This window comes from Rhizobium sp. ERR 942, assembly GCF_007828395.1.
GTDB lineage: Bacteria > Pseudomonadota > Alphaproteobacteria > Rhizobiales > Rhizobiaceae > Rhizobium > Rhizobium dioscoreae.
This window is the reverse complement of sequence record NZ_VIUA01000007.1, coordinates 1-230,686: the sequence shown is the minus strand read 5'-3', so window position 1 is coordinate 230,686 and position 230,686 is coordinate 1. Positions and strand designations below refer to the sequence as shown.

General features: G+C 59.1%; 204 protein-coding genes and 14 pseudogenes (1 of these 218 cut by a window edge). 111 read left to right on the top strand and 107 right to left on the bottom strand.

The window, feature by feature from the left end; all coding sequences use genetic code 11:
* The 3 genes from FBZ97_RS27155 to FBZ97_RS27145 all read right to left on the bottom strand — a co-directional run.
* Positions 1-714 carry part of the coding region annotated (locus FBZ97_RS27155; RefSeq protein WP_145651033.1) for a YDG domain-containing protein on the bottom strand (this coding region is incomplete at its 3' end). Its footprint begins 6,394 nt before the window's first position, so 714 of the 7,108 annotated nt are shown.
* Positions 715-724: 10 nt separating this feature from the next.
* Complete coding sequence (locus FBZ97_RS27150) at positions 725-2,476, bottom strand: ShlB/FhaC/HecB family hemolysin secretion/activation protein (RefSeq protein ID WP_246661872.1); 1,752 nt, start codon at positions 2,474-2,476, stop codon at positions 725-727.
* 254 nt (positions 2,477-2,730) lie between these two features.
* Positions 2,731-3,690, bottom strand: a complete 960-nt coding sequence (locus FBZ97_RS27145) for a hypothetical protein (protein WP_145322956.1) — start codon at positions 3,688-3,690, stop codon at positions 2,731-2,733.
* Positions 3,691-4,006: 316 nt separating this feature from the next.
* On the opposite strand from FBZ97_RS27145, the gene FBZ97_RS27140 reads away from it, so the two are divergent.
* The 3 genes and pseudogenes from FBZ97_RS27140 to FBZ97_RS34835 form a co-directional block, all read left to right on the top strand.
* Positions 4,007-5,314 carry an MFS transporter gene (locus tag FBZ97_RS27140; protein ID WP_246661859.1) on the top strand — a complete coding sequence of 436 codons (1,308 nt, stop codon included), beginning with the start codon at positions 4,007-4,009 and terminating at the stop codon, positions 5,312-5,314.
* A 202-nt stretch (positions 5,315-5,516) separates the two neighbouring features.
* Complete coding sequence (locus FBZ97_RS27135; RefSeq protein ID WP_145322953.1) at positions 5,517-6,113, top strand: TetR/AcrR family transcriptional regulator; 597 nt, start codon at positions 5,517-5,519, stop codon at positions 6,111-6,113.
* A 100-nt stretch (positions 6,114-6,213) separates the two neighbouring features.
* Positions 6,214-6,359 (top strand): annotated as a pseudogene (locus tag FBZ97_RS34835) (alpha/beta hydrolase); the annotation flags it as partial.
* A gap of 77 nt (positions 6,360-6,436) precedes the next feature.
* Here FBZ97_RS34835 and FBZ97_RS27125 read toward each other — a convergent pair.
* The 4 genes from FBZ97_RS27125 to FBZ97_RS27110 all read right to left on the bottom strand — a co-directional run bounded on the left by FBZ97_RS27125 (position 6,437) and on the right by FBZ97_RS27110 (position 10,138).
* A complete protein-coding gene (locus tag FBZ97_RS27125) occupies positions 6,437-6,832 on the bottom strand; it encodes a DUF1236 domain-containing protein (RefSeq protein ID WP_145322951.1) in 396 nt (131 codons plus the stop codon).
* A gap of 423 nt (positions 6,833-7,255) precedes the next feature.
* Positions 7,256-7,636 carry a response regulator gene (locus FBZ97_RS27120; protein ID WP_113420253.1) on the bottom strand — a complete coding sequence of 127 codons (381 nt, stop codon included), beginning with the start codon at positions 7,634-7,636 and terminating at the stop codon, positions 7,256-7,258.
* A gap of 21 nt (positions 7,637-7,657) precedes the next feature.
* A complete protein-coding gene (locus FBZ97_RS27115) occupies positions 7,658-8,692 on the bottom strand; it encodes a sensor histidine kinase (RefSeq protein ID WP_113395635.1) in 1,035 nt (344 codons plus the stop codon).
* 6 nt (positions 8,693-8,698) lie between these two features.
* The gene (locus tag FBZ97_RS27110) at positions 8,699-10,138 is read right to left on the bottom strand and encodes an ATPase domain-containing protein (protein WP_162748798.1); all 1,440 of its coding nucleotides are present in this window, start codon (positions 10,136-10,138) and stop codon (positions 8,699-8,701) included.
* Between the two features lie 393 nt (positions 10,139-10,531).
* Here FBZ97_RS27110 and FBZ97_RS27105 point away from each other — a divergent pair, with 393 nt between their 5' ends.
* Positions 10,532-10,828 carry a PRC-barrel domain-containing protein gene (locus tag FBZ97_RS27105; RefSeq protein ID WP_113420254.1) on the top strand — a complete coding sequence of 99 codons (297 nt, stop codon included), beginning with the start codon at positions 10,532-10,534 and terminating at the stop codon, positions 10,826-10,828.
* A gap of 177 nt (positions 10,829-11,005) precedes the next feature.
* Here FBZ97_RS27105 and FBZ97_RS27100 read toward each other — a convergent pair whose 3' ends face one another.
* The 9 genes from FBZ97_RS27100 to FBZ97_RS27060 all read right to left on the bottom strand — a co-directional run bounded on the left by FBZ97_RS27100 (position 11,006) and on the right by FBZ97_RS27060 (position 19,988).
* Positions 11,006-11,209, bottom strand: coding sequence for a hypothetical protein (locus tag FBZ97_RS27100; protein ID WP_113420328.1), 204 nt, complete (start codon positions 11,207-11,209; stop codon positions 11,006-11,008).
* 564 nt (positions 11,210-11,773) lie between these two features.
* Positions 11,774-12,715 carry a LysR substrate-binding domain-containing protein gene (locus FBZ97_RS27095; RefSeq protein ID WP_113352151.1) on the bottom strand — a complete coding sequence of 314 codons (942 nt, stop codon included), beginning with the start codon at positions 12,713-12,715 and terminating at the stop codon, positions 11,774-11,776.
* Positions 12,716-12,787: 72 nt separating this feature from the next.
* A complete protein-coding gene (gene argH / locus FBZ97_RS27090; protein WP_113420256.1) occupies positions 12,788-14,176 on the bottom strand; it encodes an argininosuccinate lyase in 1,389 nt (462 codons plus the stop codon).
* Positions 14,177-14,224: 48 nt separating this feature from the next.
* Entirely contained in the window at positions 14,225-15,586 is a 1,362-nt protein-coding gene (locus FBZ97_RS27085; protein WP_145322949.1) for an MmgE/PrpD family protein, read from the bottom strand.
* The gene (locus FBZ97_RS27080; RefSeq protein WP_145322947.1) at positions 15,576-16,475 is read right to left on the bottom strand and encodes a polysaccharide deacetylase family protein; all 900 of its coding nucleotides are present in this window, start codon (positions 16,473-16,475) and stop codon (positions 15,576-15,578) included. The genes FBZ97_RS27085 and FBZ97_RS27080 overlap by 11 nt, the downstream gene beginning before the upstream one ends.
* Positions 16,472-17,344: a polysaccharide deacetylase gene (locus FBZ97_RS27075; protein ID WP_233788532.1), complete on the bottom strand. Its 873-nt coding sequence runs from the start codon at positions 17,342-17,344 to the stop codon at positions 16,472-16,474. The genes FBZ97_RS27080 and FBZ97_RS27075 overlap by 4 nt, the downstream gene beginning before the upstream one ends.
* Before the next feature lie 128 nt (positions 17,345-17,472).
* A complete protein-coding gene (locus FBZ97_RS27070) occupies positions 17,473-18,303 on the bottom strand; it encodes an ABC transporter substrate-binding protein (RefSeq protein ID WP_113420260.1) in 831 nt (276 codons plus the stop codon).
* Between the two features lie 39 nt (positions 18,304-18,342).
* The gene (locus FBZ97_RS27065) at positions 18,343-19,104 is read right to left on the bottom strand and encodes an amino acid ABC transporter ATP-binding protein (RefSeq protein WP_145322945.1); all 762 of its coding nucleotides are present in this window, start codon (positions 19,102-19,104) and stop codon (positions 18,343-18,345) included.
* Positions 19,104-19,988 (bottom strand): amino acid ABC transporter permease, encoded by an 885-nt coding sequence (locus FBZ97_RS27060; protein ID WP_113420262.1) that lies wholly within the window; start codon positions 19,986-19,988, stop codon positions 19,104-19,106. Before FBZ97_RS27060 ends, FBZ97_RS27065 begins: the two co-directional genes overlap by 1 nt.
* A gap of 482 nt (positions 19,989-20,470) precedes the next feature.
* Here FBZ97_RS27060 and FBZ97_RS27055 point away from each other — a divergent pair, with 482 nt between their 5' ends.
* On the top strand, positions 20,471-21,262 hold the full coding sequence (locus FBZ97_RS27055; RefSeq protein ID WP_113352158.1) for an SDR family NAD(P)-dependent oxidoreductase: 792 nt from the start codon (positions 20,471-20,473) through the stop codon (positions 21,260-21,262).
* 1,785 nt (positions 21,263-23,047) lie between these two features.
* Positions 23,048-31,495, top strand: coding sequence for a glucoamylase family protein (locus FBZ97_RS27050; protein ID WP_246661871.1), 8,448 nt, complete (start codon positions 23,048-23,050; stop codon positions 31,493-31,495).
* Positions 31,496-32,171: 676 nt separating this feature from the next.
* Here FBZ97_RS27050 and FBZ97_RS27045 read toward each other — a convergent pair.
* Entirely contained in the window at positions 32,172-32,525 is a 354-nt protein-coding gene (locus FBZ97_RS27045; RefSeq protein ID WP_145322941.1) for a hypothetical protein, read from the bottom strand.
* A 7-nt stretch (positions 32,526-32,532) separates the two neighbouring features.
* Positions 32,533-32,724, bottom strand: coding sequence for a hypothetical protein (locus FBZ97_RS27040; protein ID WP_145322939.1), 192 nt, complete (start codon positions 32,722-32,724; stop codon positions 32,533-32,535).
* A 349-nt stretch (positions 32,725-33,073) separates the two neighbouring features.
* Between FBZ97_RS27040 and FBZ97_RS27035 the strand changes: the two genes are divergently transcribed.
* The 5 genes from FBZ97_RS27035 to FBZ97_RS27015 all read left to right on the top strand — a co-directional run bounded on the left by FBZ97_RS27035 (position 33,074) and on the right by FBZ97_RS27015 (position 37,828).
* A complete protein-coding gene (locus FBZ97_RS27035; RefSeq protein WP_233788550.1) occupies positions 33,074-33,853 on the top strand; it encodes a transporter substrate-binding domain-containing protein in 780 nt (259 codons plus the stop codon).
* A 64-nt stretch (positions 33,854-33,917) separates the two neighbouring features.
* Positions 33,918-35,198, top strand: coding sequence for an FAD-binding oxidoreductase (locus FBZ97_RS27030; RefSeq protein WP_145322937.1), 1,281 nt, complete (start codon positions 33,918-33,920; stop codon positions 35,196-35,198).
* 23 nt (positions 35,199-35,221) lie between these two features.
* Complete coding sequence (locus tag FBZ97_RS27025; RefSeq protein ID WP_145323061.1) at positions 35,222-36,193, top strand: amino acid ABC transporter permease; 972 nt, start codon at positions 35,222-35,224, stop codon at positions 36,191-36,193.
* Complete coding sequence (locus FBZ97_RS27020) at positions 36,183-37,076, top strand: DMT family transporter (protein ID WP_145322935.1); 894 nt, start codon at positions 36,183-36,185, stop codon at positions 37,074-37,076. Before FBZ97_RS27025 ends, FBZ97_RS27020 begins: the two co-directional genes overlap by 11 nt.
* Positions 37,076-37,828: an amino acid ABC transporter ATP-binding protein gene (locus FBZ97_RS27015; RefSeq protein ID WP_145322933.1), complete on the top strand. Its 753-nt coding sequence runs from the start codon at positions 37,076-37,078 to the stop codon at positions 37,826-37,828. The genes FBZ97_RS27020 and FBZ97_RS27015 overlap by 1 nt, the downstream gene beginning before the upstream one ends.
* 33 nt (positions 37,829-37,861) lie before the next feature.
* Here FBZ97_RS27015 and FBZ97_RS27010 read toward each other — a convergent pair whose 3' ends face one another.
* Positions 37,862-38,689, bottom strand: a complete 828-nt coding sequence (locus FBZ97_RS27010; protein ID WP_145322931.1) for a PfkB family carbohydrate kinase — start codon at positions 38,687-38,689, stop codon at positions 37,862-37,864.
* Between the two features lie 93 nt (positions 38,690-38,782).
* Positions 38,783-39,796 (bottom strand): SIS domain-containing protein, encoded by a 1,014-nt coding sequence (locus FBZ97_RS27005; protein ID WP_145322928.1) that lies wholly within the window; start codon positions 39,794-39,796, stop codon positions 38,783-38,785.
* Between the two features lie 245 nt (positions 39,797-40,041).
* Between FBZ97_RS27005 and FBZ97_RS27000 the strand changes: the two genes are divergently transcribed.
* Positions 40,042-40,773 (top strand): GntR family transcriptional regulator, encoded by a 732-nt coding sequence (locus FBZ97_RS27000; protein ID WP_113420271.1) that lies wholly within the window; start codon positions 40,042-40,044, stop codon positions 40,771-40,773.
* A 147-nt stretch (positions 40,774-40,920) separates the two neighbouring features.
* On the opposite strand, the gene FBZ97_RS26995 is transcribed toward FBZ97_RS27000, so the two are convergent.
* Together FBZ97_RS26995 and FBZ97_RS26990 are read right to left on the bottom strand one after the other, a co-directional pair.
* Complete coding sequence (locus tag FBZ97_RS26995) at positions 40,921-42,057, bottom strand: mandelate racemase/muconate lactonizing enzyme family protein (RefSeq protein WP_145322926.1); 1,137 nt, start codon at positions 42,055-42,057, stop codon at positions 40,921-40,923.
* Positions 42,054-43,364, bottom strand: coding sequence for an MFS transporter (locus FBZ97_RS26990; RefSeq protein WP_145322924.1), 1,311 nt, complete (start codon positions 43,362-43,364; stop codon positions 42,054-42,056). The genes FBZ97_RS26995 and FBZ97_RS26990 overlap by 4 nt, the downstream gene beginning before the upstream one ends.
* Positions 43,365-43,477: 113 nt before the next feature.
* On the opposite strand from FBZ97_RS26990, the gene FBZ97_RS26985 reads away from it, so the two are divergent.
* From FBZ97_RS26985 to FBZ97_RS26950, 8 genes are all read left to right on the top strand, one after another.
* Complete coding sequence (locus FBZ97_RS26985) at positions 43,478-44,374, top strand: LysR family transcriptional regulator (protein WP_145322922.1); 897 nt, start codon at positions 43,478-43,480, stop codon at positions 44,372-44,374.
* Between the two features lie 95 nt (positions 44,375-44,469).
* The gene (locus FBZ97_RS26980; protein ID WP_145322920.1) at positions 44,470-44,865 is read left to right on the top strand and encodes a hypothetical protein; all 396 of its coding nucleotides are present in this window, start codon (positions 44,470-44,472) and stop codon (positions 44,863-44,865) included.
* A 53-nt stretch (positions 44,866-44,918) separates the two neighbouring features.
* Positions 44,919-45,929: a substrate-binding domain-containing protein gene (locus FBZ97_RS26975; RefSeq protein ID WP_113352308.1), complete on the top strand. Its 1,011-nt coding sequence runs from the start codon at positions 44,919-44,921 to the stop codon at positions 45,927-45,929.
* 46 nt (positions 45,930-45,975) lie between these two features.
* Complete coding sequence (locus tag FBZ97_RS26970) at positions 45,976-47,250, top strand: extracellular solute-binding protein (protein ID WP_145322918.1); 1,275 nt, start codon at positions 45,976-45,978, stop codon at positions 47,248-47,250.
* A 71-nt stretch (positions 47,251-47,321) separates the two neighbouring features.
* Entirely contained in the window at positions 47,322-48,173 is an 852-nt protein-coding gene (locus FBZ97_RS26965) for a sugar ABC transporter permease (protein ID WP_145322916.1), read from the top strand.
* Positions 48,170-49,027 carry a carbohydrate ABC transporter permease gene (locus FBZ97_RS26960; protein WP_145322914.1) on the top strand — a complete coding sequence of 286 codons (858 nt, stop codon included), beginning with the start codon at positions 48,170-48,172 and terminating at the stop codon, positions 49,025-49,027. The genes FBZ97_RS26965 and FBZ97_RS26960 overlap by 4 nt, the downstream gene beginning before the upstream one ends.
* Positions 49,028-49,040: 13 nt before the next feature.
* A complete protein-coding gene (locus tag FBZ97_RS26955) occupies positions 49,041-50,099 on the top strand; it encodes an ABC transporter ATP-binding protein (RefSeq protein WP_145322912.1) in 1,059 nt (352 codons plus the stop codon).
* A gap of 31 nt (positions 50,100-50,130) precedes the next feature.
* A complete protein-coding gene (locus FBZ97_RS26950) occupies positions 50,131-51,381 on the top strand; it encodes a trehalase family glycosidase (RefSeq protein WP_113352182.1) in 1,251 nt (416 codons plus the stop codon).
* Between the two features lie 140 nt (positions 51,382-51,521).
* On the opposite strand, the pseudogene FBZ97_RS35120 reads toward FBZ97_RS26950, so the two are convergent.
* From FBZ97_RS35120 to FBZ97_RS26920, 6 genes and pseudogenes are all read right to left on the bottom strand, one after another.
* Positions 51,522-51,656, bottom strand: a pseudogene (locus FBZ97_RS35120) (Fic family protein); the annotation flags it as partial.
* Positions 51,657-51,803: 147 nt separating this feature from the next.
* Positions 51,804-52,571 carry an ABC transporter permease gene (locus FBZ97_RS26940; RefSeq protein ID WP_113352183.1) on the bottom strand — a complete coding sequence of 256 codons (768 nt, stop codon included), beginning with the start codon at positions 52,569-52,571 and terminating at the stop codon, positions 51,804-51,806.
* The gene (locus tag FBZ97_RS26935) at positions 52,568-53,332 is read right to left on the bottom strand and encodes an ABC transporter permease (RefSeq protein ID WP_113352184.1); all 765 of its coding nucleotides are present in this window, start codon (positions 53,330-53,332) and stop codon (positions 52,568-52,570) included. Before FBZ97_RS26935 ends, FBZ97_RS26940 begins: the two co-directional genes overlap by 4 nt.
* Positions 53,329-54,132, bottom strand: a complete 804-nt coding sequence (locus FBZ97_RS26930) for an ABC transporter ATP-binding protein (RefSeq protein ID WP_113352185.1) — start codon at positions 54,130-54,132, stop codon at positions 53,329-53,331. The genes FBZ97_RS26935 and FBZ97_RS26930 overlap by 4 nt, the downstream gene beginning before the upstream one ends.
* A 14-nt stretch (positions 54,133-54,146) precedes the next feature.
* The gene (locus FBZ97_RS26925) at positions 54,147-54,851 is read right to left on the bottom strand and encodes an FCD domain-containing protein (RefSeq protein ID WP_113352186.1); all 705 of its coding nucleotides are present in this window, start codon (positions 54,849-54,851) and stop codon (positions 54,147-54,149) included.
* Positions 54,848-55,783 (bottom strand): ABC transporter substrate-binding protein, encoded by a 936-nt coding sequence (locus FBZ97_RS26920; protein WP_113352187.1) that lies wholly within the window; start codon positions 55,781-55,783, stop codon positions 54,848-54,850. Before FBZ97_RS26920 ends, FBZ97_RS26925 begins: the two co-directional genes overlap by 4 nt.
* A gap of 94 nt (positions 55,784-55,877) precedes the next feature.
* On the opposite strand from FBZ97_RS26920, the gene FBZ97_RS26915 reads away from it, so the two are divergent.
* The 13 genes from FBZ97_RS26915 to FBZ97_RS34540 all read left to right on the top strand — a co-directional run bounded on the left by FBZ97_RS26915 (position 55,878) and on the right by FBZ97_RS34540 (position 67,179).
* Positions 55,878-56,864: a fumarylacetoacetate hydrolase family protein gene (locus tag FBZ97_RS26915; protein ID WP_113352188.1), complete on the top strand. Its 987-nt coding sequence runs from the start codon at positions 55,878-55,880 to the stop codon at positions 56,862-56,864.
* A 38-nt stretch (positions 56,865-56,902) separates the two neighbouring features.
* A complete protein-coding gene (locus FBZ97_RS26910; protein WP_113352189.1) occupies positions 56,903-57,679 on the top strand; it encodes a cyclase family protein in 777 nt (258 codons plus the stop codon).
* 256 nt (positions 57,680-57,935) lie between these two features.
* Positions 57,936-59,078, top strand: a complete 1,143-nt coding sequence (locus FBZ97_RS26905; protein WP_113352190.1) for a muconate/chloromuconate family cycloisomerase — start codon at positions 57,936-57,938, stop codon at positions 59,076-59,078.
* A gap of 12 nt (positions 59,079-59,090) precedes the next feature.
* Entirely contained in the window at positions 59,091-59,381 is a 291-nt protein-coding gene (catC, locus tag FBZ97_RS26900; protein WP_113352191.1) for a muconolactone Delta-isomerase, read from the top strand.
* Positions 59,382-59,465: 84 nt separating this feature from the next.
* Complete coding sequence (gene catA, locus FBZ97_RS26895) at positions 59,466-60,404, top strand: catechol 1,2-dioxygenase (RefSeq protein WP_113352192.1); 939 nt, start codon at positions 59,466-59,468, stop codon at positions 60,402-60,404.
* Positions 60,405-60,501: 97 nt separating this feature from the next.
* Positions 60,502-61,860: a Rieske 2Fe-2S domain-containing protein gene (locus FBZ97_RS26890; protein WP_113352193.1), complete on the top strand. Its 1,359-nt coding sequence runs from the start codon at positions 60,502-60,504 to the stop codon at positions 61,858-61,860.
* Positions 61,857-62,345 carry a benzoate 1,2-dioxygenase small subunit gene (benB, locus tag FBZ97_RS26885; protein WP_113352194.1) on the top strand — a complete coding sequence of 163 codons (489 nt, stop codon included), beginning with the start codon at positions 61,857-61,859 and terminating at the stop codon, positions 62,343-62,345. The genes FBZ97_RS26890 and benB overlap by 4 nt, the downstream gene beginning before the upstream one ends.
* Before the next feature lie 42 nt (positions 62,346-62,387).
* Positions 62,388-63,416, top strand: a complete 1,029-nt coding sequence (benC, locus tag FBZ97_RS26880; protein WP_113352195.1) for a benzoate 1,2-dioxygenase electron transfer component BenC — start codon at positions 62,388-62,390, stop codon at positions 63,414-63,416.
* Entirely contained in the window at positions 63,413-64,198 is a 786-nt protein-coding gene (gene benD / locus FBZ97_RS26875; protein WP_197044226.1) for a benzoate diol dehydrogenase BenD, read from the top strand. The genes benC and benD overlap by 4 nt, the downstream gene beginning before the upstream one ends.
* A 115-nt stretch (positions 64,199-64,313) precedes the next feature.
* Positions 64,314-65,105 carry a 3-oxoadipate enol-lactonase gene (gene pcaD / locus FBZ97_RS26870; protein ID WP_113352197.1) on the top strand — a complete coding sequence of 264 codons (792 nt, stop codon included), beginning with the start codon at positions 64,314-64,316 and terminating at the stop codon, positions 65,103-65,105.
* Between the two features lie 75 nt (positions 65,106-65,180).
* The gene (locus tag FBZ97_RS26865; protein ID WP_113352198.1) at positions 65,181-66,119 is read left to right on the top strand and encodes a LysR family transcriptional regulator; all 939 of its coding nucleotides are present in this window, start codon (positions 65,181-65,183) and stop codon (positions 66,117-66,119) included.
* Positions 66,120-66,568: 449 nt separating this feature from the next.
* Positions 66,569-66,814 (top strand): hypothetical protein, encoded by a 246-nt coding sequence (locus FBZ97_RS26860; protein WP_113352199.1) that lies wholly within the window; start codon positions 66,569-66,571, stop codon positions 66,812-66,814.
* Between the two features lie 224 nt (positions 66,815-67,038).
* Positions 67,039-67,179, top strand: a complete 141-nt coding sequence (locus FBZ97_RS34540; protein ID WP_156090770.1) for a hypothetical protein — start codon at positions 67,039-67,041, stop codon at positions 67,177-67,179.
* 44 nt (positions 67,180-67,223) lie between these two features.
* Here FBZ97_RS34540 and FBZ97_RS26855 read toward each other — a convergent pair whose 3' ends face one another.
* Positions 67,224-67,628 (bottom strand): MarR family winged helix-turn-helix transcriptional regulator, encoded by a 405-nt coding sequence (locus FBZ97_RS26855; RefSeq protein WP_233788533.1) that lies wholly within the window; start codon positions 67,626-67,628, stop codon positions 67,224-67,226.
* Between the two features lie 407 nt (positions 67,629-68,035).
* Here FBZ97_RS26855 and FBZ97_RS26850 point away from each other — a divergent pair, with 407 nt between their 5' ends.
* Both FBZ97_RS26850 and FBZ97_RS26845 read left to right on the top strand, forming a co-directional pair.
* Entirely contained in the window at positions 68,036-68,875 is an 840-nt protein-coding gene (locus tag FBZ97_RS26850) for a p-hydroxycinnamoyl CoA hydratase/lyase (protein ID WP_113395616.1), read from the top strand.
* A 12-nt stretch (positions 68,876-68,887) separates the two neighbouring features.
* Positions 68,888-71,044 (top strand): acetate--CoA ligase family protein, encoded by a 2,157-nt coding sequence (locus FBZ97_RS26845; RefSeq protein ID WP_113352202.1) that lies wholly within the window; start codon positions 68,888-68,890, stop codon positions 71,042-71,044.
* A 24-nt stretch (positions 71,045-71,068) separates the two neighbouring features.
* Here FBZ97_RS26845 and FBZ97_RS26840 read toward each other — a convergent pair whose 3' ends face one another.
* Positions 71,069-71,965: a helix-turn-helix transcriptional regulator gene (locus FBZ97_RS26840; RefSeq protein ID WP_113352203.1), complete on the bottom strand. Its 897-nt coding sequence runs from the start codon at positions 71,963-71,965 to the stop codon at positions 71,069-71,071.
* 244 nt (positions 71,966-72,209) lie between these two features.
* Between FBZ97_RS26840 and FBZ97_RS26835 the strand changes: the two genes are divergently transcribed.
* The 8 genes from FBZ97_RS26835 (at position 72,210) to FBZ97_RS26800 (ending at position 80,730) form a co-directional block, all read left to right on the top strand.
* Positions 72,210-73,661 (top strand): aldehyde dehydrogenase, encoded by a 1,452-nt coding sequence (locus FBZ97_RS26835; RefSeq protein ID WP_113352309.1) that lies wholly within the window; start codon positions 72,210-72,212, stop codon positions 73,659-73,661.
* A gap of 68 nt (positions 73,662-73,729) precedes the next feature.
* Entirely contained in the window at positions 73,730-75,040 is a 1,311-nt protein-coding gene (locus tag FBZ97_RS26830) for an ABC transporter substrate-binding protein (protein WP_113352204.1), read from the top strand.
* Between the two features lie 4 nt (positions 75,041-75,044).
* On the top strand, positions 75,045-75,800 hold the full coding sequence (locus tag FBZ97_RS26825; protein WP_246661870.1) for an ABC transporter ATP-binding protein: 756 nt from the start codon (positions 75,045-75,047) through the stop codon (positions 75,798-75,800).
* Complete coding sequence (locus FBZ97_RS26820; RefSeq protein WP_113352206.1) at positions 75,797-76,525, top strand: ABC transporter ATP-binding protein; 729 nt, start codon at positions 75,797-75,799, stop codon at positions 76,523-76,525. The genes FBZ97_RS26825 and FBZ97_RS26820 overlap by 4 nt, the downstream gene beginning before the upstream one ends.
* Positions 76,522-77,418, top strand: coding sequence for a branched-chain amino acid ABC transporter permease (locus FBZ97_RS26815; protein WP_113352207.1), 897 nt, complete (start codon positions 76,522-76,524; stop codon positions 77,416-77,418). Before FBZ97_RS26820 ends, FBZ97_RS26815 begins: the two co-directional genes overlap by 4 nt.
* The gene (locus tag FBZ97_RS26810; protein ID WP_113352208.1) at positions 77,415-78,434 is read left to right on the top strand and encodes a branched-chain amino acid ABC transporter permease; all 1,020 of its coding nucleotides are present in this window, start codon (positions 77,415-77,417) and stop codon (positions 78,432-78,434) included. The genes FBZ97_RS26815 and FBZ97_RS26810 overlap by 4 nt, the downstream gene beginning before the upstream one ends.
* Positions 78,435-78,471: 37 nt before the next feature.
* Positions 78,472-79,257 carry a coniferyl-alcohol dehydrogenase gene (locus FBZ97_RS26805; RefSeq protein WP_113352209.1) on the top strand — a complete coding sequence of 262 codons (786 nt, stop codon included), beginning with the start codon at positions 78,472-78,474 and terminating at the stop codon, positions 79,255-79,257.
* A 27-nt stretch (positions 79,258-79,284) separates the two neighbouring features.
* Positions 79,285-80,730, top strand: a complete 1,446-nt coding sequence (locus tag FBZ97_RS26800; protein WP_113352210.1) for an aldehyde dehydrogenase — start codon at positions 79,285-79,287, stop codon at positions 80,728-80,730.
* Between the two features lie 357 nt (positions 80,731-81,087).
* On the opposite strand, the pseudogene FBZ97_RS26795 reads toward FBZ97_RS26800, so the two are convergent.
* The 22 genes and pseudogenes from FBZ97_RS26795 to tssH form a co-directional block, all read right to left on the bottom strand.
* A pseudogene (locus FBZ97_RS26795) lies at positions 81,088-81,594 on the bottom strand (integrase core domain-containing protein); the annotation flags it as partial.
* On the bottom strand, positions 81,534-81,893 hold the full coding sequence (locus FBZ97_RS26790) for an SMI1/KNR4 family protein (protein ID WP_331275821.1): 360 nt from the start codon (positions 81,891-81,893) through the stop codon (positions 81,534-81,536). The gene FBZ97_RS26790 and the pseudogene FBZ97_RS26795, both read right to left, overlap by 61 nt.
* A gap of 474 nt (positions 81,894-82,367) precedes the next feature.
* Positions 82,368-82,895, bottom strand: coding sequence for a hypothetical protein (locus FBZ97_RS26785; protein WP_113352212.1), 528 nt, complete (start codon positions 82,893-82,895; stop codon positions 82,368-82,370).
* Between the two features lie 43 nt (positions 82,896-82,938).
* Positions 82,939-83,445: a hypothetical protein gene (locus FBZ97_RS26780; protein ID WP_145322908.1), complete on the bottom strand. Its 507-nt coding sequence runs from the start codon at positions 83,443-83,445 to the stop codon at positions 82,939-82,941.
* Between the two features lie 149 nt (positions 83,446-83,594).
* Positions 83,595-84,218 (bottom strand): GAD-like domain-containing protein, encoded by a 624-nt coding sequence (locus FBZ97_RS26775; protein WP_186449556.1) that lies wholly within the window; start codon positions 84,216-84,218, stop codon positions 83,595-83,597.
* 109 nt (positions 84,219-84,327) lie between these two features.
* Positions 84,328-85,398 carry a hypothetical protein gene (locus tag FBZ97_RS26770; RefSeq protein WP_113352215.1) on the bottom strand — a complete coding sequence of 357 codons (1,071 nt, stop codon included), beginning with the start codon at positions 85,396-85,398 and terminating at the stop codon, positions 84,328-84,330.
* 56 nt (positions 85,399-85,454) lie between these two features.
* Entirely contained in the window at positions 85,455-86,519 is a 1,065-nt protein-coding gene (locus tag FBZ97_RS26765) for a hypothetical protein (RefSeq protein WP_145322905.1), read from the bottom strand.
* Between the two features lie 39 nt (positions 86,520-86,558).
* Complete coding sequence (locus FBZ97_RS26760) at positions 86,559-87,725, bottom strand: hypothetical protein (RefSeq protein ID WP_246661858.1); 1,167 nt, start codon at positions 87,723-87,725, stop codon at positions 86,559-86,561.
* Positions 87,726-87,742: 17 nt separating this feature from the next.
* Complete coding sequence (locus tag FBZ97_RS34830; RefSeq protein WP_246661857.1) at positions 87,743-89,401, bottom strand: DUF4150 domain-containing protein; 1,659 nt, start codon at positions 89,399-89,401, stop codon at positions 87,743-87,745.
* Positions 89,398-90,510 (bottom strand): DUF2169 domain-containing protein, encoded by a 1,113-nt coding sequence (locus FBZ97_RS26750; RefSeq protein WP_145322903.1) that lies wholly within the window; start codon positions 90,508-90,510, stop codon positions 89,398-89,400. Before FBZ97_RS26750 ends, FBZ97_RS34830 begins: the two co-directional genes overlap by 4 nt.
* 8 nt (positions 90,511-90,518) lie before the next feature.
* A pseudogene (locus tag FBZ97_RS26745) lies at positions 90,519-91,415 on the bottom strand (type VI secretion system tip protein VgrG); the annotation flags it as partial.
* A gap of 101 nt (positions 91,416-91,516) precedes the next feature.
* Positions 91,517-91,816: a PAAR domain-containing protein gene (locus FBZ97_RS26740; protein WP_145322901.1), complete on the bottom strand. Its 300-nt coding sequence runs from the start codon at positions 91,814-91,816 to the stop codon at positions 91,517-91,519.
* A 107-nt stretch (positions 91,817-91,923) separates the two neighbouring features.
* Positions 91,924-92,523, bottom strand: a complete 600-nt coding sequence (locus tag FBZ97_RS26735) for a hypothetical protein (protein ID WP_145322899.1) — start codon at positions 92,521-92,523, stop codon at positions 91,924-91,926.
* A gap of 279 nt (positions 92,524-92,802) precedes the next feature.
* On the bottom strand, positions 92,803-93,072 hold the full coding sequence (locus tag FBZ97_RS26730) for a PAAR domain-containing protein (protein WP_197044225.1): 270 nt from the start codon (positions 93,070-93,072) through the stop codon (positions 92,803-92,805).
* Positions 93,073-93,163: 91 nt separating this feature from the next.
* Entirely contained in the window at positions 93,164-93,694 is a 531-nt protein-coding gene (locus FBZ97_RS26725; RefSeq protein ID WP_186449555.1) for a GNAT family N-acetyltransferase, read from the bottom strand.
* The gene (comJ, locus tag FBZ97_RS26720) at positions 93,675-94,163 is read right to left on the bottom strand and encodes a competence protein ComJ (RefSeq protein WP_145322893.1); all 489 of its coding nucleotides are present in this window, start codon (positions 94,161-94,163) and stop codon (positions 93,675-93,677) included. The genes FBZ97_RS26725 and comJ overlap by 20 nt, the downstream gene beginning before the upstream one ends.
* Positions 94,164-94,165: 2 nt before the next feature.
* On the bottom strand, positions 94,166-94,594 hold the full coding sequence (locus FBZ97_RS26715; protein ID WP_197044221.1) for a NucA/NucB deoxyribonuclease domain-containing protein: 429 nt from the start codon (positions 94,592-94,594) through the stop codon (positions 94,166-94,168).
* A 98-nt stretch (positions 94,595-94,692) separates the two neighbouring features.
* Complete coding sequence (locus FBZ97_RS26710) at positions 94,693-95,631, bottom strand: DUF4123 domain-containing protein (RefSeq protein WP_145322891.1); 939 nt, start codon at positions 95,629-95,631, stop codon at positions 94,693-94,695.
* Positions 95,632-95,635: 4 nt separating this feature from the next.
* A complete protein-coding gene (gene tssI / locus FBZ97_RS26705) occupies positions 95,636-98,038 on the bottom strand; it encodes a type VI secretion system tip protein TssI/VgrG (RefSeq protein ID WP_145322889.1) in 2,403 nt (800 codons plus the stop codon).
* Positions 98,039-98,044: 6 nt separating this feature from the next.
* On the bottom strand, positions 98,045-98,593 hold the full coding sequence (locus FBZ97_RS26700) for a hypothetical protein (protein WP_113352219.1): 549 nt from the start codon (positions 98,591-98,593) through the stop codon (positions 98,045-98,047).
* Between the two features lie 115 nt (positions 98,594-98,708).
* A complete protein-coding gene (locus FBZ97_RS26695; RefSeq protein WP_069613675.1) occupies positions 98,709-99,185 on the bottom strand; it encodes a type VI secretion system tube protein Hcp in 477 nt (158 codons plus the stop codon).
* Positions 99,186-99,250: 65 nt separating this feature from the next.
* Positions 99,251-101,998 (bottom strand): type VI secretion system ATPase TssH, encoded by a 2,748-nt coding sequence (gene tssH / locus FBZ97_RS26690; RefSeq protein WP_113352220.1) that lies wholly within the window; start codon positions 101,996-101,998, stop codon positions 99,251-99,253.
* A 230-nt stretch (positions 101,999-102,228) separates the two neighbouring features.
* Between tssH and tssA the strand changes: the two genes are divergently transcribed.
* From tssA to FBZ97_RS26620, 14 genes are all read left to right on the top strand, one after another.
* Positions 102,229-103,269, top strand: coding sequence for a type VI secretion system protein TssA (tssA, locus tag FBZ97_RS26685; protein WP_113352221.1), 1,041 nt, complete (start codon positions 102,229-102,231; stop codon positions 103,267-103,269).
* Between the two features lie 104 nt (positions 103,270-103,373).
* Positions 103,374-103,886: a type VI secretion system contractile sheath small subunit gene (gene tssB / locus FBZ97_RS26680; protein ID WP_069613678.1), complete on the top strand. Its 513-nt coding sequence runs from the start codon at positions 103,374-103,376 to the stop codon at positions 103,884-103,886.
* Between the two features lie 109 nt (positions 103,887-103,995).
* Positions 103,996-105,474 (top strand): type VI secretion system contractile sheath large subunit, encoded by a 1,479-nt coding sequence (gene tssC / locus FBZ97_RS26675; protein WP_095437909.1) that lies wholly within the window; start codon positions 103,996-103,998, stop codon positions 105,472-105,474.
* A gap of 47 nt (positions 105,475-105,521) precedes the next feature.
* Positions 105,522-106,922: a type VI secretion system contractile sheath large subunit gene (gene tssC, locus FBZ97_RS26670; RefSeq protein ID WP_145322886.1), complete on the top strand. Its 1,401-nt coding sequence runs from the start codon at positions 105,522-105,524 to the stop codon at positions 106,920-106,922.
* Positions 106,919-107,743: a type VI secretion system accessory protein TagJ gene (locus tag FBZ97_RS26665; RefSeq protein WP_113390698.1), complete on the top strand. Its 825-nt coding sequence runs from the start codon at positions 106,919-106,921 to the stop codon at positions 107,741-107,743. Before tssC (FBZ97_RS26670) ends, FBZ97_RS26665 begins: the two co-directional genes overlap by 4 nt.
* The gene (gene tssE, locus FBZ97_RS26660) at positions 107,736-108,245 is read left to right on the top strand and encodes a type VI secretion system baseplate subunit TssE (RefSeq protein ID WP_113390699.1); all 510 of its coding nucleotides are present in this window, start codon (positions 107,736-107,738) and stop codon (positions 108,243-108,245) included. The genes FBZ97_RS26665 and tssE overlap by 8 nt, the downstream gene beginning before the upstream one ends.
* Entirely contained in the window at positions 108,238-110,019 is a 1,782-nt protein-coding gene (gene tssF / locus FBZ97_RS26655; protein ID WP_145322884.1) for a type VI secretion system baseplate subunit TssF, read from the top strand. Before tssE ends, tssF begins: the two co-directional genes overlap by 8 nt.
* Positions 110,020-110,040: 21 nt before the next feature.
* A complete protein-coding gene (gene tssG, locus FBZ97_RS26650; protein ID WP_113352227.1) occupies positions 110,041-111,066 on the top strand; it encodes a type VI secretion system baseplate subunit TssG in 1,026 nt (341 codons plus the stop codon).
* Complete coding sequence (locus FBZ97_RS26645; protein ID WP_113390701.1) at positions 111,056-112,249, top strand: FHA domain-containing protein; 1,194 nt, start codon at positions 111,056-111,058, stop codon at positions 112,247-112,249. The genes tssG and FBZ97_RS26645 overlap by 11 nt, the downstream gene beginning before the upstream one ends.
* Positions 112,246-113,586 (top strand): type VI secretion system baseplate subunit TssK, encoded by a 1,341-nt coding sequence (tssK, locus tag FBZ97_RS26640; RefSeq protein WP_113352229.1) that lies wholly within the window; start codon positions 112,246-112,248, stop codon positions 113,584-113,586. The genes FBZ97_RS26645 and tssK overlap by 4 nt, the downstream gene beginning before the upstream one ends.
* Positions 113,583-115,106 (top strand): type VI secretion system protein TssL, long form, encoded by a 1,524-nt coding sequence (gene tssL, locus FBZ97_RS26635; protein WP_113390702.1) that lies wholly within the window; start codon positions 113,583-113,585, stop codon positions 115,104-115,106. The genes tssK and tssL overlap by 4 nt, the downstream gene beginning before the upstream one ends.
* Positions 115,103-118,585: a type VI secretion system membrane subunit TssM gene (gene tssM, locus FBZ97_RS26630; protein ID WP_113352231.1), complete on the top strand. Its 3,483-nt coding sequence runs from the start codon at positions 115,103-115,105 to the stop codon at positions 118,583-118,585. Before tssL ends, tssM begins: the two co-directional genes overlap by 4 nt.
* A gap of 10 nt (positions 118,586-118,595) precedes the next feature.
* Positions 118,596-119,975, top strand: coding sequence for a type VI secretion system-associated protein TagF (gene tagF, locus FBZ97_RS26625; protein ID WP_113352232.1), 1,380 nt, complete (start codon positions 118,596-118,598; stop codon positions 119,973-119,975).
* Positions 119,972-120,883 (top strand): protein kinase, encoded by a 912-nt coding sequence (locus tag FBZ97_RS26620; protein WP_113352233.1) that lies wholly within the window; start codon positions 119,972-119,974, stop codon positions 120,881-120,883. The genes tagF and FBZ97_RS26620 overlap by 4 nt, the downstream gene beginning before the upstream one ends.
* Positions 120,884-120,894: 11 nt before the next feature.
* On the opposite strand, the gene FBZ97_RS26615 is transcribed toward FBZ97_RS26620, so the two are convergent.
* The 3 genes from FBZ97_RS26615 to FBZ97_RS26605 form a co-directional block, all read right to left on the bottom strand.
* The gene (locus FBZ97_RS26615) at positions 120,895-122,037 is read right to left on the bottom strand and encodes a polysaccharide biosynthesis/export family protein (protein WP_113352234.1); all 1,143 of its coding nucleotides are present in this window, start codon (positions 122,035-122,037) and stop codon (positions 120,895-120,897) included.
* 956 nt (positions 122,038-122,993) lie between these two features.
* Entirely contained in the window at positions 122,994-123,227 is a 234-nt protein-coding gene (locus FBZ97_RS26610) for a hypothetical protein (RefSeq protein ID WP_113352235.1), read from the bottom strand.
* A 217-nt stretch (positions 123,228-123,444) separates the two neighbouring features.
* Positions 123,445-124,101 (bottom strand): TetR/AcrR family transcriptional regulator, encoded by a 657-nt coding sequence (locus FBZ97_RS26605; RefSeq protein ID WP_145322882.1) that lies wholly within the window; start codon positions 124,099-124,101, stop codon positions 123,445-123,447.
* 494 nt (positions 124,102-124,595) lie between these two features.
* Between FBZ97_RS26605 and FBZ97_RS34825 the strand changes: the two genes are divergently transcribed.
* The 5 genes and pseudogenes from FBZ97_RS34825 to FBZ97_RS26580 all read left to right on the top strand — a co-directional run bounded on the left by FBZ97_RS34825 (position 124,596) and on the right by FBZ97_RS26580 (position 129,318).
* Positions 124,596-124,820 (top strand): hypothetical protein, encoded by a 225-nt coding sequence (locus FBZ97_RS34825; protein ID WP_246661226.1) that lies wholly within the window; start codon positions 124,596-124,598, stop codon positions 124,818-124,820.
* A gap of 125 nt (positions 124,821-124,945) precedes the next feature.
* On the top strand, positions 124,946-126,415 hold the full coding sequence (locus FBZ97_RS26595) for a prolyl oligopeptidase family serine peptidase (RefSeq protein WP_113352238.1): 1,470 nt from the start codon (positions 124,946-124,948) through the stop codon (positions 126,413-126,415).
* Positions 126,416-126,497: 82 nt separating this feature from the next.
* Positions 126,498-127,464: pseudogene (locus FBZ97_RS26590) on the top strand (ATP-dependent DNA ligase).
* A 147-nt stretch (positions 127,465-127,611) separates the two neighbouring features.
* On the top strand, positions 127,612-127,806 hold the full coding sequence (locus FBZ97_RS26585) for a hypothetical protein (RefSeq protein WP_113352239.1): 195 nt from the start codon (positions 127,612-127,614) through the stop codon (positions 127,804-127,806).
* A 243-nt stretch (positions 127,807-128,049) separates the two neighbouring features.
* Positions 128,050-129,318: a DUF892 family protein gene (locus FBZ97_RS26580; protein WP_145322880.1), complete on the top strand. Its 1,269-nt coding sequence runs from the start codon at positions 128,050-128,052 to the stop codon at positions 129,316-129,318.
* Positions 129,319-129,391: 73 nt separating this feature from the next.
* On the opposite strand, the gene FBZ97_RS26575 is transcribed toward FBZ97_RS26580, so the two are convergent.
* The 8 genes from FBZ97_RS26575 to FBZ97_RS26535 all read right to left on the bottom strand — a co-directional run bounded on the left by FBZ97_RS26575 (position 129,392) and on the right by FBZ97_RS26535 (position 134,286).
* Entirely contained in the window at positions 129,392-129,802 is a 411-nt protein-coding gene (locus FBZ97_RS26575; RefSeq protein WP_113352241.1) for a low affinity iron permease family protein, read from the bottom strand.
* A gap of 325 nt (positions 129,803-130,127) precedes the next feature.
* Positions 130,128-130,382 (bottom strand): hypothetical protein, encoded by a 255-nt coding sequence (locus tag FBZ97_RS26570; RefSeq protein WP_145323055.1) that lies wholly within the window; start codon positions 130,380-130,382, stop codon positions 130,128-130,130.
* A gap of 524 nt (positions 130,383-130,906) precedes the next feature.
* The gene (locus FBZ97_RS34820; RefSeq protein WP_246661855.1) at positions 130,907-131,062 is read right to left on the bottom strand and encodes a hypothetical protein; all 156 of its coding nucleotides are present in this window, start codon (positions 131,060-131,062) and stop codon (positions 130,907-130,909) included.
* A gap of 384 nt (positions 131,063-131,446) precedes the next feature.
* Positions 131,447-131,653, bottom strand: a complete 207-nt coding sequence (locus FBZ97_RS26560) for a hypothetical protein (RefSeq protein ID WP_113396157.1) — start codon at positions 131,651-131,653, stop codon at positions 131,447-131,449.
* 33 nt (positions 131,654-131,686) lie between these two features.
* Positions 131,687-131,929 carry a 30S ribosomal protein S21 gene (rpsU, locus tag FBZ97_RS26555; RefSeq protein ID WP_113420298.1) on the bottom strand — a complete coding sequence of 81 codons (243 nt, stop codon included), beginning with the start codon at positions 131,927-131,929 and terminating at the stop codon, positions 131,687-131,689.
* Positions 131,930-131,943: 14 nt separating this feature from the next.
* On the bottom strand, positions 131,944-132,231 hold the full coding sequence (locus FBZ97_RS26550) for a cold-shock protein (RefSeq protein ID WP_113396159.1): 288 nt from the start codon (positions 132,229-132,231) through the stop codon (positions 131,944-131,946).
* 105 nt (positions 132,232-132,336) lie between these two features.
* Positions 132,337-132,546: a cold-shock protein gene (locus tag FBZ97_RS26545; protein WP_069614189.1), complete on the bottom strand. Its 210-nt coding sequence runs from the start codon at positions 132,544-132,546 to the stop codon at positions 132,337-132,339.
* A gap of 1,308 nt (positions 132,547-133,854) precedes the next feature.
* Entirely contained in the window at positions 133,855-134,286 is a 432-nt protein-coding gene (locus FBZ97_RS26535; RefSeq protein ID WP_186449553.1) for a response regulator, read from the bottom strand.
* Positions 134,287-134,591: 305 nt separating this feature from the next.
* Between FBZ97_RS26535 and FBZ97_RS26530 the strand changes: the two genes are divergently transcribed.
* Positions 134,592-135,605, top strand: coding sequence for a PAS domain S-box protein (locus FBZ97_RS26530; protein WP_113420301.1), 1,014 nt, complete (start codon positions 134,592-134,594; stop codon positions 135,603-135,605).
* A gap of 202 nt (positions 135,606-135,807) precedes the next feature.
* Here the strand turns inward: FBZ97_RS26530 and FBZ97_RS26525 are convergent, their stop codons facing one another.
* Positions 135,808-136,143, bottom strand: a complete 336-nt coding sequence (locus FBZ97_RS26525) for a hypothetical protein (protein WP_145322876.1) — start codon at positions 136,141-136,143, stop codon at positions 135,808-135,810.
* Positions 136,144-136,517: 374 nt separating this feature from the next.
* Positions 136,518-136,912 (bottom strand): annotated as a pseudogene (locus tag FBZ97_RS34815) (IS6 family transposase); the annotation flags it as partial.
* Between the two features lie 686 nt (positions 136,913-137,598).
* On the opposite strand from FBZ97_RS34815, the gene FBZ97_RS26510 reads away from it, so the two are divergent.
* Entirely contained in the window at positions 137,599-137,799 is a 201-nt protein-coding gene (locus FBZ97_RS26510; protein ID WP_145322874.1) for a hypothetical protein, read from the top strand.
* 300 nt (positions 137,800-138,099) lie between these two features.
* Here the strand turns inward: FBZ97_RS26510 and FBZ97_RS26505 are convergent, their stop codons facing one another.
* Both FBZ97_RS26505 and FBZ97_RS26500 read right to left on the bottom strand, forming a co-directional pair.
* On the bottom strand, positions 138,100-139,404 hold the full coding sequence (locus tag FBZ97_RS26505) for an MFS transporter (RefSeq protein WP_145322872.1): 1,305 nt from the start codon (positions 139,402-139,404) through the stop codon (positions 138,100-138,102).
* Positions 139,405-139,428: 24 nt separating this feature from the next.
* On the bottom strand, positions 139,429-140,580 hold the full coding sequence (locus FBZ97_RS26500) for a mandelate racemase/muconate lactonizing enzyme family protein (protein ID WP_113390721.1): 1,152 nt from the start codon (positions 140,578-140,580) through the stop codon (positions 139,429-139,431).
* Positions 140,581-140,937: 357 nt separating this feature from the next.
* On the opposite strand from FBZ97_RS26500, the gene FBZ97_RS26495 reads away from it, so the two are divergent.
* On the top strand, positions 140,938-141,687 hold the full coding sequence (locus tag FBZ97_RS26495) for a GntR family transcriptional regulator (RefSeq protein WP_113352262.1): 750 nt from the start codon (positions 140,938-140,940) through the stop codon (positions 141,685-141,687).
* 354 nt (positions 141,688-142,041) lie between these two features.
* Here the strand turns inward: FBZ97_RS26495 and FBZ97_RS26490 are convergent.
* From FBZ97_RS26490 to FBZ97_RS26445, 10 genes and pseudogenes are all read right to left on the bottom strand, one after another.
* Positions 142,042-142,813, bottom strand: a pseudogene (locus FBZ97_RS26490) (ABC transporter ATP-binding protein); the annotation flags it as partial.
* A 321-nt stretch (positions 142,814-143,134) separates the two neighbouring features.
* Complete coding sequence (locus FBZ97_RS26485; RefSeq protein ID WP_069614176.1) at positions 143,135-144,034, bottom strand: carbohydrate ABC transporter permease; 900 nt, start codon at positions 144,032-144,034, stop codon at positions 143,135-143,137.
* Between the two features lie 15 nt (positions 144,035-144,049).
* Positions 144,050-144,985: a sugar ABC transporter permease gene (locus FBZ97_RS26480; RefSeq protein ID WP_113396167.1), complete on the bottom strand. Its 936-nt coding sequence runs from the start codon at positions 144,983-144,985 to the stop codon at positions 144,050-144,052.
* Between the two features lie 66 nt (positions 144,986-145,051).
* Complete coding sequence (locus FBZ97_RS26475; RefSeq protein ID WP_145322870.1) at positions 145,052-146,365, bottom strand: ABC transporter substrate-binding protein; 1,314 nt, start codon at positions 146,363-146,365, stop codon at positions 145,052-145,054.
* Between the two features lie 153 nt (positions 146,366-146,518).
* A complete protein-coding gene (gene ugpC / locus FBZ97_RS26470; RefSeq protein WP_113352264.1) occupies positions 146,519-147,586 on the bottom strand; it encodes a sn-glycerol-3-phosphate ABC transporter ATP-binding protein UgpC in 1,068 nt (355 codons plus the stop codon).
* Positions 147,587-147,754: 168 nt separating this feature from the next.
* On the bottom strand, positions 147,755-148,498 hold the full coding sequence (locus FBZ97_RS26465; RefSeq protein WP_113352265.1) for a FadR/GntR family transcriptional regulator: 744 nt from the start codon (positions 148,496-148,498) through the stop codon (positions 147,755-147,757).
* Between the two features lie 459 nt (positions 148,499-148,957).
* The gene (locus tag FBZ97_RS26460; RefSeq protein WP_145322868.1) at positions 148,958-149,374 is read right to left on the bottom strand and encodes a gamma-glutamylcyclotransferase family protein; all 417 of its coding nucleotides are present in this window, start codon (positions 149,372-149,374) and stop codon (positions 148,958-148,960) included.
* Entirely contained in the window at positions 149,367-149,654 is a 288-nt protein-coding gene (locus FBZ97_RS26455) for a hypothetical protein (RefSeq protein ID WP_113352267.1), read from the bottom strand. Before FBZ97_RS26455 ends, FBZ97_RS26460 begins: the two co-directional genes overlap by 8 nt.
* Positions 149,655-150,245: 591 nt before the next feature.
* Positions 150,246-151,271 (bottom strand): questin oxidase family protein, encoded by a 1,026-nt coding sequence (locus FBZ97_RS26450; RefSeq protein WP_113352268.1) that lies wholly within the window; start codon positions 151,269-151,271, stop codon positions 150,246-150,248.
* The gene (locus FBZ97_RS26445) at positions 151,268-152,731 is read right to left on the bottom strand and encodes an NAD(P)/FAD-dependent oxidoreductase (protein ID WP_233790072.1); all 1,464 of its coding nucleotides are present in this window, start codon (positions 152,729-152,731) and stop codon (positions 151,268-151,270) included. Before FBZ97_RS26445 ends, FBZ97_RS26450 begins: the two co-directional genes overlap by 4 nt.
* A gap of 306 nt (positions 152,732-153,037) precedes the next feature.
* Between FBZ97_RS26445 and FBZ97_RS26440 the strand changes: the two genes are divergently transcribed.
* The 3 genes from FBZ97_RS26440 to FBZ97_RS26430 all read left to right on the top strand — a co-directional run bounded on the left by FBZ97_RS26440 (position 153,038) and on the right by FBZ97_RS26430 (position 156,189).
* Positions 153,038-154,255: a sugar ABC transporter substrate-binding protein gene (locus tag FBZ97_RS26440; protein ID WP_246661868.1), complete on the top strand. Its 1,218-nt coding sequence runs from the start codon at positions 153,038-153,040 to the stop codon at positions 154,253-154,255.
* A 171-nt stretch (positions 154,256-154,426) separates the two neighbouring features.
* A complete protein-coding gene (locus FBZ97_RS26435) occupies positions 154,427-155,371 on the top strand; it encodes a sugar ABC transporter permease (RefSeq protein ID WP_145322866.1) in 945 nt (314 codons plus the stop codon).
* Complete coding sequence (locus FBZ97_RS26430; RefSeq protein WP_186449552.1) at positions 155,368-156,189, top strand: carbohydrate ABC transporter permease; 822 nt, start codon at positions 155,368-155,370, stop codon at positions 156,187-156,189. Before FBZ97_RS26435 ends, FBZ97_RS26430 begins: the two co-directional genes overlap by 4 nt.
* Before the next feature lie 135 nt (positions 156,190-156,324).
* Here the strand turns inward: FBZ97_RS26430 and atzF are convergent, their stop codons facing one another.
* Genes atzF through FBZ97_RS26395 form a run of 7 tightly spaced genes read right to left on the bottom strand, consistent with a single transcriptional unit; the run spans position 156,325 to position 163,563 of the window.
* Entirely contained in the window at positions 156,325-158,163 is a 1,839-nt protein-coding gene (gene atzF, locus FBZ97_RS26425) for an allophanate hydrolase (protein WP_113390726.1), read from the bottom strand.
* Between the two features lie 11 nt (positions 158,164-158,174).
* A complete protein-coding gene (locus FBZ97_RS26420; protein WP_113390727.1) occupies positions 158,175-158,807 on the bottom strand; it encodes a cysteine hydrolase in 633 nt (210 codons plus the stop codon).
* On the bottom strand, positions 158,800-159,471 hold the full coding sequence (locus tag FBZ97_RS26415; RefSeq protein WP_113352274.1) for an isochorismatase family cysteine hydrolase: 672 nt from the start codon (positions 159,469-159,471) through the stop codon (positions 158,800-158,802). Before FBZ97_RS26415 ends, FBZ97_RS26420 begins: the two co-directional genes overlap by 8 nt.
* Entirely contained in the window at positions 159,468-160,079 is a 612-nt protein-coding gene (locus FBZ97_RS26410; RefSeq protein ID WP_113352275.1) for an HAD family phosphatase, read from the bottom strand. Before FBZ97_RS26410 ends, FBZ97_RS26415 begins: the two co-directional genes overlap by 4 nt.
* 2 nt (positions 160,080-160,081) lie before the next feature.
* Positions 160,082-161,563 carry an FGGY-family carbohydrate kinase gene (locus FBZ97_RS26405; RefSeq protein WP_113390728.1) on the bottom strand — a complete coding sequence of 494 codons (1,482 nt, stop codon included), beginning with the start codon at positions 161,561-161,563 and terminating at the stop codon, positions 160,082-160,084.
* A 14-nt stretch (positions 161,564-161,577) separates the two neighbouring features.
* Positions 161,578-162,741: an ABC transporter ATP-binding protein gene (locus FBZ97_RS26400; protein WP_145322864.1), complete on the bottom strand. Its 1,164-nt coding sequence runs from the start codon at positions 162,739-162,741 to the stop codon at positions 161,578-161,580.
* 42 nt (positions 162,742-162,783) lie between these two features.
* Entirely contained in the window at positions 162,784-163,563 is a 780-nt protein-coding gene (locus FBZ97_RS26395) for an SDR family NAD(P)-dependent oxidoreductase (protein WP_162748812.1), read from the bottom strand.
* 186 nt (positions 163,564-163,749) lie between these two features.
* Here FBZ97_RS26395 and FBZ97_RS26390 point away from each other — a divergent pair, with 186 nt between their 5' ends.
* The 20 genes and pseudogenes from FBZ97_RS26390 to FBZ97_RS26295 all read left to right on the top strand — a co-directional run bounded on the left by FBZ97_RS26390 (position 163,750) and on the right by FBZ97_RS26295 (position 185,499).
* On the top strand, positions 163,750-164,604 hold the full coding sequence (locus FBZ97_RS26390) for a DeoR/GlpR family DNA-binding transcription regulator (protein ID WP_113352279.1): 855 nt from the start codon (positions 163,750-163,752) through the stop codon (positions 164,602-164,604).
* 54 nt (positions 164,605-164,658) lie between these two features.
* The gene (locus tag FBZ97_RS26385; RefSeq protein ID WP_145322862.1) at positions 164,659-165,459 is read left to right on the top strand and encodes a BtpA/SgcQ family protein; all 801 of its coding nucleotides are present in this window, start codon (positions 164,659-164,661) and stop codon (positions 165,457-165,459) included.
* Positions 165,460-165,648: 189 nt separating this feature from the next.
* The gene (locus FBZ97_RS26380; RefSeq protein WP_246661867.1) at positions 165,649-166,515 is read left to right on the top strand and encodes an IS5 family transposase; all 867 of its coding nucleotides are present in this window, start codon (positions 165,649-165,651) and stop codon (positions 166,513-166,515) included.
* A 194-nt stretch (positions 166,516-166,709) separates the two neighbouring features.
* Positions 166,710-167,306, top strand: coding sequence for a TetR/AcrR family transcriptional regulator (locus FBZ97_RS26375; protein WP_113396172.1), 597 nt, complete (start codon positions 166,710-166,712; stop codon positions 167,304-167,306).
* On the top strand, positions 167,290-167,892 hold the full coding sequence (locus FBZ97_RS26370) for a DsbA family protein (protein ID WP_113396173.1): 603 nt from the start codon (positions 167,290-167,292) through the stop codon (positions 167,890-167,892). The genes FBZ97_RS26375 and FBZ97_RS26370 overlap by 17 nt, the downstream gene beginning before the upstream one ends.
* Before the next feature lie 309 nt (positions 167,893-168,201).
* On the top strand, positions 168,202-170,502 hold the full coding sequence (locus FBZ97_RS26365) for a molybdopterin guanine dinucleotide-containing S/N-oxide reductase (protein ID WP_113396174.1): 2,301 nt from the start codon (positions 168,202-168,204) through the stop codon (positions 170,500-170,502).
* A 187-nt stretch (positions 170,503-170,689) separates the two neighbouring features.
* A complete protein-coding gene (locus FBZ97_RS26360; protein ID WP_113396175.1) occupies positions 170,690-172,342 on the top strand; it encodes an ABC transporter substrate-binding protein in 1,653 nt (550 codons plus the stop codon).
* A gap of 33 nt (positions 172,343-172,375) precedes the next feature.
* On the top strand, positions 172,376-173,386 hold the full coding sequence (locus FBZ97_RS26355; protein ID WP_113331855.1) for an ABC transporter permease: 1,011 nt from the start codon (positions 172,376-172,378) through the stop codon (positions 173,384-173,386).
* The gene (locus FBZ97_RS26350; RefSeq protein WP_145322860.1) at positions 173,383-174,231 is read left to right on the top strand and encodes an ABC transporter permease; all 849 of its coding nucleotides are present in this window, start codon (positions 173,383-173,385) and stop codon (positions 174,229-174,231) included. Before FBZ97_RS26355 ends, FBZ97_RS26350 begins: the two co-directional genes overlap by 4 nt.
* Entirely contained in the window at positions 174,210-175,913 is a 1,704-nt protein-coding gene (locus FBZ97_RS26345; RefSeq protein WP_145322857.1) for an ABC transporter ATP-binding protein, read from the top strand. Before FBZ97_RS26350 ends, FBZ97_RS26345 begins: the two co-directional genes overlap by 22 nt.
* Positions 175,910-177,001, top strand: a complete 1,092-nt coding sequence (locus FBZ97_RS26340; protein ID WP_145322855.1) for an LLM class flavin-dependent oxidoreductase — start codon at positions 175,910-175,912, stop codon at positions 176,999-177,001. The genes FBZ97_RS26345 and FBZ97_RS26340 overlap by 4 nt, the downstream gene beginning before the upstream one ends.
* 140 nt (positions 177,002-177,141) lie before the next feature.
* Positions 177,142-178,245: an LLM class flavin-dependent oxidoreductase gene (locus tag FBZ97_RS26335; RefSeq protein ID WP_145322853.1), complete on the top strand. Its 1,104-nt coding sequence runs from the start codon at positions 177,142-177,144 to the stop codon at positions 178,243-178,245.
* Positions 178,245-179,441, top strand: a complete 1,197-nt coding sequence (locus FBZ97_RS26330) for an acyl-CoA dehydrogenase family protein (protein ID WP_145323051.1) — start codon at positions 178,245-178,247, stop codon at positions 179,439-179,441. The genes FBZ97_RS26335 and FBZ97_RS26330 overlap by 1 nt, the downstream gene beginning before the upstream one ends.
* A gap of 2 nt (positions 179,442-179,443) precedes the next feature.
* Positions 179,444-180,490: a 2-dehydropantoate 2-reductase N-terminal domain-containing protein gene (locus FBZ97_RS26325; protein ID WP_145322851.1), complete on the top strand. Its 1,047-nt coding sequence runs from the start codon at positions 179,444-179,446 to the stop codon at positions 180,488-180,490.
* A pseudogene (locus tag FBZ97_RS26320) lies at positions 180,477-180,882 on the top strand (NAD(P)H-dependent oxidoreductase); the annotation flags it as partial. The gene FBZ97_RS26325 and the pseudogene FBZ97_RS26320, both read left to right, overlap by 14 nt.
* A 451-nt stretch (positions 180,883-181,333) precedes the next feature.
* On the top strand, positions 181,334-182,077 hold the full coding sequence (gene glnH / locus FBZ97_RS26315; protein WP_113331661.1) for a glutamine ABC transporter substrate-binding protein GlnH: 744 nt from the start codon (positions 181,334-181,336) through the stop codon (positions 182,075-182,077).
* 59 nt (positions 182,078-182,136) lie between these two features.
* Positions 182,137-182,793, top strand: coding sequence for a glutamine ABC transporter permease GlnP (glnP, locus tag FBZ97_RS26310; RefSeq protein ID WP_113331660.1), 657 nt, complete (start codon positions 182,137-182,139; stop codon positions 182,791-182,793).
* Positions 182,790-183,518 carry a glutamine ABC transporter ATP-binding protein GlnQ gene (gene glnQ / locus FBZ97_RS26305; protein WP_113331659.1) on the top strand — a complete coding sequence of 243 codons (729 nt, stop codon included), beginning with the start codon at positions 182,790-182,792 and terminating at the stop codon, positions 183,516-183,518. Before glnP ends, glnQ begins: the two co-directional genes overlap by 4 nt.
* Positions 183,508-184,557: a C45 family peptidase gene (locus FBZ97_RS26300; protein WP_113331658.1), complete on the top strand. Its 1,050-nt coding sequence runs from the start codon at positions 183,508-183,510 to the stop codon at positions 184,555-184,557. The genes glnQ and FBZ97_RS26300 overlap by 11 nt, the downstream gene beginning before the upstream one ends.
* A 9-nt stretch (positions 184,558-184,566) precedes the next feature.
* Positions 184,567-185,499 carry a MurR/RpiR family transcriptional regulator gene (locus tag FBZ97_RS26295; RefSeq protein WP_145322849.1) on the top strand — a complete coding sequence of 311 codons (933 nt, stop codon included), beginning with the start codon at positions 184,567-184,569 and terminating at the stop codon, positions 185,497-185,499.
* Between the two features lie 12 nt (positions 185,500-185,511).
* On the opposite strand, the gene FBZ97_RS26290 is transcribed toward FBZ97_RS26295, so the two are convergent.
* Positions 185,512-186,411: a MurR/RpiR family transcriptional regulator gene (locus FBZ97_RS26290; protein WP_197044219.1), complete on the bottom strand. Its 900-nt coding sequence runs from the start codon at positions 186,409-186,411 to the stop codon at positions 185,512-185,514.
* Between the two features lie 221 nt (positions 186,412-186,632).
* Between FBZ97_RS26290 and FBZ97_RS26285 the strand changes: the two genes are divergently transcribed.
* Positions 186,633-187,958 carry an aspartate aminotransferase family protein gene (locus FBZ97_RS26285; RefSeq protein ID WP_113331656.1) on the top strand — a complete coding sequence of 442 codons (1,326 nt, stop codon included), beginning with the start codon at positions 186,633-186,635 and terminating at the stop codon, positions 187,956-187,958.
* 17 nt (positions 187,959-187,975) lie between these two features.
* Positions 187,976-188,515: a carboxymuconolactone decarboxylase family protein gene (locus tag FBZ97_RS26280; RefSeq protein ID WP_113352295.1), complete on the top strand. Its 540-nt coding sequence runs from the start codon at positions 187,976-187,978 to the stop codon at positions 188,513-188,515.
* A gap of 328 nt (positions 188,516-188,843) precedes the next feature.
* Here the strand turns inward: FBZ97_RS26280 and FBZ97_RS26275 are convergent, their stop codons facing one another.
* Complete coding sequence (locus tag FBZ97_RS26275; RefSeq protein ID WP_246661854.1) at positions 188,844-189,728, bottom strand: alpha/beta hydrolase; 885 nt, start codon at positions 189,726-189,728, stop codon at positions 188,844-188,846.
* 122 nt (positions 189,729-189,850) lie between these two features.
* Here FBZ97_RS26275 and FBZ97_RS26270 point away from each other — a divergent pair, with 122 nt between their 5' ends.
* From FBZ97_RS26270 to FBZ97_RS26260, 3 genes are all read left to right on the top strand, one after another.
* On the top strand, positions 189,851-190,435 hold the full coding sequence (locus FBZ97_RS26270; protein WP_145322845.1) for a TetR/AcrR family transcriptional regulator: 585 nt from the start codon (positions 189,851-189,853) through the stop codon (positions 190,433-190,435).
* Between the two features lie 455 nt (positions 190,436-190,890).
* Entirely contained in the window at positions 190,891-191,163 is a 273-nt protein-coding gene (locus FBZ97_RS26265; protein ID WP_069614883.1) for a CopG family ribbon-helix-helix protein, read from the top strand.
* Between the two features lie 26 nt (positions 191,164-191,189).
* Positions 191,190-191,444 carry a type II toxin-antitoxin system RelE/ParE family toxin gene (locus FBZ97_RS26260; RefSeq protein WP_285772592.1) on the top strand — a complete coding sequence of 85 codons (255 nt, stop codon included), beginning with the start codon at positions 191,190-191,192 and terminating at the stop codon, positions 191,442-191,444.
* A 38-nt stretch (positions 191,445-191,482) separates the two neighbouring features.
* On the opposite strand, the gene FBZ97_RS26255 is transcribed toward FBZ97_RS26260, so the two are convergent.
* From FBZ97_RS26255 to FBZ97_RS26235, 5 genes are all read right to left on the bottom strand, one after another.
* On the bottom strand, positions 191,483-191,716 hold the full coding sequence (locus FBZ97_RS26255; protein WP_267904835.1) for a DNA polymerase ligase N-terminal domain-containing protein: 234 nt from the start codon (positions 191,714-191,716) through the stop codon (positions 191,483-191,485).
* Between the two features lie 2 nt (positions 191,717-191,718).
* The gene (locus FBZ97_RS26250) at positions 191,719-192,027 is read right to left on the bottom strand and encodes a hypothetical protein (RefSeq protein WP_113396187.1); all 309 of its coding nucleotides are present in this window, start codon (positions 192,025-192,027) and stop codon (positions 191,719-191,721) included.
* A 524-nt stretch (positions 192,028-192,551) separates the two neighbouring features.
* Positions 192,552-193,799, bottom strand: a complete 1,248-nt coding sequence (locus FBZ97_RS26245) for a cytochrome c (RefSeq protein ID WP_113396188.1) — start codon at positions 193,797-193,799, stop codon at positions 192,552-192,554.
* On the bottom strand, positions 193,796-195,562 hold the full coding sequence (locus FBZ97_RS26240; protein WP_113396312.1) for a GMC family oxidoreductase: 1,767 nt from the start codon (positions 195,560-195,562) through the stop codon (positions 193,796-193,798). Before FBZ97_RS26240 ends, FBZ97_RS26245 begins: the two co-directional genes overlap by 4 nt.
* Before the next feature lie 2 nt (positions 195,563-195,564).
* On the bottom strand, positions 195,565-196,326 hold the full coding sequence (locus tag FBZ97_RS26235) for a gluconate 2-dehydrogenase subunit 3 family protein (protein WP_113396189.1): 762 nt from the start codon (positions 196,324-196,326) through the stop codon (positions 195,565-195,567).
* A gap of 182 nt (positions 196,327-196,508) precedes the next feature.
* Between FBZ97_RS26235 and FBZ97_RS26230 the strand changes: the two genes are divergently transcribed.
* Positions 196,509-196,805, top strand: a complete 297-nt coding sequence (locus FBZ97_RS26230; protein WP_145322841.1) for a hypothetical protein — start codon at positions 196,509-196,511, stop codon at positions 196,803-196,805.
* 194 nt (positions 196,806-196,999) lie between these two features.
* On the opposite strand, the pseudogene FBZ97_RS34810 reads toward FBZ97_RS26230, so the two are convergent.
* The 3 pseudogenes from FBZ97_RS34810 to FBZ97_RS26215 form a co-directional block, all read right to left on the bottom strand.
* Positions 197,000-197,297, bottom strand: a pseudogene (locus FBZ97_RS34810) (type II toxin-antitoxin system VapC family toxin); the annotation flags it as partial.
* Positions 197,297-197,549: pseudogene (locus tag FBZ97_RS26220) on the bottom strand (type II toxin-antitoxin system Phd/YefM family antitoxin). The pseudogenes FBZ97_RS26220 and FBZ97_RS34810, both read right to left, overlap by 1 nt.
* A gap of 98 nt (positions 197,550-197,647) precedes the next feature.
* Positions 197,648-197,827 (bottom strand): annotated as a pseudogene (locus FBZ97_RS26215) (ISKra4 family transposase); the annotation flags it as partial.
* A gap of 354 nt (positions 197,828-198,181) precedes the next feature.
* Between FBZ97_RS26215 and FBZ97_RS26210 the strand changes: the two are divergent.
* Entirely contained in the window at positions 198,182-200,974 is a 2,793-nt protein-coding gene (locus tag FBZ97_RS26210) for a S8 family serine peptidase (protein ID WP_145322837.1), read from the top strand.
* A gap of 189 nt (positions 200,975-201,163) precedes the next feature.
* On the opposite strand, the gene FBZ97_RS26205 is transcribed toward FBZ97_RS26210, so the two are convergent.
* The 8 genes from FBZ97_RS26205 to FBZ97_RS26170 all read right to left on the bottom strand — a co-directional run bounded on the left by FBZ97_RS26205 (position 201,164) and on the right by FBZ97_RS26170 (position 211,914).
* The gene (locus tag FBZ97_RS26205) at positions 201,164-201,946 is read right to left on the bottom strand and encodes an ABC transporter permease (RefSeq protein ID WP_145322835.1); all 783 of its coding nucleotides are present in this window, start codon (positions 201,944-201,946) and stop codon (positions 201,164-201,166) included.
* A complete protein-coding gene (locus tag FBZ97_RS26200) occupies positions 201,946-202,803 on the bottom strand; it encodes an ABC transporter permease (RefSeq protein ID WP_145322833.1) in 858 nt (285 codons plus the stop codon). The genes FBZ97_RS26205 and FBZ97_RS26200 overlap by 1 nt, the downstream gene beginning before the upstream one ends.
* Positions 202,800-203,864 carry an ABC transporter ATP-binding protein gene (locus tag FBZ97_RS26195; protein WP_145322831.1) on the bottom strand — a complete coding sequence of 355 codons (1,065 nt, stop codon included), beginning with the start codon at positions 203,862-203,864 and terminating at the stop codon, positions 202,800-202,802. The genes FBZ97_RS26200 and FBZ97_RS26195 overlap by 4 nt, the downstream gene beginning before the upstream one ends.
* 113 nt (positions 203,865-203,977) lie before the next feature.
* Complete coding sequence (locus tag FBZ97_RS26190; protein ID WP_145322829.1) at positions 203,978-205,015, bottom strand: extracellular solute-binding protein; 1,038 nt, start codon at positions 205,013-205,015, stop codon at positions 203,978-203,980.
* 69 nt (positions 205,016-205,084) lie between these two features.
* On the bottom strand, positions 205,085-206,050 hold the full coding sequence (locus tag FBZ97_RS26185) for a 2-oxoglutarate and iron-dependent oxygenase domain-containing protein (RefSeq protein WP_145322827.1): 966 nt from the start codon (positions 206,048-206,050) through the stop codon (positions 205,085-205,087).
* Positions 206,051-206,125: 75 nt separating this feature from the next.
* Positions 206,126-206,947 (bottom strand): enoyl-CoA hydratase/isomerase family protein, encoded by an 822-nt coding sequence (locus FBZ97_RS26180; RefSeq protein ID WP_145322825.1) that lies wholly within the window; start codon positions 206,945-206,947, stop codon positions 206,126-206,128.
* Positions 206,944-210,456 carry an indolepyruvate ferredoxin oxidoreductase family protein gene (locus FBZ97_RS26175; protein ID WP_145322823.1) on the bottom strand — a complete coding sequence of 1,171 codons (3,513 nt, stop codon included), beginning with the start codon at positions 210,454-210,456 and terminating at the stop codon, positions 206,944-206,946. Before FBZ97_RS26175 ends, FBZ97_RS26180 begins: the two co-directional genes overlap by 4 nt.
* A complete protein-coding gene (locus tag FBZ97_RS26170) occupies positions 210,457-211,914 on the bottom strand; it encodes an FAD-binding oxidoreductase (protein ID WP_145322821.1) in 1,458 nt (485 codons plus the stop codon).
* A gap of 134 nt (positions 211,915-212,048) precedes the next feature.
* Between FBZ97_RS26170 and FBZ97_RS26165 the strand changes: the two genes are divergently transcribed.
* The 3 genes from FBZ97_RS26165 (at position 212,049) to FBZ97_RS26155 (ending at position 214,440) form a co-directional block, all read left to right on the top strand.
* Entirely contained in the window at positions 212,049-212,801 is a 753-nt protein-coding gene (locus tag FBZ97_RS26165) for a FadR/GntR family transcriptional regulator (RefSeq protein WP_069614894.1), read from the top strand.
* Positions 212,802-212,841: 40 nt separating this feature from the next.
* Positions 212,842-213,837 (top strand): MDR family oxidoreductase, encoded by a 996-nt coding sequence (locus FBZ97_RS26160; RefSeq protein WP_145322819.1) that lies wholly within the window; start codon positions 212,842-212,844, stop codon positions 213,835-213,837.
* 177 nt (positions 213,838-214,014) lie between these two features.
* Entirely contained in the window at positions 214,015-214,440 is a 426-nt protein-coding gene (locus FBZ97_RS26155; RefSeq protein ID WP_145322817.1) for a hypothetical protein, read from the top strand.
* Positions 214,441-214,567: 127 nt separating this feature from the next.
* Here FBZ97_RS26155 and FBZ97_RS26150 read toward each other — a convergent pair whose 3' ends face one another.
* The 3 genes and pseudogenes from FBZ97_RS26150 to dnaE2 all read right to left on the bottom strand — a co-directional run.
* Positions 214,568-214,879: a DUF982 domain-containing protein gene (locus tag FBZ97_RS26150; RefSeq protein ID WP_145322815.1), complete on the bottom strand. Its 312-nt coding sequence runs from the start codon at positions 214,877-214,879 to the stop codon at positions 214,568-214,570.
* A 77-nt stretch (positions 214,880-214,956) separates the two neighbouring features.
* Positions 214,957-216,747: an ABC transporter ATP-binding protein gene (locus FBZ97_RS26145; RefSeq protein WP_145322812.1), complete on the bottom strand. Its 1,791-nt coding sequence runs from the start codon at positions 216,745-216,747 to the stop codon at positions 214,957-214,959.
* Positions 216,748-217,137: 390 nt separating this feature from the next.
* Positions 217,138-217,729 (bottom strand): annotated as a pseudogene (gene dnaE2, locus FBZ97_RS26140) (error-prone DNA polymerase); the annotation flags it as partial.
* Between the two features lie 65 nt (positions 217,730-217,794).
* Here dnaE2 and FBZ97_RS26135 point away from each other — a divergent pair.
* The 11 genes from FBZ97_RS26135 to FBZ97_RS26080 all read left to right on the top strand — a co-directional run bounded on the left by FBZ97_RS26135 (position 217,795) and on the right by FBZ97_RS26080 (position 226,956).
* The gene (locus FBZ97_RS26135; RefSeq protein WP_069614899.1) at positions 217,795-218,244 is read left to right on the top strand and encodes a MarR family transcriptional regulator; all 450 of its coding nucleotides are present in this window, start codon (positions 217,795-217,797) and stop codon (positions 218,242-218,244) included.
* Positions 218,245-218,279: 35 nt separating this feature from the next.
* Positions 218,280-218,846, top strand: a complete 567-nt coding sequence (locus FBZ97_RS26130) for an isochorismatase family cysteine hydrolase (RefSeq protein WP_113420312.1) — start codon at positions 218,280-218,282, stop codon at positions 218,844-218,846.
* A gap of 2 nt (positions 218,847-218,848) precedes the next feature.
* Positions 218,849-219,178, top strand: a complete 330-nt coding sequence (locus FBZ97_RS26125; RefSeq protein WP_113367599.1) for a hypothetical protein — start codon at positions 218,849-218,851, stop codon at positions 219,176-219,178.
* The gene (locus FBZ97_RS26120) at positions 219,178-220,383 is read left to right on the top strand and encodes an MFS transporter (protein WP_145323047.1); all 1,206 of its coding nucleotides are present in this window, start codon (positions 219,178-219,180) and stop codon (positions 220,381-220,383) included. The genes FBZ97_RS26125 and FBZ97_RS26120 overlap by 1 nt, the downstream gene beginning before the upstream one ends.
* Before the next feature lie 607 nt (positions 220,384-220,990).
* Entirely contained in the window at positions 220,991-221,959 is a 969-nt protein-coding gene (locus tag FBZ97_RS26110; RefSeq protein WP_113396202.1) for an AraC family transcriptional regulator, read from the top strand.
* A gap of 113 nt (positions 221,960-222,072) precedes the next feature.
* The gene (locus tag FBZ97_RS26105; protein ID WP_145322810.1) at positions 222,073-222,726 is read left to right on the top strand and encodes a nitroreductase family protein; all 654 of its coding nucleotides are present in this window, start codon (positions 222,073-222,075) and stop codon (positions 222,724-222,726) included.
* Between the two features lie 33 nt (positions 222,727-222,759).
* Positions 222,760-223,305: a carboxymuconolactone decarboxylase family protein gene (locus FBZ97_RS26100; protein WP_145322807.1), complete on the top strand. Its 546-nt coding sequence runs from the start codon at positions 222,760-222,762 to the stop codon at positions 223,303-223,305.
* Positions 223,306-223,347: 42 nt separating this feature from the next.
* Complete coding sequence (locus tag FBZ97_RS26095; protein ID WP_145322805.1) at positions 223,348-224,055, top strand: NAD(P)H-dependent oxidoreductase; 708 nt, start codon at positions 223,348-223,350, stop codon at positions 224,053-224,055.
* Positions 224,056-224,125: 70 nt separating this feature from the next.
* The gene (locus FBZ97_RS26090) at positions 224,126-224,590 is read left to right on the top strand and encodes a DUF3788 domain-containing protein (protein WP_113353626.1); all 465 of its coding nucleotides are present in this window, start codon (positions 224,126-224,128) and stop codon (positions 224,588-224,590) included.
* A gap of 140 nt (positions 224,591-224,730) precedes the next feature.
* Entirely contained in the window at positions 224,731-225,648 is a 918-nt protein-coding gene (locus FBZ97_RS26085) for an NADP-dependent oxidoreductase (protein WP_145322803.1), read from the top strand.
* A 327-nt stretch (positions 225,649-225,975) separates the two neighbouring features.
* On the top strand, positions 225,976-226,956 hold the full coding sequence (locus tag FBZ97_RS26080; RefSeq protein WP_145322802.1) for a L,D-transpeptidase: 981 nt from the start codon (positions 225,976-225,978) through the stop codon (positions 226,954-226,956).
* Positions 226,957-227,153: 197 nt separating this feature from the next.
* Here FBZ97_RS26080 and FBZ97_RS26075 read toward each other — a convergent pair.
* Positions 227,154-228,021: pseudogene (locus FBZ97_RS26075) on the bottom strand (nucleotidyl transferase AbiEii/AbiGii toxin family protein).
* Positions 228,014-228,631, bottom strand: coding sequence for a type IV toxin-antitoxin system AbiEi family antitoxin domain-containing protein (locus tag FBZ97_RS26070; RefSeq protein ID WP_145322800.1), 618 nt, complete (start codon positions 228,629-228,631; stop codon positions 228,014-228,016). Before FBZ97_RS26070 ends, FBZ97_RS26075 begins: the two are co-directional and overlap by 8 nt.
* A gap of 265 nt (positions 228,632-228,896) precedes the next feature.
* Between FBZ97_RS26070 and FBZ97_RS34805 the strand changes: the two are divergent.
* Positions 228,897-229,291, top strand: a pseudogene (locus FBZ97_RS34805) (tyrosine-type recombinase/integrase); the annotation flags it as partial.
* 76 nt (positions 229,292-229,367) lie between these two features.
* On the top strand, positions 229,368-230,534 hold the full coding sequence (locus tag FBZ97_RS26060; protein ID WP_113353621.1) for an ATP-binding protein: 1,167 nt from the start codon (positions 229,368-229,370) through the stop codon (positions 230,532-230,534).
* Positions 230,535-230,686 lie beyond the last annotated feature (152 nt).

The window sequence follows — 230,686 nt, the reverse complement described above, 5'->3', positions numbered from 1 at the left end:
CGCCCCACTGCCGCCAGCCTTGGTCGGCACCGCCACCTGCAGGAAACCGTCTCCCGACAGATCCAGCGTTGCCTGTTCGCCGGATCCCAAGGCCGCCTTGCCCATCGGCACGGTGATGACACCGGCATTGGCGACCGTGCCGCCGATCAGCGCCATGTAGCCGCCGCGGTTGATGGTGATCGCACCGGTATTCGTCACCGGGGCAGAGGCGCCATTACCGGTGAATGTCCGCTTGCCGCCCATGAAGTCGTCATCAGAAATGCCGAGCGTCGAGGCGACGAAGGCGCCCGCCTTGACCGTGCCTGAACTGGTGATCGCAATGCCGTTCGGATTGATCAGATAGACCTGGCCATTAGCGTTGATCTGGCCTGATATGGTCGAGCTTGTCTCACCGGTCACACGATTGAGGATGGCGGCATTGGCATCGGGTTGGACGAAGGTGACGCGATTGGCCTTGCCGACATTGAAGCTCTGCCAGTTGACGACGGCGCTGCCGCTCGTCTGGTTGATGGTCAAGGCGCCGGCCGATGGCGTCCCGATCGTGACACTACCCGCTGCCACCTGCCCGCCTGAAGGCAGGGACTGGGCCGGCGCCACCGTCGCGTGGGCAAGCGCCGTCGACGCCAGTAGCGCGACGAGCCGGACCTTGTGGGTCCGAGTTCTGTGCGAAAGCACTCCATTGCTGAACGTCCGACGGTTCGTTTGTGGGGTCATCGCTGCTATCCTAAAACTGAAACGCCGCCGAGACGGTGAAGCGGTTGTCGTTGGAGCCATCGCCGAAGTGCTCGACACGGCCGTATTCAAGATTGACGTTGGCGCTGTTGAAGCTTGCCTGCTCGGCCGCTGCCAGCCGCAGGCCGAGGCCATAGGCCGCGCCGCGCGAGAAGCCACTTTCCAGCGCCGTCGGCTGGTAGAGCTTGACGCCGCCATAGGCGCCGAACAGGTAAGGCGAAACCACGACGCCGCCGGCCGTTGTCTTTCCATCCGGCAGACTGGTTCCCTGCTGCGCCGGGAATTCCGGCCAGCCGAACGGCAAGGTGAAGCTCGCAATGAAGGGGAACTGCGCCTCGGCGCGCAGCACGAAGCCGGAATCGCCCTGCATCGAGCCGGTCGGGAAGCTCGACAGGCCCGAGGAGGAGACGAGGCCGATCTGCTCGGAATTGAGCAGCGGCTGGCCGAAGGAGGTCTGCGCCTTCGCGCGGAGATCGAAGACCAGATGCTCTACGATCGGCTGGCGATAGCCGAGATTGACCTCGACCTTCTGAAAATCGGCATCCGCACCTTGGCGTGACAAGGGCGTGCCGCTGCCATTGGCATCGGCTGCACTGCGTGCGCCAAGCCCGTTGATACCGAAAGACCCGGTCAGACCAGCACTGACGAGCGCATCGCCGGACACATACCAGGAAAGATCCGCGCCCGCGCGCAGGATGCGCAGCCGATCCTTCGACAGTGCGGCACCGCCGCCATTGAGAAGCTGCAGTTCTTCGTCCTGGGCATCGAAGCCGCCATTAAGGTTGAACGTGAGCTCGCGCGAGCGGATCAGCGGATAGGCAAGCCGGGCCGAATAGCGGGTGAAGTCCGACATGAACTGCAGCCCGGATGCGCTCGCCTCCGGCGTCGTGCGCGATGCGGTGGCTTCAAGGTTCAGCGTCAGCCCGTCGATGCCGATCGGCAGGGTTACACCGCCGGCCAAGGACCGGTTGCGCGGCGCGCCGGTGAAATAGCCTTCGTCACCGCCGAAACGCGGCGCGCCCGAGGCTCTCAGATAAAAAAGCTCGCCGAAGCCGAACACGGAGTTGAAGTCCAGACCGACGCCGGTGTTGTATTTGCCGAGCGCGTCGGTGGAATTGTTGTCGCCGGAGATGAAGCCCGTGACCGACTTGTAGCGCGCCTCGATCGTCAGCACGCTGCCGCCGGGCTTCGTGCCGCGCGACAGTGTCGAACGCAGCACCGTGCCCGGCAGGTCGCCCGCCAAAAGCAACCGACGCTCGATCTCGTCGTTGGACATCCCTTTCTCACCCACCAGCGGCGAGAGCATTTTCGCAATGCGTTCGCGGATATTGCCGGGGAGATGCGAGGTATCGATACTTTCAACGAAACCGTCGATGACAATGATGCGCAAGGTCGCTCCATCGACCAGGCGCTGCGCCGGCAGCACCACACGCACCAGGCCGTATCCCTTGGCGCCATAAGCCCGCTCGAGCTGACCCGCCGCCTCGAAGAGGGCGGCCGCCGTCACCGGACCGCCGGTCAGGCTCTTCTCCACGGACGCCTCGTCCTTAGCAAAGTCGGGAAACCCGCCCTCCACCTTGACGGCCTTCAGGTGGACGGTGAGCTTCTCGGCCCCCTTGGGCGCGACAGGGCCGGACGCTTCGGGAATGACGATGCCGCTGTTCTGCTTCTGCAACTGCGGCTCGAAGCTCTGCGGCGTCACTTGCGAGGCCGTCTGCGCAAAGGCAAGGCATGCCGGCGCCATCACGGCAACGCTCGCGGCCAGTCCCAAGGATCGGAAAAAACGGTATCCGAAAGTCAAATTGAACCTCAATCTCAGCATACGCAGTCGTGTTCGAACGAATTCCGCAAGGAATGGTCGAAAATTGCCAGCACAACCCCTTCCCGCAGCAGGACTAATAAAGTTGGCTACAGAGGTCAGCATCCATTTTTGACTTCGGAGATCTTGAGGAGTTTCCGCAGGCGAATGTCGGCAAACGCCAAGGAAGACAGACCGTCTTATTCGCAATTGCTGGCTCCTTGAGAAACCGGCGCACCACCGCTTAAAGCGTTGGCGAGCGCGCCATCGAGGATGATCAGCTTTTGCGCCTGAAACTGCGCATATTCCTCGTAGAAGCCGCGCGAAATCCACATCGGCGAATGCCCTGGCCGCCCAGCCCAGCCAAGTCCTCCGATCGCTTGGGCTTCCGAGATCTTGCGGCTTGTATGCGCACTCGAAAGGCCGGTCGCCCGGGCCAGATATGCAATAGAGCTGACATCCGTAAGATATCGCTCCGGCTGCGGGAAGCTTTGCCGATCGACACCTGCGATCAGCCGGTCCATCACCCAGCCACCCGAATCGATCCAGCTGAAGATCCTGTAGAGCGGTCCCGGCGTGCGCACCTCGGGAGTGAAGAACAGAGCATCCGCCACAAGCGGCTGGATCAACGGAAGCAAGCTCTCCCATTGCGTGGAGAACTGGACGTATCTTTGTCCATCATCGAGCAGATCGAGTGCCTGGAAATGCAGATTGTACCAGAGCGCCAGGAGAGACAGGGAATCAGGCGATGGTTTGGCCCATCCACGATGGCCAGCGACAGGACTGTCGATCGCCTGAATGACGCCATACTTCATCGATTCATCAAAGAAGGTATAGGCTGTATTGCGGCTCGCAAGACCAAGGAAGGTTGCCAGAAGGCCAAGGCTTCTACGGCTGAGACCCGGCTCTACATCGCCGATAGGCCGAAAAAAGTGGGCGACCGCGGCATGGCTTAGGAGCCAACGCTGCTGTGTCGCAAACAGCGCTGCGGATCGCGGCGATTGCTTATGAGCCTCGAACATTGCCGAAGCCAGGAAAAAAACCGCTGACGGGAAGGAAACGCGCGAAATCATGCCGCTCACGCCGCTCCATGGCCGATCGCTTGTTCCCTCGCCTGCAAGAGGTGGAAATGCCTCCGGAAATTCTACTATCTGCTCCAAGAATGCGATCTCCGGCTAGCGCATCCGCCAACGAAACCATCCAAAGTCCTCGTCAGATCGTTCCGGTCCACCTGCTGACTAGGAGCGCTGCGCCGACTCGCAATTCTTTGGCGACGATTTAAAAACTTCTCAGATTATAAAAATATGAGAAGTAAATGCCGGATCGTAGGTAACTTGTCAACGAGAATGTTTCTCATATTATTGCAATATGAGAAATCGACCGGTGTCGAATTGTACGCGCACGAGAAGGTGGGAAATTTAATGGACGCTTCATATCATCGGCAAAACCACTGGTTTGCCAAAAGGACCTGAGCGGATGCCCTTACCCAGACCGATCAACCCGTTCTACACCTTGGGCGTTCTGACCATCGCCTCCACCTTGTCCTATCTCGACCGGCAGATACTTGGTCTCCTGGCGGAGCCGCTGAGACAGGACCTTCATCTGACGGATCTGCAGATCGGCCTCCTGCAGGGTTTCACCTTCGCCATTGTTCTCGCAACCGCCGGATTGCCGCTGGGTCGCTGGGTTGATGCCGGAAACCGTGTGCGGATCGCCGCCGTTGGAATCGCGCTCTGGAGCATCATGACAGCCGCTTGCGGCTTTGCAGGCAGTTTTGGAGCTCTTTTGCTGTGCCGGACGGGTGTCGCATTGGGAGAAGCGGCCCTCACACCCGCGGCCTATTCCCTGATCAGCGATTTGTTCCCCACCCGCCGACGCGGACTTGCAATAAGCATTTACAGCACAGGCGCATTCATCGGAGCCGGTCTATCGCTCGTTTTGGCAGCAACGGTTCTTCATGAATTATCGAGCGCGGGACACGTCTTCCTTCTGTCCGGCATGCGGTACATATGGCAGATGGTATTCGTCTTCATCGGACTGCCTGGCATCGCTGTCGCCCTTTGGGCTGCAAGCCTCAAGGAACCCCGCAGGCATTCCGGAACCGTTCCAGCCGCTGTACCGGGCATGGTCGAGATCCGCGCCTATTTCTTGAATAATCGGGTGGAACTCGCGAGCCTTTATTTCTGCCTGGCCTTCGCAGCGACCCAAGCCTATAGCTACAGTGCATGGATCCCCACCATGTTGATCCGCACCTTTCATATGCCGCCAGTCGTCGTCGGCTTTAGCCTCGGACCGCTCTTGATCGCCTCGAGTGTATCGGGGTTGATCCTTGGCGCAGTACTCGGCGATAGCCTGGTTCGACGTGGTATTGCGGCCGCTCGCCCCATCCTTATGTGCGGCGCTGCCCTGGTTGCATCGCTGTTCACCGCGGCAGTACCTTTTGCTTCGACCCTCAACGTCGCGCTTGCCTTGATATCTACCGCAACATTTCTTTCCACAATCATCGTTGCGAACGGTCCTGCCGCACTTCAGGACATCACACCATCACGCATGCGTGGCATCTCAAGCGCAGTCGGCGTCCTGATTGTGACACTCATCGGCATGGGCGTCGGCCCCACGTTGGTCGGCATCGTCAGTCAGGACATTATCGGCGATCCAAGCAAGATTGGCCTCGCGCTGAGCTTCGTATCGACAATCGCTCTTATCGTCTCGTCGGCATTGGCGTTGGTGGCCATCGTCAACCACAAGTTCGAGCCGGACAACACAGCGGCACGCGCGGTATGAAAATCGAGCCTATGGAGACAAAGCCACGTTTGAAGATCAGGATTGTCAGACTGCTCTCCCGGTTCGCGCCACGAGAACTTTGCATGGCTATCAACAATCCTCAAAGGGACCGCCAGCCGCGTACCGAATGCTCGCTGTTCTTGCTCCATGGTCACACCGCATCTTATAGATTGACCTGAAAGATTCGTTGAAAGCGCGTTGCATGTCGGCCTATGAAGTCTTGGTTTCCAATATTACCCAGAGTTTTCTCGATCATGGCTATGAAGCCATGACGATGAGCAAACTGGCAAAATATTGCAATATCACGCGCCGAGGCCTCTATCATCACTTCAGCAGCAAGGAAGAAGCTTTCCAGGCAATGGTTCGCCAAAACAATGAGCGTACTCGGCAAGGCAGTCTTAGCGAAGGCAGCAGGCTGTTTTCGGCTGGCGCCGATGTCCTTGATATCGTCACAGCTGTGCTCGACGTTCGGTATGGCGATACGAGAAGAAAATTGGTGCTTTCACCTTTCGCGTTTGAAGTCAACGACTACGCGTTTCGCCTATGCCGCCCGGAGATGGTAGAAGCTGCAACAGTTTTCCAAGCCGATTTCGCCGCACTACTCGAGCAAATCATGGCAAACGGCCAACTGACTCTTCGGCCGACGATATCGGTCGAGACCTTGGTGCAGTTGCTCTGCGACGGTGCTCGTGGGACCAATCAGAGCTTTTTCGCACCGTCACCAGAGGAAATCACCGCACGCTACCGGCAGATGAGCCAAGCAATCCTGTTCGGCTGTGCCGAGCCGGCTGGGCTGTAACGGGCTCATGGAAATTCTCAGGGAATATGCTCCGAGCATGTTCGCTCTTGAGAGGAGCCGAACCAGCGACTTTTACCGAGAATGAGCGGAGTTCCGCAACAAGGCCGTCCTCGTCTCCGCTGTCCCTCCCTGATGCTGAAGACGGAAGCCAATCCCTAAGGTCTCACAAATGAGGTGTTCGACGGCTTCCACTCGGCGCTCGATGCCAACCGGGCGCAATTCTTCCATAAGCTTCCCGTCGGTCCAGGGTCGCAAGCTTGAGTCCGCCTCGCACCACCTTCCGAATGCAATGAAAAGGGCCTCTCTCGGAGGCCCTTTCGGCATTATTCAAGGATGCGAACGACCTTGCGCGTCTTCGGTTGAACGATGACGCGTTTGTGGTTGACGACGGCGTAGGCATAAGTCGGGTTATCCGGCACCGGCGTGACGACAACCGTCTCTGGAAGCGCGCGGCCCACAACGATCTGATCCTGCACGACGGCCTCGGATGGAGGCAGGGGCTGTTCCTGAACGTAGGTGACCACTTTCTCCGGCGGCGGATCGATCGCTGTACCGGCAATCGCACCGGCCACACCTCCCACGGCAGCCCCGACAGGGCCGCCGACAACCGCTCCCGTCACCGCGCCGCCCGCAGCGCCGGTTACCGTGGAAGATTGCGCGAACGCCGAACCGGCCAGAAGGCCAAGGGCAGTAACTGAAACTACAAGTCTCGTTTTCATGGCATTCTCCTTTCGATTTTCAGCTCCTATGAGCTGAAAGGAAAATTACTCAGTAAAGAGAATGTTCCTCTTCGGTTACCATCAAGAGCAATCACGAGTTAGCTGCTTGTGACAAGGTTCGTGATCAGTAACGGATTGCGAAACACCCGCCGGCTAAGCCCCCGAAAAGGCCTGTGAAAGTGCGCGTATGGGAAGAGTTCGTGGGTGGACACGGTCTGAAGCCTCGTGCCCGCGAACCATGCACCCCTCGGCGAACAGAGCCTTGCTTATGATCTTAGATGTGCCAAGGGAATACCAAGCAAAGCCGACAAGCCCGACGGTTGCTAGACACGGCGGATTTCAGCCGCCAGGGCATTGACGAGCCCGCTTTCGAACCGACCGAAGACCGCTCCTCTGTCGACGAGCGATCGTCAGCGTCTTGGGTCATGGTTGCGGTTTGGTGTGCCGAAACAGCTCCAGCCTTTCCGCGAGTTCGATCTCGGCCACCGGTTTCCCAATAATTGCAAGCACCGCTTGGGAATATTCCGCCGCGATCGCCTCCTGGCCTGTGACGAAGATACTTGGAATCCCCTGCTGGGAAAGCCAGATAGCCGCATTAGGGCCAGTGCGTCCATCGGCGAGATCGATATCCACTAGCACTCCGTCTATACTGCCAAGATCCTGTCTTTTGACGAGGTCGGTGAAGCTCATGGCGGACCCCGCAAAGATATGCCCCAAATCCTCAATCATGGCCTCAAGCTGAAAGATGATTAGCGGGTTGTCTTCAAGACAGAATATGCGCAGCGGATATGCCGAAGATGACATGGCTAAAAGGCCTCCTGGAGGTCAAAGGTCCTTCGGTGACACGCGTGCAAGGGGACCGACTTGAGTACAGCGTAGCCCCTGTGGATGAAATAGGATGGTGGGCGGCGTGCCAAAGAGGTTGTATAACGCCGAGCGGATGTAGCGTGTTCCATATCCACTCCTTTTCGGTTCCGATACTGGCGGACCTCCTCTCTCAAGCCATTCGAGATCCAGGTTCCCATCTTGTGAGACGGACCATTTCAGACTGATCCGGCCCTCTGGTTTCAAGAGGGCACCGTATTTAAGCGCATTTGTCGCGAGCTCATGGAAGCACAAGGCCAACGTCGTCGCGGCTTCGGCATTCAGCAAAATTTCCGGTCCCGCGAAACTAATGCGATCGGCGCCTTTCGCCCGATATGGGCTGAAGGTCAATTCGGCGATATGAGAGAACTCGGCTGCATCGCCATTCGCCTGGAATACCGCGGAATGTACGTTGGCAAGAGCGGCAAGCCGACCGGCGAAATCGTCGGCGAACTCATCCAGCGAAACCGCACGCCGACGCGTCATCTGGAAGATTGAGGAAATGCTGGAAAGAATGTTCTTTACCCGATGGTTGAGCTCACGCCGAAGCTCGCGCTCGCGCTCGATGTGATCCCGAACGTCTCGTTGGCGCAGGCGGGCCAAAAGGCTCGATTGAACGCCACTTAGCAATTCGAGCGCCGTTACGGGACGCTGATAGTAGAGCTGCCGCGAGCGGGGCCAAACGGTTGACAGCTCAGCCTGAACGCGGGTCGCAGGAACCATCCGATCCAATAGGATAAGGATAGGCATCTCGGACCATTCTGGCTGCTCGACAAGGTGGCGACCGATCGCCTTCTGCACCTCCGGATCGAGTGCTTCCTGGGTCGCAACCACGACACCGGGCGTTTGTGCCAACAGCGCCCTCAATTGTTCCAAGCCCTCCGCTCGCCGCGCAATGACGTCCTCCTGAGCTAAGAGTATCTCCAAATGTTCGGCGTCGCGCCGATAAGGCGCGATTACCAATACCCAGTCGAGATGGCTGTCATTCGCGGCCACGGGCGATTAGGTCTCCGGAATGGGGTTATAAGGGATCACCGCGACACCGGAGCTTTGAATGAACAATTCCCGTACGTCGAGATCGTGTGGACCGTGCCGTTTCTTCACGACGGTAATGCTCCGTCGCAGCCTACCCTCATGCTCGGTAATTCGCAGCAAAAGCACCGTGTCGCCCAGAAAGCTTACATCGACATCAATAGCGACCCCTTGTCCGAGCAGACCATGCTGCGCCACTATAAGGATGGTAAGCACGCCAGCTCGCGCCAGAAATTTCAGGAGCGATTGGATGTCTCGGACCGCCTTTTCGCGATGCGGCAATGAATTCAGATATCCCGTGAAGCTATCGATGACGACGACTTTTACCCTTTCACTGCTCACCGCTTGCTGCACGATCTGACCGAACTCACCTGGCGATATCTCATTCGGGTTGAAATCCCGGATGATCAACTGACCATCTTCGTGGAATTGGCGCAGATCCATTCCCAATCCCTCCGAACGCCGGAAGAAAGTCTCTATTCGTTCCTCAAACAGGAACAGGCCTACGCTCTCGCCTCGTTTGAGGGCCGCAGTTGCATAAAGCGAGGCCATGGTTGATTTACCAGTACCCGCCTGACCGATGACGAGCGTGGTTGTTCCCGCTTCCTGCCCACCGCCGAACATGTCATCGAGGGTATCCACACCTGACTTGATCAACTGAGGCTCGATCGCTCTCGCCACGGCGCCCGGTATGATCCGCGGGAACACGACCACGCCCTCGCCTTCTCGGATCGCCATGTCGTGATAGCCGTCCGCGACAGGCACGCCGCGCATCTTACTGACCTCGATGCGGCGGCGAACCGCGCCATATTCCTCAAGCGATTTGTCGAGACGAATGACGCCGTGAGCGATGCCATCGACCTCTTCGCCTGTTCGATCGGTCTCTGGTGTTTGGGTATCAAGCAGCAGAGCCACGATGTCGCGTTTGGCAAGAAACGCCTTGAAGGCGATCAACTCACGACGAAAGCGGGGTGAATCGCCGGTGATCAACCGAATTTCCAGCAGTGAGTCATAGACCAATCGGCTCGGTTTGTGTTCCTCAATCGCGGTTTCGATCATCTTCCGTGTCTCGTCGAGACGGAGTTCGGCCGTCTGAAAAATGGACTGGTCGGTCGCTCCCTTGATCGAATCGGAGGCCGCGAGCTCTTCCACCCGGATGCCCTCAAGCGTCCAGCCGTGGGACAGGGCGATCGCTTCCAGCTCCGCCCTCGTCTGAGACAGGCTGACATAAATGCAGCGCTCTCCGTTCGCGGCACCGGCGCGGAGGAATTGTAAAGCTGCGGTCGTCTTGCCCGACCCCGGCGCACCTTGAACGATATAGAGATTTGATGCGGGCAAACCGCCACGGAGAATTTCGTCCAGCCCGGGAATGCCGGAACTGACCACTGCCGGCTTCTTGCTCTCAACCACGTTCACCTCTCGCGTACACCAAATTGACGACGTACAACGCCCGATCACGAGATCGAGTTCCTGGATCGCGGAACAACTATGAGCAAACCACCCGCGTTTCGAAGTGTGGTTAAACGCAAATCAGTGTTTTTGAAGAGGCCAGACGCCCTGCTTTCTTTTTGAGGTGCGTGGAGGCCGCCACCTAAACGGTTTTGGCGCGCATGAAGGGCAGGCATTGCTTGCCAGAAGTCTCAATCCGGGAACAAAGCGATTACACGGTCGTTGGTCTTCATGTTGATCGAGGAGACGATGTCGCGGTTTGTGACGTCAGCTCCCAGCACACGGATAAACACGAACGCAACACCATCACGTCGCTGGTCAATAGGCGTTCGGAAGCAAAAGGAGGAAACGCTCATGGATCATAGCAACCACATACGACTGACCGAAGAAGAACTCACACAAGCTAATCTGGAAGGCGCATCCATTTATGGCGCCGATGATCATAAGATCGGTACGGTTGACCACGTGCATGGAGCCGGCAGCAGCAGCAGCGTCGTAATTGATGTCGGCGGCTTCCTTGGCATCGGTGCGAAGCCGGTATCCGTTCGAGTGACCGATCTCGATTTCATGCGTGACGAAAGCGGCGATGTCCATGGCGTGACATCTTGGACAAAGGACCAGCTGAAGGCAATGCCGGAGCATCGCGATTAAACGCTGGAGGGAGCTCCCGCATGCGGAGCCTCCCTTTCGAACCTACATCTTGGACACAGTCGCCGTCGCCGCACCCAGCGAAATTCAGATGGCGCCCGATTATATCAGGTCTCTTTTTTCATCACACGGCCACGTGATTTAAACGCCGACCGCGAGGGCCGCGCCCGAGCGCGCGCCTCAATCTCCGTTTTCCTCCGCCCGGAGCTGATCGATGGCATCCAACGCCTCGTCTGCCGACCATCCCGCACGTAGAGCCGCGGCGACGAGGCGGACGTCCACTTCTTGCTCCAGCTTGAGAAAAGAAACCTCAAGCGCTTCCTTTGCCGTGAGGACGTGATCGTCGGGTGAGATAACGTCAGGAATTCTTGCGGCCTTTGGCACGGCGTTCTCCGTCAAATCGAGGGACAGTTTTCAACAGTTTCAATTCCGCGCGGGGCGGAATTGTTCCGTTTCCGCGTTTGTCCGTGGGTTAAAGATGTCTGGCTTGAACAAACTACTCAGAAGCTCCCAAAATGTTCCACTCGATAGACAACTCGCCGGGGAATATGAGGTCGGCGATTGACGAAGTCCCTGGGCGGACGGCGAAATGGCCAACGGCGACCATGCGCTAAGCTGGCGAGGAAATAGAGGAACACACCTCTTTCAATGGTCATCAGGAACTTTCCGCATGGTGCCTCGTTCTGGCACTGGAAGGGCTCCCCGCCTTCCTTTCGGTTCTCCTGACCGACGCCGATAGCTGCTCGCTCGCGGCTATCGGCATTCCCTCAATACAAGGATGCGGCATCACAGATACCCTGAAGACCAATGATCCCCAGTTCGCCTGCGCTCCTCGGCCCTCCCCTGCCCTTGTCTTCGGAGAACTAGCGGCCGATGCGTTTTTTTGGGTGGCACGGCCGGGCATGAACCAGGCTTTGAGGTCGCTCCATCGCGCGCGGGAAACGGAACTTACGATGACGTCCCGGCTCGATCTCCGCCAAAGCCGTCCGAGCTCGCGCTGCAGGCGTGCCTCAGCCAATCCGAAAAGGCGCGCACTTTCTGGCGCGCTTCGGCGCGGGCCGGCCAGAGTGCGTAGTAGCCGTAGCCGCTGTCGATAATCCGCTCGAATGGAGCGACCAGCTCGCCGCTTTGGAGATCTTGGCGCGAAAAGGCAAGATCGCCCATCGTCACGCCATAGCCGCTCGCAGCAGCGGTCATCGCGAAATCCTGCGTGTCGAAGACTTGATGACGGGCCGCCTGGAACGAATAGACGCCTTCGGCCTGCAGCCAAAGGGTCCAGTCGCTATGGCGCGGATTGGAATGCAGCAGAACGCAGTTCTGCAGGTTTTTGACCGCGGGCGGATCGCCCAGTTTCGATAGAAACTGTGGCGAGCACATCGGCGTCAACTGCTCCCGCAATAGCGGCAGCACGTCCATTCCGGGCCAGTTACCATTGCCGTAGGTGATCAGCATGTCGATATCGCCGACCGAAAATGTCGGCCTCAGGAACCAGGCGGTATCGATATTGATGTTCAGGTCCTCGTGATGCCTGTGGAGATCCGGCAGGCGCGGCAGGAACCATTTGCGCGCGAAGGTCGGCGGCATGCGGATGGTCAGCGAGCGCACTGTCGTTCGCGTCGCCTCGAACGAGGTCTTCAGCGACGCCAGCAATCCGTCGACGATCGGAATCAGCGCCATGCCGCGCTCCGTCAGCGCCACCTTGCGGGTGTGGCGTTCGAACAGGCTGCAGCCGAAATAATGCTCGAGCTGCTGCACCTGCCGGCTGATCGCGCTCTGACTGAGGTTGAGCTCCGCCGCCGCCGCTGTGAAACTGCCCGTTTCCGCGACAACGGAAAAGGTCTGCAGGGTCTGCAGCGGCGGCAACCTGTTGTGATCGAACCTTGGCTCCATTCCCTACCCGGCTTCTTTGCTGTCTCGAACGGCAAGCATTAAAGCATGTGGATGGAATGGCAACCGATCCGCTCAGGCGATCGCCCGACGCACGGTCTCGATGGCTTGCCGGACCCTTCGCGGCGCCGTGCCGCCCCTGTGATCGCGGCTAGCAACCGATCCCTCGACCGTCAGCACCTCGAAGACATCCTCGCGAATACCAGGCGCAAAGGCCTGCATCTCGGCAAGGGAAAGCTCCGAGAGCGTCGGAAGGGCCTTGTCGCGGGCCGCACCGACGATCGCGGCGACCGCATGGTGCGCATCGCGGAACGGAACGCCGGCGCGGACGAGGTAATCGGCAAGGTCGGTTGCGGTCGAATAGCCTTGAGTAGCGGCCGCGAGCATCCTTGCGTGCTTGACCGTGATGGTCGGGATCATTTGCGCCGTGACGCTGACGGCGGCGCGGACGGTCTCAAGCGTATCGGTCAGCGGCGGCTTCGATTCCTGCTGGTCCTTGTTGAAGGCAAGCGGCTGGCTTTTCATGAGCGCGGCCGAAAAGGCGAGATTGCCCATGACGCGGGCGGCCTTGCCGCGCACCAGCTCGGCCAGATCCGGATTGCGCTTCTGGGGCATGATCGAGGAACCGGTGCAGAACTGATCGCCGACCTCGATGAAACCGAACATCGGCGTGCACCAGAGAATGACTTCCTCGCTGAAACGCGACAGGTGCCCCATGATGATCGAGCCGGCGCTGCAGACATCGACGACATAATCGCGATCGGAGACGGCGTCGAGCGAGTTGGCGAAGGAGGTAGAAAAGCCAAGCTTGGACGCGCTGTATTCAGGATCAATCGGATAACCGGTGCCCGCAAGCGCCGCCGCGCCAAGCGGCGAAATGTTGAGCCGTTCGCGTGCCGCGCCAACCCGGTCGAGATCGCGCAGGAACATTTCGACATAGGCCATCAGGTGATGGCCGAAGGTGACGGGCTGCGCCACCTGCAAATGCGTGAAGCCGGGCATGATCGCATCGGCATGTTTCTCAGCGAGATCGACAAAGGCGCCGATCAGCGTCTTGAGATCGCCGCCGAGAAGATCCAGTTGCTCGCGGGCATAGAGACGAATGTCGGTCGCCACCTGGTCGTTGCGCGATCTTGCCGTGTGCAGCTTCTTGCCCGCATCGCCGATAAGCGCGATCAGCCGATCCTCGACATTGGTGTGGACGTCTTCGAGTTCGGTCTTCCATTCGAAGGCACCTGAACGCATCTCTTCGGCCACCTTGTCGAGACCGGCCTGAATCTGCGCGTTGTCCTCCGCGGTCAGAATGCCCGCGCGCGCAAGCATCTCGGCGTGGACCTTCGATCCGGCGACGTCGTGCAAGGCGATGCGCTTGTCTTGATCAAGGCACTCATGAAAGCTCTCGAAATCCCTGGAGACGGCCTCCTTGAACAGCGGCGACCATGTGACTTCTTTCTGATTCCTCATCGCGGTCTTCCCTTTTGAACGAATGCCGCCCTCCTCCGGGCGCACTCCCTATTGAAGCAGCGCCAGCAGGCTGCTGGCGTCGGTCTGATTTTCGAGATCGAGAACGAAGTCGCTGAGGGCGTCGACCCTTGATGCCGGCAGCACCATGGCGGCAAGCGCGGCATATTTGCCGATCAGTCGCTCATCACTCAGCGGGTTCTGCGGGCCTCCAAGAGGAAATTCGACGACGAGCTGATGCCGTTCGCCGGATGTCGTGACGATGGTGATCGCCGGCTCGTCCTCGTCCTTCATGGAGGGATCAATTCGCACCGTGATGCGATCCATCAACAGGCCGATCTCCACGGCCGACCACGCGGCCTCTTCAAGCTCGGCCAGAAAGACCTTGCCGTAGCGCAGCCGGGCCGCCAGGGCATAGGGCAAGCTCATCTGGGCCTGTGCGCGCGACTCGATGATCTTGCCGCCGCACATGCCATACTGGAAGCCGCTGATATCGACCTCGATGGCGGCGATATCGTCGGGCTTGAGACCATGACGTTGTAGCATGATATCAAGCGCATCGATGCCCGCATGCGTGCCACGGCAGGTGGCATGCGGCTTGATCGAGCATCGGTTCAGGCGCCAGTTGTGTCCGAAGTCGCGGATCAGCGCCTGCGGATCGCCCTTGCCGGCGCCGAAAGTCGCAAAAAAGCTGCCCCAGCGCTCCACCTCGAAGACGCTATCAGGCCCCTCGAATCCCTGCCGTGCGAGATAGGCGGCCATAAGCCCGCCTTCGGCGGCGCGGCCGGCATGAAGCTTCTTGGTCGAGCTGCCATTGCGGATGAAGGCCCAGGTTCCACCAGCAAAGGAGCAAGCGGAGCCGAGAGCGGAGGCCATTGCATTGACATCGAGGTTCACGATGCTGCCGACGGCAGCGGCAGCGCCGAATGAACCGCAAGTGCCTGTCGAATGCCAGCCAAGACCGTTGTGCTCTTCATATCCGCCGACCGCCTCCAGCACGCGACGGCCGACTTCATAGCCGAGCAGGACGCTGCGCAGCAGCACGCTGCCGCTCACTGGCTGGCTTCGATCGCCAAGCGCGGCGACCACAGCTGGAAGGACGACGGCGCCGGAATGATCGCAACCGCCGCTGTCATCAAGCTCGTAGGCATGGGCCGATACGCCGTTGACGAAGGCGGCTGTCCTTGCGTCCGACGCGATCGGTCGTCCCCAGATCGCGGCATGACCGGTCTGGGCCTTGATATCAAGCATCGCCACGACCGCATTGGTTTCGCGAGAGGCCGAGCCGGCGATGGCCGCTCCCAGCGTATCGAGAATATGGAGCTTCGCCTTGTGAATGGTCTCGGGCGGAAAAGCTTCATAGCTCGTCGAGCACACAAGCTCCGCCAGTGCCTGTGTCAGATTATCGCTCACGGGGCCGTTCCTCATCGACATAGGCTTCGTAGACATTGATCGGGTGATCGCCCGGTGCGGCAAGGCCCTTATTGGCATGCCAGCGCGCGACATCCGCCGCCGTCGCCAGCCACACGTCACCGAAGCTTGTGATATGGGCGAGCAAGGCTTCGACGAGCGCGATCCGGCCCGGCGTGCCGGTCCATTCCGGGCGAAGCTGGATGACATAGCAAAGGCCGTATTTGCGATAGGCATCGAACTCGGCGATCCAGTTGCCAAGAACCGCCTCATAAGACGGAATGCGGCTTTGCCCTTTTGGAAAGGCCGGGGTGAAATTGAACTGGAAATAGGGCCGATCTTCCAGCTCGATGTGAACCGGGATCTCCACCAGCGACGAGGAATGGCTGTAGGGCACATCGTCTCCGTTCAGCGATGCCGACCAGGTATATCCCGCCTCAACCAGTAGCCGGTCGAAGTGATGCGGCCAGTTGCCGGCAGGCAACCGGAAGCCGGAAACCTCATTCGATGCGATCCCGCTCAACCTGTCACGGCTGCGCTTGAGTAGGTCCGCGGCGGCAGGCGCATCCATCGCGTCATAGCGCTCGAAATCCCAGCCGTGGCTCTCGATCTGATGGTGTGGCGCCACGATATCGCGCAGCAACCGTTCGTGTTTCTCCGCAACGATGCCGGGCACGAACCAGCTGGTGGATATGCCAGCATCGGCAAAGACGTTGCAGAGACGCTCGACGCCGCGCGCGGCGCCATATTGCCAGACCGAAAAGCTCTTGCTGCGCCCTTTGAGATCCGGCGCCTGCACGACGGCATCGAGCCCATCGTCGAAGATCACCGAGACGATCGCCGCGCATGTCTTGCCCCGTGGCCAGAAACCTTCAAATGCCGTGCTGCTCATGCGGCCTTCTCCGGATGTTGTGCGATCCACCACTTCGCGATTTCCGCGCAGTGTGTCGCCCAGACGCTGTCGCCATGGCTGGTGATCGCCTTGAACAGACCCTCGAGGATCGCAAGCCGACCAGGTTTGGCGCAGACTTTCGGATGCAGGATCGTCGTCCAGCAGAGCCCTTCGCGGTGATAGCCTTCGAATTCGGCGCACCAGTTCCTTTGAACATCGGCGTAACCGAAGATGCGGTCGAGGCCGATGGGAAAATCAGGCTCTTCGCTGTAGGCGAGCGCGGTATAATCATCGATATCCCAGCGGCCCGGAATCTCGACCAGCCCACGACCGAGCGATGCCGTGTGAAAATAAGGCCTGTCGTCGCCGCGCATAGAGCTCGAATAGATGACGCCGAACTCGTGCAGCAATTGCGCGGTCTCGTCACTCCAGTCGCCGGAGGGCGTGCGGAAGCCGACCGGCGTCACACCCATGCGGCTTTGAAAGATGTCGCGGGAGCGCCCCATGATGTCGAGCTGCTGCTGCCGGCTGCAGTCGATGAAAACCTCGTGATAGTGGCCGTGATAAGCGATCTCATGCGCATCCCGAAGGATCCGTTCGCATTGCGACGGCCAATGTTCGACCACCCAGGTCGGCACGAAGAAGGTCGCTTTGAGCCCATGAGCCGCGAGCAGATCGAGAAGCCGCGGCAATGCCCGCCACGGACCATAGGCGCCTTGCGTGAAATAGCGGGGATTGGAGAGCAGCGAGCCGTCAAGCATCGCATCGCCCGTCGGGCCATCGACATCGAAGGCAAGCGCCACAGCCGATTGCCGGCCTGCCGGCCACAGGCTTGGTCTTGCCGATTTGATTGCACTCTTCGCAGTCATGGGACTCTGCATGCGCTTCAAGGTGTTTGGGACGCAGCCATCCATCCGCGGGCGCTGAGACACCCCGGCCGATGACTGCCTACGATGGAAAGGGAAGCGCCGCTCTTATCGCGGCGCTTCTTCAAGCTTTACTTGACGCCGTTGATCACGGCTTTCGGAACGGCATTGTGGATGAGGCCCCACTTCTTGAGGATCTCGTCATAGGTGCCGTCCTTGATCAGCCCATCGAGAGCACCGGCAACCGCATCGCGAAGCGCGGTGTGGTCCTTCTTGAAACCAATGCCAAATGTGTCGTTGCTGAGCAGCGGCTCGCCGACGAGCGTGTAGGTGTTCGGCTCGATACGCATCTGGTAGGCGATCGTTTCGATGCCCTGCACGACCGCGTCATAACGGCCCTGCTTCATGCCGAGACGGGCGGCGTTCGAATCCGCTGTTCCCTCGAACTTGATGGCGGGCTTGCCCTTGCCTTCGCAATTCTGCGCGCTCCAGGCCTTGACGTTATCACCGAAGGAGGTGCTGCGGCTTCCGGCAACTGTCTTGCCGCAAAGGTCGGTCGCCTGCTTGTAGGTGGCGGCATTGGCATTGACGGTGAAGAGGATCGGGCCGCTGGTGATGTAATCGACGAAGTCCATACTGGCCTGGCGCTTCACGTTGTCGCTCATGCCGGAGATGATCATGTCGGCGCGGCCGGTCTGAAGGCCGCTCTGCAGCTCCTGGAAGGCGGAGGTCACGAACACGGTCGTCAAGTTGAGCTTCTTGGCGATCGCATTCGCCAGGTCGACGTCGAAGCCATCGATCGTGCCGGTATCCGGATTGACGAACTCCATGGGCGGATAGATCGGGTTGGTCATGATGCGTAACTCGCCGTCCTTGATGAGGTTCAGGCTCGAGTCCGCGGAGGCGGCAGTGGCCGCGAGCGAAAGCAGGGCCGCCGAAACGGCGAGACGAATGAGTTTCATGCGATTGTCCTCTGATGATCTTGCTTCGGATTTTTCTTGTTAAAGCACCGCAGAGATGAAGTTCTTCACTCTGGGATTCCTGGGGTTTTCCAATATGTCGTTGGGCGTCCCGGTCTCGACGATCATGCCGGCATCCATGAAGACGACACGGTCGGCAACCTCTCGGCAAAAGCCGATTTCATGGGTGACGACGATCATCGTCGTCCCGGAGGCGGCAAGCTCCTTCATGACGCCGAGGACTTCGCCGACAAGTTCGGGATCGAGTGCCGAGGTCGGCTCGTCGAAGAGCATGGCCCTCGGTTTCATGGCGAGCGCACGGGCAATGGCGATGCGCTGCTGCTGACCACCGGACAACTCGCCTGGATAGGCGCCCGCCTTGTCGGCGAGGCCGACACGCCGCAGAAGAACGCGCGCCTCGGCGAGGCACTCCTGCTTCGGCCGCTTCTGCACGCCGACCGGACCTTCGATGATGTTCTGGAGGACCGTGCGATGCGGGAAGAGATGAAACTTCTGGAAGACCATGCCGACGGCCTGCCGCTGGCGGGCGATCTCCCGATCCGGCAGCGGAAAGAGCCGATTGCCTTCGCGGCGATAGCCGGCGATTTCATCTTCGACCGTGACATAGCCGGCATCGATCTGTTCGAGCTGGTTGATGCAGCGCAGGAAGGTGCTTTTTCCCGAACCGGAAGGTCCGATAATGCAGACGACTTCGCCTTTCTTGATCTCGAAATCGATATCCTTCAGGACATGAAACGTGCCGAAGTACTTCTGCAGGCCGTGCGCCTTGATGATCGCGTCCATCAGCTTGCCTCTCCGGTGAGAGTCTGGTTGGCCGCCTGCTGGGCGCCCGCATCCCGCCTGCCCCAGCCCCTGGAGAAATGCCGCTCGATATAGATCTGTGCGATGCTGAGGATGGTGACGACGACCATGTACCAGATGGCGGCGACGATCAGCAGTTCGATGACCCGCGAGTTGACATAGTAGATGTCCTCGACGTTTTTGAGCACTTCCGAATATTGAATGACGCTGGCAAGCGAGGTGAGCTTCACCATGCCGATGGTTTCATTGCCGATCGGCGGGACGATGACACGCATGGCCTGCGGCAGAACGATTTTCAGTGTTGCCCGCAGTTTCGTCATGCCGATCGATTGGGCTGCTTCCATCTGCCCCTTGTCGATCGACAGAAGGCCGGCGCGCACGACTTCGGCGGTATAAGCACCCTGCTGAATGCCAAGGCCAAAGAGGGCGGCAACGAAGGGTGTCATGACATCGACGGTGCGGAGCGACCACAATCCGGGAATACCGATCGTCGGGAAGATCAAGGCAAGATTGAACCACAGGAGAAGCTGCAGCAACGCCGGCGTGCCGCGGAACAGCCAGATATAGCCGACCGAGATACCGCGCAGAACCGGATTGTCCGACATGCGCATGATTGCGGCAACGACACCGAGAACGATGCCGACGATCATGGCGCAGAAGGTCATGATGATCGTGTTGCCGACACCCGCCATGACGGCCCTGGTGAACAGGTTCTGTCCGACATATTCCCAGGCGATATCGCCCTTCCAGAAGGCTCTCGCCAGAAGAACAAGCAGGATGACGCAGATCGCCGCCATGATCTTCGTGCCTATTTTTCGCTGCGGCACGATCACAAGCGCATTCACGTCCAGTGGCGCTGAATTCATCAAATTTCGATCCCCTGAGCTCGTTGGTGAGCTTCCGTTTTCTAATGGGAAAAGCTTACGTTGCTTTTGAATTCGGCCACAAACGAGATTTGAACATGCAATTTATGCGCCTTCCGCATAAATCCCGGCATTCACCAGGACGTGACGCCGTCTCGCTGCCTTTAACAGAGACGCGAGGAACGACCGACGCGAATAATCTGATCAACCAATTGACGGCAATGCCATACCGGTGCTGTTGCTGACCGGAAGAAGAAGCCGAGGCTGAATGGCGGCACCATGGAATGAGGCAGAGGATCTCGCACGATCGCTTACGGATAATGCGTTGATCGTCATATCCCATCGGCGATCGCTACCAAGGAAGTGCGCTGGTCAATCAACCGGATCCGTCGTAGGGTGGCGGTTCTCAAAGCAAATAGCCTTCCCTTGCGAAACATGCTTATTCCGCGTGCTCTTCCTGTCATATCTCTCATTGGAGAACCCTCATGAACCTCGAGCTTAACGGTAAACTGGCTCTGGTCACCGGCAGCACCGCCGGCATCGGTCATGCCATCGCGGCAACTCTCCTTCGCGAAGGCGCCCATGTCATCGTCAACGGACGAACCCAAGATGCGGTCGATCGCACGGTCGCCGAACTTGCCGCGATCGGAAGTGGCCACGTTGACGGATTTGCCGGCGATCTCGGCACCGAGGCGGCGGCCGATGCGGTCACGAAGCGCTTCCCAAACGTCGAGATCCTGATCAACAACCTTGGCATATTCGAACCCAAGCCATTCGAAGAAATCCCCGATGCTGACTGGCGACGTTTCTTCGATGTCAACGTGCTTTCGGGCGTTCGTCTCGCGCGTCTTTATCTGTCGTCGATGCGCCGGCATAACTGGGGGCGCATCATCTTCATATCGAGCGAAAGCGGCGTGCATATTCCTGCCGAGATGGTGCATTATGGTGTGACCAAGGCGGCTCAGATCGCGGCAGCGCGCGGTATCGCCGAATCCGTTGCCGGCACCGCGATCACGGTCAACAGTGTGCTGCCTGGTCCAACGAAGTCGCGCGGGGTCGAGGATTTCGTCGCAGCGTTGCCCGGATCCGAAGGAAAGAGCTTCGCGCAGTTCGAGACCGAATTCTTCGAGAAAATCCGACCAACTTCACTGATCAAGCGCTTCACAACGCCCGAAGAAATAGCAACCATGGTCGCCTATATCGCGAGCCCGCTTTCCTCGGCCACCAATGGTGCGGCGCTCAGGGTTGATGGCGGCGTGGTGAAGAGCGCGTTCTGACCGTCACGGCGAGAATGCACTGTGCTCGTGAGCGGCCCATCGGCACTCCACCGACCTGAGCTTCAGCACTTGAATGGACTGCAATCATTGCTTTTCATGGTGCATGCCACCAAAAATGGCTTTCGTTATAAAAGCTAACACATCGAAGCTCGGCGCCAGCGGACGTGGTGCCCTGTTGTCGAGGCTCCACGTGTCGGCTCACGAGCCAATGAGGCCGTTGGATCAAGGCGTGCGGTCGAATGCCGGAGCTGATTGATCTATCGTTATCTCATACGCGTAGCGGTAGAATCATGGATAGGAGGACAGACATATTCGTCGGCCATTTGCAAAGAATGATTTCGCGGCATTGCAATAGTTGATAACGCACTGCAATATAGCTGTCACAAATCTGTGCAGTTAGGGTCCCGCGCAATGAGGATTTGTATTTATAAGTCGGAAAGAGCACCTGAGCTCACCCTCCTGCTGCGAGAGGGATTGCCTCTCCCGCACGACACGAAGATAGACAAATGGACCAAAATCAAGGTGGTCACCGATCGGGAAATGAGATCAGACCTTTTGATTGAGATTGGCGGTGCCGGATATGCGTTGGTGCGCCTTGGCGCGACTAGACGACATTAGCCAACAGGGGCCACCTTTCGGTCGTATTATCACCAAACGACCGTGGCGCGAATTAAGATAGCCGGCGCGTTCACGTCGGAACTTACATGCGTCCAATCCGGAATTTGTAGCCGTCCGTTTCGAAGCTTGATTGTGAACGCGTGCCGACTGTCGGGAAGGCACGCAGGTGTCCGGTTGGAGTCGCCTTCATCTTATTCATGCTTTTGATTGGAATTGCGCCCTCCTTCCTCTAACACATTGTAATATCGCCACATTCTAGGTGTCTCGACGACGTCTGCGTGGTAAGCCCGCGCAGTGGCATGAAGTTCGGCTGAAAACCGCAGGAAATGCGAGGATTCCCGCCTAGAGGGCGGCTCTCAGTCTGAGGCGCTCCTCAGGTGACAGGCGACTTGCCACGGCAATCAAGAGATTGGTCAAAACATGATCATCTGCCGATCGGTTGTTTTGGCTCTGGTAGAAATCGCTGGTTACGCTGATCCGACAGGCTGTGCTCGGCGATTTGCCGTAGCTGGCAAGAAAGGTCGTGAGCGCTTCCGTCAACTCCTGATGAAGATGATCGGCTTGGGGCACGGAGGTCAACCAGGATTGCAGCTGTTTCTCCACTCGACGCCCATCGCGTCTGGCGCGAAGAGCCACTTGCCATCTTCGGTTTGAAGAGCATACCAAGCGCGAGCATATGCCAGGCGACGCCGAAGGTCGGCGCTGCTGTCTAGCTCTGCCTTGAACCGCTCGATATTTTGAAGCACATGGGAAAGTGTCGGTGCGATTACGGACATTTAAGCTCCCCTTCTGGTAATTCATTCCTTTGTGAATTACGGGATCAAATACGCCGTCAGATTGTGTGCCAGTAGTTCAGGAATAAGATGATTTTGTTTTGCCTCTAAGGAGCTTTGCAGGAAAGCTCAGCGAGAATGGCCGATTGCTTCGAGACGGCAATTCCGACGGCCGCCAACGTCGCCGGCCCAGACAATTAATCCTGCGTTCAGGGTGGTGCGGCTAGTTAAGCGGCAATCATCGCCCCAGTTACCGTCAACTGGGGCGCTGCAATGAAGATCTCAGGCTCCGGGTTGTCGTTTCTGGAACTCTGCATTTGGGAAACGACGAGACAAAAGCGAAAGACACATGTCATCTAAAGATACTGTCAACGATTCTGCTCCAACTCCTCAGATGGCTCATCTGGATCGCGAATTCGGAATTCGCGCCACTCTCTTGTCCAACGATCAGCTGAGAACCATGGCAGCGAAGTTTGCAGAAACTCGCACGCTTGATCTCCTAAAATTCAGTGGCTTCGATTTCTATCTCCGACACAAGGAGAACGAAAACGAGATCCTGCGGGTCTATCGCGCCGCCGCCGCGGATGTCGATGCTGGCGAAAGCATCACGCCAGCTGCCGAATGGCTGCTCGACAACCACTACATTGTCGAAGAGGCAATCCAGGAAGTTCGCCGCGACTTTCCGAAAAAATTCTATCGCGAACTGCGCAAGATCAATCTCGACGGCACGGAGGTGCCGCGCACCCTCGCGCTCGCCTGGCTCTACATGGCGCATGCGCACAGCAATATCAGCAATGCTGGCATGACCGCAGTCACCGAAGGGTTCCAGGACCGCGAAACCTTACGGATCGGCGAACTCTGGGCGCTGCCTTCGCTGGTGCGCTATGTCTTGATCGACAATCTTCGCCGGGTGGCATCGCAGATCGATAAGAGCCGCGAAATGCGCGCGGCGGCCAATGCAGCGGCCACCGAGGCAATTTCGCTCGGTGACGCCGGCGCGGCGCAACATCTGGAAACGCTCGCTGCCAATCTCGACGACACGACCTTCGTCACGCAGCTCCACTATCGTCTTCGCAATGCACTCGAACCAACAGAAGCTGCGTTGAATTGGTTGGAGGCCAAACTTTCCGCCAAGGAAACGGATGCCGAAGCCGTCATGTCGGCTGAGCAGACCCGTCTCGGCGCGGCCAATGCGCTGATGGGCAGCATCATCAAGAGCCTGCGCGAGATCAACGACACCGACTGGTCGGAGTGGGTCGAAGAGGTCAGCACCATCGACAAGCTGCTCTGGCAGCAGACGGATTATGCAGAGCTCGATGCCGGATCTCGCAACAGCTACCGCCGCCAGATCGAAAAGCTCGCGAAGCGGTCCGACAAGACGGAGATGGATATCGCCGAGGCCGCCGTGCGGCTGACCGACCGTGCAAAGAATGAGAGCAGGGACGGATCTGCAAGCAACGTTGGCTACTATTTCGTCGGCGACGGGCGCCCGGCACTGGAGGCGGAAATCGGCTTCCGACCGACGCTCGGCCTGCGGTTCATGCGGATGGTCCGCAAGCTGAACTGGCTATCGATCGCCGTTCCCGTGCTTCTCCTGACTTTGCTGGCGCTCGTCTTGGTCGAATGGGCATTCGTCGACGCGGGAATGCCGCTGTTTGCGACGATCGTCCTGCTGCTGATGTTCGCGCTCCCAGCATCCGAGGGCGCGACCGGCCTCTTCAATTTCTTCGCCACGTTCTTCATCACACCGGATCGTCTCGTCGGCTATGAATTCAAGAAGGGCTTGCCGGCGGACGCCCGCACGCTTGTCACCATTCCTTCCCTGATCGGCAGGCGTGAGCACGTCGATGAACTCGTCCGCAATCTTGAGGTACATTACCTTGCCAATGCTCGCGGTGAGATCTATTACGGGCTCCTGACCGACTGGCCGGATGCCGAGGAAGAACAGACCGCCCGCGATCTCGACGTTCTCGATTATGCGCGCGGCAAGATCGCCGAATTGGAATCACGTTATTCGGAAGAAGGCAGGCAGCGCTTCTATCTGCTCCATCGCCGCAGGCAATATAACCCGGCCGAAGGCGTGTGGATGGGCTGGGAGCGCAAGCGGGGCAAGCTGCACGAGCTCAACATGCTGCTGCGCGGCAGTCAAGACACGAGCTTTATCGCGGGCTTCGATGTCGTGCCGGCCGACGTCAAGTACGTCATGACGCTGGACAGCGACACGCGCATTGTTCGTGATACCGTCACGAAGCTCGTCGGCAAGATGCACCATCCGATCAATCGCCCGGTTTTCGACGACAAGAAGCAGCGCGTCGTCGATGGCTATGGCGTGCTGCAGCCGCGCGTGACGCCGTCGCTGACGACGGGCAAGGACGCATCGACCTTCCAGCGTGTCTTTTCGGTCAATCGCGGTCTAGACCCTTATGTCTTCGCGGTTTCCGACGTTTATCAGGACATCACCGGTGAGGGTACCTTCACCGGCAAGGGCCTTTATCACGTCGACGCCTTCGAAGCCTCGCTGAAGGGTCGGATCAGTGAGAACTCGATATTGAGCCACGACCTGCTCGAAGGCTCGATGGCGCGATGCGGTCTGGTGACGGACTGCGAGCTCGTTGAAGATTTCCCCATTCGCTACGAGGTCGAAGTCTCGCGTCAGCATCGCTGGGCTCGCGGCGACTGGCAGCTTATTCCGTACATTTTCGACGAGCGCCGTGGCATTACCGCGCTCGGCTGCTGGAAGATGCTCGACAATTTGCGTCGCTCGCTGACGCCGATCGCCTGGTTCTTCGCTTCCGTGCTCGGTTGGTACTGGATGGATCCTTTCGGCGCGCTCATCTGGCAGATCCTGCTGATCTTCAGCCTGTTCGTTGCCCCGACATTGTCGCTGATCAATGGTATCATCCCGCGAACCAGCGACATCATCCTGCGGGCGCATCTTCATACCGTCTGGAAAGATATTGAGAATGCCAATGCCCAGGTGGCGCTGCGCATCATCTTCATCGCCGACATCGCCTGCGTCATGGCGGACGCGATTGTCCGCTCGCTCTACCGCATGTTCGTCAGCCGCAAGCTGATGTTGCAGTGGCGCACCGCCGCAAGTGCGCAGGCCATGGCGCAGACGACGATCCTCGGCCATTACAAGGTTATGTGGCGCGCCCCTCTGCTGGCCATTGTGGCGCTGGTCTTCGCCGCCTCTTCCGGCGACATAGCCTGGCTGGTCGGACTTCCCTTCGCGTTTCTCTGGGTGCTGTCGCCAGCCATCGCCTGGCTGGTCAGCCAGACGGCGGAAACCGAAGATCGGCTTGTTGTGCCCGACCACGTCCGCAACGAATTGCGCAAGATCGCGAGACGTACCTGGCGCTACTTCGACCACTTCGTCGTTCCCGATCAGCACTTCCTGCCGCCCGACAACGTTCAGCAGACGCCGCATGCGGTCGTCGCCATGCGTACATCGCCGACCAATATCGGCGTCTATCTGCTGTCGGTCATTTCGGCGCGTCGTTTCGGCTGGATTTCGTTCGAGGACGCGGTCAAGCGCATCGAACAGACGATCGAGACGGTCGAAAAGCTGGAAAAATATCGAGGTCATCTCTTCAACTGGTATCATACGGACACGTTGAAGCCGCTGGGCCGCAAATATGTATCCTCAGTCGATAGCGGAAATTTTGCCGGCCATCTGATCGCCGTTTCATCCGCATGCCGCATCTGGGCCCAGTCTCCTCTTGCCCATATCCACACCGATCTCGACGGCATCGGCGATGTCGCGGCAATTCTGCGCGAGGTGCTTTCGGAGCTTGATGACGATACGCGGTCGAACCGATCCCTTCATGACCGGCTGGACGGCCGTATCGCCGAGCTTGAAGCGGCGGTCGCGACCGGTAAACGCGAGAAGGAATTCTCCTCTGGCCTCATCGAACGATTTGCCGGGCAGGCTCGGGAAATCCGCGAACTTGCCGGAAGCCTTGACAGGGAAGTCAAGACCACGCGGAGCGAGGAAGTCGTCCATTGGGCGGAGAAGCTGGTCGAAACCTGCGAACTCCATCAGGTCGACAAGGCTTTCGATCCCGCCCAGGCACCTGATATCAGCGAAAGGCTGATCCGGATCGGCAATCGCGCCCGTGAAATCGCCTTCGATATGGATTTCAGCTTCCTCTATCGCCCGGAGCGCCGGTTGCTATCGATCGGCTTCCGCGTCGAGACGGAAGAAGTGGATGCCGCCTGCTACGATCTACTTGCTTCGGAAGCTCGTCTGACGAGCCTCTTCTCCGTAGCAAAAGGTGATCTCCCGACCGAGCACTGGTACAAGCTCGGCCGCCACGTCGTGCCCGTCGGCACGCGCGGTGCGCTGGTCTCGTGGTCCGGCTCGATGTTCGAATATCTGATGCCGCCTCTCGTCATGCAGGAGCGCAGCGGCGGGATTCTCAACCAGACCAACAATCTGATCGTTCTCGAGCAGATGAACTATGCGCGCAAGCTTGGCACGCCGTGGGGCATCTCGGAAGCGGCCTTCAACGCCCGCGATCATCAGATGAACTATCAGTACAGCAACTTCGGGGTGCCGACGCTCGGCCTGAAACGCGGTCTCGGACAGAACGCCGTCATCGCGCCTTACGCCTCGTTGCTCGCCAGCCAATATAATCCGGTCGCGGCCCTCGAAAACCTCGAGCGGTTGCGGGCCGTCGGCGCGCTCGGCATGTATGGTTTCCATGATGCCGTCGATTTCACGGCAAGCCGCGTGCCGGAAGGCAAGCAATGCGCGGTGGTTTACAACTACTATGCGCACCATCACGGCATGTCGATCGCCGCTGTCGCCAACGTGGCTTTCGACGGCCTGCTGCGCGAGCTGTTCCATGCGGATCCGGTAATCGAGGCAGCCGAATTGCTGCTGCAGGAAAAAGCGCCGCGCGATATTCCCGTCATGGCCTCGAAGCACGAAACCGACGCGCCCGCGACCATCCAAGGCGACCTGATGCGTCCGGAAGTGCGGCGCCTGGAAGATCCGGCCTCACGCGAGCGCGAATTGCTGCTGTTGTCGAACGGCCGTTACTCCACGATGCTGACGGCGACCGGCTCCGGCTACAGCCGCTGGAAAAATCTCTCCGTCAATCGCTGGCGTGCCGACCCGACCGAGGATCGATGGGGATCGTTCGTCTTTCTGCGCGACACCGCATCGAACGAATGGTGGTCCGCAACGGCGGAGCCGCGTTCGATCGCCAACGAGCATGTTCGGGTGAGCTTCAGTGACGACAAGGCGGAGTTCATCAAGACCGTCGGCGAGCTGACGAGCGAAATGGAAGTCTTCGTCGCAAGCAATTACGATGCCGAAGGCCGCCGTCTGACGATCAGCAACACCGGCACGGAAGATCGAGTGATCGAGGTGACCTCCTATATGGAGCCTGTCGCCACTCTCGATGCCGTCGATACTGGTCACCCCGTCTTTGCCCGCATGTTCCTGAAGACAGAAATCGCCCCGAAAGGTGACGCAATCTTCGTCGAGCGGCAGAAGCGTGGCGTGACGGATCCCGAGGTCGCCATCGCCCATCTCGTCGTCGATACGTCGGGCGAGAGCCTGCAGACACAGTATGAGACGGACCGCATGCGCTTCCTTGGGCGGGGGCGCACGCTAACGGAAGCTGCCGCGTTCGACGCAGGTGCGGAACTTTCCAACTCGAGCGGCTTCACGATGGATACCTGCCTGTCGCTGCGCCGGACGCTTCGCGTGCCGGCCGGTGAGAAGGTCAGCGTAACCTTCTGGACCATTGCCGCGGCCGAACGCACCGAGCTCGAGGCTGCGGTCGAGCACTATCGCCAGCCGGAAAGCTTTGCCCAAGGTCTTGTTCAGGCCTGGACGAGAACGCAGAGCCAGCTGCGCCAGATCGGCGTCAATTCGAAGGAGGCGGCCGCCTACCAACGCTTTGCCCGCTACATCATCTATCCGGACATGGCGCTGCGTGCCGACAATAAGACGGTCCGCGAAGGCCTCAAGTCGCAGTCCGTGCTCTGGGCCGCGACATTGTCCGGCGATGCACCACTGATGACCTTGCGCATCACCGACGAGCTCGGCACCGATCTCGTCAAGGAACTCCTGCGTGCGCAAGGCCTCTTGCAATCGCGCGGCGTCGAGGTCGATCTTGTCATCTTCAACGAGCGCACCGGCGAGGCGGCTGCCGAAATGCAGCGCACCATCGACCAGCTCTGTGACGCGGCGCGTCACGCCAGCGAGGTCGCCGGGATCCAGCGCAATATCTATGTCCTGCGGAGGGATCTGACGACTCCGGAAGCCTATGACGCCATCATCGCCGCCTCGCGCGTCGTGCTGCGTGGTCGCGATGGCAGCCTCATCGATCAGGTGCAGAAGGCCCGTTCCATTTCCGGTTCGCCTGCGCTGCTTGGTCAGTGGGGTGATTCTACCCTGGTGCCACGTATGGTTCGCGACACTGCCGGGACGCCCCCGGTCGATGGCAGCGATCTTGCCTTCTGGAACGGCTATGGCGGCTTTGCGGCCGATGGCAGCGAATATGTCGTGCGCCTGTCCGGCGGCGAACAGACGCCGCATCCGTGGGTTAACATCATAGCCAACGAGAGCTTCGGCTTCCATGTCTCGGCGGAAGGCGCTGCCTTCACCTGGAGCCAGAATTCCCGCGATCATCAGCTGACGCCTTGGACCAACGACATGGTCACAAACCGTCCAGGTGAGGCCTTCTATCTGAAGGATCTCGACCGCGGCTCCGTCATCGTGCCCTACGCGTCGCTCGCGCAGCGCGCAGACACGCGCTTCGAAGCCCGGCATGGCCTTGGCTACTCGATCTTTTCGACGGTTCAGGACGAGATTTCCCTGGAGGTCACCCAGACCCTCGACATGGAAAAGCCCGTCAAGCTGACGCAACTGCGTATCCGCAACCATGCAGGCGAAGCACGCAAGCTGCGGCTTTACGGCTATGCCGAATGGATTTTCGGCAACAACCCGACCAAGAGCAAGCCCTTCATCATCTCGAGCTTCGACAGCGCGAGCGGAGCGGTCTTTGCGAAAAATCCGTTCAGCGTAAGCTTCGGGACGCGAGTTGCGGCTTTTGCTGCAAGCGAAGCACCGTCGAGCGTCTCCACCAGCCGCCGCGAGTTCATCGGCCGGCACGGGACGATCCAGCAGCCGCGCACGGTTTCGGCCGGTTCGCGGCTCTCCAATGCCGTCGATCTCGATGGTGATCCCGCAGCCGCTATGGCATTCGACCTGACGATCGAGTCAGGTGAAGTGCGCGACATCTGCTTTTATATGGGTGATGCCGCCTCGCAGGAGGAAGCCGCCGCTCTCATCGCCGACATCCGCTCCATCGGTTTTGCGGAGGTTCTAGAGAAGACGCGTGAGTTCTGGAAGAGCTTCACCGGCAAGACGCACGTCTCGACACCGGACAAGCGGCTTGACTTCATGGTCAACAATTGGCTGCCCTATCAGACCTATGGCTGCCGCATCATGGCCCGTACCGCCTTTTACCAATCGAGCGGTGCGTGGAACCTGCGCGACCAGCTGCAGGATTCGCTGGCCTTCCTGCTGCATTCGCCTGAGATCGCCCGCAAGCAGATCCTCAATACCGGCCGCCGTCAGTTCCCAGAAGGCGATTTCCAGCACTGGTGGCTGGAAGATAGCGGTGCCGGCGTTCGCACGAACATCTCCGACGATCCGGTCTGGCTTGCCTATGCCCTCGACCAATATTGCACGGTGACCGGCGACGCCTCGATCATGGACGAGATGCTGCCCTTCGTCGAAGGCGCGCAGCTCAGCCCCGGCCAGTACGACGCCTTCCTGCAGCCACGTGTCTCCGACGAGACCGCATCGCTCTACGAACATGCCGCTCTAGGCCTCGATCTCGCGATCAAGCGCACGGGCGTCAACGGGTTGCCGCTGATGATGAGCGGTGACTGGTGCGACAAGATGGATCGTGTCGGCATCGCCGGCCGTGGTGAAAGCGTTTGGCTGGGCTGGTTCCTCGCGGGCGCCTTGCGTCGCTTCATCGCCTATGCGGAAAAGCGCGGCGACACGCAACGCGTCAGCCGTTGGGCGGATCATCTTGAAAAGCTCAAGGCCGCGATCGAAACGGCCGGATGGGATGGCGAATATTATCGCCGTGGTTACTACGACAACGGCGCGCCTCTCGGCTCCAGCCAATCGGCGGAAGACAAGATCGACTCGATCGCCCAATCCTGGAGCGTGCTCTCCGGCGAGGGAGATGCCGATCGCAGCAACATGGCCATGAACGCGGTCCTCGATAAGCTGGTTGATGAGGAGGGCAAGTTCATCCGCCTGCTGACGCCACCTTTCGTCAAGCCGGTCAATGATCCCGGTGTGATCAAGGCCTACCCGCCAGGTGTCCGCGAAAACGGCGGCCAATACACGCATGCCGCCATGTGGACGGCTCTTGCCCTTGCCCGGATGGGCCGCGGCGAGGACGCCTGGCGCGCGGTCGAAATGCTGAACCCCATCAACCACGCGCTCGACAAATCGTCCGCGGAGACCTATCGCGTCGAGCCCTATGTCATCGCCGGCGACGTTTATGGAGAAGGCGACCTCAGGGGCCGCGGTGGCTGGAGCTGGTACACCGGTTCGGCCGGGTGGTTCTATCGCGTCGCAATCGAAGGTATCCTCGGCATTCGCACCGACAGCGGGCGATTGCACATCAAGCCTGCGCTGCCGGCCGGATGGGACGGCTACTCGGCTGCGCTGGAACTGCCCAGCGGTCGATACGAAATTTCGGTTTCGAGAGTTGATCCGACAGGAGGATATGCGATCACGATCAATGGGACCGCAATTGATGATCCGCGGGAGGGATATTTACTCGCGGCATCGTAGGCGAAATCTCGCTGTAATCCAGCCATCCGCCGAATTATCGAGTATGTATGAATTGGAAATTGGAGGCAGAGCCAATCAGGCCACCTCCAATTCACCAGCTGCGCGCTCTTATCTCCTTCGGAGGGAGTTTATCGAATTGAGTCTGCAACTGAGGCCAGCGGCCGTTTGACAATAGAATACCTCCGCTATCGTGTTCGGACCGCGGCCTGCCAGCAGAATGAAGCGCCAGATGTATCGATGCGAAAACCTTGCTGATCGACGAGCACCACCATCCAACAGGAGGCCAGTCTCGGTAGCTGGGTATTCGACTAATTCGCGCGAGGCTTTCGCGGGGTGCGGCCTCTGCTCGGCGCGGCGTCAGCCACAGGGCGCCAATTAAATCGCGAAGCAGGTGGCCGAGACCGGGAGCGTAGTCACAGGGGCAAGGCGCCGCGCCTCGCCATTCGCAAAGCCAGGGTGCGCCTTCTCTTCCCGTCCAAGTACTCGTGCGGCCTCAGACCGATCTTATAAGCTCTTCGCCAAGCCCAAGCACTGGCGCAGAAAAGCTGGGGGCGCACGATCTCTTGCGGCGCTTTTTCTTCGCGTGCCAGTCCGGCAGAAGTCTAATCGACGACCGTGCCACTCCCGGTGACGTTAGGGATAGATGCTCGCAGGGAGCAATTACCCATCGGCGCTGTTAATCGCAGCGCCGAATGGTTTTAGTGATCTGGTCGCCGTTTTCATCGGTGCGTGTGACAGTCCTTGTCATGCAGCCGCCGCGATCATTATATCGATCGTAACGGTCACGATCGCGAACCGATCCAATGGCAACGCCCCGATCGGTTAAGGCAACATACGGATGGTGATGGCGATGATGGCGATAGCCCTGATCATAGGAAGGCCCATCAATGACGACCTCTTCCGCAACCGCAGCCACAGGTAAACCAGCACCGATGAAGATGGCCGCACAGGCAATAATTATCTTTCGCATTTGCGTATCCTCCTTAATTTCCCTTATGATCAACTGCCAAAGTGAAATAATGTTCCACACGGCTCGCCTAGTGGCCGAGTATCGTCGAAACCTCTTCACATCCGTATGCCAGCGCGTCGCGCATCTCATTTCCCAATATGTCTCGCTGACGGTGCTGGTCGGTAAACATGCGCTCCAGCGTCTGGCCCAACATTTCAGCTTCCGTCCAGCCCAGGATCGACGGTGCCACATGGTCCACGCGGCAGCGCTGCTTGGACATTATCCGGTTGGAATAGCCCGAGAGGTTATCTCCGGACCTGGCGCGCATAAGCAAATGCGCAAAGCACACAGTTTCGGTGCGCGGGCGAAACTCGTCTGACACCACTTCTCACGGATTCGATCCCTCCACACCCGCGCTATTGGTGTTCTCGGGAGTTGCTATGCGGGGATTTCATGAGTTATTGCCGAAGGGTCATAAAGTTTTTGGGACAGGAGCCTTGACACTCTAGGACCAATGCAATCTAGTCTAGTTGTCAGACATCTTACATAGAGTGGAACGAGTGCCTGGCAATGGAGGATCTATGAAACGTTTCGTGAAATGTACGGCAATCGCCGCGGCCGTCCTCGCAATGGCATCCCTCGCGCATGCGGGCGCAACGCTTGATCGCGTCATGTCAAAGAAAAGCATGGTGGTCGCGACGAACAGCGGCTGGCCACCACAAAGCTTCCTCAACGACAATAATGAGATGGTCGGCTTCGATATCGACGTCTCCCGAGAGATCGGCAAGCGCCTTGGCGTGGAGGTCAGCTTCCAGACCCCAGACTGGGCAACCCTCACGGGTGGGCACTGGCAGGGCCGCTACGATGTCGGTGTCGGCTCGGTTACACCCACCAAATCCCGCGCCCAGGTCATCGATTTCGCCGGCATCTACTATTACAGCCCTTATGTCTACGTGGTCCATAAAGACAGCCCGCTGAAGTCCGTTGGCGATCTCAACGGCAAGGTGATCGGGGTCGAAACGGCAACCACTTCGGAAGACTTCATTCGCCGCAATTTGCAGATCGACGCGCCAGGTATGCCGCCAATTCAATATAAGGTCGAGCCTGGCGAAGTGCGTACCTTCGCTGATTCCATGCTTCCCTTCGACGACCTGCGCCTCGGTCCGGGCGTACGCCTCGACGCCGTCATCGCGCCAGAACAGACCGCTTTGAATGCGATCAAGAACGGCTATCCGCTTCGCATCATCCAAGGCGAATATGCCTTTCGTGAACCACTTGTGGTCATTGCGGAAAAAGGTGATTCAGAATGGACCGCCAAGGTTGGCGAGATCATCAAATCCATGAAAGCCGACGGCACGCTCGGAACGCTTACCAAGAAGTGGTACGGCGCGGATTACAGCACCGACTGATCAAGCTCGGGTCAGGGCGGCAGCCCCGACCCTTTTTCTTCCCGATTGCCTTGAAAGATCGACCATGTCGTATCCCGACACCTATTATCGCCGAACGATGAGTGAGACTGCCGCACGGCCCGCGCTGAGTGGCCCGGTCGAATGCGATACGGTGATCATCGGCGGCGGCCTTGCCGGATTGACTACGGCCTTGCAACTCGCGCGCGCCAATCTCAACGTCGTCGTGCTGGAGGCCGAATCCGTCGGCTTTGGCGCTTCCGGCCGGAATGGCGGCTTCGTCAGCGCGGGGTTTGCCACCGACAGCGCGGCGATCGCCCGCGTCACCGGCACCGAAACCGCAAAGGCCATTCACCGCCTTTCCATCGAGGGCGTCGACTTCGTTCGCGATACCATCCGCGATCTCGATATTGCCGACGCTAAGCTGACGCCGGGCATCATCAGCGCGCTGCGATATGACGGCGGTGACGGCCTCAAGCGCTATGCCGAAGACATGAACCGCGATTTCGGCAGCGATCTCGAATTTATGGACCGCGATCAGCTTCGCGCCATTTTGAAATCCAATCGCTATTTTCAGGCCCTCCACAGCAAGAAGTCCTTCCACATCCATCCGCTGAATTATCTGCGAGCGATAGCCCGCGAATTCGAGCGCCTCGGCGGGCGCATATATGAAAGTTCGGCGGCGACCGGTTGCCAGCTCGCGGGCGCCCAGAAGATCGTGCAGACGGCGCGTGGCCATATGAAGGCGCGCCGGGTCGTGCTGACGACGGGCGGTTATACCGGCCAGTTGGTTGGCAAGCTCAAGCGCTCTTTCCTGCCGATCGCCACCTATGTGATGATCTCCGAGGAAAATCCCGATCTGATCGCCCAAGCGATCACGACACGCTGCGCGATCGGCGACAACCGCCGCGCCGGGGACTATTATCGCGTCGTGGAAGACGGCAGGCGTCTTCTCTGGGGCGGGCGCATCACCACGCGCGCCGCCTCGCCGGTAGCGCTCGCCCGCGAATTGCGTCGCGAAATGACTGGGACTTACCCGCAACTCTCCGAACTCAAGACCGAGCTCGCCTGGTCAGGGCTAATGTCCTACGCCCGTCACCTCATGCCACAAATTGGCGAGATGATGCCGGGTGTCTGGCATTGTACCGCGTTTGGTGGCCACGGTCTCAATACGACCGCGATTGGTGGCAAGATCGTGGCGGAGGGGATTCTGGGCCAATCCGATCGTTACCGCCTGTTTCAGCCCTTCGGTCTCGTCTGGGCCGGCGGGATTGCCGGACTCGCGGCGGCACAACTCACCTATTGGAAGCTGCAGGCACAGGACTGGTGGCGCGAAAGAGCCGCCTAGAAAGATCATCAAGGGGAACGATGATGCTTGGAAGATTGATCTTGAACTACCCGGACGCGGCACGACGAACCGGGCTGCTGCTCCTGCTGACGCTGATGACCACTGTTTTATACGCGCTTGGCATCAGTTCGGCCTGGATTGGCAAGCTGGTGCCGATGACGGTTGGCTGGCTGACGGACAGTCCCCAGGCAAGCCGGCTCGTCTCCGCCGTGCTGATCTCCCTTATCATCGCCGTCAACATCAAGCTTCTGAGATTGTTGCCGCGCGGTCAGCAGATCGTGGGTGTGTGGATCGAGCTCCTCACGCTCCTGCTGCTCTTCTTTTATACATTCGATCTTTCCTATACCTTCATTGCCAAAAAGATCGGGTTCCTCATCTCACAGGGTGTGGTGACGACACTCTACATATCCGCCATATCGATCATCATCGCCACCGTGATCGCGTTGGCGGGCGCCATCGCGAAATTGTCGCGAAACGGCGTCATCTACGGCCTTGCGACGTTCTACACTTCGCTCTTTCGCGGTCTGCCGCTCCTGATGCAGATCTATATCATCTATCTCGGCCTGCCTCAGGTCGGTTACGTCATCAGCGCCATACCGGCGGGCATCTTGGCGCTTTCCCTGTGCTACGGTGCCTACATGACGGAAATCTTTCGCGCCGGTATCCAGAGCATTCCGCGCGGTCAATCCGAAGGCGCGACAGCTCTGGGGCTCAGCCCGAACCAGACCATGTTCCTGGTAATCCTTCCGCAAGCGATGCGCGTCATCATCCCGCCAACGGGCAATCAGTTCATCGCCATGCTGAAGGATTCCTCGCTCGTCTCGGTCGTCGGCGTCTGGGAGATCATGTATCTTGCCCGCACCCAGGGTCAAACGGAGTTCCGCCACATCGAAATGCTTATCACCGCTTCGATGATCTACTGGATTCTCTCCATGGCGCTGGAATTCCTTCAGGCTCGCATCGAAGAGCGATTTGGCCGCTTCAATGCCCGATAGCCCTCATCCGCCGACCCTCAGGGCCAGCGCCAATCTGCCCGCTATCGGCGGCGTCCTGGCCGCCTTCGGCGTCTTTTCCGGCTGCGATGCGCTGGTGAAACTGATGAGTGCGGATGTGCGGGTGCCACAGGTGACATTCATGACCACCTGCGCGGCATTCGCGCTCGTCATTGGACGCGCGGCCTCGAACGGCACGCTCAGCGGACTGGTGCCGAAACGGCCGCGGCTTGCGCTTCTGCGCGCCTTGCTACTCGCCGGCGATACGCTCCTCATCCATTATGCTTTCGCGATGCTTCCGCTCGCGCAAGCCTATGTCCTAGCGTTCCTGACACCGGTTCTCGTTGCCGTTCTCGCCTATATCCTTTTGGGAGAGCGGCTGTCCTGGACCGGTCAGTTGGGTGTGCTGCTTGGTTTTGCCGGCGTGGCCGTCGCGCTCAGGCCCGCTGGCGTGATGCTGAACTTCGGCCACGCCGCGGCGATTGGCTCGGCGCTCCTGTTCGCCGCCTCGCTCATTCTGTTGCGCGTCATCGAGGCAGAAGAAAGCGACGATGCCTTGGTCGCCGCCCTTCTCTTCATGCTTGGCTGCGGCGCATTTGGCGTCACCATGGCGACGGGCGGCTTCGGCCGCGTCGCGTTGCCCACCTTGGCGTATGCCGGGCTGGCGGGCACACTGCTCTACGCCGGACATGCATTTCTCGTGCGCGCCTTTCGCAGTGGCGATGCCTCGGTTCTCGCCCCTTTTCAATACAGTCAGATCATCTGGGGCTGCCTTTATGGCGTGATGCTGTTCGGCAATCCGATTGAAACCTATACGATCGCCGGCGGGGTTATCATCATCCTGTCGGGCTGGCTCGTTCTCAAGTCATCCAGGGAGATAAATTGATGTCACAGCCCCGCATCGAACAGCCGGAAATCGAACTGTCAGGCGTACATAAATGGTATGGTCACTACCATGCGCTGGACGATATCAATCTTTCGATCCGCAAAGGCGAGCGCGTGGTCATATGCGGCCCGTCCGGTTCGGGAAAATCGACGCTTATCCGCTGCATCAACCGGCTCGAAGCGCACCAGGAGGGCCGGATCGCCGTGCGCGGTACCGAGCTTTCGGAAAACGAGAAGAACATAGACGAGATCCGTCGCGAGGTTGGAATGGTCTTCCAGCATTTCAATCTCTTCCCACATCTCACTGTTTTGCAAAACTGCATTCTTGCGCCCGTCTGGGTGCGTAAGATGGACAGGTACAAAGCAATCGAAATCGCGAGGCATTATCTCGAACGGGTTCGCATTCCCGAGCACGCCAACAAGTTTCCTGCCCAGCTTTCCGGCGGCCAGCAACAGCGCGTCGCGATCGCCCGCGCGCTCTGCATGCAGCCGAAGGTCATGCTTTTTGACGAGCCAACCTCGGCGCTCGATCCTGAAATGGTCAAGGAAGTTCTCGATACGATGGTATCGCTTGCCGATACCGGTATGACGATGATCTGCGTCACCCATGAAATGGGCTTCGCGCGCCAGGTCGCCGACCGCGTCATCTTCATGGATCGCGGCGCGATCGTCGAGGAAGCGACGCCGGCGGAGTTCTTCGACAATCCTCGGAACGAGCGCAGCAAACTCTTCCTAAGCCAGATCCTGCATTGAAGGCAGGGCCGGCCGCCACTTTCGCGGCGCGAGTTATCGCGCCGCGGAGCTGAGCGGCATCGGCGCCTGAGGAAAGCCGCCGACATGGGTGCAGGTGATCGCGGCCCTGTCGCGGCCGGCCGCCATGCAGGCCGACAGCGGCATCGAAGCAATGAAAGACGCGAGGAAGCCAGCAATGAAGCTGTCTCCTGCCCCTGTCGTATCGATGACTTGAACCTTGGAAATGCCGATCTCGGCCCTCTCCGATCCGCGCGAGGCAATCGCCCCGTCGGCGCCGCACGTGACGACGGCACAGATCGCGCCGCCCCTGATCATATGCCACAGCATGGCTTCGGCCTTGTCACCACGAGCGCCGGCGGAAGCAAAAGCGACTGTCAGTCCCGCGACGCCCAGATTTTCAGGACTTGCATTGACGGAAATGTCCTGGGACACGCTCACGCCATCAGCGGCGAGCCGGCGACGCAAGGCGCCGCCGTCATCCATCCAGCCGAGATGGACGTGATCGACATCCTTCAGAATAGCAACCTCGCTCTCGCTCGGTCGATAGCCCGCGCAGACGCCGAACTCTTCAAAGACCATGATCCGGTCACCAACAGCGGTCTGCTCGATGTCCGTATAGGCGGTCACGCCGGGACGGAGACGAACATGATCGGTTTTGACGCCATTCTCCTTGAGTATGTGTTTTGTCCGGACACCGTCCAGGTCATCGCCTACCGCCCCAAAATAGGTGGCCGACTGACCGAGCCGGGCGAGTTGAACCGCGACATTCACGGCGTTTCCGCCGACGAGCGACTGGGCCACCGGCGGCAGAAAGCGATCGATACAATTGTCACCGACGGTCGCAAATCGAAAAAGCGGCATTCGTCCCCCCGCGGAAAAACCAGCTGTTAATGACGCTTGCAGCCGCGAGCGCCTTCAGCGTCCGCGGCTAGGCTGCTTGTTTCGCCGGGTGGCTCAATAGGCAACCCGCTTATAGTACCGACGGGTGGTCAGCGGATGATTGCGCATGATCTCGAGATGCGCGCTGATGCGTTCCAGCATGGTTGCAAGCAGCACCGGCGAAATCAGCGCGCGGACCTCCTTTGATATCCCCGACAACGTGAATTCCGCCGTATCCAGCACGATGAGCCTTTCCGTGTAGTTCGGGGCGAAGTTCTGAACGCGCTCGGCCACTGGCCGGAAGGCGTCCTCGCCCTTAAACAAGATAACGCTGACGTCCTTGTCGACCAACTCCAGCGTGCCGTGGAAGAAATCGGACGCATGGACCGGGCGCGTGCGGATCCACTGCATTTCTTCAAGGATGCACATGCCGTAGTAGAAGGCCTCCGGCCAGACATTTCCGGCGCCTGTGATGATGTGATAATCAGACGATGCGAACGCCGTCGCATAGGCTTCGGCCTTGGCCTCGAAATCGCGCTTCACCTCCAGCAGAAGTTTGGGAAGTGTCGTCAGCTCCCTGACTATGCTGTCATAGTTGGAGATTTCACCTCGATGCTTCATGATCGACAGAGCGATAATAAGTGACTGCAGATAGAAGGATTCACAGGACGTATCATCCTCGGCGAAGTTGACGAAGACATGGTCGCCGCCTTTGCCGAGAGGCGTTTCCTCATGCCCGACCAGCGTCAGCACGGTGGCGCCGATCTCCTTGAGCTTGGAGAGCATGGCGACGCTCTCTTTTGTCGTCCCGGAAAGCGAAGGCATGACGACGATGGATCTTGCAGTCAGGTTGACAGAGGAGGAAATATAAAGCTCAGCCGTCAGATCGATGAAGGTTGGGAAGGACGAATTGCGCTGCAGCAATTGGGCCGCCGGCTGCATGAGAATGGCGGCGCCGCCAGTTCCGAGGAAAAATACATTCTGCGCACCCGCGGCGAGGCAGGTACCAATCACGTGGTCGAGGCGCTGGGCCAGCGCCAAGGCGCCGGACTGAATACGCAGGAACCGCTCTTCATCAAAATTCAGCATGAGTGTCTCTCGGTTGATGACGTCGCATGGACGCGCTTTGGGGTGTAGCTTCGCCGATCCAGCAAAGTTGTAAGACAACTGACATCATCGAGTCTAACTGTCAAGACGTTGATCATGCGATCATTGGTGCCTACGCGTGCACTGGCAGAGTTGGAGAAGCCTTCGACCTTGCATGAAAGCCTTGACCAAGCGATATTTGTCAGACAAGACGGTGGATGTGATGAAATTGTTGTGAGAGGGATGAATTGGACGAGTCTATTCGCGATACGCGCACCATCGTGATCCAGCTTCGCGACCGTATCGCTGACCTCATTCAAAGCGAGGGACTAAGGCCCGGCGAAAAATTGCCAACCGAAGCCCAGCTGACGCAGCGCTTCAACGTTTCCCGACCCGCCCTGCGCGAGGCATTGAAATTGCTCGAGCAGGAGGGCGATATCTATGTCGAGCATGGCCGCGGCCGTTTTGTCTCCGCAATGTCGGCCGTCCACGTCGATCGCCCGATCACGGTCTTCGAAAGCGTCACCGACATGGCGCTCGCCTACGGCTATAAGACCGTGAACAAGGTGCTTTCCATCTCCGAAGAAATTCCCGATGCGACGGTCGCCCAGCATTTGCGGCTGGACGATAAGGAGACGGTCATCCGTCTGGAGCGGGTACGCCTCGAGAACGATAATCCGATCATGTATTGCCTTGACTTCGTACCACGTCGTATCGTTCCCGCTCGGCTATACGATATCGACTGGAGCGGATCGCTACTGTCTCTGCTGGAGCAATACCGGCACCGCCCCCGAATGTCGTCCGCGTCCGTTAGCGCCGTCATGCTTCCCCAACAGGTGGCTGAGCGCCACGATCTCAAGGATTTCGGCCCTGCCCTCCTCATTACTGAAACCTGCTTTAATGATGTCGGAGTTCCCGTGATCTACGCCGTCGACTATCATCGCGGCAGCCACTTCACCTTCAGCTTGGTCCGGAAATAGCGCGCTATCTTAAGGCCGCTAATGCGCTCAATCAAAGGATAGTCAAACGGCACCCCAATGAAGCGGATCGAAACCTTCGGAGAGGTTGGCGACTTCGCTAAGCGTGAACTTGTAGGCGGCAAGCATAGCCGGCGTCGTGATGCCCGATCAGGCGATCCTCCTGAATTCGGCGGTATAGGGTTGCAAGTCTTCCGCCTTGAGATTCACGCCAAGGCCTGGCAGGTCCGGCACGCTGATCGTTCCATCGACATTCAGGACAGGTCTTTGCGCAAGATCGAGCAAGGGATTGGGACCGACGTCGAATTCCAGATAGGGAAAATGCGCTTGCCCACCGCCTCTATGTTCCGGCAATGTCGAAACAAAGTGCAGGGCGGCATGCAAATTGACGATACTTCCCCAGACATGCGGTATAAGCGGTCGATCGTAAAGGTCGGCGAGTAGGCCTACCTGTGAGACCCCGGTCAGCCCGCCGCAGATCGCTATATCGGGTTGCAGGATATCCAGGCATCCGCCCATTAGGAACGGGAGGAACGCCGATGCATTGGTGAATGTCTCTCCGCCAGCAAGCGCGGTTGCGGCATGAGCAGCGAAAGCATGATAACCGCCGATATCCGTCGGCTTAGTCGGCTCTTCGATCCACAGCAGTTCGGCATCTTTCATGAGATCGGCGGTTCGCATGGCGCGCCGGGCCGAGCAGGACTGATTGAAGTCGACCATCAGATCTCGATCAGGGCCGATTTGCCGTCGAGAGGCGAGGACCGTCTTGGCATCTTCTTCAACCGTGTATCCGCTTCTCAGCTTGATGGCCCGAAAGCCCGCCTCGAGATATCCATCGATCTCCCGCTCAAAGTCGCGGTAAGGATGTCCGCCAGGCTTGAAAAACGGCCCGCTTGCATAGGCCGTCACCCGTTGACGCCGGGCGCCGCCAATGAGCGTGGACACCGGAATCTTGTAGGCGCGCGCGGTCAGATCGTGCAGCGCCATATCCAGGGCGGCGATGGCAGGTGCGGCGGTTTCTCCCTCGACGGCCTGCCGCAAATTTCGCCACACCGACAATATGTGGGAGGGATCCTGCCCGAGTATCCGCCCCGCGAGCTGAAACTCGATGGCGGCAGCCGCGGTTCTGGGCGCGAGCCAAGCCTCCCCCCAGCCCGTCAGGTCACCGGCCGCGACTTCCACCAGCAATGTTTCCCGCTTCGCAAAGGAGACCAGCGCGTTGCCGATTGGCTCCGGCAACATGGCGACTAGATGATAGAGGCGTATTTCGTCGATTTTCATGATCATGCCTTTGTCGGAGTCTGGCCCCGACCGAGCGGGGAAAGGAGCTCTCGCATGCTTCTGCCGAGAATGAGGATGAGACTGGCGGTGATCGCCATGACGATCGCCAGGAATATGAGTGCTCCCTGAAAGCCGCCCGTCGCGTCGCGAACCCAACCGATAATCGAGGGCCCAAAGAAACCGCCGGTACTGCCGACCGAGTTGATGAGTGCGATTCCAGCAGCGGCGGCGGTGCCCGTCAACAGCGTCGATGGGAATGTCCAGATAGTCGGCGACGCGCCGCCAATTCCGGCCGCCCCCAGGGTCAGGCCCACCACCGAAACAACCGGATTGCCCGAGAAGGCAGCGATCAGAAATCCGAGAGCGCTCACCATAAATGGCCCGGCGGCATGCCAGACGCGCTCGTGCCTGCGATCCGAACTCCGGCCCACCACGATCATTGCAACTGCCATGAAAGCAGATGGAATAGCAGCCATAAAGCTGGTCTGCAGATTGGAGAGGCCGAATTGCTTGATGAACTGCGGCATCCAGATGGCAATGCCGGTCGTGCCCATGACCAGCCCGACGGCAATCAGACACATCAACAATACCTTGGGATCGAAGAGCGCCTGCACGGCGGAAAAACGTCCGGATGCTTCCTGCATCTGCCGATCGCTTCGCAGGGCGTCGACGAGCCAGCCCCGTTCATCGTGGGTGAGAAAGCGCGCCGTTTCAGGTAATTCCGGCAAGGCGAAGAGGACCACGAAGCCCATGATGAATGCGGGCAACCCCTCGATGAGGAACATCCACTGCCAGCCATGGAGGCCTGCCACGCCGTCGAACCCCTGCAAAATCAATCCGGATAGCGGCGCACCGATTACCGAGGCCAAAGGAACGGCGACATTGAAGAGCGCGAAGGTCGAGCCACGATATGCTCTCGGAAACCAAAGCGTAATGTAGAAGATGATGCCCGGAAAGAAACCGGCTTCCGCGGCACCGAGAAGTACCCGGATCACATAGAAGCTGGCGGGCGACCAGACGAATGCGGTGAGCGCCGAAAGAATGCCCCAAGTGATCAATATGCGCGCAATCCAAAGCCGCGCCCCCACCTTTGCAAGCATGAGGTTGCTCGGCAGCTCGCAAAGAACATACCCGAGGAAGAATATTCCCGCGCCAAAGCCGAAAGCGGATGCGCTGAAGCCAAGATCGGCGTTCATGGTCAGTGCCGCAAAGCCGATATTCACGCGGTCGAGAAAGGCCGCGAAATAGCAAAGCAGCAGGATCGGAATGACCCTCCTCCTTACCTTGAGAATGATATCCGAACGCTCAGTCATGATCTTGCTCCTCCCCAGCGGCCCTTCACATGCCGTCGAGATATTTTCATATAATCATTTATTTTCCTGAGCAAATTTGTTATTCTGAGCTCGTCATATAGGTTTTTTAAATAATGCGGATCACCTTTGCCCAGATTGAGGCCTTCTATTGGACAGCCCAGCTGGGCTCGGTCCAGAAGGCGGCGGACCAGCTTCACGTTGCCCAACCCACGGTATCCCTGAGAATCAAGGAGCTGAGCACGACGCTCGCGAGCGACTTGTTTCACAGGGGAAGCCGAGGGCTGGAAATCACGGCGCAGGGACGCGACCTGCTGCCACGCGCGGCAACCATCATGGCCGAGATGCGGGGCATCAAGGAGCGGGAGTTCGATCCGAAGGTTGTCGGTCCACTGCGCGTAGGTCTTGCGGAAGGTTTCGCCGTCACCTGCCTCGCACCATTACTTGCCGGATTGTCCGGCGATCATCCTGCCTTGGAGCCCGAGTGGACGGTCACGACCAGTACGCTCTTGGAGGGGATGCTGATCGACAACCGGCTGGACGTGGCGGTGCTGTTGAATCCGCTGGGCGACGAGAAGCTCGATCTGCGGCCGCTCGGACCTCAGCCGACACAATGGGTCGCTCCGAGGGCGTGGCACCTGCCGGGCGAGATCACACCCAAGGTGCTGGCCGACAGGCCGATCATTTCGAACCCGCCACCATCCGCGATGTACCGGCAGGTGACGCATTGGTTTGCACTTGAAGGCTTGAAACCGGAGCGCATTATTATTTGCAACAGCGTCGCGGTCATTGGCGAGCTGGTTGCCGCGGCTCTTGGCGTCGGCATTCTACCTACGTCCATTGCCAACCGCTATGTGGCGGCCGGAACGGTCCAATCCCTTTCCTGCACGCCGGATATCGAGAACGGAAGGCTCTTCATCGGGTTTCGAGCGGATATAATCGATGCCAAGATATTCGCTTTCGAAAGGACGACACAGCGCGTGCTGCGCGAGATAAGATATCTTTCCGTCTGAAATAGTGTCCGGGTCTCGCGCCTGTTATTCGATCGCTGCTCCTCCGTCGGGTCCAGTTTGCTTTCGGTCCTGCAGCAAAACGTCGGGACAGAAGCATGGCGGGTCCGAGATCCAAGAACTCACGCTGTCGGTTTCAATGCGGAACTGAGCCGAGTAACTTCTCGGGGCTCATCCTCGATTTCCGTGATTCATCGGCAGCATTCTCTCTCATCAGTCTGGGCCGCGCGGCCGTCCATGGCTCGCTTCGGCATCTCGAGGCGCTTGATCCGCCCTTCGGATTGACCATTGTTCCAAGGACGTTTCTTCAAAGCATCGACCTTCCCAGCATGACGATCTGTCAGCAGGCGGCGCGGCCTTATGCAAAAGCCGCGATCTCCATAGATGAGATCACATGGCTGGTGTCAGATCGCGAACGGGATCTGAAACATGCGCATCGGGAGGCGGCAGATGTTCACCTTAGCTTGCCCATCGATGGACCCAAAACGTTTTGACTTGACTCCCAAAACGTTTTGGAGAATCTTTCTTGCTGTTTTGGAGGATGATCTTGGCCAATCTCAAGCAGCTCGCGCAGTCGCTCGGACTGTCGATCACCACGGTTTCCCGTGCACTCGATGGTTATGACGATGTCTCTGCCGCGACCCGCAAGCGGGTCAGAGAGGCCGCGGACATAGCTGGTTACCGTCCCAACGCATCGGCGCGCAGGCTCAGAAAACAACGCGCGGAACTGGTTGCCGTCACGCTGCCGAGCGACCCCGGCCATATCGGTCCGCCGCATTTCCTCGACATGCTCTCCAACTGTGCTGAACATCTTGCAAGTGCTGGCCTCAATCTCGTCATCGCACCCGTGCCACGCGGTGAGAGCGAACTCGACATCTGCCGTCGGTTCGTTGATGGCCGCCGCGTCGATGCCATGCTTCTCGTCCGCACCAGGCGACGGGATGAACGCGTCGAATTTCTCCAGTCGCGTGGCATTCCCTTCGTCACCAACGGCCGCACCGAAAGCCTCGTGCCGCATCCCTATATCGACGGCGACGGCTTTGCCGGGTTCCACGCGGCAACGGTCCGCTTTCAGGCCGCCGGCCACCGCCGCATCGGCCATGTTGCCGGGCCTCAGGAATATTACTTCGCGCATGCGCGCCGCACGGGCTGGAAGGCCGCGATGGATGAGGCAGGTCTGAATGCCGATCTCTGCGCCGAAGGCGCGCCCACGGAACAGGGCGGTTATCTCGCCGCACTGGAATTGCTACGGCAGCCTTCGCGGCCCACTGCGCTCGTTTGCTCCACGGACGAAATGGCGATCGGAGCGCTGAGGGCGCTACGCGAGATCGACGGCGGCGACGCGATCAGCATTGTCGGTCACGACGACCTGCCGACGGGCGCTTTCACCAGCCCTTCCCTCTCGACCATGCGCATGACCGGCGAAAACCTCGGCGCGAGCTTCGCCTCGCTGCTGTTGCGGGCGATCGCCGGCGAGCCCGCGGAGGAACTGCAGGAGCTTCACGCGATCGAATTCATTGATCGCGACAGTCATCGCCGTCCAATGAAGGCGGCATGATCCGACACAGTGCATCACAGATAAAAACAATGAAGGAGGAGAGAACATGAAACGCATCACGTCATTCGGAATTCTGGCTTCCACTGTGCTGGCCTTTGCTTCGCCGGTGCTTGCCCAGACGGTTTTCGTATCCACCCAGCTTCGCCCGATCGAGGAGGCAACCGTCGTGCGGCAGGACCTGCTGAAGGATGCCGGCAAGGTGGATTATGTGGTCGAGGAACCGCCGCAGTTCGCCGTACGCATGGAAGCGGAGGCCAAGGCCGGCAAGCACACCGTCAGCCTGATCGGCGCGCTGCACGGTGAGCTTTCGCCACTTGCCGACAAGGATCAGCTCGAACCGCTTGATAATCTCGCTAAGACGCTCGCTGCCGGCGGCATGCCGCAATCGCTCCTCGACCTCGGCAAGCTCGGCAAATCCACCCAGCAATACATTCCGTGGATGCAGGCGACCTATGTCATGGCCGCCAAGAAGGAAGCCCTGCAATACCTGCCAAAGGGCGCCGATATCAACGCCATCACCTACGATCAGCTGATCGAGTGGGGCAAGAACATGCAGCAGGCGACTGGCCAGCCGCAGATCGGCTTCCCGGCCGGTCCCAAGGGCCTGATGGCACGTTACTTCCAGGGTTATTTCTATCCGTCCTTCACCGGCGGCGTAGTACGCACCTTCAAGAACGCCGATGCCGTGGCAGGTTGGGAGAAACTCAAGTCGCTCTGGGCCTATGTAAACCCCAACTCAACCAATTACGACTTCATGCAGGAGCCGCTGGCCGCCGGTGAAGTCATGGTCGCCTGGGACCATGTCGCCCGCCTGAAGAATGCCATTTCCGCCTCGCCAGACGACTATGTCGTATTCCCGCCTCCGGCCGGCCCCAAGGGGCGCGGATACATGCCCGTTCTCGCCGGCCTTTCGATCCCGAAGGGCGCCCCGGATGCGGCGGGCGCGATGAAGATCATCGAAACACTGACGAGCCCGAAGATCCAGCTGCTCACCGCGTCCAAGGTCGGCTTCTTCCCGACGCTGAACGTCCAGCTGCCGCCGGATCTCGATCAGGGCATCGCGCTTCTCGCCGGTGCCGTCACCAAGACCCAGGCCGCCAAGGACGCGGTGATCTCGCTTCTCCCAGTCGGCCTCGGCGACAAGGGCGGCGAGTTCAACAAGATCTATATGGACAGCTTCCAGCTGATCGTGCTGCAGAACCAGCCCGTTGGCGACGTGCTCGCCAAGCAGGGTGCCGTCATGGCCAAGCTGATGACCGACACCAAGGCTCCCTGCTGGGCACCGGACGCCAAGAGTGACGGCCCCTGCCCGGTTCAATAATCCTCCCTGGGTGCCTGGGCGCGAATGCCCGGTCATTCTTTCCGCAACCCTGCTTTTCGAGGCGGGAGCCCATGACCCAAAACCGACCCTGGATCCCCTATCTGCTGATCCTGCCATCCGTCGTTTTCCTCGGCCTGCTTTTCATCGTGCCGCTTGTGCAGACGATCTGGCTGGCGGTCTCGGATGACGGCGCGCCGTCGCTTGCAAACATGCAGCGCATGGTAACGGACATCAATTTCATCCAATCGGTGCGCAACACCTTCCTGCTGACGATCGTGGTCGTACCGGTCCAGATCGCCATCGCGCTCGCCATGGGTACGATGGTCGCCAAGATCGGCCGCGGGCGGGAGACGATCCTTTGGATTTGGACGATCCCGCTCGGCATTTCGGACCTCGCCGCCGGCCTCGTCTGGCTGTCGATCCTGCAGAATACCGGTTATTTCAACTCGCTGCTCTTCAGCCTCGGCGTGATCAGCCGCCAGGCGAGTTGGCTCTCTTACCAGACGCCGGTCGCGCTTTTCGTCGCCATCGCGGTGGCGGAGATCTGGCGCGGCACGGCGATCGTCATGGTCATCATCGTCGCCGGCCTCAACCAGGTGCCGAAGGAGTTCAAGGAGGCCGCCGAAATTTTCGGAGCTGGTCCATGGACGCGCTTCTGGAAAATAACCCTGCCGTTGATCCGCCCGGCGCTGCAATCGGCCCTCATCCTGCGCACCGTGCTCGCCTTCGAGGTCTTCGCGGTCGTATACGCACTGGGCGGCCGTAATTTTCCGGTCCTCGTGGGCGAAGCCTATAACTGGCAGAACCAGAACCAGAATTACAGCGTCGCGGCCGCCTATGCGGTTCTGATCATGGTCATCTCGCTTGCCGCAACCTTCGTCTATCTCAAGGCCTTCAAGGTCGATCCGGAACGCCTGCCATGAGTACACAAGCCATCAGCTCCGAAGCAGCAACAGCCAATCTCGCAAGCTTCGTTTCATCGCGCCGCTGGTTGCTCTGGAGCGGTATCGCCGCGCTTTGCGCCTGGGTTCTGGTGCCGATCTATCTCGTGGCGCTAGGCGCGCTCGGCGGACGACAGGGCGTCTACATTTGGCCGAAGACCGGCCTGCCGACCGGCATCTCGCTCGAACCCTTCATGCTCTTCCTGCAGACGGAAGGGGTCGTCCGCTCGTTCCTCAATTCGCTGGGCGCCGCGGGCATCACGGTAGCGCTCTCCATCCTGCTCGGGGCACCTGCCGGTTATGCGCTCGCCCGATACAATTTTCCGGGCAAGGACAGCTACCGGCTGCTGGTTCTGCTGACGCGCGCCTTCCCGCTGGCAATCCTGGCGCTGCCGCTCACCGTCTCCTTCATCCGGCTCGGCCTTTACGATACGATCGTCGGCGTCGGCCTGATCCATACGGTCCTGGCGCTCCCCTTCTCCGCTCTGGTGACCCAGGGCATTTTCCTCGGTGTCCCGAAGGAGCTGGAAGAAGCCGCATGGGTTTTCGGCTGCACCCGCATCCAGGCCTTTTTCAAGGTCGTGGCGCCGCTCGCCTTGCCGGGGATCGTCGCGACGGCGGTCTTCGCGTTCGTCATCTCGTGGAACGAAGTCTTCGCCGCCTCGGTGCTGACGGTGCGCAATCGCACGCTGACCGCCTATCTGCTGACGGTGCTTTCCGAAAGCCCGATGCATTACCGCTTCGCCGGCGGCCTGATGCTCATCCTTCCCTCTGTTGTCTTCATCTTCGCGGTCAGGCGCTACCTTTTCGCGATCTGGGGTATTTCCTCTAAATAACGGGACCAATTCCATGGCCAATATTGTCATCGACCGTGTCCGCAAAAGTTTCGGGGCATTCCAGGCCCTGAGAGAGGTCTCGCTGACGATCAACGACGGTGAATTCGTCTCGCTTCTCGGCCCGTCCGGCTGTGGCAAGACCACGCTCCTGCGCATCATTGCTGGTCTCGAAACCGCATCCGGCGGCGATGTCCGCATCGGCGACAAGTCGGTTCTCGGGCTCCCTCCCAAGGACCGCGGGCTCGCCATGGTCTTCCAAAACTACGCGGTCTTCCCGCATATGACGGTCTATGAAAACGTCGCCTTCGGGTTGCGCATGCAGAAGGCGGATGAGGCACGCGTCAAGGCGCAAGTCGAAAAGGCCGCCGGCCTGCTGCATATCGAGCAATATCTCGACCGTTACCCGAACAAGCTTTCGGGCGGCCAGCGCCAGCGCGTCGCCGTTGCCCGCGCGCTTGCCGTCGAGCCCAAGGTACTCCTCATGGACGAACCGCTCTCCAACCTCGATGCGCTGCTTCGCCTCGAAATGCGCACCGAACTCAAGACGGTGCTGCAGTCGGCCGGCACGACGACGATCTACGTCACGCACGACCAGACGGAGGCGATGGGCCTTTCCGATCGCATCGCCGTCATGCACGGAGGGATCGTAGAGCAGGTCGGCTCGCCGGTCGATGTTTACAATCATCCCGCAACGCGCTTCGTCGGCGGGTTCATCGGCAATCCGCCGATGAACTTCATCAAGGTCCCCGTCCTGAACGGCCAGGTCGCTGCCGGGATCGAGCAACTGAATACACCGCGGGAAGCCGGCAAGGAGATCATCCTCGGCCTGCGCGGCGAGGCGGTCGAGCTCGCGGGCCTGCCCGAGGGCCTTGAAATGAAAGTGCGGGTCGCCGAACCGATGGGCTCGCACCTGCTCCTGACCGGCTCGATCCACGATCAGCCCGTCCGCGTCATCCTGCCTGCCTCCGAAACCGTCAGGAGCGGCGATACGATCGGCCTGAAGCTCGATCGCAAGCGCATCACCTGGCTTTCCGCCGAAAGCGGCCAATCCTTTCCGCCCGTGACGGCCTAGGGGCGTCCCTCCCCAATACCGGAGTACCCACATGAACCTGCATATCGATCAAGCCAAGCGCATTCTCGTCGCCAATGACCGCGGCGGCTATACGGTGCCGACGGACCGGCTCTATCCCTTCCAATGGAACTGGGATTCCGCCTTCGTCGCCATGGGCTTCGCGCTCTACGATACGGACCGCGCCTATCGCGAACTGGAGCGGCTGGTCGAGGGCCAGTGGGCGGACGGCATGATCCCGCATATCGTCTTCCACCAGGCGAGCGATACCTATTTTCCAGGCCCGAACGTCTGGCGCACCCACCACACGATCCCCACCTCCGGCATCACCCAGCCGCCGGTTTTCGCCATCGCGCTGCGCAAGCTGCACCAAGCCACCGGTGACAAGACCCGCACCCTGCCGCTCTACGAGGCGGCCCTGAAATGGCAGCGCTGGTGGTATGCGGCCCGCGACCCGCAAGGAACAGGCCTCGTTGCCCTGCTCCATCCCTGGGAAAGTGGCAGCGACAATTCTCCCGCATGGGACGTCGCGCTCGCCCGCGTTCCCACCACCACCGACACGCCGGTCGTGCGCAAGGATACCGGCCACGTGAACGCTTTGATGCGTCCCCGCAACGAGGACTATCAGCGCTTCATCCACCTGGTTGATACCTATGCCGCCTGCGCCTGGGAGCCAGCTAGACAGTGGGCGAAGGCATCTTTCAAGGTCGCCGAGATCCAGACCACCGCGATCCTGCTCAAGGCCGGCGAAGACCTTGCTGCACTTGCCCACGAATTCGGCCGCATGGAAGACGCGTCCGAGATCGCCGCGCTCAATGAAAAAACTCGTAACGCGATCCTCGCCCAGTGGCGACCCGATCTGTCGCGTTTCGTATCCCGCGATCTCGTTTCTGGCCAGGATATCGTGGCGCCGACACAGGCGGGCTTCATCCCGCTTCTGTCGCTCGATCTCGACAAGGCAGTCGTCGGCGCTCTCGCCGATGAAATGAAGGCTTGGTCCAAGGGGATGAAAGTCGCCTTCCCGACAGTAAAGCCCGGCATCGACAGCTGGGAGCCGAAACGGTACTGGCGCGGCCCGGCCTGGGCGATCATCAACTGGCTGCTGATCGACGGCCTGAAGCGCAATGGCCGCGTAGATGATGCCGAGAAGCTGCGCAAGTCGACCATCTCGGCGATCGAGGCGGAGGGTTTTGCTGAATATTTCGACCCGGTCACTGGTGAAGGCTGCGGCGGCCTTGGCTTCTCCTGGACGGCGGCAGCGTATATGTGGCTTGTGGCGTCATAAATTTAGGTACCAGTCGCGCCCGCGCATCAATCTCAGGTCATGCATCAGCTTAATAGATTTGGGCCAGAAGCAATCGCAATCTCCGGTACTGTTTGCAGCTGAACGGATTCGACCCAGCGACCTATAAATATTCTGTTTTTTCACGCGGCCGGGGACGACGGATCGGTGCCCTCACTCAGAATTGCGAGGTACGGGCCATAGCTGAAGACTCTCCCGCGCTTGCGACCCGTTATTTCCTTGATGATGTCGAAGCGCTCCAAGTCTGCCAGCGCCGCTTTAGCTGCGGGTCCGAATAGGCCTGGCGTTGCGACACAGCGCCGTTGACCAACCTCCGAACCGTAGCGATAGGTTGCTCGCCGGAGGTTGCAAAAGCAGTGCCGTCGTGGCCGCGCGTGAGCAGATTCAACGTCTGTTGCTTGGAGTTATTTCGTGCGCCGTCGCCAGTCAAGCAATCGGGCCTCGACAAGTCCAATCGCAACCGCGGTCAGATATCCCAGCACACCGAGCAGGATCACGCCAGCATAGAGGTCCGGGGCACGAAACGAGCGTGCGGCGAGCAGAATCCAGTTACCGAGTCCATCCCGACCTGCAATCATCTCACATACGATTGACAGGATGAGAGCCACCGTGAGCCCGAGGCGCATACCAGCGAGAATATCCGGGCTCGCCGATGGCAATGCAATCTTGCCGATCACGGCCACTCGCGAAAGTTTTAGCGCTCGCCCGACCTCATAGAGGCGCGGTTCAACCCCCGAAAAACCATGCACGGTGGCAAGGAGCACCGGCCAAAGCGCGCCGAAGGCGATCACGGCAAGCACCATGCCGTCCGACAGGCCGAGTATCGCGATGGCCACGGGAATCGTCGCGGAGGCCGGCAGCGGGCGAAGGAACTCCAGCATCGGCGAAAGATAGGCGCGCAGGCGCGGAGAGGTGCCGATGGCGGCGCCTAGAATAATGCCGAGTAAGGAGGCGATCAGCCATCCCCAGAACATCCGCCCCACTGTCGAGAGCAGCTTTCTCCCGAGATCGCCGGTCATGAAGCCTTTCATCAAAGCGCCCCAGGCGCGATCCGGCCCGGGCAGGAAAACGGGGCTGACCAGTTTATATTCCGCCAGCATCTGCCATGCCCAGACGAGGAGAACGGCGATCAGAAAGCTCAATCCGAGCCAGAGCACGCGCCAGGCCTTCATGTAATGGTCTCCACTCGTCCGATGCGGCCAAAAAATTTGTTCTGCACCAGCGACAACAGACCGTTCAGCCCCCATCCCACGATACCGATCCAGACCAGATATGCGAGCATAATGGCTGGCTGCAGGGCCTGCTGCGCGATCAGGATGCCGTAGCCCAGTCCGATTGGATTGACGGCGATTTCGACTGTGACGGACACGACAAGCGCAATCGCCGCCGCCAAACGAAATGCGACCATGATGCGCGGTAGCGCTGCGGGCAGCACGATCTTTCGCAGCTGGCTCCAGGTCGACAGCCTGAGTGCTCGCGCGACTTCCATCAGTCGCGGCTCGATGCCACCCATTGCCGAGCGAGTCAGGATCATGATCGGCCAAAGGCAGGAGAAGGCGACAATGGCGATCTCCATGCGATAACCGAAACCAAATAGCAGCATGGCGATCGGCAGAACCGCGACCGACGGAATCGGGCGTACCGCTTCCACAGTCACCTCCATCAGACGATCCACCGTCTCGACCAGACCAAACAGCATGCCGAGTATCAAACCGATCACTCCGCCGAGAAACAGGCCGACACCTGCGGTCACCAGCGTATCACGCGTTGCAGCCAGCAGTGATCCGTCAACCAGGATCCGGACTAGAGCAGCAGCGATGTCGCTCGGTGCAGCAAGCGACAGAGAATCCGATTCACGGGTCCGCATGCCGATTTCCGCCGCAATCAGCAGCGCTCCCGGCACAACGAAACCTTTCCATCGGCTAGCGCTCATGGTTCAGCCTTCTCAATGAAATCGAACAGCGCGCGCCGAAGCCGCAGGAATTCGGGCATTTCGCGGGTCTCGAGTTGATTGCGCGGGCGGGGCAGATCTACCGGCTGGTCGATGCCGATGCGGCCGGGATTAGGCATGAGGCCAATGACCCGGTCGCCGAGATAGACCGCCTCCTCCAGGTCATGGGTCACGAAGAAGACGGTCGTCCCTGTTTCCGCCACCAGCGAGAGCATCTCGTCCTGCAGGCCCTGTCGGGTCATGGCGTCGAGAGCTCCGAACGGTTCGTCCATCAGCAACACGGCCGGCTCCTGGGCCAGACAGCGGGCAATCTGAATGCGCTGCTGCATGCCACCCGACATCTCCCCAGGATATTTATCTTCGTGTCCCGCAAGCCCAACCTTGGTGAGAAGTGGCCCGATGCGGGCCTGCCGCTCGCCACGCGGTACGCCGGCCGCCTCAAGCGCCAGCGAGATATTCGCGGCCGCCGTGCGCCAGGGGAGTAGCGCCTTGGCGTAGTCTTGAAAGACGATCGCCACGTCCTGCCGTGGGGCGGTCAGCGGGGCGCCGAGCAGCCTCACCGTGCCGGCGCTCGGACGCACGAGGCCCCCGGCCATGCGAAGCGCCGTGGTCTTGCCGCAGCCCGAAGGCCCGATGATGCAGACGATTTCGCCGCGGCGGACGTCGAGGCTCAATTCGGAGATGATGACCCGGCCGCCATAGGCAAGGCTCACCCCGTCGAAGCTTATCACCGACTGCGCGGCATCTCTGCTTATCGCCGTTGGATTGGCTGTCACGGCCATGTTCATGTTTCCCCTTATGTTTCTGTTCGGCCGTAGACGACATCGAGGGTTTGGGCGAGATGGCTGGCGAGCTCGGCCTCGGCCTTGTCGAACCGCCGCGCCAGAACGACATCGGCAAGCGCCTTGTGGGCTTCCAGGAAAGCATCGTGATGCGGCGCAAGGCGACTCATCATCACCCGTCGGTAGCGATAAGCCTGGTAATACAGATCATCGTGTATTCGCAGCAGGCGCTCCGAGCCGCAGGCTTCGAGCAACGCCCGATGGAAGGCTTTGTGCAGGCGGTCGAACTCCGGAGTTCCTTCCCGCATCGTCTCAGGATCGCGTTCGACGGACCGGACGAGACGGTGGAGAGCCGACAGGATGCCCGCCTCCCATTCATCGCCTCCCTGCTGCATTGAAAGCCGCAGGGCTTCCAGCTCAGTCAGGGTTCGCACGAGCGTGATGTCGGCAAGATCGGCTTTCGAAACACCGGCGACCCGGAAACCTTTTTGGCCGACGGCCGAAATCAATCCTCTCGAGACAAGACGAGACAGACCTTCCCTGAGCGGCGTGGCACCGATGCCGTAACGCTCGGAGAGGGCCTGAATACCGAGGCGTTCCCCGGGCGGCCAGATGCCCGACAGAATATCGTGCTCGACAACCGCCGCGGCGCGCTCGCTCAAGGTATCGGAGGCCGTCGCAGCCTCCCCGAACAGTGGATTGATTTTAGCTTCGATCATTTCTGGATAAGTGTCGCCGTATCCGGCTTTCCCTGCAGCATATTCTGCTCGCTCATGGTGCTGACCCACCAATCAAGTTGTTCCTGATCGATCCCTGGATCCGCAACAGAAAGCTTCATCTTCGAAAGCACGTCCATCGAAATCTTCGTGAAATTGGCGATGGCTTTCCGGCCCTTGTCGGGATACTCGTTGACGATCTTCGCGCCTTCCTGGATGGAGGCCCGGAACGCCTTCAAGGCATCCGGATTCGCATCCGCCCAGACACGAGTGGACGCATAAAGGATCTGCGGTCGGCGCTCCGGCAGCTTTTCGAGGAAATAGCCCGCGATCTTGCCTGTGCCGCTCGCCAGAATGCGCGACATGAACGGCTCGGCCCCGACCACGGCATCCACGGCTCCGGATTTCAGTGCATCGCTCATCGTCGGAAAGGTGACCTCGACGAAATTCACCTGTTTGGGATCGACGCCGTTATCGATCAGCCACTTGGAGAAAAGGACCTGGAGGAAGGCCCCTATACCGGGTGCGCCCACCTTCTTGCCAACGAAATCCTTCGGGCCCCTGATCCCGCTTGCCGGCGCGGCGATCACCCCTGCCGAGTCATAGGTACTGTTGGCGGTGGAACTGGCTCCCGCCACCGCGACGAGATCGAGCCCGCCATCGATGGCCTGCAAGAAGACGGACGGCGTCGGCCCCCCGATCTGGATCGAGTCCGAGAGCAGGGCCGCGGGAATGTTGGAATTCAGCCCTATCAGCGTCAGACTGACGTCCAGACCGTTCTTCTTGAAGATGCCCTCCTGCAGCGCCACCGCGGCGGATGCGCAATCCGTCGTCGCCGTGCAGCCGATATTGACCTTCGTCTGCGCCGTAGCATTGTCCGCCCACGCAGCAAGTACCAGTGCCGCTCCGAACGCGGCCCTCGCGAAAACCGTCATTTAAATTCCTCCCAAAATCCCGCTTCCCAATCGGGATGATATCAAATATCGATATAGTCACAAAATATATATGATCGCAAGTCGGAGGAGACTGATGAAACTGGCGACTTTTCGAAACGCGGACGGTTCCCCACGTGTCGGAATCGTGCATGAAGGCGATACGCGCCTATTCGACTTGACACACGCGGCCGAGCTTCACAGTGACAATGCGCGAAGCTTTTCTTCGATGCTGGCGCTGATCGACGGCGGCGATGGCGCGCTTGAGGAAGCCCGGCGCCTGTTTGCCGAACACGGCGACAACGCCGCGCTCGGGCTGCCGGTCGGTTCGGCCGAATTGCTGGCGCCGCTTCCCGAACCGCGTCAGATGCGCGACGGCATGAGCTACGAAACCCATATACGGCAGTCGGGCCGAGGCATGCGGCGGCTGATGGCCGCGGGCGACAGCGAGGCCATTGCGGCCATAGACGCCGAACCGCTTGCGCCGCTTGCGGATATCTATCGTCAATTGCCGATCTACTACATCACAAACCGGCTGATCGTGGGCGGCCCCGGCGCCACGGTGGCATGGCCCCGTTATTCCAGGGTGATGGACTACGAGCTCGAATACGGCATCGTCGTGGGCAAGACCGCCGCCAATATCAGCGTCGAAGACGCCCGAGACCACATCTTCGGTTACACGATCTTCAACGACTTTTCGGCGCGCGACCAGCAGGGCAAGGAAATGCCGGGATGGCTCGGCCCGGCCAAGGGCAAAAGCTTCGACGGCGCCAACGTTCTCGGTCCTTGGATCGTGACCCGGGACGAGATACCCGATCCCTATTCGCTGAAGGCTGCCGTCCGAGTGAACGGCGAGGTCCGTTGCGAAAGCACGACGGCTGGCATGCTCTTCAGCTTCGAGCAGATCCTGGCGCATATGTCGCAGGACGAAACCGTCCATGCTGGCGAATTTATCGGCTCGGGCACGATCGGCAACGGATGCGGCCTGGAAACCGGCCACTTCCTGGAGGACGGCGACATCGTCGAGTTGGAGATCGAGAAGATCGGCATCTTGAAGAACAAGGTCGTCCGGCAATTCGCCTGACGCCATATTGCGCGAACGCATCGCCTTGGGAGGAAACAATGGCGCACCGTATCATCGACCTTTCAGTCCCGATTGCCAACGACATCCCGGCCGACCCGCCGATCCAGATTCCGTCCGTGAGCTATATCGACCACGTCCAAAGCCTCGACCAGATCCTGTCCTTCTTTCCAGGGTTGAAGGCCGAGGACCTGCCCGAAGGAGCAGGCTGGGCGGTTGAAAAAGTGGTGCTTTCGACCCACAACGGCACGCATCTTGACGCGCCGTGGCATTACCATCCGACGATGAACCATGGCGAACCGGCCTGGCGTATCGACGAGGTGCCGCTCGAATGGTGCTACCAGCCGGCGGTGAAGCTCGACTTCCGCCATTTTCCCGACGGTTATGTCGCCACGGCGGCCGACGTCGAAGCCGAGCTGAAGCGTATCGGCCACGTGCTGAAGCCCCTGGAAATCGTCGTCGTCAACACATCCGCTGGCATCAAGTTCGGCCAGCCGGACTATGTCGCAAGCGGCTGCGGCATGGGCTATGAAGCGACCATGTACCTTCTGGACCGGGGCGTCCGCGTCACCGGCACGGACGGCTGGAGCTGGGATGCTCCGTTCGTGCATACCGCAAAAAAATATATCGAGACCGGGGATGCATCGCTGATCTGGGAAGGCCACAAGGCCGGCCGGCACACCGGCTATTGCCATATCGAAAAGCTGCACAATCTGGAGGAACTCCCCTCGGCCGGCTTCACGATCAGCTGCTTCCCCGTCAAGATCGAGCGAGCATCCGCCGGCTGGTGCCGCGCGGTAGCGATTATCGATAACTGATACCGGATCGCTTGGGTGCTCGTCGGCCGACGAGGAGCGGAGTTGACGAAGTCCCTTTCGACGCCTCCTACTCACCGCTTATTTTTAAACTCGTCTGGTGTTGTGTAGTGCGGAAAGCCTGCATTCCGGTCAGGTTGAAGCACATTATACCTACAGGGTATTATAATAAACCTATTCAGTGTTGGACGATCCTTCGGCCGCGGCGCACATTTGCGTCATGAACACGGTTTTCGCACCCATTGCTCAGAACGCACCCATGGCCCCGGTCATCGACGGGGTGGAAACCTTGCTGATCGACCTGCCGACCATCCGGCCGCACAGGCTCTCCGTCACGACGATGCATGGTCAGAGCCTGATGCTGGTCAAAATCCATTGCAGCGACGGCATCGTTGGCATTGGCGAGGGAACGACGATCGGCGGGCTCTCCTACGGCGGGGAAAGCCCGGAGGGTATGAAACTCGCGATCGATACCTATTTTCAGCCGGCTCTGATGGGCCAGGACGCCACCCGTATACAGCTCCTGATGGCGCGCGTCGGTAAAAGGATCAAGGAAAACCGCTTCGCCAAATGCGCCGTCGAAACGGCACTGCTGGATGCGCACGGCAAGCGTCTCGGCTTGCCGGTCAGCGAACTCCTGGGAGGACGCGTACGCGACCGGTTGCCAGTCGCATGGACACTCGCCTCCGGCGATACGGCCACCGACATAGCCGAGGCCGAGAAGATGCTCGACCTTCGCCGCCACAGGATTTTCAAGCTGAAGATCGGCGCCAGGACGCTCAGCGAAGACATCGCGCATGTCGCGGCGATCAAGCGCGCGCTTGGGGACCGCGGTGCGGTTCGCGTCGACGTCAACATGGCCTGGAGCGAAACCGAAGCGGCCTACGGCATGGCCGCGCTTGCTGATGCGGGCTGCCAGCTGGTCGAACAGCCAGTCGCTTCCGCGGCGGCATTGACGCGGCTCGTGCGCCGCTTTTCCATCGCCCTGATGGCCGATGAATCCCTACAGGGTCCAGAAACCGCTTTCGAGCTCGCGAAGACCAACGGCGTGGATGTCTTCGCCATCAAGATCGAGCAAAGCGGCGGCCTCTTCAATGCGCAGCGCGTCGCGTCCATCGCCGATGCAGCCGGCATCGAACTCTATGGTGGCACCATGCTCGAGGGCGTCGTTGGGACCGCCGCTTCCGCTCACGTCTTTTCCACTTTCGCCAATCTGCAATGGGGAACGGAACTCTTCGGGCCGCTGCTGCTGACCGAGGAAATTCTCGCGACGCCGCTAGACTATGGCGAATTCGAGCTCGCCGTTCCAAATGGGCCAGGCCTCGGCATCGCGCTCGACGATGAGCGCGTGAAATTCTTCCTGCGCGATGGGCCGCGCAAGACCGTCAGCGTCGCTATGTAAAGGATAGGGGTCATGCTTTTTCTCGTGCGAATGGACGTTAACATCCCCTGGGATCTCCCGCAGACCGACGCGGGTGAGATTATCGCTAGAGAGAAGGCCTATTCTCAGGAACTGCAGCGCAGCGGCAAATGGCGGCATATTTGGCGCATTGCCGGCGAATACGCGAACCACAGTATTTTCGATGTGAAGGACAATGAAGAGCTGCATGCGATCCTGAGTGGATTGCCGCTGTTCAAGTTCATGACCATCAAAGTCACGCCGCTTTTGCGGCATCCGTCGTCGATCCGCGACGACGACACCTGAGGCGACGACCCGCAAGAGGGCCTTGCCGCTCGCAGGGTCTTCGAAGCGGCTATCGCAACGATCGGAAAAGAGGAGGAGTACGACATGAGTGTGAGGATTTTTGACAGGCCTGACGTACAGGATTTCCTGAAGGTGCTCAGCGGCCTGACCAATGATGGCGGCAATCCGCGCGTCAAGCAGGTCATCCACCGGCTGGTGTCGGATCTGTTTAGGGCGATTGACGACCTCGACATCACACCCGACGAATACTGGACGGCGATCGCCTGGCTGAACGAACTCGGCGCGGCCGGCCAGGCCGGCCTCATCTCGCCCGGCCTCGGGCTGGACCATTTTCTCGACGAACGCCTCGATGCCATCGACGACGCGCTCGGCATCAAGAACGAGACGCCGCGCACGATCGAAGGGCCGCTCTATGTGGCCGGCGCGCCGGTCGCGCACGGCTTTGCCCGCCTTGACGACGGCACCGATGCCAACGGCCACGCGCTCATCATGCACGGCACCGTCCATGGCGCCGATGGCAAGCCGCTACCCGGCGCAAGCGTCGAGGTATGGCACTGTGATACCCGTGGCTTCTATTCGCATTTCGACCCCACGGGAAAGCAGGCCCCGTTCAACATGCGTCGCACGATCATCGCCGACGTCAACGGCTGTTACAAGTTCCAGAGCATCGTGCCGCATGGCTATGGCGTGCCGCCGGGCAGCCCCACCGAAAAGCTGCTGTCGGCACTCGGCCGCCACGGCCAGCGCCCAGCTCATATCCACTTCTTCATCAGCGCCGACGACCATCGCAAGCTGACGACCCAGATCAACATCGCCGGCGATCCGCTCGTCAATGACGACTTTGCCTATGCGACCAGGGACGGCCTCGTGCCCGAGGTCACCGAACGCACCGACGAGGCCGGTATCAAGGCCAATAATCTCAGTGGCCCCTATGCCGAAATCAAGTTCGACTTCCATCTGACAGCCCTCGTCAACGGCGTCGACAACCAGATCAACGAGCAGCGCAAGCGCGCGGCAGCCTAACCGCATGACGCGGTGGCCGGGACGGCCACCGCCCCTCTCTTCATCATCGACATTGTTGCTAGTGCCGCGCCGAGGCGCCGCGAGCGGGAGAAAAACCATGTCTGCGATCATCGATAAGGCCCGAGATCTCGATCATCTGCTTGCAACCGCGGTGCAGGATGACAAGGAGGCGGGAATATTCCGCTGCCGCCGCGACATCTTCACTAATGAAGACCTGTTCGAGCTGGAGATGAAGCATATCTTCGAGAGCAATTGGGTCTACCTGGCGCATGAAAGCCAGATTCCAGATAACAACGACTATTACACCACCTATATCGGCCGCCAGCCCGTGGTCATCACTCGCGACAAGACTGGAGAGCTGCATGCCGTCATCAATGCCTGTGCTCATCGCGGCGCCATGCTCTGCCGCCGCAAGCATGGCAACAAGGGCAGCTTCACCTGCCCCTTCCACGGCTGGACCTTCTCCAACACCGGCAAGCTGCTGAAGGTCAAGGACGAGAAGACGACGCAATATCCCGAGCAATTCGCAAAGGATGGCTCGCACGATCTCAAGCGGGTGCCGCGTTTCCAGAGCTATCGCGGCTTCCTCTTCGGCAGCTTGAACGGAGACGTTGCCTCACTGGAGCATTATCTCGGCGCAGCCAAGGTCATCATCGACCAGGTCGTGGATCAGGCGCCCGAGGGCCTGGAAGTCCTGCGTGGCAACTCGTCCTACATCTATGACGGAAACTGGAAGCTGCAGATGGAGAACGGTTGCGACGGCTATCACGTCAGCTCCGTCCACTGGAACTACGCCGCCACCATGGGACGGCGCAACGAGGAGGGCACGAAGGCCGTCGATGCCAATGGCTGGAGCAAGTCCATCGCCGGCGTCTACGGTTTCGAGAACGGCCATATCCTGTTGTGGACCCGGGCGATGAACCCGGAGGTCAGGCCGGTCTATAACCGTCGCGACGAGATCGAAACCCGCATGGGCGCCGACAAGGCGGATTTCATCATCAACCAGACCCGCAATCTCTGCCTTTATCCGAATATGTTCCTGATGGACCAGTTCAGCACCCAGATCCGCGTGACCCGCCCCATCAGCGTCGACAAGACAGAGATCAGCATCTTCTGCTTTGCGCCGAAGGGCGAAAGCGAGGCGGATCGCACGCTTCGTATCCGGCAATATGAAGACTTCTTCAATGTATCGGGCATGGGTACCGCAGATGACCTGGAGGAATTCCGAGCCTGCCAGGCCGGTTACGCCGGAACGACGGCACTATGGAATGATCTGTCGCGCGGGGCGCCCCTCTGGATCGACGGCCCGGACGAGAATGCCAGGCGGATGGGCCTGGAGCCGCTGCTGTCAGGGGAACGCAGCGAGGACGAGGGACTGTTCGTCCGCCAGCATGAATATTGGGCGAAGGTGATGCGCGAGGCGCTCGCGGCCGAGAAGGAAGGAGTCCTCTCATGAGCATTTCCTATGACGAGATCCGCGCCTTCCTCTATCGCGAGGCGCGACTGCTCGATGATCGCGAATGGGATGAATGGTTGACCTGCTATGCACCGGATGTCGAATACTGGATGCCGGCCTGGGATGATGACGATCAACTGACCGAGGACCCGGATAGCCAGATATCGCTGATTTTCTATCCAAGCCGGGACGGGCTGGAAGACCGGGTGTTCCGTATCAAGACCGAGCGCTCCGGTGCATCGACGCCTGAACCACGCACCAGCCACAACGTCACCAATGTCGAGGTATTGGCTCGCCGCGAAGCGGAGGTCGACATTCGCTGCAACTTCCACACGCTCAATCACCGCTACAAGGTGACGGACCAGTTCTTCGGAACCATGTTTGTCACCTTGCGCAGGAGCGGCGATCAACTGCTGATCTCAAACAAGAAGATCGTGCTGAAGAATGACTACATTCGCCAGGTCATCGACGTCTATCACATCTGACAGGCATCTCCTGACGGCATTGGAACGCATGAGGAGGCTTCCATGACCAGCTACAACATCGCTTTGAACTTCGAGGACGGCGTTACCCGTTTCATCGGATGCAATAGCGGCGAGAAGGTTCTCGACGCTGCCTATCGCGCCAAGATCAACCTCCCGATGGATTGCTCCGACGGCGTGTGCGGCACGTGCAAGTGCCGCGCTGAAAGCGGCAGCTACGACCTCGGTGATGATTTTATCGACGACGCCCTGACCGCGGACGAGGCGGAAAGCGGTCTGGTGCTCACCTGCCAGATGAGACCGACATCGGATTGCGTTCTTTCAGTGCCCGCGACCTCGCTTGCCTGCAAGACCGGCCATCAGAAGTTCGCGGCCACCGTTACCGCCGTGACGCCGCACCTAGATGCTGCGATTGTCCTTGAACTGCGAGTGGATGCGGCATCCTTACCGGCCTTCCTGCCCGGCCAATACGTCAATATCGACGTTCCCGGCTATGGTCAGAACCGCTCCTACTCCTTCTCCTCGGCTCCGGGTGATCAGCGCGTCGCCTTTCTCATCAAGCGGATTCCCAACGGTGCGATGAGCGGCTGGCTCGCCGGCGCGAAGCCTGGCGACAAGCTTGACCTGACGGGCCCGCTGGGAAGTTTCTATCTGCGTGAAGTGAAACGTCCCCTGTTGTTTCTTGCTGGCGGGACAGGGCTCGCGCCCTTCCTCTCGATGCTTGAAACGCTCGCTCGCGCCGGCTCTGACCAGTCGATCCATATGATCTATGGGGTGACGCGAGATCTCGATCTCGTTCTCGTCGACGTGATAGAGGCTTATGCCGATCGCCTGCCGAATTTCAGCTTCAGCACCGTCGTCGCCGAAAACACGTCCAGCCACCCGCGCAAAGGTTGGATAACGCAGCATATGCCCGCGGAAGTCCTGCACGGCGGTGATGTCGACGTCTACCTTTGCGGCCCGCCGCCCATGGTCGATGCGGTGCGCAAGCACTTTAATGACAATGGTGTCAGCCCTAGCAGCTTCTACTACGAGAAGTTCACGCCCAATGCGGTTGGGAAAGAGGCGGCATAGCGATGACCACCTATCGAGACCGCTTTGCTCGCAAGGTACTCGTTGTGACGGGCGCGGCGCAAGGCATTGGGCGTGCCGTGGCCATACGCGCCGCCGAAGAAGGTGCTCGCGTCGTGCTGGTGGATCGCGCCGATCTTGTCGGGGAAGTGGCGCGCGAGGCAGGCACGCACGCGGCGTCGTTCATGGCCGATCTGGAGACCTACGAAGGCGCATCGGCTGCGATGCGTTTTGCCGTAGAAACCTTCGGCGGCATCGATGTATTGATTAACAACGTCGGCGGAGCGATCCGAATGCGTCCCTACGAAGCATTCCAGCCGACGCAGATCGACGCGGAAATACGTCGATCCTTGATGCCGACGCTCTACGGATGCCACGCGGTGATCCCGCATCTGCTGGCGCGCGGCGGCGGCACTATTGTCAACGTATCATCGAATGCCACCCGGGGGATTCATCGCGTGCCCTACTCGGCGGCCAAGGGCGGCATCAATGCCATCACCCAGTCGCTAGCCATGGAGCTGGCTGAACGGAACATCCGTGTCGTGGCGACCGCGCCCGGCGGTACGGAAGCTCCCGCACGGGCTATCCCTCGGAACGCTGAAGGCGACACCGACGAGGAAAAGGCCTGGATGGGCGAGGTCGTCGCGCAGGTAAGGCAATCAAGCTTCATGAAGCGTTATGGCAGCATCGCCGAGCAGGCCGCGCCAATCCTATTTCTGGCTTCCGACGAGGCCTCATACATTACTGGAAGCATACTGCCGGTCGCGGGAGGCGACCTCGGCTGACCTCGTGTTCTTGAATGCGTAGCAACTCGGGAGGAGACAATGTGCGACTTTGGTGTGAATGACACAATAGACAACGCTCCGCTTAGTGCGTTTCAGTGGGCGTTACGTTGATCTAATGTCATTCCTAGACCTACCAACGCATCGCCTGCATTATCGAGTTGACGGTACTACTAGCGAGACCTCCGACAAGGCCTGGCTTATATTTTGCAACTCGCTTGGCACGGACCTGCGCATGTGGGATCGCCAAATTCGCGAACTCGCTGACAGTTTCAGGATTCTGCGCTATGACCGCCGGGGGCACGGGTTGTCATCCGCACCCCCTCGGCCCTATACGCTTGCCGACCTCGGCGGTGATGTGATCTCGCTAATGGACGCTCTCGGTATCCCGCGTGCCCACTTCTGTGGTCTCTCCATCGGTGGCCTGACGGGACAGTGGCTCGGGATCCATCATCGGGCTCGATTTGAGAAAATAATACTTTGCGCAACGGCGGCCAAGATCGGGAGTGCCGAAGGTTGGACAGCGAGGATCGATGACGTCAGGGCCAGCGGCTTGGAGGCTTTGGTGCCCGCCACGGCCGAGCGCTGGTTCACGCCGGAGTTTCGCGCCTCCCACCCCGACGCAACCGCGAGGGTACTTGATAGCTTTTCGAGGACCTCCAAGGAAGGCTATCTCGGCTGCTGCGAAGCGTTGCGGGATGCAGACCTCCGAGAGGATATTGGCTCGATCTCGAACCCGATCCTCGCTCTGTCCGGTGCCGATGATAGTGTATGTCCGCCGAACGATCTGGAAGCGATAGCAAAGGGGGTGTGCGACGGCCGTCATCTTTGCCTACCAGGCCGACATATTTTAAACGTGGAGAGTCCAGACGCTTTCAATGCGGCGGTTTGTGATTTTTTATGCCGGTAACGGCCGATGCAATCCGGCTGGACGGCCTGGCGATCGCCAGCGATAGTCCCAAAAGATGCATCGGGAGGCCAGCGGATGGATCTTCGCCAACTTAGATATTTCGTAACGGTGGCGCGTGAGCGGAACTTCTCACGAGCTGCCGATCTGCTCCATATAGCCCAACCGCCGCTTAGCCGACAAATTCAGCAGCTTGAGGAAGAACTGGGCGTACAACTGATCGATCGCAATCAACGTCCGATCGCGCTGACGGAGGCCGGGCGGTTTCTCTATGAGCAGGCTCGCCATATCCTCGTACGGACTGAGCATATTATTGATCAGACCCGCAAGATCGGCAGCTCGAAACGCGAGCGGTTTGTTATCGGATGCGTGGGCTCAACGCTTTACGGCGGCATTCCTGATCTGGTTCGGCGTATGAGGCAGGTCTGGCCCGATCTTGATATCGAAATTCGGGAGATGATGTCGACGGAGCAGGTCAGCGCTTTGAAGGAGCGACGTATTGATCTCGGCTTCGGTAGGGTCAGGTTCAACGATAGGGAGGTCGAACGTCTTACGCTTCGCGAAGAGCGCCTTGTCGCGGCGATACCCAAGTTTCACCCCTTGTCTGTTTCCGAAGAGCCAATTGACCTTGCCTCGCTCTCGCAGGAAACTGTCATTCTTTATCCTTCTGCGCCGCGGCCGAGTTTCGCCGACGAAGTTCTATCTCTGTTTACAGAGTTCGGAATTGGGATCTCGAAGGTCGAGGAGGTTCGCGACATCCAGGGTGCGCTAGGCATGGTCGCCGCCGGCGCCGGAGTCTGTCTCATCCCTGCTGCATCTCAACGGCAGCGGCCAGATGACGTGTGCTATCGGACAATCGCGGAGGAAAGAGCGACCTCCCCGGTGATCATGAGCTATCGGCACAATGAGCCCAACGCCCGGATCGAGCAAATCAAGCGTTTGATCCGCGAGATGTACGCCGACAATCCTCCTTGGCTCCAATTGTCCAATGTGAAACTTGACGGCAAAGGTGAGTAATTCGATAAAATGCTTGCGTTTATGCTCGATCTTGGGCGCAATTAAGCGTGCTTTGAGGCCGTGAATTCCGCCGCTCGAGCTACGCGCCGCAATATCTTCTCGAGGGTACCGCGAACGATAAGGACGGCGAGTCCCTGTCCTGCTAGAGTTCATGCGGGACTAAAAGCGCGAGCAATCGATACAATGAGCATGCCCAATCATGAGATCGACCACGGACGTGCGAGGCCAAAATTCCGCCGACTCTAGTCGAGCCTTAGCTCTTCCTTGGCCGCCTGGTCATCACCAGAGACGACAGGACGGTGCGCGGCTTTTGAGGCGAATAATCCTGGATCCAAGCCATCGGGTGACGACATAGAACTGACCGAACCCGAAAACCGCTTCGAGCTTTCCTGGCACGCCTCCCGCTACCCCTGATTGCCGGCGGTATCGGGATTACCCCGATCTACGGCATGGCAAAAGTACTCGCCTCACGGGCGAAGACGCTCCGGCTGGCCTATGCCGCGAAAATCCGCAACCAGATGGCTTTTCTCGACGAGTTTGCCGCACTGCTTGACGAGCGGCTGCAGGTTTTTGCTGAAGATGACGGCGAAATACCGGATCTCGATGCCGAATTCGCGGCCCTGCCACCAGATGACGAGGCCCATATCTGCGGCCCGCGCGGCCCTCCTGGAAGCGGCGCGCCAGGCTCAGCATAAAGGTGGCCGCTCCATGAGCCGGCTGCGCTGCGAGGTCTTCGGCGATAATGGTCGCTTTGCAGAGCACGCCTTCCATGTCGAAGTCGCGGAGCTCGGTGCTCCTGTTCGGGTTCGGGCCGATCAATCGATGTTAGACGTATGGCTGGAGGCGGGCGTCGGCATGGTTTTCGATTCCCGATGGAGAATATGGGCACTGTGCCGTCAAGATCGTGGAAACAGATGGCGTGATCGACCATAGAGATGTCTTCTTTTCCGAAGCCGAGCGGCAGGAAAATTCACGCATGTGCGCCTGCGTTTCGAGGGCCTCCGGCGGACGAATCGTCATCGATGTCGGCTATCGCCGTGAGCTTGCCGCGGCAGGATAATTGGTACAGCGCCCCGACGGCCAGCCGTCGCGGCTCGAGCCCCATCAAGCACCGGCCGGCGGTTCCCGATCATACTGGCGCGAGACCCCTTCGCCTTCTTGCCGGATGCCTCGCAGGACTTCCAACGCTGCCTCCCTAAGCTCGGGCGCGAAAAGACGCCGAAACCGCGCCTCGTGCGCCTCGATGATGGCGTGCACCGTCTCCAGTTTCGCCGAGCCGGTCCTTGTCAGGCGAAGAGCCCGCGATCGGCCGCCGACCGGAGCCCGGTCGACAAGCCCGGCCTTGGTCAGCCCGACCATCAGGGGAACCATGTTGGCACGCTGGATGCCGAGGCTACGTCCAAGATCGCTCTGGGTACAGCCGGGATTGGCATCGATCAGTGTCAGAATGGAAGCTTCGACCGGCCTGAGTTCAATGGCCTGAAGCCTTGAGCCCAGGTCGGCCATCATCACATTGGATGCCCTCCTCAGCTGATAGCCAAGCAAAGCGTCAAGCGGGTCGCTCAATCTTGATGCACGGGTGTCGATATCCATAATTCGCCTATAATGCTATTGCACATAACAATCAAACAATGCTATGAGACATAACATTATCGGCGAGGAGGTCATATGCCGGTATTGGAGGAATTTTCTTTTGAAGAATATCGGCAGCAGCGCCGCGATCCGTTGATCAGCGACGCTACAGCGCGCTCCACGTCTCGTTAACCGCATTGCCGCCGGCGGAGATGAGAGGAATTTCATTTCGATCGCGCTGCCGTCAAACGGCCCCGGTACAGCTTACCGCATTCGATGCGGGTCACCTCCTTGCGGCCCGCTCCCCTTGATGTGCAGGCCCTGGCGGCAAGAAGGACACCATCATGACAACAGAGCATCCCGAAAAAGATACCGTCGCCTTTACCGTTGAAGCCGGCATCGCCTGGGTCAGCTTCAATCGCCCGGAGAAACGCAACGCGATGAGCCCCACGCTCAATCGGCGCATGACGGAGGTTCTGGATGGGCTCGAGTTTCGGGCCGATGTCGGTGTTCTGGTTCTTTCCGGCGAGGGCACGGCCTGGTCAGCAGGTATGGATCTCAAGGAATATTTCCGCGAGACCGAGGCTTACGGTCTACAGGGTACGCGAAAGGCGCAGCGCGAAAGCTACGGCTGGTGGCGTCGGCTGCGCTGGTATCAGAAACCGACCATCGCCATGGTGAATGGCTGGTGCTTCGGCGGCGGTTACGGACCTCTTTTCGCCTGCGACCTCGCCTTTGCCGCCGATGAAGCCAGATTCGGACTGAGCGAAATCAACTGGGGCATCCTGCCCGGCGGTGGCGCCGCCAAGGTGGCGAGCGAACTTACATCCTTCCGCAACGCCATGTATCACGCGCTGACCGGCGAAAACATCGACGGCAGGAAGGCGGCCGAATGGGGCTTCGTCAACGAGTCCCTACCGCTTGCACAGTTGAAAGCGCGGGTAACCGATGTCGCCAACATCCTGCTGCAAAAGAACCCCGTCGCGCTCAAAGCCACCAAGGATGTCATTCGGCGCGTGCGGGAGATGACTTACGACAATGCGGAGGATTACCTCGTCCGCGCCCAGGAAGCGGCCAACAGTTATGATAACGAGGGACGCAAGGAAGGTATCAAGCAGTTCATCGACGACAAGACGTACAAGCCCGGTCTGGGTGCCTATGACAAATCCAAGCATCAGGCCTGAGGAGAGCCTTACATGACGGTCGAGATCACCAGCGCACACCCATCGGCTCTTCCTAGCGGCTCCATGGAACGGCTGCTGCGCCCGAGATCGGTGGCGATCGTCGGCGCCTCCGACAAGCCCGGCGCGCTTGGCGCTTCGGTACTTTCCAACCTCGATCGCAGCGGCTATGCCGGGGCCATTCATCTGATCAACCCCAAACGGACCGAAATCGGCAACCGGCCCTGCCTCGCCTCGATCAGTGACCTTCCGGACGGGGTGGATGCGGCGGTTCTTGCCGTTCCGCGCGCTGCCGTGCTTTCCTCGATCGAGGCGCTTGCCCGTCGCCGCGTTGGCGCGGCGGTGATCTTTTCGGCGGGCTTTGCCGAGGGCGGTGAGGAAGGGGTGGCCGAACAACGCGAGATCACCCGCATGGCGGCGGAAGTCGGAATGGTGATCGAGGGGCCGAACTGCCTCGGCATGGTCAACCATGTTGACCGCATCCCCCTGACCTTTATCGAAACCGCTTCAAAGGCACTGGGCGATCGGCCGGGTATCGCGATAGTCTCGCAGAGCGGCGCCATGGCCGCCGTCCTCGGCGTGACCTTCGCCAGCCGTGATCTGGGCCTCTCCTATTCCGTCTCCACCGGCAACGAAGCTGCAAGCGGCGTCGAGGACTATGTGGAATTTCTGGTGGAGGATGCCTCCACGCGGGTCATCGCGATGATCGTCGAACAATTCCGCAAGCCCGCCCGTTTCCTTGCCGCGGCGCGCGAAGCATATGCGAGGGGAAAGCGGATCGTCCTTCTTCATCCCGGCCGGAGCAGCGCGGCGCGTGAATCCGCCGCGACCCACACCGGTGCCATGGCCGGCGATTATCAGCTCATGCGCGCCAAGGTCGCCCATGCCGGCGTTATCCTGGCCGAAACGCTCGAGGAACTTGGTGACATCGCCGAGATCGCTCTGCGATGCCTGGCGCCTCCGGCTGGAGGCCTCGCGGTGCTTGGCGAATCCGGCGCGTTCAAGGCGCTGACGCTCGACCTGTGTGAGGAGCTTGGACTGGATCTTCCTCCAATTAACGATGAGACAGCGCCAGCGCTGCGCGCTGTTCTGCCGCCCTTCGTCGGTGTCAGCAATCCGCTGGATCTGACGGCACAGGGTCTCGTGGAGCCGGACCTTTACGACAGAACGCTCACGGCCCTCTTCGACGATACCCGGTTCGCCAGCATTGTCGCTTGCATCATCCAGACCGATCCCGTCACCCTAGCCATCAAACTGCCGCCGATCCTGAAAGCCGTGCGAGAGCGCAAGCCGACAAAGCCGCTGATCTTCGCCGGGCTTGATGAGGGAGCCCCCATCCCGGCGAACTATATTGCGCAGTTGCGGGCGCTCGGTATCGTCTATTTCCCATCGACAGAACGGGCCTTCCGCGCGCTGAAGCGCATCGATGCGTTCGCGGCGAGTGACATTGCCACCTACACCTCCGCTCCGGTCGCGATTGCCGGCCTCCCCTGGCAGGGAGGTGTCATTCCCGAATATCAAGCCAAGCAAATGCTAGCGCCGCTTGGAATTCCGTTTCCTGAAGGCCGCCTGGCAACAACCCTCGAACAAGCTTTCACCGCAGCCGGCGCGATTGGGTATCCGGTGGTGCTGAAGGCGCAATCGCCCGAGCTCAGCCACAAGAGCGACGCCGGCGGTGTCGTCATTGGATTGTCGGACGCAGCCAGCCTCCAGGAGGGCTGGAGCAAGCTGCATGCCGATATCGCGCGCCATCGCCCAGGCCTTACCCTGGACGGCGTACTGATCGAAGCCATGTGCAAACGCGGCATCGAGCTGATCATCGGAGCACGCAACGACCCTGACTGGGGACCCGTGATCCTGGCGGGCTTTGGCGGCGTTACGGCTGAAATCCTGAAGGATGTTCGGATTCTGACGCCCGATCTGCCAGAAGACGCTATCAGCCGCGAGCTACATCGGCTGAAGAATGCGCCTCTGCTGCGCGGTTTCCGCGGCTCGCCGCCGCTCGACGTGAATGCCGCCGCCCGCATCATCGCTGCGCTCGGCCAGCTGCTGCTGGCCGAACCGGCTATCCGGGAAATAGACCTCAATCCTGTCGTGATCTATCCCGACGGCGAAGGTGCGGTGGCGCTGGATGCCTTGATGTTGGCAGTAACCAAGCCTACCGACGCTTGAGCCGCAAAGCCTGCCCGCTCGAAATTACGGCCAATCGGCATAGCCCGACGAAAGCGTGCTTTCCGCGACCTCGCTACTACGGGCAACCTCACGATAGGCCGCCGGCGAAAAGCCGGTCTTCCGTTTGAAGAAGTGGCTGAAATAGGTCGGGTCGCGAAAGCCAAGCCCGTCCGAGATTTCCTGCACGGTGCGGGCCGAGCGCTCCAGCCGCAACTTTGCCTCCTGCACCACCCGCTCATGCAGCAATTGCACAGGGGAGCGCCCGAGCGCGCCCTGGCAGATGGCGTGCAGGCGATCGGTCGTGACGCCGAGTTCTCGCGCATAGTCCGTGATCGGCCGATGCTGCCGGAACCAGGCTTCCACCAGCTGCCGATATCGCTGCAGGATCGACGCATTGCCACCGCGCCCGCGCTGCTCCGATGTCTCTGCTCCTCCGGCCCGCCAAAGCGTCAGAAGGATCAGGCGCATATAGGCCGAAATCGCCATCCAGGACGCGCGCGCGGGATCGCCGAGTTCTCGAACGAAGCCGGCGACCAGCGGCTGTACCTCATTGACGGCGTTGATATTGCGTTCGATCATGAACCAGGGGCGCTCGCTGAAAATTCTGAGCGCGTAGGATTCTGCTCGATTGCCAATCGCATCGACCATGATCTGCGGCGAGGCGCCGACGAGGAAGCTCGCCGCGCCGGCGGCCATATGCAGCTCGCCGCGCGCCTGTGGCGGCATATAGGCAATGGTCGGCCCCCGCAGGGTTCTCTCATCTTCGGCGTCAAGGACAAATGTGGCTCTGCCCGCCTGCAGCAGGACGATATGGTGGAAGGAGACGTAAAGACCTTTTTGGAAGCGGATCGTGCGGTGCGTCAGGGATGGCTCGTGCCATTCACCGCGGGCATGAAGATGGATGCCGCTGTCGAAAACCAATGCATTCTCCTTGGCTTGGGGTGACGAAAACGTGACATGATTGCCAGATAATTGCAATATTAACCCAGAAAATCACATTCAAAGCTCTCGGTAACCACGTAATCTCTTCCCATGAGCCTTTGGGAGGAGGTCTCCACACGAAACATATGCTCGACGAGGCTGCATCCCGGCCGCGTGAATCCGTGTGCATCCCTTCCCAGTCAGATGATGGCAAGCGTGGCCTGCCAGAGAGCGGATGATCGCGATGTTGGTGGCGAAACTGCTGATCAATGACAAAGCGCTCGACGCATCGGATGCGTCGACATTCGAATGCATCGATCCGGCGACGGGCGATGTCGCGACGATCGCACCGGCCGCCTCTCTGGCCGACGCGACCAGCGCTGCCAATGCCGCCGCGGCCGCCTTTCCCGCATGGTCCGAAATAGGCCCCCATCAACGAAGGGCGCTGTTGAACAAGGCCGCCGATATTCTGGCGGCCCGAACGGCAGGCTTCGTCGAGGCGATGGTTGGCGAGACCGGAGCGACCGCGCTCTGGGCGCGGATCAATTGCGATCTCGCCGCCGACATGCTGCGCGAAGCCGGAGCCATGACAACGCAGGTTGCCGGCGAGATCATCCCGTCCGGCGAGGCAGGGAGCCTCGCCATGGCGGTTCGCCAGCCTGCCGGCGTCTGTCTTGGGATCGCGCCGTGGAATGCGCCAATCATTCTCGGCGTGCGCGCGATCGCCATGCCGCTTGCTTGCGGCAATACGGTCATTCTGAAGGCATCCGAGCTTTGCCCCAAGACCCATTGTCTGATCGGCGAAATCATGCGCGAAGCCGGATTTCCAGCCGGGGTCGTCAATGTCGTTACCAATGCGCCGAAGGATGCCGCCGCCATCGTCGAGGTCTTGATCGCACATCCGGCCGTGCGCCGGATCAATTTCACCGGCTCGACCCGCGTCGGCCGCCTGATCGCCGAAACGTCCGCGCGTCATCTCAAGCGCTGTCTGCTCGAGCTTGGCGGCAAGGCGCCCTTCATCGTGCTTGCCGATGCCGATATCGATGAGGCCGTTCGCGCCGCCGCCTTTGGCGCCTTCATGAACCAGGGCCAGATCTGCATGTCGACCGAGCGGATCATCCTCATGGAGGAGATCGCCGATGAATTCGTGGAGAAGTTCAGGGTCAAGGCCGAGACGCTCGTGGCCGGCAACCCGCGCGACGGCAACACGCCGCTCGGGACGATGATCACGGCCGAAGCCGCACGCCGTGTCCGCGCGCTGGTCGAGGATGCCTCACAGAAGGGCGCGGTGGTCGTCTGCGGTGGTCACGCCCGCGGCACGCTGATCGACGCGACCGTCATCGATCACGTAACACCGGCCATGCGCATCTATCGCGAGGAAAGCTTCGGGCCGCTGGCGGCCATCATCCGTGTCGACAGCATCGACGAAGCCGTGACCGTCGCCAACGACAACGAATATGGCCTGTCGTCAGCTGTCTTCAGCCAGGACATCAACCAGGCGTTCGCCGTCGCCAGACGCATCGAGACCGGCATCTGCCACATCAACGAGGCAACCGTCGCGGACGAGCCGCAAATGCCGTTTGGCGGCGTCAAGTCGAGCGGCTATGGCCGCTTCGGCGGCCGGGCGGCGATCGACGAATTCACGGAACTGCGCTGGATCACGCTCGCTTCCGGCAGACGGAACTATCCGATCTGACGCCGCGGATCGGCAAGAAACGAGGGAATACGGAGTTAAGAGGGCTCCGCCAAAAGGGAGGAAATGGCATGACTGGTTTCAGGGAACGAATTTTGGGCGGCGGACTGACGCGGCGCGATTTCATGGCCGCGGCCGCGGCGGGAACAACCGCATTGGCCTTTGGCGGCCGCGAGGCCTTTGCCGCCGACGACACACTGAAGGTCGGCTTCATCAGCCCGCGGACCGGGCCGCTTGGTGGCTTCGGCGAAACGGATGGCTATGTGCTCGATCTCGCGCGCAAGGCGCTGGCCAATGGATTGCGGGCCGGTGGCAAGACATGGAAGGTCGATATCCTCGACCGCGATACGCAGTCCGATCCGTCGCGCGCCGGCCAACTGGCAAAGGATCTGATCAACAACCAGGCGGTCGATCTGATGCTGGCCGTTTCGACGCCGGAGACCATCAATCCCGTCGCCGATGCCTGCGAGGCCGCCGGCGTGCCGTGCCTGTCGACGGTCATGCCGTGGGAAGCCTGGTATTTCGGCCGCGGAGCCAAGCCCGGGGCTCCCTCGCCATTCAAATGGACCTACCACTTCGGCTTCGGTGTCGGCGAATTCCTGAAGACCTATATATCGCAATGGAACCTGATCGAGACCAACAAGAAGGTTGGCGTCATGTATCCGAATGATGCCGATGGCAATGCCATCCGCGCCAATTTGGCGCCGGCGCTTGCCAAGGCCGGTTTCACCATCGTCGATCCCGGCGCCTATGAGACCGGCACGACCGATTTCTCCTCGCAGATCGCGCTCTTCCGCCAGGAAGGCGTCGAGATCTTCAACAGCTTCCCGATTCCGCCGGATTTCGCCGCTTTCTGGCGCCAGGCGGCCCAGCAGGGTCTCATCCAGCAGTTCAAGATCTGCCAGGTCGCCAAGACCGGGCTCTTTCCATCCGACATCGAGTCGCTCGGCGACCTCGGCGTCAACATCGCCAGCGCCGCCTATTGGCACAAGGCTTTTCCCTACAAGTCGACGCTGACAGATGTTTCGGGGTCCGAGCTCGCCGATGGCTACGAGACGGCAAGCGGCAAGCAGTGGACCCAGCAGCTCGGCGCCAGCCTATCCCTGCTCGACGCCGGTTTTGAGGCGCTAAAGGCCGCCTCGGATGCGAAAAGCAAGGAGGCTGTCGCCAAGGCGCTAAGTGGGCTGAAGACGACGACCATCGCCGGCAAGGTGGATTTCACCAGCGGCCCCGTCGCCAATGTTTCTCCCGGCCCGATCATCGGCACACAATGGGTCAAGGCCCCAGCCGGTTCGAAGTTCGCGCTTGACTATGTCGTCACCGAGCATGCCACCGATCCGAACGTGCCCGTCGCAGCCAAGCTCATCGCTTATAATGGGTAAGGCTATCGTGCGGGAACAGGAACGACAAAGGCCAAGCCAGGATTTCCTGTCGGCCAGGGGGATCCGCAAGCGCTTCGGAGCGCTTGTGGTCCTCGAAAATCTTGATTTTTCCATGGGAGATGGCGATGCGATTGGTATTGTCGGCCCGAATGGAGCCGGCAAGACGACGCTGCTGAGCGCGCTGGCCGGCGCCTTTCCGCTGAGTGCCGGAACGATCATCTTCGACGGCCGGAATGTGACGACTTTGACAGCGGCTGATCGCTGCCGGTCCGGTCTCGTCAGGACGCATCAGATCCCGAAACCTTTTAGCGGCATGACGACATTCGAGAATGTCTTCGTCGCCGCCTCCCACGGCAAGGCATCGAGCCGTGATGAAGCCTATGAGCGCGTCATCGATTCCCTGCGGCTCTGCGGCATGCTTGGCGTTGCCAATCGTCGCGCCGATACGCTCGGCCTGCTCGATCGCAAGCGGCTCGAGCTGGCTCGCGCGCTTGCCACCGGTCCTCGTCTGCTGCTGCTCGACGAGATCGGCGGCGGGCTGACGGATGGCGAAGCGAGCGAGCTTGTCGGGACCATTTTGGAGCTGCGGCGGCGCGGCATCGGCATCGTCTGGATCGAGCATATCGTCCACATCCTCGTCCAGGTGGTCGAACGGCTGATCTGCATGGATGCCGGCAAGATCATTGCCGATGGCGATCCGAAGGCCGTCATGAGCGATACCGAAGTGGTGCGCGCCTATCTTGGAGGAACGCCCGCATGAGCATTCTGTCCATTCGCAATCTCGATGTTCGGCATGGTCTGCTGCAGGCGGTGCGCGGCATCAGCTTCGATCTCTCCAAGGGAGAGGTGCTGGCAATGGTCGGCGCCAATGGTGCCGGCAAGACGACCTTGCTGCGTTCCATTGCCGGTGCGCATCTGCCGGCCGCCGGCCAGATTCTGCTCGACGGCGAAGACGTCACGGCAGTTCCCTCGCACAGGCGTATCGCCAGGGGCATCGCGCTTGTGCCGGAGGGGCGGCGGCTGTTCTCACAGATGACCGTGGAAGAAAATCTGCAGCTCGGCACCAGCGCCGGCCGCGAGGGTGACTGGACGATCGAGCGGATCTTCGATGCTTTTCCCAACCTGAAGCCGCGCCGATACGCCAAGACCGGCCACCTCTCGGGTGGCGAGCAACAGGCGACCGCGATCGGCCGAGCGCTGATGAGCAATCCGGATATCCTGCTGCTCGACGAGGTCTCCCTCGGCCTGTCGCCGCTCGTCGTCGACCGCGTCTACGACCAATTGCAGGGTCTTCTCTCATCCGGCACGACCATCGTGCTTGTCGAGCAGGACCTGGCGCGCGCCATGAGCGTCGCGAGCCGCGTCATCTGCATGTTGGAGGGAAACATCGTGCTCGACAGGCCGGCAAACGGCGTTACGCGCGAGGAGGTGACCCGGGCCTATTTCGGCCTACATCGGCCGACAGCCGAGAGGAGCGTTTCGTGATCAACACCCTCGTTCAAGGCATCCTGCTTGGCGGCTACTATGCCGTTATCGCCTGCGGCCTCTCCTTCATGTTCTCCGTCATGCGCATCATCAATCTCGCGCATGGCAGCCTTGCCATCGTCGCCGCCTATGGGCTTTGGCTGCTGGCAGCGAAACTCGGCATTCCGCCCTTTGTCGGCCTTCTGATCATATTGCCTGTCATGGCTGTCATCGGTTGGCTTCTGCAGCGCTTCGTCCTCGAGCGCAGCGCGCGTGGAGGGACGTTGCTACCGATCCTCACGACCTTCGGCCTGTCGATCGTCATCGACAACCTGCTGTTCGAGCAATTCGGGGCGGATACGCGCTCGCTGGCGCCTTTCATCGGCAATCTCTCCTATGCGTCCTGGCAGTTGCCCGGTCACGTCTTCGTCGGCAAGCTTGCCGTGCTGATGATGGTGACGGCGATCGTCATCATCGGCGGACTGCAGCTTTTCTTGAGCCGCTTCGCGCTCGGCCGTTCCATTCGCGCCACGGCGGAGGATCCGGATACCGCCGGCCTCGTCGGTATCGATGCCCGCCGCGTCAATGCCGTCGCAACCGCGATCACCATGGGCACCGTAGGCATTGCCGGCGCTTTCCTGGCCATGCGGGCGACCTTCAACCCTTATTCGGGCGGCCCGCAACTGCTGTTTGCCTTCGAGGCGGCCGTCATCGGCGGCGCCGGCTCGCTCTGGGGAACCTTGGCAGGCGGCATCGTGCTCGGGCTTTCGCAATCGATCGGTGCCCAGATCCATCCGCAGGGTTTCCTGATCGGCGGCCACGTCGCCTTCCTTCTCGTTCTTTTCGTGCGGCTGCACCGTTTCGGTTTCCCGGGCCTCGGTAAAATCCGCACGCTGCTTCGGAGCCCATCATGAGCACGATCGCACCCCGAATTTCCATCGAGCGCTGGACCTCATCCTCGCGAATGACCTTGGCCGCCATGATCGTCGTAATTGGGCTTCTCGCCGCCATGCCCGCCATATCGAGTGACGGCGTCACCGATCGCATGACGACTCTTTTCATTTATGTGATCCTGGCGGCGATGTGGAATGCGCTGGCGGGCTTCGGCGGCCTCGTTTCCGTCGGCCAGCAGGTCTTCTTCGGACTTGGCGCCTATTTCACCATTCGTTTGGCGGATGCCGGGCTTGATCCCTTTATTTCGTTGATTGCCGCCGCAATTGTCACCGGCGCGATATCGCTGCCGCTCTCATGGCTGATGTTGCGGTTGAAGGGCGGCGAATTCGCCATTGGCATGTGGGTGCTTGCCGAGCTTGCCCATCTGCTCGTCAATCTCGACCGGCTCATTCAGGGCGAAACAGGAACCTCGCTGATCTCGCTCAATGCCTATGATAGCGGCATTCGGCGCGTGGCGATCTATTGGCTGGCGCTTGCGGTCATGGTCGGGCTGCTAGGCGCGCTCTTTGCCCTGATGCGCAGCCGGACAGGGGCCGCCATGCAGGCGATCCGCGACAATGAGGACGCGGCAGCCTCCGTCGGCGTCCGCGTCGCGGCGACGAAACGGCTACTCTTCGTTCTTGCCGCCTTCGGCATCGCCGTTGCCGGGGGGCTGTGGCTGGCAACGGCGGTTACCTTCCAGCCCAAGACCTATTTCAGCGTGCAATGGACCGCCTACATGATCTTCATGGTGCTGGTCGGCGGCATCGGCAAGTTCGAGGGTGCGATCCTCGGCGCCATTCTCTTCTTCGTCATCGAAACCGTCTTCGGCGGAACGGGTGTCTGGTACTTGGTCGGCCTGGGCGCGGCCGCGGTGATCTTCTCGCTCTATTTGCCGCGCGGCCTCTGGGGGGAGATCGAACGCCGTTTCGATCTGCAGCTCCTGCCCGTCGGCTACCGGCTGACCTTTTCCGATCTCCTCAAGGATAAACATTAACGGCGAGCTTTCGCTGCTTTCATAGAAAGGTGAAATCATGCTTTTCGGCAAGACCATCCTCATTACCGGGGTTGCCTCGGGCATCGGCGCGCGTGCCGCGGAACTCGCGGGACAGATGGGAGCCGACGTTATCGGCGTCGACGTCCGCGAACCATCATCGGGCATCAGCTCCTTCATCAAGGGGGATATTTCGAGCGCCGCCGGTGTCGAGGACATAGTCAAGCAGCTGCCCAATCGCATCGACGCGCTCGCCAATGTCGCCGGTCTCTCCGGAAATACCGGCGTCACGGCGACGTTGGCTGTCAATTTCTACGGCCTGCGCGCCCTTTCGGAAGCCCTCGCGCTCCGACTGCGCGAGGGTGGAGCGATCGTCAATGTCGCGTCTATCGCCGGCTATGGCTGGCGCGCCAATCTGGAGCGGGCAAAGATGTTGACTGGAATCCAGGGTTTTCCGGATGTCGCCACTCTCGTCAGCGAACATGGATTGAAGAACGACGAGGGCTACCCGCTCTCCAAGGAGTTGCTGCTGCTCTGGACGATGCGAGCCGCACATCAGCCGCTCTTCAGGGAGCGCGGCATTCGCGTCAATGCCGTCAGCCCCGGCCCCGTGGAGACGCCGATCCTGAAACAGTTCCGCGCCGTGCTGGGTGATGCCCGCGTCGACAGCGATATCACCCGCGTCGGTCGGGCCGGTAGGTCGGCCGATATCGCGCCCGCGATCCTGTTCCTTTGCTCGGACGGTGCGCGCTGGATCAACGGCGCCAACCTTCCGGTCGATGGCGGGCTGGAAGCCTCCATCAATGCCGACGTGGTCGGATTCTAGAATATTGCCCTCATCAGGAGACAAGAGATGAACATTTCCCTTCTCATCAACGGCGCTGACCGCCCAGCGGCCAGCGGCCGCACCTACAACCGGCTCGATCCCTTCACGGGTGAGCTGGCAAGCACGGCACCGGCGGCGGGGCTGGAGGACGTCGCAGCGGCCATCGAGGCCGCTTCCAACGCCTTTTCCGCCTGGTCGAGCACAGGTCCCGGTCGGCGGCGCGCGATCTTGGCGAAGGCGGCCGATATCATGGACTCCAAGGTCGGCGAGTTTACGAAATTGATGATGGAAGAGACGGGGGCGACGGCGCCCTGGGCCGGCTTCAACGTCATGCTTGCGGCCAATATTCTGCGCGAGGCGGCCGCCATGACGACGCAGATAGGCGGCGAGATCATCCCCTCCGACAAGCCCGGCACGCTCGCCTTGGGCGTGCGCCAGGCTGCCGGCGTCTGCCTGGCAATCGCGCCCTGGAATGCACCCGTGATCCTCGCGACACGTGCCATTGCCATGCCGATTGCCTGCGGCAATACCGTCATCCTCAAGGCATCCGAGCAATGCCCCGGTACGCAGCGGCTGATCGGAACCGCGCTGACCGAAGCCGGTATGCCTGCCGGCGTCATCAACGTCATCACCAATGCACCCGAAGACGCGCCCGGTATCGTCGAGGCGCTGATTGCCCACCCGGCTGTCCGTCGCATCAATTTCACCGGCTCGACCAAGGTCGGCAAGATTATCGCCGAACTCAGTGGCAAACATCTGAAGCCGGCGCTGCTCGAGCTCGGCGGCAAGGCCCCGCTTGTCGTGCTTGAGGATGCGGATATCGATGGAGCCGTCAACGGGGCGATCTTCGGCGCCTTCATGCATCAGGGCCAAATTTGCATGTCGACCGAGCGCATCATCGTGCATCAGGCGATCGCGGATGCCTTCGTCGTCAAGCTGGCGGCGCGTGCGGCAGCATTGCCCGCCGGCGATCCGCGCGGTCATGTGGTTCTCGGCTCACTGATCAGCCTCGAATCGGCCAAGAAGATGGAAGAGCTGATCGCCGACGCGCAGACCAAGGGAGCCAAGCTTGTGGCCGGCGGCAAGCGCGACCACACCGTGGTCGAAGCGACACTGCTTGATTTCGTCACACCCGACATGCGCGTTTATTCGGAAGAATCCTTCGGTCCGGTAAAGCCGATCATCCGGGTAGCGAGCGAGGACGAGGCGGTGCGTGTCGCCAACGACACGGAATACGGCCTGTCATCCGCCGTCTTCAGCCGCGACGTGCAGCGGGCGCTTGCTGTCGCCGGCCGAATCCAGTCTGGCATTTGCCACATCAACGGTCCAACACTGAACGACGAGGCGCAAATGCCGTTCGGCGGCGTGAAGGGCAGCGGCTACGGCCGCTTCGGCGGCAAGGCTGCGATTGCCGAGTTCACCGATCTCAGATGGATCACCATCGAGGATTCGGCGCAACATTATCCCTTCTGAGAAACCGGGCGGCGTGCATGCGAACGCCGCCCAACCCTAGATTTCGTAGTGAAACAAAACCTATTGGGTTGGCTAGTTTCCTCATGATGGGGTCGCGGACAGACATTGAACATGGCTTCATGCCGATATCAATGAGCATCGTGCCGAGCGGGATTTTATAGCCGCCCCTCACGAGTCTACAAACTCAAGTTGATTTGGATTGCTTCGAAAGACACCGCCCGATTAATCGTCTTCCATCGCTATGGAGGTCCTGACCTTGCCCCAAGTTTTATCCAGTTTTGAGTTCGCTCCAGCGGTTTATTTGAAGTGCTCCCCGAATTTGGGCCAGCGGGCGCTGGAATTTTCCGGGGTTAGGGCTCAAGCCGGCGGGGGTGCCGATGAGCCATTCATGAGCGAAATCGGAACCTTGTTGCCGATCGCGCTGTGTGGCCGGAACTCGTTATAGTCTCTACGCCAATCCTCCATCTTCGAACGCGCGTCGTCATCCGCCATTGCGTCGCAATGGCGTGGGCACATGAACCAATGAGCGTTCAGGCACTCGGCGCGAAACTTGCCGTTAAATGACTCGATGTAGCTGTTGTCTGTCGGTTTGCCTGGGCGCGAGAAGTCGAGCACGACACCCTTGTGGTAGGCCCAGAGATCAAGATCTCGGGAGATGAATTCACTGCCATTATCGACACGAATGGACGCCGGATAACCGACTTGCCGGCACACCCGCTCAAGCGTCTGCACCACGTCTTCGCCTCGATAGCTGAAGCGGGCATCGACTGCTGGCGAGAAGCGCGAGAAGGTATCGACAACCGTCAATACCCGGATTTTGCGGCCCGTGGCCAATTGGTCATGAACGAAGTCCATGGCCCAAACATGGTTGGAATGGGTCGCCTCCGTGCGATCGGGCCGGAATTATTATTCGCCGGGTCTACGTACCGCTTGCGAGTTTCCAGCATTTTTAAAGGGCCGGAAATAGCGCCAACTGAGATGGTTTTCCTTTTTCCGTCAGCAAACTTCGCTTTGCTTTTAAACGCAAAAATGCGCCGGCTGTTCAGATCGCGAGCTCCATACTCAAGCAGGAATGACCTAAAGTCATCCGGCAGGCGAACATGTTCCATGTCCTCGAAAAGCTGTATATCTTGCTCGGTAATCGGCTTCTTGGGCCTTCCCATTTCATCCGGTTGCGCAAGTAGGTTCGAAAGCTCTTCGTTCATTTCGAGACTCATAAGAATTACGGTGACAGTGCACTAATTTTTGGTTCTCCAGCCGCAATGAGACGGGTCATCGGGTGTGCCAATTAGGGCGCGTTCTTATTTAAACGAACTATCACCGTAACTCAGGCTTCAATAACCTCGTCCTATGAATTTACATAGCGCATGTAGTTCTGATCCCTTTTTTCACGCATTTACGAACCATTCGACGGAATCCAGCTATCAAGCATCGCGGTTTGCGAAAATAAGGTTCGGCGGAAATGTCCTTCGGATGCACACGCTATTTCTACACTATGCGGATGCCGCCTCGATCAATCGTCCTCCATGGCGATGGAGGTCCAATTATCGAACAGATCCCAGAAATCCATATCGGTCATAGGCTCGTCATCATCGACCCAAAGAAGCAACCCCTCCGGATCATCATCGACAGTGCTGCTAAGATTGATATAGCCTTGTCCCTTTCCACCGCTGTTGAATATATGAAAATAATCCTTCGATCTCAAAGAGCTTTGAAGGAGGTTCCGTCCAATAATCATTGCCATCCTTGCCTATCGGGCGGATTTCTCTTTCTGGCAACAGACCACCCATAGAATGGAAGTCGCAGAAGCCGTCGAGCATTTTGTAGAAGGCCCCAACACTTCCCCCGAACCTGGGTTTAACAGTCGGCGCAAATCCCCTGTAGGATAAAACCTGATCGCCCGCTTGCCGGTCGGCAACCAGAGCCACGTCGCCCCGTATTTTGACGAGATAGGCGTCCGTCGTTCTCTGCAGAAGTAGACTACTCGTCTCTGGCATGTGAATAAAAACTAGACGCACCAGCGCCTTGAAGCCTTCCAATCTCCGGCTTTGATCCGCAGTCGCAATATCAGTCCAAAGAGGCGGCAGCGAGCGCCCGATATCTGCGACATTGAGGATGATATGATAGTCACTGCCCCAAAAGCGTGAAAGATAGGTATCGTTCATTTAAGACCTCGGGAACGATATTGGCTCCATCAGGCTTGTCATCTCAGTATATTAGAAATCGCCCTTTCGGAAACACGCCGGAAAAGCCGCAGGGGAAGTGACCATTGAAATAATAAAACGAAAGAGAAGAGAAAAATCCTGGTTCGACCAGATCGGAATATTCAGCTTCCATGCACAAATGGAATATGTCCCATCTGACGCAACTCAAAAATGAATCAGGCAGTTTGTTCGATGTTGCGATATGTTCTGACTTAACTCTCACCAGAGCATCAGAAAGTGGTTTTACAATTTTGAGAACCGCATTCCACTGATTGAATCTCTCCTTACTCTTCACTCTAATTTGCGCCGTTAGTTGATTGGCGGCTTCCAGGGTAAGGTTCTCCCGCTCGAGCGCCGAGCAGGCTTCGATGGCCTCGTCCCATGAATTTAGATAGTTCGCGTAGTTCTGATCTCTTTTCCCGACGTTGGCGAACCATTCGACGGAATCCAGCTTATCTAAGGTCGCGATTGTGCGAGGATGGGGTTCGGACAAAATGTTCTCCGGGTTCACATGCTTTTTCCACACCATGCGGATGCCACTGAGCGCTTACAGGTCTGATGCCGTAACTGGAATGACCTCGTCGACGATATTCTGACGCCCGTCGATTTCGACCGCAAATGAATAGTGCAATGAGCTAGGAAGTCGAGCGAGTGAACTAGTCAACTCGTTTTTCGATAGGAGGTTGCAATATTAGGAAGCTTGGGATTTTCGCGCAGATAGAGTTCCGCTTCCGACAATTGACCATGAGCCTTGCGCAGTTGCGGTAAAAGCTGATGCCCATTCTCATCCTGGATGAATCTATGGGCGTCGGACGACGTGGCTCCCATCAGGATATTCCAGATGGCCTCCGGGGCTTTTCGCCTTTCGAGAAAGAGCTCATTCGCATTTTCCGGCATTTCAACGCCTGCCAAACTATATAGCTCGTGCAGATCATGTGGCAGCGGATCGGTTTCCTTGCGACTGGTCAAATCCATCAACAGCCCAACATCCAGCGAGAGGGTGAAATGACGCCCGTTCCTGTTCCAGAGATCGATCGTTCCCAGGCTCGTATATCCAAAAGCGGCGAAATCCTTACTTTGTAGGTTTGGCGCTTCGGCCAATATAACTGCGAGAAAATCGTCAAACATGAACGGCATGCACAACCAATAATTACGGTCTGCGTAATACCCGACAACGTGCTTCGCCCAGAAAGCTATCAAATCCGCCGGAAGCCTGTCGTGGGGCCTTATTGGCCCCTGCTTCCAAAATCCGCTTCGCCTGTCGCGGCTCTCCTCGCGTTGCAAGAAATTCGACGGCTGACATATGACCTCGCTAAATTGCTCGCGCCAATGTCTATTCGGCGTTGGTAGCCGGTTCTCGTTCTTGCGACTTTCAGGCCTATCGAAGCAACAATTAGATGTCCGGATGCTTGATCCGCTCCCAAGCCTGACCGTCAAATCGGAAAATATCCTTTGACGCAACTACCCATAAAACATCTCCAGCGGATTGTGCGAAGAATGGCCCATTGTCAATGGATGCAGGATCATCGCGGCTGCTGAGGCGAGGCAGGGGCGGCTGGAATCGGCGAAATTCGCCACTGCTTGGATCAAGCTCGTAAAGGCCGCCTGGCCTAACGCTTGCAGGCAAGACGAGCTTACCACGATAGGATGTAATTGAATGAAACAGGTTCAGTCGTGTATCCGCATTTACAGGAGCGAAACCGCGATTGCGGCTTCCGTGTAGAATAACGCCCTCACGACCGCAAATCCAAACGCTCTCGGCGTTTTCAATATGAATGTTCGTCAGCGCGGCTTCAGTCAGCGGAACGTTAAGTTCCTGAAGCTCGCGACCGTCCCAGAAGCAAAGAATGGGCCTTGTTCGCTCGGTCCCACACACATAGATAGCGTCTTCTGAAAGGCCTTTTATATCGTAGAAGACTACCTCTCGCGTTTCCGGATTAAGCGCTTTCTGTATTATCCATTCTTTCCAATCAGATTGTCCCAAACTAGGACCACTCTCCAGCAACCGTTTCTTTGCCTCGGGATCATTCAATAGCGTGTCGGATAGCATTCGCCAGTTATCCAGGCCACGACGCACGTAAATCTGCCCACCTGCGCCGCAGGCATAAAGCCGATTGCCAATCTGGGAAATTTTCAAAGTCTTGCCGTAAAACTTGGAATCATCCGCCGTTGTGCCTGCGCCGACGATCCGCTCCTGAATTCTTTCCGGCGAAGCGAAGTGATAAACATCACCTTCCGCCGACAATAGAACGAAATAAGACTGAGATGAATTGTGGTCAGTAAAATAGACGACATCCTGAACGCTGAGCGGGAAATTTTCGTAGTACCAATATTCGCCAAGATCGGCCCGATGGCGGTACTGATAGGCGCGCGCGTCAGGTTGGTAGATCTCGGAATTCCCTACCACCGTTATAACGGAAACTACGTTGTCCGATGCTGCGCACGCTCGTGATAATGTTATCATGCTGTTGCTCGTCTTTCGGACATATCTCCGTGGCGCCTTCATTCCTGGCAAATGCGCTAGAGATCCGGATGCTCGATCCGTTCCCACTCGGCTCCATCGAAGCGAAAAATGTCCTTCTGACCAACGACCCAAAGAACGTCCGCGACCGCACCAGCATAAAAAATGTAGTCGCCACGCAGTTTCGGCAATGCGGGTGAAAATCTCTTCAGATCGGAGGTTTTTGGATCGAACTCGAAGAGTTCACCTGGACGGGTGCTCGATGGCAAGACCAATTTGCCTCGATAGGGTGTAATCATATGAAAAAGATTATGCTGCGGTCGCAATGAAACCGGCGTAAAGCCGCGAGCATAGCTACCGTGCAGCAACACACCTTCTCGACCACAGATCCAGATACTGTCGGAGTTTTCTATGTATATTCCGGTGAGAGCTGCCTCGGAAAGTTGGGTATTCAGTTCATGCAGCGTATCGCCATTCCAGAAGCAGAGGATTGGCTTGATACCCTCTTCTCCACATAAATAGATCGCGTCTTCGTCGATACCTTTGATACCATTAAATAAAACGTTGCGCGGCTTGCTTTTCTTAGATTCCATCAACCAGGACAGATAATCCGGATCATCTGTCTTGGGACGATTTTTGCGTTGCTCTCGATACTTCACAGGATCAAAAAGCAAGCTCTCCGTCACAAAACGCCAGTCGTCTCGCCCATAGCGCATGTAGAATTGCCCGCCATCCCCCGCTGCATAAAGCCTATTTCCTATCTGCGAGATAGCAAACAAGCGACCGTAGCCCTTAGCGTCATCGACCCAAGTCCCAGCTCCTTTTATTTTCTCGCGAAAATTACCTTCTCGCCACGCGTGGTATACGTCGCCCTCCGAAGACATGTAGGTCAGATAATCAGTCGCTGCATCGATATCCGGATTGCGGAACAACGTTATGTCCTGCATGTGGAAATTAAAGTTGTCATAATACCATTGTTCGCCAACTTTACCGTCATGCTCAAAACGGTAAATTCGGCAATCAGGATCATAAGTGTCTGATATCTCCTGCACTGCGTTGACAATCACGATACTTTCGGACCGAGCGCAGGCGCGGGTAAATTCGATCTTTAGCTTCTCGCTCATTATTTTGAATTCGCTCCCTCGGCACCAACGCCGTTGCCTCTATCTGCTCCCTTTAAAAGGTCGCTCTGACAGATTCGCCGGTATGTCGCGCTGGACCCATTCTTGGCCGTCGAAAATGAAGTAGCGAAGGCCGTAGTCGAAAACGTAGAGCTTTTCGTTGCGGGCAAAAATAGCAGATGGCTGAATTCTCCGGGACCCGAGCTTAATCTTTACCTTCGGTGTGAAGGTCTTCGCGAGATGACCATCAAATTGGAATATTTCGGAATCAGCGATAAGAACTAGGTTGCGTTGCCAGAACGCTCCGCCAAAGAAGTTTTTTTCTCGATCGGGAACTGACGAAATCTCCGAAAGACCTCTTGGAGGGCCCCCCTCCATTACAAGTCCGTCCGAACCTATGACGTAGTCGCTACCGTTCACTCCGCTTACAAAACTCGCGACATAGGGGTAGTCGGATATTGCGCTGGCTATGCGTGGTGGCAATTCGTGCTTTTTCCAAGCATCAGGCCTGCCAGTGAAAAGCGTCGTCAGCTGAGGAAAGGCATTTCGTTCCGCCGACAGCTTTCTTTTAAGCGTGAGCACTTCGTCTCCGCTCATGTCCTTGCGATACAGCGGATGGCCCGGATAGAGATTAAAGTGCCGTGTATCTGCGGCCTGAGTTGCAACCACAAAGATATTGCCTTCGCCGTTGGCGCCAAGAATCGACCATTTTGGCTCGCGGTAGGGATATTCTGATTTCAAGGGCGGAGCCGCCTCTTCCCAGATTTCACCCTTGCCGAGTTTCAGGAAGCCATCGCTGCCCGCGACTAGCCAGCGGTCATCAAATGGAAGGATCGAGTTAAATTCAATGTCCGGCGCAGCCTCGGATTCGGCCCGGGTACCTGGAATGACTGAATGTTCCGACCCTTGAGGACCCACAACATATATGTCGCCGTTGAGGCTGATCGCCACATAGGACGGCGCTGCATCCTTATCCTTCGCAGGCAGCACTTGGATATCACGGAGCTCCCGCCGAACGTCTGAGCGAGAGAAGGTTTGTCCGATAACGTCACGCATGAGGATAATGGTATAGGGATCGTCCCAACGCGGACCGCCAACAAGAGCCGCGAAATAGCGATCGTTTTCCGCCATGACAGCGTGATACAGTTTCGGCTCCCACTTGCCGTATAGCTCTTCGAAATCTTCTTCATCTTCCAATATATCGGTCATAGCCAGATTTCCTTTGCTTACGGATAGTGCCCCTGGAGTAGAACATCAGCGATACGCCCTGTCGGGAGAGGCTTTTCCTTCGTGCGCCCAGGCGCCAATAATCCTGTTTTCTCCTTGACCTGTGCCTCGGCACGTGCGTTTGCTGCCTTGGCACAAGCCTTGTCGATACCCTTCGTGTTTAGCAATGCTTCTTGGGACTTGTCGAGAATATTAGCCATCAGAGCTGTGCCGGGATATTCAGGGTTGTCAATGCCCTTCATTAGGTTTCGAAGGTTTTCATGGACCCCTCCAGAACCTTCTTTTCTGCTATGCTGTGCTTCCGTCAGGCATATTGACTCACCCTCGCCTTCAGTCGGTGCGTTCGGAACGCGGTCTTTTGTTACCTTTCCGGGCCGATCTCCCAACCGATAAGTCATGTCAGCTACTACATGATGTGCATAGTCACCAGCTTCGGAACATTCCTTCTTGATCTCATCGTAGGGGCCAATCAAGCATTTCTTTCTGCGTTTCTTCTTGTCGTCGACGCGGGCGCCGGGATCGATCGGCGGAGGTGGAACAGGTTCAGGATTCGGATTTGGTTTCTCCTTCTTTTCCTGTTCCTCTTGGCGTCGCGCCTCGGCCATATCCTTGAGCTTCTGCTCGACCTCCTTCTCAGACAAACCCTGGAAAGGCGAAAGCAGACCTTTAACCTGGGCGTCTGACATTGTGCGCACGTCCATCGGTCTGCCTGCTATCGATGATAGAATATCATTTGCAAGCGGCACCCTTTCATCCGCATCAATAGCCAAACCGTATTTGCCTGAGAAATCCCACGTGTTGGCATCCAGGATATTGCCGAATGTCACTGGTTGACGACCACCCAGCAATTTGTCTCGCGTCATTATGGAAGCACCAGCCGGAGAAAGTATGACCCCAAGCGCTCGGTTTTCCGCTGCCTTCTGCTCCGAAGGAAGATTCAACTCCCGAATGAGCTCTTCGGCTGCAATTCCGTAGATACCAAGGCGTCGCAGCAGCAATCCGCGCGCCGCTTGCCCGGCCGAGGGCAATTGAGAATTGGGAATAGAAGGGGCAGGCGCTCTGGTTTGCCCTCCGGCGGTGGTTGCCCCCGGAGAAAACAGGCCTCCTCCCGCGTCCGTCATCGTACCCGTGTTCGCTTGCGCTAGAAGTATGGGCTGGCTACGCAATGAACCGGGTACGGGATCACCAATCGCAGGAGCCTGGTACGTTGCCATATCACGTACAAAGATAGCCTCTCCCTGCGTATTCTTGTTGTTCATCCAGAAGCGATCGAGGTGACGGATGACATTCGACCCTTCCGCACGTACCTGCGCGGCGTGGCCAATCGGCTCGCAAATACTTTCGACTGTGCCCGATTTCACACCTTTTCTGGTTCCGGGGGCGTCACCATGCACATGGGTTGTACAGGAGCGCATCACCATGGCTTTCTTGCCGGTGAAGCGCACCGACGGCGTGTAATCGCGGTCATGGCCGCAATAATCCACGACCGGATAAGGGATCGGCACCACCGAAGAGCCGACGGGCGTCAAGCATACATCAGGCGAAAGCGACACGATCCGCGCTTCATCGATATCGCGGAGACCCTCGCGTGGCTGCTTCGTAGTCCAGGGATCGGGGTAGCCAGGTTCGCCGATATAATCGCCGCGCGATATGCTCATGCCAGCACCTCGGCTTGAGCATTTGACGAAACGCCCCCCAATTTGACCCGTGTCAACGTAAGCCTAGCATCCGCCGCTTCCGGAAGGGGAAACCGCACCCTCCAGGTCAGCAACACGCGGTCGTCCGAGCGCCAATCGAAATGAACGCCATCTAGTTTTAGGACATGCCATTCGCCGATATCCTCGCGCATGCAATGAACGCCGAAGGTCAGACCCGGCAATTGGCCCGTCGCCCACGACAAATCGGCATGCAGATTTTCGAGCCGATAGTCCTCATCTCCGAGCAGATGCGGCGTCGCGATCAGGTCGGGATGGGCGCACTGCCAAAACAGAGGATCGAAATCATCAGGCAGCAATGGATGACGCTCGTTTAGCCAATGCTCGTCGTAAGTCCCGGAATGCTTTTGGCGAAAACGCCACCAGGGGGAGATCGGGCCGAATCCTTCCGGCTTTGCGGCAGCACGCCAATCCAGTTGCTCGTCGTTATCGATCATGATCTGCGGCGCTCGCACTGGAGCGGAGCCCGGCTCCATATCAAGATTGACGATGCCGCAGCCTAAAGGATTATATACTTCGACGTCGGCTGGAATATCGGCGTCCGGATCACCTGTGCCCGGCACCTCGCCGCCATAGGCTTTCGACCATGTCATCGGCAAAACACTCACAGGCGTCGTCTCGGAAAGCCTCCAGTCCTTGAGCACGCGCTTCGGTTTTTTCGCGGAGAATCCGGCCCAAGCGTCGCGAACAACCGGTTTCCAGAAGCGCTCACCATAGACGCGCAGCTTCTTTTCGAGATGGCCGACACGCAGCGAAACCGTCCAATTTGTCGAAGGCCGACCTTCGGGTGCATAGGCGTTGCCAAGGAAGGTGACGTCCGTACCTGACTTTTCCGGCGTCAAATCGGTTTGTCGCAGCAAGACGCCCTTGTGGGGATCGCCATCATAAGCATCTTCCCACTGGAACTCTTCCTGCTCCCGCATGATTTCCAGCGGCTGGCCCTGATTATGAAGGAACGTGCCGCGAACAGCCACGACACAATCAAGCTTCCCGTCATTATCGAATTGACGGAACGCCATCGCCGGAAAAGGCAGCCGATTGATCAATTCCATGAGATGCCTCAGTTCAAATCGATCGGCTTGCCACGCATTTGGAAATGACCAGTGGCCACGAAATTGAATGTCTTCCCAAGAATTATAACTTCGCCATTGGATTTCATGATGAACTTGGAGTCGCTGCATTCGATGACGAATTCCTCGCCGACCGCAATTTTCTTGAATTTGCCCACGCTCTCCAACGAGGTCTGGCCGACATTCGTCACCTTGCTCATGCCGATTTGTTCGGCTCGCGCTATGCCGATCGTGTCGGACTTGAAGGAGCCGACAACCGTGTTCATGATGCCCGGAAGCGGAAAGAGGCCGCCAGCGGCGTCTCCTACTCCAGTTCCAGATCCGGCAAGGTCCGTGCCGGCATCAGCCCTTGGATTAGGCCCCGAGACCACACCTTCGCGGCTACCAAGCCCTCCTAATCCGAGGAAGCCCAAGGCGGAGGAGGCAATGGTACCAGCGAATGCGGCAAGTCCTTCACCACCCCCGCCTGCGATCTGACCCGCCTGAGAAAGCAATCCGGCCGTCTGCCCCGAAAGTCCCTGGACCGCACCCATCAGCGCCATCGCCATGGGCCCCGTGCCGCCCACCACCGTATTCACCGATCCACCGATTTCGTGCTTCTGGTTGCCGCTCACCTCGACCGCGCGATTGCCGCCGATGGAGGCGACTTCGTGGCGGTCGACGCGTTTGGTGCGGTCGTTGCGCACGCGCGTCGTCTGGTCCTTCTGGGCGTGGAAGAACATGTTTTCCCGGCCGGCATCGTCCTCGAAGGTCATCTCGTTGAAGCCGGTGCCCTTATGCGTATTGGAGCGCAGGACCATGCGGGTCTTGTTGGCGGGAAGGTCGTAGGGCACGCCGTTGCTCGGGTTCGGCACCACGCCCGTCACCAGCGGCCGGTCCGGATCGCCGTACTTGTAGGTCGGATACAAACCTCGACCGTATGCGGCAGTCGCCACCCGACCGCTCACGCGAATTTAATATCAGGCGTCCGATCCAAAATGCCAGAACGCTATTCAAACGTGATCCAAGATACCCCTTGAACCAACCTGCCACCATGACTACAGCCGTCGCCGAAGCGGGCAATTTTCTGTCCGTTAATATTGGCGATTGAAGAGCCGCCAACGATACCGTCATCCGTGGGAACACCGGTACACAAACATTTGTCACCGACAGTGGCAATGGGAATGCCCTCTACTGTGACGAAATTCTGTTGTGTCGACTCCACCGGGCCACCAACATGAGGCCTTGGTCCCGAGTCCACCTGCGGACAAATATGCATATGTCCTTTTAAAGATACGAAAGAGCCCATTGATATCTCCGAATTCCGCTGCGCCGAAAAGTCCCGACCTACTTTTGAAATCGAGCCTCATACCCCAACGCAAGCATTCACGCGTTTTCCCGCTAGGATCTCGGCGATCAAAGATTCATCGGTTTATACTTCGATAAATCCTCACCCCCGTGCCGATACTTTGAACGCCAGATGATGGATCTATCGCCCCTATCGCCTTCCGCATAGGACGAGCCGTCTTTGATTGTTTTTACAAACTCATATAAAAAGATCAGATTTTCAGCGAACACGACTTCGTTTTCGAAGATGATCGGTTGCTCACCTAAAGATGCGGCAATATGCCTGACAATACCCATCGGCGGCTCACGAAAAATGTACCGAGTCCCATAGTTCAGTTTCTTGGCTTTAGTATCCGCCAATATTTGGATCAACTCGCCTTTATCATATTCCAAAACTAATCCGCTTGATCGCGTCTCAGTGACAGTATCCGGCCGTGCAAACTTCGCTTGCTTATTCAACACGCTTGTAATTTCACTATCTTCAAACCCGAGACTTTTAAAGAAATCTGTCGCGTCATCATCGGACATCCGATTGCTGCCCACGGATCCCGTTGAGGCGCCATAAGCGCTGAGGGCATCAACTGAATCACGATTCATTCCGAACAACATGTCGCCCAAGCCGATTCGAGGCTTCAGCGCCCACTGAGAACTGTCGTAAGGCTTGATCATCTAATTATTTCATTTGCTTGAAGACAGCGAGCATAGGTTAACATCTGTATAAATGATTCCGGTGAACGGGTCGTCATATTCCCACTCGCTCGAGCAAGTTACGAAGCGGGCGGCGCTGACCCCACTGGCAGCCCGCATCATCGGCTTCCCACTGTCTTCGCTCATCAATAACGTCCACTTTAGGGCACGATTTCTACGTCGCCCTCGGTCGGCAGGTTGCATTAACCTATGGGACGATGAAGAATAGGTGCAAACGCAATCTGATTGACGCGCGAGCGGCTAGTCAAACCTCAACCACTCCTCACCTTGTGACAGGCGACCGCCGTGCTCGCAGGAATCCCCCATGCGCGCTACCTTGTTGCCGTTGATATTTACTATCGATGAGCCCTCGGTAATCGCTGCTGTAGTCGGGACGCCAATGCATAGGCACTTATCGCCGACCGTGGCAATGGGAATACCGTTCACTTTGACGAAGTTCTGGCTGGTGGTCTGTACTGGGCCACCCACATGCGGCTTCGGCCCTGGATCACACGCAGGGCAAAAGTGCATTTGGCCTTTGAGCGTCACTGGTTGACCCAAATCAGTCTCCCCAAGCTAGTATTTCCGTGTCCAACGATAAAGGCTCTTAATTCGGTTGTCCTCAGTGCGTACGGTAAACGTCGAGCTTCCGCATATGCACATATGGAATCCGGACACCCCGCTTCTCTACACAACCGATTGAGACAGGCTGAAATCCAAATTTCTTATAGAAGCCAACAGCGTTCAGAGTTGCCTGCACATATTTGACATCAGCCAGTCGATCATCAGACTCTAACAAAAGAGAACCAATTCCAGATCTCTGCCTTTCAGGGCAAACGAACAACGAACGCAATTCATCTCCCCGCCAGCTGGTAAATGCAACAAGCGATCCTTTTTGTTCAGCAACAACGTAATTCTCGCCAGTCATCGCACCATACAAATAGCCATGAGGAGTGCGGCCTTCCAACCACGTTCTGATCTGAAGCTTAGTATAGTAAGCGCTTAAGGAGAGCGTCACACAATCCGTATGGATATCGTGAATGCGTACGGAATCACGCTCCTCCATCGGCCTACACAGGATATCGGCACCACCCTTATGATCGGTATCCACGTTACAGGACAACACCGCTAACTCACTGAGCTGGTCTTGCATGCAGATCAAGCGGCGAGGATGTATCCATCTCACCATCTGCCTTGCGGATTTCAAAAATGGGATTGTCTGCTTTCACGAATCTGAATCGAATAGCACGGTCGAACTTATTGTCCCCATACACTCCGTCAGGCAACAATTCGAAGGTCAATTGATACTTTTCCCCACTCGGAATTGAAACATTGTGTTCGTCGGTGATCGATCCGACAGCGACGAGATTATCCTTGGCGACTTCAAAGGGCGTCAGGATTTCGCGCGTAGATACACCCGTGAGTGTTGAGGGCTCGCTGCCTTGCAGCACTTCGACGATACATCTTTCCCCGTCAGGAACTCTGAACGAAACGCTCTCAGAGCGCCAGGAAAACCCTTGCGAGACATGGCGTGATCCCCAGTCGTTAAAGGGATCGTCCATGTTGGGATCGAATACAGCTACTTGTTGATAGCTGATGAAAAGTGGAAATATTTCAGCCATGATCAAGGTCCAACGATAATAGTGGCTTTACAACCATCTCGATACTTTCGGAGCTGATTGCCCATAGAAGCCCCGGCGCCCATATTATCACCTGCGGTGATATTGCGCACGCTAGCGCCGGCACCGCCTTCTAAAAACATTGCAGGCGGATATTCATCAGGCTGCATTCCAGGTTCCCTCGGGAAGCTGCCGGTTGCAGCCGCTCTACGTAGAGGAGCATTCGGTCGGTCGATTGTCAAGATCGACGGCTGGCCGGCCGCCTGTGCATCCAAGATATGTTGAGCCGACTCCGGATATTTGCTTTTCGAAATCACTGCGACGCCATGGCAAGGGCAGTTTCCGGTCGTACACGTGTCCGTTCCGGCTTCATCTCGTGCCTTGGCCTGCTCCTCGGCCTTGCTCATATGATCTGAAGCGACTTTCGCAGTCACTGCGATTCCCAGTGCACCAGCGACCCAAGGGGCTGCGGCGGAAGCGGCCTCTCCAACAGCGACCCAAAAAGGTGGGTATAGCAAGATTGCTGCCAACTTCAGCCTCCCCTCATTTCCTGGATGATCTTCTGCATGAGAATCTTGACCCGCTCATTGGGCGGCATGTCGACATCCTCCGCCCGCATCGCTCCAATAACGTGCGGAGAAGCGGTGATACGCCCTCCCGACACAAGCTTCATGTAAGCCCAACGGCAATGCGCACCCTCGGATGTGACCCCAAGATCACTCGATTCCTTGATCGAGCTCTCAACAAATGCTGAAAGCTCATCTGCCGAGAATTCTTTGGTTTTTTCTTCGGCAACAGAGCTAAGATATTCAGACACCCGCTCGTTCATTATCCGAATTTTTGCTTTCGAAACGCGCTCGATCTGCGCAAATTCGAATCTGAGCGGACCTCTCGGCGCTTCAGGCAGATTGTTCGGTCTTAATGCGCGTTTGAACCTACCGGTATCGGTTACTTTAGTAAGGATCGCCGTTGCTGGTCCAAGGACACGCGCGAACTGCTTGACGGAGAGCAACGGCATAAAGCTGCCTAGGACATTCGGGTCCCAATGCCGGAACAATACGCGCTCATAGGTGACGGGCTTGCCTGATTGCCCGTTATTTTCCGGGATCCTATCATCAGGCACCAATACCTGATTGATGCTACGCAAATGTCGCCACAACGCCTGTTCCCCGTCGGGGCAGGACCAGAAGACGGCACATGGCTTTTCGAGCGCGAGTTGCTCAATATGCTCATGTGTCTTCCTGTCTTTCAACGCAACCAGCCATGGCCCGTCTCGCCGCATGGCGGTATCGCCGGCCTTCAGGAACAGCGAGCGGCTCATAATGCCGGCATCGGCCAATTCATCTTCCAGATCATCGAAATGTCCGCCGTCGAGTACGGCAAACAATGGTCTGGGCATAGTGTCGAGCGCCGCCTGGAAAACACGGCGTGTTTCGTCGGTACCCGCAGTATCGAGAGGAGCAGCATCCATTTGCCTATCCCCTGACGAAAGGCGTGGAGGACTGCGACATCTTCTTGAGGCATGATGGGCCTTTGCCCGGACCGCCTTTCCTGAAGTTAATCTGATTGCCCTCGATATCGATTTTTAGAGCATAGAACTTGATACCCTTTTTATCGATGGTGATGTAGCCGCCGGGCGCTGAGAGGCGGATTTCGTCGTCCGCGTAGATTTCCCAGACCTTGGCTTCGCCGTGATATTTCGCGCCGGAAACGATGTTGTAGAGTTGCCCGACCTCGATGTTGATCTTCTCACCAACGGAGGTGTGCTGTTCCCTTCCGACCGTCTCCATATGGGTCTGGCCGACATTCGTAATCTTGCTCATGCCGATCTGTTGAACCTGTGCAACACCAACGCTTGTCGATTGGAAAGATTGGACAATCGTGTTCATGATGCCGGGGAGCGGGAAAATGCCACCAGCGTCCTCCCCCATGCCGGTGCCGGAAGCAGCAAGATCCGTACCGGCATCCTTGCGTGGGGTCTGGCCGGAGACGACACCGGCGCGCGATGCCAGACCACTCCCGGATAAAAATCCGAGTGCGGAGGAGGCAAGTGTCATTCCGAACGCACCAAGAGCGGGGCCGCCGCCGCCGACCATCTGCCCGGCCTGTTGGAGGAGCGCGGAAGTCTGGCCTGCAAGGCCGATAACCCCTGTGAGCGCGTCCATTGCACCAGAGCCCGTACCGCCCACCACCATATTGAGTGATCCACCGATCTCATGCTTCTGGTTGCCGCTCACCTCAACGGCGCGATTGCCGCCGATGGAGGCGACCTCGTGGCGGTCGACGCGTTTGGTGCGGTCGTTGCGCACGCGCGTCGTCTGGTCCTTCTGGGCGTGGAAGAACATGTTTTCCCGGCCGGCATCGTCCTCGAAGGTCATCTCATTGAAGCCGGTGCCCTTATGCGTATTGGAGCGCAGGACCATGCGGGTTTTGTTGGCGGGAAGGTCGTAGGGCACGCTGTTGCTCGGGTTCGGCACCACGCCCGTCACCAGCGGCCGATCCGGATCGCCGTCGATGAAGGCGACCATGACTTCCATGCCGATGCGGGGAATGACCTGGCCGCCCCAGGTGCCGCCGGCCCAGCTCTGGGCGACGCGCACCCAGCAGGTGTCCGATCCGTCCTTCTTGGCGCGGCGATCCCAGGGATACCAGAGCTTGATGCGGCCATATTGGTCCGGATGGATTTCCTCCCCGGGAGGACCGGCGACGATTGCGACCTGCGTGCCGCGGATGCGTGGGCGCTCGGTCGTGCGATGCGGCGTCATCGGCACGCGCGACGGCACGGCTTCGAATTCGTTGGTATATTCCGGCTGATCCGCATTGGTTTCGTAAGAGGGATCGACCGCATAATGAGTGGCGCGAATGATCACATGCTCTTCATAGACATGTTCGGGATGCGCCACTTCGTAAGGCGTAAATCGCCGGCCGGCCTCTAATATGCGCGATGACGATCGGCCGACGACCCGATTATGGTCGGCCTCGCTCGCCTGCATGCGCAGCTTCTGCGCCCTCTCGGCTTCCGCAACGGATGAAATGCGGGCCGGATATTCGTAAAGCTCCCGCTTTATCGCGCCGGGCATCTGCACCAATGACGGCGTGGTGGTGCCCGGCACCATTTGCGGTGTCTCGAAGTTCCAGTCGGCGCCGGCACGCTGGCCTGGAACATAGGCGTAATGCTTCGTCCAATCGCTGATGTGATTGCGGTCTGTCGAGCCTTGGGCAAGGCGCACGCGCCCCTCTCCCTGCGCCGACGGAGACGGGCCGGCCCATGAGTTGGCGCCATCGGCGACATGCAGCCGGTGGCTACCCTCTTCATGCGAAAACCAGTAGAAGAGACCGTCTTCCTCGAAGCGGCGCGTCAGATAATCCAGATCCGTTTCGTTCCACTGCACGGAATAATGTTGTGGCGGCGGCGGTGTGACGACGCCGGACACATCCGGGGCGGGAATTCCGTGTTCGGAAAACAGCGTCTCGACAATATCGATACTGGTCTTGTCCATCCAGATGCGGCAGTCGGAGCGCTGCGATAGCAGCCACATCTGCGGTTTCAGCACCATCGAATAGGAGCGCAGGCCGCGCGTGATCGGTGGCCCCTCCTGAAGCGCGGTGACCAAGCCGTTGAACGGGCGGCGAACGCCATCCCCACCGCCGTCATCCTGCTGGACTTCCAGGGATATATCGATCAGTCGACCGATCAGCTCCTCCGGCTTGATGACTTCACGCTTGGCGCGTACGGAGAGGCGGATGTCGAAAAGCGACGAAACGCCTTCCGTGATCATCACTCGCTCCGGCAGGAGTTGGTCCGTTCCAAGCGGTGAGGAAACCCTGAGGTTTCGGGTCGCCTGGATGAAATCATTGGCCGAGGGCTGATCGTTCATCTGCGCTTATCCTACCAATGAGCTTGCCGACCCTACGGTGCCGGTACTGCCGATCTGCTGTTTGCGGCCGCCAACCAGATAGACGATTTGGAACAGGGTGCCGTTCGGCAGCGTCTCGTGCATGCCCGGGCCATAGAGTACTTGCGGGGTCAGGATCTTGCCGATATCGGCGCGGTTCGGCACTGTGCCAAGCAGATAGGCACCGCGCGCCATCAGGACCCGTGTTTCGCCGTCGGTGACGGAATAATTGAATTGCGCAACGAACACCGAATGATGGTTGGTATCCATCTCGCGAATGATATGCGCCTCGTTGTTGCGCAGCCATCGCTGGAGCCAATGCGTCAGCGACATCTCGTTGGCTTTTTCGGAGAACATCCGGAAAAGCGATGCGGCGGCTCCCATCGCCTGACCACGCGCCGCGAATTCGCGCGGGCCGCTTTGATAGGAAAAGTAGTCGTAGGACGGCCCGCGGCCTGCGCGCTTCACGGGCGGAAGATCGGCCTGCTTCACGGGCTCCATTTGCAGTGCCGCTGACGAAACGGAAAAATCTACCATGGCGACCTCTTTTGAGGGACGTTTGCCGAAACATGCCGATCGCAACAAAGCACGATCTGGCAGCGGACGCGCTTCCGGCGCGCTGATGCCAGCGCGCCGGAAAACGATACTGATGTTAGGCAGCCTTGGTCGTTGCCAGGTCGTAGGATGCGATCATCGGCGACTGCGGCGTCTGCGAGTCGTCGTAAGGCGTGTACTTCACTTCCATCTTGGTGAAGTTGAGCTTGATCGTCTCGACCGGGCGGTCGCCGTTGGAATCGACCGAGTAGCTGGCGATCAGCGTGTTGGTAAGCGTGTACTCGATGTAGGTATCGCCCGGGTTGCCGGTCGTTACCAGATGGATCACGGCCTGCTTGCCGGTGCGGCCCGAGCATGCTTCCTGGAACAGCTTCGTCGACGAGGAATCGCTGACCTTGGTCAGGATAACTTCCGAAACGGTCGGCTCGGAAGCTTCGCGATTGGCAGCCGAGCCGGCTGACGTCTTCATGTTGCGCGAGACATTCCAGTGGATGACTTCGATGTCCATCCACTTCTTGTGCTGCTCGTGGGTTGCATCACCCTGAATTCCGTCGATCTGCAGATAAATCGGCATGCTCTGAACTCTCCTGTTGAGATTTGAATTCGCCCTGTCGCTGCAGGGCGGGGTTACCCTTCCGTCTAATGCCGCATCCGGGCGCTGTGTTCGTCCGGGGCTGCTTTATTCGCCGTGCCGCCTTCCTCGGGGCCAGCGAATTCGTGGTCACCCACCGGATCCTCCTCGACGAGAAAGCGGTGATCGTGAAAGCTGATGGTGATGCCGCCAACCTTGCGCCCCTGCGCAACCGCGTCGAGGAAGAAGGTCGAAAGCTCGGGCAGAAGATCGCGGCCAATCATGGTTTCGATGGCACGCGCGCCCATCTCGCTCGCCTTGGCGCGGCCAACCAGCGCCTCGCGGGCTTCGGGGGCGAGCGAAACACTTGTGCCGTACGAGGCGGCGACGCGATCACGGATGCGGCCGATCTGAATGTCGACGATCCCGCTCAGCGTCTCGCCGTTCAGCGGCATGAAGGGCAGAACGGTCGCGCGGCCGATAAAGGCCGGCTTGAAGTGTTTCTGCAATTCGGGAAGCAGTAGTGCTTCCAGCGCCTCGCCCTCAGGCATAGTTTCCGGGTCTGCCGCCAGGGCCGCCAGCAGTTCGGAGCCGGTATTGGCGGTCATCACGATGGTGGTGTTCTTGAAATCGATGTCCCGGCCCTCGCCGTCGCGCAGCGTTCCCTTGTCGAAAACCTGGTAAAATACTTCCTGGACGCCCGGATGCGCCTTGTCGATCTCATCCAGCAGCAGCACGCCATAAGGACGACGGCGAACGGCCTCGGTCAGGACGCCGCCCTCGCCATAGCCGACATAACCGGGGGGAGATCCGAGCAGCAGCGAAACCTTGTGCTCCTCCTTAAACTCGGACATGTTGATGGTCGTCAGATACTGGCTGCCGCCATAAAGAAGATCGGCGAGCGAAAGCGCCGTCTCGGTCTTGCCGGTTCCCGACATGCCGACGAGTAGGAAGACGGCGGGCGGACGACGTGGGTCGGAAAGGCCGGCGCGGGCGGACCGCATAGCGGCCGAAATCCGTGCGATCGCGTTATCTTGTCCGAGCACGCGCTCCTTCAGCCTTGCATCGAGCGTCTTGACGGTCTCGACCTGATCAGACAGCAGTTTGCCAACGGGAATGCCGGTCCAGCGCGCGACGATCCCGGCTATCACTTCCTTATCGACCACGCGGGGAACCAGAGGCGCCTCTCCGGCAACGTCGGCAAGGCTGCGCTCGGCCTGTATGAGAGCCGCGCGAGCGACCTCGACGGATGAGCCATTGGGCGGGAAAAGAGCGACGTTGCCGCCGCGCTGCCGAATGCCCTCTTCTACCTGCTGATCATCAGGACCGCCGAGCGCGGCTTCGATGCGATCGGCCTCAGCCGATAGCCTGATTTCGGCGTCGAGCTTGGCCTGTAGCCGTTCGATCTCACCTACCACCTCGACCTTTTCGCGTTCGATGATCGCAAGACGCTCGACGATATCCGGGCTCGGCGGCTCGGCTGAAAGCGCGGCGGCTTCAACCTCGAGCATCTGCTGCTCGTTACGCAATTCCTTGAGCGCCTCGGGAACGGTCTGCCGAGCCAGCGAGACGGCTGCCGCCGCGGTATCGATGAGGCTGATTGCCTTGTCGGGCAATTGCCGCGCCGGGATATAACGCGCCGAGAGGCGGACGGCTGCCGCGAGCGCCTCGTCGCGAATACGTACCTTGTGATGAGCCTTGAAGCTGCCGACGACGCCACGCAACATGCGGATTGCGGTTTCTTCGTCGGGCTCAAGCACCTGAACGACCTGGAAGCGCCGGGTCAGCGCCGCATCCTTCTCGATATAGCGCTTGTATTCGCTCCAAGTCGTGGCCGCGATCGTCCTGAGCTCACCGCGCGCCAGCGCCGGTTTCAGAATATTGGCGGCATCCCCCTGCCCGGCCTGTCCGCCGGCACCAATCAGGCCATGCGCCTCATCGATGAAAAGGATGATCGGCTCCACGGAGGCCCGCACGGCCGCGACAACGCCGTGCAAGCGGCGCTCGAACTCGCCTTTGACGCCGGCGCCGGCCTGCAGCAGGCTGAGGTCGAGAAGAAGAATCCGTACCGGCTTCAGCATATCAGGCACGTTGCCGGACGCAATTTCCAGTGCCAGCGCCTCGGCAACGGCCGTCTTGCCGACACCCGCTTCGCCGACCAGCATCGGATTGTTCTGGCGGCGGCGCATCAGGATATCGATCACCTGGCGCAGCTCGCGATCACGTCCGACAACCGGATCTATACGGCCAAGCCTTGCATCCGCCGTCATATCGCGTGTGTAGAGGCGCAGGAATTCGTTCTCGCCGGCGGCGGTAACGGTTTCGGAATTCTCTGACAATGACGATGCGCCATCGGAAGCGGAAGTCGCGTTCAATTTTTTTTCGAGCGCGTTGCGATCAAGGCCGCGCAGCGAAGGCGCCATGCCCCGCGCCATGATTCGCAGCGACTGGTCGTCGCTCAACGCGGTCAAAAGATCGGCGACCGTGATGTGGCTCCGCCCACATTGGAGCGACGCGACAAGCCAGGCCTCGCGCATCAGAGCGAGCAAATTTTGAGAGAGCACCAGTGCGGCACCATCGCCTCTCGGCAGGTCGGCGATGGCGCTATCAAGCTCGGCGCGGAGCGCCGCGGAAGAAACGCTAAGCTCTTCAAACAAAGAGCTAACTTCGGATATATCCAGCAACGACAATATCCAATGTGCGACATCGACATTCGCATGGCGATCACGTGCTGCAAGCGATGCTGCAGCCTCGAGACCGACGCGCAATGCTGGCTCAAGCGTTCTGATCAGACGATTGAGATCGATGTTCGACACCTAGAAGTTTCCTCCCTCTGGTTACATTTCAACCACACGCTCCAAATCGCGGCAACAACTAGGGCGGTTATTTCCATACGTCCAGATGGACTACAAAAAATTTTTCACGTGGTCAAAAAATGGAATCGTCATAAATCTGTTGCAGAATAGACATGGTTGACAAAGGAATATATCGACCTAACTATCACGCCCTCTAACGATGTAGTTCATGATATGGAGTTAATTCCCTGCTGAACGTTCGCGACATAGAAAATCCATTTGAAGAAAACGCGCCGTGCGGAGAAAATCTGCGCAATAATACTTCTATGCGTGAAATATACTATAGAATAAAGGATGCAAGAAACCAGGCTCGCGCGGCGGAACGAGGTATATCGCCGGGTGAAAATATTAGCGTTTCGCCTCTTTGGACAGATGTCAGCAATCTCGGATTGCAGATTATTTCTTCAAAAAGTAAGGACCTCGAAGTATTAGCATGGTTGGCTGAAGCGGAATTACGTCTGCGCGGTTTCGAAGGGTTGCGGGACGTCTATCATGCAATCGCGTCGCTTTTGGACAAGCATTGGGAGAAATTTCATTCCGTCGGTGTCGACGATATCGAGGAACGACTTGCCCCGCTTTCGGGCCTCAATGGCATCGGCGGCGAAGGAACCATCATCCAAGCGATCAGGTTGTCGCCGCTCATTCCTGGCGCGAAATTCGGCCAGTTTTCCCTCTGGGACTTTCAGCTCTCGCAACGGCCCAACGAAGTGAAGCGGCGTGACGAGTTAAGTCAGGCAGTTCTCGATGCAGGCACGGCGGCGATGAGTTCGCATCTTGAAACGGTCAATGGCTGCATTGCCGCCTTCGGCCGGCTCGTATCGGTTCTGAACGAGCGCTGCGGGCAGATGGCGCCGCCGAGTTCCAACACGCATAATGTTCTGCAGGAGGCGGCCTTGGCGCTTCGCTCTCTCGCCGGCATTGAATCGCCTGAGTCCGTGGCTGCGATGGAACCGCAGCCGGAGGACGGCGAGCAGGCGCAAACACGTCCGCGCGCGCTAAGTGCTGAACAGATCGGCTCGCGCGAGGAGGCCTTCGAGCTGCTGCTTGCCGTGGCGCGCTACTTCCGCCGCACTGAACCCCACTCTCCGATCTCGATGTCGATCGAGACGATGGTCAGGCGCGGTCGCATGGATTTTTCCGAACTACTGGCCGAATTACTGCCGGAGCAGCAGGCTCGCAACGCCGTGCTGACGGCGGCGGGCATCCAGCTGAAATCGAATAAGAATGGGTGAGAAATACAACCTTCTTCTTAACTTTTTGCAACCGGCCCTTTCCAAAGTCGAGTTGCGCCACATCTGTAGAGCGAATTTGCCGCTGGCATGGAAGGAGAAACTTTATGGCGAGTGTTCACGAAAAGCTGGAGCGAGTGCGCAAGCCCAGGGTCCACATCAAGTATGAGGTGGAGACCGAAGGTGCGATGGTCGTCAAGGAATTGCCTTTCGTCGTCGGCGTTCTCGGCGACTTCTCGGGTAACCCGACCCAACCGCTGAAACCGTTCGGCGAGCGCAAATTCGTTCAGATCGATCGCGATAATTTTGACGATGTCATGCGCCGCATGACGCCCGGCTTGAACATCTCTGTCGAAAACACGCTGGAAGGCGACGGTTCGCAGCTTCCCGTCTCGCTGAAATTCGAGAGCATGCGGGATTTCGAGCCGGGTTCCATCGTTAGTCAGGTCCCGGCGCTCAAGGCCCTCCTCGATGCGCGCAACCAGCTCCGCGATCTCATGAGCAAGGCCGACCGTTCGGAAGAGCTGGAGCGGCTGCTGGAAGACGTGCTCCAGAACAAGGCTGATCTTTCCAAGCTGATGTCCGAGCTCGGATTGGCCGAAAAGCCCGCCGCAAGCTGATCGTCGTCGGCGATCAGCCTAAGCCGATCGCCCAGTTTCGTTTCAAGCGGCCGATAACGACAGATTTGAACTCCATCGGTATCGCCCGCATTTCCGCAAGGATCGAAAAATGAGCGCTGAAAGCCAACTGAAGACCAAAGAGGCCGAGTTCGCGCCCGAGGAAAATCTGCTGTCGCAGATCGTGGCGGCCACCAGGCAGACCGAGCCCGATCGTGCGCAGGATCTCCTTAGAACGCTGACCGATCAGGCACTCAAGGGCACCGTCACCTATGACCGCAACCTGACGGTAACGCTCAACAAGGCCATTGCCGAGCTCGACCGGAAAATCTCCCGTCAGCTTGCCGCAATCATGCAGTCGCCCGAATTCACCAAGCTGGAAGGCAGCTGGCGCGGCCTGCAATATCTCGTCAAGAACAGCGAGACCAGCGTCAACCTGAAAATCCGTGTGCTGAACGCTTCCAAGCGCGACGTTTCCAAGGATCTCGCAAAGGCAGTGGAGTTCGATCAGTCGCGGCTCTTCAAGTCGATCTACGAAGACGAATTCGGCACGCCGGGCGGTGAGCCCATGGGCGCCCTTATCGGCGATTACGAATTCGACAATTCCTTCGATGACGTGCAGACGCTGCAGGCGATTTCGTCGATCGCGGCCGCCGCTTTCGCGCCGTTCATTTCGGCCGCAAGCCCGCGCATGTTCGGCTTCGACGACTATCGCGAACTCGCCCGTCCGCGTGACCTGGAAAAGATCTTCGAAACGGTCGAATACGCCAAGTGGCGCAGCCTGCGCGAGAGCGAGGATTCGCGCTTCGTGACACTCGCCCTCCCCCGCGTGCTTGCCCGCATGCCCTATGGCCCGAAGACCAATCCGATCGACGACTTCGCTTTCGATGAAACCGATCATTCGAAGACCGGCGAGCTCGAGCACAATTCCTACTGCTGGATGAATGCAGCCTACGTGATGGGAACGCGGCTGACGGATGCCTTTGCCCAGAGCGGCTGGTGCACGGCGATCCGCGGCGCGGAAAACGGCGGCAAGGTCGAAAACCTGCCGATGCACATCTTCTCGAGCGACGATGGCGACCTCGACCTCAAGTGCCCGACCGAAGTCGGCATCACCGACCGTCGCGACGCCGAACTCGGCAAGCTGGGCTTCCTGCCGCTCTGCCATTACAAGAACACCGATTACGCCGTGTTCTTCGGTGCGCAGACGACTCACAAGCCGAAGGTTTACGACAAGCCTGAAGCAACGGCCAATGCCGCGGTTTCCGCGCGCCTGCCCTACATGATGGCCACCTCGCGCTTTGCCCATTATCTGAAGGTCATGGGCCGCGACAAGATCGGCTCCTTCATGGAAGCGCAGGATTGCGAGAACTGGCTCAACCGCTGGATCGCCAACTACGTCAACGCGAACGACGATGCAGGCGAGGAATCTCGCGCCAAATATCCGTTGCGCGATGCCAAGGTGACCGTCCAGGAAGTTCCGGGCAAGCCGGGCTCCTACAACGCCGTCGCCTGGATGCGCCCCTGGCTGCAGATGGAAGAGCTGACCACGTCGCTTCGCATGGTCGCGCGCATTCCGAGCAAGAACTAGGAGGGGCGGCGCGGCGATCTCCTCGCCGCGCGCCTTCAGTCAGCGCCATGACCGTGACAACGACGGAACCGAGAGCAGCCTGGCCGCGTCAGGTGCATCGCGTGATCGCCATGATCGACGATGCGCTCAACAAGCAGGTCAATGCCATCTTGCACCATCCGGACTTCCAGGCAATGGAAGCGCGGTGGCGCGGACTTGCCATGCTGATGCGCCACACCGGCCGATCGGAAGAGGTGAAGGTCAAGATCCTCAGCGTCAGCTGGGCTCAGCTGACGCGGCATCTGGAGCGGACGACGGAGTTCGACCAGAGCCATCTCTTCGAGCTGATCTACAGTCGCGAATTCGGCATGCCCGGTGGAGAGCCGTTCGGTCTGTTGATCGGCGACTACGAGCTTTCTCCACAAGATCGGGTCAGCAGCGATACGGTCGGCGCGCTCACGCAGATCGGCATGGCCGCCGCCGCTGCCTTCTGCCCGTTCGTAGCCGCCGCCGCACCACAGGCCATCGGCCTGCAGGATTTTGACGAGCTCAATCGCGTCCAGGATTTTTCCTGGCTGGCCTATGATCCCACCCGCATCCGCTGGAATGGGCTTCGCGCGCGCGAGGATTCCCGTTTCCTCGGGCTGGTCGCCCCACGGATCCTGATGCGCGCGCCCTATGAGGCGTTTTCGCGCGAGCGCGACGATCGGTTCCCTTTCCGCGAAAGCATCGCAGCCGATGGCAGCACCTTGCTTTGGGGCAATGGTGCCTTCGCTTTCGCGATGATCGTCATCCGCAATTTCATCGAAACCGGCTGGTTCGCCGATATTCGCGGCGTGACGCAGGACGCCATCGATGGCGGCATGCTGAGCGCGGAGGAGCTCGCTCCCTATGATCTCGGCATCGAAAGCAACGGGTTGTCGCAACAGGCTCCCGTCGAAATACGTCTGACCAGTGGACAGGAGCAGCAGTTGTGCGAGCTCGGCATCGTCCCTGTAGCTACGACATATCTCTCCTCGTCGGCGATCTTCAATTCCAATCAGTCCCTGCATGCGCCGCCGCATTATTCGAGCGAGCACGCCCGGCAAAATGCCCGCATCGCAGCGATGCTGCAATATGTGCTGTGCGCCTCGCGCTTCTCGCACTATCTAAAGGTCATCATGCGCGATGACATCGGCAAGCTCGCCGATAGTGCCTCCATTGAACGCAAGCTGAACGATTGGCTGTCAACCTACACGCTTGGCAACGACGACGCCGACCTGTCGCTGCGCACGCGTTTCCCGTTGCGCTCGGCCGGCATCAGCGTCGATGAAATTCCCGGCAAGCCGGGCATGTTCGCCTGCACGGTACGGCTGCAGCCGCATTTTCAGCTCGACGACGTCTCGACAAGTTTTCACCTCATCGCGGAAACGGCGAATGCGACCTATGCATTCTCCCGCCCCGCGAACACGCAAAGGATGTCCGCATGACGCTCTCCGCCAGGATCGCCGAAGCTCTTAGCGAAAACGCGCTCGACGACGCAATTGAGCAGGCGAAGGCACATGTAAAGGCAGCGCCGACGGACAAGGATGGCAGGCATATTCTGATCGATCTTCTGATCCTTGCCGGTGATTACGCGCGAGCCGATGCGCAGTGCAATATCGCGACAACATTCGCGCCGGAAGACATGATGGGCTTCGCTATGCTGCGCAACCAGCTTCGTGCGATGGCTGCACGTTTGGCCTGGTTCGAGGAAGCGGCGGTGCCGGAATTCCCGAACGGCCCGACGGCGCTCGATCAGGCGACCATGAAGGTGGCGATCGCCCATCGCGACCATTCTTCGGATACGGCCGCGGCACTGCAGTCCCTTGAGGCGATCAGGGGTGAACGGCCATTGCGCTGGAATGGTCAACTCGTTTCGGACCTTCGCGATCTAGATGATCGGATCCCGCATGCTCTTGAGGTCATCATGACCGGCGGCTCCTATCTGTGGATCGACTTTTCCAGGATTGCCGCGCTTCGCCTTGAGCCGATTGCCCGCCCCCGCGATCTCGCTTTCCGCAGGGCCGAGCTTGAGCTCGTGGACGGCGCTAGCGCACCCGTGCTGCTGCCGGCGATCTATCACGGCACGACAGGCGCCAAGCTGCTGCTGGGCCGCGAGACCGAATGGGTCGACGAGCCGACGGGCATTACCACCGGCCGCGGCCAAAAGTGCTTCCTGGCGGGCGACGATCTGGTTTCCTTCCATGATCTGAAGTCGCTGGAAGTTGCTGCAAACTCTGCCGGGACGAGGCGCGCTGCCCATGGCTGATCCGTTGGAGCGCTACAGGCCGCGAGAAAGGATCGTCGCGAGGTCGATCATCGATCGACTGATCGACGGGGACCCCGATCGCCTGCAGGATCCACCGCTGACGGCGGCCGAGCAACTGCGCGAACTGCGCGAATGCATTCGCCGCGATCTCGAAGCTCTACTCAACACGCGCCGCCGGCCGACTGCTCCGCCCTCCATTTACGATGAACTCGGCGATGCGCTGGTGTCCTTCGGCGTCGATGGCATGGTCTCGGCAAATCTCGTCACCGATGAAGCCAAGAGCCGTCTCGCACGCCTGATCGAGCGGCGCATCACGCTGTTCGAAACGCGGCTTTCCGATGTGCAGGTGAGTATCCTCAAGAGCCGCGGAAATGGCGAACGAGCCTTGCGGCTGCGCATCCACGCGACCTTCCGCGTGCATGAGGGTATGCCGCCGATCAGCTTTGAATCGACGATCGACCCCTCCACTCAGCGCTTCCTGGTGGAGGCCAATAATGGCTGACGGCTTCCTGCAGCGTTACAACGACGAGCTGGCCGCGATCCGTCGGCGTGCGGCACGTTTTGCCGACGCTTTCCCTAAAATCGCTGGTCGTCTACGCCTGACGGGCGAGGTTGCGGACGATCCGCATGTCGAACGGCTGATCCAGAGCTTTGCCTATTCCGCCGCCCGCGTGCGCCAGAAGCTCGACGACGAGTTTCCGGAACTGACGGATGGGTTGCTGGAAACTCTTTATCCGCATTATCTCGCGCCATTGCCCTCGATGAGCATCGTGCGCTTCACGCCAAGCAGCACGCTAACATCGGTGCAAACCCTGCCGCGTCACACCGAAATCTTCGCGGAGCCGATTGGCGGCGAGAGCTGCCGCTTCCGCACGACACAGGATACGCTGGTCGCGCCGATCGAGATCGTCTCGGCTTCGCTGACTGGCCACCCGATCAGCGCGCCGCCCTCCCCTCATGCAGGTGCGGCCGGTTGTCTTCGCCTGTCGATCCGGGCACGAGATGCCAACAAACCGCTCAGTGAGATCGGCGTGGACAGGCTGCGGCTTCATATCGGTTCGTCCTGGCAGCAGGCCGTCGCCATTTACGAGCTTCTCGTCAATCACACGCTCGGCATCGCACTTGCCCACCACGCCGATGATCGAGCGCCGGTCACGCTGCCGGCGGCCGCGCTCCGCCCGGTCGGCTTCGAACCGGACGAGGCGATCCTGCCCTATCCCAACTCAAGCTTCACCGGTTATCGTCTGCTGACGGAATTCTTCGCCTGGCCGCAGAAATTCCTCTTCATCGATATCGTCGGCCTGAAGGCCTGGCGTGGCGAAACGCTGGAAATCTTCATTTATCTCGATGAAAGCAGCGTAAAGCTGGAGCGCGCCATCTCCGCCCGGGATTTCGTCCTGAATGCCACTCCGATCGTAAACTTGTTTCGCCAGAGTTGCGAACCGATCGCACTCGACGGTGCGCGCACCGAATATCGCGTGCTTCCCGATGCTAGACGGCAGAAGACGCGGGAGATCTATACGATCGAGAAGGTGGTCGTGTCGGCGCGCACTGGGGACGAGGAAGAGTGCCAACCCTTCTTCGGTCGCAGCCTGAAGGGCGGAGCCTCTACGCTCTTTTGGCAATGCACGCGCCGCTTTGACGCCGATGACCATACCTCGGACATGGAAATCGCGTTCGTAGACCGCGCTCGCCGGGCAAGCGGTCCGCTTGACAAGATCGCCAGCATCGACGCGCTGTGCCTTAACCGCGAACTGCCGGAGCAATTGCCCTTTGGCGGCGGTCATCCCTATCTGCAGCTGGCTTCCGGCAGCGAGGCAGTCGGCTCAGTCGAAGCCTTGATGGCACCTACGCCTTCCGTGCGAATGAACGAGCAGCAAGGGCGCAACTGGCGGCTCATGTCGCATCTCCAGCTCAATCATCTTTCCATATTCGACAATGATGGCGCCGCGCTGAAGGATATTCTTGCGCTCTATGCTTTCAGGGACAGCCGCGAAACCAGACTGCTCGCGGATGCTCTTGTGCGGGTCGACGCCAAAAGCTCGATGACGCGGCTTGGCGGCGGCGGGATGGTGACGGGCACCGATATCACCCTGGAGTTTGATCCGGCCGCCATCGACAGGCCTTCGGCCTATCTCTTCGGCAGTGTCCTCGACCGGTTTTTCGGGCTTTACACCTCGATCAACAGCTTCACTCGCCTTTCCATCTCGATGAAGGGGCAATCGAAACCAATCGCCGTCTGGCCGGCGCGCGCCGCCGAGCGGCCGCTATTGTGACGAGGGAGATGAACGCAAGCGATGGACCAGTTCCGGCCAAGTGATAGCGAAATGCTTGCCGCGCTGCTCGAACGCGACCCCGGTCGTTTCGAGCCATCGACGGCGTTTCGTATCGCCCAGCACGCGGCCGGTGATCATTTGACGGTGTCCTCACCCGTTGGCGTTTCGCCGGTGCCGCTTGCCATGAGCGACTTCAAGCGAAAGGGCGGAGCGGGATCGATCAAGGCAAGCATGGCCGGTCTGCTCGGGCCACTCGGTGCCATGCCGCCGAGTTACAACGAGCTAGTCATGCGCGAAGAGCGCAATCGAGCTCATGGCCTTTCAAGCTTTTTTGATCTCTTTACGAGCCGCCTTGCGGAGCTTTTCGTCGATGCCTGCGAGAAATATCGTCTTGCGCGCGGATTGCGATGGAGCCGGGACAGAAACGGAAACGCCTTTATCAAGACCCTGTTCGCACTGACGGGTTTCGGTACCGCCCGGCTGAGGGAGCAGGTACGCCCCGATGACGAACTGATCCTCCGATTTTCCGGATTTTTTTCGGCCAGAAACCGCAATGCGGTCAATCTGCAGGCCATGCTGCAGGAGTTCAGCGGCCTGCCGGTTGCGATCGAATTATTCAAAGGCAGATGGCTTTCCATTCCCGAGGGCGAGCGCAGCCGCATGGGGCAGCCGCAGGGTGTGCAGCTTGGCGTGAACTCGACCGCGGGCGCGGCAGTCCATGATTTCGGCGGCAGTTTCCGCGTCGTGATCGGCCCGGTCGATTATGAGGATTACCGGTCTCTTTCTCCGGGCAGCGCCAGTATAAATGCGCTGTTTGCCCTGACGCGCCTTTATGTGGATCCGTCGCTCGATTTTGACATTCAGGTGGTTCTGAAGAAGGAACACATCCCATTTTGCAGGCTTGGCGACGTCGATGATCCGCCGAGGCTCGGATGGAATAGCTGGGCGCGCGTCGCGGCGGCGGATAGAGACAGTGGCGATGCCATTGTCGCCGAGCCACGCAAGGTGAAGCGCCAATCCGATCAAGGAGTCCCCCATGCGGCTTGAACTGCGGCAGACAGCCGGAGAAGGTTCCAGCAAGGGGTGGTTCTTCGAGCGGGGCAAACGCACACTCGGTCGATCGCCCGATTGCGATTGGCAGGTTTCCGATCCAAAGCGGCTGATTTCGAAAATTCATTGCGCGATCGAACGCGATCGCGCCGGCTTTTTCGTGCGGGACCAGAGCGCCAATGGCACTCGTGTGGACGGCGCGACCATTTTCGAAGGCGAGACGGCGAGACTTACGGATAAGTCCAAAATCGCATTCGGCGACGTCGCGTTCACCGTCGTCATTACTGGGGAAGCTGATCGCGAGATGGACGATCCGGCAGCGGATCTGCGCCTCAGCGACGAAAGGTTGACGATCTCGTCGATCCTTGCCGACATCGCGCCCGGCGGCGGCACGGCAACCGGCGTACTCGGGCAGCGCAATGGCGACGACTGGATCGCCGGGCTGGCGCAATCGTCGAAAAATGGCAAGTCGCCAAGTAGGAATGTCGACATCGGCTGGAACGGCCCGCCCGATGTCAACGGCATCAAACCGATACTTCCGGATGATTGGAATTCGGACTTCGAGCTGGGCAGCCAGCTGGAACATGGCGCGGCAACCCATGTCTCCGTTGCCGTTGCCCGCGATTCCGGTTCCGAGACGGTCGAAACTGCAAAGACGATCATTCCGGCCAATGATATGCGCGCCGCCGACAATACGGATCAAGGCCTAGACGATGCGAGTTTTGCGCTGCAATTCGATCCGCTGCGGCAGCTCGAAGCGCTCGTTTCGACGCTGGAGCAGACACTCGACGACGAAGCCTCCATCTTCGGAATTGAGGACAGCCGGGCCGGTGCGTCTACGTCATTGTTCAGTCGCGAACGGACGGAGCAATTGGCCGACCGCCTTCGATCGCTCATTTCGAGGCAATCCACGCTTAACGCCGGTCTTGAAAACCTTGTTCGCGAAGCCAATCGGATGTTCGAGCCCCGCATGATCGAGGCGCATGTCGATGCCTCCCAGCGCAAGGCTCTTTGGCGCGGCAACGGCGATTACTGGAAGGCTTACCGCGCGCAGTTCGAAAGAGGCGGCAGAAGCATCTCGGTCCGCGACCTGCTGGCCGAGGCGTTCAGCGCCCACGCCCATGGCCGCGACGAAGACGATACCGCCAGTTTGGCAGAGAGGACGGGCAACACCCGATGAAGAACGAAAATCGCGTGGCTTGGAGCGAGGGTATGTTCCTTCGCGTGCAGCATTTCCAGCAAGCCGACCGCTGGACGGAGAGGTTGGTCCGAACGACCGCGCGGGGGCTCGCACCTTACCCCTGGGGCATCGCCGAGATCGGCATCGATCGCAGCGCGCTCGCGATCGGCCAGTTTGCTTTGTCGAACCTGCGCGGCATCCTGCCCGATGGCACGCCCTTCGAAGCGCCTGTTGATGCGGATCTGCCGCCCCCCTTGGAACTCGACGATTCAACGAAGAACGCTATCGTCTATCTGGCCCTGCCCAGCCGTCAGCCTGGAAGAGCCGACGTCGCCATGAACGGCAGCGCCATGCGCAACAGCGTGCGCATAACAGCCTCGCAATATGAGGCGCCGGATGCGAATGTGGAAACCGACTTCATGGCGCCGATCGATGTCGGCCGCCTGAACCTGCGCTACCTGAAGACCGGCGACGAACTCGCTGGATACGACTTGATCGGCCTTGCACGCATCATCGAGGTTCGCTCCGACCGTTCGGTCATTCTCGATCCGGATTATATCGCCCCGTCGCTGAATTGCGCGGCCGAAGCACGTTTGAATGAGCTCATTACCGAATTGCTCGGAATCGTGCGGCATCGCGCTGAAGCAATCGCCGAGCGCATTGGTGACCCGACGGTGCGTGGAACCGCCGAGGTCGGCGATTATTTTCTGCTGCATATTCTCAATCGTGCCGATCCGATGCTGCGGCATATCGCGGCGAATGCTTCGCGGATGCATCCGATCATCTTCTACGAGGAATGCATCCAGCTAGCCGGCGAACTCGCCACCTTCACAACCGATCGCAAGCGGGCGACCGATTTTCCGCCCTATCGCCATGACGATCTGAAGGCGACGTTTGCCGCTGTGTTCAACGATCTGCGCGCCTCGCTTTCCGCGGTGCTCGAGCAGGCCGCCGTTGCGATCGAACTTATCGAACGGCGTCACGACGTGCGCGTCGGCACCATCAACGACCGCTCGCTGCTCAAGGATGCGGGCTTTGTGCTTGCCGTTCGCGCCGAGATGTCGGCCGAGGATGTCAGACGCAAGCTGCCCGCGCAGATCAAGATCGGCCCTGTGGAGCGGATCGCCGAACTTGTCAATGTCGCACTACCCGGCATTCCCGTCAGGCCCCTTCCCGTGCTGCCGCGGCAGCTGCCATACCGGTCCGGCACGATCTACTTCGAACTCGATACGAAGAATCCGCTTTGGAAACAGCTTGATACCTCCGGCGCGATCGCGCTGCATCTCGCGGGCGACTTCCCTGGTCTGGAGATGGAACTGTGGGCTCTCAGAGAATGAACACACCACGCTCAACACCCTGGCACGAACTGCCGACGATCATCGAGCTGACGGAGGACGGCGCGCGCAAGAACGAAGCAGCCCGCAAGGTGGCCGATATTCTCGACGAGGAGCTGGATAAGCAGCCGAACGACAAATCGGGCAATGCAGCCGGCGGCTGGTCCGTCGATGCGCTGATCCGCGGCTTTCGCTTTGGCGGTGATGATGTTCCAACCATCGTGCGCTCGGCCGCACCATTGCTCAATCTCGCTCACAGCCTGCGCAACACCGAACAACAGCCCGACATTGCCGAGCTCAGGCAGCTGACGATCGATGCGGTTGGGCGCTATGAGCGCGATCTCGCGGGTGCGCGCATCAGCCCGGAACGAGCACGCGCGGCGCATTATGTCATCTGCGCGACCATTGACGACGTGGTTCTGAGCAAGCCTTGGGGCGTACGCGCCGGCTGGGCGCGATCCGGCCTCGTCTCGACCTTCCACATGGACGTGACCGGCGGCGACCGGGTTTTCGATCTCCTGGACCATTTCCAGCAGAGCCCGGGCACCAACAAGGACCTGCTGCTTCTCATCTATCTCTGCCTGTCGCTCGCCTTCGAAGGCCGCACGCGCGTTTCGCCGCGCGGATCGCTGGAACTCGGGCGTATCCGCGACAGTCTCTACAAGACGTTGCTTGGTCAGTATGGTGTTTTCGAACGCGAGCTGTCGCCGCACTGGCGCGGCGTTTCGGCGCGCCACAAGCCGCTGCGCACGGCTGTCGCGCTTTGGACGATCCTTTCCGTCCTCGCGCTTCTGTTCGCGCTCGGCTACATGTTCTTCACGCTTTCGCTCAACAACGCCTCCGACGCCACATTCGAGCGCCTGGCCAACCTGCCGCCACGCGATACGCCGAGCGTTCTGATCGACGCGCCGAAGCCGAAAGAAGTCGCACAGACGCCCCCTCCCGCGAAGAAGCAGCCGGAAATACCGCCGCAGGTCAAGCCGCAGCCGACGCCGCTCGACAATCTGCTCGCTTTCCTGCAGCCAGAAGTCGACCGCAAACTGGTCACGCTGTCGAATTCCAATGGCAGGCTACTGGTGCGCATCAACAATTCCGGCCTGTTCGACACGGGCAGCGCCGAAGTCAGCGCTAAATTCCGCGATCTCCTCCAGCGCATCGGCGGAGCGTTGGCTTCGGAAAAATTCCGTGCCGTCGTCGTCGGCTATACCGACAATGTGCCGATCCGCACGGCGCAGTTCCCGTCGAACTGGCATCTTTCCGAGGCTCGCGCCCGCGCCGTCGGCGATATTCTTGCCGCCTATACCGGCAAGGAGGCCATTCTCACGGAAGGGCGCGCCGACAGCGATCCGCTCGCAAGCAACGACACGGCGGAAGGCCGCGAAGCCAACCGCCGGACGGAGATCCTGGTGCTGACCGACCCAACACAACGTCTTGGCGATGCAGCCCTCAATCCGCAGGCAACACCACAAACGCCGAGCGCTAATGCACCGGCTACATCCGCGACGACGGGAGGAGTTCGATGAATCCGCTTGGCGCGTTTTACACGCTTCGCTCCTATGTCTCGGCCTATGCCGGTCTTCTCGGTCAGCGCTTCATCTCGCTGATCTGGGTCGTGGCGATCTGCGTCGTCATCTGGTTCTACGGTTCCATGGCCGGCTATGGTGCTTTCAAGCCGCTGTCGAGCAGCACCGCCCGGATGATCGCGATCGGCGTGATCGTAGCGGGTTGGCTGATCTACATGCTGGTGACGACCATGCGCGCGCGCAAAAGGGACAAGGCGCTCGTGGAAGGTATTGCCGACGATGCCGCCAGCCAGCAGGCGGAAGTCGGCGAAATCCATAGCCGCCTGAAGGAAGCCCTGCTGCTTCTGCGCCGCATCAGCAAGAAGCGTTTCGGCTATATCTACGAACTGCCCTGGTATGTCATCTTCGGCGCGCCGGGATCGGGAAAGACGACGGCGCTGACCAATTCGGGGTTGAAGTTCCCGCTCGGCGATGCCATGGGCAGCAATTCCGTGCAGGGCGCCGGCGGCACCCGCAACTGCAATTGGTGGTTCGCCGACGAGGCGATCCTGATCGACACCGCTGGCCGCTATACCACGCAAGACGATTTGAATGGTGCGTCCAAGGCCGGATGGGAAGGCTTTCTCGGGCTGTTGCGCAAGTACCGCCGCTCGCAGCCGATCAACGGCGCGCTCGTCACGCTCTCGATCAGCGACCTTCTCAGCCGCGATCATGAGGCACAGCTCGAAGAGGTGCGTTCCATTCGCAAACGCCTGTCGGAGCTCGACGAGTTCCTGCATGCGCGCGTACCCGTCTACGTCGTCCTGACGAAGGCCGATCTTCTGACCGGCTTTGTCGAATTCTTCGACGGTCTTGCCAAAACCGATCGTGAGCAGGTCTGGGGCACGACCTTCAATCTCGATGAAAGCTATAAGGGCGAGAACCTGCCCGAGCGTTTCATGGAAGAGTTCGCGCTGCTGCAGCAGCGCGTGGATGCCATGCTGATTGAACGCCTGCAGCAGGAGCCGAATATCGAGGTTCGCGGTCGCATCTTCCGCTTTCCTGCGGAGCTTGCCTCATTGGGAGAGCGCCTGCAGGAGCTGTTGACCGAGCTCTGTGCATCCTCCAGCCTCATCGAATCCCCTCTCGTTCGCGGCGTCTATTTTGCTTCGGGCACGCAGAGCCGCGCGACGGACACTCCGCGCACGCGACGCAGCTATTTCCTGTCGCGTCTGTTCAAGGAGGTCATCTTCGGCGAGGCGTCGCTGGTCGCCCGCGACAGGCGCCTTTCGGGCCGGCAAGCCATGATCAGACGGATCGCTTATGGCGCGGCGGCCGTCGCGCTTGCGATCGTCTTCACCGGCTGGACGGCAACCTACTTTCAGAACTCGCGCGCGATCGCGGCAGCAGAGCGGCGGATCGACAATTACGAGAAGCTCGCAAGCGGTATTCAGGTGCGCGATGTCACCGACGCGGATTTTCTGCGGGTCCTGCCGGCGCTCGACAATCTGCGTGCGGTCAACAGCGGCTTCGATGAGGCGCGCGTCTGGCCGACCAGTTTCGGCCTGGACCAAGGTGACAAGATCGCCAGCCGCCAGCGCGGAGCCTATCAGCGCGCCTTGAACGCGCTGCTTCTGCCTCGTATGCTCGTGGCACTTCAAAACGAGCTCAAGCAGACATCGGACGTTCAGAAGACTTTCGACGCCTTGAAACTGTACGGCATGCTGGGTGGATTGGGGCCGTCCGACAGGGATTTCGTCGCGCAGCAATCGGAAGACATGTTTGCTGCACTTTACCCCGGCGAAGGACGCTCGGCCACGCGCAAGGCGCTCGCTGCTCACGCAGAGGCCATGGCAGCGGGCAGCCTGCCCGCGATCGAGCTGGACAATGCCCTGATTGCCAAGGCACGGGAAACGATCCACTCGCAAAGTCTTGCGGCCCGAGCCTATGATATCCTCATCCATTCCCGGCAGGCTCGCCAGCTTGATGCCTGGCTCCCTACCGACGCATTGGGGCCGCTCGGAGCCCAGATTTTCCAACGCAAATCCAAGACAGCGCTGCGGGAGGGCATTCCGGGAATTTTCACGGGCAAAGGTTATCGTGACGTGGTGCTGCCGATGGTCGCGACCGCAGCCTCCGAAGCGCTCAAGGAACAATGGGTCCGCGGTGACGGCGGCGCGGCTCCTTCGACAATGACCACGGACGCGATTTCCCAGGCGACGCTGCAGCTTTATTTCGACGCATTCCAGCAGCAATGGTCTTCGTTGCTGGCCGATCTTCAGGTGCGCCCATCGAGCAATCTTGCCGATGCGACCGAGACGGCGCGCATCCTGGCGGCCAATCCAAGCCCAGTGGAGATGGCGCTGAAATCCATAGCAGCCGCCACCGACCTGCGCCCTCACGTAAGTGCCGAGATTGCCTCGCTCGACGACGTGCCGGACGTGGCGCTGACAGCCGCCACCACAGGCGCGGTCAGCGCGCCCGATCCTTACGGTCCGTTGCGGGCCGCGCTCGAGGCGAATGCCGTCAATGCGCAACCGGCATCCCAGGACGGCAACGCCAATGGCAACGATAAGCCGCGCTCCCAGATCCAAAGTCTCCAGCCGATCCTCCAGAATATCTACGGCCAATTGTCGCGCGCAGCGAACTCGACGGCGGAAGTGGCACGTGTCTTCGACGCCGGCGGCCAACTCGCCAATGCCAATCAGGACTTGCTGCAGCAGGCCCGCGGGCTGCCGGCGCCGGCCGATGCATGGATGGTGGCGGTTGCCGCAGATATCGGCTCGCTGGCGGTCAAGACGGCCCGCGCCCGCATCAACGATCTATGGGCTGCGGAAGGCGCCGATCTCTGCGCCCGCATCGTAACCGGTCGCTATCCGTTCGACCGGAAATCCAGCCAGGACATCGCCATGGCGGACTTCATCCGATTGTTCGGACCGCAAGGCCTGTTCCAGTCTTTCTTCAAGAACCGGCTGGATGCATTTGTCGACACGAGCGCTCAGCCTTGGGGCTGGCGTGGTACTTTCGGCGGCGACAGCATTCCGAGCCAGGCAATCGCGCAGTTCGAAAATGCCAGCAAGATCGAGCATGCCTTCTTTCCGGCCGGCAGTGAGAAACCCTCGATATCAATCAATATCAAGCCCGTTTCGTTGTCGGACAATGCCAATTCAGTGATGGTTGATATCGTCGGCGAGCATGTCCTTTATAATCACGGACAAATAGTGCCAAAATCCATAACCTGGCCACCCGCTGGCGCAGTGAACCAGTCCAATGTCAGATTTTTCCCGGGAGATCTGCAACCGGCCATCACACAGACCGGCGACTGGTCGCCCTTCCGCCTGTTCGATGCCGCCAAGGTGACGGTCCAGGCCCCCGATCTTTTCCGGGCTCGATTTGAGGACAAGGGCCAGACGGCGGAATTCGACGTCCAATTCGGCTCGGTGCTTAATCCCTTCCGGCTGCAGGCATTGTCCGATTTCAGCTGCCCGGCGCAATTCTGACGGTCCGCCGATGAACGAGCCGCTCGCCCGCACCCAATCGCCGATGCAAGCAGATGCGGTCGGCTTTTTCGGAAAATTGCCGACGCATGGAGATTTCGTTTCCGCCGCGCTCGGCTCGCGTCTCCAGAGCGAACTCGACCAATGGGTTCACAATGGCCTGATCGCACTGGAAGCGACATTGGGATCGGATTGGCGCCGGCTGTTTCATGCGACGACCGCCTGGCGCTTCGTCGTCGGCAAGGGCGTCTGGGGGCCGTCTGCTGTCGCAGGCGTCCTTCTGCCCAGCCGTGACCGCGTCGGCCGAAGTTTTCCTCTGATTATCGCCGCTCAATTGCAGCGCTTCTCCGGACAGCTGCGTGATCTGTGCGAAGACGATAGCTGGTTTACCGCTGCCGAAGCCCTGGCGGAGACCTCCGACAAGGCCGATTTCGCGATGAGCCGTTTCGTCGAGGGCATCAAGCGGCTTCGCCCGCCATTCATCGACAAGCACTCAAGCGTGATGCAGTCCGCCGCAATGAGCAATGCTCCCGCACCGGGCTCGCTTTGGTGGCGTATCAATCCCGGCACGCGCCAGGGCAAAGGGTTCCGCACCGCGGCCGCTCCCACCGCACAGGATTTCGTCAAGCTCGTCACGGTAGAAGCCCCGAAAACCCCTGTCAGCGTCGAGCCGGATATATACTCTGCTGCCGCAATCGAAGCGCCACAAACGGCGAAGACTGAATCGTCAGATTTTGCGATAGCGTACAGCCATGCCAGCCATGCCGGAACGCGTCTCTCATTGAATGCCGATGCGCTTCTTATAAGCGCCGCACCGCATATCTTCGCGATAGCGGATGGTGTCGGCGATGGCATCAGCGCCATCGAGGCGGCAAGAATAACGACGGGAATCCTTACCGGTATTTCGCAGCGTGAAGCGCTGCAGCCGCTGGTACAGGATATCAAGAGCAAGCTCAACCATGCCCATGCGATCCTACGCGCCAAGGCTGCCACCGCCGAACGCGAGCCTCTCGTCGCCAGCGTCGTGACCGCGACCTTGCTAGATGGCGAGTTTGTGGCGATATGGGCGGGAGATGCACGCTGCTATCTGCTTCGCGACGGCATGATGCGGCTGTTGACCCACGACCATATCGACATAGGATTGCGGCGCACACTTGGCCGAGCTCTGGGGCTGAAGGATCAATTCGTCTCGGAAACCGTTGGCGACCAGCTTCAACGCGGCGACAGGCTCCTGCTTGCAAGCGGTCCGCTTTCGCGCACGCTGACCGATCGCGTCATCGCGGAAATCCTGATCGAGACGCCGCTGGAACAAGCGGCCGAGGCGCTGATCCAGGAAGCACTCATCGCCAATTGCCGCGAAAATGTCAGCGCAATTGTCATCGGCGCGACATGAGTGGCGATACCAACGACGAGGGCATTAAAAGGATTGCGGCCAGCTTTGCTGAGCTGCTGCATCTCCTCACCCATGATGGCAATGTCGAGCGACCGAAGATGATGCGCGATCTTCTGATCGATCGATTGCGCGATGCATTGGACCGACGCCTGCCATCCCTTCCCGAGGGTGAAACGGCTATGATCGGAAATACCTTTCTTGTCGAAGCAATTGTACACCGCAACGACCGGACCGAAATCAGGCGGTTGCGCCATCGCGATCTCGGCACCTTTCATGTCATGAAAACGATCCCGCCGGATCGGATGAATGAGGCAACCGCCAAGGCCTTGCTGCTGCGGGAAGCGAGCATCGGCATGTCGCTACGCTGCAACGACCTTGCCACTACTCAGTGTGCCATCCGCCTGCCCGATGGGCGACCGGCGCTCATTATGGAATGGATTGGGCCATCCTTGTCTCAACGATTGGCGGAAGTTTCCCTGTCGGAGGCGGATGTCAGGGCCGCGGCGAAGTCCATGCTCGCCGGACTGAGCGCGATCCATCACGCCGGTTATGTCCACGGAGATATTTCGCCGGCCAATCTTCTGCTTCAAGATGGTGATCTCAATCAGCTGAAAATCGCCGATTTCGGGACAACGGTAGAATGTGGAAGCCGATACAGCGATCTCGACATCGCCAAAGCGATGACGCCTGGCTTCACAGCGCCGGAGGTTTCAGGCGATACCGCCATGCAGATCAGCGCCGATCTTTACTCGGCCGGATGCGTCATCAACCTGCTTCTGGACCATTGTGACGAGGCCCAGGAATCAATCGCTCAAATCAAGGCCGCTGCCCGACATCTGGCGGACCCGGCGCCTTCCCAAAGGCCGCCAAACGCTATGGCGGCCCTTGCCTTGATAGAGGCGATCTAGTTTCAGCCCTGTCAATTCGAGGAGGAACTACCTGGAAGCGGGGCCGCAGCTGTCGGCGCGCTCTTCTGATAGACGGTCAACAGCTTGGCAAAATCGACCGTGTCCGCATTGCTGGCGAAGATCGTGTCGCCATCCTGCATCTTGAACTGCTGCATCAGCACGAAATTCGAGACTTGCTTGAGATTGACGCTGTAGATGATCGGCTTGACCGAAACAACGGCCGGAGCGCTGGAACTCTTGGCTGCGCCCGACGCAACCTGCGAGTAGCTCTTCTGGTTTCGGAAAAGATAGAAGTTGCGGGAGTCCGCGCGGTCATCGAGCAGGCCGCCGGCACGGGCGAGCGCCTGCGCCAAGGTGGTCTGGCCAGGCTCAAGTGGGAACTCGCCGACGCTCTTGAAGGCGCCGAGCGCCGTGAACGTCTGCAAAGAGCCACTGACGAACAGTTGATCGCCAGGCAGGAGGCGCACGTTCTGCTTGCTATCCTGAAGGATGCGATCCAGAGGCGCGCTTGCTCTTTGCGAACCGCGCGTCAGCGTCACCGTCGTGTTGGCCGGCGCGGACGATGCGCCGCCGGCGAGCGCAAGAACGTCAAGCACGCGCTCCCCACGGGCTGTCAACGGGAAGCGGCCGGCGGAGCGCACCTTACCATCGACTGTTACGGCGCTGGACGGCTTGTCGACGACCGTCACGACAGCCTGAGGATTGACCGAGGAGCCTTTGAGGGCGGTGACGATCTTCGACTGCAGGCCTTCCGGCGTGGAATCGATGACGCGCTGCTTGCCGACGTATGGCATGGTGACGAAACCGCGAGAATCGACGGTGAAGCGGCCGAGATTGAGGGACTTGCTTTGGGTGGCGGACAGCAATCCGTCCTCGCCGGTATCCAGCACCGTTACGTCGAACACGTCGCCCGGCCGCAGGCGTGCATCCGAAACGCCGCCCGAGCGTAGGCTTGCCAATCCCTGATCCGTGTACGCATGGGACGATGCGACGATCTGCGCACCCATCGGAGCCTCCGAGAGCGGCACGACCGGAATCTTCCGCTGGGTATCGGGCATCCTTGCGTTGCGAATATTGAGGGCGCTCGGTCCATCGGATGGTCCCGCGCAGGCGCTGAGTGCAACCAAGGGTAAAATCGCCGCCCATTTCCGCATTCCGGAATCTCCTTCGGATGTTAGAAGCAAGGCAGAAATATCAACCAGAAGGCGGGAGGCAATATCCGGACCTAACAAATAGTGAATTGTGACAGTTCGGTTGTTTACCATTGTGTCCAAATGGCAACCGAATAGGAGTTCAGCACCTCTTTGACGGCTCTCTGAACAGCCTCATTCGGGCCGCTTAGCGCCTGAAATACGAATCATCAGAGCGAATTGAATTTCGAAAATCATGCGATGTGTCGATCAAGGAGACGGGCAGCCCAACCGTTTACGCGATTGGATTTTCTAATCGGGCAAATATCGCCGTGCGTGTATTCACAACCTCTGAAGTACTGATCATTCCCGCCTTCCCCCGCATTATGGTCTTGAGAGCGCCTGCTACCAAGAGATGTCGTTGGCCGATCGCTTTTTGCGGCTGAAGGAGATGATGAGATTCGAACGCACGACCATTTGGCCGTTCACCAGCTCCCTGAAATGCATGATAATGTCCTTTATCATCGATATGGGAGAACACGATGATGCGCGTATCGATCTCGAATGAAGATGCTCCGGAAGGAGGCAATGTTGCCGTGCAGCGTCATCTCTTTCTTGCCACTTTCCGATCTCACCTCGCACATTCGGAATGAAGGTGAAGGATTCATAATAGTTGATAAACCCCGACCTTCTTCCGTTCGATGGTGTACAGCATGATTAGTGCCGATCTGGGAAAGCAGCGCATGCGAGAGCGTCTGCTCATCCATAAAACCTCCTTGTTCGAAGTCTGGGCCACCCCAGCGGTTCAAGCAGGAGGTCTCTCAAATACCGTGTAGAACTCGTCCAGCCCTCCGCCGCAGGTGGAGGTTTATTATCGAAATAAAAAACCCCGGAAACAAGGTCCGGGAGTTGGGCTGGGAAAAATGCGCGCGGCGGCGAAGAGATCTAAGTCGCGGCTGGCGAAAGAGATGCGAATGTAATCACTGCGCGGCCAAATCAATCGCAAGTTTGGAACCCGGTGGAACAATCCTGACAATGAATTCGAAATCTGCAGGCATGCGATGCTCGTCCGAGCCCAGACAAGCAACGGTCCAATATTCTGGGTCCTCACCAAATATTGTGGACACTTGAACAATCTGCGCTCCTTCCTCCCGATCGTCTTTCCGCGTCGCCCAATAGAAAGCGCTCGGCTTCAATTTCGTCAGTGGGATCATCCCTTGTCTCCCAGATCGAGCAGACCAGCCTGTTGAATATAATAGGACGTTTTGAGATCGTGCAAGTAGGTTGCTCGACGCGCCGGCGTCACGGCCACGTCGTCGGATATCCCACGCCGAAAACAGTCTGACCACGTCCCGCGTGATTAGGCTATAATGCCGACCCTTCCCAGCCTATTACCGATCATTCCGTAGCGGTCATCGCCGGTAAGCCCACTTAGCGCTCGGCGTAATGCGCGATGCCTCTGAGAAATATCTGAAAGCGCTGACGAATCTCCTGCTTCCGCTGGTCTCTTGCTTCGTCGCCCTGTTGTCGCCTTCTGGGCAGCAGCGCTCCAAAGGCGATGTCCATCAGCATGCCGGCGCACAGCACAACATCATTCAGCTCTATGGCACCACGATCACGCTCGGCCTCCAGCCATTCGATTAGGTCTTCACGCGTCCGGAGTATGTTTTGCCCGTAAAGATAGTCCGCCAACTCGGGAAAGAGGACGGACTCTCGCAAGATGAGGTTCAGCAGCGCTTCCCGTTCCTGGTCGCGTCGGCTGTCCAAATCGAGGCGGAACACCTTCACAAGCTTGTCGATCATCGGAAGGCCTTCGTCGGATGGGCGTGGCAGATCGATGAGCAGATGGCGGTTGTTCAACACTACTGCCCCGAACAGCTCGATCTTGCCCGCGAAGTGCTCATAGATGGATCGCTTCGATATGCTCGCTTTGGACGCGACCATCTCGGTGGTCGTCCCCGCAAAGCCGTTTTCTAGAAAAACCGTGTAGGCCGCATCGACAACGAGAGCGCGACGCGCCTCTGGCGCCATCGTTGGCGGGCGACCTCGTTTCTTACGAGTTGGAGGCTGGTCGGTGCCATCGCTCAAGAAGCCTCTCCTCGTTACCCGTCGAACGTTCGCCACAATTATGGTACCTATAAGTACCTATAAATTGCACTGTTGTCCAGACGAAGAGACGGCGCCTGTCATGCATACACTGCCCAAACTCAACGCCCGATACTGGCTTACGCTGGTGCCAGCCAGTACCTTCGGAACCAACACCGGGGATGTTATGTCCGACGGTCTTGGCCTTGGGCATGTGACCGGGCTTCCCTGGATCATCGGCGCTCTGCTTCTAGTATTCATGGCCGAGCATGCGAGCCCCCGGAAAACAGCGCTCTTCTTCTGGGCCGCAATCATCATAATTCGCGCCGGCGCTCCGACCATCGGCGACGCATTCCACGACCACAAGATCGATTTCTCTATATCCGCGGCTGTTGTCCTAGGTTTCTATGTTGTGAGCGTGCTTCTTTATCGAGCCTATTGGCTGCGTTCGGGAGCTACGTCGGTAGGCGTCAACCCGATGTACTGGATTACAATGGTTGGCGGGTGTACTGGGCACGATCGGGGGAGACGCAGTATCATTCAGACTTGGTTTCACGCCGATCGGTACCGCCGTCGTGCTCTTTGCCCTGGTCGCGCTTGCAACGACCCTTTGGAGGCAGGACGGCAAACTAAGCGAGGCAATACCCTACTGGACGACACTAGCCCTTATTCGCACTGGCGGCCAGGCGCGGGCGATGCGCTTGCCCACAAAGTCGACCTGATCCCCAGCACGCTTCTCACGGGAGTGATTTTCGTGGGCATGCTCATCTATTTCTATGTCATCGAAACCGACAACTCGGCCCGCGTGTCCCAAGACGCCCCAGCCTGACATCAAGAGGAGACTCTCATGGCCAATCTATCGAGACGGGATTTTGTTGCAATTGGGACGGCCTTGGCCGGCGCCGCCTCCGTAATAGGTCTCGGAGGCAGGGAGGCCCGCGCAGAGGTTGGAAACGGCTTCGCGGCGGCCGCACCAGACGACTTCGGGAGATCAAATAGCCACAAGGGTCCAGGTCTTCGGAACATTTATGCACTCTGCGAAGTCACCGGCGGTGGCGAACAGGTTTATGGAATTGCGGTTGAATATGACGTCGATATCGATCCAGCCAGTTTAACGACTGACACATACGCTACTGCTGTCTTCCCGGCCGCCGAAGGATTTTTCCCGGGAATGCCGCGGGAACCCGACAAAAACGCTACGACCGCCCCCGCCAAACCAAGGGCGATCGCCACCATCTATACCAATGCAGAGCCGGCGCTGCGTCCTGACCAAAAGAGTGTTGCCGGCCGGTACGTTATCACCGAATTCGAGCATAACCCAGACCTCAGCCTTCCAACCGCAGACAGCGACAAGGTCGCGCTGACACAGGCCAAGAACGTCAGAACAGTGGGCGGGTCGGTCTACGCCGCAACCGGAACTGTATGGACGAATGCCGGCCGGCGCGGAAACAGCGTCGTGATCCGCGGCGTCGACGCCTGGGAGCAGAACCATTGGTGGTGGGACGATACGCGTTCCGCTTGGCTCGAATATAGTATCTATCTGCCGAAGTCGTTCCTGGAAAAAGGCGGCGAGAACAAAGCCTACCCTCTCCTCCTCGCTATCACCCATTCGGGAACGAGCTACGACGGCACATGCGCTCAGACGCTGACTGAACAGTGCATCGCGAGCATATGGACCTTACCGGAGGAGCAAGACAAACATGAATGCGTGGTTATCACGCCGCGCTACGAGCGCACCACGATGAACGACTATTGGGAGCACACTTGCGACGTTGAAAATACGTATCGGCTGGTCGAGTCTCTGCTGAGCAACACATGGAACTACGGCAACCCGAATTTAGACGACCGGAGAGACAAGGTGCTGAAGATCGACCCAAAGAGGGTCTACTGCACCGGATGGTCGATGGGCGCGATGAGTTCCCTCTGGCTGATGGCAAAACATCCAGAGACTTTTGCAGCCGGGCTCATAATCGCTGGCCAGCAGCGACCTAGCGATGTTGTCGCGCTTGCCAAGCAGAAGGTCCTGATTATCACGGGTACCGAGGACAACAAGGCGACACCCTGGAACGAGAAGTGCGTGCCAGTATGGAGAAACGCGGGTGCCAAAGTAACTCGGCCAGCCGAGCAGCTCGATCCAGCACTTATATTCCCAGTCAATAATCAGAAAGTACTGAGCAATCAGATCAACGGTTACCTGAATGAGGACAGCAACATTACATTTCTCACATTCAAGGGTGTCGACCACATGGGTTCCGCGCGGAAGTTTTTCTACATCAACGCTGCTAGAGATTGGCTGTTTAGACAGGTGAAGTCGTAGGCTTCGCGACACAAGGCCGAGCCGAACGCGAAACTCATGCCCGCTGAATAAAAAGTGACCGTTTTCCAGACTCACTTTTAAGATCGCTCATGACCGAGTTGCCCCTGCAACACGGCTCGCCTGGGTCGCCCGGTCGAAGCCCGCCCAACGCCGTGACCCTGCCCAGCCCAAATCTTCCCTTTGGCTAAATGTCGGACCGTATCGAGCCGTGTCTCGCTCTCTTGAAGACGGATCCGCCGGAAGGCCCTGACCGGGCGCTTAAAGTGAAACGGCTATCGCCCATGTGTCCATATTGAGCGGAAACGTATGCGCGTCATTACACGCGGAGGCCACGATTGGACCCATCACTTTCCAGCTATCACCAATGCCGCGCGGAAACTGGATGTCGACACCGCCATTCTCGATGGCGAGGCCATTGTGTTCGATAACAAGGGGTACTCGGACTTTTGGGGCGTTGCAGCGCTCGCTCGTCGGACGCGGCGGCAAGCGAGCCCCGGCGGAAGCGGTCATTTTTGCCTTCGATCCGCTTTATTTCAACGGCCATGATCTCACGGGAATGGAACTTTCCGTCCGCCGGCATCTGCCTGAGGATTCTCTCGATGGCGCCGCAGGCGCAATACAGCTCCGAAGAATTCGAGGCGATGGCGCGGCACTTCTCGCCAAGGCCTGTTCCAGGGTGCTCGAGCGTATGATCGCGAAACACTGGGATCGACCCTATCGCTGCGGGCGAACTGGGGACTGGATAAAGATCAAATGTGTGCAAAGCAAAAGCTTAATGATCGTCGGCTATGAGCAATCAGCCTCCGCCCGCGGGGCATCGGAAGCCTTCTTGTTGCCGGCCACAAGGGACGCGACTGGATCTATGTCGGTGGGTGGGAACCGGCTTCGATGCCAAGGATGCCGCCTACCTCAGGAAGACACTCGACACCCTGAAAACCAGCCGACTTGCCGTGCCGCTCAAGGGAAAGAACCTGGCCTTCGTATGGCCGACCCTCATCGCCGAGTTTCGCGGATCGACGTATGACGGCAACCTGCGTCACGCCTCCTAGCTCGCGGCGGATCTAGAGCATACGATATCATCGCTCGGTTATGCCCTTGTCGGGCTCGCAAGAAGCTTCAATGAAGAGCAGGCCCTCGGCGCAATTGCCGATATAGCTCTGATCGATGTCCATTTGAGCGACGGGAGAAGCGGTCCGATGGTGGCGGACCATCTCGTTCAGGAGTACAACGTTACGGTGATCTTTGCGATCGCGAAGCCGGAGGTGGTCGCTACCAACAAATCAGCCATTGGCGTCATCGAAAAACTCTTGAGCAAAGCCGATGTCGAGCGGGCACTCATCTATCCGTGTGAATTTCGCCCGGGAGAGATCGACCACCACCTAACGGGCTAAAGACTCTCAATCGCTCAAAATAACGACTTCCGGTCGTTTTTTCCCGGGCTCGCATAGCTGGCATGCTTACCGACAATTATTTCTGAGTTCGGTCAACGAACATGGGCGGAATTAAACCTAGCGGCCAAGAGAGGTTCGCGCGGATTGCTTCCGCCTGGTTCATTGGCCAGCCATTTTTGATGAGAGCCGGAACAAACCTCAGCCGCTGGTGTTCGAGCGCGGCAACCAAGGAGGACGCCGCCCGTGTATCATCATGTCAAGAAGCTTATGTATACCGTTCGTGTGGACGAACCGGACCCGAAGTTCGGAAACATGCTGCTGGAGCAGTTTGGAGGGGCAAACGGCGAACTGGCCGCAGCGATGCAGTACTCGATCCAAGGCCTTAACTGCGAAGACGCTGGCCGCAAGGACCTGTTGATGGACATCGGCACCGAGGAGCTCAGCCACCTTGAAATTGTCGGTACGCTCGCAAGAATGCACCTCAAGCCACTGAAGTCAGTGCGCGAAGAAGCCGAGGCCGATCCTCTGATCGCTATCGCTGGAGGTGGTGGCGTGAACCTGTTTAACTCGATGGGTAATCCGTGGACAGCCGATTATCTGAAGATCACAGGCGAACTCGATGTCGACCTCCGAAGCAATATTGCCGCGGAAGCGCGCGCCAAGATCGTTTACGAGCGCCTGATCGATTTTTGTCGCGATCCCGGAACGAAGGACGCTCTTCAATTCTTGATGACCAGGGAAATCACTCACATGCGGGCATTCCAGCTTGCGCTCGAAAGCATGGGAAAGCCGCCGCTCAGCGTCGGCAGGATTGCGCCCACGGCCGGGCTGGTTGATCAGTTCTTCAACGATTCGACCGGGGAAGGCGATCTTGGCGAGGTAGACACGCGCGGCCCCTGGAACGAGGGCGAGCCGTGGAAGTTTGTCGAAGCTCCGGCCTTTCAAGACTTGAGAGGCGCCCCGGACAAAGCCACGAAGATCGCGGCCCGCAGCGCCCCGCCAGAAGCATCAGAGGCGATTGAAGCCGTGCTTCTCGATGAACTACGAGATCTCTTGCATGCGGAGAAGCAGTTGGTGAAGGCGCTTCCCAAAATGCAGAAGAGTGCACGCTCAGTACAGCTGCAGACTCTGTTGGAAAAACATCTGGCCGAGACCGAAACTCAGGTGGAGCGCCTGAACGAATGTCTGCGCATCCTGGGATCATCCGCAAGGGCGAAACCCTGCAAGGGGATGATGGGATTAGTGGAAGAGGGTGAGGAAGTGATGTCGGAGGGAAAAAAGAAGGACGACGCGCCGGCGGATCTTGCGCTTATTGGCGCCGCCCTGCGCGTCGAGCACTACGAGATCGCCGCCTATACCGCGGCCCGCAACCTCGCCCTTCAGCTCGCTCAGCCGCGCATTGCCCAATTGTTAACGTTATCACTGGGAGAGGAACAAAATGCCGGCCAACTACTTGACCAGGTCGCGGAGCCACTGATGTCGGCGGCAAGAATGCCGGCCAATATTCGATAGGATGGGCTCGATCATCGGCGGAGTGATTCCGTCGATGATCGCTTTCAACGTCCAGGTTGAGAAAAGCAACAGATCACACCGGTTGACGCGCGTTCGTCTTTCCGTCGGCGACTTCTTCGATACAGTCAGCTTCTTCGGCCAGCGTTTTGCTCATCCTCCGCAAGGATTCTTCGTCAAGCTTCTCAATGCCTACGAATTTGTTATGGGCCTGTGACGTCAAGATCAACTCATCGAGCTTAGCTTGAAGTGCCTTTCCGTCGCGGTTTTGCGAGTTCTGGAGAACAAAGACCATCAGGAAAGTGATGATGGTCGTTCCAGTGTTAATCACCAACTGCCACGTCTCCGAATAGTTAAAAATCGGGCCAGTAATTGCCCAAGCCAGAACAAGTATTACGGCGAGCACGAAAGTTGCTGGACGACCAGACCAGTCGGCAATCGTTGTCGCGAATTGGGAAAAGAAATTCGATGCAGTGCTTTTGCTCATATTGGCCTCGCGTTATCCGGCAAGCAATAACGCGAATGACATCACGTACGTTCCAATGGCCGACCAAAATACACATATCCGATCGGTGGCGATGGGCCGCGGGGAGAGCCAAATCATTGTCGTTACCAATGAATGTGCCTCCTAATAACTTCGCTATGCGTCGCTTCCCCTATATTTTCGAGACTCTGAGCTTCGACGTGGTTGAAGCTTTTCGTTTCGTTGCGCAAGCGAAGTAAAGTATCGCGAGTGATTGTCAGCCGCGGATGTTCAAGCTACTCTATCAAGAGTTGATCCAGACTCGCACAGGCGAGCATTAGCCGATCCTCTAGTCATATTGCTCCCCGTGACCAATCTGCTCGCGTGCGATATCGCTGATGGCCGGGTCTTCGGCGGGATCTGGATCGGCGGCATTTGCTTTTTCGAGGAACCTTCCTGCTTCGAGGATCGCGACAACGATTTCGCGCGTGCTCCAGCCCGCTTCATTCGCCGATGCAACCAGACTGTCCAAAGCATCGCGCACGACGGTCCGCGCTTCCTTGGCGCGGTCAGCCTCTGTGTTGGCGGTTGGTGACGGAAACACAGGATTCGCAGCGCCATGACTGACCACAGGTTTCAGCTCTTCATGATCGCCGGCACCTGCCTCGCTATCCGAGGGGGAGACCACGACATCAAGACCCTCCGAAAGTTTGGTCGCTTGGCTGGCGTTCATGATGCCCATCGGCACCGCTTCGCCCTCGTCGGTCCTCACCTTCACTTCAACGATCTTCTTTTTCTCAGTCATGGCAGTCTCCTTCAAGGGGAAACTTCTCGTGCCGTCGTCGGTTCCAACGAGCGGGAATCGGATCGGGGCTCACAAAGCGACGATTATCGATCCTCCAGCGGAACCTCAAAGCGACCGAACAACCTCCACAAGGTGTTTCATGTCCGTGGGTTTCCCGAGATTGAGCACCTTGGCGAAGATATCATGCCGGGCAAGTTCGGCCGCATCGCTCGCGCTGGCGAGGACGAACGGCACGCCTCAGGACTTTAAAAGGAGAGCGACGGGCGTAACCTTCTCGCCATTGAGAGTGACATCCGGCACGGCGGCATCCGGACGTTGGCTCTTCAACAGTTCAACGCCTGGTGGACGGAGCTCGCCGGCCCCAAGACCTCAAGTCCCTCTTTGGTCAACACGCTTTCCTGCTCTATCGCGATGAAGAACTCGTGTTCGACTACGAGAACGATCCTGCGCATGACCTCGCCATTTTCAGGTTCGCTCACAAGCGTATCCAGGGGAGATTGATAATTGCTGTCAAACCTTTTGGATCGAAGTTAAGTTCCGCGGTTCCACCAAGATGCCGGCAGGTACCTTCGATCAATTCGCTGTCGTACCCTTTTCTCTTCGGCGGCGGGACCCCAGGACCACCCGCTTCACGCCACCGGCATAAGAAATCCGAGCGGTCCCCAGCCCCTCCTCCAACGACCATTGAACCTGCAACTCACCGTCCGGAGCGGATGATGCGCCATATTTCAACGCATTCGTTGCCAGCTCGTGGAACATCATGCTGTGCGGTATAATAGATTCACGCGCACGGGGAGCGGTGGGGCCACAGCGCGTTCATGTACGCAGTTCCCATGAGTCTGAATGAAGCGGCGGAAGCAGGTTTAAGCTAACTTTTGCCGCTTTTTCGACTGCTTGGCGGGTTCCACGACAGGCTGCGCCAGGCGGAGCGCACGGAGTTTTTCCGTCTTTTTCTCGCGGCTAGCGGTTTCAGCGGCGGTAATTTCCCTCGCCGCTAAATCGGTCGCGGATATCTTATCCTGAGGCGAAACCCTTGCCTGCTTGAAAAGCTTCTCTTTCGTCACGGTCATGACATCTCCTAACGAGGGATGGAAAAGAATCGGTTAGCGTGAACTTGCGACCGCTTTCTTTTTGCGGACGGAAAGCAACCCCTCACGCTGGGCTTGCTTGCGGGCGAGCTTGCGGCTCCGGCGGATCGCCTCGGATTTCTCGCGGGCCCGTTTTTCTGACGGCTTTTCATAGGCGCGGCGCGCTCTCATTTCCCGAAACAGGCCCTCGCGCTGCATCTTCTTCTTCAAAATGCGAAGCGCCTGATCGACATTGTTGTCCCTTACATCTACTAGCAAGATTGCTCCTTCGATTAGTTTTTCTTGATACGAATTGCGTGTGAATTGAGCCAGTTGGACGGCTTTCCTTCTCGCGGGGAACTTTTCTCCAGCAGCGAGGGTGGCGATGCGACAACATCAATGTCGATTTGGAGGATCCGCCGTTCGAAATTCTCGAATTCAAACTGCACGCGATATTGCACACTGCCCTGGGAGTCGGGCAAACGACAGACAATTCGACCGCGCCCCGATGGGCCGGAAGCTCCAAGAACACCGTGTTTCAACAGGATGGTGTCGCCGATCCGGTATTGCCGGTTTTTCATGTCCCGCTCCGTGAAAAAATAAAAGGCCGGGCGTTACCCCGACCTCTCAGCACCGTTCACCCCAGCTGCCAGTACATCCGTGGTCAGCAAGAGAGAATGACAATATCAAGCAGCCTGAAGATTGTCGGCCGAACTCTTGCCCGACCTTCGGTCCTGCACGATGTCGTAGCGGATCTTCTGACCATCATTCAGGGAATTCATTCCAGCACGTTCAACGGCGGAAATATGCACGAAAACATCCGTGCTGCCATTATCGGGTTGAATAAAGCCGAAGCCTTTTGCGGAATTGAACCACTTAACGGTGCCAGTGTTCATAACGATTTCCTTTCGAAGCAATCGTTGTTGTTCCCGCGATACCTTGCGGGATGAGATCGATTAGTTGAGAGGGAATCCGAGGAAGAGCACGAGGCTCTTGAGCGACGTCACAAGCAATGGTCGATGGGGGTAACATAGGCTCTATTTCCGATATGACAAGTCATGGCGGAAAATATAATCAGGAAGCAGGCAAATGACTTCCGCAGATGAGGCGTCTGCACAGACTATTCCGACAGTTTCGCCGTGATCGATGAACGCGAAGACCAATTCGGCCGTTGCCATCTTTCACGAAAATGCGATGGCGCCAACGACAAGACGATATGCCCTCCGCCAGGAGCTGGACTTCTCCTGGACCGTCTAGGATGTGTTTACCGGCAAAACCGCCAAGCCCACGACTTGGGAGCTCGACAACTTGCCGGAGAAGGAGGCGCGCATCTTCTGTGCTATTCTCAACGAAAATGATGCAGCGCGCCACATTATCAACGGTCGGACGTAAGATCGCCGATCAGTTCGGCACGCCTGCATAGATCTTTCGCGGCATCTAAATGAAAGCCGCATACGAGCCGACCCAGCTAGCTCCGGTCCTGGCATTGTCACAGGCGGAGATAAAAGACTCGCGAGCAATTTCAGGAGCGGAGCGATAGCGAAGGGCGGTTTGGCAGGAATATGCCGCGCGCCAATAACGTTGGCCCGAATGTCGCTCAAAACCATTCTGCAGATACCGCAGCGCCCCTCTTGGACCGTTTATGGCCTGGTACAAAAGCCATCCCAGTGAATGAGAACTGGCATCTCCCAAATAAGTGAAAATCCCATATTGATGACGGCGCCCACCGGCTTCCCCTCGGCATCGCGGAAAAAACCTCTACGGTGCCTGCGAATACCATGAATCATGATGAAGAATCTCAAGGAATTCTCTCACATCTCAAGGTCCGACCGTTCAAGCTGGCGAACATGTCCTATTGCCGTGCCTTTTGACCATTAAGATAATCATGCTCGAAGACCTTGGTGCGCGTGCTTCCTTCCGGATAGAGGTTCTCTTCATCGTCCATGTCGCGCATGCCTGCGTCGTCTCCACGCTCACAAGTCTTTCTGACTACCTCTGCGGAGGCTTCCAAATCCGAAAATCCAGTTACTCCCCGCCCGATGCGAATACGGTCGCGCGGGCGTCAAGCTGAGGCCAGCCGGAGGCATGAGAATTTGATTGCGCATCACCTTTTCTCCTCAGGTTAAACCGGCAGGCAGGCGATGTTTCGGCTCGCTCCCAGGCTGGTTAAGCGTCGACATCGCCGGAGGTCGGCGGCAAGAAGGCTATGGCTGATGCCGTATCAGACAGGGGGGCGCCTCGGCGGGCACGCCGTTGCGAAGGGCGACGGCATACTCTATGGTGTTAAGGAGATCGGAAGCAAAGACAGGCTTCACAAGCACCCCGATGGCGTGAGGATCGGCGGCGACGATTTCCGGATTGGCTGTTGCGAATATAATGGTGACACCGTGCACCTGAGCAAGATCTGCTGCCAGTAACGGACCTGTCTTACCATCGCTGAGATGAACATCGACAAGGGCGATATCGACGTTGGCTCCCATCCGGGACGCATCCTCACGATTGCCGACCGGCCCCGCAACGTCATAGCCGGACGAGCGCAGGACATATTCCATATCAATGGCGATCAGGGCTTCATCTTCAACCACAAGAATTCGCATGGAGGTCCCGAAGAGGCTCTTGTGCACCTTGCTGGACATCATTGGTCCGGCAGGCGGCGGCGCTTTTAGGCATTACAACATCTCATCAATAGAAAGGTTCCGGATGCCAGGCTATGAGGGTTGCGCATTCTAAATGGACAATCGCCATGTCCAGCGGGAAACTCTACCGCGCCCGCTGGAGACATCATCAATGTTGAAACTTCTGGGCCCGGTAGTCATTATACAGTGGAAATAATCATGCGGTTCCTCCGATCGATCCAAGGAGTCGAAACGCGGTCAATCGGAGAGACGGAAAGGTGAATTGATTCTCGCAATCTGCGACAGCGCAAGAGAAGGAGAAGCAATTGTCACAGGAACGCAAAGATGTTCATTCGGCCGCCCTGTCCCTATCGGCTGACGCTTGGCTTGCCGCCATCGTCGAAAGCTCCGAGGACGCCATCATCAGCAAATCCGTCGACGGCGTAATCACGAGTTGGAATAAGAGCGCCGAGCGGTTGTTCGGTTTTCTCGCCGCCGACGCAATCGGACAGCCCATCACCATTATCGTGCCACCCGATCGACTGAACGAGGAAGCGGCCATCATCGCCTCAATTCGGGCTGGCAAGCGGATTGAGCATTATGAAACGGTGAGGCGCCGCAAAGATGGTACCCTTGTTGAGATTTCACTGACGATTTCACCCGTCCGTGACAAGGATGGCGTAATTGTCGGCGCTTCCAAGATTGTCCGGGACATCTCGGAGCGAAAGCGGTTGATTGAGAGGCAAGATCTTCTGTTGCGCGAGATGAGCCACCGGGTGAAGAACCTCTTCGCCATCATGCATTCGCTCGTGTCCCTGAGCGAACGAACAACCACGAACGCTGGCGACCTTGCCGGTGACCTACGCGCGCGTATCAGAGCACTGTCCGTCGCCCACGACCTCGTTTTGGGCAAGGGCGGCGGCGTGGCACACTCCAGCGGTTCGGCCAGCCTCTTTGCGCTCATTCAAGCCATTTTCGCAGCCCACCTGGACTCGGAGAGCGTACGCATCACTGCCAAAGGCAACGACATTGAGGTCGGTGCGGTTGCACTGACGTCGATCGCCTTGGTTCTTCACGAATTGGTCACGAACTCGATAAAGTACGGCGCGCTATCGTCACCGGAAGGCCAAGTCAATGTCGAGGTCCGGGACGAAGATGGCCTCGACTTGAATTGGGTGGAAACCGGCGGCCCCCCTGTTCAGGCGCCGACCGGCACAACTGGTTTTGGCTCGCAATTGGAAAGTGTCGCAGTGGAAGCCCTCAAGGGCTCGATTACACGAGATTGGATGTCGGACGGCTTGCGCATCCGCTTGAGGATCCCGCAAGAGTCGCTTGGTTGAGGACCGCGTCGCGGAATATGATCCCGCCGCTTTTGACGAGGCCCCTAGCTCAATCGAGCCGGGTCGTCGTCGCCGAGTTCCGGCCAGTCAACATTCAAGCTAACCGTGCGAAGGGCGATTAGGAATTTCGACGATGATGCGCAGCCCATCGGAACGCCATTCTCGGTGGATCGATCCCTTCAATGACGCGATTGTCATGCGTTCAAGCTCCGATCCGAAGCCCGCCGAGCCTTCGGGAAACCCGCGCCGGTGGTCCAACGACCTCTGTCCACGTCAGCACGACACTATCGTTGTATGTAACCTCAATTTCGACGCGCCCCCGGTTTACCGAAAGTGAACCATATTTTATCGCGTTCGTAGCGAACTCGTGCAGAAGCAGGGCAAACGACGTCAGCATCGCGTTGTTCACGCGACCGTCCTGTCCTTTAACCACTATACGAGCGCCATCTTTGTCCTGATGAGCCGACAAGATCGCGTACTTCAGACCAAAAAGACTTGTTGAAGCATCCTCACCAGAGCCGCCTTCGGATTCTTTCAACACAAAGTTCTGAGCGGCGGCCCATGCCGCGACCCGCGCGCGCAATCGTCGGCGAGAGATGAACCTGCCGTTTCGGCGGACCGTTCGCTGACGGAAATCAACGCACTGACGTGCCTTTTGACCATCGAGATAGCCATGCTCAAAAGCTCCAGCACGAGGTGCGGCAATAGCTTATGCTCTTGATCAGATAAACGGGCGACCATCCAGACCGACGACTGCGTTGAGGTATACGCGCTGACAGTGGCCCGATGGCGGTCGCCATGTAATCCGCTCAATTCTACGTCCAGCCGGATTGGCCTCTAGGGTCCAATTTGCCCATCATCTACTTTGCATTGTCACGCGTGATGGCCGTGGTGTCGACAGTGACCGTCGCAAGCACTGAGCTTGTCGGTGACAAGGGCGTTTTCGTCGACAGGCCTTGCTTGTTCGCCAGTCTGACAAGCAACCGTTTGGCCATTGTCGTGCCGCGACGACCTGGACGATTTCATCCTGATCGACGGCTCGCCGTGGCCAAAGCTTCCGACCGATGGATATCAGCACCTCGTCCAAATACCAGATATTATTTCGCGAAGGTTTCCTTCTGCCCAACGGCTTTGCGTGAGCCACACCGAGTTTGCAGCCCCATCGCCGGATCGTTTCATAAGACACGACGATGCCACGCTCGGAAACATGTCCTCGACCAACCGCCGACTTAAGAGGAACCGGAAATAGAGCCAGACTGCACGAGCAATGATCTGTGGTGGAAAGCAGCGGTTCTTGTGACTAATCGTCGGCGAGCTCATCCGCACCCGGTCATCCATCAACCGTTAAGCCTCCCACATCTCATGCCCAGGACATCACCGCTCTTTCTCCGCCCTAGGGATCATGAAACACCTCGGTGAGCCAGTCAATGAAGACCCTGATCCGCGACGATAGGTGACGGTTCTGCGGGTAGAGCACGGAAACAGGCATCGGCGGGGGTCGGAACGCTTCCAGTATTGGAACCAACTGCCCGGCGGCGATCTGATGCGTCATGCGTTAGCGGGGAACCTGTATTAATCTCAATCCGGCCACGCCTGAAGCCTCGATCGCTGAAAAGAGAACTTATGGCGGGCAATCCACGGAGGCGCCGGCTTAACAATAAGTGCAGGTCTCGACCTATCGCCGCTTTCCTGCCACCCGCCCAAAGGGAGGCCGCCGTCGAGCTCACGTTGGCCGTAGATCTGTTCATCTTACTGCTCACGCTCAAGTTGCGGGGCGGACATATCCTCTTCGTACCACAAAGGCGTCTGCATCCGATCCCTTTGATCGACATGCAGGACGTTCTTTCGAAGCATGGATCACACTCCGGTCCGCTCACGTACGCTCCGCCTTCCCTTCGGGAACATATCGCTTTCGCCAATAGACGCCGAGGATATTGCCAAGATCGCATACCGTCTGCTTCGAGACGGTGGTCACGAGGGGGAAAGTCTCGACATGACCGGTCCTGAAGCCCTGAAGATGGACGAAATTGCAGCGCGCATTTCCGCGTCAATCGGGAAGCCGGTAAAATATGTCAGCATTACCCCTGAAGAGCGACGTCGGGATTTGCTTGACAGGGGGCTGCCCGAAGACTTCGTCGACGCGCTCGACGAACAAACCGAGGAGCGGCTGAGGCACCCGTCGCTAAGGTGCTGATGGCCACGCATCAGACGTTTGGCGTCCAACCGACATGGTTTGCGAATTTTACACAGGAACACGCGGACAAATTGGGCGGGTGGCGGCCTAAGGAGGCAGATCGAGCGCACCAATCTCGCCTCGCGCCGAGGGGCGGAATGCAGTGAAAACGGCGCAAGTGGCGCCACGAGACTTCTCGTGAGCCAGATGGTCGAGGAATTGAATACACGTGTGCTGTCAGTTGGATTAGTTTAAAGCCAACCGGCTCCCCAAATCGAATTCTGTCAACAGTTGCCAGATGGATGGCCTTGCGACGAATATCTACTCTTCTACCCGCTCCATTCGCCCGACGAGAAAAATGTAACAGCAAGCCGCCACTACCGCCAGGCCGGAGCATAGAGCGAGCCCAGGCGCGAAGCTCCCACCATTGACGAGATAACCAATTGCGATTGGTATCACGATGCTCGAGAGGCCTCCGAACAGGTTGAAGACGCCACCTGTCAAGCCAATCAATCGTTCCGGCGCCAATGCTGATACGTAGGACCAGGTAATCGAGGCCATTCCCGTTCCGAAGAATGCGATGGCCAAAAGCATGATGATGAGTCCAGGGCTCTCAACGAATTGCGCACCCACGATCAGGACGGAGAGAGCGATACCCGTAAGGACCGGGATTTTGCGTGAGGCGCTCAGACTATAGCCGGCACGAAGAAGCGCGTCCGAGATGAAGCCGGAGACGAGCACGCCCCCAAAACCGGCGAGAAACGGCACGGAGCCATAGAATCCGGCTTTGATGAAATCGAGATGTCGGTATTGAACCAGATACGTCGGGAACCAGGTAAGGAAAAAGTTAGCAGAAGCCAAGTAGCTGAACTGACCGATATAGAGTCCCCACAGCTTCTTCTTGCTGAGCACGACCACAAGATCGGACCAGGTAAAGGATTTGCGGCCTGCCTGTTCCCTCACCAAGCGTGAACTCAGCTCGGGAACGCCACCGCCTTCCCGGATAAGATCGAGTTCCGCGTCGTTTGTCCCTTTGAACTTGCTTGGATCGCGATAGATCGTCGCCCACAAAATGGCAGCGATCAAACCGAGGATACCCGTCAGGACAAACACTGAACGCCAGCCGTAGGCGGCTTCAATCCAGACGAGAACCGGCGTAAGAAAGCCGAGACCCACATATTGCGCGGAGATATAGATGCCGATTGTGGTGGCCCGTTCTCGCTCGGGAAACCAGGTTGTGACGATCCTGTTGTTGACGATATAGCTCGGCGCCTCGAAAACGCCTACGGCAAGTCGAAGGATAAAGAGGCTGACGATCCCGGCGACGAAACCGAGACTGAAAGTTGCCACCGACCAAACGAGGATTGTCAGGGGATAGACGATTCGCGGATGGACACGATCAGCGAGCCACCCGCCAGGGATCTGCATGGCCGTGTAGGTCCATCCAAATGCCGAAAACAACCATCCCATGGTCACCGGGTCGATTTTCAGTTCCGCCGACAAAGACGGTGCCGTGATCGACAGATTGGTGCGATCGAGGTAATTGATCACACCGGTTATAAATAAGAGTGCGGTAATGACATATCGCGTCCGGCTCGCCGACGCATAGTATGTTGAAATTGCCATAGTCTATTCCTCCCGGTCCTCCAATCACCAATTGGTGAAACTTCCATCGCCACGGCGCAGGTGGGGCGGCTCGAAATATTGAAAGTCGAGCTTGTTCAGCGCGTCTTCGTTCACCTCGATCCCCAGACCCGGAAACTGCGGTACGTCATAGGAACTGCCATTCAACTCGGCCTGTGACGGAAAGAGTTCACGCGAATCAAAACCAAGCTGTTCGACCGGTGACGCCCGACACTCCAGCCAAGCGAAGTTGGGCACCGCCGCTGCCAAATGCACGGTCGCCGCCGTGCAGACAGGTCCCAGCGGATTGTGTGGCATCAGGTCGACGTAATGCGCCTCGCTCCAGCCGGCGACCTTCATGGCTTCGGTAAAACCGCCCACATTGCAAATATCCAACCGATTGAACTGATGAATATCGCGCTCGATATAGGGCAAGAATTGCCACTTCGAGGAAAACTCCTCGCCGATCGCGAAGGGTACATCGGTCATTTTTCGAAGCGCCTCATAGGCCTCCGGCGTCTCGTCACGGATCGGCTCTTCGATGTAATCGAGGGTTCCGGAAGGCATCTTCTGGCAGAACGAGGCGGCTTCGGCGACGCTGAGCCGGTGATGGTAGTCGATCCCCAGAACGACTTCCGCGCCCACCTCCTCTCTCGCCTTAATCATCCAGGGAGCGGTGCGCGCGATCGACTCTCGCGGCTCGAAAAGATCAAAGGAGTGTTGGCCCCACGGAACGAAGCGGATGGAGTTCCAGCCCGCATCCTTCAGGATTATCGCCTGCTCGATCATCTCGGGACCGGGATTGGCCGGCGCGGTCGCAAACGCTGGGACGCGCTCGCGATGCTTGCCCCCGAGAAGGTCGTAAACGGGCACGCCGAGCGCCTTTGCGCGAATATCGTGGAAGGCGATGTCCAGCGCGCCAATTGCCGCCGTCAGTACACGACCACCTTCGAAATATTGGCTGCGGTACATTTCCTGCCACAGAGCCCCGGCCCGCCGAACATCGCGGCCGATCAGGAACTGTTCGTAATGACGGATCGCCCCGATGACGGCATGTTCCCTGCCCGTTAAACCGGACTCGCCCCAACCATGAATTCCATCTGAAGTCGTCACCTTGACCAGCAGCTGATTGCGATGACCAACCCGTGGTGTGAAGCACTCTATTCTTTCGATTTTCATGGATATTCGTCCGTTGGGAGAATGAACTAATGTGAGTTTCGTCAAACCGTGACGCCCAGGAAGGTAGGCCGCGCCGACAACGTCGCCCTTCAACGCAAGCGAAGCAGTCAAAGGACGCCAAATGCGCTGGTGCTCTGGATCCAGCCTCTGATGTGAGGTTTGTTATCCGGCCCAGCATCGCTGCGACAGATTTCCTATAAATGTTCGCGCAGGATCGGCTCCTCCCTGGATTGCGGGTTAGACCTGACTTGATCTATCAAACCAACATCTGCGACATTTGCCGATGATTGCTTGCCCTCCCCAAGCGTTAAATGCGTTATAGATAGGATCTAGAATGTTTGCAAGCAGGAGAAGACCATGCTTCCGAAGGGCGTGATTATGGACACCGTCGAAAGGTTCGGCAGATCCATCGTGGAAGGTGATTGGCAACCTGGAGAGCAGTTGCCGCTGGAATCTGAACTCGCCTCTCGCTTCGGTGTCGGAAGAAACGCCTTGCGGGAAGCCGTCAAAGTCTTGGCAGGCAAAGGATTGATCAGGACCGCGCGCCGCTACGGGTCCCGCGTCGCCATGAAGGAAGAATGGAACGGGCTGGATGCCGACATCATCCGTTGGAAACTTAAAGATCGCAAATCGCACGCCATGTTTCGACGTGAGGTCGCGCAATTGCGGGAACTTATCGAGCCCGGCGCCGCATCCATGGCTGCTCGAAATGCGACGGCCGAAGAGAAGCAACACATTCAAGCGCTTGCAATGGCCATGCAAGATCTTCCGACGGTCGCGGCAATTGAGCAAGACATCGCCTTTCACCTCGCGGTCCTGCGAGCAAGCCACAATAGTTTGTTACTCGGCATAGGCAGATCGCTGGAGATCATGCTTCGTACCCTGTTCACGGCGGATCTGAGTTTGCACGATCGCGATCTCGTTTATGATCCGAACCCGATCATTCATCTGGCGCTCGCCAATGCCATCATGGGAGGCTTCGCGGACGAGGCCCGTCATATCGCCATGGCGATGATAGCTCGCGGCGCCGAGGGCGCGGACCGTCTCGATCATCGGTCGATTACTGCACCAGAGCCACCCGCGGGAGACCAGCCCAATCCGATCTGACTGCCAGGTGATAAGATCTTCGGATGCTCCCACCCGCTTAGAATACGTTATAGATGGGATTTATAAAGTTCGAGCACTCGTGACGATATGCGGGTCCGTCCCGTCGCTTAGCCGATCTGCGTCGAGAATCCGCGCTTGTGTGCAATCTTATCTCCAAGTGCACAAAAGGTCTTCTGCTTGTCGGCAATATTCCATCTGCTTCTTGCATTCGGCGAAGCGAGTAATTTCCATTGCGAACCGTGCATTCCTTCGCGCGTCGTAGAACTCTACAATCGTTATCTAGTCTTTTGACGCCAGATGACAGGCAATCGCGCCGCCGCCCCGACGCAGGCGTACGTCAGGGGTGACCGACTAACAGATCTCAGTCGCTTTCGGACAGGGGGATGAAAGGCACATCCTTCCGGGGGCTCAAGGGGGCTTGGTGGCTAAGATACATGACGACGATCCGGTCAGCCATGGGACGGACGACGGCAAGATTGTGGCTTATGAAGAGATAGGTGAGCCCAAGCTCGTCTTGCAGTTCATGCATAAGATTGAGGACCTGCGCCTGAACAGAAACGTCGAGCGCCGATATTGGTTCGTCGCAAACGAGAAATTCCGGCTCGCTTGCCAGCGCGCGAGCGATCGATATGGCTGTCGCTGCCCACCGGAAAACTTGTGCAAAAGCGCTTGGCATCATCGGGCAAAAGACCGGCGGTGCGCAGCAGTTCCGCTACGCGCTCATCGATCGCGTCATGTCCTTCACGCAAGCCAAACTCGCGGATTGGCTCGGCAATGATGTCGCCGACCCGCCAGCGCGGATTGAGGCTGGCATGCGGATCCTAAGATCATCTGCGCCTCCATCGGGCGGCCGTCTGAGGACGGCCCGAACACGATGACGCCTTCACTGGGGCCATGGAGCCCGATGACAAGTCGCGCCACGATGAACTTGCCGCAGTCGGATTCACCCCCAAGCGCCAGGATTTGCCTCTCCGATGACGAGAGCGACATCCTGCACGACGTGTAGATAGCACTTTGGCTTGCGATCGATCATCCGGTTGAGCCAGGCAGTGGAAACGTCGAAGACACGACTCAGCTGATCGACTTCCAGCGCTTTCTCGCGCTTCTCATTGCACGCCTCCACCATGGACCAGACAAGCGATACTGCCCTCGGCCGCACCGTGCCCTTTGGTCACCATCGCCGGGCGCACCTGTCGGCAGCGCGGTCCTCCCAAATCTCTTCGTCACTCCACGTCACAGACGCTCCGCTCTCGCCACTCACATCCATCGCCATCCGCGCAATGGCGCATTGGAAAGCGTTACTGGCGCCATCACCTGAACTCAGCCTCGTCCCGGATGCTCAGTGATCGTTCGACAACGTGACATCACCCCTTGATCGGTAATCTACTAAATGCCGAAAAGCGCAGGCAGCGGACCGCGTACCACCGATCCGCTGTCGGAGCGTCCATCATTCTTTCACAGCACCGGTCATCGACGAGACGTAGTAATCGACGAAGAAAGAGTAGAGGATAACGACCGGCAATGAACCAAATAAAGCGCCGGCCATGAGCGAACCCCACTCAAAGACATCGCCGCGAACCAATTCCGTCAGTACACCAACCGGAATTGTTTTGTTTTCCGACGATTGAATGAAGGTAAGCGCGTAGATGAATTCGTTCCAGGAAAGCGTAAACGCGAAGATGCCAGCCGAAATCAGCCCAGGCACCGCCAGCGGAAGGATAATTTTGACAAGGATCTGCCAGCGGCTGGCGCCATCGACCAGCGCGCTTTCTTCCAGCTCGAAGGGTATCGACCTGAAGTAGCCCATCAGCAGCCATGTGCAGAAGGGAATGAGGAAGGTGGGATAGGTGAAGATGAGCGCAAGTCTGGAATCGTAAATTCCAAGCTTGAAGACGATGAACGCCAGGGGAATGAACAGGATCGAAGGCGGAACGAGGTAGGCTAGAAAAATCAGCAACCCGATCGAACGAGAGCCGGTAAAACGCACACGTTCGATCGCGTAGGCGCCAAAAATCGATGCCAGCAACGACAGCGCCGTCGATCCCACCGCCACCAATATCGTGTTCCAAAGCCAGCCCGGATAGGAGGTTTCAAAGAATAGGTACTTGATGTGATCGAGCGTCGGCCCCACGACCCAAAAGGGGCTATAGTTATTATAGTCGGTCAGCTGTGCGTTTGGCTTGATAGCCGTTATGGCCATCCAGTAGAAGGGAAATAGAAGCACGAAGACGAAGACCGCCATCGGCAGGTAGAGCATGACGATACGGCGAGGCAGGCGGTTCAGATAGCCCATCCCTTGGATGTCATCGGTCAGAACGGGATTGGCCGTCTCGGTTTTGATGGTCATGGCGTTCTCCCGGTCTCAGTCTTGTCCACCCTGCTGCCATTTGCGGCGCTGCAGACCGAAAAAGCTGAACATGATGGCGGCGAGTAGGAACGGGATCATGGCCACCGCGATTGCCGCGCCCTCGCCGAGCTGCCCGCCCGGGATGCCACGCTGAAAAGACAGTGTCGCCATCAGATGCGTCGCGTTGACCGGCCCGCCCTTGGTCAGCACATAGATCAACTGGAAATCCGTGAATGTGAACAGCACGGAGAAGGTCATCACGACGGCGATGATGGGGGTCAACATCGGTAGCGTTACATAACGGAAACGCTGCCAGCTTGTGGCGCCATCAAGCGATGCCGCCTCCTGCAGCGAAGCAGGGATTGTCTGCAGGCCGGCAAGCAGCGAGATCGCGACGAAGGGAATGCCGCGCCAGACATTGGCGATGATGACTGAGATCCGCGCATTGGTCGGATCGCCGAGGAAATTGATCGGGCCATGGATCACGCCGATCTTCATCAGCGACCATGAGATAATCGAAAACTGGGAGTCGTAGATCCACCAGAATGCCAATCCCGAAAGCACCGTCGGCACCACCCAGGGCAGAAGCACGATCGCCCGGAAGAAGGATTTGAATGGCAGGTGCTGATTGAGAAGCAGTGCCAACCAAAGGCCGAGCACGAATTTCAGGATCGAGGCGATGAAGGTGTAGAGCAGCGTATTGAAGACCGACAACCAAAATACGGAATCATTGGCCAGGAATTGATAATTCTCCAATCCGATAAAGCTGCCGCTGCGCCCGATCCGCGTGTCCGTGAAGCCGAGCCAGACTCCAAGTCCCAGCGGATAGGTGAGAAAACAAACCAGAAAGATGGCCGCCGGCAACATGAAGAGGAAGCCGAGCATATTGTTGTTCTGCATGAGCGATCTGATCGGGCCGCGCGTCGTATCGCTGGATGTCACGGTCGACATGGCATTATCTCCTGATGGACAGTCGCAGCATGCCGTCGCCGGCATGCTGCAGGTCTTAGCGGGCGATCAAACCTTGTAGTAGCGGTTTGCGCGGCGCTCAGCCTCTTTCATCGCATCCTCCGGCGTCATCTGGCCGGTCACCGCGGCGGCGAACATGTCGACGAGCACGTAATCGGCCATCACACCCGCCGAAGCATAGCCCAGTGGACCGGCATAGCCGTTCGGGCGCAGCGTTTCCGATGCGCGTGCATAGGGTGCATGGACGGGATCGGCGGTCCAGACGGGATTGTTGGCAAAGGCCTTCAAGGGTTGGCAGCAATAGGCGCTCGATCCTTGGATCCAGGCGTTCATCTGGTCGCCTTCCATCATGAACTTGATATAGGCCTTGGCTGCTTCCGGATATTTGGTATGGCTTAAGAGAACCAGCGAGCTCGTCTGGTGCAGTTCGACACTCTTGCCGACCGGACCGATCGGGAAGTTCGTGGTTCTGATATCGGCCGCGATTTCGGCGAGCTTCGGATCTTTTTTAGCTGCGTAATAGACCGAAACGCCGTTGGCGATCAGCGATACTTGTCCGGCAAGGAAGGCCCGGTTGTTGTTGATGTCCTGCCAGCTTTCCGTGCCGGGGATGAAGGTCGCATAAAGATCTTTCGCATAGTGGATTGCCGCCAGCGTTTCAGGGCTGTTGATGGTCACCTTACCGCTTTCGTCCACCATCTTGCCGCCATGGCTCCAAAGCAGCCAATGGGCGTAGTTGTTGCCGTCACCGACCGCCTTGCCATGCGGAAAGCCGGCGGGCGTGCCTTTGGCCTTCATGGCCTTGCAAAGCTCAAGGAACCCGGCGGTGTCCTTGGGGAATTCGCTGAAGCCGGCCGCCTTTACATGGCTGTCGCGATAAACGACGGCATTGCCGATCGCTGTCAGCGGCATGGCGATGAACTTGTCGCCGCGGGTTGCATAACCGCGCACGCCGTCATACCAGCCGCCATATTTGTTGCCGAGGTAGTTGCCGAGTTCCGTCAGGTCGACGAGTTTGTCAGGATACTGATGAGCATCGTCGAACCAGCACATGACCATGTCGGGGCCGGAACCGACATTGGCGGCGACGGCGGCCTTCGGTCGGATATCTTCCCAGCTTTCCTTGTCGATACGAACCTCAACGCCCGTCGTCTCGGTGAATTTCTTGGTATTTGCAAGCCAGGCATCCTCGTCTCCCTTGACGAAGGGGGTCCAGCGAAGCAGCCGGAGGCTCGCGCCCTTTTCGGGCGTGTAGCTGGGTTCGGCTTGAGCGAAAGATGGGCGTATTCCGAGCGGCGCGAGGCCGGCGATCCCGGCCGCTGCCGCCGATGCGGCAAGAAAGTCACGTCTCTTGAATGGCATGATACTCCTCCTTTGAAAACGGGAGCAAATTCCCCCGGCGCCCACCTTCCCGTTTGGTGGACGACGACTATCGCATTCGAACCGGTCGAATGCTTCCGCATCGATAGGTGAGCAGGAAGACTCCTCTTCTTCCGGCTCCCCACCGAAGCGACATCAAATCGTCAATCTCTGACCGCTTTCTGCGTCGAAGAGATGGACATGCGGCACATCGATGGAAATGCGCAGCGTATCTCCGGGTTTGGCACTAATCCTCTCCCGGAAGATGCAATTGACATCGCTGCCGCCGAAGCGAACCGTCATCTGCGTCTCATAGCCTGTCGGTTCGATCACGATGATTTCCGCGGGCAGCCCATCGGCATCGAGCATGATGTATTCCGGACGCAACCCATAGACGAGATCCCGACCCTTTGCGCCGGCAGGCGGATTTGCAATGGGCAGGACGGTACCATCCGACGCGATAAACCGGCCATCGCTCTTCGGATCGAGGCGGCCTCTGATCATGTTCATCGCCGGCGAACCGATGAAGCCTGCGACGAAAAGATTGGCAGGCGTGTCGTAGAGATCCAGCGGCTTACCTACTTGCTCGACGACGCCATCATGCATGACGACAATCTTGTCGGCCATCGTCATGGCCTCGATCTGATCATGCGTGACGTAAACGGTCGTGGTGCCAAGACGTTGGTGAAGCTCCTTGATTTCTGCGCGCATTGCGACCCGGAGCTTGGCATCAAGATTGGAAAGCGGTTCGTCGAAGAGGAAAACCTGGGGATCGCGCACGATCGCCCGGCCCATGGCGACACGCTGACGCTGACCGCCGGAAAGCTGGCGGGGATAGCGGTCGAGAAGTTTGGTCAGACCCAGGATTTCCGCCGCTTTCTTGACACGCTGATCCATGTCCGCTTTCGGCGCGCGTTTGAGCATCAGTGAGAAAGCCATGTTCTGGGCCACCGACATATGTGGATAAAGCGCATAATTCTGAAAGACCATCGCTATGTCGCGGTCGCCCGGTGCCACTCCATTGACGACGCGGTTGCCGATACGGATCTCGCCGGCGGAAATATTCTCGAGCCCGGCAAGCATTCTCAGGAGCGTGGATTTTCCGCACCCGGACGGTCCGACCAGGATCACGAATTCACCGTCCGCTATCTCGATGTTCACGCCCTTGATAACGGGGAACGCCCCGAATGATTTCCTGACATCGACAAACTCGACACCTGCCATAAAAGTCCCTCCCAGAACCTTTCACTTTCCTGACCTGCGGTCATCCCTCCTCCGAGACACCACCGCCGGAACGCATTAATCCAATTTCGACGTCCTATTCCCCGCTGCCGACCGGCATCTTTGTCTCCCTCACATTCATGTCAGTCAAATCCCCTCATGCTGGTCGGATCAGACCGGATTGCCGCTCGCCAGTTGAACCTTGGTCGTATCGTAAATACGTGTCAGATGATGCTCGAAGGCCGCAACGACGGCGTCGCGATCATGGCGAGCGAGCGCCTCGAAGATGGCCAGATGATCGAGGTAGCTTGCCTCGATGGCGCCCGGCTTGGCCATGACGTGGCGGCGGTAATTCATCATGTAAGTGTATAAATCGGTGACGAAGGCGGCCAGCAGCGGGTTTCCGCAGGCCCGATAGATCGCCACGTGGAATTCGCGGTCGCATATCAGGAAACGCATCGCATCGTTACCCCCGAGGCGCTGAGCCTCCAGCAGAGCCTGCAGCTTTGCCAGAGTGACGTCATCGATGCGCTCGGCGGCATCGCCGACAACCTTGAGCTCGATATGAAGACGCGCGGCATGGACGGAGTCCAGATCGTAGCCGTCAATTGCATTGGAAGAGGCAATCGTCACGGTAATGTGGCTGAGATCGACCTCGCAGACACGACTGCGGCTGCCATGTGAAACCTCGATGATGCCCTGCGCGGCGAGCGCCTGAATCGCGCCACGCACCGTTTCGCGGCTGACATGGAGAACGTTGGCCAATTCGCGCTCGCCCGGTAGCTCGTCGCCCGGTCGCAACATATTGGTGGCGATCAGGACCATCAGCTTCTCGGCGATGACATCACGCGCCGTTCGGCGGGCGAGACTCCGCGCGATATTCGGCCCCTCGGTCAAGATCGGACTTTCGTCCATCGCTCCCCCCGGTCCACTGGTTGGTCCAGTAGATCAGTTAATTAAAGATCGTTGAGGAAATCAGTCAAGACAAATTCGTTGCCACCGCCGACACGGAGTCTAACTGTTGGTTCCACGATACCGCCGCTTGGCATGGCCTAACCAGCGAGGCGGCTCGACCGCCGCCTGCCTTTCTCAATTGGATTACAAGTTTGATCACAAGCACCCGTTGAGGCAAACCTCTTGATTGTTTCAGGACGGCGAAGATAAAGCCCGCGCGGAACGGGAGGCGCATTGCATTTGGCAATGTTTTCAGCGCAGGCTTAATCGCTCACTTCGAACCTTCCTGTCCTCAAGCCAATCTTTGCCCGCGGACCCAGGTGATCCGTCCATCGACTATATGAGCGGATCGGCATTACCTGCATTGAAGCAGCTTGCGCCCTCCCTTCCAAAGTCCAACTCGAAACAATCGTGTCTCACTCAGCTTCGTCGCTCTGTTGGAACGAAGCGATCGTCGTCATAGGTGGAGAGATAGCCAGTATATATCGGCACCGCCAACCTGCGAGCCTTGAAATAGGCAAAAGCGTCAGCAAGATTGCCGCTAGCGGTTTCAAGTTCGATCCGTTTGCGAAAGTGCCCAGGCTGGCCGACGGACTCGAGCCTATCAAGTTTGCTTAGCATTTCCCCGCTCAGTTCGTAGAGTTCGCCGCTGACGATCGATCCGGTTCCAGGTTCATCAAACATCATGGGTGCAAACCATTGACCCGCGATCACCATTGGATAGGCCTTTCGCGTCTGAGCGCGGCCACAATAATGCGCGCCTGCCAAGCCTCGCTGATGCAGCACAAAACCCTTCTTCAAGGTTCCGAAGGCGAATACGTGGACGATCTCAACCATGATGCTCTAAAGTCTTTCGGCGAAGGTAAGCCGGATTTGGCACGATATCCGCCGAGACCTCGATCCCGCCCGCCAACGGTGCGTCACCGCGAGCTCCCTCGTCATACCGGATATCGCCTCCCGAGGCCGCCGAACCTGCGGTGTTGCGATCGTTTGCCGATTGAGCGAAAATGTCCTGCCTCGAAATTGCGTGCTCCTGAACTAGATGTTCGACGACAAGATTTGTTGCCTGACGTATTTGGAATGTGGCGCTGATTGTCGTGGTGCTGTTATCCGCCATTGCTGTCTCCTGCTGATAAGGTTCACAGCAAGAGAACGCTTTTTAGCTCTTGGTAGTTTCCGGAAGGTTTCTTGTATACTGCGAGAGCTGACCCATGATTCCATCCGGCCTTACACAGTGATGAAGTAGAGCGCTCTCATATCGCTTTTGTTCGATCATCTAGCTCATCGTCCGGCAAAACTTCGACGGGCTCGTCGGCTTATCAAGCCGTTCCATATGCTGGAAGCGAAGAGGGGTTGCCGATGCGTCGTAGCCTTGCCTATGCCGAGGCACACCGCTACCCCGAGCAGAGAGATCGAACGATCTGGCAGGTGTTCGAAGAGGAACGCAGCGGCGTGGTCCATTACGCCGAGCCCTTTGATGGTTTCCACTATGCCCGGCCTCGGCGTCAAAGACCTGCACGGTCCGTTTTGACAGCGACTAATACTCCGTCTGTTGATTATCGCACGAATTTAATTCACTTTTTTATTCTGGACGGATCCGCCCACACCGCAAGAAAATGTTTTCGATCAACACCATAATTGCACTCAGTTGGTACAACGCGAAATGAAAAAGTGGCTCAAATTGAGCTGAAACTCAGCACGCCAACCTCTAGATCAGCCGGACGCGGCGCGCCGCCACGACTCGATAAAGAGGATCACCCCAGGCCAGGTGTTCCTGCAACGCCGAAAAGACCAGGCTAACGTCGTGTTCGTCGTTAGAGGCCACCGCGGCGGCCCTTATCTCCGGCCAGTCCGGCACCTGCATCTCACGCATCACCTGAAGGGCTTCGGCGGTCGGAAGCACCGGGAAGCCGATCTTCGGAACGAGTGTGGCAATCACCTGCCAAAAGGCACGGTAGAGCGGCAGCGGAGCATCCAGATGCGGCGCGACCAACCGAGCCCAATGCAAGCCGGTAACGGCGTGGAGCGCCGAGAAATCCATGGTCGCGGCGAATAGGGCCAGGGCCGTCTCCGCCATGCGTTTCGGTGTCGCTTCATCAATGCGCAAGCGATCGATCACCGGCGGAAAGTCCGGCAAGGCGGCGACTTCGCGTATATTGTGCCAGAGAAGATCGGTTTCAGGCACATAGTCGTGTGCGCCGGCAACATCATTCATAGCAGCGAGAATCGCTGCCGGATCGTCCGTGTCCGGTTTTATCCCAGTCGGATCGGGCAAGGGCAGATAACAGGTTGCCCAGTATCCGAGCGCCGTTCCCACTTCCGCTGGGTCGCTGTTGAGCACCGCGTAAGCCAGCCGCATCAGCGGGTGCAGCGCACTGCCGGCCACACCCTGGATAAGCCGAGGCAAATAATGGCGGATCGCGGCATCGGTCCCGAGCCGTTCGACTTCCGCGACGAAATAGGCGCGATAATCTGATTCCCGCGTCCGGTCACCGAGCGCCACGTCCCAATGCTCACGCTCGATCGGGGCCACGGTTGGCGGCGCGGGAACGAGCTGGTTTGCCACGCGATAAATCTCGTACCATTCGTCGAGACGCTCAGGGGTCGCGCCCATGCGATCGAGCGCCACGAGGACCATTGGAACGTGATTGGCGAGCAGATAGGGAAATTCCACGCTGTCACGCCGAGCCCTTTCCAGAACCCTGTCGAGCGGAAACGTAGGTATGATTGTCATGATGACACTTCCTTCATGCCTTCAAGGTCTCCATCATAGCCGCGCGGATCGAAATGATGCTCCCGATAGGCCGCAAGGTCACGGAGAAAATCGTCGGCCGCCTCGTGAAAGAGACCACCCACAACCGCATCGACGATGCGCGGCAGACCGTATTTCATGCCAGTCACACCGTTACTGATCGGGCCTAGGCTAGCAATGGCTGAACAATTAAACAAATGGATGTGCGACAGCCAGCCATGGGTCGCCGCATTCTTCGGCGTGAGTTCGAAGCCGCGCCCGAGATAGGGATGGGCCGCGATCTCGGCCGATGCCTCGCCATCCGGCGGCGTGAAACGATCGGACCAGAAAGCAACATGCGGCGCAATGCTCTTCAATTCCGCGCGCTGGTTGAAATCGATCGTATAACCGGTTCCAAGCAGGAGATGATCGGCGCTGAACATGCCGCTGTCGCTTTCGATCACAACCCGCGCGGCATCCAATGTCACGGACTGCACCTTGTGGCCCAGCGCCATCGTGAAGCGCGGATCGGACACGACACGGTCGAACTGATCCTGTGTCGGCGGGATCTTGAAGCCATTGTATAGCCGCATATAGCGCCATTTTTGCAGATCCGACAGATCGCCGAAATGACCGAGGAAGCCCGGAAAATTGGTCCAGGCCAACACTTCCGTCCGGCCGAAATTGCGCGAGCGGCCGATCATCGCCACGCTTTTCGCACCCTTTTCCAAAGCCGTCACCGCCCAGTCGAAGCTGGAGGTCGCCGAACCCAGAATGGCGACATCTCGATCCTTGAGATGGCTGTCGTCTGCGATCTCGGCACTATGGGTCCAGTACGACTTGGGCAAGGTACGAACGAAATCGGGGATCATGGGCGCGCCGCCGCCATCAATACCGGTCGCCAGCACAAGCCGATGGCATTCGATCTGTCGCGTTTCACCGTCCGCTTCGAGCGCAAGCCGCAACCAGCCTCCGACTTGCGAGATACCGGCAAGGCTCGTGCCGTTGGCCACATCAGGCTCCGTCACCGCACGATACCAGCCGAGATAGGCCATCCAGTCTTGCCGTGACATCTTGTCGAGGCTTTCATAGGCGTCTGTGCCATGGACGGCTTCGTACCAGGCGCGCGGCGTCAGCGACGGCAGGCCAAAATCCGGCCCCGCGAGATATTTCGGCGAGCGCAGCGTCTTCATGCGCGCGCAGCCGATCCAAGGCCCTTCCCGCCCCTTCCCGGCCTTGTCGATCACCTGAACGCCCGCAACCCCACGCCGTTTCAGGCCAAAGGCGATAGCGAGCCCCGACATGCCGGCCCCACAGATCACGACATTATAGCGCGAGATACAAGCAGGTCCTGGCTCCGGTGCTGGAGCCCAGACCCGCCCGAGCGCTTCCGTGGCCTCCATCTCGGCGACGAGCCGTTTTTCTAGCGTTTCAAGTCGCGATATGCTGAGACCCCCATTCATGTTCGATCCTGACATTTTTTTCTTTGACACGGCCTCGCGCCAAGTCCGGCATGACCGCAGTCTCTTAAGCAAGCCGGCCGATGCGCAAAAACGAGGCATATTGCACAATCATCAAGCAAAAAATGAGCGATATTGTTCAATTTTGTTATATTCAGGCCGTTATTGCTTTTTTGTCAAGTGTACTTGAGTGCGTTTTTGTTTGATGTATAGTGGCAATCAATCATGAAAAGGAGAACACTAATGACATTCATGAAGGGGAATTTTCAGAAATTTGCTACCGTTTGCATCCTTGCCCTGACAGCGGGCATGGCGCAGGCCGCCGACAAGCCGCTGGCCGGCATCACTCTCAATCTGGCATCCATGAACGACCAGTTTTCGGCCGTGCTGGCGCAGATCGCGCCCGAGTTCAAGGAAGCGACCGGCGCAGAGATCAAGGTCGACATCATGGATTACGGCTCTCTGCTGACGAAGACGACCGCCGATTTCGTGGGCCACACCGCCGGCTATGACCTGATCACCATGGACATCGTCTGGGCAGGGCAGTTCGCCGCCAATGGCTATACGATTGATCTCAACGACCTGATGAAGCGCGATGCCAAGGAGCTCGATACCGCCGACATCTATCCCAAGCTCATGGAAGCGCTCGGCAACTACAAAGGCAAGCAGGTCGCCTACCCCTTTGCCGGCTATGCCAACGTTCTCGCCTATCGCAAGGATCTCTTCGATGCCGCCGGCCTGAAGGCGCCGGAAACGATGGAAGATCTGGTTGCCGCCGCCTATAAGCTGACCGACCCGGCCAAGAAGCAGTACGGCTTTGTCGCCAACGGCCAGAAAGGCCCGGCGGTCGCTCAGGACTGGATGCAATATAACGCCGAAATGGGCGGCGCCATCCTCGACAAGGACGGCAAGCCGGCGCTCAATTCCGAAGCCAATATCAAGAGCCTGACTGTTTATCGCGATCTCTTCAAGAAGGCAGCTCCTCCCGGTGCCGCCGATTATGACTGGGGCGGCCGCGAGGAAAGCTTCCGCCAAGGGATTGCCGCCACGATGCAGACTTGGTCTGTCGGCGCGCCCGGCTATTACGATCCGAAGACGTCGAAGGTGGTCGGCAAGGTCGATGTCGCGCTTGCTCCGCGCGGTAAGGGTTTACCGAAGATCTACGGAATCGGCGGCTGGGGCATGGCCATCAACGCCGATGCGAAGGACAAGCAGAAAGAAGCCGCCTGGACCTTCATCAAATGGGTCACCAGTCCGAAGATCCAGAAGGAGATGAATATGCTCGGTGCGGGCAGCTACATCCGCAAGAGCACGGTTACCGACAAGGAGCTGAACGCCAAGTATCCATTCCTGCCTGTCCTCAACGAAGTCTTCGAGAACGGCGACGGCGACTATCGCCCGCGCATTCCGGAGTATCCGGAAATCCAGGACATCCTGGGCACGGCAGTCAACTCCGTCCTCGTTGGTACGGTCGAGCCCAAGGCCGCGCTTGACGCGGCGCAGGAAGCAGCCGCCAAGCTGTTCTAAGAACAGGCCCGCTTCACGAAAGACCGTGATGCGGGCCTTTCATTTTCGAGGGCGCTGGTCGCGCGAGCTTCAGCGGTACGCTGAAAGCAAGATTCCGTTTGCACGCCGGCCCGTTTTCCTCTCAGATCGAAACGCGAAGCAAGCGGCCATTCGGTGATGACGAATTACGCGATGAACCTGACCAGCTCCGTTGAAAGCAAGGCGGCCACGGGCTTCTCGCCTGTCCCTTTTGCCACGCGGCGAAAATTGTTCCTGCTTGCCATGGCGCTCCCCGCCGTCGCCTATGTGATCGCGCTCGGCGTCTTCCCGCTCGTAAAAGGCATGTGGTACAGCCTATACGAATACAATCTGCTGAAACCGGCGCGGACGCATTTCGTCGGCATCGACAATTACTTCAACCTGCTGGCAGACGCCGATTTTCGCGGCGCCATCGCCAATACGGTGATCTTCACCGTCTTTTCCGTCGCCATCGAACTCATCTTCGGCTTTGTCATCGCGCTGGCGCTCTGGCGCGACGACCGGTTTAATCGCGTCTGCCTGACATTGATCCTTGTTCCCGTCACCATCACGCCGCTGGTCGTCGGTCTCATCTTCAAGGGCTTGCTGCTCGCCGACTACGGCGTGGTCGGCTATTATCTTGCCCAGTGGGGTATCACCGATCCGCGCGGCCTCTTCGCCACGCCGTCGACCGCGCTGGCCACGCTCATCTTCATCGACATCTGGGAATGGACGCCGCTCGTCGCGCTCATTCTGCTGGCCGGCCTAAAGGCGCTGCCCGGCGACCTCCTGGAGGCCGCCGCCGTCGACGGAGCAACCGCCTGGCGCACCTTCCGTTCCATCACCTTGCCGCTCATGCTGCCAGCCGTCATGCTGGCGCTGACGCTGCGCACCATCGACGCCTTCCGCGTCTTTGACAGCGTGTTCGTGACGACCGGTGGCGGACCGGGCAATTCGACCAACATGCTCATGGTCTATGCGGTGAAGGAGGGCCTGAGCTTCTTCAATATCGGCAAGGCGTCGGCGATTTCCAACATCGCGCTTCTCTGTGTGGCGATCATCGCCACCTGCTTCATCCTCATGATCCGCCATTTCGACAAGAAGGCCAACGGCCGATGACGCGACGCTCCATGGTCTTTGACACGGCACGACGCGGCTTCCTGCTGCTGACCCTCGTCTTCTTCCTGCTGCCCTTCCTGTGGCTCGCCATGACCGCCTACAAACCGTCGAACGCGATCTTCTCCATTCCGCCGCATCTCTTCTTCACGCCGACGCTGGACCAGTTCCGCAATGCGCTGCGAATCTTCGATGTCGGCAGCCTCATCGCTTCCAGCCTCTTGATTGCAGGCGGCTCGATGCTGTTTTCGCTGATACTCGGCGTTCCTGCCGGCTATGCGCTCGCCCGCTCGAGACATCCTGCCGCCATGGGCGTTGCTTATTTCTTCATGACGATCCGCATGGTCCCCGCTGTCGCGGCGCTTATCCCGTTCTATCTGCTGATGCGCGATATCGGCCTTATCGGCAGCTGGTTCAGCGTCGTCCTCATCAATTGCGTGCTTAACACCGCCTTCGTGAGCTGGATGATGTATTCCTATTTCCGTGGCCTGCCGCAGGAGCTGGAAGAAGCGGCGCTGACGGATGGCTGCCGGCAGTTCAGCGCCTTCTGGAAAGTATCTTTGCCCGCGGTGCGTTCCGGCATCATCGCCTCCGCACTCTTTTGCGTGCTCTTCTCGTGGAACGACTTCCTCTTCGCCATGTTCCTGACACGGCTCGATTCCAAGCCGATCTCGGTGGCGTTACTTTCGGCCTACGGCACAAAGGATATCACCTGGGGGACGCTGGGGGCGTTGGCGCATTTCTCGACCGTGCCAATCGTGCTCATCGTCCTCGTCCTCAACCGCTATTTCGTGCAGGGACTGACCAAAGGCATCAACTGAGCGGACAAACTCCGACGATTAAAAAGGTGGGCATCTCGCGGGGCCTTTTTGGCATTTCGAGCAAGACAAGCAAAACGTCCGGAGCGCTTCATATGCTTCCGGTTTTAACGGAAACGCTCCCCGCGAGCACCTTTCTCAAGCCGCTTTCGAAGCCAGATAATTCTTCCAGCCGGCATGCGCGGTAATGTCGATCGCGCCGTTCAGCGCCACGGTCTCGCAAAGGAATCCGGATACCTGGCGACCGCTCTCGAGCGCGACCTTACCGATCCCCAGCGGTTGCGGAATGCGCTCGATGAAATCGGCAAAGCCTGCGAGCGGCAGTGACCAGATCTCGACCTCGATGCCCGGCCCCTTGGCGTTCGGATCGCGAACGAGACCGGGCTTGGCCGGTGTCGTGCCGGTGAGCGCATAAAGCCGATAATCGCCTGTCGTGCGGGTATGGCCACGGAATACGCCGCCGCGCTCCGTCAGTTCATGATTGAGCGGCATGCCGGACAGATGTGCGCCGACAACGGCAATCTCGCGGTGACCGGCCGGAATTTCCGTTGGGGCGCCATAGGCCGGATAGGGATTGAGGTTCATGCCGAGCCCGATGCCGGCGCGATGATGGAATTCAGCCGCGATCGCCGCCGCTTTCGCTTCAGCCATGCCGGGAGCGAGGAAGGTGACACCCGAGGGCAACCCGTCGACGCGGAAACCGTTCGGCACGGCGATCCCGCAAAGCCCCATCAGATTGACGAAATTGGTATAGATACCGAGGCGCGCGTTGAGCGCGATCGGATCGGCGAGAATCTCGCTTTTGCGATAGATCGTCGGCGTCGTCGGCACCAGAAGCACTTCGATGTCGTCCCAGATTGGGCGTGTCGCGCATTTCAACTCGGCGATGCGGTGAATGGCGCGGAATGTATCAACGGATGAATATTGCCCGCTGTTTTCGAGAATCGTCTTTGTGACCGGATGGATCGCGTCGCCATGCTGGGCCAGCACCTTATCGAGGCTGAGCGCACGCTCCGAAATCCACGGGCCTTCGTAGAGAATACGCTGGGTTTCCTCGAATGCGGCGAAATCGACCTCGACCGCCACGCCACCCATGGCATCCAGCCGCTTGACGGCTTCCTGGAACAGCCGCTCCGCCTCGCTATCGCCGAAGAAGCGAAGCGCCGCGCCGGCAGGAATGCCGAAGCGGAACTTCGGCGGGGCCGGCCGCATGTCGAGCGCGACATGATCGGCCTCGGGCTTGGAAAAGGGATAGGTCGGATCGTAGCCGGTGATGACGCGCATGACCGCCATGCCATCCTCCACCGTCAGCGCGAAGACGGACACGGTCTCGATCGTCTTCACGCAGCCGCCGCCCGATACGCAGGCATTGCTGACAATGCCCGGCGTCGGCTTGATCCCGACGATATTGTTGAAGCCCGCCGGCACGCGGCCGGAGCCGGCGGCGTCATTGGCGATCGAGAAGCTGGAAAGCCCTGCCGCCACGGAAACACCAGAACCGGAACTGGAACCACCGGAAATATAATCATCGTTGAACACCGACGAACACGCACCATACGGCGTGCGCATGCCGACAAGGCCGATGCCGAACTGGTCCATGTTGGTCTTGCCGATCAGGATCGCGCCATTGTCGAAAAGGCGAGTCACGGCCTGACCGGTGCTTTCGGCTATATAGGTCCCCTCTTTCAGCGCATTCGTCGTCGGTAGGCCGATAACGTCGTTGCAATCCTTGATCGAAAAAGGAATCCCCCAGAGAGGACGGCCGTCATAGCCGGCATTCTCCAATTCCTCTGCCGCTCTCAGTGCGTCGGCGCGGGAGACAAGATAGATCCATACATGGTCGTCACCCCGCGCCTCGATCCGGTCATAGATGGCGTTGACGACCGTGGAAGGCTTGAGTTGACCGGACGCATAGGCAGCTGTCAGCGTATGGAAGTCGAGGCTGCCGGTCTCGGCCGGCCAGTGAAAATCAGACATGTCGATCCTCTTCAGGTCGGGATGGGCGCCCTCAGCGCCGAGAGCAGTTGATCCGAGCACGTCACGGTGCCAAAAAGCCCGTTGCCGAAGACGGTGATGCGCAATTGCCCGGCATGACGTGCATCCGTCGTTCCCTTGCACGCATCGGAAACGGCGATGCATTCGAAGCCCATGTCATTGGCAGCACGTTGGGTCGCGTGCAGCAGGCCCTCGGTTGGAACACCCGCCAGCACCAGATTGCGGATGCCGCGCCGCCGCAACCAGGCTTCGAGCCCAGTCGAATAGAAGGCATTGTCGCCCGGATGGTCGAAGATCAAAGCCTCCACCTGCAGGCCGAGCATGTCGGAAAGCTGCCATTCCGACGTCCCGGGCGCAAAGACGGGATCGCCCATGGCGGCGCGCCGGGCAGCAGCCGGGGAAAGCGTCTCGCTGCGGCCGCGCCGGCTCGCAATCACCGGCAGGCCGGCTTCCCGGGCGCATGCGATCAGCTTTGCCGCAACAGCAGCCTCCGGCTCCGCACCGAGTGCGGCGATCGTACCGTTCTGGAACCCCAGGATGAGAAGCGCGCTGTCGGCAGCGCTCCATTGCCCGTCGAAGGGCCAGGAATACGGGGCGGCGGCAACGCCGGGGAAGTTGTCAGCCATGAAGCGCCTCCACGGCGGCGCGGAAGCTCGCGAGATCGGACACTGTCCCCCAGCGGCCGCCGAAGGCTTTCAAGATATCCATCGTCGCTTCGTGATTGGCCGTTTCGACCGCTGCCGTGCAGTCTTCGAGAATGACGCATTCATAACCGCGCTCGAAGCCGTCTCTGAAGGTCGATTGCACACAGCAATCGGAGGTGACGCCGATGACGATGAGATGGGTGATGCCTAGAGCCGTCAGCCGCGCATCGAAATCGGTCGCGTGGAAACCCGACTTGCCCGGCTTGTCGATCACCATTTCGCCAGCGAGCGGCGCAAGCTCGGGAACGATTTCGAAGCCGGGTTCGCCGCGCACGAGGATGCGCCCGGAAGCACCTTCATCGCCGATGCCGAGCCCATGGATGCGGGTGCGCCATTGCTTGTTGGCCGGTAGATCCGACAGGTCCGGCTTATGGCCCTCTCGGGTGTGGAAGACGGCTAGGCCCGCGGCCCGCGCGATTGTCAGGGCCTCGGCAACGGCCGGGATGATGGAGCGCGTATTGTTGACATCCTCGCCCAACTGATCGACCCACCCGCCCGGCGCGCAGAAATCGACCTGCATGTCAATCACGACGAGCGCCGCCTTTGCGGCGCGTTCAGGCGGATTACAGGGCCAGAAATTCATCATGCGCGAAGCCTCCGCTCCTCAACCAGGTCGAGGATCGCCGCGAAGTCGGTGAAATCCGCGCCATAGCGCAGCACCGGCATGCCCGCCGCCCGCGCCGAGGCCGCGCCCACGACGCTATCCTCGACGGCCAGCATGTGCGAAGCATCAAGGCCAAGACGCCCGCTGGCAAGCCGATAGGGCTCGGGATCGGGCTTGCCGTGCACTACATCCTCGCGCCCGATCGCAAAGGCCATCGCGCGGTCGAGCCCCATAGCCTTAAGATTGGCCTCGACGATGCGGCGAGACGAATTGGAAACCGCGCATTGAACAAGCCCGGACTCGGCTAGCGCAAGCACCGTCTCCCGCGCGCCAGCAATCGGTTGCAATTCGGCGGTCCGCTCAATATAGGCTTCGACAATCTCGGCGATCCAAGTCTCCGGGCCAAGTCCCAGCGGATAGAGCGGTGCGAGCGTCGTCCAGACATCGCTCATCGCCACCCCGATGAAACGCGTATCATCGGCAGCAATGTTGACGCCATAGCGCTCCGAAACGGCCATTAGCGCCTTGTGGTGAACCGGTTCGCTGTCGATCAGCGTCCCGTCGACATCCCAGGCGATTGCCTTGATCATGGCTAGTCTCCACGCGCGAAGAAGGGTTTCAGCGACCGGTAGAGATCGCGGTAGTCGGCATAGATCCGGTCGCCGGCGGCGACACCTTCGGGCGAAGGCTGCAGCACCGCGCCAAAGCGCACGGAGGCCGCGACATCCCCCCATGCCGCCACGCCTGATCCGGCCGCCGTCACCCAGGCCGCACCAATCGACGAGCCGAAGGCATCCGACAAGACATGGATCGGCTGGCCGCAGATATCGGCGACGATCTGCATCCAGATACGGCTTCGGCTTCCCCCGTCGGAGGCGATCAGCCGTGTTGCCGGGCGCCCCGTTTCCGAAAGAACATCGAGATGATGGCGGAAGCCGCAGGCAATCGCCTCCAACGCCGCGCGCCATATATGGCCGCGCGTATGACCGAGACTGAGGCCGGTGAACGTACCGCGCGCCAGCGGGTCATGAATCGGCGTCTTCTCGCCGAGAAAATAAGGCAGTGCACGCACGCCGTCCGCGCCGGCAGGCACGGCCGCCGCTTCCTGGTCGAGCTGCTTTAAAACATCGTCACCTTCCGAGCCACCGATGAGGGCGGCAAGCCATCTGAGAAGCGAGCCGGAGGAGGCCATGCAGCCGTTCGGCGCATAAAGGCCGGGGACGAGATGGTAATCCAGAAAAAGTTGACGATCTGGCTCCGGCCTGCCGGCAATGGCGATGATATCGCCTGCCCCACCAAATTTGAGGAGGACATCGCCGGCCTGCGTCAGGCCAGCCGCTAGCGCGGAGGCGATATGGTCGGCGGCTCCGCCGAAGACGGGCAGGCCTTCCGGCAGGCCGGTCAGTTGCGCCGCGTCTGCCGTCACCGCGCCGATGACCTCATGCGATGCGACGAGCTCCGGCAGGGCGCCGGGGCGAAGTCCCGACAGCACCACGAGGTCGTCCGCAATCCGGTGATCGTCAAGATCGATGAATCCCGCTTCGAGCGCCCAGTTGCGCTCGACCGTCAGGCGCCCGGTCAGGTGCATGTTGATGAAATCATAGGAGCCGAGGACATGGGCGATCCGGCCATAGACATCCGGCTCATGCGCCTTGAGCCATTGCAGTTTCGGGGCGACCAATTGCTGGGTCAGGCCCTGGCCGGTGCGGCTGAGGAAGCGCGCCTCGTCCAACGCCGCTTTCATGGCTTCGACTTCCGCCCCGCAACGCGCATCGCTCTGCTGGATGCTCGCACGCAGGACGCGGCGCTGGCGATCGAGCAGCACCACAGCCGGCAACATTCCGGTGACGCAGACGCCGGCGAGTTCGCATCCCTCAGGCAAGCGCGTGATCATGTCCCGCACCACGACCTGCGTGTTCGCCCACCATTGCCCAGGGTCGGCCTCGGCAAAACCGGGATGCGGCGAGGACAAATGCGAGGGGCGCGAGGCCGAGGCCAACGGTTTTCCGGTTTCCGACATCGCTACCGCGATCGTCGAGGTCGTCCCGATATCGATGCCGATGAACACGGGCATGGCGAAAGAACCTTTCAGTCGCGGATCGCGTTTTCAGTCGCTGCGTCGAAGAAATGCAGTTCTGCCGGGTTGACCGACAGGGCGATCGTCTCGCCAACGCGAAGCGGAAGTGTTGCCGGCACGGAGGCACGCAATCGAGGGCCGGAAAGCGAAACTTCGTCTGCCTCCGCCGTCACCTCCTCCAGCTTGCCGGCCCCGCCAATCTCGAGATGGATAAGTTTCGTGGCGCCGAAATCCTCCATGAAGGCAACCGTTCCTTCCATGCGCCCGAAACTCGGATCAACAGCATCCGCGGTGCTCAACGCCTCGGCCCGAACGCCGACAATGATCTCCTTGCCGACATGACGCGCAAGCGCCGGACGCGCGGCAATGACAGGCTCTGGCACCGGCAGAGTGAACCCTCCGGCGGCAGCAGCCAGACCGCCCTCACTGCCCGCCAGCGTGGCTTTCAGGAAGTTCATCGACGGCGTGCCGATGAAACCGGCAACGAAGAGATTGGCGGGCGTGTCGTAAAGCGCGCGCGGCGTGCCGAGCTGCTGCAAAAGGCCGGCGCGCATCACGGCGACGCGGTCACCCATGGTCATCGCCTCGATCTGGTCATGCGTGACATAGACGGTGGTAATGCCGCTCAACTTCTGCAGCCGGGCGATTTCGGCCCGCATCTGGCCGCGCAGCCGTGCGTCGAGATTGCTCAAAGGTTCGTCCATCAGAAACGCCTTGGGCGCGCGCACCAGCGCCCGGCCCATCGCCACGCGCTGTCGCTGACCGCCGGAAAGCTGCCCCGGCTTGCGGCCGAGATAGGCGTCGAGTTCGAGAAGCTTGGCCGTTTCCCTGACCTTGCGATCGATTTCCGTCTTGTCGACGCCGCGCACGGAAAGGCCGAAGCCGATATTCTCGGCAACGGTCATATGCGGATAAAGCGCGTAGGATTGAAAGACCATCGCGATGTCGCGGTCACGGGGCGCAAGGCCGTTGGCGAGCGTATCGCCAACCAACAGGCGACCCGAAGTGATATCCTCGAGACCCGCAATCATTCGCAGCGCGGTCGACTTACCACAGCCGCTTGGGCCGACTAGAACCAGAAACTCACCATCCTCGATGGTGAGATCGAGGTGCTGGATTGCCGCATATCCGTCCGGATAACGCTTTTCCACTCCCTCAAAGACGATGGATGCCATGCTCTCTCCGATATGATGCGGCTTGGGCGGTCGGCTGGCCTGTCAGGTCATATAGACGCCGCCGGTGACATTGACGCCCTGACCGGTCATGAAACGGGCGGAATTCGAGCAGAGGAAAACGACGACATCGGCGACATCTTCGGGTGTTTCCAGCCGCCCGAGCGGCGTCTGGGCGATATAGTCTTCAACGACGCGCTCGGGGCTGACGCCGCGCAATTTGGCTTCCCAATCGATCTCGCGCTCCTGCATGCCGGTCTTGACGAAGCCCGGGCAGACGGCATTGACGCGGATGCCTTTCGAGGCCAGTTCGCGGGCAAGCGCCTGTGTCCAGCCGAGAACGGCGAACTTGCTGGCAGAGTAATGCGCCAGAAGCGGCGCGCCGACCTTCGCGGCAAGCGAGGCCGTGTTGACAATCACACCCTGGCCCTGCGACACGAAGCGGCGCGCAGCGATCTGGTTCGTCAGGAAGATGCCGCGCGTGTTGACGTCGAAGTTGAAGTCCCACTCCTCGTCGGTGATCTCCAGCGCATGCTGCATCGTAGAGACCCCGGCATTGGCAATCAGTATATCGTAGCCGCCCATGAGATCCGCGGCTCGTTCGAACGTCTTTTCCACGGAGGAACGCGAACGAACATCAATCTCCAGCGCATGGCCGGCAATCGATTGTGCGACTGTGTTCGCCGCCTCCAGATTGATGTCGCAAATGGTGATCTTGACACCCTGTTTTGCCAGCGCCTGCGCGATTGCACGGCCTATTCCATTGCCGCCGCCGGTAACGATCGCCTTCAAACCGTCGAGTTCCGCAAACTTCGGATGTCCCACGAGCCATATCTCCGACCAAAACAACACCGCGATCATATAACAACAAAAACTTACAAATCAATCGAAATTTATGTTTGAATTTGTTCGCTTTCTGAGCTAAGCACTGGTTATGTAATGGGAAGGCTGAGCTTCGGTAGCATGCGAACGCAAACACCCGCTCAGCTTATCTAAATGAAAGACAGACCAATGATCACAGGCCATGACGCCGAAACGCTGACCGTCGAAAAAACGAAAGTTCTCGCGCGCACGCGCCGTTCCTTCATTTTGGATGCGCTGGCCGAAACGGGCGCCGTATCCGTAACGGAAATTGCCGCACAGCTCGGCGTGTCTGAAATGACCGTGCGGCGCGACCTGACGGAACTGGAGAAGGAAGGACGGCTTGCCCGCACCCATGGCGGAGCAGTCAGCACCGACCTTACCACAATTGTCGAACCCGGCCTTTCAGCAACCACCTCGCGCCTCAACGAGCCGACCTTTCAGGCTCGCCTTGCCAAGAACGCATTGCCGAAACGGCTGATTGCGGAAGCGGCAGCGCGGGTCGCCTCAGGACTTCGCACCATCGCGCTGGATGTCGGCACGACAACATTCCTGCTTGCCCGGTTGCTCGCCGGCCAGCAGCATGTAAAGTTTTTCACCAACAGCGTGCGCAACGCCACCCAGCTTGGGGAAGGCCTGGCGGAAGTCTACTTGCCTGGGGGACGCATGAGAAACGATGAATTGTCGATCTCCAATGCAACGGCGATTTCCCAGTTCGAAGCACTTTGGTTCGACATCGCCTTTGTCGGCGTTTCCGGACTGACGTCAGACGGTATTTATGATTATTCCTTCGATGATACGGAGATGAAGCGCGTCTATCTCCGCCGCTCGACGAAGAAGGTCGTTCTCTGCGACGCATCGAAATTCGATTGCATGTCGCTCGTTCATATCGCCCCGCTGTCACAATTCGACATGCTGATCACCAATGCATCGCCGCCGCCAGAACTGGCAAAAGCGCTTGAAGCCGCCAGGGTTGAAGTGATGGTCGCCGGCGCATCCTCCTGAAGCATCCGGTTTGTGAAAACCCGCTTTCCCTAACGCCCAATTTCGGAGCTTTCGATGGTTTTTGAATTTTTTGGTGACAAGAAGAAGGTCATCATTGCCATGGCGCATATCGGCGCATTGCCCGGTTCGCCGAATTATGATCCGAAAGGCGGCGTCTCGAAACTCATCGACGACGTGATGGAAGATATTCGCGCGCTGCAGGAAGGCGGCGTCGATGCCATCATGTTTGGCAACGAGAATGACAGGCCTTACGAGTTGAAGGCACCGCCGGAGGGTATCGCTGCAATGACGGCGATCGTCCAGGCTGCGAAGGCGGAACTCAAGATTCCCTTCGGCGTCAATTATCTCTGGGATCCGACGGCAAGCGTCGCCATCGGTGCCGCCACCGGCGCAAGCTTCGTGCGCGAGATCTTCACCGGCGTCTTCGCCTCCGACATGGGTATCTGGGCCCCGGATTGCGCGACGCCGGCGCGGCTGCGCGCCACGCTCGGCCGCACCGACATGAAAATGCTGTTCAACATCAATGCCGAATTCGCCCATTCGCTCGACCAGCGCCCGATCGAACTGCGCGCAAAGAGCGCGGTCTTCTCATCGCTGGCCGACGCCATCCTTGTGTCCGGTCCGCTGACCGGGCAGCCGGTCGATCAGTCCGGCTTGCGCAAGGTCTGCGAAGCCGTGAGGGATGTTCCCGTTTTCGCCAATACAGGCGTCAACAAGGACAATGTCACCGACATCCTCTCCTGCGCCAGCGGCGTCGTCATCGGCACGCATTTCAAATATGAGGGCAATACTTGGAACAAGGTCGAGCCCGCCCGCGTCAAGCGCTTCATGGACATCGTCAGCGCTATTCGCTGACGATGAGCGTTGGTGCATGGATCAAATTCCAATGGTTTGCCGATAGGCGGGCGGGATCGCCAACGGACGCCATGATTTTCGTCCATGCCCTACAAACACCATTCCGCCCGCCGTCACCATATTGGCAAGATGAAATTCAAGTTGACCAATTGGTCGGAATAGGAGGCCGATCCACGCCGGCGCGGCAGCCTGACGCTTTGGATGACGCCAGCGGCGCTGTCATCCCGGCCGGCGCCGAAGAGAACAATGCGTGGCGGCCAGCCACGCTACTCGTGCCTGCCGATTGAGACTGCCCTGACCTTGGCCCTCGTATTCAGCTTGCGGCTGCGCCAGATGGAAGGTTCGCTGACTTCGGTGCTGCAATTGACGGGGCTAGATCTCGCCGTTCCCCATCATGCCACGCTGAGCCGGAGGGCAAGTTTGTGGCGATCGTCTGATCGGCGGCAAAGCCGCCCGGTTTCGAGAAATGAGCCCGTTCACGTCCTCATTGACAGCACCGGGGCCGAGGTCTACGGCGCTGGCCAGTGGCTGGAGGAAAAGCACGACACCAACTCCCGACGGACCTGGCGCAAACTGCACCTTGCACTGGATGCCGACAGCGGCGAGATCATCGCCCACGTCATGACCGACCAAGACACCGGCAACGGCTCGCAAGTCGAACCGCTGCTCGGCCAAATCGACACTCCGATCCGCCAAATCACGCCCGATGGTGCCTATGGTGGGAAGCCGACCTACAACGACGTCATCAAGCACGGCGCCGATGCTGTCGTCGTCATTCCGCCGCGCAACAATGCGATCAACTGCTCCGATACAGAAACCGCCAGTCAACGAGACCGGCACATCGCGGCGATCAACACGGGCGGACGGATGAAATGGCAAGCTGCGACCTGCCACGGCAAGCGTTCGCTGGTTGAGACCGCGATTGTCGGGCATCGACTGCGGCCACGATCCTTCCGCACGCAGCAGACGGAAGTCGCCATTGGCTGCACCGTGCTTAACCGGATGCTGGCATCCGAACGCCCGAAATCTGTCCGGTGCAAGCCGCCTACGACATAGCCACGGGATCATGGACTGGAATCCGGCCACTCCTTGAGCCATGCACCAACGCCATGTGTCGGAGCAAAAATATTTCCAGCGACCCATCCAAGCGGAATGACCTGTCTTTCTCTTAATGGTCGGAGGGCATAGAAATCTCCCTCGCTGCACTCGCATGTCAGCGCGCTGTTTCGAGAAGGCCCCGTAGCAATTCCATGAAAGCCTCCATTTCAGATCACATTCTTGCGTCTGCCGGCGCGCTTTTCTATCGAGAGGGTATCCGCGCTGTGGGCATCGATCGCATCATCGATGAGACCAAGGTCGCCAAGGCAACGCTCTACCGGCATTTTCCATCCAAGGATCATCTCGTCGCGGCCTATCTTAAGGATCGCCATGAGCGGGTAGTCCGCTCTTTGGACGCCGTCTTCGCCGAGGCAGCAAATCCGCGAGATCAGCTCAACCTGATCTTCGAGCGTCTGCATGAAAAAGCAGATAGCCCTGAATTTCGAGGGTGCGCATTTGCGCTTGCGGTCGCCGAGCATGGCGATTCAGAACGCGTCGTTGCCGTCGCGCGCAACCACAAAGCAACGGTGCGTCATTTGTTTGCCTCGCTCATGACGAGAGCAGGCGTAGAAGCAGTCCAGCCGGCCGCCCATCTTTGCCTTCTCTACGAGGGAGCACTCGCGACAGTCGCCGTCGGCCGCGATCCCCAGGCTGTTCTGACCGCCAGAGACTGCGCGCTTTTTGTATTTGACGTCGCGGTTTCTTCGATCAAAAAGGCTGAAAAGGCACAGCATGATAAAGGTAATTGACTATTTCTTCGGCATCGGCTCGCCCTGGTCCTTCATCGGCCTCGATGCGTTTACAGATCTTGCGCAAGCGCACGACATGTTGATCCGCCCGCACGTCATTTCCGTAATCGAAGAGAACGGCGGTATCTATTCCCGCAACAGGCCCGAGGTTCGGCGCGCCTACTGGATGAAAGACCTGAAACGCTGGGCGGCTTTGCGCGGCAAGACGCTCAATTTCGAAAATCGCGCCGCCCTTTCGGACCCGACTCCCGCGGGTTTCATGGTCATTGCGGCCATCGAGGATCGTTTGGATTGGCTAAAACTAACCCGCGCGCTACAGACGGCATTCTGGGCCGAAGCGGCGGATATCGGCCGGAGCGAGGTGCGTCAGGCGATCGCCAGTTCCGTCGGCTTCAACGGTGCGAAGCTGGAAGAACGCGCGAAGACCGAGGCCATCCAGTCGATCTGGCGATCCAACATCGAGATGGCCAAAGCCGCCGGCGTCTTCGGTCTTCCGACGTTTCGCTACGAAAATGAGCTCTACTGGGGGCAGGATAGCCTGCCCTTCCTTGAGCGCCACCTGAATGGCGAGAAGATCGCCGTCTGACGGCGCGTCTGTGAGACTTGGTACCGGCCAACCCGCATCGATGCCTGATCGTGACGGCATAGCGCGATTCCGGCTGTCACGGTCAGCACGGAAAAGGACGTTAAAGATGGGCATCCTATCCCCGAGCTATCGGTCCAATTACAGGCAAGATTCGATAACCGCTCATCGACCTCGCACGCGTTGCGTGACCAGCATGGCCGCGGCGAATCCATCCCACGCCGGCGATCCGAGGGCATCATGAACCCCGGCAAGATCCTGCCTGGGTGAGGATTGCCGATCTTTCCACCCTTGTTCACGGGAGACGCTGCGATGGACGGCTTCAAACCCCACAGCTCTCATTGGGGCGCATTCTACGGACGGTACCGGGGCGACGTCCTCGAAATCCGTCCCCATCCCGCCGACCCGCATCCATCGCCCCTGCTCGGCAACCTGTCCGCAATCGCTCATAGCCCCGCCCGCATCCGGCGCCCGGCCGTCAGGCGCGGCTGGCTTGAAGGCCGGCCTGATAATGCCGGAAAACGTGGGAGCGACGGATATGTCGAGGTCAGCTGGCCCGAAGCGCTCGATCTTGTCGCCAACGAGCTTCGCCGTGTTCACGCCGAAGCCGGACCGCAGGCCATTTTCGGCGGCTCGTACGGCTGGTCCAGCGCAGGGCGGTTTCATCATGCGCAAAGCCAGATCCACCGCTTCCTCAACGTGCTCGGCGGATATGTCAGATCGGTCAATACCTACAGTTCGGGCGCGGCGATGGTCATCATTCCGCATGTGCTCGGTCCTTACGATACCTTCGACCGAAAGAGCGTTACCTGGGAAGCGATAGAGCGCAGCAGCGAGCTGATCGTCGCCTTCGGCGGCATGGCGGTGAAGAATACCGATGTCCACGGCGGCGGCATCAGCCGGCACGTCGTACGCCCGACGCTGAGCAGCGCCCGTGCGCGCGGCGCGCGTTTCGTCCTCATCAGCCCGCTCAAGGATGACATTGCAGGTGATCTCGAGGCCGAATGGCTGCCGGTCATCCCGGGAACGGATGTCGCGCTCATGCTGGCGATCGCCTTCGTGCTCATCAGCGAGGGACGGCACGATCGGGAATTTCTCGACCGCTATACGACAGGCTATCCACGCCTTGAGGCCTATCTGCTGGGACGCGAGGATGGCATCGAGAAGAGCCCGCAATGGGCAGCCGGCATCTGCGGTATCGCCGCCGAGACGATCGTGGATTTGGCGCGCAGCATGGCGAATGCCCGAACGCTGATCACCGTCAGCCATTCGCTGCAGCGCGCCGATTACGGCGAGCAGCCGGTCTGGATGGGGATCGTACTGGCGGCCATGCTCGGCCAGATCGGCCTGGATGGCGGCGGCTTTTCCTATTCGCTTGGTGCGCTCGGCAATATCGGCAAAAGCCAGCTTGCCGTGCCCCTGCCGACGCTCAAGCAGTTTCACAATCCAGTGCCGGATTTCATTCCCGTCGCACGGATCGCCGACATGCTTCTGAACCCGGGCGAACCGTTCCATTACAATGGTCAGGCCCTGCATTATCCTGACATCCGCCTCGTCTATTGGGCCGGCGGCAATCCGTTCCACCACCATCAGGATCTCAACAGGCTTCGCCAGGCGTTCAAGAAGCCGGAGACGATTATCGTGCACGAGACGGCCTGGACGTCGTCTGCACGCCACGCCGATATCGTCCTGCCCGCAACCACGACGCTCGAGCGCGACGATATCGGTGCGGCCGACCGCGATCCGATGATGATCGCGATGAAGAAGCTGATTGAACCGGTCGGCGAAGCACGCTCCGACTACGAGATATTCGCTGATATTGCAGAGCGCCTCGGCAAGCGCGCTGAATTCACCGAAAATCGGTCAAGCCGTGAGTGGCTCGCTTTCCTCTTCGAGACCACGCGAACAGCCCTCGTCGCCGCCGGTCATCCGGCGCCGGACTTCGAAACGTTCTGGGAAAAGGGAGAGCTGCTGCTACCGGTAAGACCCGACGACGGCGGGCCTGCGCGCGCATTCCGGGCCGATCCGAACGCCCATCCGTTGCCGACGCCATCGGGCAAGATCGAAATTTTCTCCGAAACAATCGAGAGCTTTGGTTATGACGATTGCCGCGGCCATCCACGTTGGTATGGACCGGACCCGAAGACGGAAGCGGCGGAAGGTCCCTATCCTCTTTATCTCGTCTGCAACCAGCCCCACTCGCGCCTTCACAGCCAGCTGGACTATGGTGACTTCAGCCGTTCCACCAAGATCGGCGGCCGGGAACCGCTGCGCATCCACCCTGCCGATGCCGCAGAGCGTGGCATTTCGGACCGCGATATCGTCAGGCTGTTCAACGCCCGCGGCAGTTGCCTCGCCGCCGCTGTCATCAGTAGGGATGTAAGACCGGGTGTCATGCAGCTTGCCACCGGCGCATGGTTCGAGCCCGATAACGCTGAAGCTGCGATGGCCATGTGCGTTCACGGAAATCCGAACATCCTCACCCGTGACGCCGGCACATCGCAGCTTTCCCAAGGCTCGACGGGCCAGCTGACGAAGGTCGATGTCGAGCGCTTTACCGGTGAACCGCCGCCCGTACGCATTCTCGATGGAATGACGTTTATCGTCGGATAGACCGTCGTCACGCAATCCCGCTCGCCCGGCACTCGACCGGCGGAAATCCTGATCCTCGTGCTTCAGATCGCGCTGACAAAATAATCTACAAATTTGATGGAAAAAGAACAACCAGTCTTTCTCGAAACCGATCCGCTCACATAGGCTCCTGTTCGTCATTAGCCCGGCAACCAAACAGGACTGCTTCATGAACGACCGTTCTCCTCGCCTTCTTCTTTCCCGGCGTCGTCTGCTGACCGCCACCTCTGCGCTGGCATTTGCCGCCTTGGTCGCAACAGCGAATGTAACCCCGGCATTGGCTGAGGACGGCGCGCATGATGGCGGAGATGTCGTCTTCCTGATCGATTCGCTGGGCGACACCTGGATTCCCAACAACAGCGCGATCTCCAGCTTTCAGGGCCATATCTGGGGCCATGTCACCGACAAGCTTCTTTATGTCGATGCCGACGGCAAGGTAAGCCCGTGGATCGCCGAGCGCTGGGAGCAGAATGACAATGCGACGGAATTCACCCTGCATCTGAAGACCGGCGTGACCTTCTCCGACGGGAGCCCGCTCGATGCAGCAGCCGTCGTTGCCAATCTCGACATCTGGTATGCCGGACGCAAGAGCGAGGGCATCAACCCGATCGGCCTGTTCCCCAAGACCTATGATCATGCCGAAGCCGTCGATGCGACGACCGTGAAGGTTTTCTTCAAGAAGCCGACCCTCGGCTTCATCCCGACACTCGGCTATCACGGCTCTATCCTCATCTCCCCGAAGACCATCGCCTCGCCGGCAAGCGCCCAAGCGGACCTGAGCAGGACCTCCGGCAGCGGCCCCTATGTCGTGGAGTCCTGGAAGGAAGGCGACTACGTCAAGCTTGCCAAGCGAAAGGATTACAACTGGGGTCCTGCCGCGGTCGGCCAGACCGGTCCCGCCCATCTCGATACGATCACCTACAAGCTCGTCTCGGAACCGTCGCTGCGCGTCGCGGCCGTCCAGTCCGGGCAGGCCGACGTTGCCTATAACGCATCGCCGCAGGAGCTCGAGTCTCTCAAGTCGGAAGGCCTCACGGTAGCGACGCCTCGCTATCTCGGCTTCGTCAACGGCTGGGCGATCAACACCAAGCTTGCGCCCTATGACGACGTGAGGGTTCGCCAAGCACTTCAGGCTGGCATCAATCGCCAGGAGATCATCGACACGGTCTATACGCCCGACTGGAAGCTTGCGACGTCGTTCATCCAGAGCAACGTTCCGGGTGCGACCGACCAGAGCCCGCTGCTTGCCTACAATCCTGAAAAGGCAGAGAAGCTTCTCGACGAGGCAGGCTGGAAGAAGGGAACGGACGGCATTCGCGTCAAGGATGGCAAGCCGCTGTCGCTGACGTTGAATTCCAACCCCTACCTCGCGACATCGAAATCGATCGACGAACTGATTGCCCAGCAGCTCGGCAAGATCGGCTGGAAGGTCGATATCCGTGCCTATGACGTCGTCACCTTCGGGCAGAAGGTAAAGTATGGCGGCGCGGGCGTACCGGCATATGAGGTGACGCGCTCCTTCATCGACGCCGGCACCGTCGCCAGCATCCTGACGAATGCCAACAATGGCGAGAACTGGTTTGCGCTCGACGAGAGCGACAAGACCCTCAACGACTTGCGCGACAAGATCGCCGGCGCCGGCTCCATCGAAGCCCGCAAACCGCTGCTCGATGAGTTGCAGAGATACGTCCTCGACCAGGGTTATTTCATTCCGCGGACACAGATCGTCCAGCGCATCTATGTGCAGTCGCCTAAGCTCAAGGGAGCGGTCTACAACGGCGTCGCCTATGCCAGCTACTACACCGCCACGAAAAGCGAATAGTCCGGCCGTTCAACAGACACAGAGGTGATGGGCATGAGAAAAGCCTATTTCGTGTATGCCGGAAAGCGGCTCCTGCAAGCGATCGTCGTGATCCTGTTGTCTTATGTCTTCACCTTTGTCGTCGTCAGCATCCTGCCCGGCGATCCGATTACCAACGTCCTGAACAACCCGCAGAACGGCTTCACCCCGGATGAGATCAAGGAGATCATCGCCGCGCAGGGATTGGACAAGCCGGTCCCCGTGCAGCTCTGGAACGCCTTTTCCGGCTTCGTGACTGGCGATCTTGGTCTGTCGATGCGAACTAACCGGCCGGTGGCAACGCTGATTGCGGAGGTTCTGCCGTCGACACTCGTGCTTGCCTCGGCGGGGCTCGCGGTTGCGCTGTTCCTGGCGGCAATCATCGCCTACGGCACGCAATTTCTGCCCCGGCGGCTTGGCCAGGGACTGCTCCGCGGCTTCCCGTCGCTGTTCCTGTCGGTTCCGAACTTCGTGATCGGCCTGGTGCTGATCCATCTCTTCGGCTTTCAGCTCGGCGTCTTTCGCGTCATCCAGCCCGACAGTTTCTGGGCAACGCTTTTCGCGGCGATCGCCCTCGGCATTCCGATCTCGGCACAGATCGCCGAAGTCCTGATTGCCAATCTCGACCATGAATCCAGCCAGGATTATGCCGCCGTCGCACGTGGACGCGGGCTCGGCCAGATGCGTCTCTTCGTCATGCACCTGCTCAAGCCCTCATCGCTTCCGGTCATCACGGTCGTCGCTTTGACGATCGGCGAATTGCTCGGGGGCTCGCTGATAACCGAGACGGTGTTTGGCCGAAACGGGCTCGGCAGCCTGGTGCAGCGGTCGGTCAGCACGCAGGACCTGCCGGTCCTGCAAGCCGTCGTCTCGCTCGCCGCAGTGGTCTTCGTGGTCGTCAACCTGATCGCCGACCTTACCTATCCGCTGCTCGATCCGCGCGTCAAACTTCTCGGCGGGCAAGACCGCCGTCCGACGACCGCCGACGACAGCTCTCTCCCCATCTCCAAGGGGCTGACCCCATGACACTTGCCTCTGTTTCCTCCACCCCCCGCACGACCGCGCTCAGCCGTCTGACGGGCCTGCGCGTGCCGCCCGTCGTCATCCTTTCGTTTCTGGTCGTTGCTCTGGCGATCGGCTGGTCTTTGGCGCCCAGCCTGTTTACCCATTACGATCCGGTGAACGGCACTCCCGCTCAAAAGCTGCTCGGCCCAAGTGCGGCACACTGGTTCGGTACTGACCATCTCGGCCGCGACCTCTATACACGCGTCGTCTATGGCACGGCTTCTTCGGTGGCGAGCGCACTGATTGCAGTCGTCATCGGCGTCGTCGCCGGCGGAATTATCGGACTGCTGGCCGGCTTCTTCGGCGGCTGGGTGGACACGGTCTTTGCCCGGCTCGTCGATGTGTTGCTGGCCATCCCCAAATTCCTGCTGGCGGTCATCGTCGTCACCGCAATCGGTTTCGACACGACCAATGCGGCAATCGCGACCGGCATCTCAGCCGTTGCGCTGTTTGCCCGGGTGATGCGCTCCGAAGTCATCAAGACCCGACAGGCCACATTCGTCGAATCGTCCTTCCTCCTCGGTGGCTCGCGCTGGCACATTCTGTGGCGTCACGTGCTTCCGAACGCATCGCGATCGGTGCTGCCGCTTGCCGTCCTGCAGTTTGGCGATTCCATCCTGGTGATCGCCAGCCTCGCCTTCCTTGGCTACGGCGATCCGCCGCCGGCCTCCGACTGGGGTCTGCTGATCTCGGTCGGCAAGGATTACCTCAAATGGCCCTGGCTGGTTTATGCCCCGGCCCTCGTCACGATCGCAACCGTCCTCTCTGTAAACAGGATCAGCCGATGGCTCCGCAAGACAGACTGACCATGCTTTCAAACCGCCCATCGACCCCGCTGCTGCGGGCCGGAGGATTGTCGGTCGCCTACAGTACCCATAGGGTCGTCAGCAATGTCGGCTTCGAGCTTGGACGCGGCAAAGGTCTCGCGCTGATCGGCGAATCCGGATCGGGAAAATCGACCATCGCCCGCGCCGTCCTGCGACTGCTTCCCGCAGCGGGACATGCCACGGGCCGCCTCGAATTCGAGGGCCAGGAGCTTCTGGGGCTTCCGGAGCGCCGCTTCCGTCCATTCAGGGGACGCAGGATCGGTTTCGTGCCGCAGGACCCCGGCAACTCCTTGAACCCGGTCCGCACCATCGGCGCGCAGGCGATGGAAGCGGCCGCACTGCTCGACGAAACGGACAAGGTGCTTCGCAAGGCACTCGTTCTTGAGACATTCGCACAGGTCGGGCTCGACAATCCCCAGCGCGTCTACGACTCCTATCCGCATCAACTTTCCGGCGGCATGCTCCAGCGCGTGCTGATCGGGCTCGCCGTTCTGCCGCGGCCGTCGCTGCTGGTCGCAGACGAGCCGACCTCCGCGCTCGATGTGACGATCCAAAAGCGGATTCTCGACCTGTTGTCGAAGTTGCAGGAGGAACTGCAGATCAGCCTTCTCCTGATCACCCACGACCTGGCGATCGCAGCCGAGCGCGCGGATTCCATCGTGGTCCTCAAGGACGGCATCGTCCAGGAGGCTGGCAGTACCGCTACGATATTCTCCGCGCCTTCCTCCTCTTACGCCAGAAAACTTCACGGCGACGTGCCGGCACTCAACCCGAACCGGTACCGGCCGTTGCGAGAGCCCGGTTTCCGGCATCTTGGCGCCCCGCGTGAAAGGACACCGAAGATCGAGGTCAGCGGCGTAACGAAGACCTTCACCGTCGACGGCAAGGTGCTGACCGCCGTCAACGACGTCTCGTTCGACGTTCAGGCGGGAACGACGCATGCGCTGGTCGGTGAATCCGGATCCGGAAAGACAACGGCGATCCGGCTTCTGCTCGGGCTTGAGCAGCCCGACGCCGGGAAGATCACTGTTGGCGGCGAACAGGTCAACGGTCGATCACCCGAACAGCTGCGCTCTGTCTGGCGGCACCTGCAGCTCGTCTACCAGAACCCCTTCACATCGCTTGATCCGACCTGGAACGTCGAGAGGCTCGTGCGCGAGCCGCTGGACCGCTTCAAGATCGGGACCCATCAGGAGCGGGCACTTGCGGTGCGCAGGGCGTTCGCAAACGTCGGGCTGGGAGAGCATCTCCTGTCCCGCAAGCCCGGCGCCTTGTCTGGCGGCCAGCGCCAGCGCGTCGCCATTGCCCGCTCGCTTGTCCTGAAACCTGACGTGATCGTGCTTGACGAGCCTACCTCCGCGCTCGACGTCAGCGTTCAGGCCGATATTGTCGAGGTACTGCTGTCGCTGCAGGTCAAGCTCGGCCTTACCTATATTTTCGTGTCGCATGATCTGGCGCTCGTGCGCCAGCTTGCCCACACGGTCTCGGTCATGCAGCGCGGACGCATCGTCGAGCATGGCACCGTGGGTGAGATCTTCGACACCCCCCGCCAGGCCTATACGCGCTCGCTGTTGGAATCGATCCCTTCGGGTGCCGCACGTTTCACACGCACCCAACCCCCGCAGCACCGGCCGATCTTCGACAAGGAAAAGATTGCATGACCGTCATCGCCCCCGCCGCGGCGCCGTCCGCGTCATTCCGTCCGAAGAAGCGGCTTGGCTTCAACACGCGCGTCTCGTTCAACGACGAGACCGGGCCTGCCCACGGCTTGCGGGAGGGCATCGAACTTTTCAAGGCGGCCGAACGTCTGGGCTACCAGTCGGGCTGGGCCTATCAGCGCCATTTCGACCATTATCTGTCCTCACCGCTCCCCTTCTTTGCCGCAGCCGGCCAACACACCAGCCATATCGTCCTCGGTTCGGCCGTCATTCCGATGCGCTATCAGGACCCCATCCTGCTGGCGGAAGCCGCAGGCACGACAGATCTCCTGATCGGCGGCCGGCTGGAACTGGCGATCTCGACCGGCTCCAACGCCGCCTTCGATGCCGTCTTCGGCACGGTCGATACCGATGCCCGGACGGAAGCCAAGCGCCGTCAGGCCCGTTTTCTTTCCGCGATCGCAGGCGAAGTTCTGCACACCATCACAGGACCCGGCCAGGGTGCCGCGGAGGGCAGCCAACTGAGGGTGACGCCGCATAGTCCGACCCTTCGCTCGCGCATCAGACAGGGCTCCGCCAGCCTTGGATCGGCGATACAAGCCGCCGAACTCGGCATCGGGCTGATAGCGGGAACCGTACAGCATGATCACGCCGAAGGTGAGAGCTTCGCAGATTATCAGGCGCGCTGCATCGAGGCTTTCCGAGCCACCTGGCGGAGGGAACGGACAAGCGAGCCGCCGCCTGTTGCTGTGGCAGCGTCAATCCTGGTCGGCACCACGCCGGACCTTCGCGAAAAATACGCCGCCTATGATCTCGAGCGTCGCACCCAAGGCATTGCGGCATCGCGGCCGAAGGGCGCGCTTGAGCCGAGCTCGCGGACCAATCAGCCGCCAGGAAGCCAGATCTCACCGGTCTTCCACGGCACGCCGGACCAGGTCATGGAAGCGGTGCTCAGTGATCCCGGCCATGCCGCGGCCGACGAAGTCGTCCTCTTTCTGCCGCCTGCCTTCGACCTTGCCGAGAACATCCGGCTGCTCACCGATCTTACTGAAACCGTCGCTCCAAGCCTCGGTTGGTCGCCCGACTGGTAAGGCCGCCGCCCGGCCAGATCTTCCGCGGAGCGATTAGGGAATATTTTCTATAGTTTCAATGGAAATAGAAAGACCTGTCTTCCTTACTTCTTAGCTGCCGCCTAACTTTTGTCCAACATTCGACAATCAGAGGAGCTCCCATGTCCGCGGAATTCATCAGCGTTAGCTTTCCCAACGCCTCGAACGATCTCAATCCCATCCCGGACGCTCCGGTGGATCCCAGCTATCTCGAGCGCTATGCACGCGCGCTCGATGACTACGGCTTCAACTATACGCTGATCCCCTACTCGTCCTCGTCCTTCGACCCATTCACCATTGGCGCCACCGTCCTTGCGCATACGAAGAACATCAAGATCATCGTCGCGCTCAGGCCCAATACCGTCTATCCGACAGTCGCGGCCAAATCGCTTGCCACACTTGACCAGTTGAGCGGCGGGCGCGTGGTTGTCCACTTCATAGCCGGCGGCAGCGATGACGAGCAGGCGCGCGAGGGCGACTTCCTCCACAAGGAGCAGCGCTACGAGCGGCAGGAGGAATATATCCGTATCCTGCGGCTTGCATGGAGCTCAACGGAGCCCTTTGATTTCGACGGCAAATACTACCAATTCAAGCAATTCCGCAGTGCCGTTCGCCCGACGCACGGACTGATCCCGATCTCGCTCGGCGGATCATCGGACGCCGCCTACCGCATTGGCGGCTCTCTCTGCGACATCTTCGGACTGTGGGGCGAGCCTCTGGCGGAAACCAAGCAGCAGATCGAGCGGATCTATGCCGAGGCGGCAAAGGCCGGTAGGACCGACCGGCCTCGAATCTGGGTGACCTTCCGTCCGATCGTCGCGGAGACCGACGAACTGGCTTGGGAAAAAGCTCACCGGGTCCTCGATCGCCTTAAGGAAAACCGGGAAAAGGGCCTTCATCGCGCGCCGCCCGCCGCCCCTCGCCCCGCCAATGTCGGATCGCAGCGGCTTCTCGACATTGCCGCACGCGGCGACGTCCATGATCGCGCCTTATGGTATCCGACGGTTACGGCGACCAATGCCTCCGGGGCAACCACCGCGCTTGTCGGATCGCCGCGCACGATCGCCGATTCGATCCTCGACTATATCGATCTCGGCGCCGACCTGATCTCTATCCGCGGCTACGACAACTTCAACGACGCCGTCGACTACGGCCGCTATATCCTGCCGCTGGTGCGTGAGGGCATACGCGAACGGGAAGAGGCAAAGAAGAAGGCCGCGGCTTGATGATCGCCCATGACACGCCTTTCGATCCAGGCCTGCTGAAGGCGACGACGCGTGCTCTTGCGGACGCTGCCCCGGAGGCGGACCGGACCGGGGACTTCCCATGGGTCGGTATCCGCGCGGTTCATCAAAGCGGCCTGCTCGAAAGCACCGTCGCGGCGAGATATGGTGGCGCCGGCGCAACCCTATACGAGGTCGCGACGATCCTTGCGGCGCTCGGCCGGGGTGATCCGTCGGTCGCGCTCATCAGCGCGATGACGATCTTCAACCATCTCGGCCAGGCAACAAAAAGCCATTGGCCGGAGGATCTCTATACGAGCCTGCTCGCACAGGCCAAGCAGCATCCGCTGCTTCTCAACGCCGCGCGTGTCGAGCCCGAGCTCGGCTCACCCGCCCGTGGCGGCCTGCCGGCGACGGTCGCTCGCCGTACCGCCACCGGCTGGTCGATCACCGGCCGCAAGCGCTTCGTCACCGGCGCGCACGGACTGACCCATTTCCTGGTCTGGGCACACACCGATGAAACACCCGCCCAGGTGGGAACATTCGTCGTTCCGAACAAGCTTCCGGGCATTCGCGTGATCGAGAACTGGAACAGCCTTGGCATGCGTGCCTCCGGCTCTCACGATGTCGAATATACCGATGTGGAAATCCCGCTGGAAAATGTCATCGATCTCGTCGATCCATCCGTTGCCCAGCAGGACAACCGTGCCCACGCAGCAATCACGTTGGCGCTGACCGCGCTCTATCTGGGGGTGGCCGAAGCGGCACAGGAGGCGTTCATCCGTTTTGCCCACGAGCGTGTTCCAACAAACCTCGGCCATCCGATCGCTCGTACCGAACGCTTCGTGACGCTTTCCGGTGAAATCGACCTTCTCGTCTCCGGTGCCCGGCAGATCATTTTCGATGCCCTGAAGGACAAGCAAGCCGAGGCCGAAAAGCACATACGGGCCCGGCTGCTTGCGGGCCGGCAGCTGCGCGACGCGGTACAGATCGCCGTGCGCGGCATTGGTAATCCCGGCCTCGGGAACGAACTGGGACTGGAACGCCATTTCCGGGACATTCAGTCGGTGCTCGTCCATGCGCCGCAGGAAGACACATCCATTTCCATTCTCGGGCGCGCCGCCTTCGAACGTTGGAAGAGCGAAAGGGACGCGCCATTGGCGCCTCCGGTCAGTCTCACCGTATTGAAGACGGCCTGATCATGACACGCTACATCATCATCGGTGCCGGCGCGGTCGGCGCGAGCCTTGCTGCCGAGTTCGAAACGCATGGCATTCCCTATGTGCTCGTTGGACGCGGCGCCCAGATTGCCCATATCGCCGCTCACGGTCTCTCGTATCGACGGGCGGGCGCACACAGTGTGCTCCGGCTCAAGACCGCCGACACAGCTTCGCCGCCAACGCTTCGCCCGGGTGATATTCTTGTCCTTGCGGTCAAGGCACAGGATGTCGAATCGGCCACGAAATTCTGGGCCTGGCGGCAGGTCGAGGGTAAAGGCTCTGCATCGGAACTGCCTCTCGTAACATTGCAAAACGGGCTCGCCGCGGAAGATATCGCGCTGCGGCGCTTCGATCGTGTCTATGCGGCCAGTATCCGCATTCCGGCGTGCTACACCGTCACCGGCGAGGTCGTCGTCGGAGGCGAGCCAAATGTCGGCATCGTCGCCCTTGGCCGCTATCCCGAAGGGCTCGACGACACGGCCGTGTCGATCGTCGCCGATCTTGCAAAGGCGGGCTACCTCGCCGAAGCGCGCCCCGACATCCGGCGATGGAAGGCAGCCAAGCTCGAACATAACGTTACCAATGCGGTCGAGCTTTTCGCAGGTTCTCCCGAGCTTCGCTCAGAGGCCGCAGCCAGGTTGGCCCAAGAGGCACGCGCCGTTCTCATTGCTGCCGGTTACGATCCGGCAGCCCCCTCGGAGTGGACGATCGACATCTCGTCCTGGCGCGTCGCGCCAGAGAGCGGCATCAAACCCGGCCAGCAATCGACCTGGCAAAGCTTCATTCGCGGCACCTCAAGCGAGGTCGATTACCTGAACGGCGAAATCGTCCGGCTAGGAAGAATTCACGGCGTCGCAGCACCTATCAACGCAGCCTTCCAGCGGGCAGCAGCGAGGCTTGCGATCGATGGCCATTCCCCAGGCACGCGAGATATTGGCGAATTCTATCCCGTCATTACCGAAAGGGCAGCACTGAGCGGGCCTGCGGCCCCGCAAACCGACAGAAAGGAAAGATATGGGAACCCCTAGGATCGCCGCGATATCTGGAAGCTTTAGTCGGCCTTCCAAAACCACAGCGCTCGTGCAGCATGTCGCCGGACGCGCAAGCGATCGCTACGGCTTTGATAGGGTGACTTACGACATGATTGATGTCGGGCCATCGCTCGGTACTTCTCTTCTGGCGCAAAGAACTCGATGACAAGGCACAGCATGTCATCGAGGAGATTGTCGACGCCGATATTTTGATCGTCGGTGCTCCAACCTATAAGGGTACATATCCTGGCCTGTTCAAGCATCTGATCGATCTCATCGCCCCCCATGAGCTCAAGTCGAAACCGATCCTCATCACGGCAACTGGCGGCGGCGATCGTCACGCGCTGATGGCGGAGCACCAGTTGCGCCCATTATTTGGATTTTTCATGCCTCGCGCTGCAGGACAGCGAAACCGGTCATAGCAAGGCTGTTCGCCCTCGGCGGACTGGGAGCCAAGCCCCCCGAAACCCTTCCGAAACGTCAGGGACAATTGAGCTTTTCTTGAGTTTTGAAACAGATGTTGCGATTTTACATCATGCGGTTCATGTGTTTCATATTTCGGCAGATCGCATCGTGTTTAATCAATCGGCTTGACGAGGGTTCGTCCGCACGTGCTTCCCGTGCATCCTAAGTCATTCTGCCATATGGTTTTTTCGCCATGATCTTTGTCTACCTACGGAGGTGATGGGTACGACGAAGGCACAAAATTGGGGCATAGGCTGATTTCCACGCGAAATCGCCACGCAAATTTTCAATGCGACAAGATCAATAAAGCGTTCTACATTTGCGTACAGCGTCGAAGAGCAAACTTCGGACGCGTCAACAAAGGGGAACGTCTCCATGAAAATGCGCATTCGTCATCTGCTGATCGGCGCGGTTGCAGCCGCCATATCCTTCGGTGCCGCTCAGGCGAAAGACCTCGTCGTGGCCACCGATACCGCCTTCGTGCCGTTCGAATTCAAACAAGGCGACAAATATGTAGGCTTCGATATCGACCTGTGGGATGCGGTCGCCAAGGATATCGGCGTGACCTACACGCTTCAGCCGATGGACTTCAACGGTATCATCCCTGCACTCCAGACCAAGCAGGTCGATGTTGGCCTCGCCGGCATCACCATCAAGGACGAGCGCAAGAAGGTCATCGATTTCTCCGACGGCTATTACGATAGCGGTTTCCTGCTGATGGTACCTGCAGACAGCAAAATTGTCGGCCCAGCCGACCTGAAAGGCAAGACGCTCGCAATCAAGACCGGCACCTCTGCCGCCGACTACGCCAAGGCGAACTTCAAGGACACGGAACTGCGCCAGTTCCCCAATGTCGACAACGCCTACATGGAACTTCAGACCGGTCGAGTGGACGCCGCCATGCACGATACGCCGAACGTGCTCTATTACATCAAAACCGCCGGCGGCGGAAAGGTAAAGGCCGTGGGCGAGCAGATGATGGCGCAGCAATATGGCATCGCCTTTCCGAAGGGCAGCGATCTCGTCACCAAGGTAAACGCCTCGCTTGCCAAGCTCAAGAAGGACGGCACCTACACGGCCATCTACAAGAAGTGGTTCGGCGCTGAGCCGAAGCTCTGATCGCCCGGTAGCCTCATGCGCGTCGGTTCCTCCGACGCGCAGTTCACGGGAGTATTCCAATGCAATTCGACTGGTCGGTGGTCATCGACGCACTGCCCGCCCTTCTCGGCGGCGCGCGCTTGACCGTTCTTATCGCCTTTGCGGGTCTTGTCGGCGGCATCGCCGTCGGCGCCGTCGCAGGTTTCATGCGCGCCTATGGCAACTGGCTGCTCAACGCCATCGCCTTCGTCTATGTGGAAATCATTCGCGGCACGCCCATCGTCGTGCAGGTGATGTTCATCTATTTCGCCTTGCCGATGCTGGCCGATATCCGCGTGAATCCCATGACGGCCGCCATCACCGCGATCATCGTCAATGCGGGCGCCTACATAGCGGAAATCGTTCGCGGTACCCTGCTTTCCGTCAGCAAAGGCCTCCAGGAAGCAGGCCTCGCGCTCGGCCTGCCGATGTGGAAGGTGCTGGCCTATGTCGTCGGGCCGATCGCCTTTCGCCGCATGATCCCGCCGCTCGGCAATCAATTCATCGTCAGCCTGAAGGATACGTCGCTTTTCATCGTCATCGGTGTCGGCGAATTGACGCGGCAGGGACAGGAGATCATGGCGGCCAATTTCCGTGCCGTGGAGATCTGGACCGCAGTCGCCATCCTTTACCTCATCCTGACCGGCGTCCTGACTTTCGCCCTCCGCTTCACCGAAAAGAGGATGCGCATCCTATGAGCATCGTGGAATTCAGAAACGTCACCAAGACCTTCGGTCCAATCACGGTGCTCAAGGATGTCAATCTCAACATCGAGGCTGGCGAGGTCGTGGTGCTGATCGGTCCGTCCGGCTCAGGCAAATCCACCCTTTTGCGCTGCATCAATGCGCTGGAGGAAATCGATGGCGGTGATCTCGTCGTCGATAATATCAGCGTGCGCGAGGGACGCTCGCGCGTGCGCCTCATCCGCCAGGAAGCGGGCATGGTGTTCCAGCAATTCAATCTCTTCCCGCAGATGACGGCACTGGAAAACGTTGCCTTCGGCCCTCGCCGCGTCCGCAGCCTCAGCAAAGCCGAAGCGACGGAACAAGCCAAAACACTGCTCGCGAAGGTGGGGCTGGCGGAGCGGGGCCACCACTACCCCTCGGAATTGTCCGGTGGACAGCAACAGCGCGTCGCCATTGCTCGTGCGCTCGCGGTCAAACCGAAGCTCATGTTGTTCGATGAGCCGACCTCGGCCCTCGATCCGGAATTGCGACAGGAAGTGCTCAAAGTGATGCAGTCACTCGCCGAAGAGGGCATGACGATGGTCGTCGTCACCCACGAGATCGCCTTTGCGCGGCAGGTGGGAACGCGGTTGATTTTCATGGAGGGCGGCAAGATCACTGTTGACGGCAACCCGGCTGCTCTTCTCGATAATCCCGAAAATCCCCGCCTTCGTGAGTTCCTCCAGCATGTCCATTAATATTTCCAATCAGCTTACATCAATCACCATGGAAGGTGACAGCCATGGCATTGGCAAGGCGCTCGGTCGCCAGGGCGCTGCCGCCGCGCATCATCATCTCGTTCGCACGCACGCCTGGGCGGTCGTAAGCTCCTTTTGCGATAGCGACCGTGTGCGCGTAGCGCTGTCCTTGACCGAAAAGCACTACCCACAACACCTGGAGGAGTTGCATGGCCTTGCCGAAGGGCTCGATCTTCCGTTTGAGAAGGTCTTCGCCTGGAACTGCCGAGGCGATATCTGGACGATGAGTCCGGACGGCTGTACGACCGTGCAGCTCCCGGGCATTCAACCGGTTGTCGCCCATAACGAGGATGGGGACCCGGGCTTGCGCGCCGGATGCGCGATGGCCACGGTGCGGCCCAAGCAGGGTCGCACTTTCTCGGCTTTCGTCTATCCCGCCTCCATTCCCGGCCACACATTCGCGATCAACGATGCTGGTCTTGTAGTGACCGTCAACAACATCCGTTCGCGACGGAGCGGTGACGGACTGCCCCGCATGGTCTTGACACGGGCGCTGCTCGACTGTGCGTCTCCGGAAGAAGCTATCGATTTGCTGCGGGCCATGCCGAGATCGGGCGCCTTCCACCTTACCCTTGCCTCCCCTGGCGCAAAGGACATTTTCAGCGTCGAATTCACCCACGAGGATGTATCGGTTGTGCGGCTGATGGCGCCCTCCAGCCATGCCAACCATCTGATCCACGACCGAATGGGGAAGGAAGAACAGGTGGTGACGGCTTCCTCCCAGTCACGACAACGACGCGGGGATGCGATGATCGCATTGGCCGGTGAAGCGGGCGTCGAACCCCTTGCCATTCTGCGCGACACGAACGAGGAGGCGTTGCCCATCTATCGCACGCAACCAGACGATCCCGATAACGAGAACACGCTGGCGACCGCACACTTTGCCATCGGGGCGGACAAGGTGGAATGCACCGTCTATGATGGCCCAGAATCGGTTCCGCGCTTTCGTTTTTCAAACGATGCGCTTTGTTTCGCGTGAGGGTTTTGAATGACGGGCAGCGACCTGCCAACCACTTTTGAGCGTCCGCAGACGCTGGAAGAACTGCGGGCGCTGACCGTCGGCATAAGGCGTGGGGAGACGAGCCTGTCTTTGGGCAGCAAAGCGCTCGATGTCTTATCGCGACTGGTCGACATACCAGAACAGGCAGCGGTACGGACCATTTCGGAACTGTCAGCGGCGCTTGGCGTCAACCCATCGACGCTCACCCGGCTGGCTCAGCGTCTGGGCTATGGTGGCTTCAACGATTTTCAGGGCATTTTTCGCGAAGCAATCACCGACGACGAGCGCTACTTCTACAGTCGTCAGGCAGGCCGGCTGATTTCCGCACCACAAGGCGATGGCGAAGAGCATGCGGTGCTCGAAAGGCTGGCAACGGAATCGAAAGCCAACATCGACGGCTTCCTTGCCCAACTCGACAACAGGCACCTGCGCGCCGCCGCGGCGCTGTTGGCCCATGCGCCCCGTATTCGCGTCTATGGAGTGCGGCAATTCCATGCCTTCGCAAGCTTCCTCACCTACGGACTGTCAATGCTGCGCGACGACATCGGCCTTCTTGACGCACCGCGACTCGGTGAAGCGGAAGGGATTGCGCAGCTTGCGGCCGGCGACGTGCTTGTCGTCGCCAGTTGCGCGCCCTATACGCGAAATGTAGCGGATGTCGCGACCATTGCCGCGCGTTACGGCATTCGTGTGATAGCTGTGACAGACACCCGGTCGTCACCGCTTGTCGCGCCTTCCGAACATGCTTTTTTCGTGCCGCATGCCAGCAGCTTCTTCAGCAACAGCATGGGTGCCTATGTCGTTTTCTGCGAGGGCCTGCTCAACCTCGTTGCGCGCATTCTGGGCGAAAGCGCCGTCAGCGCCCTTGCGAGGCGTGAAGCGCTGATCAAGGACCTGCGGATCGAAGCGGATAACCCATGACGGCGATCCGGCTCATATCTTCCGACGCGGAATAGATGTCGCATAGGTGTTCAGGGCTTTAAGATGCTGATCTACGCGCTTCAACTCCTCAAGGCCCGCAGACTCGTCCCGCGCTGCCAGCAACCCACATAGGACTTCCGAGATAGCGAGCGCCGGCGTCAACGTGTGAAAGAAGGTCTGGCTTTCGGTCGGACAGAGAATGAGGTCGTCGGCGATGGAAACCAGCGGAGAAACCTCGCTGTCGGTGATCGCAACGATTCCCATTCCCTTGCCGCGGGCGGTTTCCGCCAGTTCAAGCGTCACGCGGGCATAAGGATTGATTGAGATTACGAGCAGAACGTCCTGCGCGCCGGCGCGAATGAGCCCGTCGCCGCCCGTTCCAGCCGGACCATCGAGATGCACGGTTTTTTCGCCGAGCAAGTTCATGACATAGTGGAAATGCCATACCACGGAGTTGCAGGAGCGGAGCCCGAGAACATAGATCCGGCGTGCTTCGTGCAGCCGAGTTGCGGCCGAACCGAGCCGTTCCAGCGAATGGGGCTCGCAAAGGCTGGCAATCTGTGCCGAAAGCCCGCTGAGCATCCGTTCCGCCAAGCCTTCTTTGGCTTCACCGCTCCGATGCCCTCCTTTTAGAGCCGCGCGAGCGGCAAAGCCCTCGCCACCGCCACGGATAACCTCGGCATAATGCATGCGAATGTCGTCATAACCGGACAAACCCAGGAACTTCGCAAGCCTAGTCATAGTCGAGGGCTGCACACCGGCGTTCCGCGCAAGTTGCCGCATGGAGACGAGCGCCACTTCCTGTGGATGCTCGATGATGTGACGAGCCGCCTGTTGCAATTGCGGCGACATACCGTCGAAGCGTTCGACAATATGCGAACGCAGAGAATCGTTCTGCAACACTTGGTTCATGCCGTGCCTCACTGTTTCAATCATGCTGTTCCCGAGACCTGCACGCAAGTCAATATTTTACAGCGCGCCACTTCGCTCCGCACCGAATTGTCGAGAGAAGATACAATCGTCTCGTTTCGCATAATATAAAACAATCGTTGCACTCGTCGTTTAAATCTGCAATCTGGCTCGTGACGACATTCTCTCCGTCACCGCGAACAGCGCGCAGCCAGGACACACCGATGACCAAAATTCTCCACCGCTCCATCGCATCCGATCTGCCACACGCCGTTGCTGGAGAGGGGGTCTACATTATTGACAGCGAAGGCCGCCATTATCTGGACGGTTCGGGCGGTGCCGCCGTCAGCTGCCTCGGCCACAATCACCCCGAAGTGCTGGAAGCTATGAGGGAGCAAATGGGCCGCATCAGCTATGCCCATACATCCTTCTTCACCACGGATGCAGCCGAAGAGCTTGCCGAGAAACTTGTGGTGCTGACGCCTGAGGGCCTCGATTACGTTTATCTGGTTTCGGGCGGCTCGGAAGCCGTGGAGGCTGCGCTTAAGATGGCCCGCCAGTACTTCGTGGAGATCGGTCAGCCGCAGCGGCGCCATATCATCGCACGCCGGCAGAGCTATCACGGCAATACGATCGGTGCGCTGGCCGCAGGTGGCAACGCATGGCGACGCGCGCAATTCCAGCCCATTCTGCCAGAGACGCACCATATCTCGCCCTGCTACGCATATCGCGATAAGTTGCCGCAAGAAACGCCGGAAGCTTACGCAACCCGTCTGGCAGCGGAGCTGGAAGCCAAAATCCTGGAACTTGGGCCCGATCAGGTCATGACTTTCATCGCCGAACCCGTCGTCGGCGCCACGCTTGGTGCGGTCGGTCCGATCGCTGATTATTTCAAGAAGATTAGGCACATCTGCGACAAATACGGCGTCCTCCTGATCCTCGACGAGGTCATGTGCGGCATGGGGCGTACGGGAACGATTTTCGCGTTGGAGCAGGAAGGTATCGTGCCCGATCTCGTCACCATCGCTAAAGGTCTGGGCGGCGGTTTCCAACCGATCGGCGCAGTGATGCTGTCACGCAGGATCTATAAGGCTTTCGCTGAAGGTTCGGGGCTTTTTCAGCATGGTCATACCTATATCGGCCATCCGATGGCTGCTGCTGCCGCCAACAAAGTCGTCGAAATCCTCACACGGCCCGGCCTGATGGAAAATGTCGCTGTGATGGGTGAGCGCCTTCAGGCCGGGCTCGAAGCCCGTCTCGGCGGCTCGCCCTATGTGGGAGATATTCGTGGACGCGGATTGTTTCGCGGAGTCGAGCTCGTAGCGGAGAGGGACAGCAAGACGCCCTTCGACCCTGCGCGTAAGATCCATGCCCGGATCAAGAAGGAAGCCATGCAGAGAGGTCTGATGTGCTATCCCATGGGTGGCACGATCGATGGCCGCTACGGGGACCATGTCCTGCTCGCTCCTGCCTACATCATCCGCGAGGACGAGATTGATATGATCGCCGACCGGCTGACCGACGCTATTCACGCCGCCGTAACGGCCTGATCTCCGGAGCCCTCGTGATGACAACATCCCCCTGCCCGCCCCTTTCAGACGACAAATGGCCGAACGAAATCACCGACATGCTGCCGGGCTTCGCGGGCGCACTGAACGTCTACCGCACCATGGCGCATCATCCAGCGCTCCTCAAAGCCTGGGCTCCGCTGCGCCAGCACATCGTCAAGGATAACGTCCTTGGTCCAATCCGCTCCGAAGTCGTGATCCTGCGTGCTGCTCACCGGATGGGCTCTGCCTATGAATGGGCGCACCATGTCAGTCGCGCCCGCGCGCTCGGAATGTCCGATGCGCGTATCCGTACACTACGAGGCACGCCGGAGGGAGAGGACGGTCTTATTACTCAGGCCGTCGATGCACTGTTCGATCTGCGTCGCCTGCCGCCCGATCTGGAAAAAGGGCTTTCGGCCCTGCTGGGAAAGCAAGGGGTGTTCGACCTCATTGCCACAGTCGGCTTCTATACAGTGCTTGGCTATGTGCTGATGACCTATGACACTCCGATCGATGAGGCTGTTGCCGGAGAGCTAGCTGAAAAACCATTATCTTAGATCAGGTGATGTGGGGTGCTCCGTCAGAAGCAGATTTTGACTGCCTCATTATACCGATCTCTTGCCCGTTGTACCCTGTGGTCTTTTAGATCGCCAGAACAGAAGTGCTCGGACTGAATGCTCTTGAAAGAATACGAACGCCGGAATAATCACAGGCAACTTTCTAAGGTCATGGGGCAATCTCGTTTTGACCTTACACTCGAAGCTGATGACGAAGGCGCCGACCGCCAAGGGTCAGTTGCGCATAACCCCGCGGCTGTCATAGCTCGTCCACGCTTGAGCACACCGGTGCAAGAGGAAGTCGGCTGCCTCATGCCGGCTGCCAACATTATTTGCTATCCTCGACGGAAGCCGTAAAGTCGGCAAGATCCTTGTTGAAACGCGCCGCTTCTTCGAGGAAAGGCGCATGGCCGGAATTGTCATAGATCTTCGACTCGATCTGGCCGTTCAGAGACTTTGCACGTGCGATGCTCGCCTCGGGCCGCACCAAGTCGTCTTTGCCGCCATAGATCAATAGAACAGGCACTTTTGCCTTGGGGAGGCCTTTTTCTGCCTTAACCGTCATCAAGGGGACCGTGCGGGTCATCACCCACGACGCCATCGCGGCGTTTGAAAGCAGACGTTCAAATGTTGCCCGGTCCGGCTGCGTCTGAAAGCAGAGGGCAAGAAAGGTGCGCACGGTGTCGAGATGTGTTCGCAGATCCTCAGACCTCAGCCCTGCATAGACCTCCGGATGCGGTGTGATGAGGTCCGGCTTGAGCTCAATAACACCGTCGACATAAACGACACCACCGATCCCGGCGTCGCCATGAGCGGCGAGATAGTTTGAGAGAACTACGCCACCCAGAGACCAGCCGACGAGGACGGGTTTCTTGGCTTTGCTCTGCTTCAGTACCGCAGCGAGATCGTCTGCCCAACGACCGCCATCCTTGTAGGCGTCCGCGCTATCCGGCTTCCCCGAACGGCCATGACCCCTGAGATCGTATGTGATGATCCGAAATTTCTGCAGGTCGGGACTGGACGTTTGCTTATCCCAGTTGATGCGACTGCCGAGCAGACCATGGATGAACACGATTGGCCAACCCTGCGGATTTCCGGTTTCCTCGACAGCGATCACCACGCCATCGGATGAATTGACGGTGTATTCCTTGCCGGCAGCCGCAGCTGCGGACGCGGTCGCCACGAGTAAGACGACGGCGAACATGCTTTTCATCGCCCTCGTAAGAGAATTTCCGGTCATCGATTTTACCTTTGTTTGGTGGATCGTGTAATATTTAGCGATCACTACAAACTAGCGACTTGACCTCCCCCGTCAAGCAGTATTTAGTGATCACTATGGATAAGGAAAGCAGAAAGCGGCGTGGCGGACCGCGCACATTCAACCGTGAACAGGCGGTCGACATCGCTATGCGGCTGTTCTGGCAACACGGTTATGAAGGTGTTTCGCTCAACGACTTGACGGCCGCGATCGGCGTCGCGCCGCCGAGTCTCTATGCTGCGTTCGGCAGCAAAGCCCAGCTATATCGTGAGACCTTGGATCATTATTCCACAGTGTCGGGCGCGATGAACCTTGGTTTGGCGTCAACGCTTGATGAAACGGTGGCAGCGATATTGCGTCAAGCCGCCGACGCCGTAACCGATCCCGCCGGAGAAAGAGGATGCATGGTCTCGAGCGGCATGCTGCAGTGTGCCGAAGAACACGCCTCTCTCGCGCGGGTTTTGTCCGACCGCCGAGACGCTATGCGGGAAGCTATTGCTGACGCATTGGGACGCTGGCTCGATCCGGCCCGATCCCGCTCCCTCGCTCGCTTTCTGGTGGCCGTGCTTCAGGGCATGTCCGTCCAGGCTCGAGACGGGGCGACGCGTGCGGAACTCGAAGAGGTCATTAAAGAAGCTTTGCAGGTCTCTCAAGCACGCTAGGCCATGTTGACAAAGTGGGGCACGATACATGGAAACGGCTGGTCCGTTGCCGCGCGGATTTTTGCTGCAAGGGTGATGAAGCGTGAATGCTCTCCGGCAGAATGAGCAAGCAGCTAATGGTTGCTTGAACTCTGAGCATCCCGCTCTTGAAGGGGTACGGATCGGCGACTCTTTGATTGCAGAGTGCTTTCTCCAAAACTCGCTTATTTAAGGCCGCTTACCTTAGTCTGGCACTTATTTAAGTGAGGTTGCGCTTGCTTAAAGAGCGATCAAAAATCCTACTCTGGCCATGTCATTGTGATGGAATGCATCACTTCACAGTCCGCCAGCCACGATGCCGCCAGAAGGAAACACGATCAAATTGGGGTGGCGTTCGTCATAAAGTAAGATCATGGACAAAAAGCAAAACAATGCCTATCTTATCGCTAGGTAATACCTGGTAATACGAGGCTGCCATGGCTACTTCTCTCAAGATTGATGACGAGCTAAAGAACCGAGTTCAGAACCTCGCCAGCCAAAGACGGCGCTCGGCACACTGGATCATGCTCGAAGCCATTCAGCAGTATGTCGAACGTGAGGAAGCGCGCGAAAACTTCAAACAGGAGGCTTTGGCATCCTGGGCGGCCTATCAGGAGACCGGCCGACATCTTACCGGACAGGAGGTACGCACTTGGCTGGACACCTGGGGCACCGATGCGGAAGAGACGGTACCTGAGTGCCACGAGTGATCGTTACCGAAGGTGCGGCACAGGGTTTGGAGCGCTGCAGGCGATTTCTGGCGGCTAAGGCGCCGACTGCCGCAAGTCGGGCGGGCCGGGCTATCGAACGCCAGTTCCTGTTAGTGGAATCAACGCCTCTTATTGGCCGCCCGCTTCCGGACGACGCGCAATTGCGTGAACTGGTGATTCCCTTTGGGGACTCCGGCTACGTCGCGCTTTACCGACATGAGCCTGATGGCGATATCGTGTTTGTCCTCGCTTTCCGACATCAGAAAGAGGCTGGCTACTGACACCACTACCCGTATAGCTCTGCGTGTCGAAATAGATTTCAGAACACGGCACTACCAGGCATCTTCTCCGAGCGTGACGGTCCTTTTGTCACCGCCCAGGATTTGAAGACACCATCGAGTTCCAACCTCAGATCATAATGAAGTCGCGTGGCATCATGTTTTTGGATAACGAACCGCCGGCGATTCGACGGTTTAACACGCGTTTTCCCACTCGGTTCGCTGGTCTTCTTGAAGTCGCGCTTGGCGCGGTATTTCGAAAGAATGTTGGTCATGCTCAGCGGCTCCATACACGCAGCGCACCGGCATCCGCGAGACTGCGCCTGACGGTGACAGCTTTGCTCGACGTAATATCCGCCGAGACCTCGATCTCGCCTGCGAGTCGTGCGTCACGGCGAACGCCGTCGTCGTGCGAGGCATCTCCTCCCGAGGGTGATGAACCCGAGGTGTTTTCGCTGCTCGAGGATTGAACGAAAATGTCCGGCCTCGAAATTCCATGCTGCTGAACCAGATGTTCGATGGCAAGATCTGCGGCCTGCCGTGTTTGGAACGTGGCGCTTATCGTCATGGTGCTGTTATCCGCCATTGGTATCTCCTTCTGGTAGGTTCACAGCAAGACAACGCTTTTTTACCTTTGTAGTTTCCCTATGGATTCTTGCATACGGTGTTTATCGAGCAGTAAGCGCTGCCGGCGTGGCTTCTGGCCGAGCAAAGACGTGGGCAAACCTGTTTGATTAACCCGAATTGTCGATAAGACAGAGCTCGCGCGAGGAGGGCTGAGCAACCTCGGCCCCGCGGTTGACCGTCTACGTGAGCTTTCCCTTGCCGTTTACCGACGAACCGGAGCGGTCCTCGTTCTGCCTTCCGGTCCTGCTGATGAATGCAGCCGCGCGCATTCCTGAGTTCGCAGCTGATCGAGAAGAAGCGGTTCCGAGGTCTAGGCCATTGCTGGCGCCAATCATGCTGCTTCTCCGTCAATCCGGGGTCCCGCCCGCGATTTTTTGAGAAAAGCCTCAAGATCAGCGAACACACCGACCAAGCCACGACCTGATGATACCCTATCGATCATGCCGCATTTGGATTTCTTCGAGAAACCGTTGGATTGCATGATCACTGCTTCTTTAAATGGTCACGCAGGCTTGCGACGTCCGCGGGCTTCACCGCCGGTGCGGCATTGCCCCAGCTATTGCGAACATAGGTCAGGACGCTTGCAACCTGTTCGTCGGACATGTTCCAGTCGAAGGCGGGCATGGCGGGGGACGTACTGACGGCATCGGTGCTACCGGCTCGACTTCCGGCGAGGACCACATGGATCAACGATGTCGCGTCGACGGCATTGACGAGCGGCGCATCGGCAAGTCTTGGGAACAGTTTTGGTATCCCCTCGCCCGCCGGCGTATGACAGCCGGAACAACGATCTGCATAAAGAGCCGCTCCCGCCTTCATGGCAGGCTCGGATTGCGCGATGGCGGCAGATGCCGCGGTTGACGTCTCCCCGCTGTCCTTGAGGTAGGTGGCGATCGCCGCGAGATCGGAATCGCTGATCTTGGATGTGGACTTGGTAACGACTTCCGCCATCGGTCCGGACGCCAGATCAAACCGGTTCGCGCCCTTCTTGAGGTAGGCAACGATATCGTTCACGCTCCAACCGCCGATGCCTATATGCTGATCGGTGGTGATATTGGGAGCATTCCATCCCTGTATGACAAACCCTTGCAACGCCTCGCTGTCCTTGTCGCCTCCGAGCGCATTCTTTGGCGTATGGCATGTACCGCAATGCCCAGGCCCCTCCACGAGATAGGCTCCGCGATTCCATTGCTCGCTCTTGTTTGTGTCCGGTTTGAAAACACCTGCGGTGAAGTTCAGGGCGTTCCAGCCGAATAGCGACCAGCGCTGATTATAAGGGAACGGCAGCTGGTTGACCTCGACCTGATTTTTAACCGGCTGCAATGTCTGCAAATAGGCGAAAATCGCTGCGTTGTCCTCCGCGGTCATTTTGGTGTAGGCGGGATATGGCATGGCCGCATAAAGATGATAACCGCCCCTGCCAATCCCTTCGGACATGACGCGCTGGAAGTCTTCCTTCGTGTATTTGCCAATGCCGGTTTCACGGTCGGGCGTAATATTCGGCGTGATCAGATCGCCGAAGGGTGTTTCGATGCTCAGACCGCCGGCGAAGGGCTGCCCTCCTGGAGCGGTGTGGCAGGCAGCGCAATCGCTTAGAATGGAGAGATAGCGGCCCCGGTCGACCACGTTGAACTCCGCGTCGCCCAGCGATTGCGACATGGCAAGTGACGATAAGCCCCCAACTGCTGCTGCCGTCAATCCGAGCCGGAATTTCCAAAGGGCCTTCGTCATGCGCGCACCATGGGGCCTGGATCTTTAAGATAGATGTTCCTGATTGCATCGGCAGCCTTGAAAGCAAGGGCGGCCGCGGTGCCGGTCGGATTGTAGCCGGGATTCTGCGGGAAGGCGGAAGCGCCGACGACAAACAGGTTCGGCACATCCCAGCTTTGCAGATATTTGTTGACGCAGCTGTTGGTGGGGTTTTCACCCATGATAAAGCCACCAACCACATGCGACGACTGATAGGGAACCGTATTCCAATGACCTTTCATCGGGTTCTCCACGATCTGGCGTGGCCCCATGTGCCTGGCGATGTCGGCAACCTTCGACGTGCAATATTGCGCCATGCGAAGGTCGTTTTCGGGAAAATCGAAGGTGATGCGCAAAAGCGGCCGCCCGAAACGATCGGTATAGGACGGGTCCAGTGAGAGATAATTGTTCCTGATCGCATAGCTCGAGGCCTCGCAGCCGATCGACATGGCCGAGAGGTAATTCTTCACCGTTGCCTTCTTCCATTCCTTGCCCCAGGTGGGCGTTCCCGGCGGCACGGGCCGATAGCTGATCGGAGCAGCGCCGATCGGCGTGACACGGATCGACCCGCCACCGAAGAAGCCGAGCCCGCTGTGATCAAAATTGTCGTTGTTGAACTCATCGATCCCCATGCCGACCGCGCCGCCGCCGATAAAGGGATTGAAGTTCTTGTCATCGAAGAAGAGCTGCACGCCGTTCGCGGTCTGATAACAATAATTGCGGCCAGTTGTGCCTTCTCCGGTTGACGGATCGTAGGGTTTACCGATCCCGGACAGCAGCATCAGACGCACGTTCTCGAAGGTAAAGGCGCCGACAACGACAAGATCCGCCGGCTGCTCCCATTCCTGGCCGGAGGTATCGGCGAAGAGAACGCCAGTCGCCTTTTTTCCGGTCGAGTCGGTCAGCACTTTCAAGACTTCGGAATTCGTCCTCGCCATAAAATTCTTCCGGCGAACAAGAGCCGGAAGAATGTTCACGATAGGACTGGCCTTGGAATAGTTGGCGCAGCCGTAATTGGTGCAGAATCCACAGAAGGTGCACGGCCCCATGGTTACGCCAAGAGGGTTGGTATAAGGCTCGGAAATCAGCGAGGATGGCACAGGAAAGGGACGATAGCCCATCTCCGCCGCGGCCCTGGCGAAGAGAACAGGCCCATAAGGCTGGCGAAGCGGCTTCGTTGGATATTCTTCCGAACGGGGCCCTTCGAACGGATTGCCCCCCTCTTGAATCTGACCGCGGAGATTGCCGGCCTTGCCGGAAGTCCCGACGATGCGATCGAAGGCCGTATAGAACGGCTCCATCTCATTCCAATCGGTCCCCCAGTCCTGTAAGGTCAATTCGTCCGGAATGGCTGTTGCACCGTAACGCTCCTGCAAATAGCTCTTCAGCCGGAACTCCTGCGGCTGAAAGCGGAAGGTGATGCCGGCCCAGTGATTGCCCGCGCCACCCGTCCCGTTTCCCGGATGGAAGGAACCCCAATTGCGCATCGGCAAGGCGGTTTCCGAAGGATTGTTGCGGACGGTCACCGTATTCTGGGCCGTACGCAGCATGAGCTCCTGCCGGTGGACGTAGCGGAGTTCGTCCGGAACGGACGCAATGCTGAAGTCGCGCGCCGTGTCGCGCCATGGTCCGCGCTCGATCGCGACAACGTCGAGGCCAGCGGCCGTCAGTTCGCTTGCTACAATGGCACCGGTCCAGCCAAGGCCGATGATGGCGACATCGGTGTGAGGCAGCTTCGTCGCCATCATCAATCCTTTCCAATGTTCCATTCGGGCCGCCCAGCAATGCCGACAGGCGGCAGATCAAGCGTCTCGTTATGGCGCTCCACGTAGTTTCGGTAGTCGTAATGGGCGCCGGGAAAGCCGAGCATCTTCCAGGAGACCATGTCCTTGTTGCCACCGTAGATCGGATCGGCGAAGAACCCCTCCATGGTGTTGGCATGGACGAGCGAAAAAAAGGACATCGAATCGATGTCCCGCATGGCGATTGTTCCATGCTGAAGATCCGTCAGCACTTGATCGCGCTGTTCGCTCGTCAATTTGGCGAAGGGCTGCTTGAAGGTGGCGGAACAGTGTTCGTTGAGGGCCGCGATGCCGATGCGGTAACGGGCACGCGGAGCAAGCGGCGATTGATCGCCCTGTTCAGGCGTCCCAGGCTGAAAAGGACCTCGCATGTAAAGCCGGTCGAAGTTGCCGAAAAAACCTGCCAGCTGCCGGTCGATATATTCGGTACAGCCTGCCTCTTTTCCGCTGATGCTAAGCTCATCGGCCGGGATCAACTGCTCGGTAATGGCACCGATCGTCTCCGCTTCCTCATCGGTGAAGAAAAACCATCGTCCGGGCGCCGCCGCCGAGGGCACATCCGGCGGACTGGCGTCAAATGGGATCCAGGGACGTTCCCCGCCGATGACGAGAGCGCTCGCCCGTTGCACGGACCCAAGGATGATGGCGACTGCCGTGGATGAGAGGAATGCGCGGCGGGTATGGCCCCGAGCACGTTTGCGTTCCATTGAAAATACCCTCGATTAACCAGTATTCGGGCGGGCTCAAGCGACAGGAGTAGGATCGAAGTGAATTGCCGCGCTCGGCAACGGAAAACATATGGCCGCCCAAGATATCTGCGACGGGCTTTGGAACTTCGGGCAGCTGCAAAAGTTCCAAGTGAACTTACAAGAATGTTGAGGAGAAAGCCATGCTCTCGAAAATCGTGGCGACCGCGCTTATTTCACTTTGCCTGGCGACGGCCTCCCTGGCGCAATCCAGCAATTCCGATGGCGCGGCCAGCGGTCAGTTATCTCCCCATTCGGAAACAAACCAGGACAAATCGGTGCAAGGCGACAACAAAGCTGGAAGGAATGGCGCACAGGACTCCAGCAAGAAGACGAAGACGGATTCGAGCAAGAATAGTGGCGGCTGCAACAATCAGGCCAACGCGATGACCTCGACGTCGGCCAACCAGGAGCAAGCGGGTTCGCAGAGCTGCGACTGATCGCTCCCGCTCATTGCCTCATGCGTGGGATCTAGCAACGGACTGCAGTCCAAACAACCAGACCATCATCAACAATGCCACCAGTCTGATCCGAACCATAAGAGCGCGTTGCGAAGACCAATGCGGCGCACGGACCATTCATTAGCGCTCCTGTCGATAGATGAGGGTCGCGGTCTTGGCCGTGCTCGCGACAATTTGGGATTGGGAACATGCCATTTCGCCGCCTGAACGGCCGCCGCCTCGTCCAGAGGCAGGATGCGGCCGGAAAATGCCATGAGGACGATATTTTCTAGCCAGCGCGCAGCATCTTGCCTGCGAGTGCGTCATTATGTTCGACCAGCCGGACGCCAATCTCTAGCTCGTGCAGAACTACGGATGAAATAAAGCATTCGGCCGGATCTACCGTTTCGTTCCAGACCGCGACATTGGGTCGGCCTTGCCGCTCGCGACCTTGCGGAGCTCGGAGACGACATTGGCATGGAGCAACAGCATCAGGACAAGTCAACCGGCTTGGCATGCTCAGCGCCGCGGGAGCGGCAAGTCAACGTCATCCGCTCCTGGCGCGGCCAGCATGTCACCGAGGGTCCGCATTTTGCCGCTAAGCCGCTTGTACTCGTCGAACGACAAGAGGACGTGCGCGGGCCGTCCCCTATCAGTGATGATCACGGGCCCAGCCTGCGCGGCCCGCTTCGCGCGCCCAAGATCCTGATTGAGTTCACGGCCTGAAAGCATGGTGACGGTCATGATAAGCTCCAAAGTTCGTGACCCCGGAATTTGTGGTTGCGCAACTACATTTGATTCGCGGAGGCCGGAATTGCAAGGGGAGTGGAAAAAGGATGGGGTTACGCTGCAAGACTAAGCTTTGCGTGCTTGAGGCGACCGTCCACGACGATGGCTCGGACCCGCAAGACCCGATGAGCGCCAATCGGTGACCAGCGCTTCTTGCGCTGCTTGTTCATGCGGGCATTGAGGAGGCTGTTGGCGACACTTTCGGTCGGCGAACTAGATATCGGCACACCGGACCGTGCGCTCAGCATGCATGGACGTCCAGCTAGGCGAAGGTTGGCGTCCGCCGAGCGGCAGAGGTGCCGCGCAAGGCGGCGGACCCCGCCTCCTTGCCACCTGTCTCTTCGGCAATCAATGTGGTCGACGACGACATGACGAGCGAACGGCGACGTCGGCAGAACCCCTTGTCGGTTTGGCGGAGCTAGCTCAAAACTTGTCGGCTACGCGAAACAGCGGTACAGTATCCCTGCGACTTTTGCACCTTGCAGAAGTATAGTATCGGACTTCACGAATTCAGCAGGAAAGACATTCGTAACTGGGATCAGCCGGACGATATCGGTTTGGGTGAACTCAAGGTTTGAAGGTCGGCCATGGCGAAGACGGTCAACAACGGCTCGGGGATTGGTCAGCATCAACAAGATCAACCATTCCTTGACACCACGGCTTACGGATCCGGACCGGACGACGCGATTTCAGACGCTACCGAGAACGCAGCCATTACCCATCATGTGGCTATGGTGAACGGGGTTTCTATTCCCTATACCGCGACTGTGGGTCATCTCGTCACCGTTGATCCGTCGAGCTCGAAGCCCGCCGCAAAGTTCTTCTATGTGGCCTTTACGGCGGATGGCCTGGACCTCACAACCCGTCCGGTGACCTTCTTTTACAATGGCGGCCCAGGTTCCTCGTCGGTCTTCCTTCTGCTCGGTTCCTTTGCACCCAGGCGCATCAGAACCAGCATGCCGGAGTTCACGCCGCCTCCGCCCTACGCCATGGAGGATAATCCCGATAGCCTGATCGACCGCAGCGATTTGGTCTATATCAATCCGGTTGGCACCGGTTATTCCGCGGCAATCGCACCTTTCAAGAACAGGGATTTTTGGGGCGTCGATCAAGACGCCGTCTCGATCAAGCAATTCATCAAGCGTTATCTCAGCGCCTTCAATCGCTGGAACTCGCCGCGCTTCCTGTTGGGCGAATCCTACGGCACGGCTCGCAGCTGCGTGCTCGCCTGGCTGCTGCACGAGGATGGCCTCGACCTCAACGGCATCACGCTGCAGTCCAGCGTGCTCGACTACCCGGCGAATTTCTCCAACGCCGTCGGCTTGATGCCGACCTTTGCCGCCGACGCTTGGTTTCACAAAAAGACCGGCATCGAGGCGCCGCCGGCGGACCTCGCTTCATTCATGGAGACCGTGACGCAGTTCGCCGAGGGTCCCTACGCCGAAGCACTCAAGGCTTTTCCGAAGGCGGATCCAATCGCGAAGGAGACGCTGAGCCGCTATCTAGGCCTTCCCGCCAATATGCTCGAGGCCTGGCGGCTGAACGTAGAGACTGCCGACCGGCTCGGCCATTCTGCCTTCCTGGTCGCGCTTCTGCAGGATCGGGGTCTGGCACTTGGCGCCTATGACGGGCGAGTGACGGGGATCGACACGGAGATCGCGGCTATCGTTTCGCCTGACGGTGGTATGAACGACCCCACCATGGCGGCCGTGGGCGGCGTTTACACCACTATGTGGAACAGCTATCTCAACAACGACCTTAAGTTCACCGCTACCTCGAACTTCGTTGACCTCAACGACCAGGCGTTCCAGTTTTGGGATTTCAGCCACACCGATCCGACGGGCGCGGTCCAGAAGCCGGACCGCCAGGGTAACCCGACGCTCTATACGGCCGGCGATCTTGCCGCCACCATGGCCGCCAACCCCGACCTACTGGTGCTCTCGGCCAACGGCTACTACGATTCGGTGACGCCCTTTTTCCAGACCAGGCTCACCTTGGATGCGATGCCGCTCGAGGACGCCCAGGTGCGCCGTAATCTGACGATCCAGAACTATCCCTCCGGACATATGATCTATCTCGACAGTGCTTCACGAACGGCCATGAAAGCCGATCTCGCTGCCATGTATGACCGTGCCGTTGGCACGCGCCGTGCGCGTCTGCGCGCCAGGGCAGAGCTGTCGCATTTAGTGCCCAATATCATCCGGCCCTATTTCAAGCTACCTGGCATGGGCACCGGCGCCTTCCGTCCGGCCGCGGCAGGCGCGGAGCCCTGGGAAGTGTCGGATCTGTGCCGGGCCTATTCCTGGCCGAGCGACCTCGCCGGCGGCGGCGTGATTGCGATCATCGAGTTCAGCGGCGGTTGGGTCCAGAAGGATATCGACACTTATTTCCGCTCGACGGGCCTGCCGGTGCCGAACATCGTCGACGTGCCGATCGGACCCGGCCACAATGATCCGAACAAGCACTCGGGTGACCCTGCCGCCGATCCCGACCGCGAGGTTGCACTCGACATCGAAGTCGCAGCCGCCGCATATTCCGTCGCCACCGGCGAAGCCGCAAGCATCCGGATCTACTGGGCGGACGCCAACGACTGGGGCTCGATGGCGACCGCCATCACCGCGGCTGCGGCCGACGGCTGTGACGTCTGCTCGATCTCCTGGGGTTCAGACGAGGCCAACTGGAAGGCGGCGGCCGCGGCAGTGGGCATCGACTATCCCGACAGACTTAGCACGTCGGCGGAGGCAGCCGCGAAGACCGGCATGATCATCTTCGCGGCTTCGGGCGACAATGATTCGTCTGACGGCGGGGCGGACTCGGCCAATGTCGATCTCCCATCCTCCTGTCCGTTCGTGGTTGGCTGCGGCGGTACCATGAAGCCTCACGCCAATGCGGAAGAGACCGTATGGAACGACGACCCCGGTAATCCAAATGGCTCGGGGACAGGCGGCGGCTTTTCCAAGCTGTTCCAGCCAATGCCGACATGGCAGGCGGGGGCGCCGCACGGACCAGGGCGCATGATACCTGACGTCTCGGCTAATGCCGCGCCATCTACGGGATACAATATCTTCGTCCACGGCCGACAAGAAGTAATCGGCGGCACCAGCGCCGTGGCACCGCTTTATGCCGGGCTGTTTGCCGCCTTCGGCCGCAAGCTCGGCTTCGTGACGCCGCAGCTTTGGCTCAACCACACATGCTTCAACGACATCACTCAAGGCGACAACGGTTATTTTCGCGCTCGCATCGGCCCTGACCCGTGCAGCGGCATCGGAACCCCCATTGCGGGCAAACTAGCCACGCTGTTCAAAGCGCCGAACAAACTGCCAGCGCGCGCACCGCGCGGCCAACGCCGAGATCCTGCGAGGAGTGAATTGCGCTCTTGATGGGATCTGAACCGACTACACCTTGTTCAAAATTCTAATGACTGACAATTCTGACCTCGGCACATAACTTCGGATTATGGTGCTTCGTCACGGCCGGCGCGATCACTAATGCCGGACGACCATCGCGGGCACTCTCATTCCACATAACCTAGGTTCTGCGACAGTGATGTTCGTAGGATCGAAAGCCATCTAAAAACGGTGTATCCGCAAACCAAAAAGCTTTTCAGAGACGACGACCACGACCACCGTCATAGCGATAGACAACGTCGATACTGCCGCCGCCTCCGGGGTAAAGTTTGTTCTGAGATAATCGTAGATCTGGATCGGAAGCGTGGCCGTTCCGACATTCTTCAACATGAACGATATAGTGAAGAGGTCAAACGAGATGATGAACGCGAACAGGCAGCCGCCGATGACGCCGGGCTTGATCAACGGCAGCATGATGCGTCTGAAGCGCGTGAATGGCCCGGCACCGAGGCTGCGGGCGGCAAGGCTCCACGACGGTTCATAGGCTTCCATCGCCGCAGACACGTTGATGAAGACGAAGGGTAGCGTCATGAGCACATGCCCGATCAGCATGCCGGCCATTGTCGTCGTGCCGATGCCGATCGCGTAGACAAAGAACAGAAGCGAGATCGCCGTCAGAACCTCCGGCAAGAGCAGTGGCAACAGCATCGCAAGCCTGACACTCTCCTTCCATCGCCCGGCATGCTGCACGTAGAACATTGCAGCCATCGTGCCGATGACACCTGAAATCAGGGTCGACACGGCCGCGATCCAAAGCGAGGTTCGGATGGCACGCCAGAAGACATCGTTGTGGAAGAAGACGACATACCACCGAAATGAGAGACCCTGCGGCGGAAAGGTCAGAAATGCCCCCGCGTTGAAGGAGGCACCGACGACCACGAGAATGGGCAGCAGTAGAAAGCCGTAGATGATGAGGCAATAGCCATTCAACATATATTTGGACATCAACTCATCTTCCATTTCATGCGGGTAAGCCGCGCGAAGATCACGACGATCACCGCTCCGGCAAGGGAAAGCGTCAGCGCCATGGCGGAGCCGAACGGCCACTGGAACGTGTCGATCAGCGCGTCGACGACGCTGACTGCCATTGTCTTCACCCTCAGGCCGCCGATCAGGGCGGGAGTCACATAGGCACTCAATGAAAGCACGAACACCAGAATGCAGCCCGCCTGGATACCCGGCATGGCCAGCGGCAGGATTACGCGCCTGAAGACCGTCAGCTTTCCGGCGCCAAGCGACCGTGCGGCCGACTTCAACGACGGGTCGATCCCCTGCAGCGCGCTCATCAACGGCAGGATCATGAAGGGCAGGAAGACGTGGACGAGCGCAATGACGATGCCGAGTGCGTTGTACATCAGCCCGACCGGACGCTCGATCAGGCCCAAATTCATCAGCGTCTTGTTGATGATGCCGTTATTCCCAAGAAGGATCGTCCACCCGTAACTGCGGATAACAATGCCGACGAGAAGCGGCGACAGCACGAGCCCATAGGCAAGGCCGCGAAACCGCATCTTCTCGCGCGACAGCTGCCAGGCAACCGGAAAACCGAGAATGAGGCAAGCAAGGGTCGTGACCAGACCGATCAAGAGCGTGTTCGCCACCTGCCGCATGTAGAACGCATCGGTCGCCAGCCTCAGGTAATTGTCGATCGTGAATCCAGGCGCATAGGGCGAGCCGTTGGCCGGGTTGCGCAGGCTCATCACCACAATATTGAGATAAGGCAGAACAAGAAACAGCCCGAGGAGCAATGCCGAGGGCGCGATCAGGAGAAGCGGATAGGCGGATCTGGTACGGCGTATCATGCGATCGTTCCCGGCACCCAGAAACGCTCACTGTCAACCTTCACCGTCACGCGATCACCCGGCTGGAAGCGGCTTCGCGGGAAGGTCTGGACGCTCAACGTTTCGCCGCCCTCGAGCACCAGCCGATAGTCGATCAGACTGCCAGAATAATAGCTCTGCGAAACCGTTGCGATGATGCCCGAGCCATCGCCCTCCGCAGCCGCAAGTTCGATGGCCTCCGGCCGCAGCAATACGGGGATGAAGCCGTCGTTTAACGGCAGGGTACCCTTGACATTCGCCATTCCAAGTGCGGTTTCGACGACCGACGTACCGTCATCGGTCCTGCCCTTCAGGCGGCCGGGCAATGTATTCACCTGCCCGACGAACTGCGCGACTTCCAGGCTTGCCGGTCGATCATAAACATCAGACGGGGCGCCATACTGCGCAATCTGCCCGCCGAACATCACGACGATCCTGTCCGACATCGTCATTGCTTCGGCCTGATCATGGGTCACATAGACGGTGGTGATGCCCACGCGCTGCTGCAGGTCGCGTATGAAGACCCGCATTTCGTCGCGAAGCTTGGCATCGAGATTGGCAAGCGGCTCATCAAGCAACAGGATACGCGGTTCGATGACCAGCGCGCGGGCAAGCGCCACGCGCTGCTGCTGTCCGCCGGACAATTGGCGCGGATAGCGGTCGGCATATCCGGATAGCTGCACCATATCCAGAACCCTGGCCGTGCGGATCGCGATTTCTGGCCGCGAAATCCTGCGCATTTCCAGCCCGAAGGCGAGGTTTTGCGCCACGGTCATATGCGGGAAGAGCGCATAGTTCTGGAACACCATGCCGATATCGCGCTTTTCAGCCGGCACATGGGAGACATCCTGTCCATCGAAGCGAATGGCGCCGGATGTGACATCCTCGAAACCGGCAATCATCTTCAGCGTCGTCGTCTTGCCGCATCCCGAAGGCCCGAGCAGCGAGATGAATTCCCCCTGTCCTATCTTGACGGAAATGCCGTTGACGGCGCGCGAGGCTCCGTAATGCTTGGTCAGCCCTTCGATGCTCACCTCGGTCATGATCGATCTTCCAGATTGTCTGTGCGGCGTACCGCAAATCTCGCTGCGTCAGGGAAGAATGCTGGACCGCCCCAACAAGGCGATCCTTTGTGGCCTGATGAAGAAGACAAAGATCATTTCATGATCTTGGCCCAGGTCTCGGCAAAGCCTGCCTGCTTCTCGTTCATGAAGTCCCAGTCCCAGGTGAGAATCTTGTCCATCACTTCACCGGAAATCGGCACGTCCTTTTTCAGATCGTCAGGGACGACAACCTTCGCATTGGTTGGCGAGACGAAGAACTGCTTCATCAGCGGCAACTGGCCGTCAGGCGATAGAAGGAAGTTGGCGTACTGGTAGGCCAGATCCTTCTCGGGGCCGTTTGCGAGAATGTTGAGGGTCTGATCGAACATCAAAAGCCCCTCTTCCGGCACGATGACGTCAATTGGAAGACCCTGGCCGCGCAGACGCGCCACTTCGCCGAAATCGAACGGAGCGACGACGAATTCTCCAGACGCGATGCCGGTGGAAAGGTTGAAATCGGCCTGGATGACCGGGCCAAGCTTTTCCAGCGCCTTGAAGCCGGCATCTGCATCATATTGATCCTTGCCGAAGATCTTGGAAGCCAGCATCAGTTCCATCTTGCCGGCCGTATTGGCAAAATTGTAGAGGCCGATGCGCCCCTTGAACTCCGGGTTGTCCCAGAGATCCTTCCAGGCTTTCGGTGGCGTCTGGACCATGTCCGTGCGATAGGCGAGGCCGATGGGCGATACCATGGCCACGGCACCCCAGCCGTCGGTCTTCTTGGCAAGCGGATAGAGGTCGGCATAGCTTGGCAACTTCGCCAGATCGAGCTTTTCGAAGAAGCCTTCCTTGCGCAGGCTCGATGCGAATGCCTCATTGGTCATCAGGATCGAATATGGCGGCTTCTGCGGCCCTGCCGCCCGCAGGTTGGCGCTCCAGACACGCCCGTTGCCCGCATCCAGCGTCACCTGCGCGCCGCTTTTTTGAGTGAAGGCCGGTGCTAGCGTCTGGCGCCAAAACTGCTCCCATGCGCCGCCGAGCGTCGGCACGACAAGTGTCTTGGATTGCGCCCATGCCGGCAGGCCAACCATGGCCGCCGCTGTCACTCCACCCATTCCGGCAAGAACCTGCCGCCTGTTCATGTTCATCATCGACGTTCCCTCAAACTGGTTCTGACTTGGTCATGCATTGCGGGGCAGGCGGCATTCCGCTTCTTGCCATCAGATCTTGCCGAAGGCCTGGCTGGTCTTCAGTGAAATGTAGTCGCCGTAGGTAATCGGCTCGTATTTGGCGGCGCCCTTTGCTGCAAAAGGCGGGAGGCATTCAATCACGGTGTCCCTGGACGGATTGAGGAAGAACGGGATGGACTGGCGACGCGTCGTTCCCTTGAAAGCACTGGGCGGATTGGCGACCCTATGCGGCGTGGACAGCCATTCATCGTTGGACCAGCGCATGAAGGCATCGCCGATATTGATGACATAGGCGCCTTCGACATTCGGTGCATCCAGCCAGTCACCCTCCCGGTTTTTCACCTGCAGTCCGCCCGGAGAGGCTTCCGAACGCAGGATGGTCATGAAGCCGTAATCGGTGTGAACGCCGGCACGGAGTTGCCCCGGAAGCGGACTCTCCTTCTGCTCAGGATAATTGATCACCCGTAGCGCCGAGAGGTGGTTTTCAAACGCCGGCTCGAAATAATCCGGGGCGAGGCCTATCGCCTCGCAGAATGCCCGGCGCAAATGGCCAGCAAGCTTTTCCATCTCTGTGAAATAGTCGGCGAAGGCCTGTTCCAGCCCTTCCGGCCTTGTTGGCCATAGATCGCCAGGCAGGCGCGGGCCAAAGTTCAGACTTTCCTTGTAATCGCCCGGTGTCTTGATGCCGAGCGTCGCCGCAAGCGCCTCGTCGGCGATCGGCGAAAAGGCAACTCCACCCTCTATCGATGTTCCCCTTCCCTGCCCGATCTTCCACTCCGGCGGCTCATCGAAGAAATCGCGAGCGAGGTTATAAAGACGGGTTGTCACGTCAGCCCTGACGCCGTGACCCGTAACGAGAAAGAAGCCGGTTCGGCGGCAGGCATCCTCGATGGCAGCGACGACCTTCCGGCCGGCTTCCGCGCCTGCGATGAATGGTGCAATATCGATGACGGGGATTGCGTCCTGCACCTCATCCGGCGCTATGATCGTCTGCATCCTGGAGCCTCCTTCCTTGATCGGCGGTGGCGGTAGCACTGGATGGGTGCCGCCGGGCGATATCGTAAAACGGGGTCAGTCGAGCCCCTTGAACGGGGCATCGCGGAACTCGAGATATTCCTTCAGCGACATCTTCTGCAGATTGCGCATCCACTCCTGCCCATCGCGACTAACATGCAGGGCGGCGATAGCGTGGACGTTGAAATCGAAGGATGTCATCAGGCCAGCGGCCATCTGCTGGTTGTTGATGGAGGACTTGGCGAACTTGATGGCGGGCACAGGCATACGAGCCAGCTTGCGGGCCAGGTTCTCGGTCTTTTCCCTCAATTGATCGGCGGGCACGATCTTGTTGATGAGGTGCATGCGCAAGGCCTCCTCGGCATCGACCAAATCGCCTGTATACATCAGCCAACGCACGTCACGGGTGGCCAGCAGCCAGGGCATGAACAGTGCCGGCGGGCCGGAATTGTGCCGCACCTCCGGCTCGCCGAACTTCGCATTATCGCTGGCGATGGCCAGATCGCAGGCCATCATCAGCTCAAGCGCACCCGCAAGCGCATAACCGTTCACGGACGCGATGACCGGGATCGGTGCCTTCCAGATGTTGAGGAGCGCCTGGGCGTTCTCCGACATGTCCGCATGCCAGTCCTCGATATCGACATCGTAATCGGCGCCTTGAAGATCATAGCCGGACGAGAATGCGCGACCCGCCCCCGTGATGATGAGCGCGTTGACCTCCTTGTCGGCGATAGCCATGGCGACGGCGCGGTCGATTTCGCGCACCGTCGTCTTGTTCATCGCATTGAGCTTTTCAGGACGATTGATGATGATCGTCGCGAATTTATCGTGGCCGTCCTTCTCGTAAAGGATCGTCTCGAAGGTATCGGAAGTGCTCATATGCTTTTCCTCTTAGCCGTGTCCTGATCCGGCATCCCTGTTCGTTTCTCGTCATTGGCCGGCGTTGCAAGCAAGGCCGCCATTTTCTTTTCAAAACGCCCGATCGACGCCATCTTAACGGGGCCGAATCCCTTGATCTCTTCCGGCAGCCGGGCAAGTGCGACGGCATGGCCGTGCGTTTCGACGGAAAGCTGTCTCGTGAGATCCTCGATCATCGCCTGATAGTCAGCGATCAGTCGCCGCTCCATCCGGCGCTCTTCGGTATAGCCGAACGGATCCAGCGCCGTGCCGCGGAGGAAGCGCAGCTTTTCCAGAAGCGCAAAGGCCGGGCCGATCATTTTCCGCGGGATGGCGATCTTCGCCGGATTTCCGGTGCGTTTGTCGATCCGCCGTGACAGGATTGGTGGCGCCAGATGATGCTTGATACTGAAGTCGCCTTCGAACTGCGCTTCGATCGCAGCCTTGAAGCTCCGGTCTCGGTGCAGGCGCGCCACCTCGTATTCGTCCTTGTAGGCCATCAGCCTGAAAGCGTTTTGGGCAACGGCGGTTGCAAACTCCTCGCCGGCCATGAGCCCGTTTTCAACCTGCCGCGCAGCATCGACCAGTGCCCGGTACCGGCGTGCATAGGCGGCGCTCTGATACGCGGCAAGAAAAGCCTCACGGCGCTCGATGATCGAGTCGAGTGTCTCGGCGGGCCTGACCTCGGCTAGATCAGCTCCCGCAGCGCCGGCGACGATATCGGGGGAGACCACCGAGCGCCGACCCCAGCCGAAGGCGGCACGGTTCATCGCAACGCTGGTCCCATTGAGTGCAATCGCTTGATCGATGGAGGCAAGGCTGATCGGCACCAGACCGCGCTGCCATGCATGACCAAGCAGGAACATGTTGGCTGCAATCGCATCGCCCATCAGCGCCGCGCCAAGCTTGGTCGCCGAGACGAGGTGAACGGCATCTTCGCCGGCTGCGCGACGCAACGTTTTGAGCGTCGCTTCCTGCTGGAAATCGATCGCTGTGTTCTGAACGAAAGATGCCGTCGGCGCGAAATGATTGTCGAGGACGGCGTGCGTGCGGCCAGCGCCAAAGGTCGATAGCGCATTGCGACCGGCCGACACTACGATGTCGAAGCCGAGCACCAGATCGCTTTCGCCTACGCCGATACGGACCGACGACAAAGCACCAGCCATCCGCGCCACGCGAAGATGCGAAATGACGGCCCCGTTCTTCTGCGCGAGCCCCGTCTGATCCAGCGTCTGCACAAAAAGGCCATCGAGATGCGCCGCCATTGAGAGGACAGCGCTGACGGTAATCACCCCCGTCCCGCCGATACCGGCCAACAGCATGTTATAGGGCTGCGCTCCGATCTCCGTCAGAACAGGTAACGGCATGTCATCGAACGTCGCTTGCTGGGCTTTCGCAGCCGGCTTTCTGATCTTTCCGCCCTCCACCGTGACGAAGCTCGGACAGAAGCCCTTGATACAGGAAAGGTCGGTATTGCAACTCGACTGGTTGATCTTGCGCTTACGGCCAAACTCCGTTTCCTGCGGCTCGATCGAGATGCAGTTGGAAACGGCCGAGCAATCGCCGCATCCTTCGCAGACCAGTTCGTTGATGAATGCTCGCTTGTCCGAGACCGCCAGCGCCCCGCGCTTGCGACGCCGGCGCTTCTCTGCCGCACAGACCTGATCGTAGACCAGCACCGTCACCCCCTCGATCTCGCGCAGTTCACGCTGCACCTGATCGAGTTCGTCGCGATGATTGACCGTGACATTGCGTGGCAAGCGGCCGCGCCAGAGCTCCGGCCGCTCGGCGACGACAGCCACTCTAGCAGCCCCTTCGGCCAGCATCTGGCCGACGATACCGGGAACAGAGACCTCACCATCGTGCTTTTGACCGCCGGTCATGGCGACGGCATCGTTATAGAGGATCTTGTAAGTGGCGTTGACCTTCGCGGCGATCGCAGCCCGGATCGCAAGCAGGCCCGAATGAAAATAGGTGCCGTCGCCCATGTTGACGAAGATATGCTTTTCATCGGTGAATTGAGAAAGCCCAATCCATGCACCGCCCTCACCCCCCATCTGGGTAAAGGTCGAGGTGTTCCGGTCTTCAAGCCCGATGACCATCATGTGGCATCCGATACCCGTCGAGGCACGGCTTCCCTCGGGCAGTCTGGTCGAGACGCTGTGCGGACAGCCGGAGCAGAAATACGGATCGCGCCTGAGTGCCGGACTTTCCGTCACGCTGGCTGCAACAATTGCCTCCATCTCCCGCGACCGGTTATCGAGATCGTCGGCCTGCGGCTCGAGCACGGCAAGGATGGCGCGCCCGACGGCCACCGCATCGATCTCACCGACGGCTGACAGGAGCGGCCGGCCCGCCGGCCCGAGCTTGCCAAACACTCTCGGCCTCTCATCGGACGGCATGTTGAAGAGCAGAGCTTTGATCTGGTCTTCCATAATCGGACGCTTTTCTTCGATGACCAGCAGCGTCTCGACGTCGGCGGCAAACCGTGCGACCCCCTCCGGCTCGATTGGCCAGACAAGGCCAACCTTGTAGAGCCGGATGCCGAGCTCGCCTGCGCGCCGCTCGTCTAGGGCGAGGCGCGAAAGCGCGCCCATCAGATCGAGCCAGGATTTACCGGTCGAGACGATGCCGAGACGCGCCTTGGTGCGCTGCCCCTGCCAGATGGTGCGGTCAAGCCTGTTGTGACGCGCAAATCTATGGACGGCAGAAAGCTTGTCTTTCAGCCGGCGCTCCATCGCATGCGGCCCGTCAGGCCAGCGAAGCGACAGATTGCCTTGCGCATCCGGATAGACGATCGCCGGATGAGCCGGATCGAGATCGACGGTTGCCGTGCATTCGACAATCTCCGTCTGGCACTTGAAGCCGATCCATGCACCCGAATAGCGGCTAAGCGCAAATCCCAGCAAACCGTAGTCGATATATTCGGCGACGCCGGCGGGCGACAGCAAGGGCACCATGACCGATATCAAGTTGTGCTCGCTCTGATGTGGCAAGGTCGATGAGACGGCCCCATGATCGTCGCCAGCGAGCAGCAGCACGCCACCATTCGGATTGGTGCCGACGGCATTGGCGTGCCGGATCACATCCATGGTGCGATCGACGCCCGGCCCCTTGCCATACCACATCGAAAAGACACCGTCGTAGCGGACGCCGGAGAACATCGCCGTCTGCTGCGTTCCCCATACAGCCGTCGCCGCCATGTCCTCATTGAGGCCGGGCTGAAAGCGGATATGGTTCTGGTCTAGATAGGTCTTGGCGCGCGCCATCTCGCGGTCGAAGCTTGCGAGCGGCGAACCACGATACCCGGAGACGTATCCGGCAGTGTTGAGGCCCTTTGCCAGATCGCGCTGTCGCTGGATCATCGGAAGACGCACTAGCGCCTGTGTGCCGGACACCAGGATTTTTCCATGATTGACCGTATACCGGTCATCAAGGCTCGGGCCTTTTTCACTGGGCAATGCGCGGGCCGTCTCGGACAGGTTCTGCATCTACGCGCGCTCCGGCACGCCCGGCAACGGCATATCGAAAACCCGGCCGGGATTGAGAATATTGTTGGGATCGAAGGCGGCCTTCAGGCGGCGCATTGCATTCACCTCGGCGGCACTTCGGCCGAGAGGCAGCCACTTCTTCTTCTCAAGGCCAATTCCGTGCTCGGCGGAAATCGCGCCATCGGCCCGGATCACGGCAGGAAGAATTATGTCGGCGATCCGCTCATGATGGTGAGTGCGGACAAGAAAATGCAAATTGCCATCGCCGAGATGGCCGAAAATATAGATCTCGGCATTTGGATCGGCCGCCGCGATCTCACGGCTGACAGCATCAAGGAAGGCCTGCATGCGGGACAAGGGCAGGCTGACATCGAAGCCGGAGACGTGGTCCATCGAGAAAATGAATTCACTGGCAGCCTCGCGAAGTTTCCAGATTGCGTAATATTCGCGCGGCGACCCCGAAACAGCCACGTCCGTCACGACGCCGCTTTCGTAGCACGCCATAAGCGCTTCGGAAAAACGCGCGTGATCACCGGCCTCGTCCTGCCCCTGCATTTCCACAAGAACGTACATCCCCGCACCTGCTGCAACAGGTGGCTGAGCACCGGTCTGCGACAGAACCCCGTTATAAACATTCGGAAAAATCACTTCGAAGGCCGACAGCGACGGGCCGAGCGTAGAGCGTAAATGTTTTAGAAGGGCAATAGCGGCACTTAACGACGGCAATCCGCAAAAGGCGTTCGCTTGCGACCGCGGCTCAGGATGCAGCCGCAAACAGGCCCGCGTGACCACGCCAAGCACACCTTCGCTTCCAACGAAGAGCTGATTGAGATCGAAGCCCGAATTGTCCTTGGGTAATCCCTTCAAGCTGGTCAGCACGGAGCCATCCGCCAGCACAACCTCAAGCCCCAGAACCTGCGACCGATACATGCCATAGCGCAGGACACGAATACCGCCCGCATTGGTGGCAACATTACCGCCAACCGTGGACGTGCCGCGCGCGCCGATATCAACACCGAAAAACAGCCCACAGCCTGCCGCAGCCTCCTGTACCGACTGAAGCGTAACGCCGGCCTGTGCGATGATGGTGGCGGCATTCTCATCCACCGGCGACAGGTTCACCATTCGCTCAAGCGAAAGCGACACTTCGTCGACTTGAGGCCTCGCCCCGCCGGCAAGGCCCGTCCTGCCGCCTTGGACCACGACGGGCTGCCCCAGACGATTGCATTCTTCAAGGATAGCGGACACTTCCGCCGTATCCGCGGGCCGGAAAACGATTATCGGGCGCTCGCCGGCCTCGTCCGTTGCGTCACCACGATAGCCATCGCCGACGTCGTCGCCAGCGAGAATGGCCTTACTATCGATCCTTCCGTCGAGCCGGCGCAGCAATTCTGCATGCCGGCCAACAGGCGCACGGGCACCTTGGGCGCTCTCCGCCCGACCAGTCGATCCGCCCAATTTCGTTCCCCTTGGTTATCTGGATCGAGGGCAGGTTATCGTCTATCCGATATTTGTCAAACCTATATTCAATTTTCAGTGGCGTTTTCGAAGCGGCCGTGGCATCTATGAAATCGAGGTAAGGGTGACAATCAATGACGCTGAAATTTGATGAGGTCGTGAGGGCTGGCATCGCCAAGCAGGTCGCGGAGAACATAAAATCCGCGATCATGGATGGCCGCCTGAAAATCGACGAGCGGCTTCCCACGGAAGAGGATCTCGCGAGAAGCTTCGGCATATCGCGGCCGACCGTGCGTGAGGCGCTAAAACGTCTGGCAGCGCAAAATCTCATCCATTCAAGGCGCGGCCCGCTCGGCGGAAACTTCGTCAAACGGCCGGATCCGGAAGGGCTTTCCAAGGCGATCACCGCAGCAGCAACCCTGCTAGTCGGCATCGGCGCCTTCGATATCCACGAGATTATTACGGCCCGCCTTGAGACGGAGACGATCTGTTGCAGGCTCGCCTGCGAAAATCACGGCGCTGCCGATCTGGAACGAATGGCGGCGGAGATCGAGATCCAACGCGATGAGACGATCAGTGACGAGGACTTCTGCGCATCCGACGTGCGCTTTCATCGCGCGCTGGTGGATTCCACCTGCAATGGCCCGCTGAAGCTGATGATGTATACGGTGATCGAGTCCTTCATCCCCATAACCAACATGATCGTGTTCCGGGTTCGCGAGCGCCGCAAGGTCGCTGGCTTTCACCGGCAGATCATGGAGGCCGTCGCCAAGCGCGACACCGAGACGGCGACAAGGGCATTGGCGGACCTGCTGGCCTACATTCGCAACAGCTACGCAGCCGCGATGGACGCACGCGACAGGATGAAGGCGGCGCCTCAGACCTGAGAAGGCGAACGGCCGATTTCAAGTGTGAAAAGGGGGACGCATGTCCGATACATTCCAGGCAATGGTCATCGACATGGCCGATGGCAAGCCGCAGACCGGGTTCCGCCAGCTTTCACTCTCCGATCTGCCGGATCATGATGTTCTCGTCGAGGTTCATTATTCGACCGTCAATTACAAGGACGGCCTGGCCCTGACCGGCAAAGGGCGGATCGCCCGGCGTACTCCCATGGTCGGAGGCATCGACCTTGCCGGAATCGTAGTTGAATCCCGATCTGACAAATGGGCGCGTGGCGACAAGGTCATCGTCAACGGATGGGGGCTGTCTGAAACAGAATGGGGCGGATATTCGCGATTTCAGCGCCTGAAAGCGGAATGGCTGATCGCACTTCCCGAAACCTTCAGCCTTTCGCAGGCAATGGCAATTGGAACGGCCGGCTACACGGCGGCGCTTTGTGTCAATGCGCTTGAGGATTGGGGCACGATCCTCAACGACGATCGCGAAATTCTCGTGACCGGTGCGGCGGGCGGTGTCGGCTCGGTGGCGATCAGCCTGCTTGCGGACAAGGGTTACAAAGTAACCGCATCGACCGGTCGCCCTGAAACGCGGGACTATCTCGGATCGCTCGGCGCGAGCGCTTTCGTTGACCGGGCATTGCTTTCAGAAAAGGGCGGTCCTCTACAAAAGGAGCGCTGGGCCGGCGTGGTTGATTCTGTGGGCTCGACGACGCTCGCAAACACACTTTCACAGACCGTATACGGTGGGGCAGTTGCTGCCTGTGGCCTTGCAGCCGGCGCAGACCTGCCGGCAACGGTACTCCCGCATATCCTGCGCGGCGTGGCACTGCTTGGCATTGATTCCGTTATGGCACCAATGTCCAAACGGATCCGCGCATGGCAGACCCTCGCCGAACACCTGAAAGCAGAAAGGATCGAGACATTGGCAAGGATCGAGCCCTTCTCCGAGCTTCCGAGCCTTGCTCAGGATATCGTCGAGGGCAAAATTAGGGGGCGTGTCGTGGTGGAAATCGCAGAATAAGGCTGCTCCAGCGGGCAAGCTATTTGAATATTCGAGAGAGCCGCACCCGAGAGAAAGTGTCCTCACCATCACTCAGAACCAAGCGAAGATACTACATGAGTTTGTCGGCCATTTGGGGCCGGGATGCCTTTGACACCTTCAGGGACGACCTGCCCAGCTTCCGTGGCAAGTCGCGAGATGCTTCGCCATCTCGACAGAATGCGCGAGATGCCGGAAGACGTTACGGACCACCCAACCTTGGACGAGGAACTTTGCTGGGACGAGCCAAAGCCGCCATCGACCGACGAGGTCCATGGCTCGCTGTTGATGGAGATCGGCAATCGGCCTGGCATCCGTAATCTTCAGATTGCCGTTTACTGGAATGATGAACATCGGCACTTCGGTACGTTTGAGCTTGCGGTCGACGACGAGACCGATGAAGCCTGCGGCCTGTCCAGGTCGAGGATCTTGCCGGCAAGCAGATTGATTGGGCCTGCCTGGTCCCAATCCGGCGCCAATTTCGATGAGACAATTCGCATCTTCATCAACGCCTTTCCGCTGCAGCAATTGGAAGCACTGAACGAAGACTGCATCAATGAAATGCTCGCGGCAAAAGTCGCGTGATTGCATTGCTCCAACGCAGCGTACCTGCATCGACGCGTTTCAATGAGCGAAGACTAATCTGCTGTTGTTTGTAATGCAGCTTTCGAGAGCTCGCCTTCAGAGGCGGCGAGCTCCAAAAGCCAGCAGACTATAAGGATAGCGCGCCGGCCGGTCGCATAGGCTGCGTTTTCGGCGCTATCTTCGACGGCGCCAGGACCACAGGCATTCCCGCTTCGAGACAGGCGGTCAGGAACGCCTCTCTTGCTATGACAGCAGGCACAACCCGATTGAGCACGCCGCGGCAGGTCTTCACCGCACGTTCGTGGCGCTCGCCATGCCGCAGCGGCCATTCATTTTCCAGAAAGTCCAGAGCGTCATAGACGCCTGTAAAGGTGCGCTCCAGCCCGCATTGGAGCCTGATCGTCACCGGACGGGTCCACGGAATATCGTTGAGTGGCATCTTCTTCCTCCTTTCCATGCCAAGGACCTCTCCCAGGATCATATTGTAAGAGAGGATTGTCACTTCAAGAGTTTGCCTCAGGCCACGAGGCCCTTGGTCAACTCCAGCGCCTGACGCTCGAACAGCCGGCGGTAAATGCCGTTATTGAGGCGAATGAGCGCCTGATGGTCACCCTCTTCCACGATCTTTCCCTTGTCGAAGACCAAAAGTCGATCCAAAGCTCGTACCGTCGAAAGTCGGTGCGCGATCACCAGCGTCGTGCGACCTTCCATAAGGCGTTCCATTGCCTGCTGGATCTGCACCTCGCTCTCGCTGTCGAGGCTCGAGGTCGCCTCGTCCAGGATCAGCACCGGCGCATCAGCCAGAAATGCCCTGGCGATGGCGACACGTTGACGCTCGCCGCCCGACAATTTGACGCCGCGCTCGCCCACCAATGTCTCATAGCCCTTTGGCAGGTCCATGATAAACCTATGGGCACTGGCCTGCTTCGCTGCATTCTCGATCTCGCGCCGTGACGCGTTCGGTCGGCCGTAGGCGATATTTTCGGCAAGCGTGCGATGAAATAGGATCGGCTCCTGTTGCACGATGGCAATCTGGCTGCGCAGGCTGGACTGAGTGACATGGGCGATATCCTGGCCGTCAATGCGGATCGACCCCGCCTTAACGTCATGGAGGCGCTGGATGAGCTTGACAAAGGTCGTCTTGCCCGAGCCGGAATGGCCGACCAATCCGACACGCTCGCCCGGTTTGATCGTCACCGAGAAATCCTCATAGAGCGGTGCAGGATGCGCCCCGTACTGGAAGGTGACGCGATCGAACAGGACTTCGCCCCTATCGATCTTGATCGCCTTCGCGTTTGGCTTATCCTCAATGCCCAGCGGCGTTTTGTCGAGCAGGACAAGTTCTTCCATATCGTTGACGGCGCGCTGCAGGTTTCGAATGTCCTGTCCGACCGAGCGCAGGTAACCCTGCAGGATGAAAAACATCGCTAGCACGAATGTGATGTCCCCCGGCGTCGCCAGTCCCTGCCGCCACATGACAAGGCCAGTGCCAAGAATGCCGGCCTGTATGGAGACCATCATGAAACCCTGGATCGTGCCGTTCAGTGTCCCGCGCTTCCATGTCCGCCGTGTTCGACTGTCCCATTTGAGCAGCACCTGGCGCAAGCGTTCCTCTTCGCGGTTTTCGGCGCCAAATGCCTTCACGACCGAGTTGCAGCTGATGGCATCCGCCAGTGCGCCGCCCAGCTTGGTATCCCATGCGTTAGCAAGCTTCGCCGCTGGCGACACGTATACGGTCGAAAGCAAGATGGTCACGCCGATATAGATCAGCGATCCCGCAGCCACGATCAGCCCCATGACCGGCCAATAACTACCGAGCACGGCGCTGGCGCCCACGAGCATGACGATCGAGGGTAGTAAGGCTATCAGCAACAGGTCATTGAGCGAGTCGAGCGCCCACATGCCACGAGTGATCTTGCGCACCGTCGAGCCGGCGAAACTATTGGCATGCCAATCGGTCGAGAAGCGCTGCACCTTGTGGAAGCCGTTATTGACCACGTCGGCCATGATGCGCAGCGTCAGACGGATGATCCCGTCGAAGATAAACCAGCGCAGCGTAACGCTGGTCAAGCCAAGGGTGACGACGACAACGAAGGCGCGGATGGCATCGGCCGCCGCACTGCCGCTGGCAATCGCATCGACGATCTGGCCTGAAAACACCGGCACCAGAACTTCGGCTAGCGTACTGACAATTACCAGCAGGATGATGGTGCCCACCAAAGCGGGACGATGGGTCCACTGACGAAAAACAAAGCCGAGCACATTGCGATAAGCATCGGCGCGGAAGTCGAGCTTCTTGCGAGTCATCTTAACCAGTCCGACCGCACATTTCGGCGGTCGGCCCCAAAAATCGAGAGTTAACGGACATTGCCGGAACGGAAACGAGCCGACTTCGGCAAATCAATCGAACTGTGAAGGAAACAAAACCGCTTCATGCGTGCCCACTGCGGGCCACAAATGGGAATGATCTAATTTCGGTTCATTCCGGACGGAAGCGTTTCGATGAATGCTGGTGTCATGCAACGCCTCCTCTGTTTGATGTGCAGCGATGGAGAGTTTGTATCGGACTAATTCGACTTTGCCAAGCCGGTTTTTCTACTTTATGGGGAAACATGCGCGAATGCCACACCATTTCGGACAGGGACCCATGCGCGAACTCGTCGCCGCGGCCGGCCGGCACCCTGAAGATCTCATCATGATCACTTGCCGGTCAGCCATGGTGGCGGGCCCGATCGGCACGAGATCGCCGAGACGATCATGTGTGAGCACGAAACCGCCGGGATGCTGGCCGAGATGGCGTGGAGCGCCCATCAGCTGCTGGGCCAGCTTCAAGGTCAAGGCAAGCCTGCGATCCTCTGGATTGAGATTGAGCTCGCGTAGGCTACGCTCGGTCACTAGTTCCTTCCGCCACGACCACATGCCCACCGATAGCGTCTCGATCACGTGCTCCGACCAGCCGAGAGCCTTGCCAACATCTCGAATTGCGCCCTTGGCGCGTGATGATCGCTCACAGGGCGGCCTTGTCATGGCCGTAGGTCCTGTAGATCCATTGGATCACCTCCTCGCACCGCTCGTGCTCGAAATCGACATCGATGTCGGGTGGCTCGTCGCGCTCCTGGGAAACGAAGCGTTCGAAGAGCAGATTGTTGGCCTCAGGATCGATGGAGGTGATGCCGAGGATATAGCAGACGGCGGAATTGGCAGCCGATCCCCACCCCTGGCATAGGATGCTCTGGCCGCGGGCATAGCGGACGATTGAGAACATCGTCAGGAAATAGGGGGCGTATTTCGTGGCGCGATGATGTATGAAGTTAATCTTTACAGTTTACCTTCATATATAGTAGAGATGCTGCCATGATCGAGAACGCCGACAAATCACCCCTCGCCTCCACAGTTGCCGAAGAGCTCAGAGGCTTCGCAAGCAAGCTGAAGCGCAAGCTGCGCGAGCAGGGCCACGCCGGCGACCTGACGCCAAGTCAGGCGTCGGCGCTCGTCCGACTGGAAAAAGAAGGCCCGATGACCACCTCGGCGCTGGCGCGCGCCGAAGGCATGCGCCCGCAATCGATGGGCACGCTCCTATCGGCGCTGGATGCGATGGGCCTCGTCTCGGGAATGCCCGACCCCTCTGACGGCCGGCAAACCATTCTCTCGCTGACGGAGCGATGCCGCCGCCTGATCCAGGAAGGCCGCGCCGCCCGCCAGGACTGGCTCAGCCGCACCATCGAAGCCAGGCTTTCGCCGGGAGAGCAAAGCCAAGTGCTGGCCGCCATCGGCCTGCTGCAGCGACTAGTCGAGCAGGATTAGACCGTCCTTTCCTTCCTCACACCTTAGGATATCCCATGGCCCTGACCGCATTGGATCAACAGACCGCCCTAATTGTGGTCGACCTCCAGAAAGGGATCATGAGCGCGGCCTTCATCGAGCCGATCGCTCCCGTCATCGAACGCGCCGTCGCGCTCATCCGCGCGTTCCGGCAGCACGATCTGCCCGTCGTCTTCGTTAAGGTTGCCGGCACCGCGCCCGGGCGCGCGGAGCAGCCCAGACGCCACATCGGACCGCTGCCGGACGGCTTTACGGACTTCATTCCTGATCTCGACCAGCAGCCCGGCGATATCGTCGTGACGAAATACAGCTGGGGCGCCTTCGCGACGACCGACCTCGACGCCCGTCTCAAATCCCTCGGCGTAACTCAGGTGGTGGTCATCGGCGTCGCAACCGGAACCGGCATCGAGGCGACCGCGCGGCAGGCCTTCGAGGCCGGGTACAATGTCGCGCTCGCGATCGACGCCATGACCGATACCCGGCCCGAGGCCCATGCCTACAGCATCAAGAACGTCTTTCCCCGGCTCGGCGAAACCGCCACGACGGAAGAGATCATGACCGAACTCGCAAAGCGGAACGCTTAAGGATGACCTTCCTCCACACTCTCTCGCTGCTTGCCGGCGGTGCATTTCTGATGAATGCAATTCCGCACCTCGTCAGCGGCGTTCTCGGCCGGCCCTTTCAATCGCCCTTCGCCAGGCCACCCGGTGAAGGCCTGTCATCGTCGACCGTCAATGTCCTATGGGGCTTCGCCAATCTGGTACTGGCCTATCTGCTTCTCATCCGTTTCGGCAGCGTGAATTGGGATGGCGCCACGGATGTCTTATCTGCAGGCCTCGGGGCTTTCGCCATCGCGCTGTTTTGCGCGCGTCACTTCGGCCGGTTCCATGGCGGGAACGCGCCGGAACGGCAATGATGCTGCGGACCTTCCGGTCGCTCCGACACTACAATTTCCGGCTCTGGGCGGCGGGGGCGCTCGTGTCGAATATCGGCACCTGGGTCCAGCGAACCGCACAGGACTGGCTCGTCTTCGCCGAACTGACGCGACATAACGGCTCGGCTGTCGGTATCGTCATGGCTCTGCAGTTTGCACCGCAGTTTCTGCTGCTTCCCTGGTCGGGTCTTGCCGCCGACAGTCTGAACCAGCGTAAGCTCCTGATGGCGACGCAGGCGACGATGGGCGCGCTCGCGCTGGCGCTCGGTATTCTCACCGTCACGGGCCTCGCGCAGCTCTGGCACGTCTATGTGTTCGCCTTCCTGTTTGGCAGCGTGGCCGCGCTCGACGCGCCGGTCCGCCAAACCTTCGTCGCGGAGCTGGTCGGCGACGACGATCTGCCGAATGCGGTGGCGCTGAACTCCATGTCGTTCAATCTCGCGCGGATGATCGGTCCGGCCGTGTCGGGTGTCGCGATCGCCACTATCGGGACCGGATGGGGCTTTCTCGTCAATGGCGTATCCTTCCTGGCCGTCCTGATTTCTCTGACGCTGCTGCGGCGGTCGGAGCTGCGGCCGAACAGACGGGCGCCACGTGGCAAGGGCCGCTTTGTCGAGGGCCTGCGCTATGTCCGGGGCCGCCCCGATCTCGTGGCGATCCTGTTCATGCTGTTCTTCATCGGCACCTTCGGCCTGAATTTTCCGATCTTCGTCTCGACGATGGGCGTGCGCATCTTCCATGCCGATGCCACCGGCTACGGGCTGTTGTCGTCTATTATGGCGGTCGGGACGATTACGGGGGCATTCCTGAATGCCGGCCGCGACCGCATCGAATTCCGCAATCTGATCGTGAGCGCCACGGTATTTGGCCTCGGCTGCGCGTTGGCGGCGCTTGCGCCCTGCTACTGGCTCTTCGCGGTGGCGCTTGTCGTCATCGGCATCGCCGCGCTCTCCTTCACCAACGCCACCAACAGCCTGATGCAGCTTTCGACTGAGGCTACGATGCGCGGGCGGGTGATGGCGCTGCGCGTTGGCATCGCACTCGGTGGCACGCCGATCGGAGCGCCCATCGTCGGCTGGGTGGCCGATCATGAAAGCCCGCGCTGGGCGATGGCCATTGCGGCGGCATCAGGGATCATCGCGGCGACGATCGGCATCTTTGCGAAACAAGGAGCAGGTCGGAACTAGGAGCTGAGAGTACCTGCAAGGTTTGGTCGCTCTATCGCCATGTTTTTTTGCGCTAAGGACCTGCAGAGTTCGTCGCTTCCGCACCACCGAGCGTCAGGATGGCTTCACGCTCTACAGCCTGAATGAGCCGCGCGTGTGCCGGGGCCTGCGACCAGAGCAGTCCAAGCACCCGTTCGGGAGCCGGATCAGGGAGGCGGTGTCTTACGATCGACAAGCCTCCCGGCCAAGGCAGCACCCGATCCGGGACGAGCGAAACACCAATCCCGCAGTCAACGAGTACAGCGATTGCATCCAGCGCGTCGAGTTCGATGCGATCGTTGGGCCGGATTCGTTGCTGTTGCAAATAACGCAAAGCCGCAGATGATGAAGAACTGCTAGGATAGCTCCTTCGATAGGCATCGCGCTCCGGTCCAATGTCTCAAGCTCTTGAAGGGATCTGAACCACAACGCCCTACTTGGTTCCAGATGCCGAAGTATTTGATTTCATTTTGGCGCATGAGCTTGAGCTCGGCTTACACTTTGCCCGCCATGTTGCCTTGCAGGCGGTGCATTGAGCCTTGGTGCGGATAGAATAGGATGCCGGCACCCTTCACGTTGACGAGATCCTATGTCTGAACTCGATTGGTTGAGCCAACTGCTTCAAATCATCACGGTCACCGGCCAGCTCGAGGTGCGCTGCGCCTATGGCGCTCCCTGGCGCATTATGTGGAACCGGGCTGCGCCGAACGAAATTCCCTACCACGTCGTCGTCAGGGGCCGAGCGATCTTTGAGGATCCGGAGGCAAGAACCCGGCGGGAGTTGACGAGCGGCGATATCGTGCTGTTACCGCACGGCGCGGCGCATGTGCTGCACGATGGCAGCGGGCAGACGCCCGCTCCTACGCAGCAGCGGCAGAGTACTGCCGGGTGGATGCTGAGCGAGAACGACAGCGACGGCGAACAACTAGATCTGTTGTGTGGCCGATTTTTCATTTCGCCTCCTCACGATCGATTGGTCCGCAACTACCTGCCCCTCGATCTGGTGGCACGGACCATGGATGCCCCCGGAGAAGAGGGTGTCGCGTCCGCAACTGGCCAACTCTCTAATCTGGTGGGGTTGATGCGAATGGAAGCGGCCGGCGATCGACCCGGAGGACGCGCCGTTCTCAATGCACTGTCTTCGGCTCTTTTTACGTTGGTGTTGCGTGCAGCCAGCCAATCAGCAACAGCTCCTGAGGGTCTGCTGGCACTGGCCGGCCACCCGCGCTTGGCGCCAGCAATCAGCGCCATGCTCGCTGATCCCGCCAAGCCCTGGAAACTACCTGATCTGGCAGAGCTGTGTGGCATGTCTCGCGCAACGTTCATGCGACACTTCCGGGACAGGCTCGGTTGCTCCGCCCTCGACCTGTTGACCGATTTGCGCATGAGTTTGGCTGCCAACGAGCTCAAGAAGCCAGCGATCAGTACCGAGACAATCGCCGAAACGGTCGGCTATCAATCTGTTTCGGCATTCCGGCGCGTATTCGCCGAGAAAATGGGAATGACGCCAGGGGAATGGCGCAGGCTCGCGCAGACCGGCGGGAAAAGTGCGAGTTAGCGTTGGCCTGAGGTTTGATCCTTTTAAGCATCATATTGAGGCAATTCAATCTCGATAATATCACATGCGGTCGTAAAATCGGCTCCGTAATCACTTGATGAGGGAGCCACCCAATGAACTACATCAACAACATAGCCTCCGAAGCGGTACCGACGAATGCGGTCATCGAAGCCATCCTCAGCCGCAGCGCCGCTAAATATTACGACTCCACCGCCACACTGAGCGACGATCAGATCCGAGATCTGGTGCGCATCGGCACGTCGGCGCCGACCTCGTTTCACCTTCAGAACTGGCGGTTTATCGCGGTCCGCACACCTGACGCCAAGGCTCGGCTCCATCCGATCGCCTGGAAGCAGCCCGCGATCCTCGATGCCGCGGTTACCTTCGTTATCGTCGGCCAATTGGCCGATGCCAGCGCCGTGCCTGCCCGTCTGGCGCCGGTCGTGGAAGCCGGCATCATGCCGGCCCACCTGGTGCCGGAATGGGAGGCGCCCGCCCGCGGCCTCTATGACAACCAACCCCAACGGCAGCGGGACGAAGCGGTGCGCTCCGCGACCTTCGGTACGGCTGCGATCATCTACGCGGCGCGCTCGCTCGGCCTCGGTTCCACGCCGATGATCGGCTTCGACGCGGAAGCGGTGCATCGCGAATTTGGCCTCGCCGAAGATGAAATCCCGGTCATGCTCTTGACCGTGGGACCCGAGCGGTCCGGCAACTGGCCGCAGAAGCCACGCCTGCCCGTAGCCGACGTCCTGTCCTTTGCATAAGCCGCAACTCAATCAACATTTATGGAGACGACCATGACCAGAACGACCGTTCTGACGCCGGAACAGGTGCCGGCTGCATCGAAAGAGACCCTCGATGCTTTCAAAAGAAACATCGGGTTCACCCCAAACATGATGGCGGCCTTTGCTCAAAGCCCGATCGCCTTCAACGCATGGGCTGCCCTACTCGGGTCGCTCAGCAAGGCGCTTGACGTGAGGACTCGAGACAGCATCGGCCTTGCCGTCTCCGAAGTGAATGGCTGTAATTACTGCCTGGCGGTTCACAGCTTCACTGCCGAACATATGGCCAAGCTGCCAGCCGAAGAGATCATTCTCGCTCGCAAGGGCCATGCGACCGACCCGAAGCGGGATGCTGCGGTGCAATTCGCGCGAAAGGTTTTCGAGACCCGCGGGAAAGTCAGTGACGCGGATCTGGAGGCTGTTCGCGATGCCGAATTCACCGAAGCGAACATCATCGAGATCGTTGCTCTGGTCGCAATGTACACCCTGACGAACCTGTTCAACAACGTCTTCGATCCGGACAAGGACTTTCCTGCCGTTGCCCCGGCCGGCGCGATCTGAGTGCCATCTCTCCTAGTCTCATGAATCTGTAGGATCAATCCCATGAACATTCTCCACATGGACAACAGTCCGCGCCAACAATCCCATAGCCGTCAGCTTTCGGCGGCGATCGTTAAAAGGCTTCTTGAGGTTGCACCTGGCGCGGACATCATCCGACGTGACCTCGGCACTGATCCCCTACCTCAGACCGCGGCCCTTTATGCCGCTGCACTGGCGTCACCGGCCACTTTGGCGGCCCCACCGACGGGGTCGCTCGATCTTTCCGAACAGCTTGTGCGGGAAGTCGAAGCGGCGGATGTGGTCGTCATAGGAACGCCGATGCACAATCTGACCATTCCCTCGGTCCTGAAGGCCTGGGTCGACCAGATCTTGCGTGTAGGCCGTACAATGAAATCGACGTTGGCCGGGAAGGTCGGATTGCTTCGGGACCGTCCGGTCCTTATCGGCGTGGCTTCCGGCGGCTTCTTCACCGGCGAGCGCGCCAACCAACCGGATTTTCTGACCCCCTACCTGTCGATTGCGCTTAGCTCGATCGGGCTGAAGAGCCAGCAGTTTTTCCCGCTTCAAGGAACGGCCTTCCTTAACTGGGAGCAGGCGGCAGAGACGAGAGACAAGACGCTTGCAGTTCTCGACGCCACCGCCGTGAAGCGCCTGACCGAAATCCAGGATCAACCCGCAATGGTCGCGAGCGTCGGCTGGAACCATGCCGACCTCGCCTTGCCCAGGCACGCATCGCCAAGCGCACACTGAGGGACCGAAAGCTTCCAACGTTTGTTCATCAACCATCCGACGCCGCCGGCCAATCAACATGAGGCTTCAGATGATCTTATCTACGTCTACGCTTCCCAAGATCGGTGACAGGATCACCGGCAATTCGACACCGCCCGATGACCGCGCCATCCGCGAATGGCTGGGCTCAGAGGCATACGGTCAATGGAGCGAACTGCGGACCTGGATCGATGCATCCTATCCCGGAGTATTCGCACCCGACTGGCTTTACGGCGGAAAGAAGCGCGGTTGGTCCTTGCGCTTCAAGAAGACTAGGGCGCTTACTACTTTGGTGCCGGAATATCAGCGGTTCTCCGCCATCGTCGTGATGGGCGGAGCCGAACGCGAGAAGTTCGAGGAGCGGCGTTATTTCTGGCGCCCGCGATTGGTCAGAGCCTACGATGACGCGAAGACCTACATCGACGGGAAATGGCTAACGCTTCCAGTCTTGTCCAAAGATGAGCTGCAGGATGTGACAGAGCTTTTGGCGATGAAGCGTCCGCCGCTCCCACGCTGACTAGCCCGTCATCTGCAATCGTTCCTCTAACGAGCCGATACCGGACCCAAAGACATCTACCCACGGCACCCAAGGAAGATCGAAGTGGTCTTCCGCGCTGTATCACCTCAAATCATCAAAGCATCGAAGGAAACAAATCGATGAAAGCCATCATAGCAACCGACGAAGCCGCCGGCGCGGCCGGCATGTCATTGGCGGAGCACCCGCAGCCGCGGGCGGCGATAAACGACGTCATTGTCGAGGTTCACGCGTCGGGCTTCGTGCCGACCGAACTGAGCTGGCCCTCCACCTGGACCGATCGCATCGGCCAAAAACGAACGCCATCGATCCCGGGCCATGAGTTCGCCGGTGTGGTTACCGCTCTCGGCTATGGTACGACCGGCCTTTCTTTGGGACAGCGCGTGTTCGGCCTGACGGACTGGTACCGCGACGGCACCCTGGCGGAATATGTCGCCGTAGAGGCTCGCAACCTCGTACCACTTCCCGGCGACGTGGAGTTCACAGTGGCTGCCAGCCTGCCGATCTCCGGCCTGACCGCCTGGCAAGGACTGTTGCAACATGGCCGCCTCCAAGCAGGCCAGAGCGTCCTTGTTCATGGCGCCGCCGGTGCGGTGGGTTCGATCGCGACGCAGCTTGCGCGCGAGTTCGGAGCCTACGTCATTGCCACCGGACGCGCCGCCGACCGGCAGAAGTCGCTGGAGTTTGGCGCGAACGAGTTCGTCGATCTGGCAAATGATACGCTCGAGGAAATCGGAAGCGTCGATCTCGTGCTTGACATGATCGGCGGCGAGATCCAGAAGCGCTCCACAGGTCTGGTACGACCCGGAGGTACGCTCGTTTCCGTAGTTGGCCCGGTTGAAGCGCGACCCGTCGATGGCCGGGCAATTGACTTCGTCGTGGAATCCGATCGCGCTCAACTTAATGAGGTTGTTCAGCGGGTACGTGACGAACGCCTTCGGACGAACATCGGCTACATCTCGACCTTGGATAATGCGGTCGCTGCATTCAATCCCACCAGACGGCGGACAGGGAAAACGATCATTCGCACTCGCGAATGAGAGGCGCAAGCCATCAATAGCGTCATTATTTTTCCTAAGCGAACCCAAGCTGAACCATGATGGCCGGAGCAACAACTCCGGCCCTATTCTGCGGACGTATGACGGCTGCTTCTCAATGGATAAAGCCGCCGCCAGTTTCGCGATCGCACAACACGCACCGCAATTGCCAAGCACGTCACCACACAGACGGCGGCATTTGAGCACCTCCCAGAAGATTCCCGTTTGGACCACATTTCCCAACATGTGTGAGCGCCCAGCCCTCGCCCCGAGATAAGTATTCCGCCCATTCGGATGGAACCAATTGGCGCCTATCGCGATTTTCTGCCTATGGCCACCGCGCGCTGTTACCTTGCGATCTGGATTATTTTGACATCATGGTATCCGGCTGTCGCCGCCACCATAACCGCACAAGATGTGAATGCCGCTTCCATTTCGTCCTCGCACATCGAAGCACCAAGCCCCAAACCGACCAATCCTGATGCGGCAATCGTAAAACTTCAAATTCTGCTAGATCGAACTGGCGCTTCACCGGGCGCGATCGACGGTTTTGGCGGGGACAACCTCAACAAGGCAATTGCGGGATTTAACGCATTGCAGGGACTTCCAGCTGGCAATAAGCCCGATACGGCCGTGCTCGGGCGGCTCGAAGAGCAAGGCCCGGTCGTTCAGAGTTATTCCATAACCGCAGACGACGGGAAGGACCTGGTACCGAAGATTCCCAAGGACTATGCCTTGCAGGCAAAGATGGATCATCTCGGTTATACCAGCATCGCCGAGAAACTAGCCGAACGTTTCCATATGAGTATTGCCCTTCTCAAGGCGCTCAATCCGACCGCCTCCTTCACTCCCGGTGAAACGATCTCGGTCGCAGCAACCGGCGCGGCAAAGAGCGGTGTAGTGAAACGAATCGAGGTCCATAGGCAATCGGGACAGGTATTCGCATTTGCAGAAGATGGGTCGTTATTGGCAGTCTACCCTGCTACGATCGGCAGCGAGGAGACACCTTCTCCCTCCGGCAAGCACAAGGTCAAAGGTGTTGCGCGATTGCCGACATACATCTACAACCCAACGATCAACTTTCAGCAGGGTCACAATAAGAAGATATTAAAGCTGCCGAGCGGGCCGAATAATCCCGTCGGCACCGTCTGGATTGATTTGACGGAACCAACTTATGGGATTCACGGAACGCCGGATCCGGAACTTATCGGCAAGGTCGACTCTCACGGTTGCGTCCGCCTGACCAACTGGGATGTGGAAGAGCTCGCAGGGATGGTTAAGCCGGGCGTAGTGGTTGAATTTATCGACTGAACATTAGGTTGCGGAGGGAAGGAGCAAAGTGGCCATCCCCCCGCCTGGCTTAAATGCCACTTTTCAAAGATCGACTCAGGTTCGACAAAATCCAGTCCGTTGATGTGAAGGGATACGAACCTGTGAGCCCTTTGTTTACTTCGTCAGCGAAGTCGATTTGTCATTGCTCCATAACCGGACGATTGTGAGCAAAATGCTCATTTGCGCAGCCTCACGGCGGCAATGGCATGTGGCATCAGGAACGCGGCAATCTCTGTGATAACTTCCTTCAGATCGCCGGGTTCATGTGCAACGCTTTCAACGAATGCGTGCCATTGTCGTTGCTTTTCCTGGTCCTTGGCAAACGCGTCCGTGAGGGCGTCGGGTATCTCCGTGGGGATCGGTGTTTCTCGTCGTTCGAAAGTCGCTTTGATCGCACGCGCCAATCTGTCATCATCGAAATCGAATGACCGGTTGAGAATCCAGATGTCGTAGAAGTCCTTCATGCGGCTGTTTGCACGCCCTAGCATGACCATCGCCTGGAACTTCTCGGCAATGACCGTCTCCCGCGCATAGGCTCGGAGCCGGGGCATCGGAAAGCCGAGCATGGAAGGATAATCCAGCATCTCCGCCCCAGGCTCGAGCGCATCGCCAAATCCGATGTCGATCGTCAGGGTAATCCGCGCGCCACTGATCAAGGCCACGACCCGCAGCCTGAGCCCGCCATATTCCAGTCCCTCACGAATGCGATCCACGCGTAAAGTTTCTGCATCGAACGTGACGCCATCATCAGCTTGTTGCGCCAGAATCTCGCGAAAAGTCTTCAGCATCGGGTCCGGCTCGGGATTGCCAAAGCCCAAAAGGTCGAGATCGCGTGTGCCACGGTGCGGATCGTCAAACCAACTCATCATTAGCATCGCGCCCTTCAGCACAAAGCGGCCGGCATGAGGTGATTCGCTGAGCCGGAATAATAACCGCTCAAGCGCAAAACGCGTCAGAACCAAATCGAAGGTGCCCACTTGCCTTGGCGAGTTGCAACAGGCGGGTGCGCACCGAGGCGCCGAGATTTCTGATTTCTTTAGCCATTGGCGGTCAATGCCTCGAGATACGGCCGGATCACCGTTCCAACACCGCCGTGCTCGGCTTCAGCAGCGATCTCGCCGGGGTTGGCCTTGCGTTGCCGTAGCGCTTCTTGAAGCCCCTCGATCGCCACGGAGAGGCCGATCTTGTTGCGATAGCGGAAGCTATCGGCAATTGTTTTGGCAACTCCGAAAATCTTCACGGGAACACCTTCAATAACATGGATTTCAACGCCATCGTGGAGCAGGCTCTCCGTAAAGCGCACGATGCGAATAGGTGTGCCATCTGGTTTCGGAGGCCAGTCTTTGCGGCCTATGGCAAGCCACACGTGTCCTGGCAGTTGATCGGTAAGGCCGTGGAATGCCAGAGCCGAAACAAGGCAGACAACGGCTTTCGGAACGCGTTTGGCAGCCTCTGCCAGACTATGGTTGGCATCGAGTTCGGCATCTGGAAGTTGATATAGACCGCGAGCAAGCCGCAGCACTTCACCATCCCGTTCCATTCGGCTCATGGTTGCCGCTGTCACGCCAGCGCTCCGAAGTTCCGCCAGTCGTGCGATGCCCCGCTCGATAAGCACATTACGGGCGATCTGGCGTTGAGTGACGGAAGCCGGCATTGACACAAGAACTCGGAGTATAGAATCTATTGTCCGAGGATTTGTATCACAATCCATACCCTTGGGAAGGCAACGATTGGACGAAATCGCGAGCAACAACGATAGTTATGCTCTTGATGGGAGTCGAACCGACGACCCTGTGGTTACAAAGTGTTTCACTCCTCAAATTTTCCAAAGGCATGTATCGACTTTGCCTCGATAGAATGTCCGACCCGCGGGCCTGCGGCCTCCACCGGCGAACTGCAACGACGTGCGATCGCGGTTTCTCGGCCGCACCAAGACGACAACGGCGGACGACCGCACGCACGTCGTCGTTTTGATCGGCCGGCCGATCGAAGCGCTGAAGCGGTGGATCGAGGAAGCCAGAATCGATACCGGACCGGTGTTCCGCCGCATCGACCAATGGGGCAATATCGATCGGCCGGCGCTGACGCCGCAGTCGGTCAATCTGATCCTGAAGACGCGGTGCAGCCAGGCCGGTTTGGATCCGGAGCTCTTTGGCGCATGGACTGCGATCCGGATATCTGACCAGGGCGGCCAATCGCGGCATCCCTTTGAAGGAGGCATGCAGCAATCCCTGCACAAGCCGTGGCGCAGGCGGCGAGCTATTATAACAACGCGGAGCGAAAGAACGGACGGGCGGCGCGTTTGTTTTTGTAGCGCTACGTCCGGATTCTCGAGAGACGCGCGCTATTTTCTCCTTGCAATTCGGGAGTTTCATTCCATAAATGCAAGGATGATTAACCGTCGAATATCATCCGAACTGAACGAACTCCTCGATACGCGCCCAGCTGTCGCGCTCATCGGGCCGCGTCAGGTCGGAAAAACGACGTTGGCACTCTCCATAGCCGACCATCGGCCTTCGATCTATCTCGACCTGGAATCGGATGCTGATCGTGCCAAGCTCGCCGAACCGGAACTATATCTCAGCCAACATAGTGACAAGCTCGTCATATTGGACGAGGTTCACCGGCTTCCTAATCTTTTCCAGAATTTGCGCGGACTTATCGACCGCGGCCGTCGAAGTGGTAGAAAAGCGGCGCAGTTCCTGCTGCTTGGGTCAGCATCCATTGACTTATTGAAACAGTCGGGTGAGACGCTCGCTGGCCGTATAGCCTATCTTGAAATGGGCCCCGTTAACGGCATCGAAGTACCAGCTGACGAACTAAATACGCTATGGCTACGAGGGGGTTTCCCAGACAGTCTACTCGCTCAAACCGATCGCGCAAGCCAGCGATGGCGGCAGGACTTTATTCGTACGTATCTGGAGCGAGATATTCCTTTGCTCGGTCCTCGTATTCCTGCGGAGACATTGCGGCGCTTCTGGACCATGCTCGCGCATCATCAGTCCGGACTTCTGAACGCCGCAGAGTTTGCACGTGCGCTTGGCGTCGATGGCAAGACCGTTGCCTCCTATCTCGACCTGCTGGTTGATCTGCTGCTCGTACGACGTCTGGAGCCTTGGCATGCAAATGTTGGAAAGCGTCTCGTAAAATCGCCTCGGGTTTATGTTCGCGACAGTGGCATCACCCACACTCTCTTGGGGCTGACCACTCAGGAGGATCTGCTCGGCCATCCGGTCGCCGGTGCAAGTTGGGAAGGTTTCGTTATCGAGACGCTGATTGCTGCAGCACCGGCCGGAACACAGAGTAGTTTCTATCGGACATCCGCCGGCGCCGAAATCGATCTGCTCCTCACGCCACCGGGCAATCGTCCGTGGGCCATCGAAATCAAGCGTAGTCTGTCGCCTAGACTCGAAAAGGGCTTCTATCTTGCGTGCGAGGATTTGAATCCGCTGCGACGGATCGTCGTCTACCCCGGACAGGAGATCTTCCCCATGAAGCAAGACGTGGAAGCAATGCCGGTATCTGCGTTAGGGGCAGCCTTGGCCGAACTCGGCTAGGCTGTGGTGACGAATTAAGGGTTTGGGATTCCCAATTAGGAGCAAATCAGATTCAAGGCTGACTTTTGGAGGTCGGTCATGGATATCGATAGGCTCAGTGCGGAACAGTGGTCTCGGATCGAGCCGTTTGTGCCAGGCGGGCGCAAGGGGCG

Bases quoted from the DNA above. Each gene is read 5' to 3' on its own strand.
- FBZ97_RS27150 (WP_246661872.1), bottom strand. From the start codon at position 2,476: ATGGCGCCGGCATGCCTTGCCTTTGCGCAGACGGCCTCGCAAGTGACG.
- FBZ97_RS27140 (WP_246661859.1), top strand. From the start codon at position 4,007: ATGCCCTTACCCAGACCGATCAACCCGTTCTACACCTTGGGCGTTCTG.
- FBZ97_RS27135 (WP_145322953.1), top strand. From the start codon at position 5,517: ATGTCGGCCTATGAAGTCTTGGTTTCCAATATTACCCAGAGTTTTCTC.
- FBZ97_RS27125 (WP_145322951.1), bottom strand. From the start codon at position 6,832: ATGAAAACGAGACTTGTAGTTTCAGTTACTGCCCTTGGCCTTCTGGCC.
- FBZ97_RS27120 (WP_113420253.1), bottom strand. From the start codon at position 7,636: ATGTCATCTTCGGCATATCCGCTGCGCATATTCTGTCTTGAAGACAAC.
- FBZ97_RS27105 (WP_113420254.1), top strand. From the start codon at position 10,532: ATGGATCATAGCAACCACATACGACTGACCGAAGAAGAACTCACACAA.
- FBZ97_RS27095 (WP_113352151.1), bottom strand. From the start codon at position 12,715: ATGGAGCCAAGGTTCGATCACAACAGGTTGCCGCCGCTGCAGACCCTG.
- argH (WP_113420256.1), bottom strand. From the start codon at position 14,176: ATGAGGAATCAGAAAGAAGTCACATGGTCGCCGCTGTTCAAGGAGGCC.
- FBZ97_RS27080 (WP_145322947.1), bottom strand. From the start codon at position 16,475: ATGAGCAGCACGGCATTTGAAGGTTTCTGGCCACGGGGCAAGACATGC.
- FBZ97_RS27075 (WP_233788532.1), bottom strand. From the start codon at position 17,344: ATGACTGCGAAGAGTGCAATCAAATCGGCAAGACCAAGCCTGTGGCCG.
- FBZ97_RS27070 (WP_113420260.1), bottom strand. From the start codon at position 18,303: ATGAAACTCATTCGTCTCGCCGTTTCGGCGGCCCTGCTTTCGCTCGCG.
- FBZ97_RS27065 (WP_145322945.1), bottom strand. From the start codon at position 19,104: ATGGACGCGATCATCAAGGCGCACGGCCTGCAGAAGTACTTCGGCACG.
- FBZ97_RS27060 (WP_113420262.1), bottom strand. From the start codon at position 19,988: ATGAATTCAGCGCCACTGGACGTGAATGCGCTTGTGATCGTGCCGCAG.
- FBZ97_RS27055 (WP_113352158.1), top strand. From the start codon at position 20,471: ATGAACCTCGAGCTTAACGGTAAACTGGCTCTGGTCACCGGCAGCACC.
- FBZ97_RS27050 (WP_246661871.1), top strand. From the start codon at position 23,048: ATGGCTCATCTGGATCGCGAATTCGGAATTCGCGCCACTCTCTTGTCC.
- FBZ97_RS27040 (WP_145322939.1), bottom strand. From the start codon at position 32,724: ATGTCCAAGCAGCGCTGCCGCGTGGACCATGTGGCACCGTCGATCCTG.
- FBZ97_RS27035 (WP_233788550.1), top strand. From the start codon at position 33,074: ATGGCATCCCTCGCGCATGCGGGCGCAACGCTTGATCGCGTCATGTCA.
- FBZ97_RS27030 (WP_145322937.1), top strand. From the start codon at position 33,918: ATGTCGTATCCCGACACCTATTATCGCCGAACGATGAGTGAGACTGCC.
- FBZ97_RS27025 (WP_145323061.1), top strand. From the start codon at position 35,222: ATGCTTGGAAGATTGATCTTGAACTACCCGGACGCGGCACGACGAACC.
- FBZ97_RS27020 (WP_145322935.1), top strand. From the start codon at position 36,183: ATGCCCGATAGCCCTCATCCGCCGACCCTCAGGGCCAGCGCCAATCTG.
- FBZ97_RS27015 (WP_145322933.1), top strand. From the start codon at position 37,076: ATGTCACAGCCCCGCATCGAACAGCCGGAAATCGAACTGTCAGGCGTA.
- FBZ97_RS27010 (WP_145322931.1), bottom strand. From the start codon at position 38,689: ATGCCGCTTTTTCGATTTGCGACCGTCGGTGACAATTGTATCGATCGC.
- FBZ97_RS27005 (WP_145322928.1), bottom strand. From the start codon at position 39,796: ATGCTGAATTTTGATGAAGAGCGGTTCCTGCGTATTCAGTCCGGCGCC.
- FBZ97_RS26995 (WP_145322926.1), bottom strand. From the start codon at position 42,057: ATGATCATGAAAATCGACGAAATACGCCTCTATCATCTAGTCGCCATG.
- FBZ97_RS26990 (WP_145322924.1), bottom strand. From the start codon at position 43,364: ATGACTGAGCGTTCGGATATCATTCTCAAGGTAAGGAGGAGGGTCATT.
- FBZ97_RS26985 (WP_145322922.1), top strand. From the start codon at position 43,478: ATGCGGATCACCTTTGCCCAGATTGAGGCCTTCTATTGGACAGCCCAG.
- FBZ97_RS26980 (WP_145322920.1), top strand. From the start codon at position 44,470: ATGGCGGGTCCGAGATCCAAGAACTCACGCTGTCGGTTTCAATGCGGA.
- FBZ97_RS26970 (WP_145322918.1), top strand. From the start codon at position 45,976: ATGAAACGCATCACGTCATTCGGAATTCTGGCTTCCACTGTGCTGGCC.
- FBZ97_RS26965 (WP_145322916.1), top strand. From the start codon at position 47,322: ATGACCCAAAACCGACCCTGGATCCCCTATCTGCTGATCCTGCCATCC.
- FBZ97_RS26960 (WP_145322914.1), top strand. From the start codon at position 48,170: ATGAGTACACAAGCCATCAGCTCCGAAGCAGCAACAGCCAATCTCGCA.
- FBZ97_RS26955 (WP_145322912.1), top strand. From the start codon at position 49,041: ATGGCCAATATTGTCATCGACCGTGTCCGCAAAAGTTTCGGGGCATTC.
- FBZ97_RS26950 (WP_113352182.1), top strand. From the start codon at position 50,131: ATGAACCTGCATATCGATCAAGCCAAGCGCATTCTCGTCGCCAATGAC.
- FBZ97_RS26940 (WP_113352183.1), bottom strand. From the start codon at position 52,571: ATGAAGGCCTGGCGCGTGCTCTGGCTCGGATTGAGCTTTCTGATCGCC.
- FBZ97_RS26935 (WP_113352184.1), bottom strand. From the start codon at position 53,332: ATGAGCGCTAGCCGATGGAAAGGTTTCGTTGTGCCGGGAGCGCTGCTG.
- FBZ97_RS26930 (WP_113352185.1), bottom strand. From the start codon at position 54,132: ATGGCCGTGACAGCCAATCCAACGGCGATAAGCAGAGATGCCGCGCAG.
- FBZ97_RS26925 (WP_113352186.1), bottom strand. From the start codon at position 54,851: ATGATCGAAGCTAAAATCAATCCACTGTTCGGGGAGGCTGCGACGGCC.
- FBZ97_RS26920 (WP_113352187.1), bottom strand. From the start codon at position 55,783: ATGACGGTTTTCGCGAGGGCCGCGTTCGGAGCGGCACTGGTACTTGCT.
- FBZ97_RS26915 (WP_113352188.1), top strand. From the start codon at position 55,878: ATGAAACTGGCGACTTTTCGAAACGCGGACGGTTCCCCACGTGTCGGA.
- FBZ97_RS26910 (WP_113352189.1), top strand. From the start codon at position 56,903: ATGGCGCACCGTATCATCGACCTTTCAGTCCCGATTGCCAACGACATC.
- FBZ97_RS26905 (WP_113352190.1), top strand. From the start codon at position 57,936: ATGGCCCCGGTCATCGACGGGGTGGAAACCTTGCTGATCGACCTGCCG.
- catC (WP_113352191.1), top strand. From the start codon at position 59,091: ATGCTTTTTCTCGTGCGAATGGACGTTAACATCCCCTGGGATCTCCCG.
- catA (WP_113352192.1), top strand. From the start codon at position 59,466: ATGAGTGTGAGGATTTTTGACAGGCCTGACGTACAGGATTTCCTGAAG.
- FBZ97_RS26890 (WP_113352193.1), top strand. From the start codon at position 60,502: ATGTCTGCGATCATCGATAAGGCCCGAGATCTCGATCATCTGCTTGCA.
- benB (WP_113352194.1), top strand. From the start codon at position 61,857: ATGAGCATTTCCTATGACGAGATCCGCGCCTTCCTCTATCGCGAGGCG.
- benC (WP_113352195.1), top strand. From the start codon at position 62,388: ATGACCAGCTACAACATCGCTTTGAACTTCGAGGACGGCGTTACCCGT.
- pcaD (WP_113352197.1), top strand. From the start codon at position 64,314: ATGTCATTCCTAGACCTACCAACGCATCGCCTGCATTATCGAGTTGAC.
- FBZ97_RS26865 (WP_113352198.1), top strand. From the start codon at position 65,181: ATGGATCTTCGCCAACTTAGATATTTCGTAACGGTGGCGCGTGAGCGG.
- FBZ97_RS26860 (WP_113352199.1), top strand. From the start codon at position 66,569: ATGGCAAAAGTACTCGCCTCACGGGCGAAGACGCTCCGGCTGGCCTAT.
- FBZ97_RS26855 (WP_233788533.1), bottom strand. From the start codon at position 67,628: ATGATGGCCGACCTGGGCTCAAGGCTTCAGGCCATTGAACTCAGGCCG.
- FBZ97_RS26850 (WP_113395616.1), top strand. From the start codon at position 68,036: ATGACAACAGAGCATCCCGAAAAAGATACCGTCGCCTTTACCGTTGAA.
- FBZ97_RS26845 (WP_113352202.1), top strand. From the start codon at position 68,888: ATGACGGTCGAGATCACCAGCGCACACCCATCGGCTCTTCCTAGCGGC.
- FBZ97_RS26835 (WP_113352309.1), top strand. From the start codon at position 72,210: ATGTTGGTGGCGAAACTGCTGATCAATGACAAAGCGCTCGACGCATCG.
- FBZ97_RS26830 (WP_113352204.1), top strand. From the start codon at position 73,730: ATGACTGGTTTCAGGGAACGAATTTTGGGCGGCGGACTGACGCGGCGC.
- FBZ97_RS26820 (WP_113352206.1), top strand. From the start codon at position 75,797: ATGAGCATTCTGTCCATTCGCAATCTCGATGTTCGGCATGGTCTGCTG.
- FBZ97_RS26810 (WP_113352208.1), top strand. From the start codon at position 77,415: ATGAGCACGATCGCACCCCGAATTTCCATCGAGCGCTGGACCTCATCC.
- FBZ97_RS26805 (WP_113352209.1), top strand. From the start codon at position 78,472: ATGCTTTTCGGCAAGACCATCCTCATTACCGGGGTTGCCTCGGGCATC.
- FBZ97_RS26800 (WP_113352210.1), top strand. From the start codon at position 79,285: ATGAACATTTCCCTTCTCATCAACGGCGCTGACCGCCCAGCGGCCAGC.
- FBZ97_RS26790 (WP_331275821.1), bottom strand. From the start codon at position 81,893: ATGGGAAGGCCCAAGAAGCCGATTACCGAGCAAGATATACAGCTTTTC.
- FBZ97_RS26785 (WP_113352212.1), bottom strand. From the start codon at position 82,895: ATGAACGATACCTATCTTTCACGCTTTTGGGGCAGTGACTATCATATC.
- FBZ97_RS26770 (WP_113352215.1), bottom strand. From the start codon at position 85,398: ATGATAACATTATCACGAGCGTGCGCAGCATCGGACAACGTAGTTTCC.
- FBZ97_RS26765 (WP_145322905.1), bottom strand. From the start codon at position 86,519: ATGAGCGAGAAGCTAAAGATCGAATTTACCCGCGCCTGCGCTCGGTCC.
- FBZ97_RS26760 (WP_246661858.1), bottom strand. From the start codon at position 87,725: ATGACCGATATATTGGAAGATGAAGAAGATTTCGAAGAGCTATACGGC.
- FBZ97_RS34830 (WP_246661857.1), bottom strand. From the start codon at position 89,401: ATGAGCATATCGCGCGGCGATTATATCGGCGAACCTGGCTACCCCGAT.
- FBZ97_RS26750 (WP_145322903.1), bottom strand. From the start codon at position 90,510: ATGGAATTGATCAATCGGCTGCCTTTTCCGGCGATGGCGTTCCGTCAA.
- FBZ97_RS26740 (WP_145322901.1), bottom strand. From the start codon at position 91,816: ATGGGCTCTTTCGTATCTTTAAAAGGACATATGCATATTTGTCCGCAG.
- FBZ97_RS26735 (WP_145322899.1), bottom strand. From the start codon at position 92,523: ATGATCAAGCCTTACGACAGTTCTCAGTGGGCGCTGAAGCCTCGAATC.
- FBZ97_RS26730 (WP_197044225.1), bottom strand. From the start codon at position 93,072: ATGCACTTTTGCCCTGCGTGTGATCCAGGGCCGAAGCCGCATGTGGGT.
- FBZ97_RS26725 (WP_186449555.1), bottom strand. From the start codon at position 93,694: ATGCAAGACCAGCTCAGTGAGTTAGCGGTGTTGTCCTGTAACGTGGAT.
- comJ (WP_145322893.1), bottom strand. From the start codon at position 94,163: ATGGCTGAAATATTTCCACTTTTCATCAGCTATCAACAAGTAGCTGTA.
- FBZ97_RS26710 (WP_145322891.1), bottom strand. From the start codon at position 95,631: ATGGATGCTGCTCCTCTCGATACTGCGGGTACCGACGAAACACGCCGT.
- tssI (WP_145322889.1), bottom strand. From the start codon at position 98,038: ATGAACGATCAGCCCTCGGCCAATGATTTCATCCAGGCGACCCGAAAC.
- FBZ97_RS26700 (WP_113352219.1), bottom strand. From the start codon at position 98,593: ATGGTAGATTTTTCCGTTTCGTCAGCGGCACTGCAAATGGAGCCCGTG.
- FBZ97_RS26695 (WP_069613675.1), bottom strand. From the start codon at position 99,185: ATGCCGATTTATCTGCAGATCGACGGAATTCAGGGTGATGCAACCCAC.
- tssB (WP_069613678.1), top strand. From the start codon at position 103,374: ATGGCGAGTGTTCACGAAAAGCTGGAGCGAGTGCGCAAGCCCAGGGTC.
- tssC (WP_095437909.1), top strand. From the start codon at position 103,996: ATGAGCGCTGAAAGCCAACTGAAGACCAAAGAGGCCGAGTTCGCGCCC.
- tssC (WP_145322886.1), top strand. From the start codon at position 105,522: ATGACCGTGACAACGACGGAACCGAGAGCAGCCTGGCCGCGTCAGGTG.
- FBZ97_RS26665 (WP_113390698.1), top strand. From the start codon at position 106,919: ATGACGCTCTCCGCCAGGATCGCCGAAGCTCTTAGCGAAAACGCGCTC.
- tssE (WP_113390699.1), top strand. From the start codon at position 107,736: ATGGCTGATCCGTTGGAGCGCTACAGGCCGCGAGAAAGGATCGTCGCG.
- tssF (WP_145322884.1), top strand. From the start codon at position 108,238: ATGGCTGACGGCTTCCTGCAGCGTTACAACGACGAGCTGGCCGCGATC.
- tssG (WP_113352227.1), top strand. From the start codon at position 110,041: ATGGACCAGTTCCGGCCAAGTGATAGCGAAATGCTTGCCGCGCTGCTC.
- FBZ97_RS26645 (WP_113390701.1), top strand. From the start codon at position 111,056: ATGCGGCTTGAACTGCGGCAGACAGCCGGAGAAGGTTCCAGCAAGGGG.
- tssK (WP_113352229.1), top strand. From the start codon at position 112,246: ATGAAGAACGAAAATCGCGTGGCTTGGAGCGAGGGTATGTTCCTTCGC.
- tssL (WP_113390702.1), top strand. From the start codon at position 113,583: ATGAACACACCACGCTCAACACCCTGGCACGAACTGCCGACGATCATC.
- tssM (WP_113352231.1), top strand. From the start codon at position 115,103: ATGAATCCGCTTGGCGCGTTTTACACGCTTCGCTCCTATGTCTCGGCC.
- tagF (WP_113352232.1), top strand. From the start codon at position 118,596: ATGAACGAGCCGCTCGCCCGCACCCAATCGCCGATGCAAGCAGATGCG.
- FBZ97_RS26620 (WP_113352233.1), top strand. From the start codon at position 119,972: ATGAGTGGCGATACCAACGACGAGGGCATTAAAAGGATTGCGGCCAGC.
- FBZ97_RS26615 (WP_113352234.1), bottom strand. From the start codon at position 122,037: ATGCGGAAATGGGCGGCGATTTTACCCTTGGTTGCACTCAGCGCCTGC.
- FBZ97_RS26610 (WP_113352235.1), bottom strand. From the start codon at position 123,227: ATGATCCCACTGACGAAATTGAAGCCGAGCGCTTTCTATTGGGCGACG.
- FBZ97_RS26595 (WP_113352238.1), top strand. From the start codon at position 124,946: ATGGCCAATCTATCGAGACGGGATTTTGTTGCAATTGGGACGGCCTTG.
- FBZ97_RS26585 (WP_113352239.1), top strand. From the start codon at position 127,612: ATGGTGGCGGACCATCTCGTTCAGGAGTACAACGTTACGGTGATCTTT.
- FBZ97_RS26575 (WP_113352241.1), bottom strand. From the start codon at position 129,802: ATGAGCAAAAGCACTGCATCGAATTTCTTTTCCCAATTCGCGACAACG.
- FBZ97_RS26560 (WP_113396157.1), bottom strand. From the start codon at position 131,653: ATGACCGTGACGAAAGAGAAGCTTTTCAAGCAGGCAAGGGTTTCGCCT.
- FBZ97_RS26550 (WP_113396159.1), bottom strand. From the start codon at position 132,231: ATGAAAAACCGGCAATACCGGATCGGCGACACCATCCTGTTGAAACAC.
- FBZ97_RS26545 (WP_069614189.1), bottom strand. From the start codon at position 132,546: ATGAACACTGGCACCGTTAAGTGGTTCAATTCCGCAAAAGGCTTCGGC.
- FBZ97_RS26535 (WP_186449553.1), bottom strand. From the start codon at position 134,286: ATGTCCAGCAAGGTGCACAAGAGCCTCTTCGGGACCTCCATGCGAATT.
- FBZ97_RS26510 (WP_145322874.1), top strand. From the start codon at position 137,599: ATGACCGGTCCTGAAGCCCTGAAGATGGACGAAATTGCAGCGCGCATT.
- FBZ97_RS26505 (WP_145322872.1), bottom strand. From the start codon at position 139,404: ATGGCAATTTCAACATACTATGCGTCGGCGAGCCGGACGCGATATGTC.
- FBZ97_RS26500 (WP_113390721.1), bottom strand. From the start codon at position 140,580: ATGAAAATCGAAAGAATAGAGTGCTTCACACCACGGGTTGGTCATCGC.
- FBZ97_RS26495 (WP_113352262.1), top strand. From the start codon at position 140,938: ATGCTTCCGAAGGGCGTGATTATGGACACCGTCGAAAGGTTCGGCAGA.
- FBZ97_RS26485 (WP_069614176.1), bottom strand. From the start codon at position 144,034: ATGACCATCAAAACCGAGACGGCCAATCCCGTTCTGACCGATGACATC.
- FBZ97_RS26480 (WP_113396167.1), bottom strand. From the start codon at position 144,985: ATGTCGACCGTGACATCCAGCGATACGACGCGCGGCCCGATCAGATCG.
- FBZ97_RS26475 (WP_145322870.1), bottom strand. From the start codon at position 146,365: ATGCCATTCAAGAGACGTGACTTTCTTGCCGCATCGGCGGCAGCGGCC.
- ugpC (WP_113352264.1), bottom strand. From the start codon at position 147,586: ATGGCAGGTGTCGAGTTTGTCGATGTCAGGAAATCATTCGGGGCGTTC.
- FBZ97_RS26465 (WP_113352265.1), bottom strand. From the start codon at position 148,498: ATGGACGAAAGTCCGATCTTGACCGAGGGGCCGAATATCGCGCGGAGT.
- FBZ97_RS26460 (WP_145322868.1), bottom strand. From the start codon at position 149,374: ATGGTTGAGATCGTCCACGTATTCGCCTTCGGAACCTTGAAGAAGGGT.
- FBZ97_RS26455 (WP_113352267.1), bottom strand. From the start codon at position 149,654: ATGGCGGATAACAGCACCACGACAATCAGCGCCACATTCCAAATACGT.
- FBZ97_RS26450 (WP_113352268.1), bottom strand. From the start codon at position 151,271: ATGACAATCATACCTACGTTTCCGCTCGACAGGGTTCTGGAAAGGGCT.
- FBZ97_RS26445 (WP_233790072.1), bottom strand. From the start codon at position 152,731: ATGAATGGGGGTCTCAGCATATCGCGACTTGAAACGCTAGAAAAACGG.
- FBZ97_RS26440 (WP_246661868.1), top strand. From the start codon at position 153,038: ATGGCGCAGGCCGCCGACAAGCCGCTGGCCGGCATCACTCTCAATCTG.
- FBZ97_RS26435 (WP_145322866.1), top strand. From the start codon at position 154,427: ATGAACCTGACCAGCTCCGTTGAAAGCAAGGCGGCCACGGGCTTCTCG.
- FBZ97_RS26430 (WP_186449552.1), top strand. From the start codon at position 155,368: ATGACGCGACGCTCCATGGTCTTTGACACGGCACGACGCGGCTTCCTG.
- atzF (WP_113390726.1), bottom strand. From the start codon at position 158,163: ATGTCTGATTTTCACTGGCCGGCCGAGACCGGCAGCCTCGACTTCCAT.
- FBZ97_RS26420 (WP_113390727.1), bottom strand. From the start codon at position 158,807: ATGGCTGACAACTTCCCCGGCGTTGCCGCCGCCCCGTATTCCTGGCCC.
- FBZ97_RS26415 (WP_113352274.1), bottom strand. From the start codon at position 159,471: ATGATGAATTTCTGGCCCTGTAATCCGCCTGAACGCGCCGCAAAGGCG.
- FBZ97_RS26410 (WP_113352275.1), bottom strand. From the start codon at position 160,079: ATGATCAAGGCAATCGCCTGGGATGTCGACGGGACGCTGATCGACAGC.
- FBZ97_RS26405 (WP_113390728.1), bottom strand. From the start codon at position 161,563: ATGCCCGTGTTCATCGGCATCGATATCGGGACGACCTCGACGATCGCG.
- FBZ97_RS26400 (WP_145322864.1), bottom strand. From the start codon at position 162,741: ATGGCATCCATCGTCTTTGAGGGAGTGGAAAAGCGTTATCCGGACGGA.
- FBZ97_RS26390 (WP_113352279.1), top strand. From the start codon at position 163,750: ATGATCACAGGCCATGACGCCGAAACGCTGACCGTCGAAAAAACGAAA.
- FBZ97_RS26385 (WP_145322862.1), top strand. From the start codon at position 164,659: ATGGTTTTTGAATTTTTTGGTGACAAGAAGAAGGTCATCATTGCCATG.
- FBZ97_RS26375 (WP_113396172.1), top strand. From the start codon at position 166,710: ATGAAAGCCTCCATTTCAGATCACATTCTTGCGTCTGCCGGCGCGCTT.
- FBZ97_RS26370 (WP_113396173.1), top strand. From the start codon at position 167,290: ATGATAAAGGTAATTGACTATTTCTTCGGCATCGGCTCGCCCTGGTCC.
- FBZ97_RS26365 (WP_113396174.1), top strand. From the start codon at position 168,202: ATGGACGGCTTCAAACCCCACAGCTCTCATTGGGGCGCATTCTACGGA.
- FBZ97_RS26360 (WP_113396175.1), top strand. From the start codon at position 170,690: ATGAACGACCGTTCTCCTCGCCTTCTTCTTTCCCGGCGTCGTCTGCTG.
- FBZ97_RS26355 (WP_113331855.1), top strand. From the start codon at position 172,376: ATGAGAAAAGCCTATTTCGTGTATGCCGGAAAGCGGCTCCTGCAAGCG.
- FBZ97_RS26350 (WP_145322860.1), top strand. From the start codon at position 173,383: ATGACACTTGCCTCTGTTTCCTCCACCCCCCGCACGACCGCGCTCAGC.
- FBZ97_RS26345 (WP_145322857.1), top strand. From the start codon at position 174,210: ATGGCTCCGCAAGACAGACTGACCATGCTTTCAAACCGCCCATCGACC.
- FBZ97_RS26340 (WP_145322855.1), top strand. From the start codon at position 175,910: ATGACCGTCATCGCCCCCGCCGCGGCGCCGTCCGCGTCATTCCGTCCG.
- FBZ97_RS26335 (WP_145322853.1), top strand. From the start codon at position 177,142: ATGTCCGCGGAATTCATCAGCGTTAGCTTTCCCAACGCCTCGAACGAT.
- FBZ97_RS26330 (WP_145323051.1), top strand. From the start codon at position 178,245: ATGATCGCCCATGACACGCCTTTCGATCCAGGCCTGCTGAAGGCGACG.
- FBZ97_RS26325 (WP_145322851.1), top strand. From the start codon at position 179,444: ATGACACGCTACATCATCATCGGTGCCGGCGCGGTCGGCGCGAGCCTT.
- glnH (WP_113331661.1), top strand. From the start codon at position 181,334: ATGAAAATGCGCATTCGTCATCTGCTGATCGGCGCGGTTGCAGCCGCC.
- glnP (WP_113331660.1), top strand. From the start codon at position 182,137: ATGCAATTCGACTGGTCGGTGGTCATCGACGCACTGCCCGCCCTTCTC.
- glnQ (WP_113331659.1), top strand. From the start codon at position 182,790: ATGAGCATCGTGGAATTCAGAAACGTCACCAAGACCTTCGGTCCAATC.
- FBZ97_RS26300 (WP_113331658.1), top strand. From the start codon at position 183,508: ATGTCCATTAATATTTCCAATCAGCTTACATCAATCACCATGGAAGGT.
- FBZ97_RS26295 (WP_145322849.1), top strand. From the start codon at position 184,567: ATGACGGGCAGCGACCTGCCAACCACTTTTGAGCGTCCGCAGACGCTG.
- FBZ97_RS26290 (WP_197044219.1), bottom strand. From the start codon at position 186,411: ATGAACCAAGTGTTGCAGAACGATTCTCTGCGTTCGCATATTGTCGAA.
- FBZ97_RS26285 (WP_113331656.1), top strand. From the start codon at position 186,633: ATGACCAAAATTCTCCACCGCTCCATCGCATCCGATCTGCCACACGCC.
- FBZ97_RS26280 (WP_113352295.1), top strand. From the start codon at position 187,976: ATGACAACATCCCCCTGCCCGCCCCTTTCAGACGACAAATGGCCGAAC.
- FBZ97_RS26275 (WP_246661854.1), bottom strand. From the start codon at position 189,728: ATGAAAAGCATGTTCGCCGTCGTCTTACTCGTGGCGACCGCGTCCGCA.
- FBZ97_RS26270 (WP_145322845.1), top strand. From the start codon at position 189,851: ATGGATAAGGAAAGCAGAAAGCGGCGTGGCGGACCGCGCACATTCAAC.
- FBZ97_RS26265 (WP_069614883.1), top strand. From the start codon at position 190,891: ATGGCTACTTCTCTCAAGATTGATGACGAGCTAAAGAACCGAGTTCAG.
- FBZ97_RS26255 (WP_267904835.1), bottom strand. From the start codon at position 191,716: ATGACCAACATTCTTTCGAAATACCGCGCCAAGCGCGACTTCAAGAAG.
- FBZ97_RS26250 (WP_113396187.1), bottom strand. From the start codon at position 192,027: ATGGCGGATAACAGCACCATGACGATAAGCGCCACGTTCCAAACACGG.
- FBZ97_RS26245 (WP_113396188.1), bottom strand. From the start codon at position 193,799: ATGACGAAGGCCCTTTGGAAATTCCGGCTCGGATTGACGGCAGCAGCA.
- FBZ97_RS26240 (WP_113396312.1), bottom strand. From the start codon at position 195,562: ATGGCGACGAAGCTGCCTCACACCGATGTCGCCATCATCGGCCTTGGC.
- FBZ97_RS26235 (WP_113396189.1), bottom strand. From the start codon at position 196,326: ATGGAACGCAAACGTGCTCGGGGCCATACCCGCCGCGCATTCCTCTCA.
- FBZ97_RS26230 (WP_145322841.1), top strand. From the start codon at position 196,509: ATGCTCTCGAAAATCGTGGCGACCGCGCTTATTTCACTTTGCCTGGCG.
- FBZ97_RS26210 (WP_145322837.1), top strand. From the start codon at position 198,182: ATGGCGAAGACGGTCAACAACGGCTCGGGGATTGGTCAGCATCAACAA.
- FBZ97_RS26205 (WP_145322835.1), bottom strand. From the start codon at position 201,946: ATGTCCAAATATATGTTGAATGGCTATTGCCTCATCATCTACGGCTTT.
- FBZ97_RS26200 (WP_145322833.1), bottom strand. From the start codon at position 202,803: ATGATACGCCGTACCAGATCCGCCTATCCGCTTCTCCTGATCGCGCCC.
- FBZ97_RS26195 (WP_145322831.1), bottom strand. From the start codon at position 203,864: ATGACCGAGGTGAGCATCGAAGGGCTGACCAAGCATTACGGAGCCTCG.
- FBZ97_RS26190 (WP_145322829.1), bottom strand. From the start codon at position 205,015: ATGATGAACATGAACAGGCGGCAGGTTCTTGCCGGAATGGGTGGAGTG.
- FBZ97_RS26185 (WP_145322827.1), bottom strand. From the start codon at position 206,050: ATGCAGACGATCATAGCGCCGGATGAGGTGCAGGACGCAATCCCCGTC.
- FBZ97_RS26180 (WP_145322825.1), bottom strand. From the start codon at position 206,947: ATGAGCACTTCCGATACCTTCGAGACGATCCTTTACGAGAAGGACGGC.
- FBZ97_RS26175 (WP_145322823.1), bottom strand. From the start codon at position 210,456: ATGCAGAACCTGTCCGAGACGGCCCGCGCATTGCCCAGTGAAAAAGGC.
- FBZ97_RS26165 (WP_069614894.1), top strand. From the start codon at position 212,049: ATGACGCTGAAATTTGATGAGGTCGTGAGGGCTGGCATCGCCAAGCAG.
- FBZ97_RS26160 (WP_145322819.1), top strand. From the start codon at position 212,842: ATGTCCGATACATTCCAGGCAATGGTCATCGACATGGCCGATGGCAAG.
- FBZ97_RS26155 (WP_145322817.1), top strand. From the start codon at position 214,015: ATGCTTCGCCATCTCGACAGAATGCGCGAGATGCCGGAAGACGTTACG.
- FBZ97_RS26150 (WP_145322815.1), bottom strand. From the start codon at position 214,879: ATGCCACTCAACGATATTCCGTGGACCCGTCCGGTGACGATCAGGCTC.
- FBZ97_RS26145 (WP_145322812.1), bottom strand. From the start codon at position 216,747: ATGACTCGCAAGAAGCTCGACTTCCGCGCCGATGCTTATCGCAATGTG.
- FBZ97_RS26135 (WP_069614899.1), top strand. From the start codon at position 217,795: ATGATCGAGAACGCCGACAAATCACCCCTCGCCTCCACAGTTGCCGAA.
- FBZ97_RS26130 (WP_113420312.1), top strand. From the start codon at position 218,280: ATGGCCCTGACCGCATTGGATCAACAGACCGCCCTAATTGTGGTCGAC.
- FBZ97_RS26125 (WP_113367599.1), top strand. From the start codon at position 218,849: ATGACCTTCCTCCACACTCTCTCGCTGCTTGCCGGCGGTGCATTTCTG.
- FBZ97_RS26120 (WP_145323047.1), top strand. From the start codon at position 219,178: ATGCTGCGGACCTTCCGGTCGCTCCGACACTACAATTTCCGGCTCTGG.
- FBZ97_RS26110 (WP_113396202.1), top strand. From the start codon at position 220,991: ATGTCTGAACTCGATTGGTTGAGCCAACTGCTTCAAATCATCACGGTC.
- FBZ97_RS26105 (WP_145322810.1), top strand. From the start codon at position 222,073: ATGAACTACATCAACAACATAGCCTCCGAAGCGGTACCGACGAATGCG.
- FBZ97_RS26100 (WP_145322807.1), top strand. From the start codon at position 222,760: ATGACCAGAACGACCGTTCTGACGCCGGAACAGGTGCCGGCTGCATCG.
- FBZ97_RS26095 (WP_145322805.1), top strand. From the start codon at position 223,348: ATGAACATTCTCCACATGGACAACAGTCCGCGCCAACAATCCCATAGC.
- FBZ97_RS26090 (WP_113353626.1), top strand. From the start codon at position 224,126: ATGATCTTATCTACGTCTACGCTTCCCAAGATCGGTGACAGGATCACC.
- FBZ97_RS26085 (WP_145322803.1), top strand. From the start codon at position 224,731: ATGAAAGCCATCATAGCAACCGACGAAGCCGCCGGCGCGGCCGGCATG.
- FBZ97_RS26080 (WP_145322802.1), top strand. From the start codon at position 225,976: ATGGCCACCGCGCGCTGTTACCTTGCGATCTGGATTATTTTGACATCA.
- FBZ97_RS26070 (WP_145322800.1), bottom strand. From the start codon at position 228,631: ATGCCGGCTTCCGTCACTCAACGCCAGATCGCCCGTAATGTGCTTATC.
- FBZ97_RS26060 (WP_113353621.1), top strand. From the start codon at position 229,368: ATGATTAACCGTCGAATATCATCCGAACTGAACGAACTCCTCGATACG.